This is a genomic window from Dactylosporangium darangshiense (assembly GCF_039537565.1).
GTDB lineage: Bacteria > Actinomycetota > Actinomycetes > Mycobacteriales > Micromonosporaceae > Dactylosporangium > Dactylosporangium darangshiense.
Map to the genome: position 1 here is coordinate 112,366 of NZ_BAABAT010000005.1, position 230,686 is coordinate 343,051.

193 protein-coding genes, 2 tRNA genes, 3 pseudogenes and 1 riboswitch (2 of these 199 running past the window's edge) are annotated in these 230,686 nt (G+C 71.7%); of the genes and pseudogenes, 69 read left to right on the forward strand and 129 right to left on the reverse strand.

The window, feature by feature from the left end:
- Positions 1–516, reverse strand: the start of a protein-coding gene (gene ftsY / locus ABD901_RS12875; RefSeq protein WP_345124825.1) for a signal recognition particle-docking protein FtsY. Its footprint begins 726 nt before the window's first position; the window shows 516 of its 1,242 coding nt (coding positions 1–516); it begins with the start codon at positions 514–516; the stop codon falls past the left edge of the window.
- A gap of 121 nt (positions 517–637) precedes the next feature.
- On the opposite strand from ftsY, the gene ABD901_RS12880 reads away from it, so the two are divergent.
- Complete coding sequence (locus ABD901_RS12880) at positions 638–2,293, forward strand: alkaline phosphatase D family protein (RefSeq protein WP_345124827.1); 1,656 nt, start codon at positions 638–640, stop codon at positions 2,291–2,293.
- Here the strand turns inward: ABD901_RS12880 and ABD901_RS12885 are convergent.
- Complete coding sequence (locus tag ABD901_RS12885) at positions 2,286–2,714, reverse strand: NUDIX hydrolase (protein WP_345124829.1); 429 nt, start codon at positions 2,712–2,714, stop codon at positions 2,286–2,288. The genes ABD901_RS12880 and ABD901_RS12885 overlap by 8 nt on opposite strands.
- A gap of 105 nt (positions 2,715–2,819) precedes the next feature.
- Between ABD901_RS12885 and ABD901_RS12890 the strand changes: the two genes are divergently transcribed.
- The gene (locus ABD901_RS12890) at positions 2,820–3,302 is read left to right on the forward strand and encodes a glutathione peroxidase (protein WP_345124831.1); all 483 of its coding nucleotides are present in this window, start codon (positions 2,820–2,822) and stop codon (positions 3,300–3,302) included.
- Positions 3,303–3,364: 62 nt separating this feature from the next.
- Here the strand turns inward: ABD901_RS12890 and ABD901_RS12895 are convergent, their stop codons facing one another.
- The 3 genes from ABD901_RS12895 to ABD901_RS12905 all read right to left on the reverse strand — a co-directional run bounded on the left by ABD901_RS12895 (position 3,365) and on the right by ABD901_RS12905 (position 8,267).
- Positions 3,365–3,988, reverse strand: coding sequence for an HAD family hydrolase (locus tag ABD901_RS12895; RefSeq protein WP_345124832.1), 624 nt, complete (start codon positions 3,986–3,988; stop codon positions 3,365–3,367).
- 263 nt (positions 3,989–4,251) lie between these two features.
- Positions 4,252–7,824, reverse strand: a complete 3,573-nt coding sequence (gene smc / locus ABD901_RS12900) for a chromosome segregation protein SMC (RefSeq protein ID WP_345124834.1) — start codon at positions 7,822–7,824, stop codon at positions 4,252–4,254.
- A 248-nt stretch (positions 7,825–8,072) separates the two neighbouring features.
- Complete coding sequence (locus ABD901_RS12905; RefSeq protein WP_345124836.1) at positions 8,073–8,267, reverse strand: hypothetical protein; 195 nt, start codon at positions 8,265–8,267, stop codon at positions 8,073–8,075.
- A gap of 353 nt (positions 8,268–8,620) precedes the next feature.
- Here ABD901_RS12905 and ABD901_RS12910 point away from each other — a divergent pair, with 353 nt between their 5' ends.
- Together ABD901_RS12910 and ABD901_RS12915 are read left to right on the forward strand one after the other, a co-directional pair.
- Positions 8,621–9,259, forward strand: a complete 639-nt coding sequence (locus ABD901_RS12910) for a CAP domain-containing protein (RefSeq protein ID WP_345124838.1) — start codon at positions 8,621–8,623, stop codon at positions 9,257–9,259.
- Positions 9,260–9,285: 26 nt separating this feature from the next.
- Positions 9,286–10,065 (forward strand): spherulation-specific family 4 protein, encoded by a 780-nt coding sequence (locus ABD901_RS12915; RefSeq protein ID WP_345124840.1) that lies wholly within the window; start codon positions 9,286–9,288, stop codon positions 10,063–10,065.
- Here the strand turns inward: ABD901_RS12915 and mutM are convergent.
- The 11 genes from mutM to ABD901_RS12970 form a co-directional block, all read right to left on the reverse strand.
- The gene (mutM, locus tag ABD901_RS12920; RefSeq protein ID WP_345124842.1) at positions 10,001–10,855 is read right to left on the reverse strand and encodes a bifunctional DNA-formamidopyrimidine glycosylase/DNA-(apurinic or apyrimidinic site) lyase; all 855 of its coding nucleotides are present in this window, start codon (positions 10,853–10,855) and stop codon (positions 10,001–10,003) included. The two genes, ABD901_RS12915 and mutM, sit on opposite strands and share 65 nt — an antisense overlap.
- A gap of 54 nt (positions 10,856–10,909) precedes the next feature.
- Positions 10,910–12,085, reverse strand: coding sequence for a glycosyltransferase family protein (locus ABD901_RS12925; protein ID WP_345124844.1), 1,176 nt, complete (start codon positions 12,083–12,085; stop codon positions 10,910–10,912).
- A gap of 13 nt (positions 12,086–12,098) precedes the next feature.
- Positions 12,099–12,857: a ribonuclease III gene (gene rnc, locus ABD901_RS12930; protein WP_380139777.1), complete on the reverse strand. Its 759-nt coding sequence runs from the start codon at positions 12,855–12,857 to the stop codon at positions 12,099–12,101.
- 50 nt (positions 12,858–12,907) lie between these two features.
- Complete coding sequence (locus ABD901_RS12935) at positions 12,908–13,945, reverse strand: phosphate acyltransferase PlsX (protein ID WP_345124849.1); 1,038 nt, start codon at positions 13,943–13,945, stop codon at positions 12,908–12,910.
- Between the two features lie 13 nt (positions 13,946–13,958).
- Positions 13,959–14,132: a 50S ribosomal protein L32 gene (gene rpmF, locus ABD901_RS12940; RefSeq protein WP_259861936.1), complete on the reverse strand. Its 174-nt coding sequence runs from the start codon at positions 14,130–14,132 to the stop codon at positions 13,959–13,961.
- A 4-nt stretch (positions 14,133–14,136) separates the two neighbouring features.
- Positions 14,137–14,700, reverse strand: coding sequence for a YceD family protein (locus tag ABD901_RS12945; RefSeq protein ID WP_345124851.1), 564 nt, complete (start codon positions 14,698–14,700; stop codon positions 14,137–14,139).
- 99 nt (positions 14,701–14,799) lie between these two features.
- Entirely contained in the window at positions 14,800–15,300 is a 501-nt protein-coding gene (locus ABD901_RS12950; RefSeq protein ID WP_345124853.1) for a hypothetical protein, read from the reverse strand.
- A gap of 90 nt (positions 15,301–15,390) precedes the next feature.
- Complete coding sequence (coaD, locus tag ABD901_RS12955; protein WP_345124855.1) at positions 15,391–15,876, reverse strand: pantetheine-phosphate adenylyltransferase; 486 nt, start codon at positions 15,874–15,876, stop codon at positions 15,391–15,393.
- A 46-nt stretch (positions 15,877–15,922) separates the two neighbouring features.
- Positions 15,923–16,501 carry a 16S rRNA (guanine(966)-N(2))-methyltransferase RsmD gene (gene rsmD, locus ABD901_RS12960; RefSeq protein ID WP_345124857.1) on the reverse strand — a complete coding sequence of 193 codons (579 nt, stop codon included), beginning with the start codon at positions 16,499–16,501 and terminating at the stop codon, positions 15,923–15,925.
- A gap of 128 nt (positions 16,502–16,629) precedes the next feature.
- Entirely contained in the window at positions 16,630–18,837 is a 2,208-nt protein-coding gene (gene recG, locus ABD901_RS12965) for an ATP-dependent DNA helicase RecG (protein WP_345124859.1), read from the reverse strand.
- A 24-nt stretch (positions 18,838–18,861) separates the two neighbouring features.
- On the reverse strand, positions 18,862–20,778 hold the full coding sequence (locus ABD901_RS12970; RefSeq protein WP_345124861.1) for a DAK2 domain-containing protein: 1,917 nt from the start codon (positions 20,776–20,778) through the stop codon (positions 18,862–18,864).
- A gap of 193 nt (positions 20,779–20,971) precedes the next feature.
- Here ABD901_RS12970 and rpmB point away from each other — a divergent pair, with 193 nt between their 5' ends.
- Entirely contained in the window at positions 20,972–21,163 is a 192-nt protein-coding gene (gene rpmB / locus ABD901_RS12975; RefSeq protein ID WP_223101777.1) for a 50S ribosomal protein L28, read from the forward strand.
- Between the two features lie 147 nt (positions 21,164–21,310).
- On the opposite strand, the gene ABD901_RS12980 is transcribed toward rpmB, so the two are convergent.
- Positions 21,311–21,778 carry a GNAT family N-acetyltransferase gene (locus tag ABD901_RS12980; RefSeq protein ID WP_345124863.1) on the reverse strand — a complete coding sequence of 156 codons (468 nt, stop codon included), beginning with the start codon at positions 21,776–21,778 and terminating at the stop codon, positions 21,311–21,313.
- Positions 21,779–21,830: 52 nt separating this feature from the next.
- Positions 21,831–22,793: a thiamine-phosphate kinase gene (locus tag ABD901_RS12985; RefSeq protein ID WP_345124865.1), complete on the reverse strand. Its 963-nt coding sequence runs from the start codon at positions 22,791–22,793 to the stop codon at positions 21,831–21,833.
- 143 nt (positions 22,794–22,936) lie between these two features.
- Between ABD901_RS12985 and ABD901_RS12990 the strand changes: the two genes are divergently transcribed.
- On the forward strand, positions 22,937–23,170 hold the full coding sequence (locus ABD901_RS12990) for an Lrp/AsnC ligand binding domain-containing protein (RefSeq protein WP_345124867.1): 234 nt from the start codon (positions 22,937–22,939) through the stop codon (positions 23,168–23,170).
- Positions 23,170–23,706: a DUF3515 domain-containing protein gene (locus ABD901_RS12995; protein WP_345124869.1), complete on the forward strand. Its 537-nt coding sequence runs from the start codon at positions 23,170–23,172 to the stop codon at positions 23,704–23,706. The genes ABD901_RS12990 and ABD901_RS12995 overlap by 1 nt, the downstream gene beginning before the upstream one ends.
- A gap of 377 nt (positions 23,707–24,083) precedes the next feature.
- On the opposite strand, the gene ABD901_RS13000 is transcribed toward ABD901_RS12995, so the two are convergent.
- The 3 genes from ABD901_RS13000 to ABD901_RS13010 all read right to left on the reverse strand — a co-directional run bounded on the left by ABD901_RS13000 (position 24,084) and on the right by ABD901_RS13010 (position 27,081).
- Positions 24,084–25,241, reverse strand: coding sequence for a cystathionine gamma-lyase (locus tag ABD901_RS13000; protein ID WP_345125565.1), 1,158 nt, complete (start codon positions 25,239–25,241; stop codon positions 24,084–24,086).
- A gap of 83 nt (positions 25,242–25,324) precedes the next feature.
- Entirely contained in the window at positions 25,325–26,356 is a 1,032-nt protein-coding gene (locus ABD901_RS13005; RefSeq protein ID WP_345124872.1) for an NAD(P)H-dependent glycerol-3-phosphate dehydrogenase, read from the reverse strand.
- A complete protein-coding gene (locus ABD901_RS13010) occupies positions 26,353–27,081 on the reverse strand; it encodes a lysophospholipid acyltransferase family protein (RefSeq protein ID WP_345124873.1) in 729 nt (242 codons plus the stop codon). The genes ABD901_RS13005 and ABD901_RS13010 overlap by 4 nt, the downstream gene beginning before the upstream one ends.
- Before the next feature lie 733 nt (positions 27,082–27,814).
- Between ABD901_RS13010 and ABD901_RS13015 the strand changes: the two are divergent.
- Positions 27,815–28,132 (forward strand): annotated as a pseudogene (locus ABD901_RS13015) (2-phospho-L-lactate guanylyltransferase); the annotation flags it as partial.
- A 133-nt stretch (positions 28,133–28,265) separates the two neighbouring features.
- Here ABD901_RS13015 and ABD901_RS13025 read toward each other — a convergent pair.
- Positions 28,266–29,207: a hypothetical protein gene (locus tag ABD901_RS13025; RefSeq protein ID WP_345124875.1), complete on the reverse strand. Its 942-nt coding sequence runs from the start codon at positions 29,205–29,207 to the stop codon at positions 28,266–28,268.
- A gap of 523 nt (positions 29,208–29,730) precedes the next feature.
- Here ABD901_RS13025 and ABD901_RS13030 point away from each other — a divergent pair.
- From ABD901_RS13030 to ABD901_RS13040, 3 genes are read left to right on the forward strand one after another with little or no spacing between them, the layout of a single operon-like run.
- The gene (locus tag ABD901_RS13030; RefSeq protein ID WP_345125568.1) at positions 29,731–31,935 is read left to right on the forward strand and encodes an RNA degradosome polyphosphate kinase; all 2,205 of its coding nucleotides are present in this window, start codon (positions 29,731–29,733) and stop codon (positions 31,933–31,935) included.
- A 27-nt stretch (positions 31,936–31,962) separates the two neighbouring features.
- Entirely contained in the window at positions 31,963–33,483 is a 1,521-nt protein-coding gene (locus tag ABD901_RS13035; RefSeq protein ID WP_345124876.1) for a CYTH and CHAD domain-containing protein, read from the forward strand.
- Entirely contained in the window at positions 33,471–34,346 is an 876-nt protein-coding gene (locus tag ABD901_RS13040) for an NUDIX hydrolase (RefSeq protein WP_345124878.1), read from the forward strand. The genes ABD901_RS13035 and ABD901_RS13040 overlap by 13 nt, the downstream gene beginning before the upstream one ends.
- 65 nt (positions 34,347–34,411) lie before the next feature.
- Here the strand turns inward: ABD901_RS13040 and ABD901_RS13045 are convergent, their stop codons facing one another.
- From ABD901_RS13045 to leuC, 3 genes are all read right to left on the reverse strand, one after another.
- Positions 34,412–35,002, reverse strand: a complete 591-nt coding sequence (locus ABD901_RS13045) for an HU family DNA-binding protein (protein ID WP_345124880.1) — start codon at positions 35,000–35,002, stop codon at positions 34,412–34,414.
- A gap of 136 nt (positions 35,003–35,138) precedes the next feature.
- The gene (leuD, locus tag ABD901_RS13050) at positions 35,139–35,726 is read right to left on the reverse strand and encodes a 3-isopropylmalate dehydratase small subunit (protein ID WP_345124882.1); all 588 of its coding nucleotides are present in this window, start codon (positions 35,724–35,726) and stop codon (positions 35,139–35,141) included.
- A 15-nt stretch (positions 35,727–35,741) separates the two neighbouring features.
- Positions 35,742–37,160 (reverse strand): 3-isopropylmalate dehydratase large subunit, encoded by a 1,419-nt coding sequence (leuC, locus tag ABD901_RS13055; RefSeq protein WP_345124883.1) that lies wholly within the window; start codon positions 37,158–37,160, stop codon positions 35,742–35,744.
- 49 nt (positions 37,161–37,209) lie between these two features.
- On the opposite strand from leuC, the gene ABD901_RS13060 reads away from it, so the two are divergent.
- The 3 genes from ABD901_RS13060 to ABD901_RS13070 all read left to right on the forward strand — a co-directional run bounded on the left by ABD901_RS13060 (position 37,210) and on the right by ABD901_RS13070 (position 40,821).
- On the forward strand, positions 37,210–37,896 hold the full coding sequence (locus ABD901_RS13060; RefSeq protein ID WP_223101757.1) for an IclR family transcriptional regulator: 687 nt from the start codon (positions 37,210–37,212) through the stop codon (positions 37,894–37,896).
- Positions 37,897–38,392: 496 nt separating this feature from the next.
- Entirely contained in the window at positions 38,393–38,650 is a 258-nt protein-coding gene (locus tag ABD901_RS13065) for a hypothetical protein (protein WP_345124884.1), read from the forward strand.
- 155 nt (positions 38,651–38,805) lie between these two features.
- Entirely contained in the window at positions 38,806–40,821 is a 2,016-nt protein-coding gene (locus ABD901_RS13070; RefSeq protein ID WP_345124885.1) for a hypothetical protein, read from the forward strand.
- 110 nt (positions 40,822–40,931) lie between these two features.
- Here ABD901_RS13070 and ABD901_RS13075 read toward each other — a convergent pair.
- The 6 genes from ABD901_RS13075 to ABD901_RS13100 form a co-directional block, all read right to left on the reverse strand.
- Positions 40,932–41,004 (reverse strand) — tRNA-Glu (locus tag ABD901_RS13075).
- A gap of 53 nt (positions 41,005–41,057) precedes the next feature.
- Positions 41,058–41,129 (reverse strand) — tRNA-Gln (locus tag ABD901_RS13080).
- Positions 41,130–41,203: 74 nt separating this feature from the next.
- Positions 41,204–41,992, reverse strand: a complete 789-nt coding sequence (locus ABD901_RS13085) for a fumarylacetoacetate hydrolase family protein (protein WP_345124886.1) — start codon at positions 41,990–41,992, stop codon at positions 41,204–41,206.
- 9 nt (positions 41,993–42,001) lie between these two features.
- A complete protein-coding gene (locus ABD901_RS13090; RefSeq protein WP_345124888.1) occupies positions 42,002–43,240 on the reverse strand; it encodes an FAD-binding protein in 1,239 nt (412 codons plus the stop codon).
- Positions 43,241–43,574: 334 nt separating this feature from the next.
- Positions 43,575–44,132, reverse strand: coding sequence for a DUF305 domain-containing protein (locus tag ABD901_RS13095; protein ID WP_345124890.1), 558 nt, complete (start codon positions 44,130–44,132; stop codon positions 43,575–43,577).
- A gap of 73 nt (positions 44,133–44,205) precedes the next feature.
- Positions 44,206–44,964, reverse strand: a complete 759-nt coding sequence (locus ABD901_RS13100) for a lytic polysaccharide monooxygenase (protein ID WP_345124892.1) — start codon at positions 44,962–44,964, stop codon at positions 44,206–44,208.
- 538 nt (positions 44,965–45,502) lie between these two features.
- Here ABD901_RS13100 and ABD901_RS13105 point away from each other — a divergent pair.
- Both ABD901_RS13105 and ABD901_RS13110 read left to right on the forward strand, forming a co-directional pair.
- Positions 45,503–46,324, forward strand: coding sequence for an alpha/beta fold hydrolase (locus tag ABD901_RS13105; protein WP_345124894.1), 822 nt, complete (start codon positions 45,503–45,505; stop codon positions 46,322–46,324).
- Between the two features lie 250 nt (positions 46,325–46,574).
- Entirely contained in the window at positions 46,575–47,525 is a 951-nt protein-coding gene (locus tag ABD901_RS13110; RefSeq protein ID WP_345124896.1) for an FAD-dependent oxidoreductase, read from the forward strand.
- A gap of 248 nt (positions 47,526–47,773) precedes the next feature.
- On the opposite strand, the gene ABD901_RS13115 is transcribed toward ABD901_RS13110, so the two are convergent.
- The 4 genes from ABD901_RS13115 to ABD901_RS13130 all read right to left on the reverse strand — a co-directional run bounded on the left by ABD901_RS13115 (position 47,774) and on the right by ABD901_RS13130 (position 50,970).
- Positions 47,774–48,541, reverse strand: coding sequence for an ABC transporter permease (locus ABD901_RS13115; RefSeq protein WP_345124898.1), 768 nt, complete (start codon positions 48,539–48,541; stop codon positions 47,774–47,776).
- A gap of 35 nt (positions 48,542–48,576) precedes the next feature.
- Complete coding sequence (locus ABD901_RS13120; protein ID WP_345124901.1) at positions 48,577–49,497, reverse strand: ABC transporter ATP-binding protein; 921 nt, start codon at positions 49,495–49,497, stop codon at positions 48,577–48,579.
- 106 nt (positions 49,498–49,603) lie between these two features.
- The gene (locus tag ABD901_RS13125; protein WP_345124903.1) at positions 49,604–50,059 is read right to left on the reverse strand and encodes a hypothetical protein; all 456 of its coding nucleotides are present in this window, start codon (positions 50,057–50,059) and stop codon (positions 49,604–49,606) included.
- Between the two features lie 83 nt (positions 50,060–50,142).
- Positions 50,143–50,970, reverse strand: a complete 828-nt coding sequence (locus ABD901_RS13130; RefSeq protein WP_345124904.1) for a 3-methyladenine DNA glycosylase — start codon at positions 50,968–50,970, stop codon at positions 50,143–50,145.
- Positions 50,971–51,002: 32 nt separating this feature from the next.
- On the opposite strand from ABD901_RS13130, the gene ABD901_RS13135 reads away from it, so the two are divergent.
- Complete coding sequence (locus ABD901_RS13135) at positions 51,003–52,331, forward strand: PQQ-dependent sugar dehydrogenase (RefSeq protein ID WP_345124906.1); 1,329 nt, start codon at positions 51,003–51,005, stop codon at positions 52,329–52,331.
- 186 nt (positions 52,332–52,517) lie between these two features.
- Here the strand turns inward: ABD901_RS13135 and ABD901_RS13140 are convergent, their stop codons facing one another.
- The 6 genes from ABD901_RS13140 to ABD901_RS13165 all read right to left on the reverse strand — a co-directional run bounded on the left by ABD901_RS13140 (position 52,518) and on the right by ABD901_RS13165 (position 59,415).
- Positions 52,518–55,130 carry a glycogen debranching N-terminal domain-containing protein gene (locus ABD901_RS13140; RefSeq protein ID WP_345124908.1) on the reverse strand — a complete coding sequence of 871 codons (2,613 nt, stop codon included), beginning with the start codon at positions 55,128–55,130 and terminating at the stop codon, positions 52,518–52,520.
- A 22-nt stretch (positions 55,131–55,152) separates the two neighbouring features.
- Positions 55,153–55,884: a hypothetical protein gene (locus ABD901_RS13145; protein WP_345124910.1), complete on the reverse strand. Its 732-nt coding sequence runs from the start codon at positions 55,882–55,884 to the stop codon at positions 55,153–55,155.
- Positions 55,885–55,937: 53 nt separating this feature from the next.
- Positions 55,938–56,138 (reverse strand): hypothetical protein, encoded by a 201-nt coding sequence (locus ABD901_RS13150; protein WP_345124913.1) that lies wholly within the window; start codon positions 56,136–56,138, stop codon positions 55,938–55,940.
- Between the two features lie 287 nt (positions 56,139–56,425).
- Positions 56,426–58,021 carry a radical SAM protein gene (locus ABD901_RS13155; RefSeq protein ID WP_345124916.1) on the reverse strand — a complete coding sequence of 532 codons (1,596 nt, stop codon included), beginning with the start codon at positions 58,019–58,021 and terminating at the stop codon, positions 56,426–56,428.
- Positions 58,018–58,395, reverse strand: a complete 378-nt coding sequence (locus ABD901_RS13160; RefSeq protein ID WP_345124919.1) for a hypothetical protein — start codon at positions 58,393–58,395, stop codon at positions 58,018–58,020. The genes ABD901_RS13155 and ABD901_RS13160 overlap by 4 nt, the downstream gene beginning before the upstream one ends.
- 213 nt (positions 58,396–58,608) lie before the next feature.
- Positions 58,609–59,415: a prolipoprotein diacylglyceryl transferase gene (locus ABD901_RS13165; protein WP_345124922.1), complete on the reverse strand. Its 807-nt coding sequence runs from the start codon at positions 59,413–59,415 to the stop codon at positions 58,609–58,611.
- Positions 59,416–59,762: 347 nt separating this feature from the next.
- Between ABD901_RS13165 and ABD901_RS13170 the strand changes: the two genes are divergently transcribed.
- Complete coding sequence (locus tag ABD901_RS13170; RefSeq protein WP_345124925.1) at positions 59,763–60,773, forward strand: endonuclease/exonuclease/phosphatase family protein; 1,011 nt, start codon at positions 59,763–59,765, stop codon at positions 60,771–60,773.
- A gap of 136 nt (positions 60,774–60,909) precedes the next feature.
- Positions 60,910–61,404 (forward strand): hypothetical protein, encoded by a 495-nt coding sequence (locus ABD901_RS13175; RefSeq protein WP_345124927.1) that lies wholly within the window; start codon positions 60,910–60,912, stop codon positions 61,402–61,404.
- Positions 61,405–61,466: 62 nt separating this feature from the next.
- Here the strand turns inward: ABD901_RS13175 and cimA are convergent, their stop codons facing one another.
- Positions 61,467–63,068 carry a citramalate synthase gene (gene cimA / locus ABD901_RS13180; RefSeq protein ID WP_345124930.1) on the reverse strand — a complete coding sequence of 534 codons (1,602 nt, stop codon included), beginning with the start codon at positions 63,066–63,068 and terminating at the stop codon, positions 61,467–61,469.
- Positions 63,069–63,386: 318 nt separating this feature from the next.
- On the opposite strand from cimA, the gene ahpD reads away from it, so the two are divergent.
- On the forward strand, positions 63,387–63,917 hold the full coding sequence (gene ahpD, locus ABD901_RS13185) for an alkylhydroperoxidase, AhpD family (protein ID WP_345124932.1): 531 nt from the start codon (positions 63,387–63,389) through the stop codon (positions 63,915–63,917).
- A gap of 375 nt (positions 63,918–64,292) precedes the next feature.
- Complete coding sequence (locus ABD901_RS13190) at positions 64,293–64,562, forward strand: hypothetical protein (protein WP_345124936.1); 270 nt, start codon at positions 64,293–64,295, stop codon at positions 64,560–64,562.
- A 78-nt stretch (positions 64,563–64,640) separates the two neighbouring features.
- Here ABD901_RS13190 and ABD901_RS13195 read toward each other — a convergent pair whose 3' ends face one another.
- From ABD901_RS13195 to serA, 3 genes are all read right to left on the reverse strand, one after another.
- Positions 64,641–65,738, reverse strand: coding sequence for a branched-chain amino acid aminotransferase (locus tag ABD901_RS13195; RefSeq protein WP_345124939.1), 1,098 nt, complete (start codon positions 65,736–65,738; stop codon positions 64,641–64,643).
- A gap of 122 nt (positions 65,739–65,860) precedes the next feature.
- Positions 65,861–66,889: a 3-isopropylmalate dehydrogenase gene (locus tag ABD901_RS13200; protein WP_345124941.1), complete on the reverse strand. Its 1,029-nt coding sequence runs from the start codon at positions 66,887–66,889 to the stop codon at positions 65,861–65,863.
- Positions 66,890–67,031: 142 nt separating this feature from the next.
- Positions 67,032–68,642, reverse strand: coding sequence for a phosphoglycerate dehydrogenase (gene serA, locus ABD901_RS13205; RefSeq protein WP_345124944.1), 1,611 nt, complete (start codon positions 68,640–68,642; stop codon positions 67,032–67,034).
- A gap of 287 nt (positions 68,643–68,929) precedes the next feature.
- Here serA and ABD901_RS13210 point away from each other — a divergent pair, with 287 nt between their 5' ends.
- Entirely contained in the window at positions 68,930–69,310 is a 381-nt protein-coding gene (locus ABD901_RS13210) for a hypothetical protein (RefSeq protein ID WP_345124949.1), read from the forward strand.
- Between the two features lie 207 nt (positions 69,311–69,517).
- Complete coding sequence (locus tag ABD901_RS13215) at positions 69,518–69,949, forward strand: TipAS antibiotic-recognition domain-containing protein (protein ID WP_345124951.1); 432 nt, start codon at positions 69,518–69,520, stop codon at positions 69,947–69,949.
- 169 nt (positions 69,950–70,118) lie between these two features.
- Here the strand turns inward: ABD901_RS13215 and ilvC are convergent, their stop codons facing one another.
- From ilvC to ABD901_RS13230, 3 genes are read right to left on the reverse strand one after another with little or no spacing between them, the layout of a single operon-like run.
- Positions 70,119–71,132: a ketol-acid reductoisomerase gene (gene ilvC, locus ABD901_RS13220; RefSeq protein WP_345124954.1), complete on the reverse strand. Its 1,014-nt coding sequence runs from the start codon at positions 71,130–71,132 to the stop codon at positions 70,119–70,121.
- A 24-nt stretch (positions 71,133–71,156) separates the two neighbouring features.
- Complete coding sequence (ilvN, locus tag ABD901_RS13225; RefSeq protein WP_344613581.1) at positions 71,157–71,675, reverse strand: acetolactate synthase small subunit; 519 nt, start codon at positions 71,673–71,675, stop codon at positions 71,157–71,159.
- Positions 71,676–71,689: 14 nt separating this feature from the next.
- Complete coding sequence (locus ABD901_RS13230; protein WP_345124959.1) at positions 71,690–73,525, reverse strand: acetolactate synthase large subunit; 1,836 nt, start codon at positions 73,523–73,525, stop codon at positions 71,690–71,692.
- Between the two features lie 217 nt (positions 73,526–73,742).
- Between ABD901_RS13230 and ilvD the strand changes: the two genes are divergently transcribed.
- Complete coding sequence (gene ilvD, locus ABD901_RS13235) at positions 73,743–75,596, forward strand: dihydroxy-acid dehydratase (protein ID WP_345124962.1); 1,854 nt, start codon at positions 73,743–73,745, stop codon at positions 75,594–75,596.
- A gap of 45 nt (positions 75,597–75,641) precedes the next feature.
- Positions 75,642–75,726: riboswitch (ZMP/ZTP riboswitch) on the forward strand.
- Between the two features lie 23 nt (positions 75,727–75,749).
- Complete coding sequence (locus tag ABD901_RS13240; RefSeq protein WP_345124965.1) at positions 75,750–77,012, forward strand: serine hydroxymethyltransferase; 1,263 nt, start codon at positions 75,750–75,752, stop codon at positions 77,010–77,012.
- A gap of 119 nt (positions 77,013–77,131) precedes the next feature.
- On the opposite strand, the gene ABD901_RS13245 is transcribed toward ABD901_RS13240, so the two are convergent.
- On the reverse strand, positions 77,132–81,484 hold the full coding sequence (locus ABD901_RS13245) for a hypothetical protein (RefSeq protein WP_345124968.1): 4,353 nt from the start codon (positions 81,482–81,484) through the stop codon (positions 77,132–77,134).
- 240 nt (positions 81,485–81,724) lie between these two features.
- Between ABD901_RS13245 and ABD901_RS13250 the strand changes: the two genes are divergently transcribed.
- Entirely contained in the window at positions 81,725–82,162 is a 438-nt protein-coding gene (locus ABD901_RS13250) for a PH domain-containing protein (RefSeq protein ID WP_345124970.1), read from the forward strand.
- 78 nt (positions 82,163–82,240) lie between these two features.
- Here ABD901_RS13250 and ABD901_RS13255 read toward each other — a convergent pair whose 3' ends face one another.
- Entirely contained in the window at positions 82,241–83,170 is a 930-nt protein-coding gene (locus ABD901_RS13255; protein WP_425556690.1) for a 2-hydroxyacid dehydrogenase, read from the reverse strand.
- Positions 83,171–83,625: 455 nt separating this feature from the next.
- Between ABD901_RS13255 and ABD901_RS13260 the strand changes: the two genes are divergently transcribed.
- On the forward strand, positions 83,626–84,837 hold the full coding sequence (locus tag ABD901_RS13260) for a PQQ-dependent sugar dehydrogenase (RefSeq protein WP_380136679.1): 1,212 nt from the start codon (positions 83,626–83,628) through the stop codon (positions 84,835–84,837).
- Positions 84,834–86,564 (forward strand): metallophosphoesterase family protein, encoded by a 1,731-nt coding sequence (locus ABD901_RS13265; protein WP_345124973.1) that lies wholly within the window; start codon positions 84,834–84,836, stop codon positions 86,562–86,564. Before ABD901_RS13260 ends, ABD901_RS13265 begins: the two co-directional genes overlap by 4 nt.
- 102 nt (positions 86,565–86,666) lie before the next feature.
- Here the strand turns inward: ABD901_RS13265 and gatB are convergent, their stop codons facing one another.
- Positions 86,667–88,160, reverse strand: coding sequence for an Asp-tRNA(Asn)/Glu-tRNA(Gln) amidotransferase subunit GatB (gatB, locus tag ABD901_RS13270; protein ID WP_345124976.1), 1,494 nt, complete (start codon positions 88,158–88,160; stop codon positions 86,667–86,669).
- Between the two features lie 80 nt (positions 88,161–88,240).
- Between gatB and ABD901_RS13275 the strand changes: the two genes are divergently transcribed.
- Positions 88,241–88,417 (forward strand): DUF4236 domain-containing protein, encoded by a 177-nt coding sequence (locus ABD901_RS13275; protein WP_345124978.1) that lies wholly within the window; start codon positions 88,241–88,243, stop codon positions 88,415–88,417.
- Positions 88,418–88,431: 14 nt separating this feature from the next.
- On the opposite strand, the gene gatA is transcribed toward ABD901_RS13275, so the two are convergent.
- The 11 genes from gatA to ABD901_RS13330 form a co-directional block, all read right to left on the reverse strand.
- Positions 88,432–89,907, reverse strand: coding sequence for an Asp-tRNA(Asn)/Glu-tRNA(Gln) amidotransferase subunit GatA (gatA, locus tag ABD901_RS13280; RefSeq protein WP_345124981.1), 1,476 nt, complete (start codon positions 89,905–89,907; stop codon positions 88,432–88,434).
- Position 89,908: 1 nt separating this feature from the next.
- Positions 89,909–90,208 (reverse strand): Asp-tRNA(Asn)/Glu-tRNA(Gln) amidotransferase subunit GatC, encoded by a 300-nt coding sequence (gene gatC / locus ABD901_RS13285; RefSeq protein ID WP_345124984.1) that lies wholly within the window; start codon positions 90,206–90,208, stop codon positions 89,909–89,911.
- Positions 90,209–90,275: 67 nt separating this feature from the next.
- A complete protein-coding gene (locus tag ABD901_RS13290) occupies positions 90,276–92,345 on the reverse strand; it encodes a putative bifunctional diguanylate cyclase/phosphodiesterase (protein WP_345124986.1) in 2,070 nt (689 codons plus the stop codon).
- 640 nt (positions 92,346–92,985) lie between these two features.
- Positions 92,986–95,112, reverse strand: a complete 2,127-nt coding sequence (gene ligA / locus ABD901_RS13295) for an NAD-dependent DNA ligase LigA (RefSeq protein ID WP_345124989.1) — start codon at positions 95,110–95,112, stop codon at positions 92,986–92,988.
- An 84-nt stretch (positions 95,113–95,196) separates the two neighbouring features.
- Positions 95,197–96,192, reverse strand: coding sequence for a uroporphyrinogen decarboxylase/cobalamine-independent methonine synthase family protein (locus ABD901_RS13300; RefSeq protein WP_345124991.1), 996 nt, complete (start codon positions 96,190–96,192; stop codon positions 95,197–95,199).
- Positions 96,189–97,262 (reverse strand): tRNA 2-thiouridine(34) synthase MnmA, encoded by a 1,074-nt coding sequence (gene mnmA / locus ABD901_RS13305; protein ID WP_345124994.1) that lies wholly within the window; start codon positions 97,260–97,262, stop codon positions 96,189–96,191. Before mnmA ends, ABD901_RS13300 begins: the two co-directional genes overlap by 4 nt.
- A 245-nt stretch (positions 97,263–97,507) precedes the next feature.
- The gene (locus ABD901_RS13310) at positions 97,508–98,434 is read right to left on the reverse strand and encodes a chitosanase (RefSeq protein ID WP_345124996.1); all 927 of its coding nucleotides are present in this window, start codon (positions 98,432–98,434) and stop codon (positions 97,508–97,510) included.
- Positions 98,435–98,449: 15 nt separating this feature from the next.
- Entirely contained in the window at positions 98,450–101,173 is a 2,724-nt protein-coding gene (locus ABD901_RS13315; protein WP_345124999.1) for a glycosyltransferase, read from the reverse strand.
- Positions 101,170–101,397 carry a hypothetical protein gene (locus ABD901_RS13320; RefSeq protein WP_345125002.1) on the reverse strand — a complete coding sequence of 76 codons (228 nt, stop codon included), beginning with the start codon at positions 101,395–101,397 and terminating at the stop codon, positions 101,170–101,172. The genes ABD901_RS13315 and ABD901_RS13320 overlap by 4 nt, the downstream gene beginning before the upstream one ends.
- Positions 101,398–101,424: 27 nt before the next feature.
- Positions 101,425–101,826, reverse strand: coding sequence for a hypothetical protein (locus tag ABD901_RS13325; protein ID WP_345125005.1), 402 nt, complete (start codon positions 101,824–101,826; stop codon positions 101,425–101,427).
- Between the two features lie 409 nt (positions 101,827–102,235).
- Positions 102,236–103,399: a cysteine desulfurase family protein gene (locus ABD901_RS13330; protein ID WP_345125008.1), complete on the reverse strand. Its 1,164-nt coding sequence runs from the start codon at positions 103,397–103,399 to the stop codon at positions 102,236–102,238.
- Positions 103,400–103,940: 541 nt separating this feature from the next.
- Here ABD901_RS13330 and ABD901_RS13335 point away from each other — a divergent pair.
- Positions 103,941–104,468: an RNA polymerase sigma factor gene (locus ABD901_RS13335; protein ID WP_345125576.1), complete on the forward strand. Its 528-nt coding sequence runs from the start codon at positions 103,941–103,943 to the stop codon at positions 104,466–104,468.
- Positions 104,422–105,732, forward strand: a complete 1,311-nt coding sequence (locus ABD901_RS13340) for an anti-sigma factor domain-containing protein (RefSeq protein ID WP_345125012.1) — start codon at positions 104,422–104,424, stop codon at positions 105,730–105,732. Before ABD901_RS13335 ends, ABD901_RS13340 begins: the two co-directional genes overlap by 47 nt.
- An 87-nt stretch (positions 105,733–105,819) precedes the next feature.
- On the opposite strand, the gene ABD901_RS13345 is transcribed toward ABD901_RS13340, so the two are convergent.
- The 3 genes from ABD901_RS13345 to ABD901_RS13355 form a co-directional block, all read right to left on the reverse strand.
- Positions 105,820–106,776 carry an electron transfer flavoprotein subunit alpha/FixB family protein gene (locus ABD901_RS13345; protein WP_345125015.1) on the reverse strand — a complete coding sequence of 319 codons (957 nt, stop codon included), beginning with the start codon at positions 106,774–106,776 and terminating at the stop codon, positions 105,820–105,822.
- A gap of 15 nt (positions 106,777–106,791) precedes the next feature.
- Positions 106,792–107,571 carry an electron transfer flavoprotein subunit beta/FixA family protein gene (locus ABD901_RS13350; RefSeq protein WP_345125018.1) on the reverse strand — a complete coding sequence of 260 codons (780 nt, stop codon included), beginning with the start codon at positions 107,569–107,571 and terminating at the stop codon, positions 106,792–106,794.
- Between the two features lie 544 nt (positions 107,572–108,115).
- Positions 108,116–110,683: an ABC transporter permease gene (locus tag ABD901_RS13355; RefSeq protein ID WP_345125021.1), complete on the reverse strand. Its 2,568-nt coding sequence runs from the start codon at positions 110,681–110,683 to the stop codon at positions 108,116–108,118.
- A 38-nt stretch (positions 110,684–110,721) separates the two neighbouring features.
- Between ABD901_RS13355 and ABD901_RS13360 the strand changes: the two genes are divergently transcribed.
- The 3 genes from ABD901_RS13360 to ABD901_RS13370 are packed head-to-tail and all read left to right on the forward strand — an operon-like array spanning position 110,722 to position 111,770.
- The gene (locus ABD901_RS13360; protein ID WP_345125578.1) at positions 110,722–111,087 is read left to right on the forward strand and encodes a YidH family protein; all 366 of its coding nucleotides are present in this window, start codon (positions 110,722–110,724) and stop codon (positions 111,085–111,087) included.
- Positions 111,084–111,383 carry a DUF202 domain-containing protein gene (locus ABD901_RS13365; RefSeq protein WP_345125023.1) on the forward strand — a complete coding sequence of 100 codons (300 nt, stop codon included), beginning with the start codon at positions 111,084–111,086 and terminating at the stop codon, positions 111,381–111,383. Before ABD901_RS13360 ends, ABD901_RS13365 begins: the two co-directional genes overlap by 4 nt.
- 27 nt (positions 111,384–111,410) lie before the next feature.
- A complete protein-coding gene (locus ABD901_RS13370; RefSeq protein WP_345125026.1) occupies positions 111,411–111,770 on the forward strand; it encodes a PLD nuclease N-terminal domain-containing protein in 360 nt (119 codons plus the stop codon).
- 35 nt (positions 111,771–111,805) lie between these two features.
- Here ABD901_RS13370 and ABD901_RS13375 read toward each other — a convergent pair whose 3' ends face one another.
- The 3 genes from ABD901_RS13375 to ABD901_RS13385 are packed head-to-tail and all read right to left on the reverse strand — an operon-like array spanning position 111,806 to position 114,032.
- Positions 111,806–112,870: a diacylglycerol/lipid kinase family protein gene (locus ABD901_RS13375; RefSeq protein WP_345125029.1), complete on the reverse strand. Its 1,065-nt coding sequence runs from the start codon at positions 112,868–112,870 to the stop codon at positions 111,806–111,808.
- Entirely contained in the window at positions 112,867–113,250 is a 384-nt protein-coding gene (locus ABD901_RS13380; protein WP_345125032.1) for a hypothetical protein, read from the reverse strand. Before ABD901_RS13380 ends, ABD901_RS13375 begins: the two co-directional genes overlap by 4 nt.
- Positions 113,247–114,032 carry a DUF1206 domain-containing protein gene (locus ABD901_RS13385; protein ID WP_345125035.1) on the reverse strand — a complete coding sequence of 262 codons (786 nt, stop codon included), beginning with the start codon at positions 114,030–114,032 and terminating at the stop codon, positions 113,247–113,249. Before ABD901_RS13385 ends, ABD901_RS13380 begins: the two co-directional genes overlap by 4 nt.
- A 36-nt stretch (positions 114,033–114,068) precedes the next feature.
- Between ABD901_RS13385 and ABD901_RS13390 the strand changes: the two genes are divergently transcribed.
- Positions 114,069–114,503: a hypothetical protein gene (locus tag ABD901_RS13390; protein ID WP_345125039.1), complete on the forward strand. Its 435-nt coding sequence runs from the start codon at positions 114,069–114,071 to the stop codon at positions 114,501–114,503.
- A 262-nt stretch (positions 114,504–114,765) separates the two neighbouring features.
- Positions 114,766–115,446, forward strand: coding sequence for a phosphonatase-like hydrolase (locus ABD901_RS13395; protein WP_345125042.1), 681 nt, complete (start codon positions 114,766–114,768; stop codon positions 115,444–115,446).
- Positions 115,447–115,521: 75 nt separating this feature from the next.
- Here ABD901_RS13395 and ABD901_RS13400 read toward each other — a convergent pair whose 3' ends face one another.
- The 4 genes from ABD901_RS13400 to ABD901_RS13415 are packed head-to-tail and all read right to left on the reverse strand — an operon-like array spanning position 115,522 to position 121,314.
- A complete protein-coding gene (locus ABD901_RS13400; RefSeq protein ID WP_345125045.1) occupies positions 115,522–117,144 on the reverse strand; it encodes an acetolactate synthase in 1,623 nt (540 codons plus the stop codon).
- A gap of 47 nt (positions 117,145–117,191) precedes the next feature.
- Entirely contained in the window at positions 117,192–118,973 is a 1,782-nt protein-coding gene (locus tag ABD901_RS13405) for an Hsp70 family protein (protein WP_345125048.1), read from the reverse strand.
- Between the two features lie 24 nt (positions 118,974–118,997).
- The gene (locus ABD901_RS13410; protein ID WP_345125052.1) at positions 118,998–120,833 is read right to left on the reverse strand and encodes an Hsp70 family protein; all 1,836 of its coding nucleotides are present in this window, start codon (positions 120,831–120,833) and stop codon (positions 118,998–119,000) included.
- A gap of 10 nt (positions 120,834–120,843) precedes the next feature.
- A complete protein-coding gene (locus ABD901_RS13415; RefSeq protein ID WP_345125054.1) occupies positions 120,844–121,314 on the reverse strand; it encodes a DUF6232 family protein in 471 nt (156 codons plus the stop codon).
- 71 nt (positions 121,315–121,385) lie between these two features.
- On the opposite strand from ABD901_RS13415, the gene ABD901_RS13420 reads away from it, so the two are divergent.
- Positions 121,386–122,171, forward strand: coding sequence for an enoyl-CoA hydratase/isomerase family protein (locus tag ABD901_RS13420; RefSeq protein WP_345125582.1), 786 nt, complete (start codon positions 121,386–121,388; stop codon positions 122,169–122,171).
- Positions 122,172–122,176: 5 nt separating this feature from the next.
- Here ABD901_RS13420 and ABD901_RS13425 read toward each other — a convergent pair whose 3' ends face one another.
- Positions 122,177–122,986 (reverse strand): ABC transporter ATP-binding protein, encoded by an 810-nt coding sequence (locus ABD901_RS13425; RefSeq protein WP_345125058.1) that lies wholly within the window; start codon positions 122,984–122,986, stop codon positions 122,177–122,179.
- 52 nt (positions 122,987–123,038) lie between these two features.
- On the opposite strand from ABD901_RS13425, the gene ABD901_RS13430 reads away from it, so the two are divergent.
- Together ABD901_RS13430 and ABD901_RS13435 are read left to right on the forward strand one after the other, a co-directional pair.
- Entirely contained in the window at positions 123,039–124,010 is a 972-nt protein-coding gene (locus ABD901_RS13430) for an ABC transporter ATP-binding protein (protein WP_425556689.1), read from the forward strand.
- Positions 124,007–125,002, forward strand: a complete 996-nt coding sequence (locus ABD901_RS13435; RefSeq protein WP_345125062.1) for an ABC transporter permease subunit — start codon at positions 124,007–124,009, stop codon at positions 125,000–125,002. The genes ABD901_RS13430 and ABD901_RS13435 overlap by 4 nt, the downstream gene beginning before the upstream one ends.
- A gap of 443 nt (positions 125,003–125,445) precedes the next feature.
- Here ABD901_RS13435 and ABD901_RS13440 read toward each other — a convergent pair whose 3' ends face one another.
- Entirely contained in the window at positions 125,446–126,897 is a 1,452-nt protein-coding gene (locus ABD901_RS13440) for a glycoside hydrolase family 3 protein (RefSeq protein WP_345125064.1), read from the reverse strand.
- Between the two features lie 218 nt (positions 126,898–127,115).
- Between ABD901_RS13440 and ABD901_RS13445 the strand changes: the two genes are divergently transcribed.
- Positions 127,116–128,288, forward strand: a complete 1,173-nt coding sequence (locus ABD901_RS13445) for an ROK family transcriptional regulator (RefSeq protein ID WP_345125067.1) — start codon at positions 127,116–127,118, stop codon at positions 128,286–128,288.
- Between the two features lie 540 nt (positions 128,289–128,828).
- Here the strand turns inward: ABD901_RS13445 and ABD901_RS13450 are convergent.
- The gene (locus tag ABD901_RS13450) at positions 128,829–133,712 is read right to left on the reverse strand and encodes an NAD-glutamate dehydrogenase (protein ID WP_380136710.1); all 4,884 of its coding nucleotides are present in this window, start codon (positions 133,710–133,712) and stop codon (positions 128,829–128,831) included.
- 210 nt (positions 133,713–133,922) lie between these two features.
- Here ABD901_RS13450 and ABD901_RS13455 point away from each other — a divergent pair, with 210 nt between their 5' ends.
- Positions 133,923–135,812 (forward strand): penicillin-binding transpeptidase domain-containing protein, encoded by a 1,890-nt coding sequence (locus tag ABD901_RS13455; protein ID WP_345125071.1) that lies wholly within the window; start codon positions 133,923–133,925, stop codon positions 135,810–135,812.
- A 599-nt stretch (positions 135,813–136,411) separates the two neighbouring features.
- Here the strand turns inward: ABD901_RS13455 and ABD901_RS13460 are convergent.
- From ABD901_RS13460 to ABD901_RS13520, 13 genes and pseudogenes are all read right to left on the reverse strand, one after another.
- Positions 136,412–137,620, reverse strand: a pseudogene (locus ABD901_RS13460) (arginase family protein); the annotation flags it as partial.
- Positions 137,617–138,510 (reverse strand): tetratricopeptide repeat protein, encoded by an 894-nt coding sequence (locus tag ABD901_RS13465; protein ID WP_345125073.1) that lies wholly within the window; start codon positions 138,508–138,510, stop codon positions 137,617–137,619. The pseudogene ABD901_RS13460 and the gene ABD901_RS13465, both read right to left, overlap by 4 nt.
- Positions 138,511–138,514: 4 nt before the next feature.
- Positions 138,515–139,387, reverse strand: a complete 873-nt coding sequence (locus ABD901_RS13470) for an ABC transporter ATP-binding protein (RefSeq protein ID WP_345125076.1) — start codon at positions 139,385–139,387, stop codon at positions 138,515–138,517.
- Between the two features lie 39 nt (positions 139,388–139,426).
- A complete protein-coding gene (locus ABD901_RS13475) occupies positions 139,427–142,459 on the reverse strand; it encodes an FtsX-like permease family protein (RefSeq protein WP_345125110.1) in 3,033 nt (1,010 codons plus the stop codon).
- Positions 142,456–145,422 carry an FtsX-like permease family protein gene (locus tag ABD901_RS13480; protein WP_345125121.1) on the reverse strand — a complete coding sequence of 989 codons (2,967 nt, stop codon included), beginning with the start codon at positions 145,420–145,422 and terminating at the stop codon, positions 142,456–142,458. Before ABD901_RS13480 ends, ABD901_RS13475 begins: the two co-directional genes overlap by 4 nt.
- 96 nt (positions 145,423–145,518) lie before the next feature.
- Positions 145,519–147,192, reverse strand: coding sequence for a coenzyme B12-dependent isobutyryl-CoA mutase large subunit (icmA, locus tag ABD901_RS13485; RefSeq protein ID WP_345125127.1), 1,674 nt, complete (start codon positions 147,190–147,192; stop codon positions 145,519–145,521).
- Positions 147,193–147,304: 112 nt separating this feature from the next.
- On the reverse strand, positions 147,305–147,976 hold the full coding sequence (locus tag ABD901_RS13490) for an Asp23/Gls24 family envelope stress response protein (RefSeq protein ID WP_345125129.1): 672 nt from the start codon (positions 147,974–147,976) through the stop codon (positions 147,305–147,307).
- Positions 147,977–148,077: 101 nt separating this feature from the next.
- Complete coding sequence (locus ABD901_RS13495) at positions 148,078–149,277, reverse strand: hypothetical protein (protein ID WP_345125132.1); 1,200 nt, start codon at positions 149,275–149,277, stop codon at positions 148,078–148,080.
- A 522-nt stretch (positions 149,278–149,799) separates the two neighbouring features.
- A complete protein-coding gene (locus tag ABD901_RS13500; RefSeq protein ID WP_345125136.1) occupies positions 149,800–150,453 on the reverse strand; it encodes an ATP-binding cassette domain-containing protein in 654 nt (217 codons plus the stop codon).
- On the reverse strand, positions 150,450–151,307 hold the full coding sequence (locus tag ABD901_RS13505) for an ABC transporter ATP-binding protein (RefSeq protein WP_345125141.1): 858 nt from the start codon (positions 151,305–151,307) through the stop codon (positions 150,450–150,452). The genes ABD901_RS13500 and ABD901_RS13505 overlap by 4 nt, the downstream gene beginning before the upstream one ends.
- A gap of 85 nt (positions 151,308–151,392) precedes the next feature.
- Positions 151,393–154,440: an FtsX-like permease family protein gene (locus ABD901_RS13510; RefSeq protein WP_345125146.1), complete on the reverse strand. Its 3,048-nt coding sequence runs from the start codon at positions 154,438–154,440 to the stop codon at positions 151,393–151,395.
- 63 nt (positions 154,441–154,503) lie between these two features.
- Entirely contained in the window at positions 154,504–155,460 is a 957-nt protein-coding gene (gene meaB, locus ABD901_RS13515) for a methylmalonyl Co-A mutase-associated GTPase MeaB (RefSeq protein WP_345125586.1), read from the reverse strand.
- 2 nt (positions 155,461–155,462) lie between these two features.
- Positions 155,463–156,650, reverse strand: coding sequence for an acetyl-CoA C-acetyltransferase (locus ABD901_RS13520; protein ID WP_345125151.1), 1,188 nt, complete (start codon positions 156,648–156,650; stop codon positions 155,463–155,465).
- A gap of 99 nt (positions 156,651–156,749) precedes the next feature.
- On the opposite strand from ABD901_RS13520, the gene mce reads away from it, so the two are divergent.
- The 4 genes from mce (at position 156,750) to ABD901_RS13540 (ending at position 162,643) form a co-directional block, all read left to right on the forward strand.
- Positions 156,750–157,202, forward strand: coding sequence for a methylmalonyl-CoA epimerase (gene mce / locus ABD901_RS13525; RefSeq protein ID WP_345125159.1), 453 nt, complete (start codon positions 156,750–156,752; stop codon positions 157,200–157,202).
- A gap of 161 nt (positions 157,203–157,363) precedes the next feature.
- Positions 157,364–158,713, forward strand: coding sequence for a crotonyl-CoA carboxylase/reductase (ccrA, locus tag ABD901_RS13530; protein WP_345125161.1), 1,350 nt, complete (start codon positions 157,364–157,366; stop codon positions 158,711–158,713).
- Between the two features lie 208 nt (positions 158,714–158,921).
- Complete coding sequence (locus tag ABD901_RS13535; protein WP_345125163.1) at positions 158,922–160,163, forward strand: coiled-coil domain-containing protein; 1,242 nt, start codon at positions 158,922–158,924, stop codon at positions 160,161–160,163.
- A gap of 122 nt (positions 160,164–160,285) precedes the next feature.
- On the forward strand, positions 160,286–162,643 hold the full coding sequence (locus ABD901_RS13540) for a hypothetical protein (protein WP_345125165.1): 2,358 nt from the start codon (positions 160,286–160,288) through the stop codon (positions 162,641–162,643).
- A gap of 434 nt (positions 162,644–163,077) precedes the next feature.
- Here ABD901_RS13540 and ABD901_RS13545 read toward each other — a convergent pair whose 3' ends face one another.
- From ABD901_RS13545 to ABD901_RS13565, 5 genes are all read right to left on the reverse strand, one after another.
- Positions 163,078–163,965: a glycosyltransferase family 2 protein gene (locus ABD901_RS13545; protein ID WP_345125170.1), complete on the reverse strand. Its 888-nt coding sequence runs from the start codon at positions 163,963–163,965 to the stop codon at positions 163,078–163,080.
- A gap of 142 nt (positions 163,966–164,107) precedes the next feature.
- On the reverse strand, positions 164,108–165,217 hold the full coding sequence (locus tag ABD901_RS13550) for a hypothetical protein (protein ID WP_345125172.1): 1,110 nt from the start codon (positions 165,215–165,217) through the stop codon (positions 164,108–164,110).
- 340 nt (positions 165,218–165,557) lie between these two features.
- Positions 165,558–169,286 carry a PQQ-dependent sugar dehydrogenase gene (locus ABD901_RS13555; protein WP_345125176.1) on the reverse strand — a complete coding sequence of 1,243 codons (3,729 nt, stop codon included), beginning with the start codon at positions 169,284–169,286 and terminating at the stop codon, positions 165,558–165,560.
- Positions 169,287–169,482: 196 nt separating this feature from the next.
- Positions 169,483–170,685, reverse strand: a complete 1,203-nt coding sequence (locus tag ABD901_RS13560; RefSeq protein WP_345125180.1) for a class I SAM-dependent methyltransferase — start codon at positions 170,683–170,685, stop codon at positions 169,483–169,485.
- The gene (locus ABD901_RS13565; RefSeq protein ID WP_345125184.1) at positions 170,682–171,713 is read right to left on the reverse strand and encodes an NAD-dependent epimerase/dehydratase family protein; all 1,032 of its coding nucleotides are present in this window, start codon (positions 171,711–171,713) and stop codon (positions 170,682–170,684) included. The genes ABD901_RS13560 and ABD901_RS13565 overlap by 4 nt, the downstream gene beginning before the upstream one ends.
- 211 nt (positions 171,714–171,924) lie before the next feature.
- Between ABD901_RS13565 and ABD901_RS13570 the strand changes: the two genes are divergently transcribed.
- Genes ABD901_RS13570 through ABD901_RS13580 form a run of 3 tightly spaced genes read left to right on the forward strand, consistent with a single transcriptional unit; the run spans position 171,925 to position 174,589 of the window.
- On the forward strand, positions 171,925–173,157 hold the full coding sequence (locus ABD901_RS13570; protein ID WP_345125187.1) for a methyltransferase domain-containing protein: 1,233 nt from the start codon (positions 171,925–171,927) through the stop codon (positions 173,155–173,157).
- Between the two features lie 8 nt (positions 173,158–173,165).
- Positions 173,166–173,960 carry a sugar phosphate nucleotidyltransferase gene (locus ABD901_RS13575; protein WP_345125190.1) on the forward strand — a complete coding sequence of 265 codons (795 nt, stop codon included), beginning with the start codon at positions 173,166–173,168 and terminating at the stop codon, positions 173,958–173,960.
- A complete protein-coding gene (locus tag ABD901_RS13580) occupies positions 173,957–174,589 on the forward strand; it encodes a PIG-L deacetylase family protein (RefSeq protein WP_345125192.1) in 633 nt (210 codons plus the stop codon). The genes ABD901_RS13575 and ABD901_RS13580 overlap by 4 nt, the downstream gene beginning before the upstream one ends.
- Positions 174,590–174,646: 57 nt before the next feature.
- Here ABD901_RS13580 and ABD901_RS13585 read toward each other — a convergent pair whose 3' ends face one another.
- Both ABD901_RS13585 and ABD901_RS13590 read right to left on the reverse strand, forming a co-directional pair.
- A complete protein-coding gene (locus ABD901_RS13585; protein WP_345125195.1) occupies positions 174,647–175,837 on the reverse strand; it encodes an acyltransferase family protein in 1,191 nt (396 codons plus the stop codon).
- Complete coding sequence (locus ABD901_RS13590) at positions 175,834–176,715, reverse strand: DUF6492 family protein (protein ID WP_345125197.1); 882 nt, start codon at positions 176,713–176,715, stop codon at positions 175,834–175,836. Before ABD901_RS13590 ends, ABD901_RS13585 begins: the two co-directional genes overlap by 4 nt.
- 95 nt (positions 176,716–176,810) lie before the next feature.
- On the opposite strand from ABD901_RS13590, the pseudogene ABD901_RS13595 reads away from it, so the two are divergent.
- Positions 176,811–177,131 (forward strand): annotated as a pseudogene (locus tag ABD901_RS13595) (glycosyltransferase family 2 protein); the annotation flags it as partial.
- Between the two features lie 237 nt (positions 177,132–177,368).
- Here ABD901_RS13595 and ABD901_RS13600 read toward each other — a convergent pair.
- The 4 genes from ABD901_RS13600 to ABD901_RS13615 are packed head-to-tail and all read right to left on the reverse strand — an operon-like array spanning position 177,369 to position 181,449.
- Positions 177,369–178,862 carry a glycosyltransferase family 4 protein gene (locus ABD901_RS13600; protein WP_345125209.1) on the reverse strand — a complete coding sequence of 498 codons (1,494 nt, stop codon included), beginning with the start codon at positions 178,860–178,862 and terminating at the stop codon, positions 177,369–177,371.
- 28 nt (positions 178,863–178,890) lie between these two features.
- Positions 178,891–179,955: a GNAT family N-acetyltransferase gene (locus ABD901_RS13605; RefSeq protein WP_345125246.1), complete on the reverse strand. Its 1,065-nt coding sequence runs from the start codon at positions 179,953–179,955 to the stop codon at positions 178,891–178,893.
- Between the two features lie 4 nt (positions 179,956–179,959).
- Complete coding sequence (locus tag ABD901_RS13610) at positions 179,960–180,862, reverse strand: glycosyltransferase family 2 protein (RefSeq protein ID WP_345125264.1); 903 nt, start codon at positions 180,860–180,862, stop codon at positions 179,960–179,962.
- Complete coding sequence (locus ABD901_RS13615) at positions 180,859–181,449, reverse strand: polysaccharide deacetylase family protein (RefSeq protein ID WP_345125290.1); 591 nt, start codon at positions 181,447–181,449, stop codon at positions 180,859–180,861. The genes ABD901_RS13610 and ABD901_RS13615 overlap by 4 nt, the downstream gene beginning before the upstream one ends.
- Positions 181,450–181,834: 385 nt before the next feature.
- Between ABD901_RS13615 and ABD901_RS13620 the strand changes: the two genes are divergently transcribed.
- The 4 genes from ABD901_RS13620 to ABD901_RS13635 all read left to right on the forward strand — a co-directional run bounded on the left by ABD901_RS13620 (position 181,835) and on the right by ABD901_RS13635 (position 186,495).
- A complete protein-coding gene (locus tag ABD901_RS13620) occupies positions 181,835–182,815 on the forward strand; it encodes a GumC domain-containing protein (protein ID WP_345125294.1) in 981 nt (326 codons plus the stop codon).
- A gap of 16 nt (positions 182,816–182,831) precedes the next feature.
- A complete protein-coding gene (locus ABD901_RS13625) occupies positions 182,832–184,211 on the forward strand; it encodes an O-antigen ligase family protein (protein WP_345125296.1) in 1,380 nt (459 codons plus the stop codon).
- Between the two features lie 144 nt (positions 184,212–184,355).
- Positions 184,356–186,143: a 3-hydroxyacyl-CoA dehydrogenase family protein gene (locus ABD901_RS13630; protein ID WP_345125317.1), complete on the forward strand. Its 1,788-nt coding sequence runs from the start codon at positions 184,356–184,358 to the stop codon at positions 186,141–186,143.
- A 22-nt stretch (positions 186,144–186,165) separates the two neighbouring features.
- Positions 186,166–186,495 carry a hypothetical protein gene (locus ABD901_RS13635; RefSeq protein ID WP_345125327.1) on the forward strand — a complete coding sequence of 110 codons (330 nt, stop codon included), beginning with the start codon at positions 186,166–186,168 and terminating at the stop codon, positions 186,493–186,495.
- Here the strand turns inward: ABD901_RS13635 and ABD901_RS13640 are convergent.
- Complete coding sequence (locus ABD901_RS13640; RefSeq protein ID WP_345125330.1) at positions 186,486–187,436, reverse strand: glycosyltransferase family 2 protein; 951 nt, start codon at positions 187,434–187,436, stop codon at positions 186,486–186,488. The two genes, ABD901_RS13635 and ABD901_RS13640, sit on opposite strands and share 10 nt — an antisense overlap.
- Positions 187,437–188,258: 822 nt before the next feature.
- Between ABD901_RS13640 and ABD901_RS13645 the strand changes: the two genes are divergently transcribed.
- Positions 188,259–189,749, forward strand: a complete 1,491-nt coding sequence (locus ABD901_RS13645; RefSeq protein ID WP_345125332.1) for a sugar transferase — start codon at positions 188,259–188,261, stop codon at positions 189,747–189,749.
- A gap of 51 nt (positions 189,750–189,800) precedes the next feature.
- Here ABD901_RS13645 and ABD901_RS13650 read toward each other — a convergent pair whose 3' ends face one another.
- Both ABD901_RS13650 and ABD901_RS13655 read right to left on the reverse strand, forming a co-directional pair.
- Positions 189,801–190,844, reverse strand: a complete 1,044-nt coding sequence (locus ABD901_RS13650; RefSeq protein ID WP_345125335.1) for a hypothetical protein — start codon at positions 190,842–190,844, stop codon at positions 189,801–189,803.
- A gap of 155 nt (positions 190,845–190,999) precedes the next feature.
- Complete coding sequence (locus tag ABD901_RS13655; protein WP_345125339.1) at positions 191,000–191,914, reverse strand: TIGR03621 family F420-dependent LLM class oxidoreductase; 915 nt, start codon at positions 191,912–191,914, stop codon at positions 191,000–191,002.
- Between the two features lie 519 nt (positions 191,915–192,433).
- Here ABD901_RS13655 and ABD901_RS13660 point away from each other — a divergent pair.
- Positions 192,434–193,435, forward strand: a complete 1,002-nt coding sequence (locus tag ABD901_RS13660; RefSeq protein WP_345125341.1) for a hypothetical protein — start codon at positions 192,434–192,436, stop codon at positions 193,433–193,435.
- The gene (locus tag ABD901_RS13665) at positions 193,432–194,901 is read left to right on the forward strand and encodes an oligosaccharide flippase family protein (RefSeq protein ID WP_345125344.1); all 1,470 of its coding nucleotides are present in this window, start codon (positions 193,432–193,434) and stop codon (positions 194,899–194,901) included. Before ABD901_RS13660 ends, ABD901_RS13665 begins: the two co-directional genes overlap by 4 nt.
- 749 nt (positions 194,902–195,650) lie before the next feature.
- On the opposite strand, the gene ABD901_RS13670 is transcribed toward ABD901_RS13665, so the two are convergent.
- From ABD901_RS13670 to ABD901_RS13685, 4 genes are all read right to left on the reverse strand, one after another.
- Entirely contained in the window at positions 195,651–196,421 is a 771-nt protein-coding gene (locus ABD901_RS13670) for a maleylpyruvate isomerase family mycothiol-dependent enzyme (RefSeq protein ID WP_345125346.1), read from the reverse strand.
- Positions 196,422–196,498: 77 nt separating this feature from the next.
- Positions 196,499–196,999 (reverse strand): DUF456 domain-containing protein, encoded by a 501-nt coding sequence (locus ABD901_RS13675; RefSeq protein WP_345125348.1) that lies wholly within the window; start codon positions 196,997–196,999, stop codon positions 196,499–196,501.
- Between the two features lie 62 nt (positions 197,000–197,061).
- Positions 197,062–198,066: an alpha/beta fold hydrolase gene (locus tag ABD901_RS13680; protein ID WP_345125350.1), complete on the reverse strand. Its 1,005-nt coding sequence runs from the start codon at positions 198,064–198,066 to the stop codon at positions 197,062–197,064.
- A 55-nt stretch (positions 198,067–198,121) separates the two neighbouring features.
- On the reverse strand, positions 198,122–198,526 hold the full coding sequence (locus ABD901_RS13685; RefSeq protein WP_345125353.1) for a DUF7144 family membrane protein: 405 nt from the start codon (positions 198,524–198,526) through the stop codon (positions 198,122–198,124).
- A gap of 130 nt (positions 198,527–198,656) precedes the next feature.
- On the opposite strand from ABD901_RS13685, the gene ABD901_RS13690 reads away from it, so the two are divergent.
- Genes ABD901_RS13690 through ABD901_RS13700 form a run of 3 tightly spaced genes read left to right on the forward strand, consistent with a single transcriptional unit; the run spans position 198,657 to position 200,332 of the window.
- Positions 198,657–199,031, forward strand: a complete 375-nt coding sequence (locus ABD901_RS13690) for a DoxX family protein (protein WP_345125355.1) — start codon at positions 198,657–198,659, stop codon at positions 199,029–199,031.
- A gap of 56 nt (positions 199,032–199,087) precedes the next feature.
- Positions 199,088–199,600, forward strand: a complete 513-nt coding sequence (locus ABD901_RS13695) for a MarR family winged helix-turn-helix transcriptional regulator (RefSeq protein WP_345125358.1) — start codon at positions 199,088–199,090, stop codon at positions 199,598–199,600.
- A gap of 30 nt (positions 199,601–199,630) precedes the next feature.
- Positions 199,631–200,332 carry an SDR family NAD(P)-dependent oxidoreductase gene (locus ABD901_RS13700; RefSeq protein ID WP_345125361.1) on the forward strand — a complete coding sequence of 234 codons (702 nt, stop codon included), beginning with the start codon at positions 199,631–199,633 and terminating at the stop codon, positions 200,330–200,332.
- Here the strand turns inward: ABD901_RS13700 and ABD901_RS13705 are convergent.
- Complete coding sequence (locus ABD901_RS13705; RefSeq protein WP_345125363.1) at positions 200,329–201,141, reverse strand: alpha/beta hydrolase; 813 nt, start codon at positions 201,139–201,141, stop codon at positions 200,329–200,331. The genes ABD901_RS13700 and ABD901_RS13705 overlap by 4 nt on opposite strands.
- A gap of 127 nt (positions 201,142–201,268) precedes the next feature.
- Between ABD901_RS13705 and ABD901_RS13710 the strand changes: the two genes are divergently transcribed.
- Entirely contained in the window at positions 201,269–202,774 is a 1,506-nt protein-coding gene (locus ABD901_RS13710; protein WP_345125365.1) for an aldehyde dehydrogenase family protein, read from the forward strand.
- Positions 202,775–202,853: 79 nt separating this feature from the next.
- Here ABD901_RS13710 and nucS read toward each other — a convergent pair whose 3' ends face one another.
- The gene (gene nucS, locus ABD901_RS13715; protein WP_345125368.1) at positions 202,854–203,513 is read right to left on the reverse strand and encodes an endonuclease NucS; all 660 of its coding nucleotides are present in this window, start codon (positions 203,511–203,513) and stop codon (positions 202,854–202,856) included.
- 49 nt (positions 203,514–203,562) lie between these two features.
- Between nucS and ABD901_RS13720 the strand changes: the two genes are divergently transcribed.
- Complete coding sequence (locus tag ABD901_RS13720; protein WP_345125371.1) at positions 203,563–204,192, forward strand: DUF4126 domain-containing protein; 630 nt, start codon at positions 203,563–203,565, stop codon at positions 204,190–204,192.
- A gap of 4 nt (positions 204,193–204,196) precedes the next feature.
- On the opposite strand, the gene ABD901_RS13725 is transcribed toward ABD901_RS13720, so the two are convergent.
- The gene (locus ABD901_RS13725; protein WP_345125375.1) at positions 204,197–206,170 is read right to left on the reverse strand and encodes a protein meaA; all 1,974 of its coding nucleotides are present in this window, start codon (positions 206,168–206,170) and stop codon (positions 204,197–204,199) included.
- Positions 206,171–206,237: 67 nt separating this feature from the next.
- Here ABD901_RS13725 and ABD901_RS13730 point away from each other — a divergent pair, with 67 nt between their 5' ends.
- A complete protein-coding gene (locus tag ABD901_RS13730) occupies positions 206,238–207,080 on the forward strand; it encodes an ABC transporter ATP-binding protein (RefSeq protein ID WP_345125386.1) in 843 nt (280 codons plus the stop codon).
- Positions 207,077–207,862, forward strand: a complete 786-nt coding sequence (locus ABD901_RS13735; RefSeq protein WP_345125392.1) for an ABC transporter permease — start codon at positions 207,077–207,079, stop codon at positions 207,860–207,862. The genes ABD901_RS13730 and ABD901_RS13735 overlap by 4 nt, the downstream gene beginning before the upstream one ends.
- A 137-nt stretch (positions 207,863–207,999) precedes the next feature.
- Here the strand turns inward: ABD901_RS13735 and ABD901_RS13740 are convergent, their stop codons facing one another.
- A complete protein-coding gene (locus ABD901_RS13740; RefSeq protein WP_345125394.1) occupies positions 208,000–208,851 on the reverse strand; it encodes a 3-hydroxyacyl-CoA dehydrogenase family protein in 852 nt (283 codons plus the stop codon).
- Positions 208,852–209,330: 479 nt separating this feature from the next.
- Positions 209,331–210,614 carry a UDP-N-acetylglucosamine 1-carboxyvinyltransferase gene (murA, locus tag ABD901_RS13745; RefSeq protein WP_345125397.1) on the reverse strand — a complete coding sequence of 428 codons (1,284 nt, stop codon included), beginning with the start codon at positions 210,612–210,614 and terminating at the stop codon, positions 209,331–209,333.
- Positions 210,615–210,642: 28 nt separating this feature from the next.
- On the opposite strand from murA, the gene ABD901_RS13750 reads away from it, so the two are divergent.
- Positions 210,643–211,224, forward strand: coding sequence for a cob(I)yrinic acid a,c-diamide adenosyltransferase (locus ABD901_RS13750; protein ID WP_345125399.1), 582 nt, complete (start codon positions 210,643–210,645; stop codon positions 211,222–211,224).
- Here the strand turns inward: ABD901_RS13750 and ABD901_RS13755 are convergent.
- The 10 genes from ABD901_RS13755 to ABD901_RS13800 form a co-directional block, all read right to left on the reverse strand.
- The gene (locus tag ABD901_RS13755; protein ID WP_345125402.1) at positions 211,209–211,664 is read right to left on the reverse strand and encodes a DUF2550 domain-containing protein; all 456 of its coding nucleotides are present in this window, start codon (positions 211,662–211,664) and stop codon (positions 211,209–211,211) included. The genes ABD901_RS13750 and ABD901_RS13755 overlap by 16 nt on opposite strands.
- Before the next feature lie 22 nt (positions 211,665–211,686).
- Positions 211,687–211,974 (reverse strand): F0F1 ATP synthase subunit epsilon, encoded by a 288-nt coding sequence (locus ABD901_RS13760; protein ID WP_345125405.1) that lies wholly within the window; start codon positions 211,972–211,974, stop codon positions 211,687–211,689.
- Positions 211,975–212,242: 268 nt separating this feature from the next.
- A complete protein-coding gene (gene atpD, locus ABD901_RS13765; protein ID WP_345125408.1) occupies positions 212,243–213,676 on the reverse strand; it encodes a F0F1 ATP synthase subunit beta in 1,434 nt (477 codons plus the stop codon).
- Positions 213,676–214,602: a F0F1 ATP synthase subunit gamma gene (locus tag ABD901_RS13770; protein WP_345125410.1), complete on the reverse strand. Its 927-nt coding sequence runs from the start codon at positions 214,600–214,602 to the stop codon at positions 213,676–213,678. The genes atpD and ABD901_RS13770 overlap by 1 nt, the downstream gene beginning before the upstream one ends.
- Positions 214,603–214,605: 3 nt before the next feature.
- Entirely contained in the window at positions 214,606–216,243 is a 1,638-nt protein-coding gene (gene atpA / locus ABD901_RS13775; RefSeq protein WP_345125413.1) for a F0F1 ATP synthase subunit alpha, read from the reverse strand.
- A gap of 39 nt (positions 216,244–216,282) precedes the next feature.
- Positions 216,283–217,104 carry a F0F1 ATP synthase subunit delta gene (locus ABD901_RS13780; RefSeq protein WP_345125588.1) on the reverse strand — a complete coding sequence of 274 codons (822 nt, stop codon included), beginning with the start codon at positions 217,102–217,104 and terminating at the stop codon, positions 216,283–216,285.
- The gene (locus ABD901_RS13785) at positions 217,101–217,658 is read right to left on the reverse strand and encodes a F0F1 ATP synthase subunit B (RefSeq protein WP_345125415.1); all 558 of its coding nucleotides are present in this window, start codon (positions 217,656–217,658) and stop codon (positions 217,101–217,103) included. Before ABD901_RS13785 ends, ABD901_RS13780 begins: the two co-directional genes overlap by 4 nt.
- Before the next feature lie 46 nt (positions 217,659–217,704).
- The gene (gene atpE, locus ABD901_RS13790; protein ID WP_345125417.1) at positions 217,705–217,926 is read right to left on the reverse strand and encodes an ATP synthase F0 subunit C; all 222 of its coding nucleotides are present in this window, start codon (positions 217,924–217,926) and stop codon (positions 217,705–217,707) included.
- 89 nt (positions 217,927–218,015) lie between these two features.
- On the reverse strand, positions 218,016–218,813 hold the full coding sequence (atpB, locus tag ABD901_RS13795) for a F0F1 ATP synthase subunit A (protein ID WP_345125419.1): 798 nt from the start codon (positions 218,811–218,813) through the stop codon (positions 218,016–218,018).
- 19 nt (positions 218,814–218,832) lie between these two features.
- A complete protein-coding gene (locus tag ABD901_RS13800) occupies positions 218,833–219,045 on the reverse strand; it encodes a hypothetical protein (protein ID WP_345125421.1) in 213 nt (70 codons plus the stop codon).
- A gap of 249 nt (positions 219,046–219,294) precedes the next feature.
- Between ABD901_RS13800 and ABD901_RS13805 the strand changes: the two genes are divergently transcribed.
- Positions 219,295–219,741 carry a hypothetical protein gene (locus ABD901_RS13805; protein ID WP_345125422.1) on the forward strand — a complete coding sequence of 149 codons (447 nt, stop codon included), beginning with the start codon at positions 219,295–219,297 and terminating at the stop codon, positions 219,739–219,741.
- On the opposite strand, the gene ABD901_RS13810 is transcribed toward ABD901_RS13805, so the two are convergent.
- Both ABD901_RS13810 and ABD901_RS13815 read right to left on the reverse strand, forming a co-directional pair.
- Positions 219,738–220,133 (reverse strand): Cg1360 family ATP-synthase-associated protein, encoded by a 396-nt coding sequence (locus tag ABD901_RS13810; RefSeq protein WP_345125425.1) that lies wholly within the window; start codon positions 220,131–220,133, stop codon positions 219,738–219,740. The two genes, ABD901_RS13805 and ABD901_RS13810, sit on opposite strands and share 4 nt — an antisense overlap.
- Positions 220,130–221,380 carry a serine hydroxymethyltransferase gene (locus ABD901_RS13815; protein WP_345125428.1) on the reverse strand — a complete coding sequence of 417 codons (1,251 nt, stop codon included), beginning with the start codon at positions 221,378–221,380 and terminating at the stop codon, positions 220,130–220,132. Before ABD901_RS13815 ends, ABD901_RS13810 begins: the two co-directional genes overlap by 4 nt.
- Positions 221,381–221,423: 43 nt before the next feature.
- Here ABD901_RS13815 and ABD901_RS13820 point away from each other — a divergent pair, with 43 nt between their 5' ends.
- Positions 221,424–222,902: an SDR family oxidoreductase gene (locus ABD901_RS13820; RefSeq protein ID WP_345125430.1), complete on the forward strand. Its 1,479-nt coding sequence runs from the start codon at positions 221,424–221,426 to the stop codon at positions 222,900–222,902.
- Positions 222,903–223,242: 340 nt separating this feature from the next.
- Here ABD901_RS13820 and ABD901_RS13825 read toward each other — a convergent pair whose 3' ends face one another.
- The 3 genes from ABD901_RS13825 to prmC are packed head-to-tail and all read right to left on the reverse strand — an operon-like array spanning position 223,243 to position 225,358.
- Entirely contained in the window at positions 223,243–223,815 is a 573-nt protein-coding gene (locus tag ABD901_RS13825; RefSeq protein ID WP_345125432.1) for an arsenate reductase/protein-tyrosine-phosphatase family protein, read from the reverse strand.
- A complete protein-coding gene (locus ABD901_RS13830; RefSeq protein ID WP_345125592.1) occupies positions 223,815–224,453 on the reverse strand; it encodes an L-threonylcarbamoyladenylate synthase in 639 nt (212 codons plus the stop codon). Before ABD901_RS13830 ends, ABD901_RS13825 begins: the two co-directional genes overlap by 1 nt.
- Positions 224,453–225,358: a peptide chain release factor N(5)-glutamine methyltransferase gene (prmC, locus tag ABD901_RS13835; RefSeq protein WP_345125436.1), complete on the reverse strand. Its 906-nt coding sequence runs from the start codon at positions 225,356–225,358 to the stop codon at positions 224,453–224,455. Before prmC ends, ABD901_RS13830 begins: the two co-directional genes overlap by 1 nt.
- Positions 225,359–225,393: 35 nt before the next feature.
- Between prmC and ABD901_RS13840 the strand changes: the two genes are divergently transcribed.
- Positions 225,394–226,926: a GGDEF domain-containing protein gene (locus tag ABD901_RS13840; protein WP_345125439.1), complete on the forward strand. Its 1,533-nt coding sequence runs from the start codon at positions 225,394–225,396 to the stop codon at positions 226,924–226,926.
- Between the two features lie 276 nt (positions 226,927–227,202).
- Here the strand turns inward: ABD901_RS13840 and ABD901_RS13845 are convergent, their stop codons facing one another.
- The 3 genes from ABD901_RS13845 to rpmE form a co-directional block, all read right to left on the reverse strand.
- Entirely contained in the window at positions 227,203–227,409 is a 207-nt protein-coding gene (locus ABD901_RS13845) for a hypothetical protein (RefSeq protein WP_345125441.1), read from the reverse strand.
- A gap of 122 nt (positions 227,410–227,531) precedes the next feature.
- A complete protein-coding gene (gene prfA, locus ABD901_RS13850) occupies positions 227,532–228,626 on the reverse strand; it encodes a peptide chain release factor 1 (protein WP_345125443.1) in 1,095 nt (364 codons plus the stop codon).
- Positions 228,627–228,718: 92 nt separating this feature from the next.
- Positions 228,719–228,946: a 50S ribosomal protein L31 gene (rpmE, locus tag ABD901_RS13855; protein ID WP_345125447.1), complete on the reverse strand. Its 228-nt coding sequence runs from the start codon at positions 228,944–228,946 to the stop codon at positions 228,719–228,721.
- Positions 228,947–229,148: 202 nt separating this feature from the next.
- On the opposite strand from rpmE, the gene ABD901_RS13860 reads away from it, so the two are divergent.
- The gene (locus tag ABD901_RS13860; RefSeq protein WP_345125449.1) at positions 229,149–230,249 is read left to right on the forward strand and encodes an RNA ligase; all 1,101 of its coding nucleotides are present in this window, start codon (positions 229,149–229,151) and stop codon (positions 230,247–230,249) included.
- Positions 230,246–230,686 carry the start of a phosphatase domain-containing protein gene (locus tag ABD901_RS13865; RefSeq protein WP_345125451.1) on the forward strand. The gene runs 462 nt beyond the window's last position, so only the first 441 of its 903 coding nucleotides appear in the window; its start codon is at positions 230,246–230,248; its stop codon lies off the right edge, out of view. The genes ABD901_RS13860 and ABD901_RS13865 overlap by 4 nt, the downstream gene beginning before the upstream one ends.

Here is a 230,686-nt window from a genome sequence, read left to right on the forward strand (position 1 = left end):
TCGGGCCCGTTCGCGCAGCTTGGCGACGATCTCGGTGGTCGCCTGTACGCCGACGTCGGCGCCGATCAGGGTCTCCTCGATCTCGTCCCAGGTGTCGTCGTCGAGCTTGTCGCGCGACAGCAGCGCCAGCAGGCCCTTGCCGAACACGTTCTGGGAGCGCGACAGCCGCGTGCGGAGGCGCACCAGGCGGCCGGCGGTCGGCGCGGGCGTCTCGATCGCCGGAGCGGGCGCCGGAGCGGGCGCGGGGGCGGGCGCAGGGGCCGGGGCGGGCGCGGGCGCCTCGACCACCGGCGGCGCCGGTGGGGCGGGCGCCTCCTCGACGGTCGGCGCGGGCGCCTCGGCGGGCTTCTCGATGACCGGCGGGGCCGCCTGCGTGGTCGGCTCGGGCTTCGCCGGCGCCTCCGGCGGCGCGGGCGGGAGTGTCGGTGGCTTGCGGAAACGGGGCGCGACTAGCGCCAGGGTGGCCCCGATCACCACGACGAGCAGCACCAGGCCGAAGACGATGTACGACTCCATGACTGGAATCCTCCCAGACGCGGCGCCGAACGGCCTGCAGTGGCGCCGAAGCGGGCCGGGCAGGATCATTCGGGTTGCACTGGTCACACCCGCCGCACCACCCTCGGGAGGTCGCATCCTCATGTCCGACACCGAACTGGACACCGACCGGGGGCCGCTCATGCTCGGTCCGGTCCTGCGCCGGATCGAGGGCGACCAGGCGACGATCTGGGTGGAGACGGCGCGCCCGGCGACGGTCGAGGTGGACGCCGCGCCCGGGGGCGGTGCCGCCCGGACGTTCAGCGTCCACGGCCACCACTACGCCCTCGTCGTGGTCTCCGGGCTGCCGGAGGACGCCGTCACGCCGTACCGGCTGAAGATCGACGGCGTCGAGGTCTGGCCGCGCCCGGACGACCCGTTCCCGCCACCGGCCATCCGGACCCGCCGCGCGGGGGCGCCGGTCCGGCTCGTGTTCGGCTCGTGCCGCGAGGCGAGCCCGCTCAGCGTCACGCGGTACCCGCCGGACGCGCTCGACGCCTACGCCGGGCGGCTGAGTGCCTCCATCCGTTCGGACGCGCCGACCGAATGGCCCGACCTGATGGTGCTGCTGGGCGATCAGGTGTATGCCGACGAGACTCCCGAGAAGATCCAGCGCTGGCTGCGCCGGCGCCGTCGTCAGCGCCGCGCGGACGCGCCGACGACGCAGGTGGTCGACTTCCACGAGTACACGAAGCTGTACCTGGACTCGTGGGGCGACCCGGAGATCCGCTGGCTGCTGTCCACCGTCCCGAGCGTCATGATCTTCGACGACCACGAGATCATCGACGACTGGAACACCTCGCAGCGCTGGCGCGAGCAGATGGCCAGGCTGTCCTGGTGGGACCAGCGCATCCAGGCGGGGCTGTCGTCCTACTGGGTGTACCAGCACATGGGCAACCTCGCCCCGGGCGTTCTGGCCGAGTGCCCGATCTACGCGGCGGTCGCCTCCGCCGGCGATGCGACCGAGGTCCTCGACGCCTTCGGCTCCCGGGCCGACCGCGACCGCGCGTCGTACCGCTGGAGCTACACCGTCGACATCGACCGCACCCGCCTCGTGGTCCTGGACAACCGCGCCGCACGGGAGCTCGATCAGGGCAAGCGGGCGATGCTGCCGGACAGCGAGTGGGCGTGGTTCGCCAAGCAGCTGCCGGGCGACTACGACCACCTGCTGATCGGTTCCTCCCTGCCGTGGCTGCTGCCGCCCGCCATCCACCACCTGGAGGCCGCGACCGAGCGCCTCGCCGAGTCCCCGCGCGGCTGGGTGGGCCGCTTCGGCGAGAAGCTGCGCCAGGCGGTGGACCTGGAGCACTGGGCGGCGTTCGGCCGCTCCTTCGACGCGCTGAGCGCCCTGCTGGCCCAGGTCGGCGCCGGCCAGGGCGGCGTCTCACCCGCCCCGGCGACGATCAGCGTCCTGTCGGGTGATGTTCACCACTCGTACGCCGCCCGCGCCGACCTCGGCCCCGAGGTGATCAGCGCCGTGCACCAGCTCACCTGCTCCCCCGTGCACAACGACATGCCGAAGCTCATCCGGCCCGCGATGAAGTTCGGCTGGAACCCGCCGGCGGCGCGGATGATGCGCTCGGTCGCGCGGGCGCTGGGTCTGCGCAAGCCGGTCGTTCGGTGGCGCAAGACCGCCGGCCCGTACTTCGGCAATGCCGTGGGGCTGCTCCTGCTGGAGGCGCGGGCGGCGCATGTGGCGATCGAGGGGACCCGGCCGGACAAGACGCTCGGCGAGGTCGCGTCCCTCAAGCTCAGCTGACCCGAGGGTGGGTTTCGGGCGGCTCGTTGAGGTCTGTCCACGTCCAGAGGGTCGCCACCCGAGCGCGGCCGGTGAGATATGACACAGCCGGGTCGCGGATCGGGGCGAACCACATCTGGCCGAGGCGGTCCACGGCCTCCGGCAGGGGGACCCACGCGCCCGAGCCGTCGTGCCGGCCGACGCCGGTCACTTCGAAGCCGAGCATCTCGTACTGGACGCCGCCGGCCGGGTAGCGGGCGACCCACAGGAGGCGCTCCGGGAGTACCGATGAGAAGCCGGCCTCGTGGGTGACCTTGGCCAGGAGGGGCTCGCCGGGCTCCACGGCGCCGCCGGGCAGGGCCCAGTCCGGTGGGTCGCTGATCAGCAGGACGTCCTTGCCGCGGCGCAGCACGGCGCCGACGGCGAGTTGGTGACCGGTCACGCCTCACCTTAGGCCGCCCGCGCGGGCGCGCCGCCCGTTGCCCGTGCAAGGCGTGCGGACTGCGCGCTACCGGGCCGAACACGAGGCGGGCATACGATCGCGGGCATGAGCTTTTACGACGTCGAGATCGCCGACCTGCAGGGCAAGCCGCTCGACCTGGGGCAGTTCCGCGGCCGCCCCGTGCTGGTCGTCAACGTGGCCTCGCGATGCGGGCTGACGCCCCAGTACAGCGAGCTGGAGGAGCTGCACAAGGAGTACGAGGGGCGCGGGTTCTCCGTGCTCGGGGTGCCGTGCAACCAGTTCGGCGGGCAGGAGCCGGGGACCTCTGAGGAGATCGCCGAGTTCTGCAGCACCACCTATGGCGTGACGTTCCCGATGACCGAGAAGGTGGAGGTCAACGGGGACGGGCGGCACCCGCTGTACCAGCTGCTGACGCCCGTCGCCGACGAGGAAGGGCACACCGGGGACATCCGGTGGAACTTCGAGAAGTTCCTCGTGGCGGGCGACGGCACGGTGGCGGCGCGGTTCGGGCCGCGGACGCAGCCCAAGGCCGATGACGTGGTCCAGGCGGTCGAAGCGAACCTCTGAAACAGGGTCGACGGAAGCGCCGTTCACCGGCCAGGTGAACGGCGCTACAAGCCGACCGGGAGCTACAGGCCGAAGGCGCGGCGCGGGTAGGACAGGTCGTCGCCGGGGGCGTAGCGGTACGCGGACAGGCCGGCCGCGCGGGCGCCGCGGATCATGCGGTCGATGTCGTCCACGAGCATGCAGCGCGCAGGCGGGGTCTCGACCAGGGCGCAGGCCGCGGCGAAGTACTCCTTGGCCGGCTTGTGCACGCCGATCTCGGCCGAGTTGGCGACCGCGTCGAACTCGCCGGTCAGGCCGAACGAGTCGAGGACGTCGCGGAACTCGGCGGTCGAGTTGGTGGCGACGCAGACCGGGTGGCCGGCGGCGCGCACGTCGCGCACGAAGCGCAGGACCACGGGGTCGATGCTGCCGGGGTACACCACCCACTCGTCCATGAGCTCGGCCGCGCGCTGCGGGCCGCCCACGCGGTCGGCCAGGGTGTCCGCGACGGTCGCGAGCCACTCGGCGCGCGTGATGCGGCCCGTGATCGCCGGCAGGAGGCGGTCCCACTCGAGCGCCGTTTCGAGGACCGTGCCGGGCTCCAGGCCGTACCGCTGCTCGATCTTGGCGTTGATCGACCCGTCGAAACTGCGCAGCACGCCGTCGAAGTCGATGAGCAGGGCCGTCGGCCGCTGAGTGGCGCTCACGCCGTCACCTCCGCTTCGCTCCGGCGCCGGCGCGAGTTAATGCTGTGCCCATGGTGAGCGGCCCCTCCGCTTCGCTCCGGACCGCTCACGCCGTCACCTCCGCTTCGCTCCGGCGCCGGCGCGAGTCAATGCTGTGCCCATGGTGAGCGGCCCCTCCGCTTCGCTCCGGACCGCTCACGCCGTCACCTCCGCTTCGCTCCGGCGCCGGCGCGAGTCAATGCTGTGCCCATGGTGAGCGGCCCCTCCGCTTCGCTCCGGACCGCTCACGCCGCCTCTTCCGTTCGCAGGCGCTGGGAGATGACCTCGGTAACCCCGGAGCGCATGGTGACGCCGTAGAGGGCGTCGGCGACCTCCATGGTGCGCTTCTGGTGGGTGATGATGATGAGCTGGCTGCGCTCCCGCAACTGCTCGAAGAGGGTGATGAGGCGGCCCAGGTTGACGTCGTCCAGGGCGGCCTCGACCTCGTCCATGATGTAGAACGGGCTGGGGCGGGCGCGGAAGATCGCGCAGAGCAGCGCCACGGCGGTGAGGGAGCGCTCGCCGCCGGACAGCAGCGACAGGCGCTTGATCTTCTTGCCCGGCGGGCGGGCCTCGACCTCGATGCCGGTCGTGAGCATGTCCTCGGGGTCGGTGAGCACGAGGCGGCCCTCGCCGCCCGGGAAGAGCACCGAGAAGACCTGTTCGAACTCGCGGGCCGTGTCGTGGTAGGCGCTGGTGAAGACCTCGAGGATGCGGTCGTCGACGTCCTTGACGACGGTGAGCAGGTCGCGCCGGGTCGCCTTGAGGTCCTCGAGCTGGTCGGAGAGGAACTTGTAGCGCTCCTCCATGGCCGCGAATTCCTCGAGGGCCAGGGGGTTGACCTTGCCCAGCAGGTTGAGCTCGCGCTCGGCCTTGGCGGCGCGCTTCTCCTGCGTGGCGCGGTCGAACGGCACCGGCTCGGGCGCCGGGCGGCCGTCGGCCTCGGCGGCGGCGATCTCGGGCGCGGTCGGCGGCACGGGCAGCTGCGGGCCGTACTCGGCGACGAGCGTGTCGGCGTCCAGGCCGAACTCCTCGGCGGAGCGGGCCTCGAGCTGCTCGATGCGCATGCGCTGCTCGGCGCGGGCGACCTCGTCGCGGTGCACGGCGCTGGTGAGCCGCTCCAGCTCGGCGGTGAGGTGCTTGGCGCGCCCGCGCACCTCGGTGAGGGCGCTCTCGCGCTCGGCGCGCGCCGCGGCGAGGGTGTCGCGGGTCTCCTGGGCCTCGGCGATGGAGTCGCCGAGGCGCTCGAGGGCGAACGCGGCGCCGTCGGCGACGGCCCCGGCGATGCGGGCGCCACGGGCGCGGGTGGCCTTGCGGGCGGCGGCGCGCTCCCGGGCGGCGCGCTCGGCCGCGGCCTGGCGCAGCAGCGCGTCCGCGCGGCCGGCGAGGGCGCCGACGCGCTCCTCCGCGGTGCGCACGGCGAGGCGGACCTCCATCTCCTGCTGCCGCGCCGCCGGCACCTCGCCGGCGAGGTCGTCGCGCTCCAGCGTCGACGGGTCCTCGTCGATCGGCGTGGACTCGGCCGCGGCCAGGCGCTCCTCGAGCTCGGCGAGGCTGGTCAGGCCCGACTCGCGCACCGCCTCGGCCTTCGACTTGGCCGCGGCGTGGCGCTCGACCTCGGCACGGGCGGACTTGGCGGCGGCGCCGAGCTCGGCGAGGCGCCGCGCGGCCGCGTTACGGACGCTGTCGGCCTCCTTCTTGGCCGCGGCGGTCTCAGCGACGACCTGCTTGGCCGCGGCGGCGGAATTGCGGGCCATGGCCAGCAGCTCCCGCGCCTCGGCGACGCGGCGCTCGGCGTCGACCTTCTGCTGCCGGGCCTCCTCGACGGCCGCCTGGACCTCGATGAAGCTGTGCTGCTTGCCGGACCCGCCGGCGGCCGCGTAGGCGCCGATGACGTCGCCCTCGGGCGTGACGGTGCGCAGCGCGGGGGCGTAGGAGACGATGCGGCGCGCGGTGGCGAGGTCGGGTGCGAACACGACGTCGCCGATGGCGCGCTCCAGCGCGGGGCGCAGCTCCTCGGGCGCGCGGACGAGGTCCATGGCCCACGCCGCGCCCGGGGGCAGCGGGACCCGCTCGACCGGGGGCGCGTCGAGCATCGGCGCGGAGGCGATGAGCAGCGCGGCGCGGCCCGCGTCGTCCTGCTTGAGCATCTCGACCGCGGCGATCGCGCCGTCGACGCCGGAGACCGCGACGGCGTCGGCGAGGGCGCCGAGCGCGGCGGCGAGCGCAGCCTCGTGGCCGGCCTCAACCGACAGCAGCGCGGCGACGCTGCCGAGCAGGCCGGGGACGCGGTCGGAGCGGGCCAGCAGGGTGCCGGCGCCGTCCTTGCGCCGCAGGCCCATCGCGAGCGCCTCCTCGCGGGCCTTCCACTGCGCGGCGTCCTTCTCGGCGACGCGCTCGGCGTCGCTGTGCTGGCGCACCTCGCCGTTGATCGTCTCGAGCTCGCGCGACGCCTCCTGGTGGCGCATCTCGAGGTCGGCGTTGGCGTTGTCGGCGACGGACGCGCCGGCGCTCGCCTCGTCGTAGAGGCCCTGCGCGGCGTCCGCGCGCGCCTCGGCCTCGGCCAGCTGTACCGCAAGACGCTCGATCTCGCCCGCGGCCGCGGTCGTGCGGGAGCGCGCCGACTCGACCTGCCCGGCGAGCTTGGCGAGGCCCTCGCGACGGTCGGCGATGGCCTTGTGCGCGGCGACGATGGCCTTCTCGGCGAAGGCGAGACGCCGCTCCAGGTCCTGCCGGCGCTCCACGGCCTCGGCGAGGCGCTCCTGGCTGGCCTCCAGCGCCGCGCGCAGCTCCTCCTCCTGCTCGCGGACCTTGTCGGCCTCGGCGGTCAGCTGGTCGGGGTCGCGCCCGGGCCGCTCCTCGACGGGGGCGGCGGAGAGGTTGCGGTGCCGCTCGGCGGCCAGCTGGTGCAGCGAGCGGTAGCGCTCCTGGAGGGTGGACAGCTGGTACCAGGTGTCCTGCGCCTCGGCCAGCACGGGCGCGTCGGCGGCGTGCTCGGCCTCCAGCGCGGCGAGGCGCTCGTTGATCGCCTCGACCTCGGCCTCGACCTCCTCGCGGCGGGCGCGCAGCGCGGTCTCGTCGGCGATCTCACGGTCGAGGGTCTCGCGCAGCGTTGCGAGGTCGTCGGCGAGCAGGCGCAGCCGGGCGTCGCGCAGGTCGGCCTGGATGCCGGCGGCGCGGCGGGCCACCTCGGCCTGGCGCCCGAGCGGCTTGAGCTGGCGGCGCAGCTCGGTGGTGAGGTCGCCGAGGCGGTTGAGGTTGGCCTGCATCGCCTCGAGCTTGCGGATGGCCTTCTCTTTGCGCTTGCGGTGCTTGAGCACCCCGGCGGCCTCCTCGATGAAGGCGCGGCGGTCCTCGGGCCGGGCGTGCAGGACGCCGTCGAGACGGTTCTGGCCGACGATGACGTGCATCTCGCGGCCGATGCCGGAGTCGGAGAGCAGCTCCTGGATGTCGAGCAGGCGGCAGGAGTTGCCGTTGATCTCGTACTCGCTCTCGCCGGAGCGGAACATCCGGCGGGTGATCGACACCTCGGTGTAGTCGATCGGCAACGCACCGTCGGTGTTGTCGATCGTGAGGGTCACCTCGGCGCGTCCCAGCGGGGCCCGGCTGGCGGTGCCGGCGAAGATGACGTCTTCCATCTTGCCGCCGCGCAGGGCCTTGGCACCCTGCTCGCCGAGCACCCAGGCGATCGCGTCGACCACGTTGGACTTGCCTGAGCCGTTCGGCCCGACAACGCAGGTGATGCCCGGTTCGAGCCTCAGCGTGGTCGTGGACGCGAAGGACTTGAAGCCCTTGGCCGTCAAGGTCTTGAGGTGCACGGATCTCCACGGTTGTCGAGGTGTGTTACCGGGCAGGCTACCGCCGGGAGAGTACCCGTCCCTGCAGCACCGCACACCATAATGCGCGTGTCGTGGGCACAGCGCCCACTCGAGTCACTCGCGCAACCAACCGGACGATCGGGTCGTTACGTGATGGGGTCGTTACATGACTGCGCGCCGAGACCCATTGGATGTCGGCGCGCGGGTTTACTGTGCAGTTCTGCGCAGAATGCGGTGTCCTGAGGTGTTCAGGCCATCGCCGGCTCGACGAGCCGGACCAGCTGGTCCGCCTCTGACGCCGCTGCAGCGAGCCGGTCATTTTCGGCGCGGAGCCGAACGACCTCGAACTCGAGCGCCCGAACCTTGGCGCGCAGTTGGGTGACCTCGTCGACAAGGCGCCGGTCGGGCGCGCTGCCTACGTGGCCGAAGAGGGCCTTAGCCATATCGTCTCCTTGTTAAGCGCAGCCGGTCGATTCCGGCAAACGCGCGCCCAGCACCCGCGACCGAAGCACAAGGGCATGAATGGGCGCGACTGGCGACCCCTCTATGTTCCTTCCGGGGCGCGACTTAGTCAAGCCAACCGGCACGCCAAACGTCCTGGCCAGGGTGTTCTCACTCACCCGGGTGCGTGATCCGCACCGCCGCGCCGATCGTGGCAGTGTGCCACCGGTTGCTCTGCGGCGCCACTGCAAAGTAGCGTCTCGTTTGAAAATTCTGGGGACGACACGACCGGGAGAGTGCGATGACAGCACCGCGGCCCGGCCTCGATACAGGACGCCTTGCGGGAGGTCAGTCCGTGCGGCAACTGGTCGACCGGCTCGGCCCCACGGGCGTCGCTGCGCTCGTCGCGGCCGTGCTGGTCCTGTTCGGCCTCGGCTCGTTGATCGTGCCCGCCCTGACCGACGGCGGCGGCACCTCCAACGCCGAGCGCGCCGCTCCCCCGGCCGCGCCGGCGGCCGAGCCCGCCGCCTCCAGCGCACCGGCCGCGAGCGGCGCACCCTCGTCGGCCGCCACCACGCCGGGTGCCGCCAGGACCACGCTCGTCGCCGCGAACTTCAACACCGGCTACGAGGACCGCGTGGTGCAGCTGATCAACGGTGAGCGGCGCAAGGAGAAGTGCCAGCCGCTCAGGGTCGACGCCAAGCTGCGCGCGGCCGCGCGGGGGCACGCCGCCGACATGGCGTCCAGGGACTTCACCGGCAGCCGGGGCAGTGACGGCAGCGATGCGGCCGCGCGCGTGCAGGCCGCCGGCTACAGCGGGTTCGCCGACGAGCTGACCGCCAAGGGCGGCGACGCCGGCGACGTCGTCAAGCGCTGGCTGCACGACGGCAACACGCACGACATGCTGGTCGACTGCGCCATCACATCGATCGGTGTCGGGGCCGCGATGCGCGGCCGCACGCCCTACTGGACGGCGGACACCGGCCGTGCTTGAGGGGGCCCAGCATCGTTAGTCCGGTCGTGGACCGGGTGCCGACGCTCCTGCCGCTGCGGGCGCATCCGCTGGCCCGGCCACACGCATGGGAGATCGTCGCGGGACACGGTCCGGCGTTCACCGTCGTCGTCGACGTAGCGGGCGGGCCCGGCAGCGGCCGCGACCCGCTGTGGACGGCCGCCATGAGCCGCCTGGACGCGGCCGGGGTGCGCCTGCTGGGCTACGTGGACGTTGACTACGGCACGCGCCCGGTCGCGGACATCCGCGCCGACGTGTACCGGTGGGCCGGCTACCCGGTGCGCGGCGTGTTCCTGGACCGCACGCCCGTCAGCCCGTACTCGATCGGCCCGGTCGCGGTCGTCGCGCAGGCGGCCGTGCGCGGCGGGATGCCCGACGTGGTGCTCAACCCCGGCGAGCCGCCCGACGAGGCGTACCGCGAACTGGGCCTGCCGGTGTGCGTGTTCGACGGCAGCTGGCGGGAGTACCGGCGCTGGACCGGCGCGGGCGCGCGCCCGGGCGACGGGCACCTGGTGCACGCCGTGCCGCCGTGGGAGCTCGACGAGGCGGCCAGGCTGCAGGTCAGCCGCGGCGCCGGCTTCGGGCTCGTCACCGACCTGGGCGCGCCCGACCCCTACACCGACCTGCCCGCCTGGTGCGGCCTCTGGCCCGGCCTCGCCGAGGCCGGCGGGGAGCCGGGCAAGCCGGCCCCGGTGCCGCGGCGCCCGCGCCCCTACCGCCAGCTCAGCGTGGTGCGAGACGGGGCCGCGGCTGGCAGCGCGGGCAGGAGTACGAGGACCGGTTCATGAACGCCTCCCGGCGCATCGGGCTGCCGCAGCGGTTGCAGGGCAGGCCCTCGCGGCCGTAGGCGTTCAGCGAGCGGTCGAAGTAGCCGCTCTCGCCGTTGACGTTGACGTAAAGCGCATCGAAGCTGGTGCCGCCCTGGCCGATCGCCTCGTTGAGCACGTCCCGGACGTGTCCGAGCAGGCGGCGTACCGATGGACGGGAAAGCTGCGACGTGTCCCTCGCGCCGTGCAGGCGGGCCCGCCACAGCGCCTCGTCGGCGTAGATGTTGCCCACGCCGGAGATCAGCGTCTGGTCCAGCAGCGCCCGCTTCACCTCGGTGCGCCGGCGGCGCAGCCGGTCCACGAACGCGTCGTCGACGAACAGCGGGTCGACCGGGTCCAGCGCGATGTGGGCGAGCTCCGCGGGCAGCACGGCGCCGCCCTCGGACACGGCGAGGCCGCCGAAGGTGCGCTGGTCGACGAAGCGCAGCTGCGGCCCGTCGTCGTCGAACGTGAACCTGATGCGCAGGTGCGTCTCGTCGGGCGCGTCCGCGGGCTGCATGAGCAGTTGGCCGGACATGCCGAGGTGGCCGACGAGCGCGTCCTCGTCGTCCAGCGGCAGCCACAGGTACTTGCCGCGGCGCATGACCGCGCCCACGCGGCGGCCCGCGAGGACGCCCGCGAAGTGCTCGGCGCCGGGCATATGGCGGCGGATCGCGCGCGGGTGCAGCACCTCGACCGTGGCGATGCGCCGGCCGGACACCCACTTGTCGAGGCCGCGGCGTACGGTCTCGACCTCGGGCAGCTCAGGCATGTTCCCCTCTGGATCGCGTAGTGCCGAACGAACAGATCGCGTAGTGCCAGAAAGTTAGATCGCGTAGTGCCAGACAGTGATGAGATACGAGCCGTACCACAGCCCGAACGCGCCGACGGCCGCCACGACGAGCGCCGCCGTGCGCGGACGCGCGCGAGCGAGCGCGACCGCGGGCGGCACCAGGATCAGCAGCGCCGGCACGAGCAGCCGCGGCTTCGAGTGGTAGTAGCCGGCCTGCCCGAGAACCAGCACTAGCACGATGACGCCGTACACGGCCAGCGGCGGCCACATGCGCCGGCTCAGCGCAGCCGCGGCGAGGATGACGGTGCCGATCAGCATCCACGCGACGCTGACCTGGATCCAGCCGTCGCCGCCCTTGAGGGCGTCGCGCACGAACAGCACGCTCGAGGTGCCGTAGTCGAACGTGGTGCCCCAGCCCGCGGTCTGGATGTCGAACCACGCGCCCAGGTCGCCGACGCGCAGCCCGACCCACAGCAGGTAGGCGGGCACGCCCGCGAGCGCAATGGCGGCCGCCAGCAGGGGCTTCCACGGCCGCGAGGCGCCCTCGGCCGGCTGCGAAGCGCCCTCGGCCGGCTGCGAAGCGCCCTCGGCCGGCCGCGAGGCCCCCGCGCGGGCGCGGTAGACGGCGATGCCGGCGGCGACCGCGAGGGCGATGGCCGCGGCCGCGCCCGTCGGGCGGGTCAGCCCGGCGCCGAGCCCGAGCAGGCCGGCGGGCAGCCAGTCACCGCGGTGCGCGCACAGCAGCATGCCGGCCACGAGCGCGGTGAACAACGCCTCCGAGTACCCCATCGACAGCACCATCGACATCGGCTGCACGCAGAACAGCGCGGTGAGCACCAGGCCGACGCGTTCGTCGTACAACCGCGTGAACAATGCGCACAGCAGGACCGCGGCCGCGCCTCCGGCGAGCCACGACACGGTGATCGCGGCCGTGCCGTAGTCGAGGCGGGTGACGTAGTGCACGAGGCGCACCAGCATCGGGTAGGCGGGGAAGAACGCCAGCCCGTTGCCGGTGAGGTTGCCGTCGGCGTCGAAGCTGTACCCGGTCGGGTACCCCTCCTGGGCCACGCGCACGAAGTGCCCGCCGTCCCAGGCCAGCAGCCGGTCACGGATCTTGTCGTCGGGCGCCATCCACCACAGGAACGCCAGCTGCAGCAGGCGGCTCAAGGCGTACAGGCCCAGGGGGAACGCGATCAGCGTGGAGCGCACGCGCTCCGTTTTTTCATTGACCGGCGTCATCGTCATTGGGGGGCGGTTCCTCGGCGGTCTCGGTCTTTGCGGGGGTGTGGGCCTTCTCGGGGACGGCGTCGTGCGCATCCGGGGCGGCGGCCGCGGACGACTCGGGCTGGACGCCGGACAGCTCGCGCCAGGCCGCTTCGGCGGCGCGCTGCTCGGCCTCCTTCTTGCTGCCGCCCTGCTCGCCGCCGTAGCGCTGCTTGGCGACGATCACCCAGGCGGTGAACCGCTTGGCGTGGTCGGGTCCCTCCTCGTCGATGCGGTACTCGGGCACCCCGAGGCCGCGCCCGGCGGTGAGCTCCTGCAGGCTGGTCTTCCAGTCCAGGCCGGCGCCGCGCAGCGCCGCCTCGGCCATGAGCGGGTCGAACAGCTTGTGGATGACCTTGGCGGTGATCTCCAGGCCGTACTGCAGATAGATCGAGCCGATGAGCGCCTCGAGCGTGTCGGCGAGGATGCTGGCCTTGTCGCGGCCCCCGGTCGCCTCCTCGCCCTTGCCCAGCAGCAGGAACGGCCCGATGCCGTTGGGGCCCAGGCGGCGCGCGACGTCCGCGAGGGCGCGCATGTTGACGACGCTGGCGCGCAGCTTCGCCAGCTGGCCCTCGGCGAGCTTGGGGTGGTTCTGGAACAGCGCGGTGGTGATCACCACGCCCAGGACCGCGTCGCCGAGGAACTCCAGCCGTTCGTTTGTTGGCAGGCCGCCGTTCTCGTACGCGTACGAACGATGGGTCAGCGCCCGCTTGAGCATCTCCGGGTCGAACTCGACGCCGAACGCGGCCTCGAGATGATTCTGGTTCTTCACGAGCGCTCTCCCAGTGCGTCACGGATGGTGAGCCCGCCGGCCGAGGAGAGTTCGGTCAGCAGATCGTCGGCGAGGCTCGCGACCGCAGGGGTGATGCGGCCTCGGTGCAGTCGTGCGGCGAGGGCAATGCCGTCGGCGACCTCGGCCCCTCCGGCCGAGCCGTGGCAGACGACCACGTCGCCGGCCACGCCGAGCAGAACGGCCGCCGCCTCGTGCCTGACGGACGTTCCGGCGTTGTGGTGCAGCCCGGACAGGGCGCCCTCGATGCCCTTGAGCAGCACGTTTCCGGTGAAACCGTCGCTCACGACGACGTCGGCGGGGCCTCCGCGCGGTACGTCGTGACCCTCCACGAGACCGACGTAGCGCCCGCCGGCGGGCAGCGGGACGTCGGACAGCGCGATCGACACGGCGCGGCGCAGGCGGTCGCCCTTGCCGGGCTCACTGCCGATGGACAGCAGCCCGACGCGCGGGCGCTCGATGCCCAGCGCGACGGCGGCGAAGGCGGTGCCGAGCACGGCGTGCTGGACGAGCTCGAGCATGGTGGCGTCGAGCGTCACGCCGACGTCGAGGAGCAGCACGGTGCCGTTCGGGGTGGGCACCTGCGCGGCGAGGCCGGGCCGGCGCACGCCGCGCAGGCGGCCGAGCACGTGCGCGGAGGCGGCAACGGCGGCGCCGCTGGACCCCGCGGAGACCATCGCGTCCGCGCGGCCCGTGTAGACCGCCTCGGCGGCCGCGCGCACCGTCGTCCCGCGGCGGATGTTGCGCAGCGGCGACTCGGCCATACCGATGGCGGCGTCGACGGTGATGACACCGACGCGCTCACGGTCACCGACCGCGAGCGCGCCAATGACCTCGTCGGCCGCTTCGCGCGGCCCGACGAGGACGAGGTGGAGGTCTGGATCGGCGCTGCATGCACGCAGAGCGCCGTCAACCACGACGGCGGGAGCCCCATCCCCGCCGAGGAGGTCGACGGCGATCCGCGCGACGCCGGACGGGGACTCCCCGCCGTGCGGCGATCGGTCGGATCGCGTCACCCGGACCTGGTGATCAGACCTCGATGACCTGGCGGCCGTTGTACGTGCCGCAGACCGAGCACGCCGCGTGGGGCAGCTTGGGCGAGCGGCACTGCGGGCACGGCTGGGTGGAGACCGCGACGGCCTTCCACTGGCTCCGGCGCGACCGGGTGTTGCTGCGCGACATCTTCCGCTTGGGAACGGCCACGGACTTACTCCTCTGACGTCTTGATCTGGGACAGGGCGGCCCAGCGCGGGTCGATCTGCTCGTGGGTGTGGCCCGCGGGCAGTTCGTCGAGCGGAACCCCACAATCGGGGCACAAACCTAGGCAGTCTTCACGGCACACGGGGTTGGCGGTCAGGGAGAGCACCACCGCGTCCCGCAGTGCCGGCTCCAGGTCGATCAGGTCGCCCTGCAGCCGTCCGACCTCGTCCTCGTCCGTCGTCTCGTCCGTGGTGCTGTGCTCGTAGGCATAGAACTCTTGGAGCGGGACGTCCAGCGTGTCGCTGATCGGGCGTAGGCAGCGCCCGCACTCGCCGACCAGCGGGCCGGTGACGGTGCCGGAGACGAGGACGCCTTCGGAAACCGACTCCATCCGCAGCTGGAGGTCGAGCTCGGCGCCCTGGGGCACGCCGATCAGCTCCAGGCCGAGGTCCTTGGGCGCCGGCACCTTCCGCGAGACCGCATGCAGAGCGCCCGGTCGGCGTGGGAGGTCTCTCGTCTCGAGGACCAGCGGCGACCGGGGATCCAGGTGCGGGTGCTGTTGGTGTGGCATCGTTTCAGACTCCGGCCAGGCAGGGCCGACGGACTAGGCTACCCGAGCGGCAGATCTTCCGTCGAATCGCCCCCACCATAGCGCGCCCGGGGGCCGTTCTCAGAACGGCAGTGGGCGATCGTCCTCGCCGGACGGGGTGAACGAGCCGATCTCGCGCAGCGCGTGCATCTTGTCCCGCCCCCGCTCGATCGAGGCGAGGGAGCGGGTCAGGAACTGCTCGAAGTTGGCCAGGGCGGTGTCGACGTAGTCGTCGACCTCGTCGCGCAGCCGCTGCGTCTCCGCGCGCGCCTCGTTGATCATGCGCGACGCCTCGTGCTCGGCCGACACGACGATCTCGTTGATCGACACGAGGCGGGTGTGCTCGGCCTCGGCCTCGGCGATGATCCGCTCCGCCTCGCGCCGCCCCGCCTCGACGATCTTGTCCCGCTCCTCGAGCAGCGCGGTCGCCCGGCGCAGCTCCCCTGGCAGGTCGGCACGCACCTGGTCGAGCAGATTGATCATGTCGGCGCGGTCGAACACGAAGTTGCTCCGCGACATCGGCGCCGACCGTGCACCCTCAACCAGTCCGATGATCTGGTCGATGCTCTCGAGCGGATCCACCTGCGGTCACTCCTGTTCCCAACGTCGAACGACGTAACCATGATGCGGCTCGAAGCACGATGCCGCTTTATCGCCACTCGGGTTTTGCATCTACTTTCGCGACGAGGCGAACCGCTCCCGCAGCCGATTCGCCACGAGATCGGGTACATGTGGCGAAACGTCGCCGCCCCACTTGGCGACCTCTTTGATGAGGCTCGAGGAGACGAAGGAGTACTTCGGGTTGGTCGGCATGAACAGCGTCTCGATACCGCTGAGGCCGTAGTTCATCTGAGCCATCTGCAGCTCGTAGTCGAAGTCGCCGGCCACCCGCACGCCCTTGACGATCGCGGTGACCTCGTTGGCCCGGCAGAAGTCGACCAAGAGGCCCTGGAAGGCGTCGACGCGCACGTTGGCATACGGCGCGGTCACGGTCGCGAGCATCTCGAGCCGCTCGTCGACGGTGAACAGCCCCGCCTTGCTCTGGTTGATCAGCACCGCGACGACGACCTCATCGAACATCAACGATGCCCGACCCACGATGTCCAGGTGCCCGTTGGTGACCGGATCGAACGAACCCGGACAGACCGCGCGCCTCATTGCACCAGCCCAAGCCTCATGAGCGGGGACCGTACCAAAGGTTCTTTCAGGCGGTGCGTGAGCCGTCCTGATCGCGTCGGGCATACCACAGCGCGGTCTCCCCGTAGCGGCGCTCGGCCACCTGCCCGAGCCCGTCGGGCCAGGCGAGCGGGGCGCCCCGGCTGGAGCGCTCGACCACGACCACCGCGTCCGGGGCGAGCCAGCGCGCGGCGAGCGCCTCGAGCACCGCGCGGACGCGGTCATCGGTCACGGCGTAGGGCGGGTCGATGAACACCGCGTCGTAGCGCTCGCCGGGCTCCCCCGCGACCAGGCGCTCCACCTTGTCCGTGACCAAGCGCACCCGGTCACCGACGCCGAGCGCCGCGACGTTGCCCCGGATGACGCGCGCCGCCTTCGCGTCGGCCTCGGCGAGCAGCACGTGCGCCGCACCGCGCGAACAGGCCTCCAGCCCGACCGCGCCCGAGCCGGCGTAGAGGTCGGCGAAGCGCGCCCCGTCCAGGTCGAGCAGGTTGTCCAGGCTGCTGAACAGCGCCTCGCGCACCCGATCGGACGTCGGCCGCGTGCCCTGGCCCGCCGGCACCGTCAGCCGCCGGCCGCCCAGCGCCCCGGCCACGATGCGCGTCATTGTGATCCGCCTCACGCTCTTTGTTCAGAAATTCATGGCTCGGGCCCGTGCAACTGACGACCGTTGTTCCCACCAGACACCGCTCCGCTTCGCTCCGCTGCCAGGTCCGCGGTGTCAAGAACAAACGATCACCCTTTCTCCAGATACTCCGCCCGCTCCTCGTCGACCAGCCGCGCGATCATCTCGGCCAGCCGCGGGTGCCCCTGCAGTTCCCGGTCCTCCTCGATCAGCTCGGTCGCCTCAGCGCGGGCCTCGCCGATGAGCTCCGAGTCGCGCAGCAGCGACAGCAGGCGCAGGTGGGAGCGGTGGCCGGACTGGGTGGCGCCGAGCACGTCACCCTCGCGGCGCTGCTCGAGGTCGAGCTCGGCGAGCTTGAAGCCGTCGGTGGTGGAGGCCACCGCGTCCAGGCGCGCCCGCGCGGGCGTGCCCTCGCCGGACTCCGTGACCAGCAGGCACAGCCCGGGCGCGCTGCCCCGCCCGACGCGCCCGCGCAGCTGGTGCAGCTGCGAGACGCCGAACCGGTCGGCGTCGAGGATCATCATCATGGTCGAGTTCGGTACGTCCACGCCGACCTCGATCACCGTCGTGGCGACCAGCACGTCGAGCCGGCCCGCGGCGAACGAGCGCATCACGGCGTCCTTCTCGTCGGCGGGCAGGCGCCCGTGCAGGACCCCGATGCGCAGCCCGTGCAGCGGCCCCTCCTCCAGCTGCGGCGCGACGTCGAGCACCGCGACCGGGGGCCGGCGCCCGTCGTCGCCGACGGGCGGGACGTCCTCGCCGTCGGACTTCGCATCGCCGATGCGCGGGCACACGACGTACGCCTGGTGGCCCTTCGCGACCTCCTCGCGCAGCCGCCGCCACGCCCGGTCCAGGAACGCGGGCTTCTCGGTGACCGGCACGACGTGCGAGGCGATCGGCGAGCGCCCGCGCGGCAGCTGGCTGAGCACCGACGTCTCCAGGTCGCCGAACACGGTCATCGCGACCGTGCGCGGGATGGGGGTGGCGGTCATGACGAGCACGTGCGGCGGCTGGTCCGCCTTCGTGCGCAGGGCGTCGCGCTGCTCGACGCCGAAGCGGTGCTGCTCGTCGACGACGACGAGGCCGAGGTCGGCGAAGTCGACGCCCTCGTAGAGCAGGGCGTGGGTGCCGACCACGATGCCCGCGCTGCCGCTGCGGATCTCCTCGAGCACCTTGCGGCGCGCGGCCGCGCCCAGCGAGCCGGTCAGCAGCGCCACCCGGGTGGCCTGCGGCGCCGCGTCGAGCTCGCCTTCCCGGGCCATGCCGCCGAGCAGGTCCATGACGTTGCGGTAGTGCTGGGCGGCCAGCACCTCGGTCGGGGCCAGCATTGCCGCCTGGCCGCCCGCGTCGACGACCTGCAGCATGGCGCGCAGCGCGCACAGCGTCTTGCCGGAGCCGACCTCGCCCTGCAACAGCCGGTGCATCGGGTGCGCCCGCGCCAGGTCGGCCGCGATCTCCTCGCCGACGTCGTGCTGCCCGCGGGTCAGCTCGTACGGCAGCCCAGCGTCGAACGTCGCCAGCAGCCCGTCGTCGCGGCGCGGGCGCGGCACCGCCGGCCAGTCCTCGGCCCGCTTCTTGCGCTGCACCAGCGTCAGCTGCAGCGCGAACGCCTCGTCCCACTTCAGCCGCCGCCGCGCGATCGCCAGGGACTGCTGCGACTCGGGCCGGTGGATCTCGCGCAGCGCCTTGTCCAGCGACGTGAGCCGCCGGTTCGCCCGCGTCGGGGCCGGCACGTGGTCGGGCGTCGGCGGCAGCACGTCGAGCACGGTGCGCACCGCCGCGGCGATGCGCCAGGTCGGCACGCGCGCGGTCGCGGGGTACACCGGGATGATCGCCCCGGCGAACTCCTCGACCGCCTCCTCGCCCTCGCCGGCGTCGAGCAGGACGTAGTCGGGCTGGTTGAGCTGCAGCTTGTTGTTGAAGCGCCCGACCTTGCCCGAGAACAGGCCCCACCGCCCCGGGCGCAGCTGGTTCTCGCGCCACGGCTGGTTGAAGAACGTGACGCTGATCTCACCGCCGCTGTCGTCGCCGATGACCGCCTCGACCAGCGACCCGCGCTTGCCCCGCGTGGCACCTCGCTGCTGCGTGAACTGGCGCGAGTTGACGCGTTTGACCTGCCCGAACACCGTCACGTCGGTGTCGGTCTCCAGCGCCCGGATGTCCGTGTGCTCGCCGCGTTCCTCGTAGCGACGCGGGAAGTGGTACACCAGGTCGCCCACGTTGTGCAGGTCGAGGTGCTCGGCGAGCAGCTTCGCCCCGTTGCCCCCGAGCACCTTCTGCAACGGCGTCGTCATGTCGATGTCGGCCACTCGGCCCATCTTCCCCCGTCCGGCGTCCAGCCGTTACTCGACACCCACCAGCAGCGGGTAATGCGGCTGCCCACCCTCGTAGCACTGCACCTCGACGAACGGCCACGCCCCCTCGACGTGCGCGCGCAACGCGTCGCCCAGCCCCGCGGGCGCGTCCTCGCCCACGATCAGGGTGACGAGCTCGCCGCCGCCCCCGAGCATCCGGTCCAGCAGCCCGCACGCCGTGCGCGACAGATCCTGCCCGATGAGGTTGACCTCCCCGTCGACGATCGCGAGCACGTCGCCCGGCTGGCACCGCCCGGCAACGGTCAGCGCCTCCCGCCCCGCGATCGTGACCTCGGCCGACCGGCACCGCGCGGCCGCCTCGGCCATCGCGATCACGTCGTCCTCGAACCGCCGCGCGGCGTCGCGCACGGCCATCGCGGCGAGCGCCTGCACCGGCGAGCGGGTCGGCACCACCCCCGCGCGGACGCCCAGCGCCCGCGCCTCCGCGGCGGCGGCCGAGGCGACGCCGAGCACGTTGGAGTCGTTGGGCAGCACGACGACGCGCCCCGCCCCGGTACCGCAAATCGCCGCCAGAATCTCCCCGGTCGACGGGCTGCCGGTGACCACCGCGGCGCCTTCGCCCTCGAGCAGCTCGGCCAGGCCGGCGCCGCTGCACACCACGACGACGGCCCGCTCGCTCGGCGCTGCGACTTCGTCGCGGGTCTCATCCGCCGCGACGGCGACCGGCGCGGCAACCACCGGGGCCGCCTCCGGGCCAGGGGCCGCCTCCGGGCTCGCAGACGCCACCGCGCGCGCGGCGATCTGATCGGCGAACCGGGTCACCGTGATCCGGCTGGGCCGGCCCGCCTCGACCCCGGCCTCGATCGCCGCCCCGACGTCGTTGACATGCACATGGACGTGCCAGATGGGGCCCTCCCCCACCACGACGAGGGAGTCCCCGAGCCCGAGCAGGGCGCGGCGCAGGTCCTCGACCGCGCCCGCCGACGCCCGCAGCAGGTATTGCACCTCGTACCCGTACGCGTCCGAGCCCGTCTCCCGCACCATGCTCGCGCCCGGGCGCACGCCGACCGGCACGACCGGGCCCGGCTCCAACTCGGGCGGCGCCTCGCCGGTCAGGGTCTCCACGAGGGCGTCGAGCAGCACCACGAGGCCGCGCCCGCCGGCATCGACGACACCGGCCCGGGCGAGGGCCGGCAGCTGCTCAGGCGTCCGCGCGAGCGCCACCCGCGCCCCGTTCGCCGCCGCCCGGGCCACCTCCGCCACGCCACCGGGCCTGGACGCGGCGCCATCGGTCCCGGACGCCACGCCACCGGGCTCGGAGGCCAGGCCATCGGTCCCGGACGCCGCGCCACCAGGCCCGAACGCCACACCACCAGGCCCGGACGCCGCGCCATCGGGCAGGAGCGCTACGTCATAGGGCCCGGGCGCCGCGCCATCGGGCACGAGGGCCACGTCATGGGGCCCGGACGCCGCGTCTAGGGCCGCCGCGGCGGCGGCCGCGCCGACCGACAGCACCGTGCCCTCGACAGGCGCCGCGACCGCGCGGTACGCGCCGCGCGCCGCCTCGTCCAGCGCCCGGGCGAGCTGGCGGCCGTCCGCCGCCGTGACGCCCTCCAGCCCGTCGGCGAGGCCCTTGAACAGCTGGGCCAGGATGACGCCCGAGTTGCCGTGTGCGCCCATCAGCGCTCCCCGCGCCACCTCGCGCAGCACCTCACCCACCGCGTCCTCGGCACCCGCCGCGCCCTCGCCGCCGGCCGCGGCCTCCGCGCGGTCGCCCAGGGCCCGCACCGCAGCGGTCATGGTCAGCACGAGGTTGGCGCCGGTGTCGCCGTCCGGGACCGGGTACACGTTGAGCGCGTCGATCTCCGCCTGATGGCGCCGCAGCGCGCCCAGGCCGGTGACACACCACCGGCGGACGATGGCGGCGTCCACGCTGTCTGGCACGGGCCAGAGCCTAACGGTGGGCGCCGCCATTCCCCACCGATGCGCCCCAGACAGGGCCGATTGGGTGTCGCGGGCCGGCATCAGGTAGCCTTACCGGGTTGCCCGCCGCTCACCCGGCCGGTGACGCCTGGAACGAGGTCCGCAACGCGGGTCCGTTCCGACCCGAGACTGCAATCAATCCCAGGAGATCCCCGTGGCTAGCGTGTGCGACGTCTGCGGCAAGGGACCGGGCTTCGGCCACAACGTGTCCCACTCGCACCGGCGGACCAACCGCCGTTGGAACCCCAACATTCAGACGGTGCGCACCCCGGCCGGTGGCGGCACCACGCGGAAGATGCAGGTCTGCACGTCCTGCCTCAAGGCCGGCAAGGTCGTTCGCGGCTGACACAGCCTACGCAAAGGCCCCGTGACCAGGTCACGGGGCCTTTTGCCGTGCGCCGCGCTCCAACCGCGACCCCCTAGGCCGCGGTACGCGACGCCCTGCGGTACTCGACGTCGCCGCTACCGCGCGCCGCGGGCGCTCTGCCCACGATCAGAGGTCCCGGCCGAAGGAGCGCACGTCCGGGTACCCCTTGTAATGCCCGAAATCCTCGATCCGCGCATATCCGCTCTGCTGGTAGAGCGAGATCGCCTCGGGCTGCGCGGTCCCCGTCTCCAGCCAGACCCGCTGCCGCCCCGCCTGCCGGGCCGCGTCCTCCACGGCGGCCAGGAGGGCCTTCGCGAGGCCGAGCCCGCGGAACTGCGGCGCGACGTACATGCGCTTGAGCTCCGCCGTCGTCTCGTCCTCGGCGAGGGTGCGGAAGCCGGCGCACCCGGCCGGCGCGTGGTCCACGTACGCCACGAGGAACGCCCCCTCCGGCGGGTCGAACTCGCCCGGCTGGATCGGGGTGGTGTCACCGTCCCCGCCGTACCGTTCGCTCAGATCGGCGAGCGCGGCGGCGGTGAGTTCGGTGGCGACCCGCGATCCATAGCGGGTCAGTCGGATGTCGATCTCGGTCACGACCGTAAAGGGTACGGGCCGTATAGGGCCTTACTGCTTCGGCGGGAAACCGTCACCGAAAGTGATCCCATCCGGGGGCGCCGCCCGCGTACCTGCGCCCATCCACCGCCACACCGTCACCTTCTGTGACCGAACTGGGTGCCACCACGGATCCCACGACGAGCCAGTCGGCCGACAGCTCGGTGTCCGGAGGGAAGGTTGCGGCGAGCGCGTGGTCGTCTCCGCCGGCGAGGATCCAGTCGTACGGGTCGACGCCGAGCGCGGTCGCGGCGGCGAGCATCGGCTCAGGCAGGGTGAACGCGTCGCGCCGCAGGTCGATGCCGACGCCGCTGGCCGCGGCGATGTGGCCGAGGTCGGCGAGCAGCCCGTCGGAAACGTCGATCATGGACGTCGCGCCCATCCGCGCCGCGACCGCGCCCAGGTGGTACGGCACCTCCGGCCGGCGGTGCGCGTCCACGAGCAGCTTCGGCGCGCGGAACCCGCGCGACAGGATCGAGTACCCGGCCGCGGCGTGCCCGATGCGCCCTGCGACGGCCACGACGTCGCCCGGGCGCGCGCCCGAGCGCACCACCGGCGCCCGCCCCTCGAGATCGCCGAGCGCGGTCACCGCGATCGTCAGCGTCGGGCTCGAGGAGGTGTCCCCGCCCACGACCGTCGCGCCCGTCTTCGCCGCCTCCGCGGCCAGGCCGTCGGCAAGCTCCTCCGCCCACGAGATCTGTAGGTTCGCCGGGGCGCAAAGGGCCACCAGGAGCGCGGTCGGGCGCGCACCCATGGCGGCGATGTCGGCGAGGTTGGCCGCGGCCGCGCGGTGGCCCACGTCGCGGGCACTGGACCAGTCGCGGCGGAAGTGCCGCCCCTCGACGAGCGCGTCGGTGCTCGCCACCACGCGCGCGTCCGGGGCCGCGACGACGGCCGCGTCGTCCCCCGGCCCGAGCAGAACAAAGGGCGACGCCGCCCCGAGCCGAGCCGTCACCCGTGAGATGAGCCCGAACTCCCCGGCGGTTGCTACGGTCACCCGTCCTCCAACCTGATGCTCGTTAGTGTCGCCGAAGCCGCGCGTCATGACACGATCACGCACGGCGGTTGATTGCCGGTTCCATTCTTGCTGTAGGTTGACGCCTGATCAGCGCTCGTACGGCGCAGGGAGGGAGTCGTGTCGTGGTACAGGCCTACATCCTGATCCAAACAGAGGTCGGCAAGGCACGCGACGTTGCCACGGCCATCCATGGCCTCAGCGGGGTGGTCCGCGTGGACGCGGTCACCGGCCCCTACGACGTCGTCGTCCTCACGGAGGCGCGCAGCATCGACGAGCTGGGCCAGCTCATCGTGTCGAAGGTCCAGCTGGTGCCCGGCATCACCCGCACCGTCACCTGCTCGGTGGTGCACTTGTAGTGAGCGCGGACACGACGCGCCCCACGCCGAGCCCCGCCCGGATCGCCACCCTCGCGGCACTGCCGATCGCACTGGTGGTCGGCCTGGTCGCCTTCTGGGTCCTCGGCGGTTTCCCGGGTCATGCCAAAAAGCCGAGCGCGGCAGCGGTACCCGCCGAGGCCCCCCAGCTCGCCCCGAGCCCCGCCACGGTCTGCCGCGCCCTGGTCGCACGCCTCCCAGACGTCCTGGGCGGCCTGTCACGCCGCCCCGTGACGGCAGGCGCCGAGCAGAACGCCGCCTTCGGCGACCCCGCGATCGTCCTGACGTGCGGCGTACCTCAGCCGACGGTCCCCCAGGACGCCCAGCTCCTGGGCCTGTCGAACGTCTGCTGGTTCCCGGAGGAACATTCGGGCGAGACCGTGTGGCAGACCATCGACCGCGAGGTAGCGGTCCGCGTCGTGGTCCCCAAGGCCGCCGACGGCTCCTGGCTCGTGAACCTTTCAGCCCCCATCGTCGCCACGGTGCCCGCAACGGCTCCCGGCACGTTGCACTGCTGAGCCTCTCCCCGCGCCAGCCCTCACCCGCACGCACCCGCCACGGCTCCGCTCGCCCCACCCGCTCCGCGTCCGCGCGCTCCGCGTCGACCGCACCGCGTCCACCGCGCCTCGTCCGCGCTCCCCGTCCACCGCTCCGCGACCGCGCGCTCCGCGTCCACCGCGCTCGTCCGCGCTCCCCGTCCACCGCGCCGCGTCCACCGCTCCGCGTCCACCGCGCCGCGACCGCGCGCCGACGCGTCCCGGAACCGCGCTTATCGCGCCCCGGCGCCGCTCCGTCCCGCGCGCGCCCGCACGCACCGCAGCACCAAGCCGCCGCCACCACGTCCGCCTCGCTCAGGCCAGTCCGCAGCAACTGGTCGCGCCTCCGCGCGGATGCGTCAGCCCAGTGCGGCGTCGAGCGCCAGGCGGACGTCCGCGACCAGGTCGGCCGTGTCCTCCACACCGCACGAGAATCGCACGAGGCCCTCGGGCGTGTCGTCGCCCCACTGCGCCCGGCGGTCGGCCGAGGTGTGCAGGCCGCCGAACGACGTCGCGGCGAAGATCAGCTCGGAGGCGGCCAGGAAGCGGTCCACGGCCGCCTTGTCGGCGAGCGTGAACGTCACGACGCCCGGCACGCGGCGCATCTGCCTTCCCGCCGCCTCGTAGGCGGGATCACCCGGCCGCCCGGGCCAGCGCACGGACGCTACCGCCGGATGGCCGGCAAGCAGGTCGGCGACGGCCGCAGCGTTCGCGGTCTGCCGCGCCAGGCGCAGGTCCAGGGTGCCGAGCGACCGGTGCGCCAGCCACGCCTCGAACGGCCCGGGCACGCCACCCGTCCGCGCGCGCCACGTGCGGATCATCGCCGCGAGCTCCGGATCCCGCGTGCACACGTAGCCCAGCAGCATGTCGGAGTGCCCGGTCAGCGCCTTGGTGCCCGACGCGACCGAGAAGTCGGCGCCGAGGTCGAGCGGCCGCTGCCCGAGCGGCGTAGGCGTGGTGTTGTCGACCGCGACGAGCCCGCCGGTGGCGTGCGCCCGCGCGGCCAGATCGGCGACGTCACAGACGTCCAGGCCCGGGTTGGAGGGCGTCTCGAGCAGCAGGAGCCGGACGCCGTCAAACGCCGGGTACGGCCCCGCCGTCGGCATCGTCCGCACCTCGATCCCGCGCCCGGGCAGGTGCTCGGCCGCGAAGGCGCGGGTGAGGAAGTACCCGTCGCTGGGCAGGATCACGGCATCGCCACCGCGCAGCGTGGCCAGCAGCACCGCGGTGATAGCCGCCATGCCGGAGGCGAAGACGACGCACTCGCCGCCCTCGAGCTCGCCGATGGCCTGCTCCAGCATCCGGTACGTCCGGTTGTCCGACCTCCCGTACCCGTCCACGCCCGCCTGGGGCCCCGCGACCGGATCCAGGTGATAGGGCGCCACGAACACCGGCGACGGCAGGAACGGCTCGCCCGCGACCGGCGCGGGCACGCCGGCATGCACGACGCGAGTCCCATCCCCACGCGCCTGCGAACCGCCACGTCCCGCAACCGCGCCGTCAGCGGCCCCCTGCACCGCGTCCGGGCGGCCGCCAAGGCCGGTGGCAGCGGACTCGTCCGCGGCGGTTGGCTGGGCCGCCGAAAGCGGCTCGGGGGCGGTCACTGGCCGGTCGAGGGGACGCCCGGGCGCTCCGGCTTCGTCTCCCTGGCCATGAGCGCAGCGATGGCCTTGAGCGGGTCGACGCCCTCGTGGCAGACCAGCTCGACCTGCTCCGTGATCGGCATCTCGATCCCGACGCTGCGCGCGAGGTCACGGATCGAAAGGCAGCTCTTGACGCCCTCTGCGGTCTGGCGCGTCGCGGCCTGCGCCTGCTCCAGGGTCTCGCCGCGGCCGAGTCGCTCGCCGAACGTGCGGTTGCGCGACAGGGGCGACGAGCACGTGGCGATCAGGTCGCCGAGGCCGGCGAGGCCGGCGAAGGTCATCGGGTTGGCGCCGAACGCCGCGCCGAGGCGGGCCGTCTCCGCCAGGCCGCGCGTGATCAGCGTGGCCTTGGTGTTGTCGCCGAAACCGAGCGCGGAGGCCATCCCGTAGGCGAGGGCGATCGCGTTCTTGACGGCGCCGCCGAGCTCGCAGCCGACGACGTCGTCGTTGGTGTACGGCCGGAGGTAGCGCGTGCTGATCGCCCGTTGGACGAGCTCGGCGCGACGAATGTCGCGGCAGGCGACAACGGTGCCCGCGATCTGCTCGGCGGCGATCTCGGGCGCCAGGTTGGGGCCGGTGACCACGGCGACCCGGTCCTGCTCGACCCCGGCCACCTCGACGATCACCTCGCTCATCCGCTTGAGCGTGTCGAGCTCGATGCCCTTCATGAGGCTCACGAGGGTCGCGTCCGCGCCGATCGCGCCGCTCCAGGCCGACAGGTTGGTGCGCAGCGTCTGCGACGGCACGGCGAGCACGACGAGGTCGGCCCCGTCGATCGCCTCGTGCGCGTCGGACGTCGCCGTGACGGCGTCCGGGAGCCACATCGTGGGCAGGTAGTCCGGGTTGTGATGCTGGTCGCGGATCGAGGCGGCCAGCTCGGCCCGGCGCGACCAGATGGTGACGGCGGGCGTGCCGGCGTCGGCCAGCACCTTCGCGAAGGCCGTGCCCCACGAGCCGGCCCCGAGGACCGCCGCGCGCTGGATGCTCATGCCGCCTGCTCTTCGGATCGCTCCGCCGTGCGCTTCGGGGTCCACAGCGGCGGCGGGGTACCGCCGCGGATCTCCACCAGCATGTCACGCAGGTGCAGCATGATGTGCTCGGTGATCTCCCCGAGGGTCTGCACGGTCGGCTGCGCGTCCGCCCACGCCGACAGGTCCATCGGCTCGCCCGCCACGATGGTGACCATCGCGCGCGGGAGCAGCTTGAGCTTCTTCGTACGCGGGTCGTAGATCTGCTCCGGCCCCCACATGACGATCGGGATCACGGGCGCCTGGGTGTCTAGCCACAGCCGGGCCGCGCCGGTCTTGCCGCGCATCGGCCACAGGTCGGGCTCACGCGACGTGGTGCCCTCCGGGTAGATGACCACGGCCTCGCCACCGCGCACGCCCTCCCGGGCGGCCTCGAGCGCCTTGACCGCGTCGGTGGTGCCGCGACGCACCGGGATCTGGTGCACCGCCTTCAGCAGGTACCCGAGCACCGGCACCTCGAACAGGCTGGACTTGGCCAGGAACGACGGCCATCGCCCCGCGTCGTAGATGTAGTGCGCGACGGCGAGCGGGTCCGCGTGGGAGATGTGGTTGACCACGATGATCACCCCGCCCTCGGCCGGGATGTGATCCATGCCCCGCCAGGTGCGGCGAGTCAGCACCTGGATCGCGGGCTTGACGGTCATGACGGCGAAACGCCGCCAAAAGCCCAGCCTCCGGCGCACCATCTCACCCTCCCCTCACGGTTCTGCTGCGAATCATGCCACTGCCGGGCGCCGTGTGGCCGTGTCAGGATGGCTCATGCACTGCCACGGCCAGTCGACCATCCAGCCGACGGCTTCCGAGCGACCGGCCGCCTGGGTCGCCGTGGTGCCGGTCAAACCCCTGCGAGCGGCCAAGACGCGGCTGCGCGGCGCCGTTCCCGAGGCCGTACACCCCGACCTCGTGCTGGCCATGGCACGCGACACGGTAGCCGCCGCCCTCGCGTGCCGCGCGGTCGCCCGCGTCGTGGTGATCTGTGACGATCCGGCGGTGTGCGCGGAGCTGACCACGCTGGGCGCCCTGTGTCTGCCCGACGCCCCGGCCGCCGGCCTCAACGCCGCTCTCGCGTACGGCGCCCAGGCCGCCCAGCGCCCCCTCGGCCCCTTCCACGCCCGCGCGACCGCCACGGACGGAGAGCCCGGCGCGGACGGCCCAGGTAGCGCCCTGGGCGCGGGTGGCACCGCAGGTGCGGACGAAGCCGACGTCAACCGAACCCAACGCGATCAACTGACCGCCCCGGAACGCGCGGACGCGACAGGCGCGGACGCCGCACTCATGGGTGCGGCCCGCACGCCCGCCGTGCATCCCGGCGCGGGACGAGCGGACGCGGCACGCACGGACGCGGCACGCACGGACGCGGCACGCACGGAGACGGGACGCGCGGACGCGGGACGCGCGGACGCGGTTTCGGTGGTCGCGCTGACGGCGGACCTGCCGGCCATGCGTCCGGAGGATCTCGAGTCCGCGCTGGTCGCCGCCGCGCGGACGGGTCGGCGCGCGTTCGTGCCGGATCTCGAGGGCACCGGAACGGTGCTGCTCGCGGCCCCCGCCGGCCAGGCCCTGACGCCGCATTTCGGCCCGGGTTCGGCGGCGGCGCACCTGCGCTCGGGCGCGGTACGTCTCGACGGAGCGTGGCCGAGCCTGCGACGCGACGTCGACACCGCGGCCGATCTCGATGCCGCGGCCAGACTCGGCCTTGGCACACATACCGGACAAGTCATCTGCACGGTAGCGTGATCTGCATGCAGGGGACGGTGGCGACGTTCGACGACGAGAGTCGTACGGGCACGGTGTTGCTCGACGACGGGGTCGAGCTTTCGTTCCCCGCGGCGGCGTTCGACGCGTCCGGACTGCGCCACCTGCGGCTCGGTCAGCGGGTGCGGCTCGACCAAGACGATGTGGGCACGATCACGAAGGTCACACTCCCGACCCTTCCGTGATGGCCAAGCAGCGGGAAGTTCATGTTCAGACCGGCACAAACAGGCCATGATGATCCGGTGGACGAGAGCAAGGCCGGTCGAAGCCGCCCGCGCAACGCCGCCCAGCGGCAAGACCCGGCAAGTGCGCCGCCCAACACGACGAGGTCCAACGGGAACGGGGCCCCGGCGCGGGCTCGTCGAGCCACAAAGGTCGCGCGATCAGCGGCGGCCGACGAAGCCACGGTGAGCGAGGTCACGGTGAACGAGGCCACGGCAGACACGACGCGGGCACCAGAGCGGGTGCCCGCGCAGAAGACCCCGACAAAGTCGGCCGCCTCCGCGCGCGCCACGTCCGCGCAGCCAGAACCCGCGGAAGGCCAGTCCGCCGAGAGCACGCCCGCATCCGAGCAGGCCAAGCCCGCGGAAAGCCAGTCCGCGGAAAGCAAGGCCGCACCCGGGCCCGGGAAGCCCGCAGACAGCCAGGCCGCGGAGGACACGCCCGCATCCGCGCCGGCCAAGGCCGCGGCAGCGAAGCCGACCTCCGCCAACGCCGCGGAGGGCACCCGCGCACCCGCGAAGGCCGCGGGGCCTAAGGCGGCCGACGTGAAGCCAGCAGCAAGCCAGCCGACAAAAACCGCGCCGAGCGACGTCGCGCCGACCGCGAGTAAGCCAGCTGGGATCACGCCCACCGCGAACGGGGCGACGGCGAGCGGGGCGACGGCGGCCAGAACCGCGTCGGCAAGGTCTTCGGCCACCAAGCCCGCAGAGGCCAGGCCGACGGGTGCCGGGACGAAGCCCACGGAGCCGAAGGCGCCATTGACCGGCGCCAAGCCCTCGACCGACGCCAAGGCCGCCACCGCGCGATCGACCACCAAGCCGACGGCGAGCAGCACCAACGGAGCCAAACCGACGGCCGGCGGGTCCGCGAACGGCCACGCGACAGGCGCGGGAGACGCGAACGCCGCCAAGGCCACCAACGGGCGAGCCGTCGACAACGGCGGACCGGCCGAGGGCGCGTCGGCCCCGAATGCCAACGGAGCGGCAGAGACCTCGAACAGCGCCCCCGCGGATGCGCACGCCGCCCAGGACCTGGACGCCACCGAGCGCCTTGGCGCGGACGCCGCCCAGGACGCGGAGGCGTTGGAGACGACCGAGCGCGCGGACGAAGCCGAAGCCGCGAACGCGGCCCAGGTCGCAGACGCCAGCCCCGCCACGGAAGCGGACGCGGCAGCGAGCGACGGCGCCGACGCACCAGCAGCGGGCACGGACACGGCGGCCACCGGCGAGGGCACGGACGAGGCAGCAGCAGGCGACGGTGCGGACACAGCGGCCACGGGCGAGAGCGCTGGCGCGGCAGCCGTGGGCGAGGGCGCGGAAACGAGCGGTGGCGAAGAACTGGACGCGGTCGAGGGCAATGTGACCGAGGACTACGCCGTCGAGGCGGCGGACAGCACCGGGTACGACGCGAGCGGCGCGGACGCGGCTGCCGGAGACCTCGAGGCCGTCCGTGGGGACCTCGGCGCCGGATGGTTCGGGGCCGAAGGAAGCGAACTGCGGGTACCGGATGAAGAGAAGCCGCTGCCCGACGACCGGTATCTCAACCGTGAGCTGTCCTGGCTCGACTTCAACGCGCGCGTCCTGACGCTCGCCGAGGACGCCGGGACGCCGCTGCTGGAGCGGGCCAAGTTCCTTGCCATCTTCGCCAGCAACCTGGACGAGTTCTACATGGTGCGCGTCGCGGGGCTGAAGCGGCGGCTGCAGACCGGCCTGCCCGTGCGGCGGCCCGGGTTCCTGCCGCCGACGGAGCAGCTGGAGCAGATCGCGGAGCGCACTTCCGCGTTGATGTCGCGGCAGTCGCGGGTCTTCGCCGAGGAGATCGCGCCGGCGATGGCCGAGGAGAACATCCACATCGTTCGCTGGACGGAGCTGGATCCGGCCGAGCGGGAGCGGATGCGCGCCTCGTTCCGCGAGCAGATCTTCCCGGTGCTGACGCCGCTGGCGGTCGACCCGGCGCACCCGTTCCCCTACATCTCCGGGCTGTCGCTGAACCTGGCCGTCGTGGTGCGGGAGAAGGACGGCGGGCCGGAGCTGTTCGCGCGGATCAAGGTGCCCAACAACGTGCCGCGGTTCTTCGCGCTGCACGCCGCGCGCGACGGGGCGCGGGTGATGCGCTTCCTGCCGGTCGAGGAGCTGATCGCCGCGCACCTCGGGCAGCTGTTCTCGGGCATGCAGGTGGTCGAGCACCACCTGTTCCGGGTGACGCGAAACGCCGAGGTCGAGCTCGACGAGGACCGCGACGAGGACCTGCTGCAGGCGCTGGAGCGGGAGCTCGCGCGCAGGCGTTTCGGGCCGCCGGTGCGCCTCGAGGTGGCCGCGTCGATCTCCGACCACGTGCTGGAGCTGCTCGTACGCGAGCTGGACATGGACTCCCACGACGTGCTGCGGGTGCCCGGGTGGCTCGACCTGACGGCGCTGTGGGAGGTGTACAACGGCGTCGATCGTCCGGACCTGAAGGACCCGCCGTTCGTGCCGGCGACGCACCCGCACTTCGCCGAGGGCGAGACGCCGCGCAGCGTCTTCGCGCGGCTGCGTGACCACGACATTCTCGTGCACCACCCGTACCACTCGTTCTCCACGAGCGTGCAGCGCTTCGTCGAGCAGGCCGCGGCGGATCCGAACGTGCTGGCGATCAAGCTGACGTTGTACCGCACCAGCGGCGACTCGCCGATCGTCGATGCACTCGTCGACGCGGCCGAGGCGGGCAAGCAGGTGGTGGTGCTCGTCGAGGTGAAGGCGCGCTTCGACGAGAAGGCGAACATCGGCTGGGCGCGGACGCTGGAGCGGGCGGGCTGTCATGTCGTCTACGGCCTCGTGGGCCTCAAGACGCACACGAAGACGGCCCTCGTGGTGCGCCAGGAGGGCAACCACATCCGCCGGTACTGCCATGTCGGCACCGGCAACTACCACCCGAAGACGGCGCGGCTCTACGAGGACTACGGGCTGCTGACCGCCGACCCGGAGGTCGGCGCCGACCTGACCGACCTGTTCAACGTGCTGACCGGCTACAGCCGCCAGACGTCGTACCGCCGGCTGCTGGTCGCACCGCACGGGGTGCGCCGCGGCATCATCGAGCGGATCGAGCGCGAGGTCGCGTACGGCGCCGACGGCCTGGTGCAGCTCAAGGTGAACTCGCTGGTCGACGAGGAGGTCATCGACTCGCTGTACCGGGCGAGCCGCGCGGGGACGCGGGTCGACCTGATCGTGCGCGGCATCTGCGCACTGCGCCCGGGCGTGCCGGACCTGTCGGAGAACATTCGGGTCCGATCGGTCCTGGGCCGGTTCCTCGAGCACTCGCGGGTGTTCCGGTTCGGCCACGGCGCCCGCGCCGAGTACTGGATCGGGTCGGCGGACCTCATGCACCGCAACCTGGACCGCCGCGTGGAGGCGCTGGTGCAGGTCACCGACCCGGCCTCGACCGAGGAGCTGCACCGGGTACTGAGCTTGATGATGCGAGACGACACGGGGGCGTTCGAGCTGTCGGGCAACGGCGATTGGCATCGCCGGCCCGGCAAGAACCCTCAGGAGGCGCTGCTGCGCCGTATCGTCGACCGGGTTGAGTGACGCCGGTCCAAGCTCGAAGGTGGCTGGATGCTGGAGGAAGAGCGAAAGTACCTGGTCGACGACGCGTTCACGATGCCGGACCTCGGAGCCGCCGGAAGGGTGAGCGTCCGAGGCCCGGTGTCGTTACGGGCGACCTACTACGACACCGCCGAGAGGCTCCTCGCCCGGCACGGGGTTTCGCTGCGGTACCGCAGCAGCGACGCCCGGTCGCGCACGTGGACGGTGAAGTTGCCGTCCTCGACTCCGGGGCTGCGCCATGAGCACTCCCGCCCGTCGGCGGGGGCGGGCGTCGTACCGGAAGACCTGCTGGACCTGGTGACGGCGTACCGGCGCGGTCGCACCCTGCTGCCGGCGGCGGTGCTGCGCACGTCGCGCACCGTCTACGACGTCACCGACCGCGACGGCAACGTCCTGGCCGAGGTGGCCGACGACGCGGTGAGCGTCATGGAGGGCCGCCGCGTCGTGTCGGGCTTCCGCGAGATCGAGGTCGAGCGGATCGGCGGCGAGCCGAAGGTGCTGGACAAGATCGAGCGGCTGCTGCTGCGCGCGGGCGCGCAGCTGGGCGACTTCGTGCCCAAGCACGTGCGGGCGATGGGTCCGGTGGAGGCGCCGGTGCTGGTGGCGCCCGAGCCGCTGCGGCGCAGGCCCCGCGCCGGCGACGTGGTGACGGAGGCGATCCGTCGCGACGTGGCTCGGATCTTCAAGCACGACCCGTTCGCGCGGCTGCGCGAGATGATGCCCAACGGCGACACCCCGGTGCACCAGATGCGGGTCGGCACACGCCGGCTCCGTAGCGACCTGCAGACGTTCCAGGCGCTGCTGGAGCCGGAGTGGACGGCACGGCTGCGCGCGGAGCTGGCGTGGCTCGCCGAGGCGCTCGGTGGCGCCCGCGACGTGGAGGTGCTCCGGGCCCGGCTGTACCGCACGGCCGGCGCCGACCCGCTGTCGCCGCCGGACTCCGACGCTGTCCAGCGCATCGACGCGGCGCTGGCGTCGCGGCAGGCGAAGGCACTGGCGACGCTGGACGCGGCGTTGCACTCGCGGCGGTACGTGAAGCTGCTGGAAGCGCTGGTCGGGGCGGTGCAGGAGCCCCGCCTGTCGCCGCTGGCGCAGGAGCGGGCCGACCGGGTGCTGCCGGGGATCGTGCGCAAGCCGTGGCGGCGCCTGACCGTCGGCGGGGGCGGCGCGCCCGGCGCCGGCGGCCTCACCCCGGACCTGCCCGACGACGACTGGCACGAGGTCCGCAAACGGGCGAAGCGGGCCCGCTACGCCGCGGACGCGGTCTCGGTGGTGGTGGGTCCCGACGCGGTACTGCTGGCCAAGGCGATCGCGCGGGCGCAGGGCGTGCTCGGGGAGCACCAGGACGCGGCGATCGCCGCGGACGCGTGGGTCGAGGCGGCCGCGACCGAGCCCGGCAACATCGCCCTGGCGGTGACCGCGGGGCGGCTGTTCGAGCGCGAACGGGCGGCGGTCACGCGCGCCCGCGCCGAGTTTCCGGCCGTGTGGCAGTCGGTGGTGGAGGAAAAGAACATCGCATGGCTGAAGTGAACACGGTGGTCCGCGCGGCGGGCGGCGTCGTGTGGCGGCGGGGCGAGAACGGGGCGCTGGAGATCGTTCTGGTGCACCGCCCGCGGTACAACGACTGGTCGCTGCCGAAGGGCAAGCTCGACCCCGGCGAGCACGAGCTGACCGCCGCGGTGCGGGAGGTCCACGAGGAGACGGCGGTCGAGGCGGTACCGCAGATGCGGCTGCCCTCGATCCGGTACCTGACCGGCGAGCCGGGCGTGGAGAAGAGCGTCGACTACTGGTCGATGCGCGCGGCCGCGTGGACGCCACGGGCGGCCGACGACGAGATCGAGGAGGCCCGGTGGGTGCCGGCCGCCGATGCGCAGGCGGCGCTGAGCTACGCGCACGACCGCGGCGTCGTGCGGGCGTTCCTGGCCCTGCCGCCGGTGACCGCGGTGGTGGCCCTGGTGCGTCACGCGAAGGCGGGCAGGCGGCGCGACTGGATCGGCCCGGACTCCGAGCGGCCCCTCGATCCAACCGGGGAGCGCGACGCGCGGGCCCTCAGCGCGCTCCTGACGCTCTTGCGGCCGGACCGGGTGGTCTCGGCCACCCCCCTGCGCTGCCGGCAGACCATGGAGCCGCTGGGGCTGCCGGTCGAGATCGACGCGACGTTCGACGAGCTGCGGGAGCCTGAGCCGGCCGCGGCGGCGCTGGCCGGGCTGGCGGCCCGTGGCGGCACGACGGTGGTGTGCAGCCAGGGGAAGCTGATGCCGTCGCTGCTGACGGCGCTGACGAAGCGGACCGACGTCAACTTCCACACCCGCAAGGGCGCCGGCTGGGTGCTGTGCTTTTCGCAGGGCCGCATCGCCGGACGCGACCGGCTGGCACCGGTGACGCTGCAGTAATCCACAGCAGAAAACGCGAAAGGGCGGCGCCGTACTTTCACGGCGCCGCCCTTTTCGTTGCCTGCTTACTTGGCGGCGGCCTTCTTGGCCGGGGCCTTCTTGGCGGCGGTGGTGGTCTTCGCGGCGGCCGCGGTGGCCGTCGTCGTCTTGCGGGCCGTCGTCGTGGACGCCGCGGCGCGGGTCGTCTTGGCGGCGGTCTTCTTGGCGGGCGCGGTCTTGGTGGCGGCGGCCTTGGCCGGGGCGGTCTTGGCCGCGGCGGCCTTCGCCGGGGCGGCCTTCGCCGTCGTCGCCTTCGCCGTGGTGGCCTTGGCGGTCGTCGCCTTCGCGGTCGTGGTCTTCGTCGCGACGGCCTTCTTGGCCGCGGCGGCGACCTTCGGCACCTTGCCGCTGGCGACCATCTCGCGGAAGCTGGCGCCGGCGCGGAACGCGGGAACCGACGTCTTCTTCACCTTCACCGCTTCACCGGTGCGCGGGTTGCGGGCGGTTCTCGCACCACGGATGCGCTTCTCGAAGACGCCGAAACCGGTGATGGCGACCTTGTCGCCCTTGGTCACGGCGGCCTGGATCTCCGCCAGCACCGCGTCCAGCGCCGCGTTCGCCGACTTCTTGTCGCCCAGGCGAGCGCTGAGCGCCTCGATGAGCTCGGCCTTGTTCACGTTTCCTCCCGTACCAGAATTGAAGTCCCTGTGGGCAAGGTATCCCAACGCACACAGGATACAAACATATGACGGAAAAGAAATCGTTGTGGAGTAACGGATTTGACCGACGGCTCATCGAGACGCCCTACGGAGGCTAGTGAACGACGGGTGTCCACTCCGGACGGCCTTGTTCGAAGGCGCTGATAGCGTCCTCGTGGCGAAGGGTGAGGCCGATGTCGTCGAGCCCTTCAAGCAGCCGCCAGCGACTGAAATCGTCCAGTGGGAAGGCCCATTCGTGGCCGGCCGCGCGCAACTGGCGCGCCTCCAGGTCGACCGTTACCGCGAGCTTCGGGTCGGCCTCGATCGCGGCCCAGAGGGTCTCGACGTTTTCGAGGTCGAGCTCGACCGGCAGAAGCCCGGCCTTGAGCGAGTTGCCCCGGAAGATGTCGCCGAAACGCGGCGCCACCACGACCCGGAATCCATAGTCGGTGAGCGCCCAAACGGCGTGCTCACGCGAGGATCCGGTGCCGAACTCGGGCCCGGCGACAAGGATCGAGGCGCCCTCGTACGCGGGATTGTTGAGCACGAATTCGGGGTCGGAACGCCACGCGTTGAACAGTCCGTCGGCAAACCCGGTGCGGGTGACGCGCTTGAGGTAGACGGCGGGGATGATCTGGTCGGTGTCCACGTTGGACCGGCGCAGCGGGACGGCCGTGCCGGTGTGGACGGTGAACTTGTCCATGTGTTCGTGTCCCTTTTAGTTCAGGTCGGCGGGGGCGGCGAGATGACCGGCGACGGCCGTTGCGGCGGCTACCGGCGGCGAAACCAGGTGGGTGCGCCCGCCACGGCCCTGGCGCCCCTCGAAGTTGCGGTTGGAGGTCGAAGCGGAGCGCTCGCCCGGCTTCAACGTGTCCGGGTTCATACCCAGGCACATGGAACAGCCCGCGAAGCGCCACTCCGCGCCGGCGGCGGTGAAGACCTGGTCGAGGCCCTCCGCCTCCGCGGCCGCGCGCACGGACGCCGAGCCGGGCACCACGAGCATCCGCACGCTGTCGGCGACCTTGCGCCCGCGCAGGACCGCGGCGGCGGCACGCAGGTCCTCGAGCCGGCCGTTGGTGCAGGAGCCCAGGAACACCACGTCGACCGCGATGTCCCGCAGCGCCGTGCCGGGGGTGAGCGCCATGTATTCCAGCGCCTTCTCCGCGGCGACGCGCTCCGCGCTCTCGAGGAAGTCGTCCGGGCTGGGCACGAAGCCGCCCAGCGGCGCGCCCTGGCCGGGGTTGGTGCCCCAGGTGACGAACGGGGTGAGCTGCGAGATGTCCAGCGTCACCTCGGTGTCGAACTTGGCGCCGTCATCGGTGCGCAGGCTGCGCCAGTACTCCTTGGCGCGGTCCCAGTCCTCGCCCTTCGGGGCGTACTGGCGGCCCTCGATGTAGGCGAAGGTCGTCTCGTCCGGCGCGATCATGCCGGCCTTGGCGCCCCACTCGATCGACATGTTGGAGATGGTCATCCGACCCTCCATGGACAGCTTCTCGATCGCCGGGCCGCGGTACTCCACGACGTGCCCGCGCCCGCCGCCCGTGCCCACCTGGGTGATGAGCGCCAGCACCAGGTCCTTGGCGGTGACGCCGGGGCCGAGCTCGCCGACGACGTTGACCGCCATCGTGCGCGGGCGCGCCTGCGACAGCGTCTGCGTCGCCAGGACGTGCTCGACCTCGGAGGTGCCGATGCCGAACGCGAGGGCGCCGAACGCGCCGTGCGTCGAGGTGTGCGAGTCGCCGCACACGATGGTCATGCCCGGCTGCGTCAGGCCCAGCTGCGGTCCCATGACGTGGACGACACCCTGCTGGGCGTCGCCGAGCGGGTGCAGCCGGATGCCGAACTCCTCGGTGTTGCGCCGCAGCGTCTCGATCTGCGTGCGCGAGACCGGGTCGCTGATCGTCAGCAGGTTGTCGGTCGGCGTGTTGTGGTCCTCGGTCGCGATCGTCAGATCACGGCGGCGCACCGGGCGCCCGGACATGCGCAGGCCGTCGAACGCCTGCGGGCTCGTTACCTCGTGCAGCAGGTGCAGGTCGATGTAGAGCAGGTCGGGCTCACCGGCCGCGGCCCGCACGACGTGCGCGTCCCACACCTTCTCCGCCAGCGTACGCGGCTGCTGTTGTGCTTCTCCCACCATCTGGACATCCTAAAATTTGGGAGGTATGTTTCGGTCTGTGGGACACAGTATGAGCGGTGTCGGCGTGCTCGACAAGGCGGTTGTCATCCTTGCCGCCTGCGTCGACGGCGCCAGCCTGGCGGAATTGGTGGAGCGGACCAAGCTTCCGCGCGCCACCGCGCACCGCCTGGCACAGGCGTTGGAAATCCACCGCCTACTCGTTCGTGACGCCCAGGGCCGCTGGCGCCCGGGCCCGCGACTGGGCGAGCTCGCCAACGCCGCACCGGACGTCCTGCTGACCGCCGCCGAGCCGATGCTCACCGCGCTGCGCGACGCGACCGGCGAGAGCGCGCAGCTGTACCTGCGCCGCGCCGACGAGCGCCTGTGCGTGGCCGCGGCCGAGCGCGCCAGCGGGCTTCGCGACACGGTGCCGATCGGCGCGGTGCTGCCGATGACGGCCGGCTCCGCCGCACAGGTGCTCCTGGCGTGGGAGCCGCCCGAGGCCGTGATGCCGCTGCTGCCGCGCTGCAAGTTCACCGGCCGCACCCTCGCCGAGGTGCGCCGCCGGGGCTGGGCCCAGAGCGTGGCGGAGCGGGAGCCGGGCGTGGCGAGCGTCTCCGCGCCGATCCGGGACCGCACGGGGCGGGTCATCGCCGCGATCAGCGTCTCGGGGCCGATCGAGCGCCTGGGCCGCCGGCCGGGCGATCGGCACGCGATGGCCGTCGTGCGCGCGGGGCAGCGCCTCTCGGGCCTGTAGGCGTGGGCCGCTGCCGGCCCCCTCGATCGCTTGAGCGGGCGTCCGGGCGTGCCAAGGCACGCTCAGGCGCCGCACGCGCTCAGGCGCCGCACTGGGCCGCGCGAGGCCGCGGCCCGCGCATCGTCGCCGCCCGGGCGCGACCGTGCGGGCGGATGGCCACGCATGGTCGCGCCCGGCTACGGGACGATAGCGACGTCCCGCGAGGCTCGACGCCGCAACGGCGATGCGCGAAACGGCCCCAGAAAGTCGCGCCCGGAGGCCCGCTCGAGGACCACGTCCCGCGAGGCACCACGACCGCGATGCGGAGAGGCAGCCACGACCGCGACGCGGAGGGACGGCCGAGCCCGGTCGTAGACCGGGTTGCGCGCCGCGCGGACGCGCTTACGATCGGCGGGATGTGCCGTCCGGCGCGTTCGGGGCCACCCGGGCAAGGGCGCGCACTGCATCGGCGGATCCGGGGCGCGGTCCCGGAGCGCATCGGCCGGAAGGAACGCCAGTGCCCGATTCGACCACACCTGCCAGCCCCGAGCCGGACAGCTCGGCGGGCAGCCACCCCTCGACCCCGTCCTCAGGTCACGGCCCGTCCGGGCCCGACGCGCCGGACTCCCCGGCCGCGCCCGAGCAGCCGCAAGAGCCGCAGGTCGCACCGCCCGCCCAGACGAGCGGTGGCGGCGGCCGCGGCGGCTGCATGACCGCGATGATCGGCCTCTTCGTGTTCATCGCGGCGCTGCTGGGGATCGCCACCCAGCTGTAGGCCCGGCGGCCTCCAACCCCGACGACGCGCCCGCCCGGACCTTACCGGCGCGGGCGCGGCCGTCGTTGCAGCAGGACGGCCGTCGATTTACCCGATCGGCTACGTCGCCTCCCGTCGCTACGATCCCGGTCACATCCAACGGGGGAGGCATGACCATGACCACACCAGACATTCCGCCCAGTCCGGACGCGGCCGCGATACCGCCGCCCGGGCCCGTCGACGACTCCACGGCCGCGGACGGGCCGGCGCAGAGCGACCACGCCGCGCCCGACGGGGCGACCGCCGTGCAGGCCACAGCGGACGAGGCCATCGAGCACGCACCGTCCGCGCAGGCCGCGTCCGAGCAAGGCGCGTCCGAGCGAGCCGCCAGCGCGGGCGAGACCATCGAGCAAGTCGCGTTCCAGGAAGCCGCGCTCGAGCCCGAGAAGGCCGAGAACGGCGCGGATGACGCGTGGCCCGAGAGCCTGCCGCCGGACAGCGGCGCGCCACCGAGCCGCCCCCGGCGCCGGCTCGCGGTCACGCTGACCGCCGCCGGGGTCGTGCTGGCCGTGCTGGCCGGCGGCGCCGCGTACGCGATGAAGCGGCTGTGGGAGGAGCCGACCGGCACGCTGCCGGAGGACATGGTGCCGGCCTCCGCCGCGGCGTTCGCCCGGGTGAACCTCTCCCCGGGCCTCGGCCAGCGGGTCAAGTTCGAGGAGCTGCTGCGCAAGACGCGCGGGGGCGGTGGCAAGAAGCTCGACGACGTCAAGCGGGACCTGTTCAAGGACCTCAAGGCGCCGGTCGCATACGAAGACGTGGCGCCCTGGTTCGACGACCGCATCGGGGTGGCGCTGTGGGCCGCGCCCGCGCGGCCGGGCCGGGCGGTCACGCTGATCGTGGCGTCGGCCAAGGACGCCGGCAAGGCGCGCACGACGCTGGACGCCGCGCAGCGCAGGCGCGGGACGGACAGGCTGGGCTTCGTGGTCGCCGGCGGGTACGCGCTGGTGGCCGTGGGCGACGAGGGCTCGCAGGCGGCGGCGGACGCCGCGGCGGCGGAGGCGAAGAAGAGCCCGCTGAGCAGGGACGCCGGGTTCCGTTCGGCGATCGCGACGCTCCCGGCCGACCAGCCGGCGATCGGTTGGGCGGATCTGGCGAAGGCGAACCGGCTCACCCCGCAGCTGCAGGAGGCGTACGAGGCGCGGCTGGCGGAGGACAGCCCGCTCGGGGTGCTGGGCGGCTCGGGCGAGCTGGTGCCGTTCGGCGATCTGGGCGCCCTGGGCGAGCTCGCGCCCGGGCCGACGCCGAGCGCCGCACCGACGCCGAGCGCTGCGGCGCCGAGCGGGCCCGCGCTGGACGTGAAGGGCGTCGCGGTGCTCGGCGTCCAGGCGGGCGACGACGGCCTCGACGCCCGCCTGCGGCTCATCGGGTTCGAGGGGCTCCCCCTCGGTACCGATGCGGCCCCCTCGGACGTTCTGAGCGCTCTCGGCGCCCTCTCCGGCGACGCCAGCGCGGCCGGTGTCGTGGCGGGCCCGCTCGGGGACCTCAGGGCGGCGCTGGGCCCGAACGCCGGGTACCTGCCGCTGAGCCTCTTCGGCGCCCTGGACTTCCGCTCCCTGGCCGCCCCGGAGGGCATGCAGGCATTCACCGGCGATCCCAACGAGATCGAGAAGTACCTCCAGGAGCACCCGGAGCTGTTCGAGAACGACAACGGCGACGGCACGTTCTCGATCCGCACGATCGTGCCGCTCGGCAGCGTGGTCGACCCGGACGCGATCGCCACGACGCTGACGTCCGCGCTCGGTAGCGCGAAGACGGTGTCGTTCACGGTGGCCGGCAAGGCCGACGAGGCGTCGATGGAGCTGCCGGTGCAGCTGGACCTGCGGATGGCGGACGCCGCGGCGGCCAAGCAGCTCGCACAGTCGCTCGCCGACCTGGCCAAGATCAGCAAGGCGAAGGTCGAGCAGCACGAGGACCACGTGGTGCTGCGCTCGGGTGCGTACGCCGGCGGCGCCTCGCACCTGGCCGACAGCGCCCTGTTCCGGCGTGCGATGGCGGGCGGCGTGGCGCATCCGGGCGTCGCCGTGTACGTCGGCGGCGGCGCGATGGCCGGCGGCCCGGTGCAGGCGGTCGGGGTGACGGCCGGGCGCGACGGCGCGGACGCGGTGCTGCACGCGCGCTTCGTCATCGGGTGACGCGATGAGGGGCCGCGCCCGCGCGCGGGCGCGGCTCCCCTTCGGCGCGCGACAGGATGTACCGAATAAGAAAAAAGCCGCACCACCGAAGTGGTGCGGCTTTCGCAGCGTAGCCCCGACCGGATTCGAACCGGCGCTACCGCCTTGAGAGGGCGGCGTCCTGGGCCGCTAGACGACGGGGCCCCAGTACTGCGACGTGCGGTGGAACTCTACAGCACCGCGATCTTGCTGCAGTGCTGGGGTACCAGGACTCGAACCTAGACTAACTGAGCCAGAATCAGTCGGGCTGCCAATTACCCCATACCCCATTGGCGCTTACCGCGCCGGAAGAGAACTTTACCGGAGGTCCCCGTTCACGCCAAATCGGTTGTCGGCAACACGCCTAATCCAAGGTCAGGACCCTGTTGCTGAGCGCGCCGATGCCCTCGATCGAGATCACGACCTCGTCGCCCGCCACGATCGGGGACACGCCGGCGGGGGTGCCGGTGAGGATCACGTCGCCCGGCAGCAGCGTCATCACGTGTGACACATATGACACCAGCGTCGCGACGTCGAAGACCATGTCCTTGGTGCGGCCGAGCTGGCGCACCTCCTCGTTGACCTCGCAGCGCACCTCGACGTCGGAGACGTCCAGGCCGGTGACGATCCACGGGCCGATGGGGCAGAACGAGTCGAACCCCTTCGCGCGTGTGAACTGCACGTCCTTGCGCTGCAGGTCGCGCGCGGTCACGTCGTTGGCGCAGGTGTACCCGAAGATGGCCGCCGCCGCGCCCGCGCGGTCAACACGGCGCGCGCCGGTGACCCCGATCACGACCGCGAGCTCGGCCTCGTGCTCGACCTGCTGCGACTGCAGGGGCAGCCGGATCGCGTCGTTGGGGCCGATGATCGACGTGGAGGGCTTGAGGAACAGCAGCGGCTCCTTCGGCACCTCGTTGCCGAGCTCGGCCGCGTGGTCGGCGTAGTTGCGCCCAACACACACCACCTTGCTGGGCAGGATCGGCGAGAGCAGCCGCACGTCGGCGAGCGCCCAGCGCTGCCCGGTGAATCGTATGTCCCCGAACGGGTGGCCCTCGATCTCCGCGACGGTCAGGCCGGACAGCCCGGCCACCGGCTCACCTTCGACGACCCCGAACGACATGCCACTGTTGTGGGCGAAACGAGCGATACGCACGGTGGAAATCTACTCTGCCGGCACGTAGCGCTCCACGAACGCGTTGCGGAACGTGCCACGCGGGTCCATCCGCGCGGCGAGGGCGGCGAAGTCGGCCGCGCGCGGATACCGCGGCGCCTGCCGGAAGACCTTGCCCCAGTGCGGCCGCGCCCCCAGCGGCGCGAGCTGCTCCTCCAGCGCCTCAACCGCCCCAAGAACAAGATCATCATTCGGTACCCAGGTGAAGTGCAACGCCACACTGTCGCGCCCGTAATGGGGGCTGAGCCACAGCTCGTCCGCCGCGACCGTGCGGATCTCGGAGATCTGCAACGCCGGAACGACCAGGTCACGCACCCGCTCAACGGCCGCGAAGGCCGCGGGCGCGTCCGCGCGCGCCACGAAGTACTCCGTCTGCAGCTCCTCCCCGCTGCTGGGTGTGAAATCGAGCCGGAAGTGCGGCAGCCGCTCGTGCCAGGGCCCGGGCGCGCCGCCCTGCTCCGTGCAGTGCTCGGGCGACATGCTCGCGATCGGGTGCCGCGGCCCGCCGGCCGGCTTGGCCCCGAACAACTCGCCGGGCGCGGGCGCGTCGTCGACGCGCCGTTTGACCCACACCTGGTCGACCGTGTCCCCCGCCCAGCCGGTGAACAGGCTCACGCTGTAGCCGGCGGCCGCGATCTCGTCCCAGTGCGCGTCGAGCTGCGCGCGCGGGAGGTGCTCGAAGACGTGCTGGCTCATCCGGTACGCCGGGACGACGTCCAACGTCACCCGCACCACGACGCCGAGCGCTCCGAGGGCCACGACGGCGCCTGGGAAGTCCGCGTCCCCGCGCCCGAGCGAGACCAGCTCTCCCCCGCCGGTGACGATCTCGACCCCGGCGACGGCGGTGGCAAGGTTCCCCAGCCCAACCCCGGACCCGTGCGTGCCGGTCGCGACCGCGCCCGCGATGGAGATGTGCGGCAGCGACCCGAGGTTGTGCAGCGCATACCCGGCGGCGTCGAGCCACCGCGCCAAATCCCCGTACCGCACCCCGCCCGCCACGCTGACCGTCCTGCGCGCCTCGTCGATGCGGATGTCGGCCGGCAGCCCGGCGACGCTGATCAGGTCCTCGGGCGTGTCCGCGATCGTGTTGAAGGAGTGCCCGGTGCCGAGCACCCGCGCCCGCTCCGCCCTCGCCACGATCTCCTGGACCTGCTCGACCGTCTCGGGCCGGTGCACCCGCGCCGCCCCGAACTCGATGTTCCCGGCCCAGTTGCGCAGCCTCTCGCCCATTCCGCCTCCCGATCGCACCCGTGGTCCCGCATCCGCCGTCGCCGTCGCCGTCGCCGCGACTCGCGGCGCACGGACGATGCCTCGCTCCGTCTGCCGTTGGCTCGCGCCGCCCGCCGCCGGTTGGTCCCGCCGGCCGCTGGTTCGTTCCGCCAGCGGCCAACCGCCTCCGACCATGCCGCCTCCGAGCATGCCGCCCCCGCGCCGTCACGGCTACGGCTACGGCTACGGCTACGGCTACGGCTACGGCTACGGTGATCATCCCCACCGCCACCATGACGCTCGGACGCGGGAGGCCCGGAGGCGCAGAAGCGCCCTCCGGAGGCGCGGGGGCGGGTCAGGCGGGCTGGTTGAGGTACCGGAGCATCTGCTGAATCTCGGCGGTCCGTGACTCGTCGATGCGCTTGGCCAGGTCCAGCGCGCCGGGGTTCACGCCCGTGCCGGTCTCCATCCGGGCGATCCCGATCGCGTTGTGCTGGTGGGCGATGAACATGTTGAGGAACCTGGTCTCGAAATCAGTGCCGCTGGCGGCGGCGAGCGCCTTGATGTCGTCGGGGCTCGTGCCGTGCGCGCCGCCGTGGCCGGAATGTGCGGACGGGTCGGCGGACGGCGGCTGGCTCCACGACTCGAGCCAGACCTGCATCGTCTTGAGCTCGTCGGTCTCGGTGACGTCGATCGCGGCCGCAAGGGTGCGCACATCCTCGCGGACCGCCTTCGTGCGGGCCAGACGGGCCATCTCCAGCGCCTGGCCGTGATGGGTCACCATCATCTGGCTGAACATGACGTCGGTGTCGTTGAAGACGCGTTGCTCGGTGCCTGCCGGGGCGGGCTGTGCCGGGGCGGCGGCGCAGCCCGCCAGCAGGAACGTCGCAAGAAGGAACGCGAAACGCTTCATGTCCGGGGGTCTCCTTGCGCGCGGTGGCGTCCCGGTGATCGGGACGCCACCGCTTTTCCAGTGGTACCGAAGGTCAGACGCGCAGCCACAGGGCCGGGACGTTGGGAGGCTCCCAGCCGGCGATCGCGGTGTGCGCCTGGCGGCACTGGTACGTCACGCCGTTGTAGGTGACGCGGTCGCCGACCTTGTACGCGGCGCCGGCGGCCCAGGTGGTGGTGCCCGTCGGCGGCTGCGTGGTCGGGGTGACCGTCGGCGACGGGCTCGGACGCGTCGGCGTCGGCGACGGCTGCGTGGGCGTCGGGGTGGGGTTGCCACCGCCGCTGCCGACCTGCAGGTCGACGCACGAGTAGAACGCGTTGCCGGTGTCGGCGATGTTCCAGCGCGCCAGCACCAGAATGCGGCCGGTGCGCCCGCCGAGGCTCACCGTGTGAGAGACGGTGGCGTCGGGCTGCCGGCCGCCCCCGTCGATGTTGGCGATGCGGGTGCCGCCGACGAAGTACTCGAAGTTCGTCGTGGCGTGGCGGGCGGTGAACACCCACGTGAACGTGACGGTGTTGCCGACCGAGGTGGCCGGCCAGCCTTTGTTCGGGTCGTCGAGCTCCGCGAACCGGCTGTTGCCGCCACTGCAGCTCGTCAGGCCCTTCGGACCCTCGACGCTCTGCGGTTCGTAGACGATCTCGCCGCAGTTGGCGACGCGGCCTTGCGCGCACATCGCCTGACGGCTGGGCGGTGAGGAGATGTACCCGTGCGCCGACGCCGGGGACGCCGTCACCAGCAGTGCGGCGGCCACGGCGGCCAGCGTCAGGGGTACCGCAGCGATCGCTCTGCGCATCCAATCGCTCCTTCCAGCGGTGGGGGTGATGCCGCTCAATGTAAAGGAAGGATTGTTAACAGTAAATAACCTTTATGAATATTGGTCGATGGAGCGCTCTCATTTAAGGTAGGGTTCAGCCCTCTTTGAGACGCCCCCGCGCGGGGGCCCTCCCAGCTGGCCGTGGGGCTCGCGACGCCCTCTCCGGCGACTACCGCTTGCCGCGCCGGGCCGCAAAAAGTCCCTGCCGTAGGCGCGCCAACTGGCGTAGTCCGCACGGGCGGGGCAGCGAAACGGCGACGCGGCCAGGCTGGTCGTAGACCTCGAGGCTCGTCGCCTCGCGCGCACGGAGCGCCCGTTGATGTCGGCACCGCCTCGACGCATGTGCAGGCGGCACGAGGGCGCGGACACGAATCATTCGGTGAGTCACCCGCTCTGGCGCCGCGACCGGGTGTGCGCGTCCTGGTTTCCGGCGGCGGGTTTATCCCGCGGCATCGCGGTCAGCACCGCACCACGAGCCGGCCGACACCGGGCTCGCACTGAGTCGCGAGGAGGCGTCATGCCAATCATCACCACATCCGACGGTGCCCAGATCTTCTACAAGGACTGGGGGTCGGGCCGGCCCGTCGTGTTCAGCCACGGCTGGCCGCTCAACGCCGATGCCTGGGACGACCAGCTGATGCTGCTCGCCTCGAACGGCTTCCGCGCGATCGCCCACGACCGCCGGGGACACGGCCGTTCCACGCAGACGTGGAACGGCAACACCATGGACCAGTACGCCGACGACCTCTCCGACCTGCTCGACCAGCTCGGCCTCACCAACGCGATCCTGGTGGGGCACTCGACCGGCGGCGGCGAGGTCACCCGGTACCTCGGCCGCCACGGCACGTCGCGCGTATCGAAGGCGGTGCTGGTCGGCGCAGTGCCGCCGCTGATGCTCAAGACGGAGAACAACCCCGAGGGCTCGCCGCGCGAGGTGTTCGACCGCATCCGCGCGGGCCTGGCGGCCGATCGCAGCCAGTACTACCGCGACCTGAGCGGACCGTTCTACGGCGCCAACCGGCCCGGCAGCACGGTGTCGCAGGGCAAACGCGACGAGTTCTGGCTGCAGAGCATGCAGGTCGGGATGAAGGCGGCGTACGACTGCGTCAAGGAGTTCTCCGAGACCGACTTCACCGAGGATCTCAAGCGGATCGACATTCCGGTGTTCGTCGGGCAAGGCGACGACGACCAGATCGTGCCGATCCAGGCCGCCGCGCTCAAGGCGGTGCAGCTGCTCAAGGACCCGACGCTCAAGGTGTACCCGGGCGCGTCCCACGGCATCGTCGGCGCCTACGAGGCGGCGTTCAACGCCGACCTGCTGACGTTCGTGCGCGACTGACCCTGGCCCCCTGGCGGCGTCGCCGGCGGGCCCGCAGCCACCCGGCGACGCCCATGGACCCGATTCGCGCGAGCGCGGCTGGCCCGGCAATCCCGCGCACGGGCACAGCTGGCCCAACGGTCCCGCGCGGACGAAGCTAGCCCGCGGTCCCGCGCACGGGCGCGCTGGCGGACGCTGAGCAACGAGGTCGGCGCGATTGTCGTGCCGACGAGCCTTGGACACCGGCCCCGGCGGCTGGTTGCCTTGACGCATGGACGACGTGATCGTGCTGGGCGCGGGCGTGATCGGGCTGACGTGCGCGGTGCGGCTGCTGGAAGACGGCGCTCGGGTGCGGGTGGTGACGGCCGACGAGCCGGCCCGGACGGTGTCCCGGCTGGCCGCCGCGGTCTGGTACCCGACCCACACCGACCCCGATCCCCGCGTCCTCGCGTGGGCGCACGAGACCTACGACGAGCTCATGGCGCAGGCCGGCGCCGCCGTGCCGGGCGTCGTGCCTCGCCCGACCCGGATGATCCTGCGCGCGCCGTCCGGCCCGCCGTGGTGGGCCGCCGCAGTGCCGGACTTCGCCGTGCACCCGGGCGGCTCGAGCGCCTCCGCGGGACCGGACGAGTGGCGGTTCACGGTGCCGTCGGTCGAGATGCCCCTGTACCTGCCGTGGCTGGCCGACCGGGTCCGCGAGCTCGGCGGGACGATCGCGCTCGGGCGCGTGGAACGGCTGCGAGAGCTGGACGGGCAGGCGGGGACGCTGGTCAACGCGACCGGGCTCGCAGCGCGCCTGCTCGCGGACGATCCGGCGGTGTTCCCGGCCCGGGGGCAGGTCGTCGGGGTCGCCAACCCGGGCCTGGTGACGTCGGTGCGTGACGAAGAACACCCGGACGGCATGACGTACGTGCACCCGCGCTCCCGCGACGTCGTCCTCGGCGGCACGTTCCAGGCCGGCGAATGGAGCGAGACACCGGACCCGGGCACCACGGAGGCGATCCTGCGCCGCTGCGCCGAACTGGTGCCGCAGCTGGAAGGCGCCCGGCCGCTGTGGGAGGCGGCGGGGCTGCGCCCGGCGCGGCACGGCGGCCCGCGCGTGGAGGCCGACGCGGTGACGCTCCCGGGCGGCACGCGCATCGTCCACGCCTACGGCCACGGCGGCGCGGGCGTCACCCTGTCCTGGGGTTGTGCTGCCGAGGTGGCCCGCATCGTTGCCTGACCCTGCCCCGCAACGCATCCGAGCACGAGTGCCAAGAAACGTTTCACGCGTGGCCGATCGCGCCCGGACGGCGCGGCACTGCATTCGAGCGCGACTCGAAGGGGTGCCCTTCTGCGAGGCACGGGTCAGACGCGGCGCCATCCGGACACACGCCGGAACGCGACAGCGCGGCGTCCCCCGGGGCGGAACCCCCTCGAAGACGCCGCGCGGTCGCGGGCGATGGCGGTGACGGTGGTGGCTGAACCAGATCAGGCGTCGCGGGTCTTGAACAGGTACGCGGCCACGGCCAGCAGCAGCACCGTCCAACCGCTGAAGACCGCGAAGCCCTGCCACTGCGTCAGCAGCGCGTCCGGGGGCAGCGTCGGCTCGAAGATGCGCTGGCCGGCGTTCGTGGGCATCCAGGCGTGGATGTGGGCGCCCCAGTTGCCCGGCAGCAGCTCGGTCAGCTGCGACACGATCAGGATCAGGCCCAGGACGGCCGTGATGGCGCCCGCCGTGTGCCGGATGATGGCGCCGAACGCCAGCGAGAACAGGCCGAGCATCGCCATGTAGAGGCCGGCGCCGACGACGGAGCGGGTCACGCCCGGGTCGCTCAGCTCGACCGGGATGTGGTCGGCGATGATGGCACGGCCGAGGAAGAACGCGGCGAAGGACAGCAGCTCGCCGACGGCGAGCATCAGGGCCGCGAACACCAGGATCTTCGCGGCCAGCACCGTCATGCGGCGCGGCTGGCCCTGGAGCGTGGAGCGGATCATGCCGGTGGTGTACTCCGCCGAGATCACCATCACGCCGAGCACCGCGATCACCAGCTGGGCGATGAAGACGGGGCGGGCGATGACGATCTCGATCGGGTGCTCGCGCAGGTAGCTCTGGCTGCCGGGGTCGGCCGTGTTCCACTGGTTCATCACCGCCCACGCGATGACCGACATCAGGCCGAGGGCGATGCCGGCCATGGCGACGATCGACCACACTGTCGAGCGCACGGTGCGCAGCTTCGTCCACTCCGAGCGGAGCATGCCGGGAAGGCCGGCTCGTGGAAGTACCAAATCCGTCATTGCTTTTCTCCCGGGATCGCCGCGTGGTACTCGACGCTGTCCTTGGTCAGTTCCATGAACGCCTGCTCCAGTGATGCCTGCAGCGGCGAGAGCTCGTGCAGGCGCACGCTGTGGTCGTACGCCAGGTCGCCGATGCGCGGGAGCGGCAGCTCTGTGATGAGCAGCGCGCCGTCGGGCTCGGGCGCGACCTTGCCACCGGCGTCGGTGACGAGGGCCGCGAGGCGCGCGGCGTCGGGCGTCCGCGCGCGCACGGCGAGGGCCGAGTTGCGGTCGATGAACTCGCGCACCGTGCAGTCCGCGATCATTCGGCCCCGTCCGATCACGAGCAGGTGGTCGGCGGTGTTCTCCATCTCCGACATGAGGTGGCTGGAGACGAGCACGGTGCGGCCCTCGGCGGCCAGGGAGCGCATCAGGTTGCGGATCCACAGGATGCCCTCGGGGTCGAGGCCGTTGACCGGCTCGTCGAACATGAGCACCTTCGGGTCGCCGAGCAGTGCGCTGGCGATGCCCAGGCGCTGGCCCATGCCGAGCGAGAAGCCCTTGGAGCGCTTCCGCGCGACGCCGGCGAGGCCGACGATGTCGAGGACCTCATCGACGCGACGTCGCGGCAGGTTGTTGCTCTGGGCGAGGCACAGCAGGTGGTTGTACGCGCTGCGCCCGCCGTGGATGGCCTTGGCGTCCAGCAGCGCGCCGACCTCGCGCATGGGGTTGTTCAAGCTGACGAACGGGCGTCCGTTGACCGTGACGGTGCCCGCGGAGGGCGCGTCCAGGCCGAGGATCATGCGCATCGTGGTCGACTTGCCCGCCCCGTTCGGGCCGAGGAATCCGGTGACCTGCCCGGGGCGGACCGTGAACGACAGTCGATCGACGGCGACGCGTTCGCCGTAGCGTTTGGTGAGGCCGACAGCCTCGATCATGGTGGCTTCCTTCCGCTGGCTTGGCCGGCCCCCGCGCGGGCGCGCCGTCTCAGCGGAAGGTAGTGGGGTGTTGCTGTGGCGAAGCTAAGAGTTGCTGTGACGCCGCTCAGCTGCGCGTGTACGTCATGTCGAAGTCCTTGGCCCACTTGATGCCGTCCTTGGACATCTCCCAGTAGGCCGTGATGCGCTTGCCGTCTGCCGTGACGGTGCCGGTGAAGCGCTGGTTGAAGCCCTCGGCCGCGCGCCAGATGCGCCACGTGCCGCCGTCGAGGTCCATGCCGTATACGCGCAGGACGCCGCGGGCGTCGGAGTACAGCATCGTGAAGGTCTTGCTGCCGTCGTCGAAGCCGATCACCGATGTGGTCGGGAACGGCGAGTCGGCCACCCACTCTCTCGGGACGTCGTCGCCGGGCGGGTCCGCGTCCGCGCGCTGGACGAGAAACTCGCCCTCGTCGGCCCACGCGAAGCTCGTCCAGCCGCGCATCGTGACCTTGCCGTTCACGGTGGCGGTGACGTTCCACATACCCAGCAACGGCCCCAGCCGCCGCCGTACCTCACTCATCGCCACTCCCCGGACCCGAGTTCCCGCCGCAACATGAATCCGACTTATACACTAGGCCGCCGCGCCCGGGCTCCACCCTGCGGTCAGTTGCGCGCGGCCGCGAGGAGCCTGTCGCATTCGGCGAGGAGGCGCCCGCGCAGCGGCGCTGCGCGGGCGGCAAAGGAGCGCTGCGCCTCGACGTAGCGCGCGCGTCCCTCGACGGTCTCGATGCGGACCGGCTCGTAGCCGAGGTCGGCCAGGTCGTACGGCGACGCCTGCATGTCGAGGGTGCGAACGTCGCGGGCGAGCTCGAAGCAGTCGGCGATGAGCTCGGCCGGCACCAACGGGGCGAGCTTGTAGGCGTGCTTGTAGAGGTCCATGTTGGCGTGCAGGCAGCCCGGCTGCTCGTTGGCCACCTGCGTCTCCCGCGTCGGCTGCAGGAGGTTCAGCGGCCGCGCGGGGGCGGTGTAGAAGCGGTACGCGTCGAAGTGGCTGCAACGAATCCGGCCGGCCTCGACGACCGCGTCGGTGCCGTCCGCGCCCAGGCGCAACGGCCACGCGTTGTGCCGCAGCTCGTCCTGTGTCTGGCGGTACACCATCGCCCACTCGTGCAGGCCGAAGCACCCCAGATGCGGCGTCCGCGCGGCGGTGGCGGCGAGCAGGTCACGGATCCACGCGATCGCCTCCTCGCGCCGGGGCGGCACCGTCGCCGCTTCCTCCCCCGATTCCGCGAGCACGACGCCCGCGCCCGGGTGCCAGCGGCGAAGCTGCGCGGGCCGATACGAGTAGTAGGTGAACAGAAAGTCCTCGACCGGATGCTTGCGACCGAGCCGGCGACGAGCCAGGTGCGGCTCGATCCAGGCGTCCACGCGCGCCTCGTGGGCGGCGCGGCGAGCCTGCCAGATCGACCGGTCCAGAACAACGAGCTGCACCGTACAAGCTTAGGAGAGGTAGCGTCGGCACCATGCGGAAGCTCTGGGCCATGCTGCTCGCCTGCTGTCTGCCACTTGCCGCGTGCTCGGACGGGCCCGGATCTACGTCCGCGCGGCCGGACAGCACGGCGCCGGGCGCCCCGGCAGGCTCCGGGCTCGGCCAGCCGACCCGGGTCAAGGTCACCGTGCCACCCGCGCTCGCGACCGCGCCGTTTGATCGGGAACGGTACCTCCAGCTGCCGGCCGGCTGGACCGCCTCGGTCTATGCACGCATCGACAAGGCGCGCTTCATGGCGCTGACGCCCAGCGGCGACCTGCTCGTGTCGCAGCCGGGCGCCGGCAACGTGCAGCTCGTGCGCGCGGGCGCGGTGTCGGAGTTCGCCAGCGGCCTGCGCCAGCCGCACGACATGGTGTTCGCGCCGTTGAACGGGCAGATGTACCTGTTCATCGCCGAGTCCGACCGCATCGTGCGCTACCCGTACGCCAACGGCGACCTCAAGGCCCACGACGGACAGGTCGTCGTCGACGGGCTGCCCGACACGAGCACGCCCGAGCTGCACGGCACCTACGCGCACGTGCTCAAGAACATCGCGGTGCGCGGCGAGACGCTGTACGTGTCGATCGCCTCCACCTGCAACGCGTGTGTCCAGGACACCGTCAGCGACCCGCAGCGCGCCACGATCTACACGTACGCCGCGACGGGCACCAACGCGTCGCGGCACCTGCTGGCGCGCGGCATCCGCAACGCGGAGGGCCTGGCGTTCCGCCCGGGCACCGACGAGCTGTGGATCGTCGTCAACAACCGCGACAACACCCTGGTCCCCGACGGCCGCGACGTCGACGGCGACGGCACGTCGGACAAGGGCAAGCGGATGGCGCAGTTCGTCGACGACTACCCGCCTGAGGAGTTCATCAAGGTTCGCGACGGCGGCTTCTACGGGTGGCCGTTCTGCAACCCCAACAGCGACCACGGCCTGCGCAACATGCCGTTCCTGCGCGACTACGAGCTCAACCGCGACGGGCAGAAGGCCGACTGCGCCAAGGCCGACCCGATCGATCTCGGCCTGGCGCCGCACAGCGCCCCGCTGGGCCTCACGTTCTACAACGGGGCGGCGATCGTGCCGCTGCACGGCTCGTGGAACCGCACGAAGCCGGCCGGGTACAAGGTGCAGTACATCCCGTGGACCGCGTCCGGGCCGGGCGACCCGGTCGACCTGGCGACCGGCTTCGTCGACCCGAACGGCAAGTGGTGGGGCCGGCCCGTCGACGCCGCGGTCGACACCGACGGCACGCTACTCATCAGCGACGACGGCAGCGGGACCGTGCTACGCCTGACGCCACCGCGCGGCAGCGCCGGCTAGGCCGCCGTCCCGCCAGGTCGCACGGGCGCTCACGCCACGCGGGACCGCTTTGGGCCGGGCGTGGACGCCGATGCCATGCGGGACCGCGTTGCGCCGCGCGGACGCCGGGCCGCGCGAGAACGGCCACACCGCACGCGAACATCGGCCCTCGCCGCGCGGACGCCCAGGCGGTGCGCGGGTGCCCAGCTAGGTCGGACGAGCGATGCGGGCGGGCGACCCGTCGGCATTGTGGAACGTCACGCCTATCGGTCCATTGTGGACCGTGAGTTCGCCCGCGGCGGTGACGCTCACGTCGAGCTCGCCGTCGGAGACCTTGAGCCCGCGCACCCGGTACGCACCGACAGGCGACGGGGCGAGCGGCGCGAACGTGATGCGTCCCGCGGGGATGTCGACGTCGAGGCCGAGCAGCGCGGTCAGGATCGCCGGGCCGGCCGCGGCGGCCCACGCCTGAGGGCGGCACGCGGACGGGTACGGGGTGGGCAGGTCGTCGCCGCCGTACAACTCGGGGAGACGGAAATCGAAGCGCGCGGCCGCGGCCAGCAGCGCCGCGATGACCGCCGACGCCTCCGTGTGGTGGCCGTCGCGAACCAGCCCGCGCAGCGCGATCGCATTGTCGTGCGGCCAGACGGTGCCCAGGTGATAGGCCAGGAAGTTGTACCCGGCCGACGCCGCCGACACCGTGCGGACCCCGAACGGCGAGCGAAGGCCGGCGAGGCGGTCGGCCACCGCGGCGCTCTCCCCCGGCGTGAGCAGGCCGGTGCCGAGCAGGTGGCCCATGTTGGAGGCGACGAGGTCCACCCGGTCGCCGGCGCCGTCGAGCGCGATCGCGGGGTAGCCGTCGGGGGTCCAGAACCGCGCGCGGAAGCGTTCGGCGAGGCCGTTGGCCCACTCGCGCCAGCGCTTCGCCGTCTCGGGTGCGTCGTACGCCTCGTCGCTGTCGTCATCGTCCGCCTCGTCGCGCGCAGCGTGCCTCTTCTCGGCGCCCGGTACGGCCGCCGGCGCATCGCCGCTCGAGCCGTTCGAGGCAGGTGACGCATCGTCGCCGCCGACGGTGGGCGCTCCGTTGCGCTCCGGCTCGGGCGCAGAGAGCGCCGCGAAGGTGGGCTCCGTCTCGCGCGCGGGGGCCGCTGGCGCGTCGTTTGCCGGCTCTGGGAACTGCTCGAGGAGCCAGGCGGCGTCGAGGGCGGCGCGGTAGGCGTAGGCCTGGACCTCGCTCAGCGCGACCGGGCCGTGGGCGGGGCGGCCGTCGGCGTGCTGGACGGCGTCGTCCGAGTCCTTCCAGCCCTGGTTGGTGAGGCCGGAGCCGGTGGTCGCGTACGCGATGAAGCCGTCGTGCCGCGTCAGCCATGACATGGCGCGGTGCACGTTGGGCAGCAGCGCGCGCACGGAGGCGGCGGGCATGCCCCAGCGGTAGGCGTCGGCCAGGACGCTGATGAACAGGGGTGTCGCGTCGACCGTGCCGTAGTAGACGGGCGGGAGCGCGTGGCCGGTGTCGGCGCGGCGGAGCTCGTGCAGGATGCGGCCGGGCTGTTCCTCGGTCGCCGGGTCGTGCCGGGTGCCCTGACGGGCCGCGAGGGCGCGCAGCGTGCCGGCGGCGACGTCGTGGCCGAGAGGGAGGGCGAGGCGGGCGGTCCAGAGGGCGTCGCGGCCGAACAGGGTCAGGTACCACGGGCTGCCGGCGGCGTAGTACGCGTCCGCGCCCTCGGTGCGGCGCAGGGCGTCGAGGTCCTGGACGCTGGAGCGTACGAGGGCGTCCAGGCGGCGGTCGTCCGCCGTCACGCGGAGGGTGCTGAACCGCTTCGGGCGGGCGATCGGTGGGATGTCGGTGCGGGTGATGCGCAGCTCGGCGGACCAGTTGCCGCGCGCGGGCACGGTGACCCGCCAGCGCAACGTGGCGGCGGCGCCCGCGTCCGCGCCCAGGTCCGCGTCCACGTCCGGCCCGGGGTCCGCGTCCGCGCGCAAGTCCGCGTCCGCGCGCAAGTCCGCGTCCGCGCGCAAGTCCGCGTCCGCGCGCAAGTCCGCGTCCGCGCGCAAGTCCGCGTCCGCGCGCAAGTCCGCGTCCGCGCGCAAGTCCGCGTCCGGCCCGGGGTCCGCGTCCGGCCCGGGGTCCGCGTCCGGCCCGGGGTCCGCGTCCGGGCCGGGGTCCGCGTCCACGCGTAGATGGGCGTCCGCGCGCGGGGCAGCCTGAGCGTGCGACGTCCCTTCGACGAACGCGGCGGCATCCGCGCCCGAGCACGCCTGAGCTTGCGGCCTCGCGTCCGCGCGCGGGGGCGTGGTGATCGCGGCCGGTGGGGTCGTTTGGAGGCGAACGGACATGCCGTCGGGGGCCTGCCACTCGACGATCTCCCGCGTGGTTGCCTCTAGGTCGGGTGGCTCGGGGGCGTAGGAACGGGTCGTCGTGCGGACGGCACGGACCTCGCCCATGCCGGCGAAGTCGGTGGCGGCGTGTATCGCGACGTCGACCGTGATCTCGGTCTCGGAGGCGTTGGACAGGGTGATCGTCTCGGTGCCGCCCGTCGGTTCGGCCAGGCGGCGGCGCGACAGGGTGAGGGTGGGGTCGCCGGTGGAGGGAGAGTGTTGCAGTACCGAGGAGAAGAGAGCCGAGGCGGCGCCTGTGCGCTGGAATGCGAGCGGCGACGGCTCCGCGGCGGCGACGGTGACCACCAGGCGTGCAAGGAGTCGGCGGTCCTCGACGTACAGGCCGTCCGCGCCGGAGGTGAGCTGGCCGGACGGGGGCGACAGCCACGTCGCGGGGGCGGCCACGCAGGTGACGTGGTTGTGCAGGTACGGCTGCGGCATCTCGTTCCTCTGGTCGGGGTGGTCAGCCGCCGATGACGTTGACCGCTCGAGCCACCACCAGCAGCACGGTCACCAGCGAAATGACCGACTCGGCGGCCATGAGCATTTTGGCCCACGTCGACATGGGAAGCGTGTCGGTCGGGCTGAATGCGGTGGCGTTGGTGAAGGCCAGGTAGAAGTAGTCGAAGAAGCCCGGTTCCCAGTCATGGTGCGCCAGCTCCGGGACCTGCATCTGAGTGAAGAGGAAGTCGGGGTGCGGGGTGTCCGCGTCCGCGCGGGCCGCGGGGCCGCCTCGGTCGCCCTCCCAGAACCACAGGGCGAAGACGATGACGTTCGTCAGCCAGATCGCGGCGCCCCAGAGCAGGAGGTGGGCCGGAGGGAGCTCGCCGTGGGTGTGGGCGAACAGAGCGCGCACCAGGAGGCCTACCGACCAGGCGGTCACCACCGTCAGCAGGGCCGCCAGGCCGATGCTCAACGGGCGCAGGACGCGAGTCTCGCGGTTGATGCGTAGTGGGTTCACGGCGACGGTGCTGATCAGCAGGGCGCTCTCGAGGCCAGGCAGCAGCCAGCGCGGGCGCGGGGCCAGGTCGGCGGGCAGGATGAGGTGGATGACGATGGCCACCGCGATCGCCAGTGCGGCGGGCCAGCGCTGCTCCGCCTCCGTGCGGCGCAGCCAGCCGGGGAGCTGGGCGGGCTTCTCCGGCCTCGGCGCACCGTGCGGGCCGCGGTCCAAAGCGGGCGGGAGATCACTCACGGCAGCCAACCGTAGACCCGCCGCCGCGCGGGGGCCAGCCTCAACGCCGCGGTTCAGGTGATGAGGTCGTAGATCTGCCAGGCGATGGCCGCGGTGCCGGCCAGGGCAAGGGTTCCCAGGTAGGCCAGTACCACGCGGGTGTCTCGCAGGACGCACTTCGAGCGGGTCAAGCCCCGGCGGCGGGCGCGTACGTAGCCGGCGAAGCCCAGCAGGGCGAAGCCGACGACCGCTACCGGGCCCAGCAGCCAGGCCAAGGCGGCGATGGTGGCGTAGATGCAGAGCCGGAGCGGGTCGTAGGGGGCTTGTGCCTGCGACGGTGCCGAAGACAACGGCCCCGCAGACGACGAAGCCGAAGACGACGGCGCCGAAGACGACGGCGCCGAAGACGACGGCGCCGAAGACGACGGCGCCGACCAGGACGGCGCCGACCAGGACGATGGCGCCGAGGACGATGGCCCCGTGAATGACGGCGCCGACGAGGACGATGCCGGGAAGGACGATGCCGAAGGCGACGGCGCCGGGGACAAAGGCTGCGAGGTCGTCACGAGGTCGGCTCCGGGGTGGCGGGGCGCACGGACAGGGGCAGGAGTTGGCGGGTCGCGCGGGGCAGGCGTTGGGCGGACAGGGCCGGCCAGGCCTGGACGGCGCAGAAGGGGGCGCACTGGTGCTGCGCGTCGTCGCCGCGGGTGGCGACGTGGACGCAGCACTGCAGGAGGCGTTCCTCGATCATGGTGTGCAGGTCCATGAAGGGCTTCACGGTGATGCGTTTGACCCGCTCGCCGAGCATCTTGCGCAGGCGGTTGCGGCCGCCCGGTAGCGAGGACGACACGAGGGTCGTCAAGGTCGAGATGCCGAGGTCGCAGTTCTCGCAGATATCGCGCCACAGGGAGCCGACGCCGGGGTGCGACAGGGAGGACTGCTCGGACAGCAGGCCCAGCAGGGAGTCCTTGACGGCCGTGCGGAGGGCGGCGGGGAGCTGGACGTCGGCGATGCGGTTCGCCACCAGGTCTGGGGCCAGGTCCAGGAACGACAGGAGGCGGTCGTGGCCGATCAGCGACGTCATGGACTGCCACTCGCCCGCGTCGTCGCGCAGCATGTAGCCGACCGAGCAGCAGTGCGGATGGGAGCACGGCAAGGCGGTCAGGTCGCGCCACGTGACCAGGTCTCCGGTCTGGGGGCCCAGGCGGGCGAGGACGCCCGTGTGCGTCAGGCGGTTCATGGGATCGATCGGGGCCGAACGACCGGAGCCGAACTGGGGTTGCAGGGAGACGCCGCCGATGTACTGGGTGTCCAGGGCGCGCTTGACCACCGCGCCGATCTCGTCGTCGTTGACGCCAAGGGCGCACGTCATCGTCAAGGTCGTGAAGATGCCGCGCGCGGAGAGGCGGTCCACGGCCTGGTCCTTCAGGCGGCGCAGGTCGGCGCCGCGGTGGTGGCGGGCGGCGCGCTCGGAGACGCCGTCGTACTGCAGGTAGACCTCGACGCGCTCGCGGTGCCTGGTCAGCAGGTCCAGCAGCGCGTCGTCGCGGGCGATGCGCACGCCGTTGGAGTTGACGAGGATGCGGATGACGTTGCGCTGGGAGACCTCGTCGAGGAGTTCGGGCAGCCAGGGGTACAGCGTGGGCTCGCCGCCGGAGAGCATCAGCACGTCGATGCGGCCGTTCTCGCGCGACAGCTTGGTGTCGACGCTGGCCAGGACGTCGGACAGGGGTACGGCGCCCTCGATGGCCGGGGAGGAGTCCGTGAAGCACGTCGGGCAGCGCAGGTTGCAGCTGTCGGTGAGGTCGGCCAGCAGGATGCAGGTGTGCTGGGTCTGCATCTCGGGCAGGCCGGACAGGTACGCGGACGGGACGGGGGCGAAGTTGCCGGCCACGTCGGGGATGTGGGTCTTGGTGGGGGCGGTCCACTGCTCGAGGTACCGCAGGATCTCTGGCTCCTCGTCATAGAGGGTGCGCACGAGGCCGTGGCTGGGGCAGCCGCGCTCGAGCCAGATGCGGCCGTCGCGTTCGGCGAGCCAGCCGGAGAGGCGCTGGACCGTCTCCAGTGGACGGTCCGGCCGCTCGGACGCGCAGGCGGGGCAGAACGCGTTGACGTAGCGGTGGATACGGTCGCCGCGCAGCTGCATTCCGGAGGTCATAGCGTTCCTTGGTTGACGAGGGTCAGGCAGACGCCGATGCCGGCGACGGGGAAGACCAGGACGGTGACGCCCCAGCCAATGAGCAGGCCGAGGCCGAGACCGCGGTCACGGCGCGCGATCCACACGATGCCGACGATGAGACAGGCCAGGAACAGCAGGACCTGGAGCAGGATCTCGACGTAGAAGCCGATCAGGGCGTTCTCGGAGTCGCCGCTCTGGTTGCCGATGACGATCGCCGCGACGCCGATGAAGATCACCACGACCTGGCCGAGGAACGCCAGGCCGATGCCGGCGAAGACGCGCTTGGTGTGGATGGGGCGCTCGGGGCCGGGCGGCGGCGAAGCGGACCAGCCGGGCTGGGGTGGGAAACTCATGTCACCGCTCCATGCTCGCGCGGAGGCGGACGTGGCCGCCGGGCATCGTTGCGTAGCTCATCTCACCGCTCCATGCACGCGCGGGGCCGACAAGGCGCCCGCGCGGGAGGCGGACACGGCGCCCGCGCAGGAGGCGCATACGGCGCCCGCGCAGGAGGCGCATACGGCGCCCGCGCAGGAGGCGGGCGCGGCCGCCGGGCATCGGTGCGAAGGTCACGTCAGGGCCTCCGCCTCGTTCGGGACCTCACGGTCGCGTGAGCGGTCGTGTGCGCGACCTCGCGCGTAGTGCCACGCGAAGCGCGTCGCGGTCAGGGGTAGCAGGGCCAGCAGGAACAGCTGCGAGCGGGTCAGGCCGGCCCAGACGACCTCGTTGCCGCGTACGAACTCGACGCCGAAGCGGAATGCGGCGTACGCGGCGAGGTAGATGGTGAAGAGGCGCCCGGGGGCGGTGATGCGCCCGCGCAGGGCGAGCAACGCGGCGAAGGCCGCGAGGTGGAACAGGATCTCGTAGGCGAACGACGGGTGCAGCGCGACGCCGGCGGGCACGTGCATGGCGGCGGCGTGCGCGGCGTCCAGGCGGATGCCCCACGGCAGGCTCGTGGGGGTGCCGGGCGGCTCGGCGAGCAGGCAGCCGATGCGGCCGACCGCCATGCCCGCGGCGACGGCGGGTGCGAACAGGTTGCCGGTCTTGTGCGGGTAGCCGCCGACGCGCTTGCCCAGCAGCGCGCCCAGGTAGGCGCCGAGGAGGCCGGAGAGGATGCTGCGGTTGCCGTACGCCCACTGCTCGAGTAATGGCGCGTTGTCCCGTGGGTCGAGGTGCTGCGCCCAGGTGCCCAGGCGGGCCAGGAGCGCGCCGCCGACGAGGGCGCCGGCCAGCACGTACCAGAGGCGCTCGTCCTGCGCGTGCCGGCGGCGGATCTCCCACAGCAGCACGAGCGCGGCGACCCCGATGCCGAGCGCCACGAACACGTCGTGCGACAGGATCGCCACCGGGCCGATCCGCGCGATGACCGGGTGCACGGATGCCGAGCCTAGTGGCAGAACGCGGCGTCGTACGGCTCTTCAACGCTGGCCGAACGGCCACGCCGCGCCACCGCGCGCGGGCGCGGGCGCGACCGCGGGCGCGGCGAGCAAAGCAACGGGAAAGCGCAAACGAGGCGACATGAGGCGCCGGGAAAAGCGCCGCCAAGGCCGCGAACCACACCGCCAGCAAAGCACCGAACGAAACGCCGAACCAGGCGACGGGCAAGACGGCCAGCAAGGCCGCGAACCACACCGCCAGCAAAGGCGCCGAACGGCGCGACCAGCGAAGCCGCGAAGCAGGTGGCGCGAACGGGGCGGTTGCAGGGCTCACTTACTCTGGCGGGATGGTCACCACGGAGGACACCCTGCCGTTGCTGCCAGACAAGCCCGTCCGGCGCCGGCGGCGCTGGTGGGGTGTGGTGCTCTGGCTCATGGTGCTGCCGTTCGTGGTGTGGGCGGGCGCCCGGGTGTTCGGGCTGGACAGCGGCTTCCCCGCGGTACAACTTATTGCTTTTACGCCGTATGTCGCGGCCACTTCGCTCGTGCCGCTGGTCGTGGCGATCTTGACGAAGCGGATCTGGCCGGCGGTCATCACGGCGGTGGCCACCGTCGCGCTCGCGGCGTGTGTGCTGCCGCGGTGGATCTCCGACAGTTCGCCGGAGCCGGACGGCGGGCCGGTCATCCGGGTCATGAGCGTGAACATGCTGATGGGTGGGGCGGACCCGGCGACGATCGTGGGGCTGGTGAAGCGGCTCGACGTGGACCTGGTGGCGTTGCAGGAGTACACGGACGAAGCCAAGGCGGCGCTGGCCGAGGCGGGGCTGGATCAGGTGCTGCCGAACGCGGTGTCGTACCCGCGGCCGGGCGTGACGGGCTCTGCGGTGTACAGCCGGTTCGTGGTTTCGGATCTCGGCTATCGGCAGTTCCCGTCGACGTTCGGGCAGGCGCAGGCGGGGGTGCGGGTGCCGGGGGCCAAGGACGTGCGGGTGGAGTCGGTGCATCCGTGCGCGCCGGCCAACTCGCGGCTCAGCGGGTGCTGGGAGCGCGACATCGAGCAGGAGCCCGCGGCGACGCCGGACGGGGCGGTGAACCTGCTGATCGGGGACTTCAACGCGACGCTGGACCACGAGAAGTTCCGGGCGGTGCTCGCGAAGGGGTATCGGGACGCGGCCGACGTGGCGGGTGCCGGGTTCGAGGCCTCCTGGCCGTATGACGAGCGGTGGTTCATCCCGGGTGTGACGCTGGATCACGTGGTGGCGGACAAGCGGGTGGGCGTGCGCAAGGTGACCGTGCACCGCATGCCGAACAGCGACCACAAGGCCGTGTTCGCGGAGCTGGTGCTGCCGAAGGCGTGAGGCGCGGAAGGCCCATGGGCCGAAAACCGCAAAAGCCTAGGACGTACCTCCGGCTATGCGCGAGTCGTCGGCCGGGAGTACCTTCACGTACGGATCGGGCTCCCGCCCGAATCGGGAACCACGTTGGAGCAGATGGGTGACACGAACGTTCCGCGGCCTCGCGCTCGCTATCGCCGTGGCGCCGCTTGTCCTTGGCGCGGCGGCCGGCTGCACGGGCTCGGACAAGGCGGGCAATTCCGAGTCGGCGTCCGACCGGCCCACGGTGGAAGTGACCGCACAGCCGCAAGACGCGCAGTCGGCACAGGTGACCGCCGAGCAGGTGTTCGACAACCTGTCGGAGGGCGACTGGGCCGGTGCCTGGGAGCTGTGGACGGACAGCGCCAAGACGGCGATCGGCAAGGACGCATACATCGACCTGGTGTCGACGTGCACCGGGCAGCAGGGCGAGTACCAGGTGACGGGCGTGACGCCGGTCGACGACTCCACCGCGACGATCAAGTGGACGCATGCCCCGGCGGCCGGCGCGGCGAACCAGACCGGCACGAGCACGGTGAAGTACCAGAACGGGGCCTGGCGCTTCGAGCCCGACCCGGCGGCGCTGGCCGCCTATCGGCAGAACAAGTGCCCCTAGAACGGTAAAAACTAGAACGGTAAAAGGGGCCCGCGGAAGCGGGCCCCTTTTTCAAGCCAGGTTCAGACGCGGACCTGGTGCGCGAGGCCGTAGCTCAGCGCGTCGACGAGCGCCTGCCAGCTGGCCTCCACGACGTTCTCGTGCACGCCGACCGTCGTCCAGTCGGTGCCGGTCGCGTGGGTCTCGACGAGGACACGGGTGACCGCGCCGGTGCCGTGGCTGCCCTCCAGGATGCGGACCTTGTAGTCGGCGAGCTGGAAGCGGCCGAGCTCCGGGTAGTGCTTCGTGAGGGCGACGCGCAGCGCCTCGTCGAGGGCGTTGACGGGGCCGTTGCCCTCGGCGGTGGCGATGACCCGCTCGCCGCGGACGCGGACCTTCACGGTCGCCTCGGAGACCACGGCGCCGTCCTCGCGGTGCTCGACCAGGACGCGGTACGACTCCAGGGCGAACGGCCGCGGCAGGGCGCCGTCGGCGAGCTCCGCGCGGGCCAGCAGCTCGAAGGAGGCGTCGGCGGCCTCGAAGGACCAGCCGCGCGCCTCGAGCTCCTTGACGCGGTTGGTCACGCGGGACAGGGCGTCCGGATTGCCGGCCAGGTCGACACCGAGCTCGCGCGCCTTGAGCTCGATGCTGGCCCGGCCGGCCATCTCGGTGACGAGGATCCGCATGTCGTTGCCCACGATGACCGGGTCGATGTGGTTGTACAGCAGGGGATCCACTTTGATCGCGCTCGCGTGCAGGCCCGCCTTGTGAGCGAACGCTGACGACCCGACGTAGGCCTGGTGGGTGTCGGGTGCGATGTTGGCGATCTCGGCGATGGAATGCGCGACGCGCACCATCTGCTCGATGCATCCGTCCGGTAGGACCGGCATGCCGAGCTTGAGCTGCAGGTTGGCGACGACGGCGAACAGGTCGGCGTTGCCGGGGCGCTCGCCGTAGCCGTTGGCGGTGCACTGGAAGTGCGGTACGCCGGCCTCGACGGCGGCGACGGTGTTCGCGACCGCGCACGAGGTGTCGTTCTGGCAGTGGATGCCGAGGCGGGCGACGGCCTCGGCGGGCGTGATGCCGAGGGCGACGGCGACGCGCTCGCGGACCTCGCTGATGGCGCGGGTGATGAGCGACGGGAGCATGCCGCCGTTGGTGTCGCACAGGACGGAGGCCTCGGCGCCGGCTTCGAGGGCGGCCGCGACGACGCTGGCGGTGTACTCGGGGTTGAAGCGGTAGCCGTCGAAGAAGTGCTCGCAGTCGAGGAAGACGCGGCGGCCCTCGCCGACGAAGTACGCGACGCTGTCGCGGACCATCGCCAGGTTCTCTTCCGCCGTGGTACGCAGGGCACGCTCGACATGGCGCAGGTCGGACTTGGCCACCAGCGTCACGGCGGGGGTCTCGGCGTCGAGCAGCGCGCGGATCTGCGGGTCGTCCTGCGCGCGGACGCCGGCCTTGCGGGTCGAGCCGAACGCGACGAAGACGGCGTGCTTGAGGTTGAGCTCGGTGCGCGCTCTGCGGAAGAACTCGGTGTCCTTCGGCATGGCTCCGGGCCAGCCGCCCTCGATGAACCCGACGCCGAACTCGTCGAGCAGCCGCGCGACGGCGAGCTTGTCGACGACGGAGTAGCTGATCGCCTCACGCTGGGCCCCGTCGCGCAGCGTGGTGTCGTACACCTGCATTGGTTGCTCCTTTTGGCGGGAAGACAAGCTCGGCGGGACCAACAAAAAGACCCCTCGCGAATGCGAGAGGTCTGCGCGGCCAGCGGGGGGATGCTGGGCGCGCTAAGGGCCAATAATGAGCCGAGTCACGTTCGGTAGCTTGCCACGCACGGCCGTCTCGTGACACGTGATTCCGGATTTTGAGATCCGAGGTGATCTGCTTCACGATTCACCCTGTTCGTCACGTCCCCGTAACGAGGACCGGGCAAGGTTGGAGTCGGTCAAGGAAGCGCCGTGCTGCGGTGCACGGGATCACCGTTGGTGAGGAGGTGTGGTTCGATGTCGATTGCGACGCTGAAGGCGGCGCTGCCGCCGTATGCGCGGGACCTCGAGCTCAACCTCGACTCGGTGCTCGCCGGCGACCTGCTGGACGAGCAGCGACTGTGGGGCGCCGCGCTGGCGTGCGCGATGACGACCCGCAGCGCCGTGGTGATCCGCAACATCGCCGCCGAGGCCGCCGACCGACTCAAGCCGGAGGCCGTCGAGGCCGCCAAGGCGGTCGCGTCGCGCATGGCGATCCACAACGTCTACTTCCGCGCCAAGCACCTCATCGGTGACGAGGCGTATCAGCACCTGCCGGCGCGGCTGCGCCGCCAGGTGGGCTCCACGCCCGGTGTCGGCGCCGCCGACGTCGAGGCGTGGTCAGTGGCTGTATCCGCGATCACCGGGTGCGGGGTGTGCCTGGAATCGCACGAAAGATCGCTTCGTGGTGCAGGGGTGTCCCGCGAAGCGGTCGACGAGGTGTTGCGCGTCGCCGCGGTGATTCACGCGTTGGCCGTAACCCTCGATGCAGAGGCGGCTTCCTACTAGGAGCTTTCCTCTTGTACGGGTGTCGGAGTGGCGGCTCCGGCACCCGTACGCATTTCAGGCGGAAATGCGTACGTGCGGCCTATATCTCCTGCCGACGTATAAATCCGACAAGTCGCGGCGCGGAGCGCCCGACTTGTCGCGAACCCGTGGCAGATCGCCCGGCGTGTCGTGAAACCTGCAACGGACGGCGCCCGGCTTGTCGTGAAATCCGCCACATATGGCGCCCGACTTGTCGCGACAAAAGCCAGGGAAACGGCAAAGAACCCGGTACAGCGAACTCGGGCGTGCAAATTGCACACAGCGTGTCTGCGGCGGCAGGCCGGCGGCGGCTACCGTAGCGCTCAGCACATCGTCCCGGACCAAGGTGGGGGCCAGATGATCGACGGAGTTCCGCTGGAGCCGAGCGAGCCGCCCGTCGACCCGCCGCTGGGCTGCGCCGATCCGGTGCTGTGGCGCGTCGCCCGGGCCCTGCACGACGCGCACCGGCCGCGGACGGACAACTTCTGCGAGTGCAAGGCGTTCTGGCCGTGCCCCGACGCGCAGCTGGCGGAGGAGGCGCTCCTGCTGGCGTACGACCGGCCGACGCCGCGCGCCACCCGGCCGGGCAGCGGCCGCGGCTCCAACCTTGGTCGTTGGTCCGCTTAAATACGTTTACAAGCGACTATGTCCCAATAAAGAGAAGCGGCGCCGGTAGCGAACCGGCGCCGCTTTGTGAAGAAACGGTTACAGCACGCGGTGGACCCAGCCGTACGGGTCGGGGGCGGTGCCGCGCTGGATCGTGACGAGCTGCTCGCGCAGGCCCATCGTGACGTCGCCGGCCTTGCCGTCGGCGACGGTGAACTCGCCGTCGCCGTCACGGATGGTGCCGATCGGGGTGATCACCGCGGCGGTGCCGCAGGCGAACGCCTCGCGCAGGCGGCCGCTGGTGGCGTCGGCACGCCACTGGTCGTACGAATACTGCTCCTCACGCACCGTGAAGCCCCGGTCCGCGGCCAGGCGCATGACCGACTCCCGCGTGATGCCGGGCAGGATCGTGCCGGTCAGCGGCGGCGTGGTGATCGTGCCGTCGTCGAAGACGTAGAACACGTTCATGCCGCCGAGCTCCTCGACGTAGCGCTGCTGCGCGGCGTCGAGGAAGACGACCTGGTCGCAACCGTGCTCGATCGCCTCTGCCTGCGCGACGAGGCTGGCGGCGTAGTTGCCGCCGCACTTGGCCGCGCCGGTGCCGCCGGGGGCCGCCCGCGTGTAGTCGCGCGAGACCCAGACGCTGACCGGCTGGACGCCGCCCTTGAAGTAGCTGCCGACCGGCGAGGCGATGATCAGGAACAGGTACTCCGACGACGGCTTGACGCCGAGGAAGACCTCGCTGGCGTACTGGAACGGGCGCAGGTAGAGGCTGCCCTCCGGGTCGTCGGGGACCCAGTTGCGGTCGATGCGGATGAGCTCCTCGAGGGCGTCGAGGAAGAGCCGCTGCGGCACCGGAGCCATCGCCATCCGCTGGGCGGAGGCCCGGAAACGGTTGGCGTTGGCGTCGGGGCGGAACATCGTCACGCCGCCGTCGGCGGCCCGATAGGCCTTCAGCCCCTCGAAGATCTCCTGCGCGTAGTGCAGGACCGCCGTGGCGGGGTCCATGGGGATCGGGGCCCGCGCCTCGACCCGGGCGTCATACCAGCCCTTGCCCTCGGCGTAACGCACAGTGACCATGTGGTCGGTGAAGATCCGCCCGAACCCCGGGTTGGCCATCAGCGCGGATCGCTCCGCGGCGGCTACGGGCTGCGGGTTCGGACGAATCTCGAAATCGAGCGTTTCACCGCCGATCATGCATGCCTCCACAAAAGGTTGCGCCGGCACGCTCAAGCCGCGTGCCGTGCCGCAAACGTACCCGAACGGACGTTCAACCGCAGCCTGCGCGCGCGTGACGCCGGCGCGCAGGCGGACCCTCGCTACGCGACGGCTGCGGCGAGGCGGTCACCGATCGCGTCGGTGGACAGCGCGGAACCGGGCGTCCGCGTGGCCACCTCGGCGCCGACCGCCTCGGTCACGCGCGCCGCAGCCTCGGGGTGCCCGAGGTGGTCCAGCAGCAGCGCGGTGGACAGGACGGCGGCCGACGGGTCGGCGACGCCCTTGCCCGCGATGTCCGGCGCCGAGCCGTGCACGGGCTCGAACATCGACGGGAACGCCCGCTCCGGGTTGATCGAACCGCTGGCGGCGAGGCCGATACCGCCGGTAACGGCGGCGGCGATGTCGGTGAGGATGTCACCGAAGAGGTTGTCGGTGACGACCACGTCGTAGCGCTGCGGGTTGCTCACCAGGAACATGGCCGCCGCGTCGACGTGCTGGTACTCGGTCTCGATCTCGGGGAACTCCGCCTTGACCGCGTTGAAGGTGCGCGCCCACAGCCCGCCCGCGTGGGTCAGCACGTTGGTCTTGTGCACCAGCGTCACCTTGCGGCGCGGGCGCTTCGCGGCCCGGGCGAACGCGTCGCGGATGACCCGCTCGACGCCGTGGCGGGTGTTGAGGCTCTCCTCGGTGGCGACCTCGGCGGCGGTGCCCGGGTGCAGGTTGCCGCCGGCGCCGACGTAAAGGCCCTCGGTGCCCTCGCGCACGACGACGAGGTCGATCTCGCCCGGCTTGACCCCGGCCAGGGGGCTGGTGGTGCCCGGCCACAGGCGGGAGGGGCGGAGGTTCACGTACTGGTCGAAGTCGAAGCGCAGCTTCAGCAGCAGGCCGCGCTCGAGCACGCCCGGCGGCACGCTCGGGTCGCCGACCGCGCCGAGGAGGATGGCGTCGTGGCCGCGCAGCTCGTCGAGGACGCTGTCGGGCAGCACCTCGCCGGTGCGGTTGTACCGGGCGGCGCCCAGGTCGTAATCGGTCGTCTCGACGCCGGGCAGGACGACGCGCAGCACCTTCAGCGCCTGCGCCACCACCTCCGTGCCGATGCCGTCACCGGCCACAACCGCGATCTTCGCCACCACTGGCCCCTTTCGTAGACCCGTCAACGGTACGCCGCCGTCCTATTCCGTGGACGCGCGTCCCGCATCATGGGACCGCACCTCAAAAGAATGAGGGCGGGGAGCGCCGCCACGCTCCCCGCCCTCGTGAGAGGAAAGTCCTCTAGTCGGCGGACAGGTCCGCCGTGCTCGCCGCGGTCGCACCGATGGCCTCCTGGGCCTCGCCGAGCAGGTCCGCCGCCACGGCGGTGTCGACGGTCAGCGTCATGAGCGCCTCCCCGCCGGCCTCGCGCCGGGCGACCTGCATCGCCGCGATGTTGACCCCCGCTGAGCCCAGTATCGACCCCACCGTGCCCACCACGCCGGGGCGGTCAGCGTAGCGGAAGAACAGCAGCACACCCTCGGCGGCAAGCTCCAGGCTGAAACCGTCGATTTCGGTCAGCTTGAGCGCTTCGCGCGGCCCGGCGACATACGTCCCGGACACCGAGGCTACCCGCCCGTCCGGCAGCGCTCCACGCACGGTCACCAGGTTGGGCTGGTCGGACGATTCGGTGAAGACCGCGAGGGCCACCTCGACCCCACGATCGGCCGCCAGATGGGGCGCGTTGACGTAGGTGACCTGCTCGGCGACGACGCCGCCGAAGAGGCCCTTCGTCGCGGCCAGCTTGAGGACCGACACATCGTGCTTGGCCACCTCGCCGTGCACCTCGACGGTGACCGCGGACGCGATGCCGCCGGCGACCGCGGTGAAGACCGAGCCCAGGCGCTCCGCCAGCGGCAGCAACGGGCGCACCTCCTCGGCCACGACGCCGCCGGCCTGGACGTTGACGGCGTCGGGGACGAACTCGCCGTCGAGGGCCAGCTTGACGCTGCGGGCCACCGCCAGGCCCGCCTTGTCCTGCGCCTCGATGGTCGAGGCGCCCAGGTGCGGGGTGGCCACGACGCTGTCGAAGGCGAACAGCGGCGAGGCGACGCACGGCTCCTTGGCGAACACGTCGATGCCGGCGCCGGCGACCCGGCCGTCCGCGATCGCGTCGGCGAGGGCCTGCTCGTCGATGAGGCCGCCGCGCGCAGCGTTGATGATGCGCACGCCGGGCTTGACCAACGCGAGCTCGCGCACGCCGATGAGGCCGACGGTCTCCGGGGTCTTGGGCAGGTGGATCGAGATGAAGTCGCTCTCGCGCAGCAGTTCGTCCAAACCCAGCAGTCGTACACCCAGTGCCGCCGCCCGCGCCGGCTGGATGTAGGGGTCGTAGGCGACGAGGCGCACCCCGAAGGCGGCCATGCGCTGGGCGAACAGCACGCCGATGCGGCCGAGCCCGACGACGCCGACCGTCTTGCCGGACAGCTCCACTCCGGTGTACTTCGAGCGCTTCCACTCCCCCGCCTTGAGCGCCGCGGACGCGGCGGCGGTGTTGCGGGCCACCGACAGCAGCAGCGCGACGGCCTGCTCGGCGGCGGAGACGATGTTGGAGGTCGGGGCGTTGACGACCATGACGCCGCGCGCCGTGGCGGCCGGCACGTCGACGTTGTCCAGGCCGACGCCCGCGCGGGCGACGACCTTCAGCCGGGGAGCCGCGGCGACCGCCTCGGCGTCGATCTGGGTGGCGCTGCGAACGATCACGGCGCTCGCATCGGTGAGCGCGGCCAGCAGGGCGGGGCGGTCCGTGCCGTCGATGTGGCGAACGTCGTAGTCGTCGGCGAGCACCTCGAGAGCGGACGGGGCCAGCTCCTCGGCGATGAGCACCACCGGGCGATCAGGAGGGAGGGTCATATGCGTCCTCGACTTCCATGGCTTCGGTCGGCTGCAGTTGGCCCTGGCTGCGGGCGTGCGGCACTGCCCGCCACGCATCGGGGAAACGATTCAGGTCCGGGCGGTCGGTCCTTCAGGCGATGGTAGGCCCGGCATCACAACGGCCCAGGTCCGCGAAGACGTGAGCGCGATCACATGCCACCGTCCGGGTGTCGCACTCCTGACGCCGCCGGCCTGAACCCGGAGGCCTCGCGGGGCCGTGTCCACCGGCGTCAGCGACACCGTCCCAACCGGCGAGGAGAGCACGGATGAGCGAGTACTACGACGGCGACTACGACGCCGGGCATGAGCAGGCCGGCTACGAGGAGCCTGCGTACGACCAGCACGAGCAGGCCGGCTACGACCAGCACGCCGGTTACGAGGCCGCCGGGCACGAGTCGTACGAGGAGAAGATCCACGAGGCGATCGAGCGGATCCAGGAGCGGGTGCACGAGTACGAGGCCGGGCACGAGCAGGCGTACGACGAGGAGCAGAAGGACTACGCCGCCGACCACGAGGCCCAGGACTACGACGGGGACGCCAAGGACTACGACGCGAAGGACTACGACGGCAAGGACTACGACGCGGACGCGAAGGACTACGACGCCAAGGAGTACCAGGGCGACGCCGGCGACTACGTCCGGTCCTGATCGCAGCGCTGGTCAGGAGGCCGCGGCCCCGGCGGGTACTCCCCACCCGCCGGGGCCGCTCGCGGTTGACCTGCGGTCGTTGGCCGAGGTTCGTCATGAACCCCGTTTTATGCTGATAAGTCGGAAAAATCCGGACGCGTCAGCGTCTGGATTTTTCCGAGCAAAGACGTTGACTCTCCAGTTGCTGGAGACTCCACGCTTGCAGGCATGACGACGAACTTGACGCCTGAGGAGAAGCGGGAGCTGTTCGGGGAGTTCGATCCCGATCGGCATGCCGAGGAGGCCGAGCAGCGGTGGGGGGACACGGAAGCGCATCGGGAGTCGGCGCGGCGGACCGCCCGGTACACCAAGGAGGACTGGGCGCGGGTCAAGGGCGAGGCGAGCGCTCACACCGCGGCGTTCGCGGACGCGTTCGAACGCGGGGTGCCGGCGGACGATCCGATCGCCATGGATCTCGCCGAGGCGCACCGGGAGCACATCGGGCGGTGGTTCTACGACTGCTCGCTGGAGATCCACCGGGGGCTCGGGGACATGTACGTCGCCGATCCGCGGTTCACGGCCAACTACGACACGGAGCATCCGGGGCTGGCGCAGTACATCCGCGACGCCATCCACGCCAACGCCGACCGTCTCAGCTGAACGGGGTTGCCCTTGGCAACGCGGAGGTGGCAGCGGAGGGCCGCCAGGCCCGCAGCGGTGTCTGGTGGGAACAACGGTCGTCAGTTGCACGGACCCGAGTCATGCATAAAGAAAAAAGCGCATAAGAAAAAAGCCCCCGACCGAAACGGCCGGGGGCTTTTCCGTCAGGTCAGGCCGTCTCGGTGATGGGGCGGTCGACCCAGCTCATCATCGCGCGCAGCTTCTTGCCGGTCTCCTCGATCGGGTGAGCGGCGCCCTGCTCGCGGTACTTGATGAAGTTCGGGCGGCCCGCGTCGTCCTCGGCGATCAGCTCGCGGGCGAACTCGCCCGACTGGATCTCGCCCAGGATGCGCTTCATCTCCTCCTTGGTCCGGGCGTCGATGACGCGCGGGCCGCGGGTGTAGTCGCCGTACTCGGCGGTGTCGGAGACGCTGTAGCGCATGCGGGCGATGCCGCCCTCGTACATCAGGTCCACGATCAGCTTGAGCTCGTGCAGGCACTCGAAGTAGGCGATCTCCGGGGCGTAGCCCGCCTCGGTGAGCACCTCGAAACCGGTCTGGACCAGCGCCGACGCGCCGCCGCAGAGGACGGCCTGCTCGCCGAACAGGTCGGTCTCGGTCTCCTCCTTGAACGTGGTCTTGATGACGCCGGCGCGGGTGCCGCCGATGCCGGCCGCGTAGGCCAGGGCCAGCTGCAGCGCGGTGCCGGTGGCGTCCTGCTCGACGGCGACCAGGCAGGGCACGCCCTTGCCGTCGACGAACTGGCGGCGGACCAGGTGGCCGGGGCCCTTCGGGGCGACCATGCACACGTCCACGTCCGCGGGGGGCGTGATCAGCCCGAAGCGGATGTTGAGGCCGTGGCCGAAGAAGAGCGCCTTGCCGGCGGTCAGGTTCGGGGCCACGTGGTCGGCGTAGAGCGAGCGCTGCGCCGTGTCGGGCGCGAGGATCATGATCACGTCCGCCTCGGCGGTCGCCTCGGCCGGGGTGAGGACGCGCAGGCCCTGCTCCTCGGCCTTCGCGCGGCTCTTGGAACCCTCGGGCAGGCCGATGCGCACGTCGACGCCGGAGTCACGCAGGGACAGCGCGTGAGCGTGGCCCTGGCTGCCGTAACCCAGCACCGCGACCTTACGGGCCTGGATCAACGACAGGTCGGCGTCGTCGTCGTAAAACACCTCGGCGGGCATTGTCGTGTTTCCTTTCACAGATTTTCAGGATGCGGCGCGGAGCGCCGGACCGGTCGTGATGGAGCGCGAACCGCGGCCGATGGCCACGACGCCGGACTGGACCATTTCCTTGATACCGAACGGCTCCAGGTCACGAAGCAGCGCGTCCAGCTTTTCCGACGTGCCGGTCGCCTCGATGGTGAGGGCGTCAGCGGCGACGTCGACCACGCGGGCCCGGAACAGGTTCACGGTCTCGAGGACCTGTGAGCGCACCGGGCGTTCCGCGCGCACCTTCACCAGCAGCAGCTCGCGCTGGACGCTGGCGGTGGTGTCGAGTTCGACGATCTTCAGGACCTGCACGAGCTTGTTGAGCTGCTTGGTGACCTGTTCCAGCGGCGATTCGTCCGCGTTGACCACGATCGTCATCCGGGAGACCTCGGGGTGCTCGGTCTCGCCGACGGCCAGGGAGTCGATGTTGAAGCCGCGCCGTGCGAAGAGGCCGGCGACGCGGGCCAGTATGCCGGGCTTGTTCTCCACCAGGACGGACAGCGTGTGCTTGGCCATGATCTCCTCGACTCCTACACGTCGTCCTGGTCGAACGCGGGACGGACGCCCCGCGCGAACATGATCTCGTCGTTGCTCGTGCCGGCCGCGACCATCGGCCACACCATGGCATCCTTGCCGACCACGAAGTCGATCACGACCGGCTGGTCGGTGACCTTCATCGCGGCCTCGATCGTCGCGTCGACGTCGCGCTTGGTCTCGCAGCGCAGCCCGACGCAGCCCAGGGCGTCGGCGAGCTTCACGAAGTCCGGGATGCGGTGCTTGTGGGTGCCGAGCTCGGTGTTGGAGTACCGCTGGTCGTAGAACAGCGTCTGCCACTGCCGGACCATGCCCAGGTTGCCGTTGTTGATGACGGCGACCTTGATCGGGATGCCCTCCAGGGCGCAGGTCGCGAGCTCCTGGTTGGTCATCTGGAAGCAGCCGTCGCCGTCGATCGCCCAGACCGTCGCGTCCGGCCGGCCGACCTTGGCGCCCATCGCGGCCGGGACCGCGTAGCCCATGGTGCCCAGTCCGCCGGAGTTCAGCCATGTGGCCGGGTGCTCGTACTGGATGAACTGCGCCGCCCACATCTGGTGCTGGCCGACGCCGGCGGTGTAGATCGCGTCCGGGCCGACGATCTTGCCGATGCGCTCGATGACGTACTGCGGCGACAGCGTCCCGTCCGCGGGCTCCTCGTAGCCGAGGGGGTAGCGGCCGCGGATGTCGTCCAGCGTCGCCCACCACTCCTTCAGCGTGGGCCGGTGCCCGACGGCGTGCTCGGCGGTCACCGCGGCGATGAGCTCCTCGATGACGTGCTTGGCATCGCCGACGATCGGCACGTCCGCCGTGCGGTTCTTGCCGATCTCGGCCGGGTCGATGTCGGCGTGGATGATCTGCGCGTTGGGCGCGAACGTGGACAGCTCGCCGGTGACGCGGTCGTCGAAGCGGGCGCCGAGGGCGATCAGCAGGTCCGACTTCTGCAGCGCGTAGACGGCGCCGACCGTGCCGTGCATGCCGGGCATGCCCATGTGCTGCGGGTGGGAGTCCGGGAACGCGCCGCGGGCCATCAGCGTCGTGACCACCGGGGCGCCGGTCAGCTCGGCGAGCTTGAGCAGCACCTCGGAGGCGTGCGCCTTGATCACGCCGCCGCCGACGTAGAGGACGGGGCGCTTCGCGGCGGCGATCAGGCGGGCTGCCTCGCGGATCTGCTTGCCGTGCGGGTGCAGCGTCGGGTGGTACCCGGGCAGCTCCAGCACCGGCGGCCACTTGAACGTCGTCTGCTTCTGCAGCACGTCCTTCGGGATGTCGACGAGGACCGGGCCGGGGCGCCCGGTGCCGGCCAGGTGGAAGGCCTCGGCGAGCACCCGCGGCAGCTCCTCGCCGCTCTTGACCAGGTAGTTGTGCTTGGTGATCGGCAGCGTGATGCCGGCGATGTCCGCCTCCTGGAAGGCGTCGGTGCCGATGGACGCGGAGGCGACCTGGCCGGTGATGGCGACCATCGCGACCGAGTCCATGTAGGCGTCGGCGATCGGCGTCACCAGGTTGGTCGCGCCCGGGCCCGAGGTGGCCATGCAGACGCCGACCTTGCCGGTGGCCTGCGCGTAGCCGGTCGCGGCGTGGCCGGCGCCCTGCTCGTGGCGGACCAGGATGTGCCGGACGTTCTCGGAGTCGAACAGCGGGTCGTACGCGGGCAGAATCGCGCCGCCGGGGATGCCGAACACGACGTCGGCGCCGAGCGCCTCGAGCGAGCGGACGAGTACCTGCGCGCCGGTGAGCAGCTCCGCCTGGGTGTTCGGCGCGGGCTTCTTGTCGGCCGCCGGCGGCGTGGGATGCGCTCGGTGGGCGAGGACTTCTGGCGTGGGTCTCGTCATCGCTGTTCGCACTTTCGCTCGAAGGTGTCTTGGTTTTCAGCCCCGGACATGAAAAAACCCCACGTGCTGGGCACGGGGGGCTAGCGCGCTGACGGCAGGCGTCGGCGCGCTAGATGATAAGTACTCGGAGCGACCTCGACGACATGTGCCCACTCTGACGCATCTCACCGCCTGAGTCAACCGATCCCAGGATGCGGAACGTGTCAGACTCGCAGGTATGCCCGAGCTGCGGTCCAAGACCTCCACTTCTGGTCGCAACATGGCCGGCGCACGCGCCCTGTGGCGCGCCACCGGCATGACCGACTCCGACTTCGGCAAGCCGATTGTCGCCATCGCCAACAGTTTCACGCAGTTCGTGCCGGGCCACGTCCATCTTCGCAACCTCGGCATGATCGTCGCCGACGCGGTTGCGGAGGCGGGTGGGGTCGCCAAGGAGTTCAACACCATCGCCGTCGACGACGGCATCGCCATGGGCCACGGCGGGATGCTCTACTCGCTGCCCAGTCGCGAGCTCATCGCCGACGCCGTCGAGTACATGGTGCAGGCACACTGCGCCGATGCCCTCGTGTGCATCTCCAACTGCGACAAGATCACGCCCGGCATGCTGCTCGCCGCCCTCCGCCTCAACATCCCAACCGTCTTCGTCTCCGGCGGCCCCATGGAAGCCGGCAAGACCATCGCGATCGAGGGCGTCGTCCACGAGAAGGACGCCAAGCTCGACCTCATCGACGCGATGATCGCCTCCGCCAACGAGGCCGTCACGGACGAGCAGCTCGGCCAGATCGAGCGCTCCGCCTGCCCGACGTGCGGCTCCTGTTCCGGCATGTTCACCGCCAACTCCATGAACTGCCTGACCGAGGCGATCGGGCTCGCGCTGCCCGGCAACGGCTCGACGCTGGCCACGCACGCCATGCGGCGCGCGTTGTTCGAGCGCGCCGGGTCCTTGATCGTCGATCTTTGCCGTCGGTACTACAACGACGACGACGCCTCGGTGCTGCCGCGCGCGATCGCCTCTCGGCCCGCCTTCGAGAACGCGGTGGCGCTGGACGTCGCGATGGGCGGCTCGACCAACACCGTCCTGCACCTGCTGGCCGCCGCGCGCGAGGCCGAACTCGACTTCACCGTGGCCGACATCGACGCGATCTCGCGCCGGGTGCCGTGCCTGGCCAAGGTGGCGCCCAACACGCAGAAGTACCACATGGAGGACGTGCACCGGGCCGGTGGCATTCCGGCGATCATGGGTGAGCTTTCCCGCGGTGGCCTGCTGGACGAGTCCGTCTCATCGGTTCATTCAGCAACATTCCGGGAATGGCTGGACAAGTGGGACATCCGCGCCGCTTCCCCGTCGGAGGAGGCGCTCGAGCTCTTCCACGCCGCACCCGGAGGGGTTCGCACGACCGAACCGTTCTCGACGACGAACCGGTGGAACTCGCTGGACGTTGATGCCGCGAACGGGTGCATCCGCAGCGTCGAGCACGCCTACACCGCCGACGGCGGGCTCGCGATCCTGTTCGGCAACCTCGCGCCCGACGGCTGCGTCGTGAAGACCGCCGGCGTGCCCGAGGAGAACCTGCGCTTCTCCGGCCCCGCCCGCGTCTTCGAGTCGCAGGAGTCGGCCGTGGACGGCATCCTCGCCAAGCAGGTCGTCGCCGGCGACGTCGTGGTGATCCGCTACGAGGGGCCGAAGGGCGGGCCGGGGATGCAGGAGATGCTGTACCCGACCTCGTTCCTCAAGGGCCGCGGCCTCGGCCGGGCGTGCGCGCTCATCACCGACGGTCGTTTCTCCGGGGGTACCTCCGGACTCTCGATCGGCCACATCAGCCCCGAGGCGGCGGGCGGCGGCCTCATCGCCCTCGTCCAGGAGGGCGACCTCATCGAGATCGACATCCCGGCGCGCTCGATCGAGCTGCGGGTGTCCGAGGAGGAGCTCACCGCGCGGCGCATCGAGCAGGACAAGCGCGACCGGCCGTACACGCCGGCCGACCGCGAACGCCCGGTCTCCGCCGCTTTGCGCGCTTACGCCTCGATGGCCACCTCGGCCAGTGACGGGGCTTACCGGCGCGTTCCGTAACCGGCCACTCCTCGGGCGGCCGGTTCCACTACGATCGGCGGCGTCATCTGCGACTGGCGCACATCAAGGTGGAACCGACCACCGGGGAGCTCCCAAAGAATCGCCGGCACCGCGCGCCTGGGTGCCCGATCGGCACCTGCCAGGAGGAAGCCCATGCACGTCCCAGCACTGACGGCCCTCACCGAGGCCGACCCGGAGCTGGCCGGCCTGATCCAGCACGAGGCCGAGCGGCAGCACGACACGCTGCGCATGATCGCCTCGGAGAACTACGTCTCGCAGGCCGTCCTCGAGGCGACCGGCACGGTCCTCACCAACAAGTACTCCGAGGGCTACCCCGGCAAGCGGTACTACGAGGGCCAGAAGTACATCGACCCGATCGAGGAGCTGGCGATCGCCCGCGCCAAGTCGGTGTTCGGCGTGGACCACGCCAACGTGCAGCCGTACTCGGGCTCGCCGGCGAACCTCGCCGTGTACATGGCCCTGGCCAAGCCGGGCGACACCATCATGGGCATGGCGCTGCCGATGGGCGGCCACCTGACCCACGGCTGGTCGGTGTCGGCGACCGGCGCCTGGTTCCGCGCGGTGCAGTACACCGTGCGCAAGGAGGACGGCCGCGTCGACTTCGACGAGGTCCGCGACATCGCGCTGCGCGAGCGGCCGAAGCTGATCTTCTCGGGCGGCACCGCGATCCCGCGCACGATCGACTTCCCGCGCTTCGCCGAGATCGCCCGCGAGGTCGGCGCCGTGCTCGTCGCGGACATCGCCCACATCGCCGGCCTGATCGCCGGCGGCGCGCACCCGTCCCCGGTCGGCCACGCCGAGGTCATCTCGACCACGACGCACAAGACCCTGCGCGGCCCGCGCGGCGCGATGCTCATGTGCGACGAGGCGCACGCGAAGGCCATCGACAAGGCCGTCTTCCCTGGCCTGCAGGGCGGCCCGCACAACCACACGACGGCCGGCATCGCGGTGGCGCTGGGCGAGGCGGCGAAGCCGGCCTTCTCGGCGTACGCGCACCAGATCGTCGCCAACGCCAAGGCCCTGGCCGACGCCCTCATCGAGCGCGGCTTCGACCTGGTCTCCGGCGGCACCGACAACCACCTCATCCTGCTCGACCTGACGGGCAAGGGCATCGGCGGCAAGCCGGCCGCGAAGGCCCTGGACCGCGCGGGCATCGAGACGAACTACAACACCGTCCCGTACGACACCCGCAAGCCCTTCGACCCTTCGGGCGTGCGCCTCGGCACCCCCGCGCTGACCACGCGCGGCCTGACCGAGGCCCAGATGCCCCAGGTCGCCGACTGGATCTCGCGCGCGGTGGACGCCGCGATCAAGGACGACGAGCCGTCGCTGGACACCATCGCCGGCGAGGTCCGCGAACTGCTCTCCGCCTACCCGATGGCCGGCTGGCGCTGATCCTGCGTCACAACGAGGGCGCCCCGCCGTTTCCGGCGGGGCGCCCTTCTTGCATGCCTCTGTCTGTATGTTCCGGCGCCTTTGGTTCTCGGGCGCCCTTTGGTCTCCGGGCCTTTTCGTTATTTGCGCCTTAGGAAGCGGCGCGACGACTTCTCCTTCGGCTCCTCGTCGAGGTTGAGCTCGAGGGGCGCGAGGTCTTCGAACGCCCCGGCCTCCCGATTGCGCTGCTCGGGGACCCGCTCCTGGCCGCCGCGCTCGGACCTGCCCGGCCCGCCCCAGTCGTCCTGCCCGCGCCCCGGTCGCTCGGTTCGCTCGCCCTGGCCCGACGGCCCGCCGAAGCCCGGCCCCGCCTGACCCGGCTGCCCGCCGAAGTTCGGCTCGCCTTGGCCCGGCTGGCCTGTGGGGTTCGGCCCGCCCTGGTTCGGCCGGTCCGCGTAGCCCGGCCCGCCCTGGCTCGGCTGGCCGGCGTAGCCCAACCCGCCCTGCCCGAACCCGGCCTGCCCCGGCCCGCCCTGGCTCGGCCCACCCTGGCCCGGCTGGCCCTGGCCCGGCTGGCCGGACTGTCCGCGTCGGCCCGGCTCGCCGCCCGGCACGTCTCGCGGCGCATTGCGGTCCCACCGGCTGGTCGACTCGGTGGCCCACCCGCTGCGGTCGCCCGGCTCCCCCGCCGCCCAGTCGTCCGCGGCCGGCACCTCCGGCGCCTTGCCCTTGCCGGCGTCCTTGTCCTTGCTCCGCCCCCAGCGCGACCGCTTCGGCTTCTCGGCCGCCTCAGCGGGCTTGCCCGGCTCGCCCGCCGGCCCGTCCCACCAGGCCTCTTCCTGGCCGCCCGGGCCCTGTTGCGCGCCTCCCGGGAACTGCTGCTCACGCCCGGGGAACTGCGGCTCGCGCCCACGCTCGGCCGCGAACTGGTCCTCGCGCCCAGGAAACTGCGGCTCGCGCCCGCGGTCGGCCGCGAACTGGTCCTGACGCCCAGAAACGACCGGCGGTTGCTCGCGCCGCTCGGGGGTACGAGGCCACGCCTCCGTGCGCCCATCGGCGTCGCGCATACCCGGCCCGTCGGTACGACCGTCCACGTACTGCACCTCCGGGCGGCGGTCACGCGCGCCCGGGCCACTCCCCCACGAGCCGTTGTCCGCGCCGGCACCACGATCGCCGAACGCCGGACCACGATCCCCGAAGCCCGGGCCTCGCTCGCCGTACGCCGCCCCGCGGTCGGCGGGACCTTGGCTGTGATCGGCGAGACCCGACGCGCCGCCCCAGGCACCGCCATCCGCGGCACGGTCGCGATCATCGCCCATGGACCGGTCGCGGCCGCCAGGCCCGGCGCCCGGTCGCGCCGCCGGCTCCGCACCGTTCGGAGCGCCGGGCCAGGTCCCGGTCTGCGGCCCATAGTCAGCCGCTTCGGGCCCGCCGGCTTCGCCCGGCTGCGTACGGTCCCGCCGCCGAATCGACCGCCCCGCCGGATCCGAATCCCAGGAGCGCCGCAGCTCGAGCGGCTGGGCAACGAGCTCGGGCGCGTCCCCGTCGAACAGGCCGCCGCCGCCCCGGGAGGGCCGCTCCCCCGCGACCGGCCGGTCCTCGGGCCGCCGCCGCCCGTCGAGCCCGGCACCGTCCCTCCGCTCCCGCTCGGACGCGCCCGCGGAGGCCGCCCACGAATCCCGCTCAGACGCGTTTGCAGACGCGCCCCACGGCTCCCGCTCAGGCGCACCCGCGGAGGCGCCCCGCGGCTCCCGCTCGGACGCGTTAGCAGACGCGGCCCACGACTCCCGCTGGGACGCGCCCCGCGGCTCTCGCTCGGGCGCAGCGGCCGGCGGCCAGGACGCGCGGTCGGGGGCCGACGCAGGGCGCTCGGGGGCCGGCGCAGGCGTCCACGACTCACGCTCCGGCGAGGAGGCACGCGACTCGCGCCCGGGCGCGGCAGAGCCGGTCCACGGCTCGGCCGCGGACGCACCCGTGGTCGCCCACGTCTCGCGCCCGCGCGCGGGCGGAGCGGTCCAGGGCTCGGAAGCGGCGGACGAGCCCGTACGCGGCTCGGACCCAGACCTCGGCGACGCCCCCGAGGCCCGGTCGGACGCGCCGTTGGACGCTCGGTCGGAGCCGTACGAGCTACGCCACGAGTCGGACGGCGCGGCCTCAGAGGCGGGCGCGGTCCATACGTCGAGCTTGGGTTCCTGGGCCGGAGGCGGTGTCCAGGGCTCTGAGTTGCGCTCGGAGGCGGGACGCCACGTGTCGGCACCGCCGCCGGAGTTCCGTGCGGACTCCTCGGGCTCGGTCCAGGAGCGGCGCCGGGCGCCCGTCGCCTCGTCGGAAGGGGTCGATGGGCCACCGGACCACGCACCGGTCTCGTACGTCACCGGGAAGTCATCGGCCGCGCTGCTCCAACGGAAGCGATCGTCGGCGGCGGGGGCGTCGCCGGCGGACGTGGAGGACCAGGACAGACGCTCCGAGGGCCGATCGGCATCGGCGCCGCGGCGGTCCGCCCGGGCCGCGTCCGACGATGATGACGGGGCGGGGGTTGTCGGGACCTCGGCGCTGCCGTCGGCCGCCCATGCTGCGATCTGGCTGGCCGACTCGTTGTCCCAGTTGCCGACCAGCTCGCGGGTCGCGCGGGCCTCCCACGAGGCGTCCGCCTCCGCGCGGGCGGCATCCGAGCGTCCGGCGTCCGAGCGGCCGTAGTCCGAAGACGCCGCGTCCGAACCGGTGTAACCGCGGCCAGAGCGGCCCGCATCCGAGCGGCCCGCATCCGAGCGGCCGTAGTCCGAAGACGCCGCGTCCGAGCCGGTGTAACCGCGGCCAGAGCGGCCCGCGTCCGAGCGGCCGTAGTCCGAAGACGCCGCGTCCGAGTCGGAATCGCGGTCCCAAACCGGGCGGCGGCCGAAGTCGTTCCGGTCCGAACTGCCGGTCGAAGCCTCCGAGCGGAACGCGTCCGCGCGAGGGCTGTCCCACGCCTCCGTGCGCGGATCGCTGCGGGCGCCCGATCGCGAACCGTCGCGCGGGCCGTCCCACGCTTCCGTACGCAGATCGCCGCGCGCGTCCGGACGCGAACCGGCGCGCGGGCCGTCCCACGCCTCCGGGCGCGAGCCGGCGCGAGGGCTGTCCCAGGCCTCCGTACGCAGGTCGTCGCGGGCGTCCTCGCGGAATGGCGGGCGGGTGCCGTCGCGAGGTTGCGAGCGCGTGGGGGGCCACTCGTCGCGCGGGGGCGGGGCGTACGGGTCGTCTGGGTCGAAGTTTGAAGGCAACGCTGCTTCCGGGGTGTCGGGGGCGCCCTGCTCAGAAGGGGAGTCCTCCAGCGGGTCGGGCTTTGCGGTCGCGGCGCGGGCCAGGCGGCCCAGCTTCGCGCGCATCGTGCCGTTGCCGGGGCGCCAGGTTGTGGGGGGCGTTGCCGGGGTTTCCTCGCCGGCCGAAGGCGACGGTTCCTCGCCGGCGGCCGCGGCGAAAGCCGCGTCTGTCGGGAGAGGGGTGCGGCCCGTCGAAGGGCCGGGGGCCTCGTCGGCGAACGTGCGCGGTGACGGGAGCGGCTCGGGGATCTTGTTGCCCTCGGCCAGGAACAGGAGGCGCTCCATGACGTGGAGGTCTACGCGGTACGGCTCCGTGGACAGCCAGCGGCCGGCTGCCTCGGACATCTCGTGGGCGTGCACCAGGTGGAGGTGCTCGCCCGGTGCGACCGAGATCACCAGCTCCTCGCCGGCGTCGTCGCGCGACGGGGCGATCACCAGGTAGCCGCGGACTGTGCCGCCGATCTTGGTGAGTTGCTCGCGCCAGGTGTGTACCTCTGCGGCGAGGCCGTCCACGTCCTCCGAGCCGGGGACGAACAGGCGGCCGCCGCGCAGGACCTGGCCGGCGGCGTCCATCGTGTACTCGCCGTGGGGCCACACCGTCGGGAGGAACAGCGCCACTCGTCGGCCGGCGGCCACCAGGTGGGTGCAGCCGCCCTCGCCGAGCGCGAAGAAGCGGGCGCTCGGGATCGCCTCGAGCTCCTTGAGGCGCGGGAGCTGGTCGTCGGGCTTGCCCCACCAGCGGCGGCCGCTCACGGCCTCGTCGATGGACAGGCGGGCGACCCGGCGGGCATCGAGTAGCAGTGCTGCCAGGAAGGATCCGGCCAGCGGTACCACAAAAGCCAGGTTTATCCCGATAAAGCCGAGCACGCCGAGGATGTCGAACCAGCTGTCCGGCAGGCGGCCGCGCGTGGCCGCGCCCCACGCCACCGCGCCCGCGACGACGGTGAGGATGGCGAAGAGCGGGAAGCCGCGCAGCGTGAGCACCACCACACCGGCGAGGGCGGCGATCGCGGCCGCACCCCACAGGATGCTCAGCTCCTTGATGCCCCAACCGGCCACGGCAAGGGCCGCCAGGGCCGCAACGGCGAGGAGCGCGCCCGCCACGGCGCCGGTCGGGCGCACGCCGATGCGCCTGTTGCTCTTGACGCCGTCGCCCCAGGCTGCGGGCGCGTCGCGACGGAATGTGGTGGTCAAGTCCTAGCCTCCCGCCACGGCCGGCAGCGCACGAAACTCGACATATCGCCGCAGATCGCCCGGCAAACCACCACGACCGGGAGCGATCTCGTCAAACACGGCACCGAGCGTAACCCCGGGCGCCGGTGCTAGCGAGAGGCGGCCGTGCCGACTCGGACACCAGTTCTCATCCCCCACGGCGCTCAGTATGCCCGCCGCACCGCCCGGAAGCAGTTCCTCGAAAGGTGGGAGGATGGCGGTGTGAGCAACCAGGTCAAGGTCAAGTTCCGGCGCAGTGCCGCGATCGCAGTCGCCGCGGGCATCACCGTGATCGGCGCCGTTCCGCTGCTTGCCGAGAGTGTCTGGTTTCTGCTTGTACTCCTGGTGCCGCTCGCCATCACCATCTGGGCCTGGCGGGCCGGCACCGACGTGGACCAGCGGGGCTTCACGGTGCGCGCGCTGCTGGGCAGCCGCACCGTGCCGTGGAACGCGGTCGACGGCCTGGTGTCGGACGACCGCACGGTCCTAGCCCGCCTGGCCAACGGCGCCATGGTGCCCCTCGACGCCGTCCGGCCCTCCGACCTCCCCCGCGTCGTCCAGGCGAGCGGCCAGGAACTGCCGACCGAGAACGCGGGCGGCGACGAGGCCGACGACGCCGAGGACGAGGAAGCGGCCCAGCCGGGCGCGGTCGGCCAGTAGCGGTCGCCCGCTGACTGTCGGCGGCCACGATCCCCGCCCGGACGCCGGCGAGGAAGCGGCGCGGCGGGGAGCGTTCGGCTAGTAGCCTTCGGTAACCACGTTCTCCAGTGGGGCGCCCGTGAGGAAGCGACGCAGCTGTGCGGCCGCGAGCGCGTAGCCGCGGCTGAAGACCGCCGGGACGGAGCCCGCCACGTGCGGGGTGATCAGGACGTTCGGCAGGCGCCACAGCGCGTGGTCGGACGGCAGGGGCTCGGGGTCGGTGACATCGGTGGCGAAGCCGATGCGGCCGGTCAGGGCCTCGGCGGTGACGGCGGCCGTGTCGACGACCGGCCCCCGCGCGGCGTTGACCAGCAGCGCGCCGTCGCGCAGGTGGGACAGGAACGCGGCGTCGACGAGGCCGCGGGTCTGTGCGGTGAGGGGCACGAGCAGCACGACCACGTCGGCGTCGGGCAGCAGGCGCGGCAGCTCCTCCACGCCGTGCACGCCCTCGCGCGGGCGCCGGGCGACGCGGGTCACCGGCACCTCGAACGGGGCCAGGCGGGCCTCGACGGCGCGGCCGATCGAGCCGGAGCCGACGATGAGCACGCGCTTGCCGGCCAGTTCGTCCGTCCGGCGGTACGCCCACTCGCCCCGCTCCTGCGCCCGCGCGAACAGCGGCAGATCGCGTACGTAGGACAGAATGACGCCGACGACCCACTCCGCCGTCGAGGAGTCATGCACGCCGCGCGCGTCGCACAGGGTCACGGCGGCGGGCAGGCGGCCGGTCCACGCGTCCGCGCCGGCGCTGAGCAGCTGGACCACGCGCAGGTCGGGCATCCGCTCGGCGAGCACGGTGAGCTCGGGCTTGGCCAGGAACGGCGGGACCCAGAACGCGACGCCGGCCGGGTCGGACGGCAGCTCCTCCGGCGCGGGCATCAGCTCGACGACGACCTCGGCGGCGGGCGCGACCGCGCGCGCCTCCGCGCGCAAAGCGTCGAGGCCGGTGTCGTGCGCGATCCAGATCTTCACCATGGCCTCGATGATGCCGCCCGGCTTCTGCGGGCGGGCAAAAGGTCCCGCCATAACGCGCCCGCGCGGGCAAAACTCACCACCGACCCGCCGCAAGCAGGGCAACCTCGACGCAGGAGACACCGGACGCGCCCGCGCGGGCGACACTCACGACCGGCCCACCGCGAGCTGGGGACAGCGACACGGGGAGCACAGGACGCGCGCACGACGCGCCCGAGCGGCCGGGCGGGCCGGCCCACAGACAGGCAGGCGGGCCGGACGACCGAACCAGGCGGTGGAGGCGCACGACCGAACTGTGCGGCGGGGCCGCACGGTCCGGACCACGCGCGCAGGCGCGACCGGGCCGCCCGGCGAAGCGAGTGGAGCGGGCGGCGGAACCGGGGCCCGGGGGCGGGGATCTGGGAAGGCGACGGGGGATCTCGGTACAAGACCGACTGGGAAAAGATGGTGACTCGGTGGACAACGCTACGCTTGGCCGGGTGAGCGCCCGGACGCACCGTTTCGCAGGCAGGCATGCAAGCCGTAGCCTGGCCGCCATCTGCGCGGCCGCTACGGCACTGACCCTCGGCGCCTGCTCGTTCGGGCCGCCACCGCCGGACGAGCTGGGCTCGCCGCCGAAGATGTCGCCGTACCCGTCGCCGTCGGGCTCCGGGTCCAGCGAGGACGGCAACGCGGAGGTGTCCGTGACCGTGCTCGCCAAGGGGCTGGCGGTGCCGTGGGGGATCGCGTTCCTGCCCGACGGTTCCGGGCTGGTCACCGAGCGCGACAGCAAGCGGCTGCTCAAGGTGGGCAAGGAGCAGACGTCGGACGGGCTGCTCGTGGCGGAGCTGCAGAAGATCGACGGAGCGATGCCCGGTGGCGAGGGCGGGTTGCTCGGGATCGCTGTTTCGCCGCAGTACGACACGGACAAGACGGTGTACGTGTACTACACGTCGCAGGACGACAACCGGGTCGCCAAGCTCACGCTCGGGCAGCCGGTCACGCCGATCCTGACCGGCATCCCGAAAGCCGAGATCCACAACGGCGGGCAGATCAAGTTCGGGCCCGACGGGTTCCTGTACGTCGCGACCGGGGACGCCAACAAGCCCGAGAACGCGCAGGACCTCAAGAGCCTCGGCGGCAAGATCCTGCGCATCACCACCGACGGGAAGCCGGCGCCCGGTAACCCGTTCGGAACCGCGGTGTACAGCTACGGACACCGCAACGTGCAAGGGTTGGCGTTCGATGCCAAGTCGCGCCTCTACGCGATGGAGTTCGGCGCCAGCGACCAGGATGAGCTCAACGTGATCGAGCCCGGGAAGAACTACGGCTGGCCCGCCGTCGAGGGCAAGGGCACCGACCCGAAGTACGTCAACCCGCTGCAGACGTGGCCGACCTCCGAGGCGTCGTGCTCCGGGCTGGCGTACATGAGCGGCTACCTGGTGACCTCGTGCCTCAAGGGCACCCGGCTCTACGTGATGCAGGTGACCGCGAACGGTGCCCTGCTCGGCGCGCCGGTGTCGCTGCTCAAGGACGAGTACGGGCGCCTCCGCGCGGCCGCCGTCGCGCCCGACGGGAGCCTGTGGGTGTCCACGTCCAACAAGGACGGGCGCGGGGACCCGAAGCCCGACGACGACAAGATCCTGCGCCTGGTCATCTCCGACGTCGGCGAGGCCGGCAAGAGTTGAGCTCGCTTGCCCCCGAGCCGAAGTCGCCGCCGCCCGCGGTGACTTCGCCGTTCCGCCGTCGCGCCGCGCTGGCGGCACGCCGGGCTCGGCGCCGCGCGGTCGTCATGGCCGCCGGGCGGCGCCGTCACCCGATCGGCGCCCGGCCCGTGCGCCGGTTCGCGCGGCTGCGGCGGGTGGCGTACGGCCTGCTCGTCGCCGTGGTCGCGGTGATCGGCATGCTCATCGGCGTCGAGTTGGGCGGCACCACGACGCAGGACGTCGGGCCGTTCCGCGCGCAGTTGTCGCTGCAGCCGTCGTTGCGCGGCGACACCTCGGTGGAGATCCCGCCGCTGGGCTCGCTGGAGCTGGACTCCCACGACGGGCCGGCGCACCTGCGAATCCGGCTGGAGTCGCTGGACGAGGCGCGCACCCGCGCGTTCGCGGCGGAGTCCGGCAACCTCGAGCAGATCAGCCACGACGCGGTCGACCAGCTCAACCTCGGCGTGCGGCGGCTGGCGATGCAGACGGCCGGGTGCGGCATCCTCGGCGGCATGACGCTGGTCCTGCTGGTGTTCCGCAAGCGGCGGGAGACGGCGATCGCGGGGATCGTGGTGATCGCGGTGCTCGCCTCGACCGGCGCGGCGACGCTGTTCACGTTCAAGCCGGCGGCGATCCAGGAGCCGACGTACCGCGGCCTGCTCGTCAACGCCCCAGCGATCATCGGCGACGCGCAGCGCATCGCCAACCACTACGAGGAGTACCGCGCGCAGCTGCAGAAGCTCGTGCTGAACGTCAGCAAGCTGTACGGGACGATCTCTTCGCTGCCGGTGTACGAGCCGAACACGAGCGCGACGAAGGTCCTGCACATCTCCGACCTGCACCTCAACCCGGCCGCCTGGGGCGTGGTGCGCTCGGTCGCGGACCAGTTCGACATCGACATGATCGTCGACACCGGCGACATCAACGACTGGGGCAGCGAGCCCGAGGCGTCCTACGTCAACGTCATCAGCGACCTCAAGGTCCCCTACATCTACATCCGCGGCAACCACGACTCGGCGGTCACCGCGGCCGCGGTCGCGCGGCAGCCCAACGCGATCGTGCTCGACGACACGATCGTGACGGTGAAGGGACTGACGTTCGCCGGGATCGGCGACCCGCGCTTCACCCCGGACAAGTCGACCGACCCGACGAACGAGGAGCAGCACCAGCAGGTGCTCACCTCGGGCGGGCTGCTGGCGGCGAAGATCAAGGCCAGCCCCAAGCCGGTCGACGTCGCGCTGGTGCACGACCCGGTCGCCGCGCAGCCGCTCGCCGGGCTGTGCCCGCTGGTGCTGGCCGGGCACAAGCACGAGCGCTCCGTCCAGCGCCTGGACGCCAACCCGGCCGCGCTTGCGCCGCAGGTGCCGATCCCGGTGCAGATCACGTCGCCGTCGGCGTCGGCGTCCTCCTCGCCCGCCCCGAAGCCGCCGCCGGAGCGCACCCTGCTGATGGTGGAGGGCTCCACGGGCGGGGCTGGGCTGCGCGGCCTCGAGAGCACGAAGCCTCTGCCGTTGGCGCTTTCCATCTTGTACTTCGACGAGCAGCGCCACCTGTCGGCCTACGACGACATCCAGGTGGGCGGCACGGGGCTCACGGAGGTATCGCTCCAGCGGCACCTGGTGCAGCCCGACACCAAGGCGCCGCCGACCCCGACGCCCACCCTGGCGCCGTCCCCCTCGTCGGCGTCGCCTTCACCGTCGCGGTCCTAGTTCTTGGCACCGCGGGCCTGGCAGCGGAGGGCCGCCAGGCCCGCAGCGTTGTCTGGTGGGAACAACGGTCCGCAGGTGACGCGGACCCGAGCCATGCGTCGCTTATGAAAGCCGGGCGATGATCAGCTCGCGGACGGTCTTGGCGTCGGCCTTGCCACCGGTGGCCTTCATGACCGCGCCGACCAGGGCGCCCGCGGCCGCGACCTTGCCCTCGCGGATCTTCGTGGCGATGTCCGGGTTGGCGGCGATCGCGTCGTCGACGGCGGCCGTCAGCGCGCCCTCGTCGGAGACGACCTCCAGGCCGCGTGCGGCCACGACCTCGCTCGGCGTGCCCTCGCCGGCGATGACGCCCTCGAGCACGACGCGCGCGAGCTTGTCGTTGATCTTCCCGGCGTCGACGAGGCCCTGCAGTTCCGCGACCGCGGCCGGGGTGACGCCCAGCGCGTCGAGCTCCGACTCGGTCTCGTTGGCGCGGCGGGCCAGCTCGCCGAGCCACCACTTGCGCGCGGTAGCGGCGCTCGCGCCGGCCTCGACGGTCGCCGAGATCAGCTCGACGGCCCCCGCGTTGACGACCGACTGCATGTCGAGGTCCGACAGGCCCCACTCGGACTGCAGGCGGGCGCGGCGCACCCGCGGCAGCTCGGGCAGCGCGGCCTTGAGCTCGGCGACCCAGTCCGCGGACGGTGCGAGCGGCACGAGGTCGGGCTCGGGGAAGTACCGGTAGTCGGTCGCGGTCTCCTTGCTGCGCCCGGACCTGGTCTCGCCGGTTTCCTCGTGGAAGTGCCGGGTCTCCTGGATGATCTTGCCGCCGGCCTCGAGCACGCCGGCCTGGCGGATGATCTCGGAGCGCACGGCGCGCTCGACGGAGCGCAGCGAGTTGACGTTCTTGGTCTCGGTGCGGGTGCCCCACTCCGCGCCCGGGCGGTTCAACGACGTGTTGACGTCGCAGCGCAGCGAGCCCTGCTCCATGCGCACGTCGGAGACGCCGAGGGTGCGGATGACGTCGCGCAGCTCCGTGACGTAGGCGCGGGCGACCTCCGGTGCGCGGGCGCCCGTGCCGGGCACCGGCTTGGTGACGATCTCGACCAGCGGGATGCCGGCGCGGTTGTAGTCCACCAGGGACTCGGTCGCGCCGTGGATGCGCCCGGTCGCGCCGCCGACGTGCAGCGACTTGCCGGTGTCCTCCTCCAGGTGCACGCGCTCGATGCCGATGCGCACGAGCTCGCCGTCGAGCTCGACGTCGAGGTAGCCGTCCACGCACAGCGGCTCGTCGTACTGGCTGATCTGGAAGTTCTTCGGCATGTCGGGGTAGAAGTAGTTCTTGCGGGCGAAGCGGCCCCACGGCGCGATCGAGCAGTTCAGCGCGAGGCCGATGCGGATCGTCGCCTCGATCGCGGCGCGGTTGGCCACCGGCAGCGCGCCGGGCAGGCCGAGGCACACCGGGCAGACCTGGGTGTTGGGCTCGGCGCCGAACGCGGTCGGGCAGCCGCAGAACATCTTGGTGTTGGTGCCGAGCTCGACGTGCGTCTCCAGGCCGATGACCGGCTCGAACCGGGCCACCGCCTCCTCGTACGACAAATGCGTCACGGTGCTCATGTGTCAGTGCCTGCTTTCAGCCTTGGTGTATCCATGCACGACATTGGGTATCAGGTCCTCACCCGGAGAGGAGCGAAGCCATGCCCGTGCAATTTCGAAAGAGCAAGAAGTTCGGCCCGTTCATCTTCCACTTCACGCAGGAGGGTTTCTCCTCGTGGAGCTTCAAGCTGGGGCCCTGGTCGTGGAACTCGCGCAGCCGCAAGAACCGCGTGGACCTGCCCGGCCCGTTCTCGTGGCGCCAGGGCAGCCGGGGCTGAACCGGCCTCGGGCGTCACAACGCGGGTGGCGTGAGTGGCGGCAGCGCTGACTCCAGTGCGGCCGCCACTCGGTACATCCGGTCGTCGGCCATCGTCGGCGCCATGATCTGCAGGCCGACCGGCAGCCCCTCGGACAGGCCGGACGGCACCGAGATGGCCGGCCCGCCGTAGAGGTTCGACGGGATCGTGTACAGGTCCGCCAGGTACATCTGGTACGGGTCGGACGTGCGCGAGCCGAGCGGGAACGCCACAAACGGCGTGGTCGGCGCGACGAGGACGTCGGCGACCTCGAACGCGGCGGTGAAGTCGCGCGTGATCAGCGTGCGCACCTTCTGCGCCTGGCCGTAGTAGGCGTCGTAGTACCCGGCCGACAGCGCGTAGGTGCCTAGGATGATGCGCCGCTTCACCTCCGGGCCGAAGCCGGCGTCGCGGGTCAGCGACATCACCTCTTCGAGGGAGTGCTTGCCGTTGTCGCCGGTGCGCAGGCCGTAGCGCACGCCGTCGAAGCGGGCGAGGTTGGACGAGCACTCGCTGGGCGCGATCAGGTAGTACGCCGGCAGCGCGAACTTGAAGCTCGGGCAGGACACCTCGACGACCTCGGCGCCGAGCTTGACCAGGGCGTCGATCGACTCGCGGTACGCCGCGGCGACGCCGGGCTCCGCGCCCTCGCCCGCGAACTCCTTCACCAGGCCCAGGCGCACGCCGCTGAGGTCGCCGGTGCCGCCCAGGCGCGCGGCCGCGACCACGTCGGGCATCGGCTGCGGGATCGAGGTCGAGTCGCGCGGGTCGTGCCCGCCGATCACGGCGTGCAGCAGCGCCGCGTCCTCGACGGTCCGCGCGCAGGGGCCGGGCGTGTCCAGCGACGAGGAGAAGGCGATGAGCCCGTACCGCGAGGTGCCGCCGTACGTCGGCTTGGCGCCCACGGTGCCGGTGACGGCGGCCGGCTGGCGGATCGACCCGCCGGTGTCCGTGCCGATCGCCAGGGGCGCCTCGTAGGCGGCCACCGCGGCCGCCGAGCCGCCGCCGGAGCCGCCCGGGATGCGCGTGGTGTCCCAGGGGTTGAACGTCGGGCCGTAGGCGGAGTACTCCGTCGAGGAGCCCATCGCGAACTCGTCCATGTTGGTCTTGCCGACCATGACGAGGCCGGCCTCGCGCAGGCGGGTCATGATCGTCGCGTCGTAGGGCGGGCGCCAGCCCTCGAGGATCTTCGAGCCGGCGGTCGTGGGCACGCCGCGCGTGGTGATGACGTCCTTCACGCCGATCGGCACCCCGTCCAGCGGGCCGGCGGCCTCACCCTTGGCGATGCGGGCGTCGGACGCGCGGGCGGCCTCCAGCGCGCCCTCGCGGTCGACGTAGAGGAAGGCGTGCACCTTGGCCTCGACGGCCTCGATGCGGTCCAGGTGCGCGGTGGCGACCTCGACCGCGGAGACGTCCTTGGCGGCCAGGCGGCGGCCCAGCTCGGCCGCGGAGAGCTTCGTCAGGTCGGTCATCTCAGGCCTCCTCGTCCAGGATCCGCGGGACGCGGAAGCGGTTCTCCTCGGCGTCGGGCGCGCCGGCGAGCGCATCCTCGCGCGCCAGGCCGGGCACGACGACGTCGTCGCGGTACACGTTGGTGAGCGGCACGGAGTGCGAGGTCGGCGGCACGTCCACGGCGGCGACCTCACCCACCTGGGCGACGGCCTGCAGGATCACGTCGAGCTGCCCGGCGAAGGTGTCGAGTTCTTCATCGGTGACGGCAAGCCGCGCGAGGCGCGCAAGATGCGCCACCTCCTCGCGGGAAATCGTGGCCATCGGCGCGCTTCTCCTTCAGGTCGTCGGCTTCGACGCAGCGTGACATGCCGGCGTCGACCCGACGAGTCTATTTCGTGCTGATGACGGGGCGTGCGGCAGTCTTCGACAGCCAGTCCAGCAGGCGATCCGGCGGCATGGGGCGGGCGAAGTACCAGCCCTGGGCCAGATCGCAGCCGGCCTCGACCAGCATCCGCCACGTCCGCTCGTCCTCGACGCCCTCAGCGACGACGCGCAGCCCGAGCGCCCGCGCGAGGTCGATCATCGAGCGCACGATCGCTGCGTCGTCGGGGTCGGTGGCCACGCCGAGCACGAACGAGCGGTCGATCTTCACCTCCGCAAGGGGCAGGCGGCGCAGGTGCAGCATCGAGGAGTACCCGGTGCCGAAGTCGTCCAGCGCGATCGCGACGCCGAGCTTCTTGAGCTTCGCCAGCGTCGCGAGGACGCGGCGCGGGTCGGCCATCAGCGCGCTCTCGGTGATCTCCAGCTCCAGCCTCGACGGGTCGACCCCGGTCTGGCTGAGCCGGGCCGCGATCCGCTCGGCGATCTCACCCGTGTGCAGGTCCCGCACGCTCACGTTCACCGCGACGCGCACGCCCTCGGCCGCCGCCGTCGTGCTGCGCCATGCGGCGAGCTGCCCGATGGCCTCGTCGACGATGCGCAGCGTCAGCAGCCGCATCACCGGGCTGTGCTCGGCGACCCGGATCAGCTCCTCGGGGTCGATCGGCCCGCGCTGCGGGTGCCGCCAGCGCAGCAGCGCCTCCACGCCCACCACGGCGCCGGTCGCGAGCGCCACCTGCGGCTGGTAGTACAGCTCGATCCCGCCGTCCGGCCCCGACTCCAGGGCCCGGCGCAGGTCGGCCAGGAGGCTGAGCCGCTCGGGGGTGTTGTGGTCGGACTCGGGCGCATAGACGGCGAGGTTGTCGCCGCGGCCTTTCGCGTCGTACATCGCGACGTCGGCGTGCTGCATCAGCCCCGCGAAGTCGGTGCCGTGCTCCGGGTACACGGCCACGCCGACTGACGCGCCCACGTCGATCGGCAGCTCGTCGATCAGGACCGGCTCGGCCAGCGCCGACATGATCTCCACCGCGCAGCGCCGCGCGTCCGCGGTGTCCCGAAGATGCGGTACGACCACGGCGAACTCGTCACCGCCGAGCCGCCCCACCAGGTTGTCGGGCCCCGAGGCCCCCGCCGCCGCGGTCAGGCGCCGCGCGACCTCGAGCAGCAGCCGGTCGCCGACCCGGTGCCCGAGCGCGTCGTTGACCTGCTTGAACCCGTCGAGGTCCAGCAGCAGCAGGGCGAGGCGCCGCTCGGCCGCCCCGCCCTCGGCGCGCTCGGCGTGCTCGCACAGCTGGCCCGTGACCGAGCGTTCCAGGCCCTTCCGGTTCGCCAGGCCGGTCAGCGGGTCGAGCCGCCCCGCGTGGGCGCGCTGGGTGGCGAGCCTGGTCATCCGCCGTACCGCGAACAGCGTCGCCAACGCCAGCGGTGCCAGCCACACGTTGATGTGCGCGGCCGCCACCAGCCCCGGCGCCGCCAGCAATAGCGCGCCGGTCGGCAGCGCGTCGGCGACGACGGCGCGGCGCACCTCCGCCCGCCAGCCGCCCCCGAAACGCAGCCACACCGCCGTGGACACGAGCAGGTTGTTCACCACGAACCACATCGCCGCGGCGGCGAGCACCCACAGCAGCGAGGTCCCGCCCAGCAAGGCGTGCGCGCCGCCCGCCTTGTCCTGCGGCAGCAGGAACCCGGCGGCAAGGAACGACAGCATGAACTGCGAGGCGTTGAACGCCGCCCGCCACGGCGTGTGTTTCGACCACACCGCCGCGACCACGACGGCCACGAGCTGCACCAGCACCGCCGACGCGCACCCGAACTCGATCAGGATCGCAAACGTGAAGCACACCGACGGAAACGTCGGCATCGACTCGTCCCGCCCGCTCTGCACGAACGGCGGCGTGTCCGCGACCACGGCGAGCACGGCGAAAACCCAGAACGCCGCGTCCACGCGCCCCGGCAGCCCTTCCCGCACGACGCTCAGCACGAGCATGATGCTGGCCAGCCCGACAACGACCGCGACGTAGGCAAAGAACCGATGACGATGCCGAGGCGGCGCGGTGTTACGCAGCGCGCTCTGCTCCATCCGGGACCCGCTTCCTGCTCGGCGCCGGCCTCCGCCAGGCGGGCCGCACGACATCGTTACGGACGCTGCCGCGAGCCTGCTCCTCATCACGGGAGAATTCAGGAAAGGATGCCGAATCGATGCAGAAACGCCACGCTAATCAACCGACCGGGCGATGCCACAGTGGACAGATCAGCTTGAATGTCCTTACCGCGTAACCGATCGCGAACGTAGCGTGAGCGACGCACATTGACGCCAGTCACCCCGGTCGGATTGTTACCGGCGGATGCTTACTCGGTTACTCTCCGATGCTGCCGGTGGGCCGGAATTGACGGGCCTGCGAGCCAGTCGAATGGCCTCGGACCAGGGCATCAACGGTCGCACGACCCTGCGGCGATGATCGATCTCCTCGCAGTGCGCGGCCGGCGGCGCGGCGAGGCCCGCGGTCGGGCTACGGGTCCTCGGAGGACTCGGGCCGCGTTCGCTCGGCCGCGCACGGCGTCCGTGGGCACCCGCGGGCGCCGGGCCTTCGGCTACCGGCGCCCGGCCGGTCTCGGCGGGGTCGCGGCCTCTACGGCTCACGGCCTCTACGGCTCACGGCGTCGACGGCTCACGGCCTCGCCCGACCGCGATCGGCCGCGACGGCTCGCGGCCGCGAAGGCTACTCGGCGTCCGCGGGCTCCTCCGCTGGCGCGGCGCCGGCCTCGTCGCCGCCCGCCGGCTGGGCGGCCTCGCGAGCGGCGTCCGGCCCCGCGTTGAGCAGGACCTCGAAGCCGGCCTCGTCGAGGATCGGGACCTTCAGCGAGGCGGCCTTGTCGGCCTTCGAGCCGGGCGCCTCCCCCACGACCACGAAGTGGGTCTTCTTCGACACGGAGCCGGAGACCTTGCCGCCGCGCGAGGTGACGGCCTCGGTGGCCTCGTCCCGCGAGTACCGCTCCAGGGAGCCCGTCACGACGACCGTGATCCCCTCGAGCGGCCGCGGACCGGTGTCGACGCGCTCCTCCTCCATCCGGACGCCGGCGCGGGCCCAGCGCTCCACCCACTCGCGGTGCCAGTCCACGGCGAACCAGTCGCGCACGGCTCGGGCGATCGTCGGGCCGACCCCCTCGACGGCGACGAGCTCCTCCTGGGTCGCGTTGGCGATCGCGTCCATCGACAGCAGCGAGTTGACCAGGGCCTGCGCGGCGGTCGGGCCGACGTGGCGGATCGAGAAGGCGGTGAGGATCCGCCACAGCGGGCGCGACTTCACCTCCTCGAGGTTGGCCAGCAGGCTCAGCGCGTTGGAGGTGAGCGAGCCGTTCTTGTTGACGAAGAACGGCGAGCGGGCGAGGCGCTCGGCGTCGATGTCGAACAGCTCGCTCTCGTTGGGGATGACCGACTCGAGCAGCGCGTGGGCGGTCTCCTGCCCGAGCGCCTCGATGTCCAGGACGTTGCGCTCGGCCAGCGCGGCCAGGCGCTCGCGCAGCTGGCCCGGGCAGAACTGCGCGTTGGGGCAGCGGATGTCGACGTCGCCCTCCTTCTCGGGGGCGAGCGTCGTGCCGCAGGCCGGGCACTGCGTCGGCATCACGAACGCCCGCTCGGTGCCGTCGCGGCGGTCGACGACCGGGCCGAGCACCTCGGGGATCACCTCGCCGGCGCGCCGGATGACGACGGTGTCGCCGATGAGCACGCCCTTGCGCACGACCTCCTGGGCGTTGTGCAGGGTCGCCTGCCGCACCTTCGCACCGCCCACGAACACCGGCTCCATCACCGCGAACGGCGTGACCCGCCCCGTGCGCCCGACGTTGACCTGCACGTCGATGAGCTTGGTCATCGCCTCTTCCGGCGGATACTTGAACGCGATCGCCCACCGCGGCGCCTTGCTCGTCGAGCCGAGCCGGCGCTGGATCGACATCTGGTCGATTTTCACGACCACGCCGTCGATCTCGTGCTCGAGCCGGTGGCGCCGTTCGCCGTACTCCTCGATGTACTTCTTCACGCCCGCCAGGTCGTCGCACACCCGATAGCGCTCGGTGGTCGGCAGCCCCCAGGCGTGCATCAGCTCATACGCCTCGGACTGGCTCTTCGGGTTGAACCCCTCCCGCGCGCCGAACCCGTGCACCAGCATCCGCATCGGCCGGGAGGCGGTGATGTGCGGGTCCTTCTGGCGCAGGCTGCCGCTGGCGGCGTTGCGCGGGTTGGCAAACGGGGCCTCCCCCGCCGCCACCTGCGCGGCATTGACCTCCTCGAACCCCTCCACGTTGAAGAACACCTCGCCGCGCACCTCGAGCAGGTCGGGCACGTCGTCGCCGGCGAGGCGCTCGGGGATCTCGCGGATGGTGCGCGCGTTGAGCGTGATGTCCTCGCCCGTGCGCCCGTCGCCGCGGGTCGCGGCCCTGGTCAGCCGGCCCTTCTCATAGGTCAGGTTGAGCGCCAGCCCGTCGATCTTGAGCTCGCACAGGTATCGGGGCGCACTGCCGGCGTCGCGCTCCACCCGCTGCGCCCACGCGTCCAGCTCCGCCTCGTTCAGCGCGTTGTCGAGGCTGAGCATCCGCTCCCGGTGGTCGACGGAGGTGAACTCGGTCGAGAACGTGCCGCCCACCCGCTGGCTCGGCGAATCGGGCGTGACCAGCGCCGGGAACTGCGCCTCGATGGCCTCCAGCTCGCGCATGAGCCGGTCGTAGACCGCGTCGTCCACCGCCGGCGACTGCAGCACGTAGTAGCGATACTGGTGCTCGTCGAGCTCGCGGGCGAGCTCGGCGTGCCGCTCTCGCGCCTCGATCGTCGGTTCGGTTCCTGCGTCGGTCATGGCTGTGAACTTACCGCGGGGGTACGACAAAAAACGGCGCTCCTCGGTCGGCCGCGTCCGGCGTCCGGCGACGGGCGAGCGCGCTCACTCGGCGTCGTCGGTCAGCCGCCGGCCCGCCTCGCGCAACGCGGTCAGCGTCGCGCGCACGCCGCCGGCGGCCTCGCCCGGCAGCCCGCACGGCGGCGTCACGACCACCTGCTCGGCCATCGACTTGAGCGGGAACCCCAGCTTGCGCCACAGGTCCCGGACCTGCCCCGCCATATCGGCCGAGGCGCGCACGGACACGCCGGCGAAGAGCCCCAGGCCGGCGTCCAGCTGCTCGCCGAGCGCGTCCAGGTCGCGAACCAGCGACAGGTCCAGCGCGACCGCGCGGGCGCCGGCCTCGCGGAGCAGCTGCAGCGGTACCGAAGAGGCGCAGCAGTGCACGACCACGTCGACGCCGGCCGCGGCGACGAGCCCCGACAGCGCCGTCCGCGCGACGGCCGGGTCCACAGACCGCAGCGTGCCGAACCCGCTCTCCGTCGGCACCCGCCCGGCCAGCACCGCCGGCAGCGACGGCTCGTCGACCTGCAGCAGCACGGTGGCGTGCGGCAGCCGCGCGCGCACCTCGGCGACGTGCGCGCCGACGCCGTCGGCCAGCGACGCCGCCAGGTCGCGGCAGGCGCCCGGGTCGCGCAGCACCTGCCCGCCGATCGGCAGCCCGAGCGAGGCCGCGAGCGTCCACGGCCCTGGGACCTGGACCTTGAACACGCCGGCGAACTCCCCCGCCTGCTCCGTCATCGTGTCCAGGTCGCGTTCGAGCAGGTCGCGCGTGACGCGCAGGTCGTGTCCCGGCCGGGCGGCCACGCGCCACTGCGCGGCGTACAGCTCGATCGGCACCTCGACCAGGAACGCGCCCCCGCGCCCGATCATGTCCGCGCCCGGGCCGCGCCCGGGCAGCTCCGGCAGGTGGGGCAGGTCCGGCAGCTCGCCGAGCACGATGCGCTGCGCCTCGGCGATGTCGGTGCCGGGCATGGAGCCGATGCCGGTCGCGGACCCGACCGGCCAGGGGAATGACGTCACGCGCTGCTCCGAAGTCATGAGGTCTGCGAGATCGTTGCCGACCCGAGGACGATGTCGCCGTCCGGCGAGGGCTCGTAGCACACGATCGCCTGCCCGGTCGCGATGCCGCGCGCCGGGCGCCCGAGCGAGGCCACGAGGCGCCCGTCCTCCAGGCGCACGGACGCGGGCAACGTCTCGCCGTGCGCGCGCATCTGCACCTGGCACGCGATCTCGCCCGCGGCGGGCACGGTCCACACCGGCCGCTCCCCCACCACGCTCGACACGTCCAGCGCGGACGCGGGCCCGACGGTCACGGTGTTGGTCACCGGCGTGATCGACAACACGTAGCGGGGGCTGCGGTCGGGCGCGGACACCCGCAGGTCGAGCCCACGCCGCTGCCCGACGGTGTACGCGTAGGCCCCCTCGTGGCGCCCGATCACCGCGCCCGACGTGGCGTCGACGATGTCGCCCGGCGCCTGCCCGAGCCGCTCCGCGAGGAAGCGCTTCGTGTCGCCGTCGGCGATGAAGCAGATGTCGTGGCTGTCGGGCTTGTCCGCGACGGCCAGCCCGCGCCGCGCCGCCTCCGCGCGCACCTCGCCCTTGGTCGAGTCGCCGAGCGGGAACATCGCCCGGTCCAGCTGCTCGCGCGTCAGCACCGCCAGCACATACGACTGGTCCTTCGCCAGGTCGACGCTGCGCCGCAGCAGCCCGTCGCCACCGAGCCGCGCATGGTGCCCGGTAACCACCGCATCGAACCCGAGCGCCACCGCGCGATCCAGCACCGCCGCGAACTTGATCTTCTCGTTGCACCGCAGGCACGGGTTGGGCGTCCGCCCCGCCGCGTACTCCGCCACGAAGTCGTCCACCACGTCCTCGTGGAACTGCTCCGCCATGTCCCACACGTAGAACGGGATCCCGATCACATCCGCGGCCCGCCGCGCATCGCGCGCGTCCTCGAGCGTGCAGCACCCGCGCGCGCCCGTGCGATACGTCTGCGGGTTGCGCGCCAGCGCGAGGTGCACCCCGGTCACGTCATGCCCGGCCGCCGCCGCGCGCGCGGCCGCAACCGCGGAGTCGACCCCACCGGACATCGCCGCCAGCACTCTCACACCACCAGCCTACCGGCGCGCCGTGGCACGCCTCCGCGCGTCCGAGCCGCCCTCCGGGGGTGATGACTTTTCATGGCTCGGGCCCGTGCAACTGACGACCGTTGTTCCCACCAGACAACGCTGCGGGCCTGGCGGCCCTCCGCTGCCACGTCCGCGGTGCCAAGAGCCGCACCGCCCGCGGCACCGACGCGCCGTCCTGGCTCGGCCGCGCCCTGCCCCGCGGCGCCACGAACCCCCGCGGGAGCTCAGACCGCGATCTCGTACGAGTCGCCGTAGACCCGCCAGCGCAGGGGCGGGTCGAGGTCGAAGTTGCGCGCGGCGAGGAACACCCGCTGCGCGTCGTTGATGCGGCTCTCGTCCTCGTGGGCGCGCTCGGACGCCATCATGCGCACCCGGCCGTCCAGAAACGCCTCCAGGTAGGCGGCCTCGTCGCCGCCTCGGGCCGGCGGCCGGGCCTGCGCGGCCGCGGTGCGGCGCAGCTTCGTCAGGCCGTCGGCGCCATGCATGACGACCGCGTCGTAGTACATGAACTGGCCCAGGATTCGCAGGCCGTCCTGCTTGGCCTGGCTCAGCGCCGGGTTGAAGTACATGCGGTCGCGCTCCGCGTCCTGCGCGGTGCGGAACGCCGGTTCGGCCGCGGCCGCGCGCCAGTCGGCGGTGAAGCTCGGGTCCAGGCCGGCGTGCGAACCGCTGCCGTTGACCCGCTTGAGCGCCGGCAGGTAGGCGGCGAGGCGGTTGCCGCGCACGGCGGCCGTGTAACGCTCGACGACGGCGCGCATGTCCCCGGTACCGCTGCAGAACCCCACGATGCCGCCCGTGTAGCCCCGGCCGTCGTGGATGTCCTCGATGTAGCCGTACTGCGCGGACCAGTCGAGCGTCGAGTTCTCCGCGCTGGACACGATGCGCATCGCGATGTCCTTCTTCTGCGGGTCGGACAGGTCGCCGCGGACGATCTGGTTCGGCCCCACCCGTGCGGAGCGCCGCCCGTCCGGGCTGGCCGCGACGTCGCCGCCCGCGCCCGGGCGCCCGGGCGCCTGTCCCGCGCCCGGCGAGGCGTTCGCCGCCGTCCGCTCGGCCGCGCCGTCATCGTCGCGGCCGGCCCTGGGCATGGCGAGCGACGCCAGCGCGAGCGAGCTCACCACGAAGACCGCGACACCGAGGAGACGGCGCATGGACGTACCGCCCACTCAGAACTCCTCCCCGTCCGCATCGGCGTCAGTGGAGCGCAGCAGTCTCGTGCGAGAGACCGCGTACAGCACGGCGGTGCGCTCGGACGCGCGGTGCACGGGCTCGGACGCGCGATGCGCGGGCTCGGACGCGCGATGCTCGGACTCGGAGACGCGGTGCGCGGGCACGGGCGCGCAGTGCTCGGACTCGGAGACGCGGTGCGCGGGCACGGAGACGCGGTGCGCGGGCTCGGACGCGCGATGCACGGACTCGGAGGTACGGTGCGCGGGCTCGGACGCCCGGTGCACGGACTCGGAGACACGGTGCGCGGGCACGGGCGGGCGGTGCGCGGGCACGGGCGCGCTGTGCGCGGGCACGGAGAAGCGGTGCACGGGCTCGGACGCGTGCGGCCCCCGCGCCACGCCGCGCGTCAGCCCACCGGCCGGCTCGACCTCGTCCCACCACGCGGAAGCGCCGATTCGCCCATCGTCGAACCCGCTCCCGAGGCTTCCGTCCCGGGCATCCGGGTCGGAGCCGCTGTCGCTCGAGGCTGCCGAGCGCGCGGAGGCGGGGGTGGCGGCGGGCGTCGACGGCGGCTGGGCCGGGATCGGTGCACTCGCGCCCGCGGAGCCGGCCCGGTGCAGCTTGTGCCAGCGCAGCCGGGCGCCGGTCAGCGCCGTACCCATCGACTGGATCAGCACGATGTACATGAGCTGGCGGTAGACGAACTGCTGCAGCGGCAGCACCCACAGCGAACGCAGGCGCTCCTTGTCCAGGCGGAACGCGACGATCGCGGTCAGCATCTGCATGCCGAGCATCGCCAGCCACGCGATCGTCGTGATCTCCCAGTTGAAGAAGAACAGGCCGTACACGAAGAGGATGTCGATGAGCGGGGCCAGCAGCGGCAGCGCGATGCCGAAGAACGCGATGAACGGGAGCCCGACGCGGCCGAAGCGCCCGGACGGGCCGCTGTGGAAGATGGACCGCCGGTGCTTCCACATCGCCTGCATGGTGCCGTAGCTCCAGCGGTACCGCTGCAGCCACAACTGTCGCAGGGTGCTCGGCGCCTCCGTCCACGCGCGGGCGCGCTCCTCGTAGACCACCCGCCAGCCGCTCCGGCACAGCGCCATCGTCGCGTCGGTGTCCTCGGCCAGTGTGTCGTGGCTGATGCCGCCGATGTCGGCGAGCGCCGTGCGCCGGAACGCACCGATGGCGCCCGGGATCGTCGGCATCACCTGCAGCAGGTCGTACAGGCGGCGGTCGAGGTTGAAGCCGATGACGTACTCGATGTGCTGCCACCGCGCGACGAGGGACTTGCGGTTGCCGACCTTCACGTTGCCCGCGACCGCGCCGACGGTGGGGTCGGCGAACGGCTGGACGAGATGGCGGATCGAATCCGGCTCGAAGACGGTGTCGCCGTCGACCATGACGATCAGATCGTGCGTGGCCAGGGCGACGCCGACGTTGAGCGCGTTGGGCTTGCCGCCGTTGGGGATGCACACGACGCGCACGTTGGGCAGCGCCATCGCCTCGACGAGTGCCGCGGTGCCGTCGGTCGAGCCGTCGTCGACGACCACGACCTCGATCCCGCCGGGGTAGTCGCCGCCGGCGAGGGAGCGCACCGCGGCCTCGATGCCCTCCTTCTCGTTGTAGGCGGGCACGATGACCGACACGGGCTCCTCGACGGGCGGCCCCCACCGCCACGTTTTCGCGCGGCGTTTCCTGGCGTGTCGGCTCGCGAGCAGGAACAGCACCCCCGTGCGCCCGGCCGTGAGGATCCCGACGATGAGGAACAGGATCCGGAGCAGCTGCATGATCCAGTCGGCGACCGAAACGGCGGTCACGAGCGCGGCCGCGCGCCGCTTGTCGGCCACGCCGGCCGCCGCCTCGACCGCGATGTTCTGGCCCGCGAGCGCCTTGGCCAGGCCGCCGGAGACGGTCGTGAAGGTGTACCCGCGCTGCTGCATCAGCGGGATGAAGCGGTCCAGCGCCGCGATGGTCTCCTCGCGGTCGCCGCCGGCGTCGTGCATGAGCACGATGGAGCCGTTGTCGCCCGCGGGCGTCGCATTGCGCACGATCGCGTCCACGCCCGGGCGGCTCCAGTCGCGGCTGTCGGTGTCCGTCATGATCGGCAGGTACCCGAGGCGCCCGGCCTCCTGGATCAGCGGCCAGTTCGCGTCGTCGATGGCGTCGGCGCTGGACGAGTAGGGCAGGCGCAGCAGCGCCGACTTGTTCCCGGTCGCGCGGATGACGGCGAGCTGCGTCTGGGAGTACTCCAGCTCGCGCTGCCACTGCGACAAGCGATCCAGGCGCGGGTGCGTGAAGCTGTGGATGCCGATCTCGTCGCCCCCGCGGGCAAGGTCGGCGACGATGTCCGCGTGGCGGGTCACCTGGGTGCCCACGACGAAGAACGTCGCGTTGACGTTGTGCCGCCGCAGGACGGCCATGATGCGCGGCGTCCACTTCGGATCGGGCCCGTCGTCGAAGGTGAGCGCGATCGTCTTGGCGGGCAGCTTGTAGGAGCGGACGGCCCCGTTGCGCGTGTCGATGATCGGGCCGCCGTCGATGACCTCCTGCGGCACGTGCGTCTGGCGGCCGGCGCCCTCGCTGTGGTCGGGGTGGAACTCGGCGTTCACGTACGCCTCGACGAACAGCACGCCCGCGAGCATGCTCAGCAGGACGATGCCGAGGACGAGGCGGGTGTACGAGAACCGCTTCTTCGCGGTCTTCCGCCTGTGGCTCACGCCGCGACCGAGCCCGCGCTCGCGCCTGGCACCAGGACGCCACCGACCAGCGGCGTCGCGCGCGACAGCAAGAGCGCGGCTTCACCGAGCGCGATGGCGGCCGCCGTCGCGCCCGGTGGCGCGGTGCCGACAGTCCCCTCGGTGTTCACGGGCTGCGGCTGCGTCTGACCCGGCGTGGGCGTTGCCGACGGCGCCGGCGTCGCGGACGGATGCGGCGTCGCCACCGGCGACTTCGTCGGGTCCGCGGACGGCTAGGGCGTGGGCGCGGCGCTGGTCGGCCCGACGGCCGGCGCCGTGGTCGACGTCGCCGTCGGCGTCGCGGTATTGATCTTTTTGGCGCCCGAGCCGACCGGACGATTCTCTCCCGGAATATTCTTCGCACCCGGCTTGGCGGCGGTCGGCTGCGGATCAACCATCGGCAAATTGTTCACCAGGTCCGGGAACGGCAGCAGCTGCTGCGGCTTCAGCGGCCCGCCGACAAGGCTCGTGGCAACGAGCGCCCCATACACGAGCGTGGCGGCCCCGAGCACGCTGAATACGATTCTCATTCGCCTGCCGCGACGACCGGACGCATCGACGAATACCGGCGATGATTGGTCGACAACAGCAATGACCTGCGTGGCCTCATCCTCGGAAGGGGTTACGACTGACACCGCGCAAACATAGGGTGAGCGGCCGACTCGAGCGGCAGGAATAACGTCGAAGAATTGCCGTTACCAAATCCCCGGCCTCACTAGCAGGCAATATCTGCCGAGGTAGTTGATAATTCACCCATTGGGCTTCACCCCGACGACCGGCCGCCGTTGACTTGCCTCATCAGTAAGTCACCCGCCGCTCCTCCTTGGTGGTAGCGCTCCCAAAGGCGCTCACCAGCCCGAACATGGCACACCGAGAAGCCCTGCCAGACCGCGCGGAGGCCCCACGGAGGCCCCGATCCGTCGGGGGCGGGGCGCCCGGCACGGACGCGGAGACGCCGGTGCTCGGGCACAGGAACTCCGCGCGGTCGCGAGGCCGTGGCGCGCGGACGCGCGGGCGCGGAGGCGGTTGGTGGGCAGCGGGCGGTCAGCGGCTCTTGGTGGCGGCCCGGCGTGCGCGTTCGACCGCGCCGGGCAGCGCGGCGACCAGCGCGTCCACGTCCTCCATCGTCGAGGTGTGGCCGAGCGTGAAGCGCAGCGACGAGCGCGCCCGGGCGTCGTCGGCGCCCATCGCCAGGAGCACGTGCGACGGCTGGGCCACGCCTGCGGAGCAGGCCGAGCCGGTCGAGCACGCGATGTCCTGCGCGTCGAGGAGGAGCAGCAGCGCGTCGCCCTCGCAGCCGGGGAAGGAGAAGTGGGCGTTGCCCGGGAGGCGGTCGGCGGGGTCGCCGTTGAGGATCGCCTCCGGTATCGCCGCGCGGACGCGTTCGACCAGGGCGTCGCGTAGGCGGGCGATGCGCTCGGCGGACTCGCGCTGCGTCTTCACGGACAGCTCGAGAGCCACCGCGAAGGCCACGATGGCGGGCACGTCGAGGGTGCCGGAGCGTACGTCGCGCTCCTGGCCGCCGCCGTGGGCCAGCGGGGTGCAGTCGACCTCGCGGGCGAGCAGCAGGGCGCCCGCGCCGATCGGGCCGCCGAGCTTGTGGCCACTCACGGTCATGGCGGCCGCGCCGCTGGCGGCGAAGTCGACGGGCACCTGGCCGACGGCCTGCACGGCGTCGGTGTGGAACGGCACGCCCGCGTGGGCGGCGAGCTCGGCCAGCACGGCGACGGGCTGGATGGTGCCGACCTCGTTGTTGGCCCACATGGCGGTGGCGACGGCGACGTCGCCGGCCGCGAGGGCCTCGGCCAGCGCCTCCGGGTGCACCCGCCCGGAGGCGTCGACCGGCAGCCAGGTGACGGCGGCGCCCTCGTGGCTCTCCAGCCACGCCACCGAGTCGAGCACGGCGTGGTGCTCGACCGAGCTGGCCACGACCCGGTTGCGGCGCGCTTCCGCGCCCCTGCGCGCCCAGAAGATGCCCTTTACCGCCAGGTTGTCGCTCTCGGTGCCGCCGCCGGTGAAGATCACCTCCGACGGGCGGGTCACCAGCGCGGCGGCGACCCGCTCGCGCGATTCCTCCACCCGCCGGCGCGCCTGGCGGCCGGGGGCGTGCAGCGACGAGGCGTTGCCGACTTCGCGCGCCGTGGCGACGTAGGCGTCGAGCGCCTCCGGGAGCATCGGCGTGGTGGCGGCGTGGTCGAGGTAGGGCATCGGGGCCAAGCCTAACGGCCGGGCACTCCTTACTCCCCTCCGGTGGGCGGGCGATCGCCGCCGCACCCGTGCAACGACGGTGCCCGCTGCGACGCCGTAGGCACCGCCCGTGACGGATCGCGCCTCACCGGCGCGGACGCGCCGGGCCCATCGATCCGTAACAATCGAGGTCGCGCGCCTGATGCCCAGCGACGGCGCCCGGAAGCCCGGCCGTCGCGCGGTCACGGCCGGTGACGGTTGCCTGTCATCGCCCATGATTCTCGCAATCTGCAGAATTTCGCACGGGTGGTAAGGGGCACCACCCGGGGTGGAACCGCCGTATGGGAAACCCCACTACGCGCGTCCGCACGGCCCCCGCGCGCCGAATGCTTGGTCAGGAAGGACCGAATCGACTGCACTAGCTTCAGGACGTGCCCGTGCGATGGTGGCGATCACGGCATCCGGGCGGGCGGCACCGGTGAGCACCGGGCACCCGCACGGCGACGACGGCGAGGACGGCTTCACCGAGCTGTTCCGAGCCGGGGACGAGCGCGCGCTGCGCATGGCGTACGAGCGGTTCGGACCCGCGGTGTTCCACCTCGCGCTGCGCGGCGTCGGGGGCGTCGCCGACGCCGAGGACGTCACGCAGGCGACGTTCGTGGCGGCCTGGCTGGGCCGCGAGGGGTTCGACGCGACGCGCGGCTCGCTGCTCGGATGGCTGCTGGGCATCGCCCGGCGCAAGGTCGTCGACCAGATCCGTGCTTCCGCGCGGGACGACCGAATAGCCGATTCGGTACGCCGGATGGCCGCCCCGGCCCGCGACGGAGCCGCCGACGCGCCGCCGGACCGCATCGTGGACCGCCTCGTGCTGGCCGACGAGATGGCCCGCCTGCCGGGCGAGCAGCGCCGCGTGCTGGAGTTGGCCTTCTACGACGACCTGACGCACCCGCAGATCGCCGCCCTCACCGGCCTGCCCCTGGGCACCGTGAAAAGCCACCTGCGGCGCGGCATGGCGCGGCTACGCAGCCGATGGGAGGTGGACGGTGCCACATCTGGAGCCCGAGCGGCTGGTACTCCTGGCGCTCGGTGAGGAGGCCCTGGACCAGCACGAGACCGGCCACCTGGACGCGTGCGACCAGTGCCGCGCCGACATGGACTCGCTGCGCAACGTCGCAGGCCTCGGCCGGCAGACGCAGCGGCTGCGCGAGCTCCCGCCGCCGCCGGAGCACGTATGGCGGCGCATCCGCGCGGAGCTGGCCGCCTCCGGGCGCGGCGACCCGCCGCCGGCGGTGGGGCTGCACTCCGACCCTCCGCCGCCGCGACCGGGCCTGACCGACGGCGCCGGCGACGAGCAGGCGGACCCCGGCGCGGAGTCCACGCACCGCACCGGCGAGCCGGCCGGCCCCGATGACGCGCGGACGCCTCCGGGCGACACGGGCGTGCCTGAGGACGCGATGCCGTGGGCGACGCCGCCGGGCAATACGCCGTGGATCGCGCCCTCCGCAGAGACCGGCTGGGAGGCGCCGCCGGGCGATACGCCGTGGACCGCACCGTCCGGAGAGGCCGGCTGGGAGACGCCGCCGAACGACGCAACGTGGGCCGTGCGGCCGGACGCCGATGCATGGGGGACGCTCCCGGGCGACGATGCGGCAGGTGGGGAGGACCCAGCCGATGTCGTGCCGACCGCCCGGCTCGGGGCGTCTCACGAGTGGGACGCGTTCGGGGCCGCCGATGAGCGGGATACGTTGCCGTACAGCGTGTTCCAACCCGACCGGGTGCAAGACCGGCCCCTGCACATCGGCCAGGTCCGGGATGGGCGCGACGTCGCCGATGACGGCGCGGGCGCGAGAAGGGCGCGCGGGGGCGGGCGTGCGGCTCGGGGGCACGGATGGGGGCTCACGGCCGCGGTTGCGACCGCGGCGGCGATCGTGGCCGCTGTTGCCGGGGCCGGGGTGGGCGTGCGCGTCGTGGGCGGGCGCGGGAGCGGGGACGCGGCGGCCGAGTGCCGGGCTCAGGATTCGCGGGTACGGCTGGAGGCGCTGCCGGGCGCGCCCGCCGGGGCGTCGGGGTATGCGTGTGTGCGTACGAGCGGGGGGCAGCGGCGCATCGTCGTGCGGGCCGACGGGATGCCGGTGCAGATCGGGGCGGACTACGAAGCCTGGCTGATCGACGACAGCGGGCCGGGTGAGCGTGTGGCGGCGCTCGGGGTGCTGGGGGCCGGGCCCGACCTGGCGCTGGCCGTGCCGGCGACAGTGGACCTTTCGCAGTACCACATCATCGAAATCTCCGTCGAACCGCACGACGGCGACGCCGGGCCTTCCGGGCGCAGCATGCTGCGAGGGCGGCTGTCGTAGGTCGCCGCGTAACAAACGTTCCCGTGGGCGGATGCAAAAGGGCGCCCGCCGGAACGTTCGGCGGGCGCCCTCGCGGAGCAGGTGGGGCTACTTGCGCTTGCGGATCTCCTCGGCGGCCTGCGGGATGACCTTGAAGAGGTCGCCGACGACGCCGAAGTCGGCCAGCTCGAAGATCGGGGCCTCGGCGTCCTTGTTCACCGCGACGATGGTCTTCGAGGTCTGCATGCCGGCGCGGTGCTGGATGGCGCCGGAGATGCCGAGGGCGACGTACAGCTGCGGGGAGACGGTCTTGCCCGTCTGGCCGACCTGGAACTGGTGCGGGTAGAAGCCGGAGTCGACGGCCGCGCGGGAGGCACCGACGGCGCCGCCGAGCAGGTCGGCCAGCTCCTCGACCAGCTTGAAGTTGTCGGCGCTGCCGACGCCGCGGCCGCCGGAGACGACGACGGACGCCTCGGAGAGCTCCGGGCGGGCGCCCTTGGCCTCGACCTTGCGCTCGACGACCTTTGCGAGCTTGTCGCGGTCCTCGACGGCGACCTCGACCGCCTCGACGACCGGGGTGGCCGGCGCGGGGGCGGGCGTGAGCGAGTTGGGGCGCACGGTCACGATCGGCAGGCCCTTGGTGACCTTGGACTTGACGATCGTGGAGCCGGCGAACACGACCTGCGTCGCGGTGCCGTCCGCCTCGAGCGCGACGACGTCGGTGAGCACGCCGTTGTCGAGCTTGACCGCGACGCGGGCGGCGATCTCCTTGCCCTCCTGCGTGGAGGCGAGCAGGACCGCGGACGGCGAGACGCGCTGGATCAGGCCGGCCAGGACCGTGGCCTTCGGCGCGACCAGGTACCCGTCGAGGTCGTCGCCGGCGGCGGCGTAGACCTTCGTCGCGCCGAACTCGCCGAGCTTGTCGGTGAGCGCCTCGGCGGAGCCGCCGAGCACGACGGCGGAGACGTCCCCGCCCAGCGTGCGGGCGAGGGTGAGCATCTCGAGCGTGACCTTCTTGACCACGCCCTGCGAGGAGGCCTCGACTACGACCAGAACTTCAGCCATGGTTTCCGTCTCCCCTTACACGAACTTCTCGGAGGCGAGGTACTCGACGAGCTTCACGCCGCCGTCGTCGCCCGCATCGACCTTGTTGCCGGCCTGGCGCGGCGGGCGCTTGCTGTGCTCGACGACGGCGCTGGTCGCGCCGTCGAAGCCGACCTCGGCGGCGGCGATGCCCAGGTCCGACAGCGAGAGCGTCTGGAGGGGCTTCTTCTTGGCCGCCATGATCCCCTTGAACGAGGGGTACCGCGGGTCGTTGATCGTGTCCCAGACGCTCACGAGCGCCGGGGTGGCGGCGGTGACGACCTCGAAACCCTCGTCGGTCTGCCGCTCGATGGTGAGCTGCGAGCCGTCGACGGTGAGCTTCCGGGCGCCGGTCAGGGCGGCGATGCCGAGGCGCTCGGCGATCATGTGCGGCATGACCTGGACGCGGCCGTCGGTCGACTCCGCGCCGCACAGGATCACGTCGGCGTTCTGCTGTGCGATGGCCGCGGCGAGCACCTTCGAGGTGGCGACGGCGCACGAGCCGTGCAGCGCGTCGTCGACGACGTGGACGGCCGAGTCCGGGCCCATCGACAGCGCCTTGCGGATCGACTCCGTCGCGCGCTCCGGGCCGGCGGTCAGGACGACGACCTCGCCGCCGTGCGCCTCCTGGAGGCGCAGGGCCTCCTCGATGGCGTACTCGTCCATCTCGTTGATCACATTGTTCGCCGACGCGCGGTCGACGGTGTTGTCGTCACTGCGCAGGCTGCGCTCCGCGCCGGAGTCCGGCACCTGCTTGACGAGTACGACGATCTTCATCGTGGTCCGAGGTCCTCCTGCTTGACAGTCACCGCGCCGTCGCTGGCGACTTGCGCCCCACGTTACGACTCATCCCGAGTCGGTACAGGTATGCCTCCCAAAGGTTACTGGGCAGTAGGTTGGCCGTGGCGGTGAAAAGTGTCACCAAGCCGGCGCACTCTCGATGCAGGGTTGGGCGAAATGTCGTAAAAATCCCTGGTCACCGAGCCGAGCCGGCCACTGTCCGCCGCCGTCGCACGGCACGCTGGGGAACCTGGGGAAAAGGTCACACACCGCAGGCGAGAGGCTCCGGACGATCACCTGTGCGCGTGCGGGCGCCCGCGCGAGGCGTGCGTTTCGGACACGATCCGCGAGCTCCGGCTGCACGCGATGCCCGATGACGCCACGCCTGTCCGCGGGCCGGCGAGCGCGCGGGCGGCGCGGGGTTGCGGTCGGGGGCTGCGGGCGGCGGGCTGGTCGGCGGCCATCGCGGGCCGAGACGGACGTCCGTGTGGCGGGCCGGCCAGCACCAGCACCGGCACCGGCACCAGCACCGGCAACCGGGCTAGTCGGCGGCCATCGCGGCCGAGACGGATGTCCGTGTGGCGCGGCGGGCCGGCGGTAGGGCGGCGAGCGCGGCGGCGCACGTGGCCAGGGCGGCGTACAGGGCGAGCTGGCCCACGGGGACGACCGGGTGGCCGTGGCCGTATTGGCGGATGAGGCCGACGGCGGCCGCGGCGCCGGACAGGACGCCCAGGGCGGTGCCGATCGTGGCGCCCACGGCCGACATGAGCATCGCCTCGAGGATGAGCGTCGCGCGCAGCTGGGCGCGGGACAGGCCCAGGGCGCGCAGCAGGGCGGACTCGCGGGTGCGCTCGAGAACGGACAGGGCGAGCGTGTTGGCGATGCCGGTCAGGGCGATCACGATCGACATGCCCAGCAGCGCCGAGAAGACCAGCAGCTGGCGGTCGAGGGTCTCGGTGAGCTTCGCGCGCCACTCGGCCTGGCTGGCGACCTGGAGGCGGGGCTCTTGACGTACCGCATCGTCGACCGCGGCCCGGGAAGTCTCTGCCGGCACCCCTTCCGCGGCCTTGACCAGGACGGAGTCGGGTCCGGCGGCGCCGAAGGCGGTGGCGTAGTCGGACCAGTCGATCAGGACCTCGCCGGCCGTGGGGGCGTCGTCGTAAAGGGCGACCACGCGCAGCGACAGCGGGGGGCCGGAGCGCGGCTGGACGGTGAGGCGGGAGCCGACGGCGAGGCCCGCGGCGTCGGCGAACGGGCCCCTGACGGCCGCGGCGCCGGTGCCGAAGCCCGCGACCGAGCCGGCCATGATCTCGGGGCGCAGCACGGTGTCCAGGGCGCCGGGCTGCATCGCCCAGACCTCGCCGCGGCGGCTGCCGACCTGCGCGCCGCGGCTGCGGGAGCCCGCGACTGCGGCGAACTCCTGGCGGCCGCGCAGGGCGTCGACGACCGCGGACGGGACCGCGGGTGCCTGCGCGCCGGCGACGAACGCGCCGGTCACGACGTAGTCGACGGAGAAGTTCTCGTCGAGCTCGCGCTCGGACTGCTCCCGCGTGGTGGCGAGGAGCACGGCGAAGAGGCTCATGAGGGCCAGGCCGACGGCGAGGGCGCCGGTGGTGGCGGCGACGCGCTTGGGGTTGCGGCGGGCGCCTTCGATCGCGAGGCGCGCGGGGGCGCCGAAGAGGCGGGCCGGCAGCCAGCCCGCCCAGGCGGTGAGGCGGCCGATGACGAACGGGCCGGCGATCACCGCGGCGCCGAACAGCCCGATGGCGCCGAGGAACACGACCGGCACCCCGAGGAAGCCGGGCGCGCGGGTGCCGGCGGCGACGAACGCGGCCCCGCCGCCGGCGAGCACGCAGGCGGCGAAGAGCCGGCGGCGGCGATAGCCGGGCACGGCCGCCTCCAGGGGCGCGGCGCTGAGCGCGGCCATCGGCGGGACGCGGCTCGCGGTCCGGGCCGGCAGCAGCGAGGCGGCCAGCGTGGCCAGGGTGCCCGCGGCGAGGCCGAGGACGACCGTGAACGGGGAGACGACGAGGCGGTCGATGCGCACCGCGTGCCCAAGCGCGTCGCGGCCCACGAGCAGGACCCAGCCCACGCCGGCGCTGGCTAGCAGGCCGCCGGCGGAGGCCACGATGCCGACGACGAGGGCCTCGAGCACGACCGAGCCGAACAGCTGGCGGCGCGACGCACCGACGCAGCGCAGCAGGGCCAGCTCCCGCACCCGCTGGGCGACCAGGATCGCGAACGTGTTGGCGATGACGAACACCGACACGGCGAGCGCGACCAGGCCGAATGCGAAGAGCACGACGAGGAAGCCGTCGACGTACTTCGCCGCGGCCACCGCATAGGCCCGCCGAAGCGCGTCGCCGTCCAGCACGTAGGTGCCGCCGCCGAGGCGCTGGCGCATCCGCGCGGCGAGCTGGTCCTCACCGACGCCGGGCGCGGCGATCGCGACGATCTCGGCGTAGCCGGTGGCGCCGGCGATCGAGCGCATGTCGGCGGGGGTGAGCGCGGCGACGCTGAGCCCGGCGAAGCGCTTGTTGGCGCCCAGGTCGAACGTGCCGACGAGGGTGAGCGCGACCGGGCGGGCGCCGGGGCCGACGACGGACACGGTGCCGCCGACGCGGAAGCCGTGTGCCTCGGCCGTGGTCGCGTCGACCGCGATCTCGCCGTCGCGCTGTGGCAGGCGGCCCTCGGACGTGTCGAACATCGACAGCGAGGCGTCGCCCGCGGTCGACACCGCCCAGCCGGCCCGGCCAAAGTTGGCGATCAGGCGTCCCTGCCCGTCCAGCATCGACAGCCGCTCGGCCATCCGCCCGTCCGCGCGGGCCACGCCGGGCGTGTCGCGGACCGTGCCGAGGTCGTCGAACGGCAGCCGGCGTGTGGTCTCGGCGAACCCGGAGCTACGGTCGCCGAAGGGCACCCGGTCGGGGCCCGCCGACGCGTCGACGTTGCGGGCGGCCCGGGCGAGGTCGTCGTAGAACGCCGCCCGCGCGGTGTCGCCGTAGACCAGGGTGCCGGCGAGGAATCCCACACCGATCATGACGGCGACCGCGGTCAGCACAAGTCGTACCTTGTGAGCACGCAGTCCGGCGAGTGTCGTTCGGAACACGAGGCGACTGTACTGAGGAGGTCTGACATTTCATGTCGATGTGGTCGACGGTCCGGCTCTGGTTCGATCCCGATGAGGTCCGCTCGGTCGGCAGCACACCCGACTACCGGTTCTCGCTCGCCAACGAACGAACGTTCCTGGCCTGGCTGCGCACCGCGCTCGCGCTGATCGGCGGCGGGCTCGCGGTCGCGCAGTTCCTCTCCGAGCACCGACTGCGGAACGTGATCGCGATATCACTGCTCGTGCTCGGGGGCCTCGTCGCGATCCGCGCGGTCGATCACTGGGCCCGCAGCGAGCGGGCGATGCGGCTGGGTGAGGCGCTGCCCCCGTCGAGATTTCCGGCCATCCTCGCCCTCGTCGTCACCATCGGCGCGGGCGCGCTGCTCGTGGCCACCCTGCTGTGAGCGCGCCCCAGCCGCCCCCGGGCGCACAGATCGAGCGGACCCAGCTGTCGTGGCGGCGCACGCTGGTCTCCGTCACCGCGGTCGCGTTGTTGCTTGCGCGCCTGTCCGCGGTACACCTGAAGGGGCTGCCGGCCGCCGCCGCCCTCGCCGCCGTCGCGCTCGTCTGGGCCGCCGCGGTATGGCTCACCCACCGCCGCGTCCGCGACGTCACCACCCCCGCCGGGCGAATGCTGCCCGCCCTGGTCACGTTAATCCTGCTGTACTGCGCGATGGCCACCCTGTTGCTGATGTCATGACCCCCTTCGCTGAGTCATGATGGCGCCATGGGACGCGCACTGCCCTTCTTGATCGTGCTGGTCGCAACGCTGATCGCACTGATCGACTGCCTGTCCTCGGAGCGCGAGGACATCCGCGGGCTGCCCAGGCCCGTCTGGTTCCTGGTGATCCTGCTCCTGCCGATCATCGGACCGATCGCGTGGTTCTTCGCCGGCCGCCCTATCTCGCTCGAGCAGCGGGCGGGGGTGGTCGCAGGCGGCCGCAGCCGCCGGCGGGTGACGGCGCCGGACGACGATCCGGAGTTCCTCCGAGGCATCGACACCGCCCAGTCGCGCAACGACGCTGAGCTGCTGCGCCGCTGGGAGGAAGACCTCAAACGCCGGGAGGACGACAACCCCGGCGCGTAGGAGCGACGGGCACCCCGGCGGCGCCGGGGCAACGGTCAGGCCTGCGGGACGCAGACGATGAGCGCGCCCGGGCGTACGCGGGCGGCCAGGCGACGCGCGGGCGCGACGACGTCGCCGTCGATCTCGCACGGTTCTTCGCGGTCGGCGACGATCTCCACCGCGCGGACGCGGAACGTCTCCAGGCCGTGAGCCGCGCCGCCGCGGTGCAGCATGACGCCTCCGGCCAGCCGCACCCAGTCCGACAGGTGGCTCGGAGTGAGAATCGCCACGTCGAGGAGGCCGTCGTCCGGCTCGGCGTCGGGGAGCAGCGGGATGCCGCCCCGCAGCCGGCCCACGTTGGCGACAAGCACTGCCTGGGCCTCGCGGCGCAGCCACCTCGGCTTGCCCGCGGGACCTGTCGTGCGGCCCGTCTCCGCACGGCCCGTCGCGTGGTCTGTCGCACCGTCCGCCCCTGTGGGGCCTGAGACCTGGTCCGCCCCTGCGTGGTTTGCCGCGTGGTCCGCCCCCGCGCCGCCTGGCATGCCGTTCGCGCTGTCCGCGGTTTCCGGGCCGTCCGCGGTGTGCAGGCGGATGCGCACCGAGATGCGGCGGCGGGTGAGATTGCGCAGGCCGGACGCGACGTACGCGGCCACGCCGTAGCGGCGCTTGGCCTCGTCCTGGGCTTCGCCGACCATCGCGGCGTCGAAGCCCATGCCCGCCATCACGGTGAAGACGCCCGCGCCCTCCACCTCGCCGACGTCGATGCGCCTCCGGGCGCCCGACACGGCGGTCGCGACCGCGCCCGAGACGGAGCGCGGGATGCCCAGGTTCGCGGCGAGGAGGTTGCCGGTGCCGGACGGGACCAGGGCGACCGCCACGTCGGTGCCGGCCAGCTCGCCGGCGGCCGCCATCACGGTGCCGTCGCCGCCGCAGACGAGGACCACCTCCGCGCCGGCCGCCGCGGCCGCGCGGGCCATGCCGCGGCCGGGGTCGTCCGGCGTGGTGGGTAGCCACAGCGGCTCGGGCCATCCGGCGGCCGCCAGGGCGTCGTAGATCTCACGGCGGTGCCCGTCGAGGTCCGCGACCTTCGAGGGGTTGACGATCACTGCAGATTTCGTCATACGTCCACCCCGCGGAAGCCGATCTCGGAGGAGAAGGCGCGGGAGCGCGCCGCGCGGGAGCGCGCCGCGCGGGCGCCCCAGCGAGAGCCGGGCGAGAACAGCACCGCGCGGGCGCCAGGCGCGCCGGAGCCGAGCGCGCGGAAGCCAGGCGCGCGGAAGCCAGGCACACGGAAATGAGGCTCGACGAAGGCCGCGCTGAAGCAAAGCCCGAGGAAGCAAAGTGCGAAATACGCCGCGTGGAAGCGAGGCGCGAGGGAGACCGCGCGCGAACGAAGCGCGAGAAGGGATGCGTGGGAGTAGGACGCGAGGGAGAACGCGCGGACGCGCGGCGTGTGCGCGGATGCGCTGGAGGGAGGCGGCGAGGAGGCGGGGCGGGTCATGTGCCGACCTTGCGGTACCGGGCCTGGAAGAAGCAGTAGACGCCGAACGCGGCCACGCCGAGGGCGACGGCCAGGAGGAGGAACTTGCCGTACGGCTGGGCGGCGAGGGTGTGCAATGCCGCGTCCAGGCCGCGGGACTTGCTCGGGTCGTTCTTGATCGCCGCCTCCACCAGTAGGTATCCCACGATGCCGAACGCCACGCCCTTCGCCATGTAGCCGATCTGGCCCGCACGCATCGCGGCCGAGCGGGCGTGTGGGCCGGCTCCGATGGTCAGTTTGCGGGCGAACTTGCGCTTCCAGCCGTACCAGATCATGCCCAGGCCGAATCCGAGGACGGCGATGCCGATCAGCGCGACCAGCCACTCCCCGGCGGGCTTGGCCATGATGCCGGCGGCGGCCTGCTGCTGTTGCTGCGCGCTGGAGGACGGGGCGCCGACGACCACCTTGCCCGCCGTCCACGCCAGGGCGCCGTAGATGATCACCCGGGCCGCCGACGCGACGCGCTCGAAGGCGCGGTCGCGGCCGTGTGACTCGCGGTGGCCCCAGGCGGCCAGGATGGCCTGCCAGACTGCCAGAGCGATTAGGCAGACGATGACAAACCACAGCAACACGGCGCCGAACGGCTGCTCGGCGACCTTCCGGAAGGCGCCGGACTGGTCGCCCTCCTTGCCGCCGGTGCCGAACGCGATCTGCGCGGCGACCCAGGCCAGGGCGAGGTGCAGCAGGCCGTACCCGACGAAGCCGACCCGCGTGAGCGTCTTCAGGAGATCGCTGTTGGTCATGTTCTGTCCATCCCCAGTTTGGGCATGACGGCAAACGTGAGAAGCGACCGGGCGGCCCTGTGGCGCATGGCGGGTTTCGGCGCGGCGGCGCTGCTGTTCAGCTGCCTCGTGGTCGCCGTGCGGGTGCGATGGGTGCCGATGGAGTCGCTCGACCGCGGCGTCGCCGACGAGCTCAACGCGGTGGTCGCCCCGCGCCGCTTCCTGGTCGGGTGGGGCAACGCAAGGCCGCGAGCGGGGGCAGCAGAGAGCGCGCCCGGGCGCCTATGGGCCCTCGCGGGTCTAGGAGTCGCGTGGGTACTCGCATTCGGCGCGCTCGTAGCGATCGGAGTGCCGCTGGCGCGGTACCGCCACCCGACCGACATCCTTGGCAGCGGCGTCCTGACGGTGCTCTGGGTGACCGCCGCGTGGTGGCTGCTGCGCCCGAACCGGGACCTGACAACCCGGACTGTGACCGAACTACAAGACGAATGAAACCAGCGAGAAGAAATATATCGACGTCAATGATATGCATTCGGTTACGTTTGGCGGCGCGGAAGCGCGGCTGCGATGCCGTGAACGGGGGCGGATGCCGCCGGCGGCAGCGTCGCGGGCGGACAGCGGCCGGTCGGCGCGGCGGGCCGAAGGGGCCCAACCGCGGCCCGATTTGCGGACCCGTGCACCGCGCTGAACGGGTGCCTTCTGACGGTTTTGTGCCGTTCACTCTCCGGTCTCCTGGCCATGCTCCCATCGCGGGATGACCGCGTGGCAACTCGCCTGCATTGACATGGCAGGCACTACGGTGCGTGATGACGGCCTGGTCGAGCAGGCCTTCACGGTGGCCTTCGCCGGAGAGGGCGTGGCACCGGGCACCCCGCAACACGAGCGCATGCTCGCCGTCGTGCGCAAGACGATGGGGCAGAGCCGGATCGAAGTGTTCCGGCTGCTGCTGGACGGCGACGAGGCGCGCGCACAGGCCGCCAACGAGACCTTCGAGGAGGCTTACGGGCTGCTCGTCGACGAGGGCGCCGTGCTGCCGATCCCGGGCGCCATCGAGGCGATCAAAGCACTGCGCGCCAACGGGATCAAGGTGGCGCTGACGACCGGGTTCGCCCGCGCCACGCAGGAGGCGATCATCGACGCGCTCGGCTGGTGGGGGCAGGTCGACCTGGTGCTCTCCCCCGCCGACGCGGGGCGCGGCCGGCCGTTCCCCGACTTCATGCTCGTCTCGGCGCTCAAGCTCGGCGTCGAGGACGTGCGCCGGATGCTCGTCGTCGGCGACACGCCGCTGGACCTCATCGCCGGCCAGCGCGCGGGCGCGGGCCTGCTCGTCGGCGTCCTCACCGGCGCGGGCGACCGGGCGGCGCTGCAGGCCGCCGGCGCCAACGAGGTCATCGGCTCGATCGGCGAACTACCCCGCCTGCTGGGCCTCGAGTAAAGCCCGCAAGCACCAGCTACACGACGTACACCCACACCCACGAGGTAACACCGGCCAGCCCACCCACAAGGTGGCTCAGGCCAGGTTCGACGAGCGGGGGTAGGCGTCCTCCGGATCGGTGAGCACATTCACCAGGTACGGCACGCCGGACGCGAACGCGCGCCCCAGCGCCCCCGCCAGGTCCCCGGGCTTCTCCACCGTCTCGCCCGCGCCGCCGAGCGCCTTCACCACGTCGTCGTAGCGCAGCCCGGGCTGCAGGTCGGCCGCCAGGTCGTAGCCGTAGATCTGGCGCATCGGGTGCTTCTCCAGGCCCCAGATGCCGTTGTTGCCGACGACGATCACGACGGGCAATTGCTGGCGTACGAGCGACTCGACGTCCATGAGCGAGAACCCGGCGGCGCCGTCGCCCATGAGCACGCAGATCTGGCGGTCCGGGTACGTGATCCTGGCGCCCATCGCGTAGCCCATGCCGGTGCCGAGGCAGCCGTACGGGCCCGGGTCGAGCCACGTGCCGGGGCGGGCGGGCTCCAGGTACTTGCCGGCGTAGGAGACGAAGTCCCCGCCGTCGCCGATGGTCACCGCGTCCTCGGCCAGGACCTTGCGCAGCTCGCCGTAGATGCGGCTGGGCTTGATCGGGTCGGTGTCGGCCTCGAGCGCGTCGGCCTCCTTCGCCTTGGCGGCGTTCTCCGCGGCGCGCAGCGTGGCGATCCACTCCTCGTGGTCGGCGATCAGCCCGCCGTACGCCGCGAAGGCCGACAGGATCAGCCGCAGGTCGCCCGCGGGCGCGGCGGCCGGCGCGACGTGCCCGGCCTTCTGCGCGGCCGCGTCGGTGACGTGCACGACCTGTGCGCCGCCGAAGTCGCCGAAGCCGAGCCGGAAGTCCAGCGGGGTGCCGATGACCGCGACGACGTCGGCGCCGCCGAACGCGGGCTTGCGCGCCCGCGCGAAGGCGAGCGGGTGGCCGGGCGGCAGCGTGCCGCGCCCCATGCCGTTGGCGAAGACCGGGATGCGCAGCGCCTCGGCGGCCTCCCGCAGCGCGGCGGTGGCGTCGCCGGCCCAGACGTCGGATCCGGCGACGATGACGGGCCGCTGCGCCGCGGCCAGGAGGCGGACGGCGCGGTGGACCTCGTCCGAATCGGGTTCCTCCAGCGGTACCACAACGGAAGGCTCTTCCACGATGCCGTCCGCGGTCGAGAAGACCACCTCGAGCGGCAGGTCGACGAAGACCGGCCCGCGGTGCGGGGTGAGCGCGGTCAGGGCCGCGGCACGCATCCGCGCGTAGACCTCGTCGGTGGCGAAGATCGTCTCGGCGTGCTTGGTAACGGCCCGCACGACGGGCAGGTGGTCCATCTCCTGCAGGCTGCCGGAGCCCCAGCGGAACTGCGGCGCCCGTCCGCCGAGCACGATCACCGGCGCGCCGTTGAACATCGCGCTGGTCAGGCCGGACACGCCGTTGGTCACGCCCGGCCCGGCGGTGAGCACGGCCAGGCCCGGGCGGCGCTGCAGCTTCGCGACCGCCTCGGCGGCGAACACCGCGGACTGCTCGTGCCGCACGTCGACGATGCGCACGCCGGCCCTCTTCGCCGCGTCGTACAGCGGGAAGACGTGGCCGCCGGAGAGCGTGAACATCTCGGTGACCCCGAACCCGCGCAACGCCGCCAGCGCCAGGTCCCCGCCGTGCCCGTCGATCGTCGTCATGCGCGAATCCTACTCACGTTCCCGGGTGCGGGTGACCGGGGACACACTCACGGGTTGCCGGAGTCGAGCCAGCTCGCGACCGGCTCGGGCCAGTGGTCGGTCGTCAGGCGGTACGACACGCACCCGGCCGCCAGCGGCGTGACGACCAGCAGCACGAGCACGAGCAGGGTCCGGATCGCCCGGGCGCCCGGGCTGCGGCGCGGGCGCGTGCCCTCGTACACCTTCGTGTCCCGCTGCGGCGGCCGCGCCGGCACCGCCGGCTGGCTTACCGGCGGCTTCGGCGGCGCGACGCGCTGCTGCTGTGGGACGGGCGGAGGCGCGACCGGCTTGATCGGCGGCGGCGGGCTGTCGTAGCGCAACGCCTGGCCGAACTCGTCGTAGCGCGTCGAGGCCTCGGGAATCCCGCCGCCGGACACGAACACCCGCCCCGGGCTCGCAGGCCGGTTGGGCGGCGCCGACACGGGGGGCGCGGAGACCTGCGCCGGGGGTGCGGAGACCGGAGGGGGCGCCGAGACGGGGTAGACCGGGCTCGGGTTCTCGGGCCACACCGGCGTGGCACCGGCGTCCGGGGGCGCGGACACGGGAGGCGTGCCGAAGCCGCCGGACGGGGGCATGGTGAAGACCTCGGCCGGGGGCGCGGAGATCGGCTGGGACACCGGCGAGGCAGGCGGGCCGGGCTGCCAGGACAGTCCGGTCACCTGGGGCAGCACCCCGGTCGTCGGCCCGGGCGCGGGCGAGCCGCCGGCCGGGCCGGCCGTCGAGCCGGCCAGCATGCTGCCCTCGGCGACGACCAGCTCTGGCTGCTCGATCGCGACCGGCGCCCGGTGCAGCTCGCGGTGCAGCAGCGTCGCCACCAGCGGCATCCGGCTGGACCCGCCGACCAGGAACACGCCGGCGACCACGTCCTCGGGCAGCTGCGCCCAGCGCATCACGCCCTCGGTCACGCGCACCGTCTGCTTGAGCATCGGCAGGGCGAGGCGCTCGAGCTCTTCCCGCGTCAGGTGTACGTCCACGTTGAGCAGCGGGATCGTCATGTCCGACGCCGGCTGGCGCGACAGGCGCTCCTTCGCCACCCGCGCGTCGTCGAACAGCAGGCGGCGGTGCCGGCGGTCCTCGACGGTCTGCGGGTGCATCAGCCGCGCCCACTCCTGCGGCGCCTGCGGCTCGACGAGGGTGCCGATGTGCGAGACGACGGCGTTGTCCAGGTCGACGCCGCCGATGTCGTCGCGGCCGTCGACGGCGAGCGCCTCGAAGCCGTCGGCGGTGCGCGCGACCACGCTCGCGTCGAAGGTGCCCGCCCCGAAGTCGTACACCACGACGACCGAGCCGACCCGCACGTCATGGCCGAGGACCTGGGTGAAGTACGCGGCGGCGGCCACCGGCTCGGGCACCAGGCGCACCCGGCCCAGCCCGGCCGCGGCGGCCGCGTCGGCGATCGACAGGCGCCGGGTCGCGCCCCACGAGGCGGGCACGGTCACCGTCACGTCGGGCACGCCGTCGCCGACGGTGCGCACCCACTCGTCGCGGACCCGGCGCAGCACCGCGGCGATCAGCTCGTTGACCGGCACCTCGCGGTCGCCGAGCAGCACCGTACCATCGTCGATGCGCCGCTTCGGGTTGGGCTCGAAGCGGGCCGGGTCGAGCCGCGCGCTGTGCACCGCGTCGCGGCCGACGATGATCGCGCCGCCGGGCTCGGCGTAGACGGCCGAGGGCAGCAGGGGCGAGCCGTCGAAGATCAGGGGCCGGGACCGGCCGTCCGGCCACCGCACCACCGCGACGGTGTTCGAGGTGCCGAAGTCGACCCCGAGCCGGATCCCTGGCGTAGGCATGCCCCGGAGTCTAGGCGGACGGGACTAGCCCGTCGGCGGCCGCGCGGGCCCGGTGTCGGACTGGATGGCCTTCAGCGACGGCGGCTTGGGCGGGCGGCGCATCCACCGTTGCGAGCCGGGCAGCACCAGCGCGGCGGCCGACAGGGCGAACACCACCGCCGGGACGGCCACCAACGGCCAGAACCGCTGGCTGAACTGGATCAACCCAAGGTTGGACACGGCGACGATCAGGACCAGCGCCAAGGGGTACCACAGGTGCCCGGCCGCCGGCCGCCGTAGCCTCCGCGCGCCGTTGATCAGTAGCGTGGCGAGCACCACGCAGATGCCGGCCCACTGCAGGCAGGCATCGGTGATCTCGTCGACCTGCGCCTGGGTGAGCTTGACATCCGAGGGGTCTCCGAGGTGGATGACGCCCGCGAAGAGCAGCAGCACCGCCGTCAGGACGTACAGCAGGACCGAGTAAGTGGTCATGAACCCGGCCGGCCACCGGATCGACCACGGCGGCCGCAGGCGCACCGGGGGCAGCATCGGCATCATCGGCGGCAGTGCGTACACGGGCTGGTACACGACCTGCGGCTGCGGCGGAGGCAGGAATACGGGCCGCGGCGGATAAGCCACGGGCGGCGGCGACACCGGCGGCCGGCGCTGCACAGGCGGCACCGGCGCCGGGCTGAGCGGCACCGCACCGGGCGAAACCTGGGCGATGGCCGACGGACCGGGTGAAACCGGAGGGCCGGACACGGACGGGGCGGGCGAGGCCGGTAGGGCGAGGGAGCCGGAGCCCGACGTCTTCTCCGCGACCGGGCGGCCCGCGCGCGTCTGCACCGCGCGGCCGACGAGCACCGATCCCTCGGCGACCACCATCTCCGGCTGCTCGATCGTCACCGGCGGCCGCCCGAACTCGCGGTGCAGCTCCGTGGCCACGAGCGGCATCTGGCTGGCCCCGCCGACCAGGAAGATCCCGGCGACGCGGTCCGGGGTGAGCCGCGACAGGCGCAGCGTCTCGGCGAGGACGCGCACCGAGCGCTCCACGAGCGGCCGGGCGGCGGTCTCGAACTCCTCCCGGGTGAGCTGCACGTCCCGGTCGACCAGCGGCACCATCACCGTCGCCGACGCCGAGCGCGATAGCCGCTCCTTGGCCTCGCGCGCCTCCTCGCGCACCTGGCGCGCGGCGCGCGGGTCGGCGGTCACCCGCTGCCAGTCCTCGGCCGGCAGGGCGCGGCCGATCAGCCCGACGACGAGCTCGTCGAAGTCCAGCCCGCCGAGGTCGTCGCGGCCGCCGACGGCGAGCACCTCGAAGCCGGCCGTGGTGCGGGCCACGACGCTGCCGTCGAACGTGCCCGCGCCCAGGTCGTAGACGACCACGGACGAGCCGACCGGGACCATGTTGCGCAGCACGCGCACGAAGTAGGTGGCCGCGGCGACCGGCTCGGGCACGAGGGCGACCTCGGGGAGGCCGGCCCGGCGTACCGCATCCTTGAGGGCGTTGCGCCGCGTGGAGGCCCAGCCGGCGGGGTGGGTGACCGTCACGGCACTCGGCGCGCCACCCGCGGTGCGGGTGAACTCGGCGAGGACGCGCTGGAACACCGCCGTCATCATCTGCTGCACGGGCACGTCGTGCTCGCCGAGCAGCACCGAGCCGTCGTCGATGCGCCGCTTCGGGTTGGGCTCGAAGCTCTCCGGGGCGCGGCGGGCGCTGTGCACCGCGTCGCGGCCCACGACGAGGCCCTGCTGCTCCATCGACACCGCGGAGGGCAGCAGGGGCGAGCCGTCGAAGAGCAGCGGGCGGGCGCGCCCGTCCGGCCAGCGCGCCACCGCCACCGTGTGCGACGTGCCGAAGTCGACGCCCAGGGCCACCATGCCGCGCAGTCTAGGCGGACTGTTCGACCGCCCGCTGCAGCGCTCGATAGATCTGCCCGAATTTGGGCGAGTCCGTGGTCGAATAGATCATCGAGTCCCCGGCGGCCGTGCGCACCCAGATCTCGTGCACGCCCTTGCCGTGGTCGTGCGCCCGGTCCAGCAGATCCAGCAGGCCCTCGACGCTGAACGCGACGATGCCGCCGATGACGATGACGGCGAGGATGCCGCCGGCGATGTACATCGTCTGCTGGTCGCCGCTGAAGTCGATCCGGCGCGCGAACATCCCGGCCGCCACGAGCAGGCCCAGGACGACCAGCACGGCGCCGCCGCGGGTGGCGAACATGTACGCGCCGTGGCGCAGGCGGCCGGTTCGCTCGTGCCAGATGTAGCTCAGGGTTTCCAGTGGGTACCAAGCATCAGCGACGCGCACACCGCCGGAGCTGATGTGCACCACGTTGTCGCGGTAGTACGTGGTGGCCATGGCACCTCTGAAGGTACCGCCGAATACGCTCCAGGCAACGACAACGACGTTGAGGAGACACTGTGGACGCGGTGAAAACCGGGAGTAGCCCCCTCGTGCGGCTGGAGGTGGACGCCGGCATCGGCACGATCCGGCTCGACCGCCCGCCGATGAACGCCCTGAACATCCAGGTTCAGGAGGAGCTGCGGGCCGCGGCACAGGAGGCCTCCGCGCGCGACGACGTGCGCGCGGTCGTGCTCTACGGCGGCGAGAAGGTCTTCGCCGCCGGCGCCGACATCAAGGAGATGGCCGGCATGGGCTACGCCGCGATGGCCGCCCGCGCCGGGCGGCTCTCCGGCGCGTTCGACGCGGTCGCCCGGATCCCGAAGCCGGTCGTCGCGGCGGTCACCGGCTATGCGCTCGGGGGCGGCTGCGAGCTGGCGCTCACCGCGGACTGGCGGGTCGCCGCCGAGGACGCGACGCTGGGCCAGCCGGAGATCACCCTGGGCATCATCCCGGGGGCCGGCGGCACACAGCGGCTGGCCCGCCTCGTCGGCCCGGCCCGCGCCAAGGACCTGATCATGTCGGGCCGGTTCGTGCCCGCCAACGAGGCGCTCGCGATGGGTCTCGTGGATCGAGTGGTACCGCGGGAGCAGGTCTACGAGGCCGCCCTCGCGCTCGTGCGGCCCTACGTCAACGGCCCGGCGGTGGCGCTGCGCGCCGCCAAGCAGGCGGTCGACGGCGGCCTCGACATGGACCTCGCCTCGGGCCTGGCGTGGGAGAGCCAGCTCTTCGCGGCGCTGTTCGCCACCGAGGACAAGGCCGAGGGCATGGCCGCGTTCGTGGAGAAGCGCAAGCCCGACTTCAAGGGCGCCTGAACCCGCTAGGCGCCTTGGGCGTGGAAGCGGCCGTCGATCGTCGACAGCCGCAGCGGCACGCCGAACGCCTTGGACAGGTTGTCGGCGGTGATGGTGTCCCGGAGCAGCCCCTGGGCCACCACGCCGCCGTCACGCATCAGCATCGCGTGCGTGAAGCCCGGCGGGATCTCCTCGACGTGGTGGGTGACGAGCGCCAGCGCCGGCGCGTCGGGGTCGGCGGCGAGGTCGGCGAGGCGGCGCACCAGGTCCTCGCGGGCGCCGAGGTCCAGCCCGGCGGTGGGCTCGTCGAGCAGCAGCAGCTCCGGGTCGGCCATGAGCGCACGGGCGATCTGCACCCGCTTGCGCTCGCCCTCCGACAGCGTGCCGTAGAGCCGGTCGGCGAGGGCCGCGACGCCGAACTGATCCAGCAGCGACATGGCCCGCGCCTCGTCCATCGGGTCGTAGTGCTCGCGATAGCGCCCGATGACCGCCCAGGACGCGGTGAGCACGACGTCGCGCGCGGTCTCGTCGGTCGGCAGCAGCAGGGCGTTGGAGGTGAACCCGAGGCGCGTCTTGAGCTCGGCGATGTTGGTCCGGCCGAGGCGCTCGCCGAGGATGCTGACCGAGCCGCGGGTCGGGTACATCCGCGCGCCGGCCAGGTTGAGCAACGTCGTCTTGCCCGCGCCGTTGGGCCCGAGGATGACCCACCGCTCGTCGAGCTCGACCTGCCAGCTCACCGAGCGGATCAGGTCGTTGCGGTTGCGGGTGACCGTCGCATTCTCCACCGCGATGACAAGGTCATCTGACACGTGCCAATCCAACCACGGCCGGTCCATCGACGACTGCCGGGGCCCCGCGCGCGTGAGCAAACCCGTAATGTGCGCGGGGATGACACCAGCATTGGAAATACGCGGTCTGGTCAAGACATATCAGAGCGTGTTCGGCAAACCGCGGGCCGCGATCGACCGGCTCGACATGCTCGTCGAGCCCGGCCAGATCCACGGATTCCTCGGCCCGAACGGCTCCGGCAAGTCGACCACGCTGAAGACCGCGCTCGGGCTGCTGCGCGCCGACGGCGGATCGATGCGCATCCTCGGCGAGCCCGTGCCGCGCCGTCAGGCCCAGGTCGCGCCCCGCGTCGGCGCGATCGTCGAGGCGCCGGCGTTCTTCGGCAACTTCACGGCGTACAAAACTCTCGCACTACTGGCGAAGGCCGGTGGCGTGCCGAAGGACCGGATCGGGATCGTCCTCGACCAGGTCGGGCTCGCCGACCGCGCCGAGGACCAGGTCCGCTCCTACTCCCTGGGCATGCGCCAGCGCCTCGCCGTCGCCTCCGCGCTGCTGAAGGACCCGGAGCTGCTGATCCTGGACGAGCCGAACAACGGCCTCGACCCGGCGGGCATCCGCGAGATGCGCGACCTGCTGCGTGCGCAGGCCGACCGCGGCATGACCGTGGTGATCTCCAGCCACATCCTGGCCGAGATCCAGCAGATCTGCGACTCCGTCACGATCATCTCCCGCGGCCGCACCGTGGGCGCCGGCGCCGTGTCGCAGGTGCTCGCCGTCGCCGACAAGGGCGCCTACCGGGTGCGCGTCGACGACCATCACCGCGCCGCCGAGATCCTCACCGAGGCCGGCGCCGACGTCAGCGTCGCCGGCGACCACATCATCGTGCACGACCTCGCCGACGCGTCCTGGGTGTCGCACGCACTCGGCGTCAACGGCCTGTGGGTGCGCGAGCTCGCACCGGTCGCCCAGCTCGAGGACGCGTTCCTGAGCCTCACCGGCGGCGGCCCCCGCCGCGGCACCTTCCGCCCGGTCGACGACTCGGACTGGTCCGACGAGGAGCAAAAGGCATGACCCGCCTGTTCGCGGCCGAATGGTCGCGCCTGTTCAGCCGCCGCGTCACGCTCGTGACCCTTGTCCTCATCGCGACCCTGCTGGCGCTGCTCACGTTCGGCTTCACGCTCACCCGCAGCACGCCCACCCCGGCCGAGGTCGAGTCCGCGCGCGTCAACGCCGCCTCCGCGGCCGAGATCTGGGACCAGAACGTCGACCGCTGCTCCAAGGTCCAGTCCGGCCTCGAGAACGCCAACGAGCACGAGTCCTTCCCGCGCGGCTGCGACTACGGCCCGCGCCCGACCACCGAGTCGCTGCTCGACTACGGCTTCTCGTTCCACCGCCAGTGGCCGTCGCTGTTCTACACCGCCGCGATCGTGCTCACCCTCGCCGGCTTCGTCGTCGGCGCCTCGTTCGTCGGCGTCGAGTGGAGCTCCGGCGGGATGGCTAACCTACTGCTGTGGGCACCCCGCCGCGGCTCGGTCCTGGCCGCCAAGCTGCTGGCCGCCTGCGCGGGCGTCGGCGCCATTTCCGTGGTGTACCTCGGTGTCTGGACCGCCGCCTTCATGGCCGTGGCGGCGGGCAACGGCACAGTCAGCCAGATGACGGCCGGGGAGTTCGGCTCGCTGCTGCTCACCGGCGTGCGGGTCGTCCTGCTGGCGATCGCCGGCACGGCACTGGGCTTCGCGATCGCCTCACTCGGCCGGCACACGTCCACGGCCCTGGGCGTCGGGATGGCGTACCTGCTGGTGTACGAGCTGGGCACCCTCGTGCTCTTCAGCGTCATCCAGACCGTCGACTACTCGCAGAAGTACCGGCTCTTCCCGTACATCTCGGCGTGGCTCACGAAGAGCTACACCTTCGAGACCGACGTGGCGTCGTGCAGGGTGGGCTGCGTGCCGAAGGCCGGCTTCTCAGGCAGCTGGGAGCAGGGCGGCCTGGTGATCATCGCGGTCGTGGCTCTCGTGGTGCTCGCGTCATTTTGGTCAATGAAGCGCCGCGACGCCCGCTGACCTCCTCGCCCGCACCCCTCGCGCGTACAACGTCGCCTCCCTCACCCGGCACGCAGCGTTCGGCGATTCGCGACATGTCGGGCGCTGACGCGCCACGACATGTCGGATTTATACCCTGGCAGGCGAAATTTCATCGCGATTCGGCCGCCGGGCGCGCTCGGGCACCTGGCGCCGTCCGGCGCGCTCGGCATCTGACGCCATTCGGCCCGCTCGACACCTGCCTGGCTCCCACGAAGCGCGCAAGCGGGCCGGCGGCGCGAGCTGGCCACGCCCGGCATCCGGCGCCATCCGGCCCGTTCGGCACCTGGCAACTGCCTGTACGTTATGTCTCCACGATGATGTACAACCGGCCTTGAACAGGGCCGAGAACGCATGATCACGGAAAGAAAATGCCGGCCCGCCGCCATGTGGGAGGCGGCGTCAGCTGCGAGGACGGCGCCGAGCTAGGCGGCGAGGCCCAGGGTCTCGGCGGCGGCGCGGCCGTTCGCGTGGCTCGCGCCCCACGTGGTGATGAAAGCCCGCGCACCCCGAGGCCGCCACGACGACGGCCACCCCATCTCGACCACGGTCACCGCGTGCGTGGCGGTCAGCGCCTCGACCAGCGCCCGCGTGCCCGCCAGCCGGTGCACGTTGCGCCCCACGATCACGATCGGCCGCCCGCCCGCGCGGGCGAGCAGCTCGGCCGGGTCGGCCTTCTCGGCGACGATGCGGACCTGCTCGGTGCCGTTGACGTGCGGGCCGAGGCCCCAGGGCACGCGGCCCGCGGCGATCGAGGACTCCGACTCCAGCTGCACGATCAGCGGCGCGGCGCCCCGCTCGTGGCTGCCCTCGATGCGTACCGCGCCCAGCGCCGCCGGGTACCCCAGGCCGGGCTCCTCCCGGTCGGTGCGGTCGCCGCTGCGCGTCCAGGCCGAGAGGTCGGCGACACGGGCCACGGCCTCCTCGAGGCGATCGGCCGGCAGGCGCCCGTCCCGTACCGCGGCCACGATCTCGTCGGCGCAGGCGTTGGTGATCTGCTCGTCGATGTCCGCGCCGATGCACAGCAGGTCGGCGCCCGCGGCCAGGGCGAGCACTGCGCCGGCCGGGATGCCGCCGGCGTAGCGGGCCGCGCCGAGCATCTCCAGGGCGTCGGTGACGACCACGCCGGTGAAGCCCAGGTCGCGGCGCAGCAGGTCGACGAGGACGGCGCGGCTGAAGGTCGCCGGGGCGTCGCCCGTGAGGGCCGGCACGCGGATGTGCGCGGTCATGATCGACTTGGCGCCGGCCTCGATCGCGGCGACGAACGGCGGCAGCTCCCGGCCGTGCAGGAGGGCGGCGTCGATGTCGACGGTCGGCAGCTCCAGGTGCGAGTCGGCCAGCGTCGCGCCGTGGCCGGGGAAGTGCTTGGCGCACGCCGCGACGCCCGCGCCCTGCAGGCCGAGGACGGCGGCGGCGGTGTGCGTGGCGACGGCGATCGGGTCGGCGCCGAAGCTGCGCGTACCGATGATGGGATTGTCGTCCGCGGTGTTCACGTCAACGGTGGGCGCCAGATTGAGGTTGATGCCCAACTGGTCGAGCTCGGCGCCGATCGTGCGGTACACCCTGCGGGTCACGGCGGGATCGCCGAGGGCGCCCAGCGCGGCGTTGCCCGGATACGGGCTTCCGGAGCGGTGCGCCAGCCGCGTGACGTCGCCGCCCTCCTCGTCGATGGCGATGAGGACGCCATCGCGCGCCGCGTGCAGGCTCGACGTGAGCGCGGCGAGCTGGTCGCGCTCGACGATGTTGAAGCCGAAGAGCAGGTGCCCGGCCATCCCCTCGGCGAGGAGGTCCACGGCCCATGCCGGGGCCTGCTCCCCGCTGAAGGCGCCCAGCAGCGTGCCCAGGGCCAGCCGGCGGAGTCCGGGATCGGTCGACACGATGTTCCCCCCTCAGCGCGGACGCGTCCGCAGCATCGGCCGACGGCGTCGTCGAGGCCCGATCCTGCACACTCGTCCGATGCGCTATCCACGATCGTAAGAGCTTCTTGACCAGTTGTGCGTAGGCCGAGTGGGTGGTCCGACCGTACGCTCTCCCAATAGGTTGCTTGTGGCACGCTAATAGGAAAGTTTCCTAAATACTAGGGGTGTACGTCACCATGAGTTCTGCCAGACTGCCCGGCACGCCCCGACTGCTGCGCGCCCTCAACGACCGGGCCGCCCTCGAGCTGCTGCTGAGCCGGGGCCCGCTGACCCGCGCGCAGCTGGGCGAGCTGACCGGCCTGTCCAAGGTCACCGCATCGCAGCTGGTGGAGCGCCTGGAAGAGCGCGGACTGGTGGCCCGCGTCGGCGAGCAGGCCGGCGGGCGCGGCCCCAACGCCCAGATGTACGCGGTCGTCCCCGCCACGGCGTACGTGGTCGGCGTCGATGCCGGCCCCGCGCACGTCGTCGCCGGTGTTGCGGACATCACGGGCAACATCGTGGGCCGCACCGACGTGGCGATCGGCGACGGCGACGACCCGGTCAAGGTGGTACACGCCGCGGTGGTGGAGGCCGCCTCGGTCGCCGGCGCGCCGATCGAGCGGCTGCGGCGCATCGTGCTCGGCACGCCCGGCCTGGTCGACCCGAAGAGCGGCGAGATCACCTTCGCCTGGGACCTGCCGCGCTGGCACCGCGGCCTGCTGACCGCCCTGCGCGAGGACCTCGACCGCCCGGTCGTGTTCGAGAACGACGTCAACCTGGCCGCCATCGCCGAGCAGCACAGCGGCGCCGCGATCGGCGCGCAGGACTTCGTGCTCGTCTGGCTCGACCGTGGCGTCGGCACCGCCGTCGTGCTGGGCGGCCGTCTGCACCGCGGCAGCGTAGGCGCGGCGGGCGAGATCGGCTACCTGCCGGTGGCCGGCACCCAGGTGAGCCGCGACGTGTCCCGCCGTTCGAAGAGCGGCTTCCGGACCCTGGTCGACGCCGCCGCGGTACGCGCGATCGCCAAGACACACGGCTTCAAGGCCGCCGGCGCCGCGGACGCCGTGCGCTCCGCGATCGCCGCCGGCACCGCCGGCAGCCCGTTCCTGGACGAGCTCGCCCGCCGCATCTCCCTCGGCGTGGCCTCGGTGGGCCTGGTCCTCGACCCGGAGCTGGTGGTGCTGGCCGGCGAGATCGGACAGGCGGGCGGCGCCGATCTGGCTCAGCGTGTACAGCATGAGGTCGCCGCCATCGCAGTGGTCTCCCCGCGGGTGGTGCCCACGGAGGTCGCTTCGGAGCCGGTGCTGAACGGCGCGATTCTGACGGGCCTGGATGCGGTACGCGAGGAGGTCTTCGGCTCCACCGCGTGAAACTTCCACGCCGCCCGCAACTTGGCACACGCCCGGCACCGGTCCCGCCCGGCCGTCTCGCGGCGCGTTCGCCGGACGGCGTCGCGGTTCGCCCAGCCGTCCCGCGGCGCGTGCGCCGGACGGCGTCCCGCCCCCGCACAGCCGGCCCCGCGGCGCGTTCGCCGGACGGCGTCGCGGTTCGCCCAGCCGTCCCGCGGCGCGTGCGCCGGACGGCGTCCCGCCCCCGCACAGCCGGCCCCGCGACGCGTTCGCCGAGCGGCGTCGCGGTCGCCCAAGCGGTCTCGCGGCGCGTGCGCCGAGCGGCGTCCCGCTCCCGCCAAGCCGTCTCGCGGCGTGCTCGCCGAGCGGCGTCGCGGTGTTCGCCCGGCCGCCTTGCGCGCAATCGCGGGCGCATTTCGTCGCTTGCGCAACCTTCGATGCCGATTTATCGCCTGTCAGGGTATAAATCCGACATGTCGTGGCGCGCCAGCGCCCGACATGTCGCAAAAGCCCGAGCCCGCGTCGTGAACGCGGGCCCGGGCTCCGGAAACAAGCGAACCGCTAGGCCGCCGAGGCGCGGACCAGCGTGCGGATCTGGCGCAGGAGCACCGAGATCGCGGCCAGGTCCCCCGGCGAGTCGCCGAACTCGCCGAGGGTGTTGCGGGTGCGGGCGATCGACGTCGCGTTGCTCTGCTCCCACTCGTGCACCCGCGCCTCCGGGTCCGCCTCCCGGGAGGTGGCGTTGAGGACCTCGGCGGTGAGAGCCGCGAGCGCGGCGTAGAGGTCGTAGCGCAGCGCCATGCGGGCCAGGGTCTGCCAGCGGTCCTCGCGCGGCAGGGCCGAGATCCGCGACAGCAGGTCGTCGACGCGGAAGCGCTCGGACAGCAGGTAGTAGACCGTCGCGACCTCGTTCACGTCGCGGCCGGTGGCCGAGGCGACCTCGACGATGTCGAGGAGGCCGAAGCCGTACATGATCCGGGTGGTGGTGTCGGCGATCTCCTCCGGCAGGCCGAGCTCGCGCAGGCCCTCGGCGTTGGCGCGCAGGGCATCGCGCTCGCGGCCGCGGAAGAGGGTGTCCAGCTGCGGCAGCAGGCGGGCGATGCCGGGGCGCAGCCGAGCGATCTCGCCGGGCACGTCGATCGGCAGGCGGCGGTTGGAGACCAGCCAGCGCACCGCCCGGTCGAGCAGGCGGCGCATCTCCAGGTACACCGCCGTCTGCGACGGGGTCGGGATCTGGTTGTCCAGCGACTCGACCGCGCGGCGCAGGTCGCCCAGGTTGTACACCTCGCGGATGACGACCGAGGCGCGCAGCACGTCGGCGGCGCCGGCGCCGGTCTCCTCCGAAGCGCGGTGGAAGAACGACGTGCCGCCGCGGTTGACCGCCTCGTTGACGATCGCGGTGGTGACGATCTCGCGGCGCAGCGGGTGCTCGGCCATCGCCTCGGCGAAGCGCTCGCGCAGGGCGGTCGGGAAGTACCCGACCAGGACCTCGTTGGTCCAGTCCTCGTCGGGCAGGTCGGAGTCGAGGATCTCGTGCTCGAGCACGATCTTGACGTACGAGAGCAGGACGGCGAACTCCGGCGAGGTCAGGCCGACGCCGGTGGCCGCGCGCACGTCGAGCTCCTCGTCGCTCGGCAGGCCCTCCAGCTCCCGGTTGAGCTGGCCCCGGTGCTCGAGGTCGGCAATGAGCCGCTTGTGCACCGGCAGCAGGGAGCGGGACTGTGCGCGGGCGTTGCCCAGGGCCGTCGCCTGGTCGTAGTTGTCGCGCAGGACCAGCTCGCCGACCTCGTCGGCCATCCCGGCCAGCAGCGGGTTGCGCTCGGCCGGCTCGAGCTCGCCGGCGTTGACCGCGCGGTCGAGCAGGATCTTGATGTTGACCTCGTGATCGGAGCAGTCGACGCCGGCCGAGTTGTCGATGAAATCGGTGGCGATACGGCCGCCGTTGAGCGCGTACTCGATCCGGCCACGCTGCGTCAGGCCAAGGTTGCCGCCCTCGCCGACCACCCTCGCACGCAGCTCCCGGCCGTTGACACGGACATAGTCGTTGGCCTTGTCGCCCACGTCGGCCTGCGACTCGCCGGTCGCCTTGACATAAGTGCCGATACCGCCGTTCCAGAACAGGTCCACCGGCGCGGCCAAAATCGCATGCATGACATCATTCGGGGCCAGCGGCCCGACGGCAGTGATACCCAACGCCGCGCGGGCGGCCTCGGACAGAACAATCGACTTGGCCGTACGCGGATACACCCCACCACCCGCCGAGATCTTCGACCGGTCGTAGTCATCCCACGACGAACGCGGCAACGCGAACAACCGCGACCGCTCAGCAAACCCCGACGCCGCATCCGGCACCGGATCGATGAAGATGTGCCGGTGGTCGAACGCCGCCACCAGCCGGATGTGCGGCGAGAGCAGCATGCCGTTGCCGAACACGTCTCCCGACATGTCGCCGACGCCGACCACGGTGAACTCGGTCGCCTGGGTATCCACGCCGAGCTCACGGAAGTGCCGCTTCACCGACTCCCAGGCGCCCTTGGCGGTGATGCCCATCTTCTTGTGGTCGTACCCGGCCGAACCGCCCGACGCGAACGCGTCACCGAGCCAGAACCCGTACCGCATGGAGATCTCATTGGCGATGTCGGAGAACGTCGCCGTGCCCTTGTCCGCCGCCACAACCAGATAGGGGTCGTCGGGGTCGTGGCGCACCACGTCGGGCGGCGCGACGACCTTGCCGCCGTCGAGGTTGTCGGTGACGTCCAACAGCGCCGAAATGAACAGCTGGTAGCAGGCCACCGCCTCGTCACGGTCGCCCGGGTTCTGCTTGAGCACGAACCCGCCCTTGGCACCGGTCGGCACGATGACCGCGTTCTTCACCATCTGCGCCTTGACCAGACCCAGAATCTCGGTCCGGAAGTCCTCACGCCGATCCGACCAGCGCAGACCGCCGCGGGCGACGGTGCCGAAGCGCAGGTGCACGCCCTCGAACCTCGGGGAGTACACGAAAATCTCGAAACGCGGCCGGGGAGCCGGCAGATCCGGGATCGACTGCGGGTCGATCTTGAAGGCGGTGTAGGACTTCGGGCGCCCGCCGTCGCCGCGCTGGTAGAACGAGGTGCGCAGCGTGGCCTGGATCAGGTGCAGGAACGAGCGCAGGATCCGGTCCTGATCGAGGCTCGTGACCTGCTCGAGGTCGGCGTTGATCGCCGTGACCAGTTCCTTGGACTGCACCGAGCGGGTCGCCTCGGACATCTGCAGCCGGGGGTCGAAGCGGGCGGCGAAGAGCGCGACGAGCTTGGAGGCGATCGCGGGGTAGGACAGCAGCGTCGTCTCCATGTAGTCCTGGGAGAAGACGGTGCCGGCCTGGCGCAGGTACTTGGCGTACGCGCGCAGCACGACGACCTCACGCCACGTGAGGCCGGCCTTGATCACCAGGGTGTTGAAGTTGTCGACCTCCGCCTCGCCGCGCCACGTCGCCGAGAACGCGTTCTCCAGGTGGGGCCGCACGTCCACGATGGGGCGGGAGTCCGACGGCAGCTGCAGGCCGAAGTCGTACAGGTAGATCGTGCTGTCCGAGCGGACGACCTCGTAGGGCCGCTCGTCGGTGACCTGCACGCCGAGTGAGTGCAGCACCGGCAGGACGGCCGAGAGGATCATCGGCTCGCCGTACCGGAACACCTTGAAGCGGATGTCGGACTCGTCCTGCCGGCGGCGGTACACGTGCATGACCAGCTGCCCGGGCTCGTCGAGCAGCTCGAGCTTCGCGACGTCCTTGACCGCCTCGTAGGGCGTGTGCTCGTCCTTGTACGTGTCCGAGATCGCCGAGCCGTAGCGCTGGTAGAGCACCTTCGCCTGGTGCTCGTCGTTGAGCTTGCGCTCCAGCACCAGCCGGAAGTCGTCGTCCCACAGGCGGGTCGCCTCGGACAGGCGCTCGGTGAGGTCGTCGACGTCGATGTCGCCCGGCGGGTTGCCGGGCTCGGTGCGCACGATGAAGTGCACGCGGGCGAACTTCGACTCGCTCACCCGGGTGGTGTAGTCCACGCCGATGCCGTTGAGCTCGGCGAGCAGGATCTGCTGGATGCGCAGCCGGTTGGCGGTGGTGAACCGGTCACGGGGCAGGTAGACCAGGCAGGAGATGAACCGGCCGTAGGCGTCGCGGCGCAGGAAGACCTTGAGCTGGCGGCGCCCGGCCAGGCGCAGCACGCCCATGGCCGACTTGTAGAGCTCCTCGGTGCCGATCTGGAAGAGCTCGTCGCGCGGGTACGTCTCCAGGGTCTCCATCAGGTCCTTGCCGGAGTGGGAGCGCGGCGACAGCCCGGAGCGCTCGACCACCTCCGCGACCTTGCGCTTGACCACCGGCAGGTCGCGCACGCTGGTGCGGTACGCCGCCGAGGAGAACAGCCCGAGGAAGCGCTTCTCGCCGATCACGTTGCCGTCGGCGTCGAACTGCTTGAAGCCGATGTAGTCGAGGTAGGCCGAGCGGTGCACGGTCGCGCGCGAGTTGGCCTTCGTGATGATCAGCAGCCGCTTCTCCAGGGCCTTCGCGTAGGCCTCCGCCGTCATCGAGGACAGCACCCGCGGCTTGACCTGGTCGCCGCGCAGGATGCCCAGGCCGGAGCCGAGCACCGCCAGCAGCAGTTCCTCGCCGTTCTCGCCCTTGATGAGTTTGTACTGCCGGAAGCCCAGGAAGGTGAAGTGGTCGTCCACGAGCCATCGCAGCAGCTCGACGGAGTCCGTGATGTCCTTGTCGGGGACCGGCAGCTGCGCGCTGCCGAGCTCATCGGCGAGCGCGAGGGCCTGGGTGCGCATCTTCGGCCAGTCCTCGACCGCCTCGCGCACGTCGGTCAGCACGCGGATCAGGTCGGTGCGCAGGTCATCGACCTCGGCTTCGTCGCGGATGCGGTCGACCTCGATGCGGATCCAGCTCTCGACGATGTCGCCGGGGCTCGCGTCCTCGGGCTCGATGCCGACCCGGATCTTCTCCAGCGCCCCGAGTGGGGCCCGGCGCACCACGACCAGCGGGTGGACCAGCAGGTTGACGTCGATGTTGCGCGAGGACAGCGCGCTGGTGACCGAGTCGACCAGGAACGGCATGTCGTCGGTGATGATCTCCACGGAGGTGCCGCCGGTGACGCTGAGCCCCAGCCGCAGCTTGAGCTCGCCCGGCGTGCGCTGCTGCGCGAGCTCCAGGTGCGACTTGGTGGCCTCGACCATCTTGGCGACGTTGCAGGCGGCCAGCTCCTCGTCCGGCACCAGGCGCCAGTAGGCGGCTACGAGTTCGGGGTCGGCATCCTGGGCGGCGGCCAGCACGACCGCCTCCGCCACCAGGTGCTCCGCGTTGGGCACTGACTGCTCCAGCTCGTCGTCTTCGACCGCCGCGTCGGGGGTCCGAGCGCCGCGTAAGCCTCGTGCGTCGTCCTTCACCGGGGTTGCCCCAGGCCGATTCATCGGTTGTTCTCCCCTCGCCCACCACGTTGTGGGTTGTCCCCGCTCAGCCTAAGACGTACTCGTAGGGCCTCACATGCGTGGGGAATGCCAGTGCTGCCCGGTTCACCATCGTCGAATACCCGATCAACCGGACCTCGGCGTACTGAATTGTCCTGCTTATGCAATCTTGGGGCGTGCAGATCGGTGCTTTCATGACGCAGAATCGCCCCCATGGCCGTTTCACTGCGTCGCGTCACCGCACTCGCCACCGCCCTGGCGCTGCTCGGCACGTTGCCCGCGTGCTCCAGCAAGCCGCCGGACGACTCGCTCAAGACCTTCCTCGGGGCCTGGGAGAAGGGCAACATCGCCGGCCTGAAGTTCCTCGGTACGGACGGTAAAGCCCTCGCCGGCGACGCGGCGCAGAAGCTGCTGACCTCGGTCGCGGGCGACCTCGCGGCCCAGCCGCCGAAGCTCACGCTCAAGGGCTCGCCCGTGGTCAAGGACGACAACAGCAGCGTCGTGGTGCACGTGGCCTGGCCCGTCGCGGACTCGACGTGGGAGTACGACACCACGGTCGACGCCAAGCGGGTCGACAAGCTGTGGACCGTGGTGTTCGGCGCGAAGACCATCAACCCGCAGCTGGAGGCGACCGACAAGCTCGCGGTCCGCAAGAGCGCCGGGCCGCGGGGCAGCATTCTCGACGGCGCCGGCCAGCCGATCGTGAGCAGCAAGCCCGTCGTGATCGTCGGCGTCCAGCCGCGCTCGATCACCGACATCAACCTCGTCGTCAAGAATCTGACAGACGCCTTCACCCAGGCGAAGGTCTCAGTCGACCTCAGCGGCCTGCCCAACCAGGTGAAGAACGCCAAGCCCGACGCCTTTGTGCAGATCGTCACATTGCGCAAGGAGGTGTACGACGGGATCGCCAACAAGCTGAACTCGACGCCCGGCGTCATCACCCGCAACTCGACGCAGGCGCTGGCGCCCTCCGCGCAGTTCGCCCGGGCCCTGCTGGGCACGACCGGCGAGGTGACGAAGGAGATCATGGACAAGAACCCGGGCAAGTACAAGATCGGCGACGTCGTCGGCCTGTCCGGGCTCCAGCAGCGGTACGACACGAACCTGCAGGGCAAGCCCGGCGTCAAGGTCGTCGTGCCGATGCCGACCGGCATCCCGGACAAGGAGCTGTTCTCCACCGACCCGACGGCCGGCGCGCAGATCAAGCTGTCCCTCGACATCAACATGCAGAACGCCGCCGAGCAGGCGCTGTCCGGCGAGACCCGCCGCTCCGCCCTCGTCGCGATCCGCGTCAGCGACAACTCGATCGTCGCGGTCGCCAACGGCCCGGGCGCGGCGCCGAACAACTTCGCGCTCACCGGCCAGACCCCGCCCGGCTCGACGTTCAAGACCGTCACCGCGCTCGCGGTGCTGGACAAGGGCATGAACGGCGAGAGCCCGGTCGACTGCCCGAAGAACCTCACCGTCGACGGCCGCACCTTCAAGAACTCCCACGACCAGGAGCTCGGCACCGTCCCGCTGCGCGTCGACTTCGCCAAGTCGTGCAACACGGCGTTCGCCTCGCTCGCCCCGAAGATCGCCCCCGACGGCCTCGGCAAGACGGCGCAGAGCCTCGGCATCGGCATCCCGTGGGACCTCGGCACGGACGTGTTCACAGGCAAGGTCTCGGTCAACGGCTCCAAGGCCGAGCAGGCGGCGGCCGCCTTCGGCCAGGGCACTACCCTGACCTCCCCCGTGAGCCTGGCCGGCGCCGCGGCCGCGATCGCCCGCGGCCAGTGGAAGCAGCCGCAGCTGGTCCTGGACCCGGCCCCGAAGAGCCCCGCCGCGGACGGCCCGCAGCTCAACCAGGGCTCGCTGGACGCGCTGCGCGCGATGATGCGCCAGGTCGTCACGGACGGCACGGCGAGCCAGCTGAAGGACCTGCCGGGCGACCTGCGGGGCAAGACCGGCACCGCGGAATACGACAACGACCCGGCGCACACCCACTCCTGGTTCATGGGGTACCGCGGCGACATCGCCTTCTGCGTCTTCGTCGAGAACGGCGGCGCCTCGACCGCGGCCGCGGTCCCGATCGCCGGCAAGTTCTTCCAGACGATCGGCTGACCTCACCTCTCGCGACACAGACGGCCGGCCCGGGGCACCCGCCCCGGGCCGGCCGTGTCGTTGGTCGCTGTCCGGCCTCAGCCGGTGGTCTCGTCCTCGTCGACCGGCGTCCGCGCCGCGGGCACGACGTCGGTCAGCGGCGACTCGGCCGGCTCGGCGGCCCGGCGCCGCAGGCCCTGCGACGCGATCGGCGCTCCGCCGCCCTGCGGCCGCAGCCCGCCGGGCCCCATGGAGTCGCGCGGCAGCGAGTCGAGCGACAGCGAGGCCGCCCGTTTCCCGCGCCCCCGCATCCAGCTCGGCCGCCCGTTCCCGCTCTCCCCCGCCTCGACGACGGCGGGCGCGGCAGGCTCGACGTCTTCGACAAGGTCGTCTTCGGTCGCGTCTTCTTCGGCGGCGGCCCGAACGTCCTCAGCAACGTCACCCTCGTCGGCAACCTCAGCCTCGTCCAGGTCCTCGGGCTCATCCAGGTCCTCGGGCCCGTACAGATCCTCGGGCCCGTACAGGGACTCAACCTCGTCCGCGGCCTCGGGCTCGGCCTCTTCCAGGGCCTGAGCATCGTCCAAGGCTTCGGCGTCGTCGGCCGCTTCGGGCTCTTCCGCCGGCTCGGCCGCATCCTCCGTGACCACCGACCGGTCGATACCCGATATTTCCGAAATGTCGGGTATGGCGCGCCCAGCGAGCGGAGCGGCGTCGAAGGCGTCCGGCGCGGTCGGGATCGCAATGTCGAACGCGGGTGGCGGCGCCGGGAGGTCGAACGGTGGCGCCGGGGTGGGGACGCGCGGGGTGATCAGCGGCGGCCCGGAGACCGGCGGCGCCGAGACCGGAGCGGCGAACGGCGGCGCCGAGATCACCGGGTCGGGCACCGCGGCGGCCAGCGCCGACGACGTGATCAGCGGCTCGAGGCCCGTGACGAGGACGTCGGTCACCTCGGCGGCGTACTGCCCGTCCGGGTCGTAGTCCGGGTCGAACACGGTCACCTGCGCGCCCAGGCAGCGCGGGTCGGAGACGAGGCCGCTGAGCAGGATCTCCAGCTCGCGGTAGGCGATGCCGCCCACGTCGGGTGCGTCGACGGCGGGCATCACGGCCGGGTCGAGCACGTCGACGTCGATGTGGACCCAGAAGCCGGCGCATTCGCGCAGCTGGTCGCGGGCCCACTGGGCGGAGCGGGCGGCGCCGTGCGAGCGCAGCTCCGGCACGGCGCGGGCGACGATGCCGGCGGCCTGCAGGTCCAGGCGGTACTCGTCGTGGGTGCGGATGCCCAGCAGCGCGACGTCGACGTCGCGGAAGTACGGGCGGCGCTGCTCGATCGAGGACAGGTTGGCCTGGCCGCGGCCGGTCGCCAGGGCCAGGGCCTCGCCCGCGGCGGCGCCGACGTAGGAGGCGTTGCCCTCGTGGCGGAAGTCGGAGTGGCCGTCGACGTAGATCAGGCCGATGCGGCCGCCGGCCTCGTGCTGGTAACGGCGCATGGCCAGGCCCGCGCCGAGCAGGATCGAGCAGTCGCCGCCGAGGATGAGCGGGAAGTCGCCCGAGGCGAGGATGGTGCCGATGCGGTCGGCGAGGCGGCGCACGAAGACGGCGATCTCGGCGGCCTGCGCCACGCCGTCGCCGGGCTGCCACCCCGCCGGGTCGTACCGCGGCGGGGTGATGCAGCCGGCGTCGCGCGCGCCCAGGCGGGCCAGCAGGTTGTGGTCGCGCAGCGCGCCGGGCGCCTTGGCGCAGCCGGGCACCGAGGTGGCGGTCGGTGGCCGCAACCCCAGGTTGCTCGGTGCGTCGACGACGGCGATCCGGCGCAATGCGGGCGCCGTCAGAAGAGCGCGCTCGCCAGTGCCCGGCGGGCCTTGGCGACCGCTGGGTCGTCGGGGCCGGCGACGGTGAAGAGCGAGACGAGGTGCTTGCGCACCGTCTCGCGCTCGTCGCCCGCCGTGCGGCGGATGAGGTTCACCAGCCGGGTGTACGCCCTGTCGGCCTCCCCGGTCAGCACCTCGACGTCGGCGGCCAGCAGCTGGGCCGGGATGTCGTCGGGGGCGGCCTGCGCGGCGGTCAGTACGGCGGCGGGATCGGCGCCCTCGGTGCGCCGCAGCAGCCCGACCTGCGCGAGGCCGGACTCGGCGACGGCGTCGGCCGGGGTCTCGGAGAGGATCTTGCGGTAGGCGGCCTCGGCGGCGTCGAGGTCGCCGTCGGCCATCGCGTCGTCGGCGGCGAGCAGGCGCGGGTCCTCGGGCTGCTCGACCTCGACGCCGGCGGCCTTGAGCACCGCGTCGATCCACTGGCGCAGGTGCGGCTCGGGCAGCATCTGGTTGAAAGCGTCGACGGGCTGGCCGCCGACGATCGCCACGACGAACGGGATGTTCTGGATGCGGAACATCTGCGCGAGGCGCGGGTTGGCCTCGATGTCGACCCTGGCGAGCACCCACGTGCCGTCACCCTCGGCGGCCAGCTGCGCCAGCAGCGGCGAGAACTGCTGGTGCGGTGCGCTCATCTCGACGTAGAAGTCGAGGACGACCGGCACCGTCAGCGAGCGCTGGATGACGTCGTCCTGGAACGTCGCCTCGGTGACGTCGATCACGTGGGCGCCGGTGGGTGCCGCGGGGGCGGGCTGGGTCGCCCGCTGCGCTGCGGCCGCATTGCTGCGGGCCAGGGCGCCGAGATCCACCGCCCCGCGGGTGAAGATCGACTGAGACTGGCGTGGGTCGCTCATGGCCCTAGTTTTGCACGTGCCCCATGTGGTCTGCCGCAAGTGATCGGTCGGATCCACCCGCCACCAGCGTGACGGCGCCGTCGATGTGCTCGACGGTGAAGAGGGTGCCCGGCGGGAAGTCGCCGAGGACCTCGGGCGGCAGCTGTACCGTGCCGTCGCCCGCCACGACCGCGAAGTCCTGGCCGTCGCGGCCCTCGGCGCCGACCCGCCCGTCGCGGATGGTGACGGCCCGGCCGAGGCGGGTGCCGACGTCACCGTCGTGGGTGACCACGACGATCGTGGTGTTGCGCTCGCGGTTGACGGTCTCGAGGGCCTCGAGCACCTCGTCGCGGCCGTGCGTGTCGAGCTGGCTGGTCGGCTCGTCGACCAGCAGCAGGCCGGGGCCGGCGGCGATGCCGACGGCGAGCGCTGCGCGCTGGCGGGCGCCGGGCGCGAGCTCCTCGATTCGGGAGCGGCCCAGGCCCGGCAGGCCCACCAGGTCCAGGATGCGGTCGGGGTCGTCGAGCTTGATCCCCTCGGTGCGCGCCGCCCGCCGCTGGGCCAGCCAGATGTTGCGGTGCAGCGACGCATACGGCAGCAGGTTGCGCGCGGCGCCCTGCAGCACGACGCCGATCTCGGTGCCGCGCAGGCGCGCGATCTCGCCGTCGGAGAGCTTGCCCATGTCGTACGTCCCGATGTTGACCCGCCCGGCGGAGGGCCTCATCAGGCCGGCGAGCAGCGCGATGAGCGTCGACTTGCCCGAGCCCGACGGCCCGACCAGCGCGAGCGTCTCACCCGGCCCGATCGACAGGTCGACGCCGGCGAGGGCGACGACGTCGCCGGCCTCGGCCCGGTAGATGTGCACGACCCGCCGGCAGGCGACCGCCAGTCCGTTCATCGTCCCCGTCCCTTCAACAGTGGTCCGCAGGCCACGACGTCATCGCTTCCGCAGTGTGGTTGCCGCACGCAGCCGGGCTCCGGCGACGATCGCGGCCCCGGCGAGCAGCACCGCGGCCGCCGCCCACGCGGCCGCGACCGGCCCGGGCGAGGGCCAGGTCGACGCCGAGAAGCCGTGCGGGTCGTCGCTGAACACCGGAAGATACTCGCGCACCAGCAGCCAGCTGGCCAGAGCCGCGAACGGCGCGATCAGCGCCGCCGTGCCGACCAGGACCAGGTAGCCGCTCGCGCCGGCCGCGCGGCGGGGCACGCCCTGCGCACGCAGTGCACGCAGCTCGCCCGCGCGGCGCAGCCGGTCGAGGCTGGAGACCAGCCACAGCGCGCCGATCGCGAGCACGACCGCGAGGCCGCCGGCGAGCTCGTGGAAGCGCAGCGCGACGGCCGGCCCCTGCTCCTCGAGGGCCTCGCGCAGCGGGCCGACGGCGCGGTCTCCGGTGACGTTCAGGCCCGCCGCCCGCACCCGGTCGAGGATGTCGGGCGGCGCGTTCGGCCCGAGGAAGATCTGCGGGTACTCCGCGTCGCCGCCGTCGGTCGCGAGCCGTTCGGCGTACTCGAAGTCGACGAGCCCGCCGCGGTACGCCAGCTTCGGCACCGTCTCGACCTCGCCCGCGATCGTGATCGTCTGCTGGGTCAGGTCCAGGCCGGTCATGTGGTCGCCGATGCCGGCGGTGCGGGCCATGATCACGGGCAGGGGCGAGGGCGCGTCGGTGGGCATGATGCGCACCGCGACGTCGGCGCCCTTGTACCCGGTCAGCTCGGCCCGCAGCCCGTCCTTCGCTGCGGTCAGCGTCGGCACGAGCAGCTTCGGCCCGGGCGACTCCGGCGTGCGCCACCCGTCGGTGTCGGCGAACGCGGACTCGTCGACGATCGGGGCGCCGTGCTGGCTGAGGCTGTGCAGCGTCATCGTCACGTCGAAGCCGCGCCCCTCGGGCTGCTCCAGCGCGACCGCCGCCAGCCGGCACTTGTTGACGCACATCGGCAGGTTGCGGACGTAGGTGTGCCGGCCCGTCTGGACCGGGCCGAGGTCGACCTGGCCCGGGTCGGAGCCGTCGGAGGGGACGACGATGGCGACCCAGTGCACCCGGAACGCGTCGACGAGCGAGTCGACGGTGACGTCGAGCGAGAGCTCCTTGTTGTCGACCTCGATCGACGGCCGACCGGCGTCGGGGCGCAGCAGCCGCGCCGCCTGCGCGGCGGAGATCTTCTTGTCGTCCCACAGCGCGCTGCCGGCCAGCGCCTTGCTGTCCACGGCGAGCATCGGCGGCACCCCGGTGTCCTCGGAGACCGGCAGCATCACGGTGGCCATCGCGAACTTCCCGTCCGGGTCGACCGAGCGGACCCGCGCCAGCAGCGAGGCACGGCTGATCGGCTCGACGGACAGCACGCGGGTCGCGCCGAGCTCGACGCGGGCGCGCCGGTCGCGGGCGTCGGAGGAGGCGCTGGCCGCGGTCGAGGCGAAGACGAGCAGGCCTATCGCGACGACGAACAGAGCGAGCACGCGCTGGGTGCCGGGGCGGCGCGCCAGCGCGTAGGCGGCGAGCGTGGGCCCGATCCGGCCGCGGCGCATGGCCCGGCGCCCGACCCGCTCGGCGATGGGCAGCACGGCGCGGGCGGCCAGCAGCGCCACGGCGATGACGACCGCGGACGGCGCGAACAGCGCGAAGCCGGTCAGGCCGCCCCCGCCCCGGCGCAGCTGCACGACGGCGACGGCAGCGAGCACCACGACGACGACCTCGAACACCGGCGCGCCCCAGCGCGAGACTCGGCTGGGCACGTTGCGCAGCAGGTCGACGGTGCGCTTGGCCAGCTCGGCGCGCTGGGCCAGCAGGGCGGCGAACAGCGCGCCGGCGAGCGAGGCGAGCGACCACCAGTTCAGCCCGGCCGACAGGGAGACGTCGCCGGAGGAGCCCAGCAGCAGCCAGGCGGCGATCCGGACCAGGAAGTGGCCGAGGACGAAGCCGACCACGGCGCCGCCGAGGATCGGCACGATGCTCTCACCGGCGGCGAGCCACCAGCGTCGCGAGAGGGTCACGCCGCGCAGCGCGAACAGGCCCAGCTCGCCCCGCCGTTCCTGGGTGGCCGCGGCGACGGCGATGAAGAGCACGAACCAGCACAGGAGCACCAGGGGTACCGCTGCGACCGGAACCACCTCGGCCACCAGGTCACGGTCGCCGTTGATCCGCGCGAGCAGATTGGGCAGCTCGGTGTGCACGGTCGCGTGGCCGGGCAGCGCCGCGAGCTTGTCCTTGCCGGTCTGTACCGAGGCGTTGATGCCGTCCAGCGACTCCCGGGTGATCGCCGAGCCGTCGATGACGACGTCGAGCGCCTGCTTCTCGTTGCCGTGCTGGAGCGCCTCCAGGGTGAGGCGGGAGGCGAAGACCGGCTCGCTGGTCTGCCGGGGGCTGAAGCGGGTGTTGAAGTAGTCGGCGTCGGACCAGTACTGCTCGGCCTTGTTCCTGGGGTCGAACGCGCCGACCAGGGTCAGGGTGACCTTCGGCCCGGCCTCGACGAAGTCGCCGTCCGACGGGTCGATCGTGCCGTAGCAGGCCTGGAAGGTGTCGCCGACGCGCAGCCCGAGCTGCTTGACCGCCGCCGTGCTCAGCACGACCTCGGTCTCGCTGACGAAGCACCGGCCGGCGGTGAAGGTCAGGTGCGCGCAGGCGTCGTCGCGGTACACGAACCGGGGCGCGATCTTGGTGATCTTCGGGTCGTTCGGCGTGATCACGAGGTCGTACTCGGTGCTGAACACGCTCGCGAAGCCGCCGCCGCCGAAGACCTGCGGCACCAGGTTCTCGAAGTCGTGGTCGGCCGGCGACGGCGTGGTGCGCCGCGCCTGCACGACCCGCTCGGCAGGCGGCGCCGCGGCAACCTCGCTGCGCACGACCGCGCGGTCGGCCGTTGCCGAGTAGACCGGGGCGCTGACCGCGGCGGCCATGGCGAACATGGCCAGCAGGAAAGCGGTGAGGGCCTGCCCCGGCCGGGCCCGCACCATCGACAGGACCAGGCCAATCACGGAGCGCTCCATCCATCGGCGAAGTAGGGCAGCACGTCGCCGATATAGGCGCGGATCAGGGCTGCGAGCAGCAGCCCGAACAGCAACGAGGCGCCGGCCAGCACGAGGTATCCCTCGATGCCGACCCGCTTGACCAGCCGCGACGGCGCACCTTGGGCCCGCAGGGCGCCCAGCTCGCGGGCGCGGGGACGGCGCTCGACGGCGGCGACGACGGTCGCGGACCCGATGGCCAGCGCGAGCCCGACGATCGCCGACAGCAGCATGAACTGCAGGGTGAGCGGTGGGCCGAACGACGCGTAGAGCTCGGCGACGCCGTCGATCGACTCCTCGCCGAGCACGAGCAGCCCCTGGTCCTGCAGCCGCTTCGTCATGTCGGCCGGCGCGCTCGCGTTGAGCCAGACCTGCAGCGACTCGCCGGCGCCGAAGTCGGCGCCGAGGCGGTCGGCGTACTCGAGGTCGACGAGCACGCCCTTGTCGCCCAGGCGGGGCAGCCACCGCGCGGTGCCGGCGATCGACTCGGAGATCGAGATCGAGCCGTAGCTGACCCGCTGGTCGCCGACGAGGCGCGGTTGCAGCTTCGTCGCCCGCACGCTGGGCAGCGGGGCCGGGGAGTCCAGCGGGTACACGCCGGGGTCGGCGGCGCCGCCGGGGCGCACGGGCGCGACGGTGAGCTTCAACCCATCCTCGACCGGCGTGACGATGAGGTTGGGCGGATAGCCGTTGACGCCGAGGCGCCAACGGGTGCGGTCGGTGTACATCTCCTTGGCCAGCACCGCCTGCCCGCCGCCCTGGGTGAGCGCGTGGACGGTGGTCTCGATCCCGGGCCGGGCGGAGAAGAACGCCTTCTGCTCCAGCGTGCTCTGGTTGATCTGCATCGAGCTCAGCCGGCATCCGGGCGCGGTGGCGCAGGCCGGCACCGCGGCGCGCAGCGTCTGGTGTCCCTCGGCGAGCGGGCCGAGGCGGGCCGTCAGCCGGGTGCCCTTGGGGTCGGCGAGCACGACGTCGAGGTACACCACGCGGCTGGAATCGGTGACCGTGTAGTGGTTGGTGACGTCGGCCTCGACCTCGGAGCCGGTGACCGTGATCGCGGCCGGGGCGTCCGGGTGCAGCAGGGCGGCCGTGGCGTCGGCGCTCGCGCCGTACTCGGGGCGCCACGCCGCGACCTTGGCCAGGCGCGGGCTGTCGACGAGCAGCACCCGGTCGCTGCCCGAGCGCACCGACTCGACCGCCGCCATCGCGTAGTCGCCGCGCGGGTCGGCGGCGCGCACCGCGTTGAGCAGGGCGAGCCGGTTCTCGGCCCGCACCGTCAGCACCCGGTCGGCGCCGACCTCGAGCTGCGCCCGGGCGTGGCCCGCGTCGCGCCCGGCGTTCCAGGTCAGCGCCGAGGTGCACAGCAGGGCCACGGTCACGATCATCAGCGCGGCGAGGCGGTGCACGCCGGGCCGGCGGGCCAGGTAGATCGCGGTGAGGGCGCGGGCGGGGTGGCCATGGCGCAGCGCGCCCTCGACGGCCCGCCCGGCGGTGAACGTGATAAGCCGCGCGGCGACCAGCGCGAAGGCCAGGGCGGCCAGGCCGGGCGCGAGCAGCGCGAGGCCGGCGGCGTCGCCCGCGGCCCGGTGCTTGACCTGGTAGACGGCCGCCACCGCGAGCGCGACGAGGACGAGGTCGAACAGGTCGCGCCAGATGCGGGAGCGCACCGAGCCCTGGCGCAGCAGCTCGGAGACGCTGGAGGACAGCGACCGACGCTCGGCCAGCAGCGCGGCGAGCAGCGCGCCGAGGACGGCGAGCCCGGCCGCGCCCACGGACAGCGTCGCCGCCTGCTCGCTCGCCCCGGCGTCGCGGATGGAGCCGGTGACGGCGGTTGCGGCGGCGTACCCGATGGGGAGGCCCAGCACGGCTCCGACCAGCATCGGCAGGGCACTCTGCCCGCTCACCAGCGCCCAGGTGCGCCCGCGCGTGGCGCCGCGCAGCTTCACCAGCCCGATGTCGGGGCGCCGTTCCTCGCCCGTGTACTTGACCGCGAGGTACAACGCGAACCAGCACAGCACGAGCAGCTGGAAGGCGCCGACGGGGACGCCCAGGGAGACCAGCCGCCGGTCGCGCTCGACCTTGTCGATCGTCGTCTGCAGCAGCGTGTTGAGCGTGAGGCGGTTGTTGCCGGCCTCGACGGTGGCGGCGTTGAGACGGTCGCGGACCTCGCCGGGATCGTTGTCGACCAGCAGCGACGGGCCGGCGACCATGTCGACGACCGTGCGGACCGGCACCGGCAGGCCCTTGTCGAACGTCGCCGCGCTGGTGAGCAGCGCGTCGTCGACGGGCTCGGTGATCGCCGGGTCGGGGCTGGTCGGCAGGGCCTTGGCGACGAGCTGGTCGTTGCTGCTCCAGAACGGGTCGTTCGGGTCGTCGGGGCGGTACACGCCGACGACCTTGAGCTGCAGCGGCTTGGGCAGCCCGGAGTTGGCGTAGGCGAGCGCGTCGCCGGGCTGGACCCGCAGCCAGCGCGCCGTGCGGTAGCTGACGGCCACCTCGTTGGCGGCACTGGGGCAACTGCCCTCGACGGAGAGGTGCGAGCAGGCGTCGGTGCGCAGCAGCAGCGCCGAGTCGGTGGCGCGCGGCTGGCCGAGCTCGCGCGGCTGGCTGGTGCCGGTGCTCGCCTGGCCGGGCAGGTAGACCCCGGTGTACGTGGTGAAGCCGGACAGCCCGACGATCCGCTGCGTCCGGTCGGCCTCGGCGGCCAGCTGCGCCTCGACGGAGCCACCCTCGAGGGAACCCTCGCCGATCGTCTCCAGCGAGCGCTCCTGGATCGGCGCGCTCTGCACGTGCCGGATGGCGATGCGCTCGGTGGAGGCCAGCACATACCAGGGCGACGCCGCCGCGGCGGCCGCGGCGAGCGTGCTGAGCAGCAGCAACGTCAGCGCCTGGGCGCGACGGGCCCGCAGCGCTGCGAGCACGAGTGCGAGCAAGGCCCCTCCCCCGTGGTCAAGGTCGTTCGTATCTAGACCTGCGGGGGAGGGAACCGGTTGCGGGGTTGTATTGCGGTTGGATAACGCCGTTCTTGCTCAGAAACGCGCGGGTTCGCGGTAGATGCCCCACTCGTCCTTCAGGACGCCGCAGATCTCGCCCAGCGTCGCCTCGGCCCGGGCCGCGTCGAGCATCGACGGGATCATGTTCTCGCCGCTCTTGGCCGCCGCGACCATGCGCTCGAGCCGCTCCTTGACCGCGACGTTGTCCCGGCCGGCGCGACGGGCGGCCAGCAGCTTGTTCTGCTCGGTCTCCACCTCGTGCGACACGCGCAGGATGTCCAGGTCGCGGGTGATCGAGCCGGTGTGCGCGTTGACCCCGACGACGCGCTTGTCGCCCTTCTCCAGCGCCTGCTGGTACACGAACGCGCTGTCGGCGATCTCGGAGGTGAACCAGCCGTCCTCGATGCCGCGCAGGATGCCGGCGGTGATGGTCCCGTCGCCGCCCATGTCGCGAATCCGGGCGAAGATCGCCTCGGCCTCGGCCTCGATGCGGTCGGTGAGCGCCTCGACGAACCACGAGCCGCCGAGCGGGTCGGCGACGTTCGTCACACCGGTCTCCTCCATGAGCACCTGCTGGGTGCGCAGCGCGATCTCGGCGGCCTCGTTGCTCGGCAGGGCGAGGGTCTCGTCCAGCGCGTTGGTGTGCAGCGAGTTGGTGCCGCCGAGCACGGCGGCGAGGGCCTCGACGGCGGTGCGGACCACGTTGTTGTACGGCTGCTGGGCGGTCAGCGACACGCCCGCCGTCTGCGTGTGGAAGCGCAGCCAGAGCGCCTTCTCGCTGGTCGCGCCGTAGACGTCGCGCAGCCAGCGGGCCCAGATGCGCCGCGCCGCGCGGAACTTGGCGATCTCCTCGAAGAAGTCGACGTGCGCGTCGAAGAAGAAGCTCAGGCCCGGCGCGAACGCGTTGACGTCCAGGCCCCGGGACTGGCCCAGCTCCACGTAGCCGAACCCGTCGGCGAGCGTGAACGCGAGCTCCTGCGCGGCGGTGGAGCCGGCCTCGCGGATGTGGTAGCCCGAGACGGACAGCGGCTTGTACCGCGGGATGTGCCGGCCGGTGTACTCCATGAGGTCACCGATGAGGCGCAGGTGCGGCTCGGGCGGGAAGAGCCACTCCTTCTGCGCGATGTACTCCTTGAAGATGTCGGTCTGCAGGGTGCCGTCGAGCTTGCCGAGGTCGGCGCCCTGGCGCTCGGCGGCCACGAGGTACATGCAGAAGACCGGAACGGCCGGCCCGGAGATCGTCATGCTGGTGGTGACGTCGACCAGCGGGATGCCGTCGAAGAGCACGTCCATGTCGGCGGCGGAGTCGATCGCGACGCCGCAGTGCCCGACCTCGCCCAGCGACTGGGGGTCGTCGGAGTCGCGGCCCATGAGCGTTGGCATGTCGAAGGCGACCGACAGGCCGCCGCCGCCCGCGCCGAGCAGCATCTTGTACCGCTCGTTGGTCTGCCGCGCGTTGCCGAACCCGGAGAACTGGCGGATGGTCCAGGTGCGCCCGCGGTACCCCGTGGGGTGCAACCCTCGGGTGTACGGGTATTCGCCCGGCCAGCCGATCCGCTCGAACCCGGGCACGTCGGCGCCCTCGGGCGGGCCGTACACGGGCTCGACCGGAGTCCCGGAGAGCGTGGTGAAGTCGGCGTCGCGCTTGCGGGCGTCGTCGTAGCGGCGCTGCCAGCGCGCGCGCCCCTCGGCGATGTCGTGGGCGTCCATGGGTGTCGGCGCTCCTCGGGTGCGGCGGTTGTCCGTCCCCTCGATGCTAGCCGTCACCTGAACGATCGCTAAGCCCGCGCCCCCGATCGGAGCGCGGGCTCGCGATGCGTGCCTACGCGTAGTCGGCGGCGCGGGCCTCGTCGTTGCCCGTGCGCTCCTGGTCCTTGTCCTCCACGTGCACGTCGTCGACCACGATGTCCACCGCGGTCACCTCGAGGCCCAGCAGGTTCTCCACCGAGCTGATGACCTTGGTGCGCACCTTCTCGGCCACCGAGTACACGACGAAGCCGTACTCGATCACCAGGGTCACGCGAACGGTCGCGGTCCGGCCCTCCAGGCGCACGGAGACGCCCCGGTTGGCGGACTCGCCCTCGCCCTCGCCCAGCCCGATCCGGTCGCGCACCGCCGCGAACACCCGGGCCACGTCGCCGCCGAGGTCGTACACGCCGGGCACCTCGCGCGCCGCGATGCCGGCGACCTTCTCGACCACCTCGTCGGCGATCGTGGTCGTGCCGCGCTCGGCGGCCAGCTCCGCGTTGTTGCGCAGCCGGTCCACCACCTGCGAGGCGATGCGCCCCGACGCCGCCGCCGTGTTGGACGCGAACTCGCCGACCTTGTCCGCCGCGCCGGCCGCGAACGTGCTCACGCGCTCGGCCGCCTCGTCCAGGCGCGAGTGCTCCTCCGCCGGCGCGCCCGGCTGCGCGGGCACGACCGCCTGCGCCGAGGCGGGCTCCACGGTGGCGAGGGCGTCGCCGGTCAGGTCGGGGTCGTCAGCTTCGCTCATCGTCGTTCTCCCCTAGTCGTCAACCCTGGTCTTACTGTCGTTTTTCGGGTCTCAAAACGCCCGCAGCGTACTCGCGCCACGCCACGGTGGGGACCCTCCGTTCAGGCGCCGTACGTCGCCTGCGTCACGGCGAACACATTGCGGTGCCCGACGGTCTCCTGCAGTGACCACAACAGGTCCGGATTCGCGTCGTCCTCCCAGTAGCTGATGCTCTCGCCGCCGCCGACCCAGGCGTACGTGTGCGCGCCGTCGGCGGGCGTCCAGTAGTACAGCTGCTTCGATCCGGACGAGTTGAACCACCAGCGCCCGTTGTGCGAGGCGACGCCGTTGAGCTTGTACCAGGGCAGCTGCAGCGCCTGCGAGGCCGTCGTCGAGGCCGCGAACGTGGTGGCGCCCGACGCGAAGGGGAAGCGCACGGCCCGCGGCGCGCGGTTGGGGTAGTCGGTGCATCCGGAGGAGCAGGTGTACTCCGTCATCACGATCGACTTGCTGACGCGGTCCAGCGAAATCGTCGACCAGGCCAGCGGCGTGCCGGACGTCGTGGCGGCCGTGATCGTGCCGACCTGGGGCAGCACGTACGCGTAGTTGTGCGCGTAGTACGTCGTGCCGTCGCTCTGCCGCCCGATCTGCCCCGCGGTCCCGCCGGTGTCCGTCTTGAGGATCTTGCGCATGTCGAACACCCGCATGCCGTGCCCGGTGTCGGCGACGTACAGGTAGTCGCCGTACCACGACACCCCGCCCGCGTGGATCTTCACGTCCTGGAAGTTCGGCGCCGCGGCCGTGCCCGTCGCCTCGACGAGCAGGATCTTGCGGTACTTGTTCGGGTACGTCGCGTCCCAGTCGACCAGCGTGATCCGGCTGCGCGCGGAGGCGCCGTCGCAGCCGTCCTTGGTGTACCAGCTCACGAGCACCAGCTGGTGCCCGTCGTAGTTGCCGCTGTTGGCGGTCCCGATCGCGTCGCGGCTGGTGGTGATGCCCTGCGGGTAGTTCGCGCAGTCGCCGTTGTCCCCGTCGTCGAAGCGGAAGCCGGTCTGGTACCCCGCGACGCCGAGCGAGTCGGTGATGCCCGTCCGGTCGTGGTTGGCGTTGTCCATGACGGTGTGGACGGCGGCGGTGCCGAGCTTGGCCACGAGCGCACTGTTGAGCGCGTCGTACCGGTGGTAGTCCGCAGCGAGCGTGTACTGGCTCGCCGGCAGCGTCGTGGGCCCGGCGGCCGCGCTCGCCGCGGGTATCCCGACGACGCTGCCGAGCGCGACGGCAAGCCCGGCGCCGACGAGCAGCAGGTACCTGCGCAGCTTCATGTTGATTCCTCCCCGTACGCACACGTATCGACCGCCGTCACGATACGCCTCACCTCACCGGCGCACTCCGCCCCTTTGCGGGCTTTTTCGATAAGTCGGGCGCTGGCGCGCCACGACTTATCGGATTTATACCCTGACAGGCGAAATGTCTGATGAAGCAAATCAGGCAGGGACATATTGCCGAGCAGCTCAATCGAGATCGGCACACGACCGGCGTTTTCTCTCCACGATCATGAAAACCGGCCCGCGAGAGGGTCGAAAACGCACGATCGTGGAGAGAAAGTGCTGCCGACTGCCCGGAGCGCACCGCGCCGGCTCGCCCGCACTCCGCGGGTGCGCAGCGAGCGGCGAGAATCGGATTTATACGCTGTCAGGGTATAAGTCCGAAATGTCCGGCACGAAGTGCCTGGACATTTCGTACAAACGCCCCCCCGCAACGCCTGCCCCGTGCCGACGTGGCGGGGATACCGGAGCGCCGCGGCCGGGGGTGAAACCCGGGCCGCGGCGCGCGTCGGAGTGGGGTCAGCCGCGGACGAGCTGTGCGGCACCGTCGGAGAGGTGGAGCTCGCGGTCGCAGGCGGCGGCGGCCTCCGGGTCGTGGGTGGCGAACACCACCGCGGCGCCCCGGCGGGCCTCGTCCTGCAGCAGCTCCATGACCCGCTGGCGGTTCGTGGCGTCGAGCTCGCTCGTGACCTCGTCGGCCAGGAGCACGGCGCCGTGCAGGGCAAGGCCGCGCGCGATCGCCGTGCGCTGCTGCTGGCCGCCGGAGAGCTCCTCCACCAGCTGGTCGGCCTGGCCCGCGAGGCCGAGGCGCTCCAGGGAGGAGACGGTGGCGCGGCGCGCGTCCGCGGGTGCGGCGCCGCCGGCGATCATCGCGACCTGGATGTTCTCCTGGGCGGTGAGGATCGCGGCGAGGCCGTTGTCCTGCGGGATGAGCACGACGCGCTCGGCGACGGCGTGGTCGCGGTCGCGCAGCGGCATGGCGTCGACCGACACGACGCCCGCGGCGGGGCGCAGCAGGCCGGCCATCGCCCAGAGCAGCGTCGTCTTGCCCGCGCCCGAGGGGCCGGTCACGGCCAGGATCTGGCCGGGCGACACCACGACCGAGACGTCGCGCAGAACGGGGCGATCCCGCTCGTACGCGACCGTCACCCCGTCGACCGTCAGCGTCTTCACTGCACAACCTCCACGTTGGCTCTGGCTGGGACGAGCAACACAGTGCCGTCGGGCTGGGGCTCGACGCCCACGAGGGTTCCCGGCGGCAGCATGCGCAGTACGTCCTGCGGCAGGTGCACCGTACCGTCGCGACCGATCACCGCGTAGTCCTCTCCGCGCCGGCCCTCGGCGCCGACCCGGCCGTCGCGGATGGTGACGGTCCGGCCCATGCGCAGGCCGACGTCCGGGTCGTGGGTCACGACCACCACGGTCGTGCCCGCCCGGCGGACGGCGTCGAGGGCCATCAGTACCTCGTCGCGCGCCCGGGTGTCGAGCTGGCTGGTCGGTTCGTCCGCGAGCAGCAGGCCCGGCCGCCCGGCCAGCCCTACGGCGAGCGCCAACCGCTGGCGCTCACCAGGAGAGAGTCGCTGCGGGCGCTGGCGGTTGCGTCCCCGGCCCGACAGGCCGACCATCGCGAGCACCTCGCGCGGGTCGGGCAGGTCGCGGCGGCGGTCGGCGGTCACTCCGCGCTGCGCGAAGCGCACGTTCTGCTCCGCCGTCAGGTACGGCAGGAGGTTTCGCGAGGCTCCCTGCAGTACCACACCCACATCCGACGCCCGGAGCGCCTGCAGCTCGCCGGGGGTGGCGCGCACCAGGTCGTGCTCGCCGACCGTGAGCCGGCCGGCGGAGGGGGGCAGGAGGCCGGCCAGCAGCGACAACAGCGTCGACTTGCCCGAGCCGGACGGGCCGAGCAGGGCGACCGACTCGCCGGCCGAGATGTCCAGGTCGACCCCGGACAGCGCGACGACGTCGTATCCCTCGAGCCGGTAGATGTACACCAGGCCGCGGCACATGACCGCCAATCCACCGCTCATGCCGACACCTCCGCTTCGCTCCGGCACCGACATGAGCTGAACCTGTGCTTCTGGTGAGCGGCCCCTCCGCTCCGCTCCGGACCGCTCACTGGGCACCGTCCTTCAGCCGCATGGGGGTCGCCCGGCCCAGCAGGCGCAGGACCAGCAGCACCGTGACCAGCAGGCCGAGCACGGTCAGGGCCAGGGCGACCGGCAGCGCGCCCAGCGACGGCTCGTAGGAGAACGAGCCGGCCGGTTCGCCGACGGTCACCAGCGGCACGCCCGGCAACATCACCAGGGCGCCGACGATGCCGGCCGCGAGGCCCACCACCAACGGCAGGCCGAGCAGGGCGCGGTACTCGCGCAGCAGCGCACGGCGCAGCAGCCCGGCCCGCACGCCGGCGACCCGCAGCGCGGCGAGCTCGTAGAGGCGGGCCCGGACGCCGACGTAGGCGGTCAGCAGGACCACGCCGAGCGCCAGCAGGATCGCCGCGGCGCCCGCCAGCAGGTACAGCCACAGCCCAAGCGCGGGGGCGCGGCGGGCGAGCTGGTCGGTGTACCCCTGGATGGACTCCGTCTTGAGCACCTGGATGCCCAGGGTGCCCAGGCGCGTCCCGAGGTCCGCCGGCGCGCCCGCGCCGGCCCAGACCTCGTAGCGCAGGTTGCCGTTGTCGGCGAGGCTCGCGGTGCGCTCGGCCATGCGGGTGGCGTAGTCCAGGTCGAACATGACCGCGCGCCGGCCGGCCCGGGGCAGGCTGTCGGTGCGGCCGGCGACCAGGAACGGCTGCGGCTGCTCCGAGAAGCCCGGCAGGCTGAACGTCGCGGCGCTCGCGTCGTCGGTCGGCGCGCCGCCGGCGAGCACCGCCGGCAGGGCGTCGGGCGTGTCGACGTGCTCGACGACCGCGTCGGCCGGGTCGGCGCCGGACACGTCGATGCCCAGGGCCGTGCCCGCGTGGACGGTGACGTTGGCGCCGCCGCTCGCCGCGTGGCGGGCCTGCCAGCGCCCGGCGAGGTCGAAGCCGGGGCTCAGCGGGCCGCCGTCGGTGGACAGGCCGCGCACGGCGACGGTGATCGCGTAGGGGTCGCTGCCGCCCGCGGCCCGGCCGACGGCGAGGCCGATGAGCCGGCACTCGGCGGTGCAGCCGGTGAGCGGCGCGTGGTAGCTGCGCGTGCCCTTGACCAGCGCGCCGAGCGTGACGGTGCGCGGCGGCTGGCCCGGGTTGGCCACGATCGCGGCCAGGCGCAGCGCCGGCTTGGCCGGCAGCGCGTCGACGGTCACCTCGGCGCTGAGGTCCTTGCCGAGGCGCAGCGGGTCCGCCGCGCTCGGGTGCAGCCGGCTGGCGACCGCGTCGAGCTGCTCGCGGGAGTGGCCGCGCCAGGCGGCCACGGCGGGCAGCCGGTCGGCCTGGACGCCGAGCAGCTCCACGGGGGCGTTGTCGAAGCGCTGGCTCGCGCGGACCACGGCCATCGTGTGCCCGCCCGGGTCGGCCTTGGCCACGGCGGCCTCGAGCGCGTCCGGGTGGGCGGCGTTGACGGTGTACACCCGCTGGGCGCCCACCGCGTCCTCCGCGGCGTCGGCCCGCGCCCGCGCGGCGACGTCCCACGCCGTCGCGGCGAAGGACAGCAGCGCGACGGCCACGGTGACGACCACGACGAGGCGCTGGCCGCCCGGGCGCCGCGACAGTTGCGCGGCGGACAGGAGCGGCACGATGCGGCCGCGGCGTCGCGCGATGCGCAGCCGGGCCGTGGACCACAGGCCGAGCAGCCGGGCCGCGGCGATGCCCAGCACCATCGCCAGCAGCGGCGGCGCGAGCAGGGCCAGCGGGGAGGTGCGGTCGCTCACGGCGGCGACCAGGCTGGCCGCGGCGAGCGCCACGACGACGCCCTCCACGACGCCGGCCTTCCAGCCGCCGCGCTCGGGCACGCGGCGCAGCAGGCCGAGCACCGGGCGCGACAAGGTCTGGCGGGCGGCGAGCAAGGCGGCGACGATCCCGGCGGCGAACGCGACGCCGGCCGCGGCGAACACCGGCCAGCGCACCTCCGCGTTCACGCCCGGCGCGAGCAGCGCGGACGCGGCGAGCTGCACCAGCCCCAGCCCGGCGGCGACGCCGATCGGCACGGCCGCGGCGGTGAGCAGGACCACCTCGCCCAGGCCGAAGCGGGCCGCGCGGCCGGACGGATACCCGCGCAGCTTGGCCAGCGCGATCTCCGGCGCGCGCTCATCGGTGAGGGACGCCACGAGCAGGAAAAGGACAAACCAACACAACAGCAGCAGTGGTACCGCAATGACGGGCGCCGTCCGCGCAATCGCGCTCTGGTCGGTGTCGATGTCGTGCAGGACCGCCGGCAGGGTGGTGGCGACGTCGAGCTCGTGCCCGCGCATCCGGTCGCCGAGGGTCTGCAGGCTCTCGCGCAGCGCGGCGACGTCGTCCAGGCGGATGCGCTCCGTGCGCAGCGGGTACTCCAGCCGCGTCGACAGCGTCGCCGCCGGCTCCGCGCGCAGGTCGTCCTCGGTCAGGCTGAACAGCGAGTCGGCCCGCTCACCTTCGCCGTCGGAGCCGGCGCTGAAGTACGCGGTGCGGCCCCAGTACGCGGCGTTGGCGTCCTTCGGGGAGTACAACCCGGTGATCTTGAAGCTCTTGTCCCGGCCCGCGCCGGCGGGCCCGAGGTGCACGGTGAGCGCGTCGCCGGCCTTGAGGCCGTGCGCGGCCGCGGTGCGCCTGCTGACCGCGACCTCGCCCGGGTTGTCCGGGCAGGCGCCGTCGAGGTCGAGCTGCGAGCACACGTCCTGGCGGAAGGCGAGGCGGCCGGTCGCGCCGGCGTAGGTGACCTCCGTGTCGATGGCCGCGACCGGGCGGTCGAGGCGTTCGTCGAGGAACTTGTCCTTGTCGAGGGCCGCGTTCATGGTGAGCCGGATCTCGGCGAGGTCCATGAAGGCGGCGCTGTCTTTCGTGCCCTTCGCGCCGACGGTCAGCCCGGTCGCGTCGGTGGACGCGGCGGACAGGCCGTCGGTGAGGACGGACTGCTGCGCGGCACGGCTGTACGCGGGTGCGAGCACGGCCGCCGTGGTCGCCGTCACGGCGAGGATGAAGACCACGAACGACCGGCCGGCCCGGTACCTGATGCCGCGCAGCATGACGGTCCAGGCCGTCACGGGTGCCCCCTGTTGCTGGTCTAGCTGGAATTTGGCGGTCCTAGGAAAACTGACCCGCAGACCTTAGCGGAGTTCAGCTAGGAGGGCCTCGGCCGCCGCGTAAGGGTCGCTACGGCCGGCCGCCACTTCCTCGGCCAGGGTGCTCAGGGTGGTACCACTGCGAAGATCTTGCATGCGGGCGCGCAGGGCCCCCAGCGCGATGGCCCCGATCTCGGCCTCCGCGCGCCGGGTGCGGCGGGCCGTCAACTCGCCGGAGTCGGTCAGGTACGCACGGTGGGCCTCGATCGCCTCGACCAGCTCGTCGATGCCCTCGCCGCGGGAGGCGACGCAGCGCACGACGCGCGGCCGCCACTGCCCCGGCGCGCGCTCGCCGAGGCCGATCATGCCCTGGATGTCGCGGTACGTCGTGTCGGCGCCGTCGCGGTCGGCCTTGTTCACGACGAAGATGTCGGCGATCTCCAGCACGCCGGCCTTGGCCGCCTGGATCGCGTCGCCCATGCCCGGCGCCAGCAGGACCACGGTCGTGTCGGCGAGGCCGGCGATCTCGACCTCGGCCTGCCCGACGCCGACGGTCTCGACCACGACGGGGTCGCAGCCGGCGCCCTCGAGCACCCGCGCGGCCTGCGGGGTGGCCGCCGACAGCCCGCCGAGGTGCCCGCGGCTGGACATCGAGCGGATGTACACACCGGGGTCTGTCGCGTGATCCTGCATCCGCACCCGGTCGCCCAGGATCGCACCGCCGGTGAACGGGCTGGACGGGTCGACGGCGAGCACGCCGACGCGCCGGCCGGCCTTGCGGAAGGCGCGGACGAGCTCGTTGGTGGTGGTCGACTTGCCGACGCCGGGCGAGCCGGTGAGGCCGATGACGGCGGCCTCACCGGTGTGCGGCGCCAGGGCCGCCGCAATGCGCGGCAGCGCCTCATCGCCGTCCTCCACCAGGCTGATCAGCCGTGCCACCGCGCGCGCGTCGCCCTCGCGGGCGGCACCGACGAGCGCGGGCACGTCCCGGGAGCGGCGGATCGTCACTGCTTGGGCACCCGCAGCAGGAGCGCGTCGCCCTGCCCGCCACCGCCGCACAGCGCGGCCGCGCCGAGGCCGCCGCCGCGCCGGCGCAGCTCCAGCGCCAGGGTGAGGGCCAGCCGGGCGCCGCTCATGCCGATCGGGTGACCCAGCGCGATCGCGCCGCCGTTGACGTTGACGATCGCCGGGTCGATGCCGAGCTCGGCGGTGGACTGCACGCCGACGGCGGCGAACGCCTCGTTGATCTCGACCAGGTCGAGGTCGGCGACGCCGAGCCCGGCCTTGCCCAGCGCGTGCTTGATCGCGTTGGCCGGCTGGCTGGTCAGCGAGTTGTCCGGGCCGGCGACGTTGCCGTGCGCGCCGATCTCGGCGAGCCAGGTCAGCCCCAGCTCCTCCGCCTTCGCCCGGCTCATCACGACCACGGCGCAGGCGCCGTCGGAGATCGGCGAGGAGGTCGCGGCGGTGATCGTGCCGTCCTTGGTGAACGCCGGGCGCAGCTTGGCCAGGCTCTCCGCCGTGGTCTCCGGCCGGATCTGCTCGTCGTCGGCGACCACCAGCGGCTCGCCCTTACGCTGCGGGATCTCCACCGGGACGATCTCCTCGGCGAAGTGGCCGTTCTTCTGCGCGGCGGCGGCGCGCTGGTGGCTGGCGGCGCCGAAGGCGTCCTGTGCCTCGCGGCTGATGCCGAGGCGGGCGACGTGCCGCTCGGTCGACTCGCCCATCGAGACCTGGTCGTAGGCGTCGGTGAGGCCGTCGAGGGCCATGTGGTCCTTGATCACCACGTCGCCGTACTTGTACCCCTGCCGCTGCCCCATGAGCAGGTGCGGCGCGTTGGTCATCGACTCCATGCCGCCGGCCACGATGATGTCGAACTCGCCCGCGCGGATGAGCTGGTCGGCCAGCGCGATGGCGTCGAGGCCCGACAGGCAGACCTTGTTGATCGTGAGCGCGGGCACGCCCATCGGGATGCCGGCGCCGATGGCGGCCTGGCGGGCCGGGATCTGCCCGGCGCCGGCCTGCAGGACCTGGCCCATGATCACGTACTGCACCCGCTCGGGCGCGACGCCCGAGCGCGAAAGCGCCGCCCGGATGGCGACCTCGCCCAGCTTGGTGGCCGGGAAGTCCTTGAGCGCGCCGAGTAGGCGCCCCATCGGCGTGCGTGCGCCGTTGACGATCACGGACTGAGTCATCGAGAGGCCTCCGAGAGAACTTTCACATCGCGTCTTTGCGACCTGAACGCTGCGTCAGTTCAGACTATCGCCATGGAGTCGTCTGCCCCGAAGTTGGAAATGTCACCACCGATCGGCATCGAGCGGATCGACCACGTCGGCATCGCGGTCGCCGACCTCGACGAGGCGATCGCGTTCTACGGGCGCGTGTTCGGCATGCGCTGCGTGCACGAGGAGGTCAACGAGGAGCAGGGCGTGCGCGAGGCGATGCTGTCGGTCGGCCCGACACCCGCCGGCGGCTGCCTGCAGCTGCTCGCGCCGCTGTCGCCGGCCTCGACGATCGCCAAGTTCCTGGAACGCAACGGGCCGGGGATGCAGCAACTGGCGTACACGGTGACCGACATCGATGCCGCGAGCGCGGCGTTGCGCGAGCGCGGGGTGCGGCTGTTGTACGAGGAGCCGAAGCGCGGTACCGCCGGCTCCAAGGTGAACTTCGTGCACCCGAAGGACGCCGGAGGCGTGCTTGTGGAGCTTGTCGAGCCGAACCGCGCAGCTTCGAGCATGGGCCACTAGCAGGGCCAGTGCAGTTCTTCACAGGCCCGTTCCCGATTTAGCTACCGTTCAGTAACGTCCGGCTCGGGGCATCGAGATGTGTTGCCGATCCCCATGGTCGCCAGCCCGTCTCCGCGGCGACGCTGCCCTGGAAAACCACCCGGACGTTAGGAGCCGTAGCGGTGCAGCACATCCTCGACGCGATCATGCAGGCGGAAGGGGCCACCGACCCCGCGGCCGAGCTCCGCGCCGTTGCGGACCTGCCGGTTCCCGCCAGCTACCGGGGCGTTGTCGTGCGCTCCGACGAGGCCGAGATGTTCGACGGGCTCGCCACGCGCGACAAGGACCCCCGCAAGTCCCTGCACGTGCAGGAGGTGCCCACCCCCGAGGTCGGGCCCGGCGAGGCCCTCATCGCCGTGATGGGCAGCGCGGTCAACTACAACACGGTCTGGACCTCGATCTTCGAGCCGGTCTCGACGTTCGGCTTCCTGCGTCGGTACGGCAGGTTGAACTCGCTCAGCAGGCGCCACGACCTGCCGTACCACGTGGTCGGCTCCGACGCGGCGGGCGTGGTGCTCAAGGTCGGGCCCGGCGTGAGCAAGTGGAAGCCCGGCGACGAGGTGGTCGCCCACTGCCTGAGCGTCGAGCTCGAGGACGCCGCCGGGCACGACGACACGATGCTCGACCCGCAGCAGCGGATCTGGGGCTTCGAGACCAACTACGGCGGCCTGGCCGAGCTCGCGCTGGTCAAGGCCAACCAGCTCATGCCGAAGCCGGCGCACCTGACGTGGGAGGAGGCGGCCTGCCCCGGGCTGGTCAACTCCACCGCCTACCGTCAGCTCGTCTCGCACCACGGTGCGCAGATGAAGCAGGGCGACATCGTGCTCATCTGGGGCGCCTCCGGCGGCCTTGGCTCCTACGCGGTGCAGTTCGCGCTCAACGGGGGCGCGACGCCGGTCTGCGTCGTCTCCAGCCCGCAGAAGGCCGACCTGTGCCGCGCGATGGGTGCGGAGCTGGTGATCGACCGGTCGTCGTACCGCTTCTGGAAGGACGAGGAGACCCAGGACCCGGCGGAGTGGCGCCGCTTCGGCGCCGAGATCCGCTCCCTGACCGGGGGCGAGGACCCCGACATCGTCTTCGAGCACCCGGGCCGCGAGACGTTCGGCGCGAGCGTGTTCGTGGCCAAGCGCGGCGGCACGATCGTCACGTGCGCCTCGACATCGGGGTTCATGCATCAGTACGACAACCGGTATCTCTGGATGAACCTCAAACGCATCGTCGGCAGTCACTTCGCGAACTATCGCGAGGCGTGGGAGGCCAACCGGTTGATCGCGCGCGGGCGCATCCATCCGACGCTTTCCCGGTCGTACCCCCTGGAGCAGACCGGCCAGGCGGCGCACGACGTGCACCGCAACACGCACCAGGGCAAGGTCGGCGTCCTGTGCCTGGCGCCCGAGGCGGGCCTCGGTGTGCGCGACCCGCAGCTGCGCGCCCGCCACGAGCAGGCGATCAACAGGTTCCGCGACCAGTAGCCCCCCAGGACGCCGCGCCGGGGTGGTCACGACGAGGTGACCACCCCGGCGCGGTCATTTCGCCCGCCCGGATGGTCACCAGACACGCCCATAAAGCATGACAAAAACGTGGCGTGTCCTGGCTCGGCGAAGTTGACCATGCGTACCTGGCGGAAGTTACCCGTTCCACCCTTGCGAAGGCCCCCGGGTGGTCTGCAAGTATGTGCCAATGCCCCAGCAGCAGTCCTCGGTTGACTTCTTCCAAAACGGCTCGGATCACGAAGAGCTGAGCGTTGTCCTGCGCGGTTACGACCGCCAGCAGGTCGACAGCAAGCTGCAGCGCCTCAACGCGCAGCTGCAGCAGGCCAGTCAGGCGCGCGAAGAGGCCGAGAGCCGACTCGCCGAGGCGCAGCGTCGCGTCCGCCAGGCCGAGCAGCGCCTCGGCACGATGGAGCAGAAGCTCAGCGACACCAACAAGCAGTTGGAAGAGAACAACCGGCCGACGCTGTCGGGCCTGGGCACGCGGGTCGAGCAGATCCTGCGCCTGGCCGAGGAGCAGGCCAACGACCACCGGGGCGAGGCGAAGCGCGAGTCCGAGGGCATCATCTCCGCGGCCCGGCTGGAGGCCCGCGAGATCACGGACAAGGCGCGCGCCGAGTCCGCCGCCATGAAGGCGACCGCCGAGCGCGAGGCGGGCAACCTGCGCACCGCCGCCGAGCGGGAGGCCGCCGAGGTCCGGGTGCAGGCCCGGCGCGAGGCCGACACGCTGCGGGCCGACGCCGAGCGCGAGACCAAGCAGCTGCGCACCGCCACCGCACACGAGGTCGCCGAGCTCAAGGCGACCGTCGAGCGCGAGGTCGCGACGCTGCGGGCCACCGCCGAGCGGGAGATCACCCAGCTGCGCGCCAAGGCCGCCCGCGAGGCGGAGGAGAAGCGCGCCGAGGCGACCAAGCTGCTCACCGACGCCCGCGACAAGCGCGACAAGGACCTGCAGTCCCTCGCGCTGGAGATCGCCGAGCGGCAGGAGAAGGCCGAGCGCGACGAGTCCGCGCGTCACGCCTCCGCCGTCGCCGCCACCCAGAAGCTCGTCACCGAGGCCGAGGGGCGCGCCCGCGCGGCCGAGGACCGGGCCAAGGAGATCGAGCAGCGGGCCGAGAGCCGGCGCGTCGAGTCCGAGCGCGCCGCCGCCGAGACGATCGACAAGTCGAAGAACCTCGCCGACAAGACCGTCAACGAGGCCCGCGCCGAGGCACACCGCGTGCTCAGCGAGGCCCGCGCCGAGGCGGACGACACCACCCAGCGCGCCCGGCGCGAGGTCGAGGACCTCACCCGCCAGAAGGACGCGGTCACCTCGCAGCTCGGTCAGATGCTCTCCGGCCTCGCCGGAATCATGCCTTCTGTCGCCCCCCAGCAGGGTGGCAGCGGCGACAAGAAGGGCAAGTCGGGCGACGGCGAGAAGGTCACGGCCTGACGAACGTCGGGTCGCGGCGACGTGCCGCTTCTCGAATCATTCACGGGGAGTTCGATCGCACGTCCCGTCATGCGCAGTGTGTAATTGCGCGTGGCGGGACGTTGCGTGTGAGGATGGGTGTTATGTCAGACGGCGGCGACCTCTTCAACGCGGGCACCGGGGTGTCCTCGGAACCGGACTTCGAGACCGCGATCCGGGGCTACCGACGAGATCAGGTCGACAAGTACTGGACAGAGTCCGAGAACGAGATTGCCGCGCTGAGGATCGAGAACGAGGAGGTCTGGGGCCAGGTCCAGGCCCTCGCCTCGCAGGTCCAGGACCTGCAGATGGAGCTCGCGGAGCTGCGCCGGCTCGCGCCCGGCCACGGCGAGGTACTCTCGTTCCGCCACCTCGGCCCGCGCGTCGAGCAGATCCTCGGCCTCGCCGAGGACCAGGCCGCCGACATCCGCTCCGGCGCCGTGCAGGAGATCTCCGGCCTGCGCGCCGAGGCCGAGCGGCTGCTGTCCGAGGCCCGCAACCGGGCCGCCAAGGCGAACGAGGACTTCGAGCTCGCCCTGGCCGCCCGCCGCGCCGAGGAGGAGCGCTCGGTCGTGCACCGGCGCAACGCGATCGACGCCGAGGCCAACGCCATCGAGCAGCGCACCGCGCAGGCCCGCGCCGACGCCGAGCGACTCATCGCCGACGCGCACGGCGAGGCCCACCGCATCGCACAGGCCACCAGCGCCCAGCTCGAGCAGGCCCGCGCCGAGGCCGAGCGCCACGCCCACGAGGTGCGCACGGCGGCCGAGCAGTACGCCGCCGGGGTGCGCAGCGATGCCGAACTGCACGCCCAAGGCCTGCGCGCCGCCGCCCAGCAGCAGACCGCCGGCGCCCAGTCGCACGCCGCCGCGATCGTGGCGCAGGCCCAGGAGCAGGCCGCGCAGCTCACCGCCCAGGCCAAGCACGAGGCCGACACGCTGACCGCGCAGGCACAGCAGGCCGCCTCGACCGTCGCCGCCAAGGCGCAGGAGGCCGCCGAGGCCGTCGCGGCGCAGGCCCAGCAGTCCGCCGACGCCGTGGCGCTGCAGGCACAGCAGGCCGCCGACGCGACCGCCGCTCAGGCGCAGCGGGCAGCCGCCGAGGCCGCCGAGCAGGCCCGCCAGCGCCTCGAGGCGGAGACCGGCGCGGCCAAGCAGGAGGCCGACACCCAGCACGCCGCGCACCGCGCGACGCTGGAGCGCGAGCTGGCCGACCTGCGCGCGGCCCACGACGCCGAGCTCGCCGAGCAGCGCGCCGCCGTCACCGCCGAGGCCGACTCCCTGCGCGCCACCGCCAAGTCCGAGGCCGACTCCCTGCGCGCCACCGCCGCGAGCGAGGCCGACACCGTCCGCGCCGCGGCGGCAACGGAGGCCGCGGACGTCCGCGCCGCGGCGACTTCGCAGGCCGAGAAGCTCAAGTCCCGCATCTCGACCCTCGAGGCCGAGGCCGAGACCCTGCGCGCGACGGCCTCGCAGGCCGAGGACCTCAAGTCCCGCATCTCGACCCTCGAGGCCGAGGCCGAGACCCTGCGCGCGGCGGCCTCGCAGGCCGAGGACCTCAAGTCCCGCATCTCGACCCTCGAGGCCGAGGCCGAGACCCTGCGCGCGACGGCCTCGCAGGCCGAGGACCTCAAGTCCCGCATCTCGACCCTCGAGGCCGAGGCCGAGACCCTGCGCGCGGCGGCCTCGCAGGCCGAGGACCTCAAGTCCCGCATCTCGACCCTCGAGGCCGAGGCCGAGACCCTGCGCGCGGCGGCTTCGGAGGTCGAGGAGCTGCGCGCCACGGCCGCCGAGATCGAGCAGCTGCGCACCACCGCCGCTTCGGAGGTCGAGAAGCTTCACGCCACGGCCTCGCGGGTCAACGAACTGGGGTCCGAGCTCGAGAAGCTTCGGTCCGCGGCCTCTCGCGCCGACAAGCTGGCTTCGGAGGTCGAGCAGCTTCGTTCGACGGCCGCTCGGGCCGACGAGCTGGCTTCGGAGGTCGAGCAGCTTCGGTCCACGGCCGCCGAGGCCGAGCAGCTGCGCGCGGAGGCCGAGGGCCTGCGCGCCACCGCCGCGGAGGCCGAGACGCTGAAGGCCCGGATCGAGTCGCTGGAGGCCGACGCGGAGTCTGCGACGGAGCGCACGATCGCCCTGACCGCCGCGAAGGCCGAGGCCGACGAGCGCGCCGCCACCGAAGCGACCACGAAGGCCGAGGAGCGCATCTCCGCCCTGCGCGAGCAGGAGACCGCGCTCACGGCTCAGCTCAAGCGCCTGCAGGAGCAGGAGGCGGAGCTGACGAGCAAGGTCGCGAAGTCCGAGGCCGACCTGAGCGGCCAGCTGACCCGCCTGCGCGAGCAGGAGACCGAGCTGACGACGCAGGTCGCCGCCGCGGAGGCCCGGCTGGCCGAGCTCAACCAGCAGCTGTCGACCGCCTCGCCCGCCAACGGCAAGGTCACCGTCGAGGCCAACGGCACCCGCTGACCTCTCCTCCCCCACCGCTCCCGCCGCGGCGGCTCCACCACCGGACCGCCGCGGCACTCCACCACCCGGACCGCCGCGGCGGCTCCACCGTCCCGGACCGCCACGGCGCTCCACCACCCAAACCGCCGCGGCGGCTCCACCGCCCCGGACTGCCGCGGCACTCCACCACCCGGACCGCCGCGGCTTCCTTACCCGGGCCGAACCGGCTCCTTCCCACCCACAGCCGGCGCCGGCAACGTTTTCTCTCCGCGATCAGCTCCGCTGCCAGGCTCATCCCGCACCGGCTGCCGGGCTTGCACTGTCACCCGCTCTCATCGACTCGCGTCGTCGCACACTTCGCACGGATTTATCGCCCGCCGACGTATAAGTCCGACATGTCGTGGCGCGGAGCGCCCGACATGTCGGTTTCTCCGCGCGCGCGTGGGTGAAAGAGGCTAGCGGCGGCCTGTTGCCAGGCGGGCCAGTTTGCGGGACTTGTGGGAGACGGTGCGCTGCTGGCGGCGCAGGTACATGCGGTAGATCGCGGACTTCGCCTGCCTGCGCTGCTCCGCCGTCAGGCCCGGCGCCTCGCCCGCCCAGGACAGCAGCTCGCGGCACTGCAGCGTGTTGGAGAAGTGGGACTGCCACGACGGGACGCCCAGCCGGCCGGCGATCGTGCCGATGCGCTCGTGCTTCCAGTGGCGCTGCGCCAGGACCTCGGGGATGTGGCGCCACGGGCCGGCCAGGGCGAGCTTCGCGGCGAAGACCTCGTCCTCGCGCAGCATGTTGCGCCGCGGCAGGGAGGTCAGGGTCTCACGGCGGGCCATGGCGTACAGCGGGTCGATCAGCAGGTGGCTCGCGTTGAGCAGGCGCAGCATCTCGCGCAGGCGGACGATCGGGTCGTCGGAGGCCAGGTCGGTGCCGTGGTACTCGGCCGTGGAGACGCTGCCGTCGGGGGCGCCGTAGGAGATCTGCGTGGTCACCAGGACCAGGCGCGGGTCGGACTCGAAGAGGGCCACGCACTTCGCGGCGAAGGTCGGGTCCAGGGTGTCGTCGTCGCCGATCCAGCGGAAGTACGTGCCGTGGGCGTGTGCGGCGGCGAACTGGAAGTTGCGCAGGATGCCGACGTTCTGCGGCTGGCGGTGGTAGACGATGCGGTCGTCGGCGCGGGCGAGCTCGCGGCAGACCTCTTCGGTGTCGTCCGTCGACTCGTTGTCCGAGATGACCATCTCCAGGTTCGGATAGTCCTGGGAGAGGACGGACTTGACGACCTTCTCGATATCGCGGCCGGCGTTGCGCACCGGCAGGCCGATCGAGACCAGCGGCGACTCAGCGTTCGTCATGAGACCTTCCGGCGATGTCCGGCAACGGAGAAACCAGCGCGAGCAAGGCCAACGCTATCAACGCCGTCCCGTCGAGGGCGATGGCACAACCGGACAGAAGCAAGAGGGCGCGGAGCCATGTGCTCCGCGCCCTCTCGACGGCTCACTTACAAGGCAGTGGGCCCACGACCGAAGTGATGTTGTAGTTGTTGTCGATCGTCACCAGCTGGTTGCCCGACCATTCCATCGGCGAGTTGCAGTCCGCCTCGATCGGGCCGTAGATCCAGGACTTGTTGACGAGCGAGTTGTTCTTCACCACGACGCTGCCGTGTGCGTTCTTCACCTGGATGCTGTAGGTGCCGCCCATCACCAGGTTGTTGGTGACGGCGACGTCCACGGTGCCGTTGTCGACGATGAAGATCGGCGCGGTGACGTCCTTGGCGTCGCGCTGGTCGATCGTCGTGTTGTTGAGCGTCAGCCCACGGCCCGTCATGTACGTCTGGATGCCGTCCGAGTGGTCACCCGGGTTCGAGCACAGGTACACGTACGAGCTCTGGATGTTGATGTTGTCGCCCGAGGCGCGGAAGCCGTCGCCGTGGCCGCGGATGTGCACCCGGGTGGCGGTGTAGTTGGACTCGCCAATGCCGGGTGAGGTCATGCAGCCGCTGGCCGGTCCGACCGTGGAATCGGTGATGGTGAACGAGTACTTCTTGCCGCTGTATTCGTCCAACACGCCGCCGTCGATCTGACTGTTGGTGATCTTGACATTGTTCGCCGTGATCAGCAGATCGCCCTTGATGTGCACCTTGTCGAGGACCGTTCCGTCCTTTTGGACGCGATATGAATTGCCACCGTCGTTGCCGGCCAAATCGGTCAGCTTGGTGCCATTCGGCACGCCGACGTTGGCCGGGGTGGGCCGGGTGCCCGGTGCGGTATTGCCGGTCTTGGGCGGAGTTGGTGTCTTTGTGCCAGCTGGCTTTGAGCTCGCCGAGGCGGAGGGCGAGGCAGATGCCGGGGCGGAGACCTCGCCCGACGCCGGCGGCGCCGTCGACGGGTCGGGGCTTCCGTTGGTGCTGCCGTGCCCCGACTGGTGGCCGGGGGTGCCGGTTACCTTGCAACTCGCGAGCATCAACGCTGCTGCGGCTACCGCGATGAGTGCCGTGGCAGCGCCGAGCCGATGGGCCCTGCGCTTCCGGTCGATCACGGTCGAAACACTCCATTCCTGGCGATGTCTAGGACAGAAGCGCGACCATATTCGGCGCGCCTCGGACATGTTACCTGCCGACCGTAACCGCGCGCCCAATGAGTCCGATAATGCGGCACAAATGCGCGTCGACCAGCGCTTTCATTTCTTTGGTAATTCTTAAGTCATTAAAGATCCTCGAAATATGGCGCAAATATTCGGCCATATGTCGCGGCGTTCACCCCGCGGCGGCGATGCGGTGGCTGTCGCGCGGCCGCTAGGCACGGTAAGCCGCGAAAGCCGCACAAAGGGCGCAGTCGAAGAATACGCCCGCACTCGGGCAAGATCTGACAAAGCGAGCAAAGTCGAAGGGCCCGCCCCGGCCGGTACGGACGGAGCGGGCCCTGTCGGACGGTCGCCGGATCGATCGTTACGCCGGCGGGTGGAACAGCACGCCGTTGCCGTTGCGCAGTACCGGCTGGTTGAGCGAGTACTGCAGCGCGACCGTGCCGGCCTGGTTCTCGATGCCGACCGTCGCCGCGCCGCCCTGCTCAAAGGCGGTCCCGTCGATGTCGGCCCAGGCGACCGCGATGTCGCCGTTCTCCGAGAACACGATCTCGAACGACGCGCGGGCGCTCGCGGCCTCGAAGAACTGCACGTTGCGCCACTCGATCACGAACTGCCGGTTGGGCGCGGTGCCGGTGAGCGCGGTGCGCACGCTCGCCGACGCGTCGACGTTCAGGTCCTCCCAGAACGGGTAGACCGCGCCGTTGGCCTTGCCGCTCGCCGCCGCCGACGGAATCGCCGTGTGGTTCCACGACGAGCCGCTGGGCTGCACGAAGCTCGCCACGCCGTTGGTGTCGACCCAGACGCTGGTGTACGTCGTGCCGTAAAACTTCACCGGGAACGGCAGCGTGACCTGCCGGTAGTTGTCGTCGCCGGTGAGCGGGAGCACGGTCTGGTCGGCCGGGATCCAGGCGCGGGCGCCGGGCGTTGCCGTGTAGCCGAACGAGTCGGTCAGGGCGATCGACAGGTTCAGCGTGGCCCCGCCCGAGCCGACCGTGGCGCTACCGCTGGCGGTCTGGCCACTGGGCGCGGTCGCGGCGACCGTGTAGGTGCCCGCCGTGAGGCCGTCGATACGGTACGTCCCGTCGGCCGCGGTCGTCGCCGTCGCGCCACCCGGTGTCAGCGCGACTCGCGCGCCGGTCAGGTTGGCGCCCGAGCCCGTCACCGTCACCTTGCCGGTCAGCGAGTTGGCGGTGGGCGGCGGTGCGGACGGCGGGTGGAACAGCACGCCGTTGCCGGAGCGCAGGTTCGGCTGGTTCAGCGAGTACTGCAGCGCCACGGTGCCGGCCGCGTTCTCGATGCCGACCGTGGAGGTGGCGCCCCGCTCGATCGCCAGCGCGTCGAGGTTGTTCCAGGCGACCGCGATGTCGCTGTTCTCCGACAGCACGGTCTCGAAGGACACGCGCGCCGAGGCGTTGTCGAAGAACCGCACGTTGCGCCACTCGACGATGAACTGCCGGTTGGGCGCCGTGCCGGTCACCGCGGTGCGCACGCTCGCCGAGGCGTCGACGTTGAGGTCGGACCACATCGGGTACACCGCCCCGTTGGCCTTGCCGCCGGCGCCGACCGACGGGATCGCGCCGTGGCTCCAGGCCGCGCCGCCGGGCTGGACGAAGCTCAGCACGCCGTTGGTGTCGGCCCAGGCACTGGTGTACCGCTGGCCGTAGAACGTCACCGGGAACGGCAGCGCCACCTGCTGGTAGTTGTCGTCACCGGTGAGCGAGAGCACCGTCTGGTCGGCCGGGATCCAGGTGCGGGCAACGGCCGTGCCGGTGTATCCGAAGGAGTCGACGGACGTCGGCGCGCTGCCGCTGTAGGTGGCCGTGTACGTCGTCGCGGTCGCCGGCGCGGTGATGACGTGCGTCTGCGCGCCACCGTCGGACCAGGCCGAGAACGAGTACCGGGTCGAGCCCTGCGTCTGCGGCGTCGGCGCCGAGACGGAGTTCGTCGAGCCCTGGATGACGGTCAGCGTGAACGGCGTCGTCTTCGTGGTGGAACCGACGGTCAGCTGCAGCCCGGCCGGGCTGGAGTTGAACGCCAGGTTCACCGTCTTGGGCTGCACCGACACGCTCGCGGTGCTGGTGAGCCCGCCCGAGTCGGTCGCGGTGAGCCGGAACTCGACGTAGGACGGATAGTCGTGATCGGGCGCGATGATCGAGCCGCCGGCCACCCCGTTGAAGGTGTTCATCGGGTGCTCGTGGCAGTTGTCCGGCGTGATGCAGTGGTGCAGGATCACCTGCCAGCTCAGCGCCGAGGCCGGCAGGTTGCCCTGCTGCGGGTCGGTCGCGTGCCCGGTGAAGTTGATCGTGTTGCCCACCGCCCACGTCGCCGTGGCCGCCGGTGCGTCGATGATCGCGGTCGGCGCGTCATTGCCGACGGTGATCGTCGTCGTCTTCGTCCCGGTCGCGCCCGCGGTGTCCGTCACGGTGAGCTTGGCCGTATATGTGCCGGCGGCGGTGTAGGTGAAGTTCGCCGTCGGCGTCGTCGCGTCCGTGGTGCCGTCGTTGGTGAAGTCCCAGGCGTACTGCAGCAGCCCCTGGTCGGCCGGGTCGGCGTCCGCGGAGATGCTGCCGTTGAACGAGACCGCCAGCGGCGCGGAGCCCGACGTCGGCGTGGCCGTGAACGCGGCGACCGGCGGCTGGTTGGCCGGGTAGTACCGGATGCGGCGGACCGTGCCGTTGAGGCTCGCGTAGTACAGCTCGCCGCCGGGGCCCATGGCCAGGTCGACCGGGCCGCTCGCGCCGCCGTCGAACGTCTGGATGTTCGCTGGGTCGGGCAGGCCGTTGGTGCCGGGCATCATCGCCCAGATGCAGTTGCGGCTGTAGTCGGCGAAGAACAGCGCGCCGTTGTACGCCGACGGGTAGGACCCGCCGCTGGTAGGCGCGAACGCCAGGCCCGACACAGACGAGCCGCCGGACGGGCAGGACTCGTTGGCGACGACCTTCGCGCTGTGGCTGTACGTGTAGTAGGGCGCGCTCTGCCCGGAGCCCGCGTAGAGGGACTCGCAGATCGAGAGGTTCGCGCTGTCGTACCCGCTGTTCGGCCCGTTGCCCTCGTAGCACGGCCAGCCGAAGTTGGTCAGCGCCGCGGTCGGACTGACCACCCGGTCGATCTCCTCCCACGCGTCCCAGCCGACGTCGCCGGCCCAGACCTCGTTGGTGCCCGGGCGGATCGTCATACGGAACGGGTTGCGCAGGCCTTCCGCGACGACGCGCTGCGCGTTGCCGCCCATGGCCGGCTTGCGCAGGCCGGTCGCGACTTCGGGCTGCGTATTGGCGTCCGGGGCGGCCGACAGCGGGTTGCCCGTCATGGCCGCGCCCGTGGCCGGGTTGAGCCGCAGGATCGAGCCGTTGAGGCCGACCGGGTCGCCGGCGGTGCGCAGGTCCTGCGCGCGCAGCGCGCCGCCCTCGGCGGTCGGCGGGGTCATCGCATCGTTCGGCGGGTCGGCGCATGGGTTCTTCGGCGAGCCGAACTGGCCGTAGTCCACCGCGCTGAAGCTCGCGCCGTCACCGCCGGAGACGTAGAGGGCGCCGTCGGCGCCGAACTTCAGGTCGCCGATGGAGTGGCTCGGGAACTGCTGGCACCAGTCGGTGATGAGCACCTGCTCTTTGCCGGTCATGAAGTTGCCCGACGCGGTCAGCTTGGACAGCCGCGCCGAGACCACGCACGCGCCGCCGTTGGCATCCGCGCACACGTCGTTGTAGACGGGTGCGGTACGGCCGGGGGGCGCGTCGTAGGTGTACAAGACATACACGGACGGATCGGTCGGGAAGTTCGGCGCCAGCGCAAGGCCGAGCAGGCCGCGGTCCCACTGGTTGTGCACCGCCACGGAAAGGTCGGCGAACACGTCCGGGGTCGGGTCGGCGAGGCTGTCGAAGACCTTGATCTTGCCGCCCTTCTCGGCGACGAAGATGCGCCCGTCGGGCGAGAACTCGATGTTGGTCGGCTGGGTTAGCCCGCTGAAGACGACCTGTTCCTGGAAACCGGTCGGCAGCGCCGCGGTGGCGGCATCGCTGCCGGCGATCGGCGTGATGACCGCGGCGACCAGGCTCGCGACCAATGCCGACCGTAACGCGCGTCGCGTCCGCGACATGCGGGCCTCCACTGTGGAGTAGGGGTGGCGGCGCCGGTTTCGCTGAATACCAGGGAAAGAGGACGTGGCCGCAAGGGTGGGTTGAGTCAGACTAGCCAGTAACCAGGGATGCAGATGTGTCGCATTCCTGACGCAATATAGCCCCGCATCCTCGCCATGATGCGAGAATGCGGGGCTTTTGTTGAGCGGTCAGTGGTTACGCGACGAGGATCTCGGCCGTGACGCCGAGGTCGGCCAGGGACTTGGCGATCTCTTCCTTGTACGCCGGGTTCGTGATGACAACGGCCTTCGGCTGCAGCGTCGTGAGCGTCGACGGCGGGTCGACGCGGTGCCCGGTGACCGGCAGGAACCGGCCCCACTTGCGCGGGTTGAGGTCCACCACCGCGGAAAGGGCGAGCTCCCGGTCGGCGAGCGTCAGGAACTGCACGCCGCGCGAGCCGGCGCCCCACAGCACCGGCCGGGCGCCGTCGGCGTCGAGGCGCGCGATGGTGTCCCGCCACTTCGTGCGCTCGGCGTGGTGGCGCTCGGAGAAGCCGGCGATCGCGGCCAGCTGCTTGTCCCGCGCGCGCAGCGAGGGCAGTTCGCCGGTGTGCGCGGCGTGCCCGCCGGCGCGCGGCCGGTTGGCCGAGACCTCGATGTAGCGGAACATGCCGGAGAACAGCGTGCCGGTCGACTCCACCGTCCAGCCCGCGCGGCCGAAGATCGTGGCCAGCGAGTAGGCGTCGAAGTACGACACGTGCGGGTAGATGACCTCCCAGCCCGCGGTGGCGAGGTCGTAGACGGCGTCGGGCACCTCGACGTAGCCGAACACCTCGCGCCCCTGCGCCTGCTCGCGCAGGTCGACGAGGAACTCGTAGGGGTCGTCGATGTGCTCGAACCAGTGGCGCGAGGTGAAGAAGTCGTACCGCGGAAGGCCACCGCCACGCGGCGCGAACGCGCTGTGGAACGTGACGCCGCCCTGCTCGCCGACCTCGCCGGCGTACATGGCGTCGTAGCCGACACCGCCGGCACCGCTCACGTGGGTGAGCTCACGTAGGAACTCCCCCTGGCCGCAACCGATGTCCAGCACCAGCTTGCCGCCGAGGTCGTAGCGTTCGTTGAGTGACTCGACCAGTTCCGCCGAGAACTTCTGGAACGCGGGCGAGAAGTGCAGGTTGGTGTCCATCGTCGTGTCGTAGACCAGCTTGTCCGGCTCGAACGCGATGTTGCGCACATAGGCACAGCGCGGGCAGGCCGCCAGGTGCATGCGACCCACGCCCGAGGCCACGGCGTCCCCGTGCGCCTCCCAGTGCACGCCGCACAGCACCGGGATCTCGCCCAGGTCCGCGAACGGCACGAGCTTGTCCTCGCCGCACGCGTCGCAGGTGCGGTGGGCCGAGGTGTCGGCTGGCGTGGTCACGCGTTGATCCAGCGCAGTTCGTTGTCGAGCTTGCCGGCCGCCATCAGCGCCTGGATGCGCTTGATGCGCTGGTGCCTCTCGCTGCGGAAGTCCTCGATCGTCAGCCCGTGGCGGCGGTACGCCTCGACGAGCTGCTCCACGCCCAGCTTGACGTTCCACTTGGGCTGGAACTCGGGGATCTCGCGCTCGATGAGGTCGCACGTCACGCGGTAGTTGCGCAGGTCGGCACCGGCGCCCTCGGCGAACGTGGGCTCGCTGCCCGGCACGGCGTCGGCGACGAGGTTGGCCACGTCGCGGATGAGGTAGTTCTCGCTCGTGCGCCCGATGTTGTACGCCTTGGCGTGCACGCGGTCGCGGTCGACCTCCATCAGCGCGAGGAAGGCGGCGGAGATGTCCTCGATGTGGATGAGCGGACGCCATGCCATGCCGTCGGAGAGCAGGACGACCTTGCCGGTCAGCAGCGCGTGCGCCACGAAGTCGTTGACGGCGAGGTCGCCGCGCAGGCGCGGGGAGAAGCCGTACGCCGTGGAGTTGCGCAGGAACACCGGCGAGAAGTCGTCGTCGGCCAGCTCGAGCAGGCCCTGCTCCGACAGGATCTTCGACTCGCCGTACGGGGTCACCGGCTGGAAGCCGGCGTTCTCGTCCAGCGGGGTGTCGTCCTCGCCCTTGCCGTACAGCGAGCAGGACGACGAGAACAGGAAGCGCTGCACGCCGGCGGCCTTGGCCGCGCGGGCGAGCCGCACCGTCGAGCGATGGTTGACGTCGTAGGTCAGATCGGGGTTGAGGTTGCCCAGCGGGTCGTTGCACAGCGCCGCGAGGTGGATCACCGCGTCGAAGCCGGTCACGTGCTCCGGCTCCACATCGCGCAGGTCGACCCGCAACGTCTTGACTTCCTCGGGCGCCGGGCCGATCACACAGTCGGCGAAGAGACCGGTGTCGAGGCCCACCACCTCGTGCCCCGCTTCGCGGAGTATCGGCACCAGGACGCTGCCGATGTATCCGTCGTGTCCGGTGACGAGTACGCGCATGAGCTGGCTCCTGAAAGCTCGCGTGGGATCTTGCATGGACGTTCGGTGTCGGAATTTTTACTTTGTCGTTTACCGCCGTGCGGAGGTTCCAGCTAGTTTTCTGTGCGGCCGGTCTGAAGTTCAGCCATCTGATCTAAGCTTGCGCGTCTCCGGCGGCGGGTTGATGCTTCCGGCCAGCAGCCTAGCGCTTACGACTAATGAGGGGGAACGCATGTCCACAGTCTCGTGCCGGTTGTGTGGGGCCGAGCTCACCGAGACCTTCGTCGACCTGGGGATGTCCCCGCTCTGTGAGAGCTACGTCCCGGCCGACAAGGTCGACGCCGCCGAGACCTTCTACCCGCTGCACGTGCGCATCTGCGCGGAGTGCCTGCTGGTGCAGCTTCCGGCATATGTCGCGGGGGAGGACATCTTCTCCGACTACCTCTACTTCTCCTCGTACTCCACCTCCTGGGTCGAGCACGCCCGCCGCTACGCCGTGGCGATGACCGAGAAGCTCGGCCTAACGGCCGACAGCCTGGTCGCCGAAGTGGCCAGTAATGATGGGTACCTTCTCCAGCATTTTGTGGCCGCCGGTATTCCGGTGATCGGCATCGAGCCCGCCGGAAATGTCGCGGCGGTCGCTCGCGAAAAGGGTGTCCGGACGGAAGTTTGTTTCCTCGGCCCGGAGTCGGGCACGGCCGTCGCCGAGCAATACGGGCGGGCGGACCTCGTCGCCGCGAACAACGTCTACGCGCATATTCCGGACATCATCGGCTTCTCCCAGGGCCTGGCCAACCTCGTCAAGCCCGAGGGCCTGGTGACGCTGGAGTTCCCGCACCTGCTGCGCCTGATCGAACGCCGGCAGTACGACACCATCTACCACGAGCACTACCAGTACCTGTCGCTGCTGACCGCGTCGCGGGCCCTGGCCAAGGGCGGCCTCACCGTCGTCGACGTCGAGGAGCTGTCCACGCACGGCGGTTCGCTGCGGGTGCACGCCAAGCACACCGAGTTCGCCGGTGAGCCCTCGCTCGCGGTCAAGACGCTGCTGGAGACCGAGGCGGCGGCCGGCCTGCACACGTTCGAAGGCCACCTGGGCTTCGCCGACGAGGTCTTCACCATCAAGCGGGACCTGCTGACGTTCCTCATGCAGGCGCGCGCGGAGGGCAAGCGGGTCGTCGGCTACGGCGCCCCGGGCAAGGGCAACACGCTGCTCAACCACTGCGGCATCCGCGAGGACCTGCTCGAGTACACGGTCGACCGCTCGCCGCACAAGCAGGGCATGTTCCTGCCGGGCACGCACATCCCGATCCACGCGCCGGAGCGCATCGCCGCCGACCGGCCCGACTACGTCCTGGTCCTGCCGTGGAACCTGCGCACGGAGATCAGCGCGCAGCTGTCCTACGTCAAGGACTGGGGCGGCAAGCTGGTGTACCCGATTCCGGTCCTCGAAGTAGAGGGGTAATCCCGTACATGAAGGTGGTCCTGTTCTGCGGTGGCCTCGGCATGCGAATGCGCGAGGGGACGAACAACGCACCGAAACCGATGGCCATGATCGGCGACCGGCCGCTGCTGTGGCACGTCATGCGCTACTACGCTCACTTCGGACACACCGACTTCATCCTGGCCCTCGGCTACGGCGCCGCCGTGGTCAAGGACTACTTCCTGCACTACGACGAGACGCTGTCCAACGACTTCACGCTCACCGGCGGCGACCGCGACGTGCAGCTGTTCTCCACCGACATCACCGGCTGGAACATCACGTTCATCGACACCGGCCTGAAGGCCACGATCGGCGAGCGGCTCATGCGCGTGCGCAAGTACGTCGAGGACGAGCCGATGTTCCTGGCCAACTACGCCGACACGCTCACCGACGCGCCGCTGCCGGAGATGGTCGAGCGCTTCCGCAACTCGGAGGCGACCGTGAGCATGCTCGCGGTGCCGCCGGTCTCCACGCACCACGTGGTGGAGATGGACGCCAACGGCTCGGTCTCCCGGGTCCGCGACTTCCGCGAGCTGCTCACGTGGGAGAACGGCGGCTACTTCATCCTGCGCCCAGGCATCTTCGACGTCCTGCGCGACGGCGAGGACATGGTGCCGCACGCCTTCGACCGGCTCATCCCGGAGCGGCGGCTCATGGCGCAGCAGTACGACGGCTTCTGGCGCGCCATCGACACGTTCAAGGACCGTGCGGAGATGGAAGAGGCGTACAGCAGCGGCAACTGCCCGTGGATGCTGTGGGACGCGATGCGGGGTCCGACCACGTGATCGGTCTGTCCCTGTCCGGCGTCCGTTCGGTGGTCGCCCTGGGCGCGCACCCGGACGACATCGAGATCGCCGCCGGCGGCCTGCTGCTGTCGCTGCCCGAGGGCGTCACGGTCGACTACGTGCTGGCAACGGGCGTGCCGGCCCGCCAGGCGGAGGCCCGCGCGGCCGCGTCGGCGTTCCTGTCCAAGGCGGGCTCGCTGACCTTCCACCTGCACGACCTGCCCGACGGCCGGCTGCCCGCGCACTGGAACGAGACCAAGGAGATCGTCGAGGCCGCCGCCCGGCTGGGCACGCCCGACCTGATCCTGGCCCCGTCCACGGACGACGCGCACCAGGACCACCGCCTGCTGGCCGAGCTGGCCTCGACGGCGTTCCGCAACTCCCTGGTCCTGCACTACGAGATCCCGAAGTGGGACGGCGACCTCTCGCGTCGCAACGTCTACGTCCCGCTGACCCCGGACCAGGGCCGCGAGAAGGTCGCTCTGCTGCACGAGCACTTCCCGTCGCAGAAGGCCCGCGACTGGTGGGACGACGAGGTGTTCCTGGGCCTGGCCCGCATCCGCGGGATGGAGTGCCGCGCGCACTACGCCGAGGCGTACACCCTCACGAAGTCCCTGCTGACCTTCTGACGCGCACTGTTCTGCATTCGGGCTCGGCCTTCGCGAGGAGGCCGAGCCCGAGGCGTCTCAGGCGGTTTCGGGTGCGGCGGCGGGCGCGGGGCTGCGACGGAGGCCGGCGCGCAGCGCGGACCAGTTGCGGTACCGCTGGAACGGCAGCTCGAAGAAGCGCGAGAACGACCACGCGAACGCGACCGACACCGGGGCGGCCACCGCGAACAGGGCCCAGAAGGTCGCGACGCCGGGCGCGACCCGGCCCGAGATGAGCTTCGCGTGGATGGCCACGACGATCGGGGCGTGCGTGAGGTACAGGCTGTAGGAGAACGAGCCGAGCGAGCGCAACGGCCGCGTGTCCAGGAAGCGCACCGCCGGGCGCGGGCGGCCCGTCGCCACCGCGGCCAGCAGCAGGGCCACCGCGGGGCCGAACGCGAGGTCGATCCAGAAGTAGTGGGTGATCGTCCAGACCGAGCCCTCGATCGACATCAGCGCGATCACCGGTGCGGCCGCCGCGAGGGCCAGCCAGTGGTAGGGCAGGCGGAAGACGCGGTCGCTCGCCCGCAGCACGCCCGCGGCGATCAGGCCCAGGGTGAACAGGACCGCGAACTCCGGGGTGAAGCGCATGAACATGTCGACCACGGACACGTGCGGCGCCAGGACGCCGATCGTGGCCACGACGACGGTGACCGCGGTCAGCAGCACGATCGCGCCGGCGCGGCGGAGGATGACGAGCAGGATCGGGAAGACGATGTACAGCTGCGCCTCGATCGCGATCGACCAGAAGGCGCCGTTCGGCGACGGTGAGCCGAAGACGTCCTGCAGCAGCAGGCCGAAGATGACGACCGACTTGCCGGTGGGCACCGGGGTGTCGGGCTGCGGCACGATCGTCCACGCCACGATGAGGCTGAAGACCAGCGCGGCCCAGTAGGGCGGCAGGATGCGCCAGGCGCGGCGGTGCGCGAAGCGGCCCGCTCCCCCGAGCTGCCATTCGCGGCGGGCCGGTGCGACGCCCAGGGAGAAGCCGGACAGCGTGATGAACACGACGACGGCGAGGTGGCCGTAGATGAGCCAGGCGAGGTACCAGGGGCCGTGCGTGGCCGGGTAGCCGGGGAACGCGAGCAGCCAGCAGTGGTGCAGCATCACGCAGAGCGCGGCGACGCCCCGGATGCCGTCCAGGCCCACGAGGCGCGGGCGCTTGACCGCCTCCTGGGCGAGCACGACGGTGGGCTCATCGGCGGAGGAGACAGAGGAGACCGCCGTCATCGCGTACCCACGATCTCGGCGACCCGTGCGATGGCGGCCTTGCGCGGCTCGATCGGGGTGTCGGACTTCGCGGAGATCATCATGGCGACCGCGTCGGGGCCGATCTCGCCGGCGAACTTCACGGCCTCGTCGACGCTCAGCGGCGAGCGCTGCCAGTTGTTGTGGCAGATCGTGATGTCGGACGGGAGCAGGTCCTTGCCCGCGTGCAGGACCTCGTCGACGAACACGCCGTACAGGATGAACTCCGAGATGTGCAGCTGGCTGTTGAAGACGTCCAGCCAGTTGCGTCCCGTCACCTTCTCGATGTGCTGCTGCATGGCGCGGACCACCGGCGGCTCCCACGCGTTGAGCGGGCTCACGTAGTCCGGCAGCGGCGGGGGCGGCGCGGGCGGCAGGCCGAAGAGCTCGCGGGCCACGCGGTGCCAGATCACGTGGCGCTCCATGTCCTCGGTGACGCCGCCGTCCTCGCGGTACAACCACCGCCGCCCGCCGACCTCGAAGCGGCTCGCCGTGGTCGGGCGCACGAACACGACGTCGGAGTCGGCCATGAGGACCAGGTCGGCGTCGATGGCGCCGGCGGCGGCCAGCTTGATGGTCTGCTGCATGATCCAGCCGCGCACCGGCGGCCAGGGGCGCCGGACGTTCACGTGATAGTTCATCCCGGGCACGGAGCGGTACCGGCGCGGCAGCATCGAGCTGCTCGTGCGCACCCGGCAGCGCGGGCCCTCGTACCTGGAGAACAGCGGCAGGTCCGCCTCGGAGACGAAGACGTGGTGGACCGTGTCCGCGGGCGTGAACTCCAGCACCGAGGCGTGCAACAGGTCGAAGAGCTCGGCGTCCGGCCGATAGGTCGGGGTGATGACGGCCAGTTCGGTCATGAGCGACATACTCCGATCAGACGCGGGCGCGGGGCCGCTATCGTTTGCTTCGGCCTAGGAAGGGTGGTCCGGTGGTAACGCCAGAGGTCGGTCCCGTGGTCAGCATCGTCATCCCCGCCCACAACGAGGCGGCCGTGATCGAGCACAACCTCCGCCGGCTGCTGCAGGGCACCGCGCCCGGCGAGTTCGACGTGGTCGTCGTGCCGAACGCCTGCTCCGACGACACGGCGGCGGCCGCGAGCCGGGTGCCCGGCGTCCGCGTGCTCGAGTCCTCCGTGCCGGGCAAGGTGCCCGCGCTCCGCCTGGGCGACTCCGTCTGCCGCACGTTTCCGCGGGTGTACCTCGACGCCGACGTCGAGCTGACCGCCGACTCGGTGCGGGCGCTCGTCGAGGCGTGCGCCCGCCCGGGCGTGCTGGCCTGCTCGCCCGTGCCCGAGTTCGACCTCAGCCGCGTCGGAACGATCATCGGCCGGGTGCACCGCGTGCACGACCGCATGATCGCCCCGTCGCGGGCGCTCGCCGGCGCCGGCGTCTACGTGCTCACCGAAGCGGGACACGGCCGGGTCTTCCCGATGCCCGATGTGATCTCCGACGACGGCTGGGTGCACGCCAGCTTCGCCCCGCACGAGCGGGCCGTGGTGGCCGAGGCGCGCTCATTGGTACGACCGGCCCGGACCATCGCCGCCCATCTCAACCGGCGGGTGCGCGTCCGGCGGGGCAACCGGCAGCTGGCCGCCCTCAAGGGCGCCGGTGGGGCCGGCGAGTCCCGGATGGGCCTGGGTTCCCTGGTACGGCTGGTGCGCCGGCGCACCGTGAGCCCCGTCGACGCCACCGCGTACCTGAGCGTGCTGGTCCTGGACCGCACCGTGAGCCGCCTGCGGCGCGACAAGGCCGGTTGGGGCAGCGACGCCAGCACCCGCACCGGACCGGCGCTGGGCGGGGATGCCTGAGACCGGGGGCTTGCCCTCGACCGCCTTCTCGTAGGCCGCGATCAGCGCGGCCTTCGAGACCTCCCACGACAGCGGGCCGCTGACCCGCTCGCGGCCGATCTCGCCCATGCGCCGCCGCTCCTCGGGGTTGTCGAGGAGGTACGAGGTCAGCTTGGCGAACTCGGACTCGTCGTTGGCCGGCGCGTAGAGGGCGGCCTCGCCGGCCGAGACCCGCGCCTCGCGCAGCTCGAAGCTCACGATCGGGCGGGACATCGCCATGTACTCCATGATCTTGTTCATCGTGGAGACGTCGTTGAGCGGGTTGAGCGGGTCGGGCGAGAGGCAGACGTCGGCGGTGGACAGGTACCGCAGCAGGTCCTCGTCCGGGATGCGCCCGGTGAACGTGACCATCTCGGCGAGGCCGAGGTCGACGGCGAGCTGCTGCATCTGCTCGAACGTGTCGCCCGCGCCGACGAACGCGGCGTGCCAGTCGGTGCGCCCGACCTCGTCGCGCAGCTTGGCCAGCGCGCGCAGCGCGTAGTCCACGCCGTCCTGCGGACCCATGACGCCGAGGTAGCACAGCAGGTAGGGCTTGCCCCGCTTGATCGACTCGTCCGGCGGCACCATGTGGAAGCGCTCGACGACCGGCGCGCTGCGCACCACGAACACCTGGTCGGGCCGCTTGCCGCCGCGGGTGAGTGCCGCCTCGCGGTAGCTCTCGTTGGTGGCGATGACGACGTCGGCGGCCTCGTAGGTGCTGCGCTCGGCGCGCAGGACGCCCTTGTAGAGCAGGTCCTTGCCGCGGTTGAAGCGGGACAGGTACAGCTCGGGCACGAGGTCGTGCTGGTCGAAGACGAACCGGGTGCCGTACTGCTTCTTCAGCCGGTTGGCCACCACGTACAGGATGTCCGGCGGGTTGCAGGCGTGCACGACGTCGACCGGGCCGACCTTCTTGGCCAGCCGCAGGGTGTGCCGCAGCGCGCTGCCGTACTCCTTGACGTAGCCGACGGGGCCGCCGGTCGCCGCCTCCAGCGGGTACCGATGGATCAGGATCCCGTCGATCTCCGCATAGGGCTCGGTGTCGCGCTTGGTGCCCTGCGGGCAGATGACGTTCACCTCCCACCCGGCGTCGCGCAGCGCGAGGCTCTCCTGCCACACGCGCCGGTCGAACGGCACGGACAGGTTCTCGACCAGGATGAGGGCCCTTCTACCGGCCATGCTTGTCGCTCCCCAGGGTTGCGCGCGGCTAGCGCTTGATCGTTCGCAGCTTGCGCACGACGCGGCGCAGCTGCGGGCCGAGCGGCGAGTCCTTCGCCGCCGTGACGAGGGACTCGCGCGCCGCCCGCAGCGCGCGCCGGGCCGAGCTGCGGGTCACCATGCCCTGACAGACCGGAGTCTCACCGGTTTTCGCCCGACGTTTGTACTCGTCGTCGCCGCGGCCGAGGTCGATGCGCGTGAAGCCCATCTCCGGCGCGGCCATCGTCAGCTCGCGCAGCAGCATCCAGCCCGGCGCGAGGCCGGCGTGCGCGGGGTCGTACACCGGGAACCACCAGTGCAGCACCCCGCCCGAGCGGATGCCGAAGTGCGCGGCCAGCAGGGTGTCGCCGGCGTACAGCGTCGAGAGGATCCCGGCGAACTCGGTGCCCCGGGTGCGCAGCAGGTCGGTGAGCAGTTGGCGGCGCCCGGGCTCGGCGAAGTAGTCCTTGGCGCCGGTGGCCGCGTACTGGGCCCGCTTGAGCTCGACCACCTTGGCCAGGTCGCCCTCGTCGAGGGAGTCGGCGACGAAGCGCACGGGGCCGATCTCGCGCTCGGCCTTGGCCGTGCGCCGGCGCGCCTGGCCCATGTTGTCCTTGCCGGACTTCGAGGCGCGCGAGAGGTACCCGTCCAGGCCGCCGGTGGTGTCGAGGTACGGCGACGGGCGGCTGCCGGTGATCCACGGCTGGAAGTCGCCGGCGAGCTCGAGCAGATGGTCGAACTCGAGCGCGCGGACACCGCCGCCGAGCAGCGCGCCGACCGGGTAGGCCGTGCCGGGCGCCAGGATCGGGCCCTGGAAGTCCGCGCCCGGCCAGCCGACCGGGCGCAGCACGCCGCCGTCGCGGTGGACCGGGAACAGGCTCTCCACCTCGCCCGTCGGGCCGGTGCCGACGTAGACGTGCACCGGGTTGCCGGCCGCGTGCACGGCGCCGGCAAATCCGGGGTGGAAGTAGGGGCTGTCCAGCATCGGGTTGATGGCGCGCAGCTTGTGCCAGGCGTCGAGCTGGGCCGGGCTCAGCTCGTCGAAGGCGACCGCCTGCAGGGCCGTGCGGCTCATCGGCTCAGTCTCCGAGGGTCGGTTGGCGCATGGGATGCATGAGGGCCGCGACCGAGGCGCGCGACGTGCGCCGGCCGCGCAGCGCCCGCACGCCCTCGCCCAGCAGCGTGGCGGCGTAGTACGCCGAGGCGGCGGGCAGGTTGTGCCGGCGGCGGAACAGCCGGACCTTGTTGACCACCAGCAGCGCCGCGAGCTTCGGGTTGGTGCCCGACTCGCCGCCCTTGTGCTCGACGACGGCGCTCGGCTCGTACCACAGCGACCATCCGTGGTCGGCGGCGCGCAGCGCGTACTCCGTCTCCTCGCTGTAGAGCAGCAGCGACTCGTCCCAGTCGCCGATCTCGCGCACCATGTCGGCGGCCAGCAGCATCGCGGCTCCGGTCGCCCAGACCGCGGCGCACGGCTTCTCGTACTCGCGCGGGTCGGTGATCAGCTCGCCGATCTTGCCGATGCGCCCGGCGCGGGCGCCGACGACGGCCTCGGCCAGCGCCCGGGTCACCGTCGGCGCGCGGCGCAGCGAGGGCTGCAGCGAGCCGTCCAGGTTGAGGATCTTCGGCACCACGATGCCGCGTCGCGGCTCGCGCAGGGCGTCGGCGAGGATGCGCAGCGTGTCCGGGCGCAGCCGGGTGTCCGGGTTCATCACCCAGATCGCGTCGTACTTCTCCTCGGCGAGCGTCGCGACGCCGGCGTTGACCGCGGCCGCGTAGCCGGCGTTGCGCCCGGTCTGCACCGAGCGGATCGGCAGCCGGTCCGCGGCGGCCAGCGCGATGGCGACGGAGTCGTCGCGGGAGTTGTTGTCCACGACGACGACCCGCGTGATGTCGACGCCCTCGGAGGGCAGCGACTGCAGGCAGCCGCCCAGGACGTCGGCGCTGTTGTACGTGACGATGACGATCGCGATGCTGGTCACGGCGCTCCACGAAGTCGTTTGACGTTGCGCGCGGCGAACTGGCGCGCGATGATCTTCGGCGAACCCCTGCCGTTCAACACGTCCTCGATCCAGTTCGCGTCCAGGTCGTGGCGGATGCTGTTGCGCGCCTGCAACCACTGGTCGTCCTGGGCACGGCCGCCGTCGCTGGTGTAGACGCGACGAACCCCCGCCTTGCGCAGGCGGCCGAGCACGATCCGGTCGTACGAACCGAACGGTACGGCCACGGCGGTCACCGGCGTGCCGGTCACCTCGCCGATGACCCGGTTGGCGTCGCCGATCTCCTCCTGCGCCTGCTCCTCGGTGATGCGCCGCCAGTCGCGGTGCGCCCAGCCGTGCGAGCCGACGCTCATCCCGGCGGCGTGCAGCGCCTTGACCCCGTCGATGTCGACGCGGCCCGGCTTGCCGAACTCGCCGGCCAGGACGAAGAACTGCGCCGTGAGGCCACGCTCGACCAGGCGCGGCAATCCGATCTCCACATCGGAGGCGTTGCCGTCGTCGAACGTGATCCGCACGTCCTGCCGGCCGACCGCCGCGTCGAGAACCCGCTCGAACTGTTCGACGCTCACCCAGGTTCCGTCTTCGCCTGGGTCCAGTGTTCTGCAGGTCGGGCCGATTCCGTGCACGGTGATGTTGACGACCGAAGTCGGCATACCGGCGGGTCCCTCCAAATGAATTTGCTGCCCTGGCGTGGAAATGCGCGCAAAGCCCCGCTAGGGCCGACGCGATCGTGGTCCGCTTGTAGGCGGGCGGGTAATCGGTTGATCGGACGAAGGTTTGTCAGCAACCCGACATGAGACTAATTCACAGCGTTCGCCCAGCCGAAGGCCCGTTCGCGGGCTGGCGGCAAGGCAGTAGGGTGTCGTGCACGCGGCCCCGTCCGTTCTTGCCGTGGGACACACGCGACAGGACACTGAAGGCGCCCGAACTCGCGCAGGTGCGCGCGGCGCGGTCATGGAGAGGACGACGTTGGACTTCTGGGACATCACGAAGCTGCTCGTGCGGCGCTGGCAAATCGCGCTGCCGATGCTGCTGCTGTCCGCCGTCATCACCGGCGTGACGGTCAGCCAGGTGAAGCCCGACTACGTCGGTACCGCCTATGTCCAACTCGTGCCACCGGCGCCCGCGAAGAACACGACGCCGGAGCAGCAGCTCACCAGCGCAGACCAGCGTAACCCGTGGCTGTCGCAGGGCTTGCAAACTCTGGGGAATGCCGCGATCGTGCAGGCGCTGGACCAGACCGTCGTCGACGAGTTCAAGCGGACCGGCTACGCCGACACCTACACGGTCACCATGGGGCAGAACTCGCCGCTGGTGACGTTCGAGATCACCGGCAGCTCGGCGCGCCAGGCGCGCGACACCGCCGAGAAGCTCGTCACGATCTTCACCGACAGCGTGGCCCGGCTGCAGACCTCGCTCGGCGTCGGCGACTCCAGCCTGATCACGGTCAAGCGGCTCGACCTCGGCGCAAACGTCAAGAAGTCGACGTCGAAGGTCAAGCGGGCACTCGTCGCCGTCGCCGCGGCCGGCATCCTGCTCACCGCCGGCGCCACCATCGGCTTCGACGCGATCCTGCGCCGCCGCAACGCCCGCCGCCGGCTCGAGGAGGAGGGCGGCGAGTCCTCGGCGACCGCGCCGCTGCCGCCCCTGCCGCCGATGGCGCGCTCCGAGGGGACGGTGCGCAGCGGCGCGAGCGCCAACGGCACGAGCGGCTCGAGCGGCGTCCGCCAGCAGGTGCCGGTCGTCGCCGGCGCCGCGGCCGGGCAGGCAGCGGCGGACGCCGGGCTCACCGTCGAGTACCAACGGCCGGCCAACTGGGACACGCGCGACCGCGAGTCCGACAACGCTTCCGCGCCGGACGCCGACTCCACCGTGATCATCCCGCTGTCCGCGATGCCACCGAAGCCGACGGCCAAGCGCGGCAAGAGCAGTTAGCGGTAGCGGCCGAACGGTGACCACCTTTACTCCGTACTACTCCGCCGACCTCGAACCATCGTTCGTCTACGGCAGGACGTACGTCACGCGTCGCCGCGTGACCCGCATCGACGCGGCGGCGCTGCTCAGCGTGACCGTAGGGTTGATCCTGCTCATCCCGGCGAAGCTGATCCTTCCCGGCATGACGGACATCGGCCGGCCCGGCCTCGTGATGGGCCTGCTCCTGTTCGTCTGGTGGGTGCTGGCGCGGTTCACCCCGACGCTGTCGATGACCGGGCCGCAGCCGATGCGCTGGGCACTGATGGCGTTCCTGGTCTCGGCGCTCATCTCCTACGCCATCGGGTTCATGCGCGGGCTCACCTCGATGGAGGCGAACTCCGCGGATCGGGCGATCCTCTACTACGGCGTCTTCGCCGGCATCCTGCTCACCGCGGCCGACGGCGTGCCGAACTGGATCCGGCTGCGCGGCGTGCTGAAGGTCCTCGTGATCTGCGGCGCGATCGTCGGCGCGATCGGCATCATCCAGTACGTCACCAAGATCGACATCACGACGTACATCCAGATCCCGGGCCTGCAGGCCAAGGGCTGGGCGCCGGGCTTCGAGGAGCGCGGCGGCGGCGTGCGGGTGGCCGCGACGACCACGCACTACATCGAGCTGGCCGCGACCCTGGCGCTCATCCTGCCGTTCGGGCTGCACTTCGCGATGCACGCGGGCACCCGCTGGCGCCGGCAGATCTCGGTGGGCGCCTGCATGCTGCTGGCCGCCGGCAACGCGGCGACGATCTCGCGCACCGGCATCCTCGCCGTGGTGCTCATGTTCGTCGTGCTCATCCCGGTCTGGGCGTGGCGCACGCGGTACAACATCCTGGTCATGACCGGCGTCATGCTCGCCGCGCTCGGCGGCGCGAGCCCGAGCCTGCTGCGCACGCTGACCCGGCTCTTCGACGACCCGTCCAACAACCCGGCCTTCACGGTCCGCGCCGATCGCTATCCGCTCGCGTTCCACTACATCGCGCAGCGGCCGTGGTTCGGGCGGGGCACGGGGACGTGGGTGGCGCCGCAGTACCAGATCCTGGACAACCAGTGGCTGGTCACGCTCATCGCCAACGGCTACGTGGGCGCGGCGGCGCTGGGCCTGCTGCACCTGACCGGGATCGTGCTGGCGTTCCTGGCGTACCGCCGCTCGAGCACCCGCGAGGACAAGCACCTCTGCGCGGCGCTGATCTCGACCCAGCTGATCGCGCTGGTCGTGGCCGGCACGTTCGACTCGCTGAGCTTCAGCACCTACACGATGATCCTGGCCCTGACCTGCGGCATGTGCGGCACGGTCTGGCGCCTGACCCACCCGGCCCGCAAGGTCCGGACCTCGACGACCCGGTGGTTCCTCGGCAACTAGGGGCCTTCGCCTTGGCCGTAGGCAACTAGGGGCCTTCGCCTTGGCCGTAGGCAACTAGGGCATTTGCCACAGCGAGGCTGGTTCCGCGGGGCCGGCATGGCAGACTCGCCAGTAACCTGAGCGGTCGTTTGGGAGGGTCGTGCGATGGCGCGCGAGTTTGCATCCGTGGGCGTGGTCGGCCTGGGCACGATGGGCGCCGGGATCGTCGAGGTGTTCGCCCGCAACGGCGTGGCGGTCACCGCGGTCGAGGTGAGCGAGGCCGCCGTGCACCGGGGCGAGGAGACGCTGCGCGGCTCGGTGGAGCGCGCGGTGCGCAAGGGCAAGCTGTCCGAGGAGGACCGCGACGCCCTGCTGGGCCGGGTCACCTTCGCCGTGGGCCTCGACGCGCTGCACGCCGCCGACCTCGTCATCGAGGCGGTGCCCGAGCACCTCGACCTCAAGCAGCGGATCTTCGCCGAGCTCGACCGGGTCTGCAAGCCCGAGGCGATCCTCGCCACCAACACCTCGAGCCTGTCGGTCACCGAGATCTCGGTCGCCACGAGCCGGCCCAACCAGGTCATCGGCATGCACTTCTTCAACCCGGCGCCGATCATGAAGCTGGTCGAGGTGGTGCGGACCGTCGTCACCGCCGAGGACGTCGTCACCGACATCGAGGCCCTGTGCACCCGGTTGGGCAAGGTCGACGTCACGATCACCGACCGTGCCGGGTTCATCGCCAACGCGCTGCTGTTCGGCTACCTCAACCAGGCCGTGTCGATGCTCGAGGGCAAGTACGCCACGCGCGAGGACATCGACGCCGCCATGAAGCTCGGGTGCGGGCTGCCGATGGGGCCGCTCGCCCTGATGGACCTCATCGGGCTCGACACCGCCTACGAGATCCTCGACACGATGTACCGCCGCGGCGGCCGCGACCGCCGGCACGCCCCGGTGCCGCTCATCAAGCAGATGGTCACCGCCGGGCTGCTCGGGCGGAAGTCCGGCCGCGGCTTCTACACCTACGAGAGGCCCGGCTCCCCCGTCGTCGTGCCCGACGAGGCCACCCCGAGCCCGGACGCCGAGTCGGCGGGCGCCGCGCGCACCATCGCGAAGGTCGGCGTCGTCGGCTCCGGGACCATGGCCACCGGCATCATCGAGGTCTTCGCCAAGGCGGGCTTCGAGGTCGTCTCGGTGACCCGCGGCGCCGAGCAGTCCGGCCGCACCTGCGAGGCGCTGAAGACCTCGCTGAACAAGGGCGTCGTGCGCGGCAAGCTGACGGAGGCCGACCGCGACGCCGCCATCGGCCGGGTGACCTGGTCGGCGACGATCGAGCACCTCACCGACGTCGACCTCGTCGTCGAGGCCGTCGTGGAGGAGCTGTCGGTCAAGAAGGCGCTGTTCGCCTCGCTGGACGAGATCTGCAAGCCGGGCGTGGTGCTGGCCACGACCACGTCGAGCCTGCCGGTCGTCGAGCTCGCGGTCGCCACCGAGCGCCCGGCCGACGTCGTGGGCCTGCACTTCTTCAACCCGGCCCCGGTCATGGGGCTGGTCGAGGTGGTGCGCACGATCCGCACCTCGGACGCGACGGTGGCCACGGCCACGGCGGTGTGCCGGGCGCTGGCCAAGCACGCGGTGGTGTGCTCGGACCGGTCCGGGTTCGTGGTCAACGCGCTGCTCTTCCCGTACCTCAACGACGCCGTCAAGATGGTCGAGGCCTCCTACTCCACCGCCGACGACATCGACTACGCGATGAAGCTCGGCTGCGGCTACCCGATGGGCCCGTTCGAGCTGCTCGACGTCGTCGGGCTGGACGTCTCGCTGGCCATCCAGCGCGAGCTGTACCTGGAGCTGCGCGAGCCGGGCTTCGCGCCGGCGCCGCTGCTGGAGCACCTGGTGACCGCCGGCTACCTGGGCCGCAAGGTCGGCCGCGGCTTCCGCGACTACTCCAAGCGCTGAGTGCTCCCGCTACGCTTGTGGTGTGTCACCCCGGCGCAACCACCCCAAGCGTGATGAAGACCCGCCGCCGCTCGACCTCGAGCGGATCAAGCGGGGGGTCGGCGCCGTGCAGGCGTGGAGCGATGGCGAGTGGCAGGTCAGCAACATCCCGGCCAGCGCTGCGACCAAGGCCTACCGCTGCCCGGGCTGCGACCAGGAGATCGCTGCGGGCGTGCCGCACGTGGTGGCGTGGCCGGCCGACGAGCGCGGCGACCTGACCGACCGCCGGCACTGGCACACCGGCTGCTGGCGGGCCCGCGACCGGCGCGGACCCAACGTCCAGCGCGGCCGCAGCGCACCTCGCTACGGCTGAGGCGCGGTCCTGCGCGTTTCCTGGGGCGAGCGTTTGGCCTGGGCCGGCAGGTGCGGCGCCGGCACCGGCACCGGCGCATCGGTGTCCATGGTGGACAGCCAGGCCCGGTCCTGCCACGCGGAGCGCCACGGCTCGCCGGTGAACGAGCGGGCCAGCGCGGCGGCGATGAGCGTCCAGCCGGCGGCGCGGGCCTGCCCGGGCGACCAGTGCCGGTGCGCGAACGCCATCCGCTCGGCCAGGCCGGCGATCGTGACCTCGCGGGCGCCCGGCGGCGCGGTCAGTGACGCCATGTGTGCGTCGGGTACGAGGACGGGGCGGGCGCCGTGCGCTCGGGCGCGTACCGTCAGATCGGCCGCGGGCAGGCGCTCGTCGAAGCCGCCGAGGGCGTCCCACAGGTCCCGCTCCACCAGCAGCATGCGCGGCGTGAGCGACGGCACCTCGCCGCCGATCGCGCGGTCCAGCCGCGGCAGTCGTTCGGGGTCCAACGGCAGGCCGGTCGCCACGCACACCGTGCCCCACAGGGTGGGCGGCCCTTCAACGGTCCGGCCATCGTCGGCCCGGTCGCGCATCGTGCGCCCGGTGTAGAGGCGGCACTCGGGGTGCCCGCCCGCGTACTCGACCAGGGTGCGGATCGCGTCGCCGACCGGTTCGAGGCCCGGGTCGAGCAGCAGCAGCCACGGCGCGCGGGCCTGTGCCGCGCCCAGGTTGGCCGCGGCGAGCGGGTGCAGCGGCGCGTCCCGGCGCACGAGCTTGACGCCGCGGAACGCGTGCCGCACGGCCGACGCCGTGTTGTCGGTGGACCCGTTGTCCACGACGATCATCTCGGTCGGCACCTCGGTGCCGGCCTGCAGCGCGGCAAGGCCCTTGAGCAGGCCCTCTCGGGCGTTGTGCGCGACGGTGACGATGCTGACGACGGGTGCTGTCCTGTTACCACTGCTCACGAGCTGCTCCCACGACTGCACTAAGCGGGCCGAAAGCCACCCGGATAGTACCGGCGGGGAGGGTGATTGAGCCGAAAGTACCGCGAGAAGTCCGCCGGGAGGCCGATCGTGATCCCGACCATCGGGCGGTCGGAGCAGCGCAAACGTAGAAACCAGGCAGGAACTCACCTCCGGTCCACCTGCCGCCACCTGGCCGGACGCTGCTATCCTCCCAACGGCGGCGCAGGAAAGCCCGGCCAGCAATTTGTGCTCATGCATTCAAACATCCCTTGCACCATTGCCCCCCGCGGTCCATTCGGCGGGCGCCTGGTAAAACAAGGTGGAAGCGCAAAGTGCCATGCTGTCGGGGGCGACGGCTTGACGGTGACGCTCGGTTTAAGGTGATGCGGTGCGTAACGGGCGCTGGACGGACGGTGATCATGGTGACCGACATGGTGATCATGCGTCCGGCCTGGCCAGACGCCCCGCGCCACATTCCCGGTCGTCACTTTCCGATCTTTAAGTCCAGCATAGAAGTCAATTAAGGCGACGCAGCGTGATTACCCCGGAAGTTAGCCGCGGAGGGCGGGCAGCGGTCGGGATTCGAGCGTGGCGTCTTGTCCTTTTTTCCCTTATTGGACGACGGTTCCGGCAGAGGTACAGCACGGGCTGTGTCAATAGCACCTTCAGCCAGGTCGGGAATGCGGCACGACGGTACCGGCTATGCGACTTCCTCGGTACCTTACGGCCGGGGTTCGACCGCGCACCGGCTGTCGCGGCGGCGGGCGCCACCACATTTCACCTTCGATAAGTGGATCTGAGCAGGCACGTAAGGGGGTTGGGATGGTTCTGGCGGATTCGGCCACGGTCGAGACCGCGGTGATGGCGGCGTTCCCGGGAGTCCAGAAGCGCCGGCTCAGGTCGACCGGGCGCAACCTGCTCGTCGCCTTCCTCGGCGACGTCCTCGCGGTGACGATCGCCATCACGACCGTCGTACTCTTCATGGCCGGCGATCTCATGGGCGGAGCGTTCGTCGCGCCCGGAGAGGGCGTGCCGCCGGCGTACTCCGTCACGGGGTTCGCGCTGTTCTGGCTGCTGCTGCTCGCGAGCTGCCGGATGTACGACCGCTGGTTCCTGGAGAACCGCACCGGCATGCTCTACCGGACCATCCGCGCCGCCGTCGTCGCCGTCGCCGTCCTCGCGCCCGTGTGCGTGCTCTTCGACATGCTGTACCTGCTCAAGCCGCTCATCGTGGCGGTGCCGGTCGCGACGGTGCTCACCATCGCCGGCCGCTACGCCACCGTGGCCATGCTGAGCACGCTGCAGCGGGAGTACGTGCGCCAGCGCACGCTGCTGGTCGGGCAGGCCGAGTCCGTCGTGGGGCTGCTGACCGCGCTGCAGCGGGACCGCTCCTACGGGCTGCGCGTCGCCGGGGCCTGCATCACCGACCTCGACGACGCCCGCAAGATCACTGCGCATTCCATTCCGGTGTACGGCGACCTGAAGGACGTCGCCGGCACGGCGCTCGGCGCCGGCTGCACCGCCGTGCTCGTGGCGCTGCCGCTGGAGCTGGACCCCTACACGATGCGCCGGCTGGCGTGGGAGCTGTCCGACAACGACATCGAGCTCCTCGTCGCGCCGGCCCTGCCCGAGGTCGCGCCCGAGCGGGTCGCGGTGCTGCCCAGCGGCGGCGGCCCGCTGCTGCACGTGCGGGCCCCGATCCTCACCGGCCCGCAGCGCGCGGTCAAGAACGTGCTGGACCGCATGCTCGCCGGGCTGCTGCTGCTCCTCGCCGGCCCGTTCATGCTCGTGGTCGCGATCCTCATCCGCACGACCAGCGACGGCCCGGCGCTGTTCCGCCAGCCGCGCGCGGGGATCAAGGGCAAGGAGTTCACCTGCTACAAGTTCCGCACGATGGTCAAGGACGCCGACAAGCGGCGGGCCGAGATCGCGCACCTGAACCAGCACGGCGACGGCGTGCTGTTCAAGATGAAGCGGGACCCGCGGGTGACCAAGGTCGGCGCGATCCTGCGCCGCACCTCGCTGGACGAGCTGCCCCAGCTGCTCAACGTGATCAACGGCACCATGTCCATGGTCGGCCCTCGCCCGCCGCTGATGTCGGAGGTCGAGGCGTACGACGAGGACGTGCGCCGGCGGCTGCTGGTCAAGCCGGGCATGACGGGCCTGTGGCAGGTCTCGGGGCGCTCGGAGCTGTCCTGGCAGGAGTCGGTGCGCCTGGACCTCAACTACGTCGACAACTGGTCGCCGCTGCTGGACCTGCGCATCCTCGGCCGCACGGTCACCGCCGTGGTGCGGGGCACCGGCGCCTACTGAACCGCACGAAAAAGGGCCCCGCCGCGGCGGGGCCCTTTTCTTTGGTACCGCTTAATCGTGACGCTGCGGCGCCGGAATCGGCTGGCCGGTGTCCGCCCAGACATTTCCTGAATTCGTGGTGAGCGTGGTTTGCGTGCTCAGCAAAATCGGACACTTGAAGCTCGAGTGCCGGCCGAACCGATTGTTGATCACGACGATGCCGCCGAGCGGGGCGTTCACGTGGTTGAAGTTCAGCGTGCACCCGCCGCCGTCGAGCCAGTTGTCCTCGACCCGCGCGTTCTTGGCCGAGTCCTGGAAGGCCGCGTTGCCGTCGTGCGTGGTCGACATGTCGATGTTGTTGTGCTTGAGCACCACGTTGCTGTCGCCCAGGAAGCCCTGCACGCCGTCGTTGTGGGTCGCGCCGCCGCCCTGGTTGGGGTCGCTCGCGAACCACGACATGTCGTGGATGTAGGAGTCCTGGACCAGCACGTTGCTGCCGGTCTTCACACCGTCGACGCTGCCGTGGATGTTGGCGCGGTAGATGCTCAGGTTGTTGGCGTAGACGCCGTCGAGCGTCGCCGACGGGTTGGACGGCACGAACTCGGAGTCCTCGACGACCGTGCCGGTGCCGCGATCGGTGTCCAGCAGCGCGTTGTTGCTGCTGGTGGCGCGCCCGCGGAAGACGCAGTTCACAAACCGGATGTTCTTGCCGGTGACCTTCACGAAGCCGTGGAAGTCCTTGCCGCTGATCACCTGGTTGTCGGTCGAGAACGTCTGGTCGCCGTTGACGACGGTCAGCTGCGTGCCGGGCCGCACGCCCGTGCTGCTCGCGTCGGGCTTGCCGTTGGTACGCGGCCCGCCGGTGCTCCCGCCGCCGCCACCACCGCCGGTGGGCGGCGCGCTGGTCGGCTTGCGCGTGGCGCTGGCCGACGCGCTGGCCGAGGCCGACGGGCTGCCCGCCGGGCTGTTCGAGGGATCCACCGAGGCCGCTGCGGACGTCGAGGGCTGCGTGGAGCCGCCCGCCGAGGGCCGGCCGTCGTCCTTACAGCCGGCCACGCCCACGACCAGAACGCCGCAGGCCGCGGCGGCCGTCGCTATCCGTAACGCACTAAGCATTTCTGCTCCTGTCCAATTTGCCCTTGAGGCTCGATTGGTGAAGGCCGCGGACCACCATACCCGGGTTTTTCGTAACCGGAAGTGGCCGCGCGATCGCAGAATGCTGATCTTCGATGTCACTCTTAGTAAGGCTTTACGGTCGCCTTACGTTTGTCTTAGGCGAGCCGACTCACGATTTCGGCCACTCCGTCGGCGTCATTGCCCAGGTGGATCTCGGTTATGCCGACCGTCTCGCGAAGCTCGAGCAGCGCGTCGATGCACCGCTCCACGTCGCCGTCGAGCACGAGCGGCGACTTCTCCACCGCCTCCTGGCCGAGCCAGTCCACGAGCCCCGACGTGGAGCGGCTCTCCGACCCCCCGGAGCCCTGCACACGCACGTCGAGCAGGTTGGCCTGCAACAGGATCGCGCCCGGGTCGGGGCGCTCCGTGGCCGCCGCCCGCACGATCTCGGCCTTCTCGCGCAGCCCCTCCGCGCTGATCTCGCGCGCCATCTTCGCCGGGTCGCTGTGCTCGGTCAGCCGTGGCGGGTTGATGCCGACGATGTCCGCCTCGCGCCCGCCCAGCTGCAGCATCCGCCGCCCGCCGCCGCCGACCATGATCGGCGGGTGCGGCCACTGCACCGGCTTGGGCGCGCCGAGCGCGTCGCCGACGCGGAAGTGCTCGCCCTCGAACGTGAACCGCTCGCCGGCGAAGAGGCCCTTGAGCACCGCGATGGACTCGGCGAGCCGGTCCACCCGCACCGGCGCCGGGTCGAAGCGCACCCCCGAAACGGTGTAATCCAACGGACGCCACCCCGCACCGAGCCCCAGGGTCACCCTTCCTTCGGATATGACGTCGAGGTTGCTGATGGAACGGTGCAGGAAGAACGGGTGGTAAAAGTCATTGCACAAGACGCTTGTCGACACGCGCAGCGTGGTCGTGGCCTCGGCGGCGATCGTCATCATCGTCATGGGGTCCATCGACCACCCGTCGCCCAGGTGATCGGCGATCGCCACGGAGTGATACCCGAGATCTTCGATGTGCCGGAGACGATTGCGCCACTGCTCGATGGGCTGGCGCAGATGCGGCATGGACGTGATGAAGTGAAATGGGCGATTTTGTGCGGTCACCAGACCCCCACGAGCTGGTTAGGCCGAACATGACTTGCGCGGTGAACGTAGCCGACGCCAACTTGGACTGGAAGATGCGTCATAAATTTGTCATATTCTCGGAAGGCGGTTCGGTCGTGCGTAGAGTACGCCCGTCCCGAGTCGGAAATCTGCGAAACGGCGGCCATAGTGCCGGCGCGGAATGTCGTTTTTTCCGGGTACCGCAGATTTTCGGGGTGAAACGCGGAGAAGCCGGCGGCGGGCTTGTCCGTGACGCTTCAACCTCAGCGAGTAGCAGCCGCGAGCCCGGGTCCCTGAGGCAGCCGCGCGAGGGTCGAATGTCGGCCGCCCGCAACGGAAGCCGGGTGTCGGAGGTTGTGTGAGTTCGGTACGGCGAACCGCGGCGCGGCCGCGGACCACAGACGGAGGCGGTCTGACTTGCAAACGCAAACATCGGTCCGGCGGGAGCTGCTGAACCTGCGGGCCGGGGACCTGGTCGAGGTGCTCAGCCAGGAGGAGATTCTCGCCACACTCGACGAAAACGGCGAATACGAGTCTTTGCAATTCATGCCCGAAATGCTGCAGTACTGCGGTCAGCGCTTGCGGGTGTACAAATCGGCGCACAAGGCCTGCGACACCCTCACCCGAACGGGCATCCGCAAGATGGAGAACGCGGTGCACCTTCAGGGCGTCCGGTGTGACGGCGGCGGCCACGGCGGCTGCCAGGCGGCCTGCATGATCTATTGGAAGACGGCATGGCTGCGCAAGGTCGCCGACGGTGAGCCCGAGCCGTCGACGCCCAAGGCCGAGGCGCCCGAGGACGCGCGCCTGCTGCCGCTCATCACGCTCAACGCCCGCGGCCCGCGCTTCGAGGACGGCGCCGAGCGCTACCGCTGCCAGGCCACCGAGCTGCTGCGCTCCGCGCCCGAGGTGCTGCCGCTCAAGAACCTGGGCCAGTTCGTCACCGACGTGCGCACCGGCAACTTCGGCGTCATGTGGACGTTCCGCGCCGTCGGCGTGGGTTTCTACAACCGCTTCCAGGGTGTCAGCACGAAGGTCCTGCCGAAGTGGGCCCGCCACCGCGGCGGCCGGCACTGGGGCTTCCTCAAGGGCCGCGCCACCGGGAAGACCCCGGATATCCGCAAGGGCCTCGAGCCCGGCGACCTCGTGCGCATCCTGACGCGCAAGGAGATCGAGCCGACGCTCAACGACCAGCTGCTCAACCGAGGGATGGGTTTCGACTCCGAAATGGCGAGGCACTGCGGCCGAACGGCCCGCATCGCCCGCCGGATCGACCACATCGTGGACGAGAACACGGGTCGAATGATCCATATGAAGAGCCCTTGTCTTGTTCTGGAGGGCGTCATCTGCGAAGGTGCCCTCAACGCGAACTGCCCGCGCGCCATCACCCCGTACTGGCGCGAAGCCTGGCTCGAGAAGATCGAGGAGGGTGGCAGCGACGCGGACCAGTCCAAGATTCCGGCGCAGAGAGCTGCTGAGTGACCAACACCGAAGAAATCCAGCGGATCCACACCGAGATCGGCGACAAGGCGGGCCGCGGCCTGCGCTGGAGCCTGGTCGGCACCCTCGCGGCAAAACTTGGATCCTTTGCGATGGGCCTGGTGCTGGCCCGCCTGCTCAACCCGTCCGACTACGGCACCTTCGGCATTGCCACGGCAGCGCTGGCGGTACTGATGCACATCAACGACGTCGGCCTCATCGCCGCCGTCGTGCAGTGGCGCGGGAAGCTCGAGGACATGGCCCCGACGGCGGCCACTTTGGCCGCCGTCTTCGGCGCCGTCGTCTACGGCATCTTCTGGCTGGCCGCGCCGGCCTACTCGGCCTTCTCAGGTGAGGCCGACGCGGTCGGCGTGGTCAGGCTGCTCACATTGGTCATCGTCATCGACGGCCTGACAGCGGTCCGAAGCGCCAAACTCATGCGAGAGTTCCAGCAGGACAAGCTGATCATCGCCAACACCGTCGGCCTCCTCTTCCAGGCCGGCATCTCCATCCCGCTGGCCGCAATGGGCTCCGGCGCCTTCAGCTTCGCCTGGGGCCAGGTCGCCGGCGCCGCCGCGACGGGCCTGCTCGTCACGATCTTCGCCCGCGTCCCACTGCGCGTCGGCTTCAACCGCGAGATCGCCTGGAAGCTGCTCGTCTACGGCTTCCCCCTCGCGATCAGCCTCGGCATCGAGGCCATCGTGATGAACGTCCAGCTCGCCGTGGTCGGCCGCATCAACGGCCAGGAGCTGCTGGGCTTCTACGTGCTCGCCTTCAACACATCGATGTGGGCACAAACCATCCTGGGCACCGCCATCCGCTACGTCTCGGTGGCAGGCTTCTCCCGCCTCTCGGAAACCGACGACCGCGCTCTGGCCGAGGGCGTACACAAGTCGGTCCCCATGCTGGTCAGCGTCGTGGCCCCGATCGTCGCCCTGATGTCGGTCCTGGCCACACCACTCATAGGCCTGATGTACGGCGACCGCTGGCTCCCCGCGGCGCCTGTCCTGACCCTGCTGGTAGGCCTCACGTTCGTCCGCATGGTCACCGGCCTGGCCATGGACGCTCTGATGGGCGCCGGCGCCACCCGCTCCACGTTGTGGATCTACCTGGGCTGGTCGGTCGCCTTGATCCCCGCCCTCTGGTACGCCACGAATGCCTACGGCATCAAGGGCGCCGCGATCGCCCAGACCGGCGTCGGCCTGCTCGTAGCCATCCCTCTGACGGCAATCGCTCTACAGCGCGCCAACGTCGCCCTGCGCCCGCTCGGCCGCCCACTGGTCCGCCCAATCCTGGCCACGATCTTGTCAGCCGCGGTAGCCATCCTCGTGATGCGCGTAACGGGTCCGTACGAGATCGTCCAGCTGGCCGCCGCGGGCCTCGCAGGCATCCTGGTCTACATCCCGTTGGTGGTCCCGCTGGACCAACTGCGCCGCTTCCCGTCCACGCTGCGCCGCAGCCCCGCGTAGCTCCCCGCGCCCCGCTTCCCTCCGTGCCCCACGGAGGGAAGCCCAGCCTTCGGCGCCGCGCGGGCGAGCCCAGCCCGCGGCGCCGCGGAGGAAGGCCCGCCCGCGGCGCCGCCGCCTGCGCACCCACAGGGTTCGCCAGCGCAACGCAGCGATGCGCCCACCCCGTCGCCCGACATTTTCTTTCCACGATCACGCGTTTTCGCCCGACTGCAGGGCCGGTTTTTCATGATCGTGGAAAGAAAATGCCGCAGCGGACCTGAACCCGCGGACCAGCCTCAGCCCACAGCAGCGCGAACTGCCCAGCCTGAGCATTGTGGCCGTATTTGTCGCCCGTCAGGGGATAAATCCGACATGTCGTGGCGCGAAGCGCCCGACATGTCGCTGAGCAGACAACGGCGCCCTGCGCCAGAGAGCGGACCTAGCGGAGCACGGAGACTACAGGCCACGAAGACCGCGAAACCGAGCGCCGCCCCAACGCCCGCAACCACTACTCCACGCCAGGCAACCCACGACGCCCAGCAACTACCAGCAACTGCCACGCACGGAGTAACCACTACCCCACGCCAGCCAACCCTCGACGGCCAGCAACTGCCACGCACGGAGAAACCACTGCCCTACGCCAGGCAACCCTCGACGGCCAGCGACTGCCACGACTGGAGCAACCACTCCCCCACCCCCCAGGCAAGAGGCACACTCCCCCGGCCCCCCCGCCCCCCGGCCCCGCCCCCTCACCGCGCCACTAGCCCACCTCACGTCCAGCGAATCGTCGCCCGCTCCCGCCAACTCCCCAGCACCGCCAAATCCCCCACCGCATCCAAATCCGCCGTAGTCCGCCGATTCCACAGCGCCAGATAGAGATCGCTGGCCGACCCCCGCAACGTGCAGTCCGTGGCCGCGGTCGCACCCCGGACGATCGAGGCCCCCGACGGCGACATGGTGACCGTCCACGAGCGCGGCCCCTCGCACCGGGCGCCGTCCGTGACGTGGACCGCCAACGTGCACGGGGTGTCGCAGCGCAGGCGGCCGCCGCGCGAGCCGTAGAAGCCCATCAGGAGCTCGTCGATGCCGTCGATGCCGAGGTCGGCGTCGACGCCGGCGATGTCGCCGACGGCGCCCTGGAGGTCGGCGCGGTGGATGGTGGTCTCGTGGGCCTGGCGGCGGGCCCAGAAGGCGAGTGGGGAGTCGGCGGGGAGGAAGTGCCAGCACGACGTGGTCGGCGGGGCGGTGCGCAGCAGGTCGACGAGGTCGGTGTGGCCGGTCTGGAACCAGTCGATGAGGTCGTCGTCCGGCGGCATCGGGCCGACCGCGTTCTCCTCCTCCTCGTCGGACAGGATCGCGGTGCGGCAGTCGCGGACGTAGGTGGCCGCCCAGCGGTGGACGTAGCCGACGTGGTGGACGAGCTCGCGGACGGTCCACTCGGGGCACGTCGGGACGGGGGCGTCGAAGCCCGCCTTCTCCGCGGCGTCGACGAAGTCCAGCCCGGCGCGCTCCAGTGCGTCGATGTGCCGACCGATCTCCATGTCGTCACTGTGCCAGAGGGGTACGACATTTTCGGTCGGGAACCGGATGCATGGGATGAAGGCGAGGGTGGGGCGTGCTACGCGAACCAGACGCCCGCCAGCCAGATCGCGGTGATGAGCAGGGCGGTGGCCAGCTCGATGAGCATCGACACGCCCGCGGCCTTCAGGGCGTGCTTGGTGGCCTGCCAGGCCTTGGCGGCGTCGCCGCGGCGGGCCAGCTCGACGAGGAAGACGCCCAGCACGAAGCCGAGGACCAGGCCGACGACCGGGATGACGAAGAAGCCGACGATGGCGAAGACGCCGCCCAGCAGCAGGGTGAGGTTGGAGACGCCGGCGCGCTGGAGGTTGCGGCCCGGTACCAGGTACTTCGCGGCGAAGCCCAGGGCCAGGACCACCGTTGCGGCGATGCCGACCGCCCAGCCCGTCGCGCCGTGGCCGCCGAAGATCGCCCAGACCGCCACCCCGGCCCAGCACAGCAGGAGGCCGGGGAGCATCGGGATCAGCACGCCGAGGACGCCGACCACGACGGCGGCGGTGGAGATCAGCGTGACCAGGCCGCTGCTGTCGGTCGGATCCACACAGAACACTGTGCCGCACGCGTGAGCTCGCCGCACTCCGGCGGCGAGCTCACGACCATGCTTCAGGAGCCGACGACCTCGCGGAGGACGGCTGCGAACTCTTCCGGGCGCTCGATGTGCGGGCTGTGACCCACGCCGGTGTACACGATTTCGCGGAACGAGCCGCCCTGCTCGGCGTACCGCTGCAGCACCGCCCTTGTCTGTCCGACCATCGGCTGGGGCGGGCAGTCCTCCTCGCCCGGCCAGCCGGGGACGAGGCCGAGCTTGCCCAGCTGGGCCAGGTCGAAGAACGAGCCGTCGGAGACGATCGCGTCCTGGTCCCCGCGGATCCAGGTGACGGGCGGCTTGGACGGCAGGTCGACGATGCCCGATAGGTTCAGGTAGCCCGGGGACATGGTGTTGAGCACGCCGCGCGTGCCGGGAGCGGTGCCGGGCCAGTTGGCACTCGCGGTACCGTCGCCGGGGTATTGATCTTCTCCGACGGCCGTCGAGAGCATCGTGTCGAGGAGGAGCTCCTCGTCCTCGCCGAAGTCGAAGCCCGGTGCGGCGTAGAAGGCGCGCATGACGTTGCGCGGGCTGGCCTGCTCCTCGGTGCCGCGGTCCTTGGCGGCGAGCAGGCGCACGAAGTCGGGGTTCGCCGAGCCGCCGCCGCTCCCGGCGTGGTCGGGCGAGGTCGGCGTGCCGTCCAGGTCGCGGGTGCCGCCGAATCCGTACGGCGAGACCGGCGCCTCCAGCACCAGCCCGCCGATGCGCTCCGGGTGGTCCAGCAGCAGCTGCATCGCGACGCCGCCGCCCATCGAGTGCCCGACGACGGTGACCGGCCGCCCGGACTCCTCCGCCAGCGCCCGCAGCAGGGGTGCGACGTCGTCGGCGAAGTCGCGCAGGCCCCGTGTGGCGTCCACGCCCAGGGCCGGGCTCTCGCCGTACCCGCGCAGGTCCGGCGCCGCGATCCGCCAGGTCGCTGGCAGGTGGCGCACGAGGGGCTCCCAGAAGCCCGACGAGGAGCAGTTGCCGTGGATGAGCAGTACGGGCGGGCCGGATTCGGTCCCGTGGGTGGTGACGTGCATCACCGCATGGTCGCACCGGTCGTGGGCCGGTCACATGTGGCCGGCCCACACACCTCTACCTCACGACCGCCTCGTCGCGGCCATAGCGCGTCAGCGCCCAGATCACCGCGACGTCGGCCGCGATGATCAGCATCGACCACAGCGGGTAGTAGGGCAGGAACACGAAGTTCGCGATCGCGCTCAGCGATGCCAGGACGATGCCGAGGACCCTCCCCCACAGCTGCCCGGCGAGCACCGCGCCGCCGCCGATCGCCACCAGCACGCCGAGCGCGAGGTGGATCCAGCCCCAGGTCGTGACGTTGAACCCGAAGATGTAATTGTCGGCCAGCACGTAGAACGTGCGCTCGAGGATCGCGGTCAGCCCGACCACCATCTGGAAGATGCCGATGACCAGCATCATGCTGCCGCCGAAGACGGCGAAGCCGGTGACCCAGCGGGACTGACGCTGCAACGTCTCCATGACTTCACGGTCGGCGCCCGCCGGATGAGACTTCCTCACCTACAGGTCAGGACTTTCCGTCCCGCGACCTAGTTGACGCTTCAAGTTCATCGTCCGTACAGTCTGCCCCGGGGAACTTGAAGATTAAAGTATGAGGGAGTCCAAAGCCATGAACATCTTCCTGTGGGTACTGCAGATCGTGCTCGGCGCCGCGTTCATCATGGCCGGAATCATGAAGACCACGCAGCCCAAGGAGAAGCTCGCCGGGAACATGACCTGGGTCAACCGCCGCACTGCCGGGACCGTGAAGTTCATCGGCGCGATGGAGCTGCTCGGCGGCCTCGGGCTGATCCTGCCGTGGGCGACGGGCATCGCCACGATCCTGACCCCGCTGGCCGCGGTCGGGCTCGGGCTGGTCATGGTGCTGGCGATCGGCGACCACGTGCGCGCCAAGGAGTACAACGTCATCGGCTTCAACGTGATCCTCGGCGCCATCGCCGTCGTGATCGCGGTCGGCCGGTTCTGACGCGTATCGGACGCGTCATTGGCCGCCGCAGACAAGATCAAGGCAACATGGACGGCATGACCGACGAGGCACGATGGCTGGACGATACCGAGCGCCGCGCTTGGATGTCGCTGCTGGCCGTCGTGCTCGTGGGGTTTCCGGAGCTGGAGCGGACCTTCCGCCCGCACGGCCTCGTCCACGTCGAGTACGGGCTGCTGGCCGCGCTCAGCGACGCCGGCGAAGGGCTGCGCCTGTCCGACCTCGCCGGCGTGATGAACATGTCACCGAGCCGGCTGAGCCACCGGATGCGCAAGCTCGTCGATCTCGGCTACGTCGAGATCAGCGGCGACGCCTGCGACGGGCGGGTCAGCATCGCCCGGGTCACCGACGCCGGCCGGGAGTTCGCGGAGAGCGTCGCGCCCGCTCACGTCGCCGATGTGCGGCGGCTGATCTTCGACCATCTCGACCCCGCGCAGACCGAGGCGCTGGCCGACGCGCTGGGCGCGATCGCCGGCAAGCTCGGCGAATCCTGCCCCGGCGCGGCGGGTGCGCCGAAGGGACCACCGGTCCCCGGCACACGGGCCATGTAAATGACGTTGGGACAGGAATAGAGTGACCGCATGCGTGCCGTTGTGATCACTGGAGTGTCCCGCGGGCTGGGCGCCGCCTTCTTCGATGTGTCCAGCGCGCGCGGCGATCGCATCCTGGCGGTCGGCCGCCACTTCACCCCGGAACAACAGCAGCTGCGCGACGACCGCCCGGTCGACGTCACGCTGTTCTCCACCGACATCGCCGACGCGCACTGGCTACCCGACTACGACACGCTGCGCGCGTTCCTGCGCGACGCCGACGAGGTCGTGCTGATCCACAACGCCGCCGTGGTCGACCCGATCGGCGCCGTGGGCCGGCTCGCCACCGAGGCGATCACCAACGCGATCGCCGTGAACCTCACCGCGCCGATCGTGCTGACCAACACTTTCCTGCGCGCGGCGCCGTCCGACGCCAAGATCCGGCTGCTGTTCATCTCCTCGGGCGCGGCGCACCGGATCATCGACGGATGGGCGCTGTACTGCACCACGAAGGTCGCCGGCGAGACCTTCTTCGACGTCGTCGCCTCGCAGGTCAAGCACGACGAGCGGATCAGCGTGGTGAACATCGACCCCGGCCAGATGGACACCGGCATGCAGGAGAACATCCGGCGCGCCGCGGCCTCGGGCGCCTACTTCCCGGACCAGCAGCGGTGGGTCGACGCGCCCGCCGAGGGCCGGCTCGCCGACCCGCTCGCCGTGGCCGAACGCATCCTCAAGGAGCACGCCTCCTAGGCGTTCAGCACCTCTCGCAAGCGCGCGGCGAACGGGACCGCGTCGCCGAAGCCGCCGTGGCCGCCGGGGAACACCTCGGCGGTCGTCCCCAGCCGCGCCGCCAGCTCCAGACCGGCGCGGTTGGGCGGCTCGCCGGTGCTGGAGGCGCCGACGGCCGGCACGATGCGCGCGGTGCTCGCGCGCAGGCCCTCGAGATCGGGCACGTACGCGGCGACGGGCGGGATCTCGTTCGCCACGAACACCTCCAGGTTGCCCTGCATCCGCGCGGCGAACTCGGCCGACGGCGGCGTGCCGCCGCCGTCCTCGCCGCGCCCGCCCAGGGCCGCGCCGAAGACGCCCAGCGCCGAGCCGACGCCGTCTTCGCGGTACACCTCGGCAACCTGCGCCATCACGGTGCGCCAGTGGTCGAGGTCGGGCAGCAGCTCGAACACGGGCGGCTCGTGCGCGACCACGGTGCGCAGCATGCTCGGGTGCCGGGCGGCCAGCTCGAGCGCGATCGTGGCGCCGGAGCTGTTGCCGAACACGTCGGCGGGCTCGTGCTCGGTGACGCCCACCGCGCCCAGCAGGCGGTAGGCGTCGTCGGCCTGCTCCTCGACGATGAGGTCGGCCGGCGGACCGGACAGCGGGCTGCGCGAGTTGCCGCGCCGGTCGTAAGTGACCACGGTGCGCGCGTCGGCGAGGTCGTCGGCGAGGTCCGCGAAGCCCTCGGCGTCGTAGATGCCGCCGCAGATCAGCAACAGCACGGGACCGCTGCCGCGCACCTCGTAGTGCAGGGTGGCGCCGGGCACGGACAGCTTCTCGATCTTCACGGAATGCACGTCTGTTCCTCCTGTCGTCGATGTACCCAACGGTCGGAGCGACGAACGGGCTTTCGACATCGCTGCGAGGCGGGATCTGGCCCTACTCGCGAGTAAGTTCCGGGTTTACACTCGCGCCATGACCGCCACGCGAACTCCCGGTGTCCCCGCCATCGACGAGGGCTCGCTGATCTCGACCAACCCGGCCACGGGCGAGGAGGTCGGCCGCTTCCCGGTCGCCTCCCCCGATCATCTCACCGAGGCCGTCGCGCGGGCGCGCGATGCCGCCGCATGGTGGGCCGGGCTCGGGTTCGCCGGGCGCCGCCAGCGCCTTCTGGCCTTCCGCAGCGTGCTCACCAACCGCCTGGACGAGCTCGCCGCGCTCATGCACCGCGAGGGCGGCAAGCCGCGCGCGGACGCGCTGGTGGAGGCGATCGCCGCGATCGACCACGTCGCGTGGGCGGCGCAGCACGCGCGCAAGGTGCTGGGCCGGCGGCGGGTGGGCAGCTCGATCCTGCTCATGGAGCACGGGGCGTACCTCGAGTACCTGCCGCTGGGTGTGATCGGCGTGATCGGCCCGTGGAACTACCCGATCCTCACGCCGATGGGCTCGATCGCCTACGCCCTGGCGGCGGGCAATGCGGTGGTGTTCAAGCCCAGCGAGTACACGCCGGCGGTCGGCCAGTGGTTCGTGGACCGCTTCGCCGAGGTGGTGCCCGAACACCCGGTGCTGCAGATCGTCCACGGCCTCGGCGACGTCGGCGCCGCCCTGTGCCGCAGCGGGGTGGACAAGATCGCGTTCACCGGCTCGACGGCCACGGGCAAGAAGGTCATGGCCGCGGCGGCGGAGTCGCTCACCCCGGTGCTGCTGGAGTGCGGCGGCAAGGACGCGATGATCGTCGCCGCCGACGCCGACCTCGACGCGGCGGCCTCCGCGTGCGTGTGGGGCGGCCTCACCAACGCGGGCCAGACGTGCGTGGGCATCGAGCGCGTGTACGTGGCCGAGCAGGTGTACGACGAGTTCCTCAACCGCATCGTCTCGCGCGCCGCGAAGCTCAACGTGGGCGCCGAGCCGACCGACGACATCGGCCCGATCACCATGCCGTCGCAGGTCGACGTCATTCGCCGGCACATCGAGGACGCCCTGACCCGCGGCGGCCGCGCGATCCTCGGCGGCGCGGAGGCGGTCCAGCCCCCGTTCGTGAGCCCGACGATCCTGGTCGACGTTCCGGAGGATTCCGCCGCGGTACAGGAGGAGACCTTCGGCCCCACGCTCACGGTCACCAAGGTCCGCGACGCCGACGAGGCCGTCCGCCTGGCCAACAACACCGGCTACGGCCTGGGCGGCGCCGTCTTCTCCCGCTCGCGCGGCGTCGACCTGGCGCGCAGGGTCCGCTCCGGCATGACGTCGGTCAACTCGGCCCTCACCTTCGCCGGCATGCCGGCCCTCCCCTTCGGCGGCGTCGGCAACTCCGGCTTCGGGCGCATTCACGGCGCGGACGGCCTGCGCGAGTTCACGCGCCCGAAGGCCATCGTGAAGCGCCGCGGGCCCACGGTGCTGGCGGCGACCACCTTCGACCGCACCGAGAAGACCCTGCAGCAGATCGTCCGCGTCGTGAAGCTCGTCCACGGCCGCAGCAAGTAGAGCCCGGTCCGCGCCTGGGCCCGGCGCGGACCAGGGCGAACGAACCGTTGCGGGGCGCGCGTACCTCGTGGGTGTGCGGTCAGAACAGGGTGAGCTCGTCCTTCTGGACGCCGCGCAACGCGTTGTAGTCGAGGACCACGCAGCGGATGCCGCGGTCCTCGGCCAGGACCCGCGCCTGGGGTTTGATCTCCTGGGCGGCGAAGATGCCGGTCACCGGGGCCAGCAGCGGGTCGCGGCCCAGCAGCTCCAGGTAGCGGGTCAGCTGCTCGACGCCGTCGATCTCGCCGCGGCGCTTGATCTCCACGGCCACCGTGGCGCCGGCGCCGTCGCGGCAGAGGAGGTCCACCGGGCCGATCGCGGTCATGTACTCGCGGCGGACCAAGGTGAAGCCGGGGCCGAGCGTCTCGGGCGCGGCGGCCAGCAGCTCCTGCAGGTGGGCCTCGACACCGTCCTTCACCAGGCCGGGGTCGATGCCCAGCTCATGGCTGGTGTCGTGCAGGATGTCCTCGATCGTGATGCGCAGCTCCTCGCCGGCCTTGTTGACCACGCGCCACTGGCCCTCGAGCTCCTCCAGGCGGCACGGCGGGCTCATCCAGTTCAGGGGCTTGTACGCCCGGTCGTCGGCGTGGATGGAGATGGAGCCGTCGGCCTTGATGAGCAGCAGGCGGGTCGCGAGCGGGAGGTGAGCCGTGAGCCGGCCGATGTAGTCGACCGAGCACTTGGCAATGACGAGACGCACGGCCGACAGCCTAACCCTTGCGCTGGCGCCCCGATGTCATGCTATGGGGGTGTTGGAGTCATTGACGGGTCTCGGCCTTGCCACATCGGCCGGGCTCAACGCGTACATCCCGTTGCTGGCGATCGGACTGCTCGCGCGGTACACCGATCTCATCACGCTGCCGTCGAACTGGTCGTGGATGGAGAACGGCTGGACGCTGACGATCGTGGCGGTGCTGCTGGCGATCGAGTTCGTCGCCGACAAGGTGCCGATGATCGACCACGCCAACGACGTCATCCAGACCTTCGTGCGGCCGACCGCCGGCGGGCTCGCGTTCGGGGCGGCGTCGAGCTCGCAGACGGTGACGGTGAGCGATCCGGGGTCGTTCTTCACGAGCCATCAATGGGTGCCCATAGTCGTGGGCGGGGCCATATCGCTCGGCGTGCACGGCATGAAAGCGGCGTCGCGGCCGGTCATCAACGCCACGACGGTCGGGTTCGGTGCGCCGGTGGCCAGCACGATCGAGGACTTCATCAGCGTGACGCTGTCGGTCGTGGCGATCGTGCTGCCCGTCGTCGTGCTGCTGTTCCTGCTGTTGATGTTCCTCGGCTTCGGCTGGCTGATGCGCCGGCGAAAGCGCCACAAGGAAGAGAAGGCGGCCGCGAAATGGGCGGCCGCCCAAGGGTGGAGACCGAGCTAAGCGGCTAGACAGCCAGGTGGTGCGCCTCACGGACGACGGTCACGAGCTCGTCGACCACGTCCGTGATGGCGAAGTCCTTCGGCGTGAACACGCGGGCCACCCCCGACTCGCGCAGCGCGGCGGCGTCGTCCGGCGGGATGATGCCGCCCACCACCACCGGCAGGTCGCCGAGGCCCTCGGCGCGCAGCCCCCGCAGTACCGACGCGACGGCCTCCAGATGGGAACCGGACAGGACCGAGAGGCCGACCAGATCGACGTCCTCCTCCACCGCCGCGGCGACGATCTGCGCCGGGGTCAGCCGGATCCCTTGGTACACCACCTCGAAACCGGCGTCGCGAGCCCGCACGGCGATCTGCTCGGCCCCGTTGGAGTGTCCGTCGAGGCCGGGCTTGCCCACGAGCAGGCGCAGCCGGCCGGTGCCGAGGTCGCCGGCGGTCCGGCGGACGCGCTCGCGGACCCGCTCCAGGTCACCGGCAACCACCGAGACCGCGGCGGACAGGCCGGTGGGCGCGCGGTACTCGCCGAAGACCTCCCGCAGCGCGCCGGCCCACTCCCCCGTGGTGACGCCGGCCGCCACGCACGCGAGCGTGGCCTCCATGAGGTTGCCGGTGCCCTGTGCGGCGGCCCGCAGGCCGGCCAAGGCCGACGCGACGTCCCCCCGCTCGGACCGCCAGCGCCGCACCGAGTCGGCCGCGGCGAGCTCCACAGCGGGGTCGATCTGCTCAATGGCACCGGCGCCCATGAGCGGCGACGGCTCCGTCTCGGTGAACCGGTTGACGCCGACGACCACGTCGTCGCCGCGCTCCATGCGGGCCCGGCGCTCGGCGAGCGAGCCGACGAGGGCGCTCTTGAGGTAGCCGGACTCGACGGCGGCGACCACGCCGCCCATGTCGAGGACCCGCTCGAGCTCCTCGGTGGCGCCGGCCACGATGTCCTCGACGAGGGCTTCCATGACCTTGGAGCCCTCGAACAGGTCCGGGTACTCCAGCAGGTCCGACTCGAACGCGAGCACCTGCTGCATGCGCAGCGACCACTGCTGGTCCCACGGCCGGGGCAGGCCGAGCGCCTCGTTCCAGGCCGGCAGCTGCACGGCGCGGGCGCGCGCGTCGCGCGACAGGGTCACGCCGAGCATCTCCAGCACGATGCGCTGGATGTTGTTCTCCGGCTGGGCCTCGGTGAGGCCGAGCGAGTTGACCTGCACGCCGTAGCGGAAGCGGCGGGCCGAGCGCTCGGTGACGCCGTAGCGCTGCAGGGTCAGCCGGTCCCACATCCGCGTGAAGGCGCGCATCTTCGCGGTCTCCTCGACGAAGCGCACCGAGGCGTTGACGAAGAACGAGATCCGCGCGACGACGTCGCCGAAGCGCTCGGGCGCGACCTGGCCCGAGTCGCGCACCGCGTCGAGCACGGCGATCGCGGTGGCGAGCGCGAACGCGACCTCCTGCACCGGCGTGGCGCCGGCCTCCTGCAGGTGGTACGAGCAGATGTTGACCGGGTTCCACTTCGGGCAGTTGGCGACCGTCCACGCGATGGTGTCGGTGGTCAGGCGCAGCGACGGGCCGGGCGGGAAGATGTGGGTGCCCCGGGACAGGTACTCCTTGACGATGTCGTTCTGCGTGGTGCCGGACAGCCGCTCGATCGGCACGCCCTGCTCGCGGGCGCACGTGACGTACAACCCGAGCAGCCACATCGCCGTGGCGTTGATGGTCATCGAGGTGTTCGCCTGCCCGAGGTCGATGCCGTCGAACAGCGTGCGCATGTCCCCGAGGTGCGCGACCGGCACCCCGACGCGCCCCACCTCGCCGCGGGCGAGCTCCGCGTCCGGGTCGTATCCGGTCTGCGTGGGCAGGTCGAAGGCGACGGAGAGCCCCGTCTGGCCCTTGGCCAGGTTGCGGCGGAAGAGCGCATTGGAAGCGGCGGCCGAGGAGTGGCCGGCATAGGTGCGCATGACCCACGGGCGGTCGCGCTCGGGGAGCCTCATAGTGGCACCTTACTGAACGGTAATTAGCCCACGGCGGTGAAAGTTGTCACCGCCTATAGTGGTCGCCGTGACGGATGCGATCACGGTGCGCGGGCTACACAAGGCGTATGGCAAGCATGTCGCGGTGGACGGTGTCGACCTCGACGTCCGCGCCGGCGAGGTGTTCGCGCTCCTCGGGCCCAACGGCGCCGGCAAGACCACGACCGTGGAGATCCTCGAGGGCTTCCGCAAGCGCACCTCCGGCGACGTGCGGGTGCTCGGCGTCGACCCGCACCAGGCCGACGAGGCCTGGCGGGCCCGTGTCGGCGTGGTGCTGCAGAGCACCGGCGAGTTCGACGACCTCACCGCGCGCGAGGTGGTGCACCACTTCGCCAACTACTACCCCTCCGCCGCCGACCCCGACGAGATCGTCGAGCGGGTCGGGCTGGCCGAGAAGCGCGACGAGCGCACCCGCACCCTCTCCGGCGGGCAGAAGCGCCGCCTGGACGTGGCGCTGGGCATCATCGGCCGCCCCGAGCTGCTCTTCCTCGACGAGCCGACCACGGGCTTCGACCCGGAGGCGCGCCGCGAGTTCTGGGGCCTCATCCGCGACCTGGCCGGGAGCGGCACGACGATCCTGCTCACCACGCACTACCTGGACGAGGCCGAGGCGCTCGCCGACCGGGTGGGCGTGCTCTCCGGCGGCAAGCTCATCGCGGTCGACTCCCCCGACCGCCTCGGCGGGCGCGGGCAGGGCGGCGTCACCGTAGGCTGGCAGGGCCCCGACGGGCCGGCCACCGAGCGCACCGAGACACCCACCGCGCTCGTCGCCCGCCTCGCGGAGCAGTTCGGCGGCGAGGTGCCGGGCCTCACCGTGACCCGACCGAGCCTCGAGGATGTGTACCTGCGGATGATCGGCGCCGGCGAATGAACACGTTGCGGCTCGGCCTCCTGCGCGGCGGCCTGGAGATCAAGCAGTTCCTGCGCAGCCGCGAGTCGGTGGTCTTCACCCTCGCCTTCCCGTTGATCCTGCTGACCGTCTTCGGCGCGGTCTTCGGCGGCGAGATCAAGCCCGGCGTGACCTTCACTCAGTACTTCGCGGCCGGCATGATCGCCGCCGGGCTGCTGTCGACGGGCTTCCAGAGCCTGGCGATCCAGATCCCGATGGAGCGCGAGAAGGGCATCCTGAAGCGGCTGCGCGGCACGCCGATGCCCCGGGCGGCGTACTTCATCGGCAAGGTCGTCATGGTCCTGGCCATCGGCCTGGTCGAGACGGTCCTGCTGGTCTCGGTCGCCGCGCTGTTCTTCGGCGTCAAGCTGCCCTCGACCGCGGGCCGGTGGCTCACGTTCGGCTGGGTGGCGCTGCTGGGCATCAGCGCGTGCACGCTGTGCGGGATCGCGTTCTCCTCGCTGGCGCGCTCCGGGCGCAGCGGCCCCGCCGTCGTCACCCCGGTCGCGATCGTGCTGCAGTTCATCTCGGGCGTCTTCTTCCAGTACGCCCAGCTGCCGACCTGGATGCGCGGCATCGCCTCGGTCTTCCCGCTCAAGTGGATGACCCAGGGCATGCGCTCGGTGTTCCTGCCGGACGACTTCGCCGCAAACGAGCCGTCGCACGCCTGGCAGCACGGGACGATCGCGCTGGTCCTCGGGGGCTGGATCGTGGCGGGACTGGTGCTGTGCCTGCTCACGTTCCGATGGACGGAACGAGACTAAAAGCCTCATCCCTGCTCGGGTCCGTGCAACTGACGACCGTTCCTCCCGCGAGGAATCCCGGCGTCCGTTGTGCCAAGACCCGCAACGGGGCTGATCGCCTCCGCGGGCACCGGCCGGCGCCCGCGGAGGTGGCAGGTTCACGAGTACGTGTAGAAGCCCTTGCCGGTCTTACGCCCGAGGTCCCCGGCGACGACCATGCGGGCCAGCAGCTCCGGCGGGAAGAACTTCGCGTCGTCGGTGTCCGTGTGGATGTTCTTGGCCGCGTGGTAGAGCACGTCGACCCCGGTGAGGTCGGTCGTGGCGAGCGGCCCCATCGCGTGCCCGAACCCGAGCTTGCACGCCAGGTCCAGGTCCTCGGCGCTGACCACGCCGCTCTCCACCAGCTTGACGGCCTCGACGACCAGCGCCGCGATGAGCCGCGTGGTGACGAACCCGGCGACGTCCCGGTTGACCACGATGCACGTCTTGCCGATCTCCTCGGCGAACGCGCGCGCCGTGGCCAGCGCCTCGTCGCTCGTCTTGTAGCCGCGGACGAGCTCGCAGAGCTTCATCACCGGTACCGGCGAGAAGAAGTGCGTCCCGACCACCTGCTCCGGCCGCTCGGTCGCGGTGGCGATCTGGGTCACCGGAATCGCCGAGGTGTTGGTGGCGAGCACCGCGTCCGCCTTGCAGATCTTGTCCAGCGCCCGGAACACCTCATGCTTGACGTCGAGCCGCTCGAACACCGCCTCGACCACGATGTCCGCCTCGCCGGCCGCGTCGAGATCGGTCGTCGGCGTGATCCGCGCCAGCGCCGCGTCGACGTCCTGCGCCGCGATGGTCCCCTTGCTCGCGAACTTCTCCAGGCTCTTCCGGATGCCGGTGAGCCCGCGCTGGACCGCCTCGTCGTTCAGGTCCCGCAGCGTCACCTCCCACCCCGCCTGCGCGGCGACCTGGGCGATCCCCGCCCCCATCAGCCCCGCCCCGATCACCGCAAGACGACCAGCCATGCTCGTTCCCGTTCCCTTCCACGTCGTCGTGAACGCCGTTGACGTTATCCGCCTCCCGACGGGACAACTCGATGGCAGGCTGTGAAATGTGCCCCTCATGTACCTGACAGGCCGGGCCGCGCCCGCCACCTGATCAGCTCCTAGCCCGCCAGGAGGTTTTTACGACAAGTCGGGCGCTCCGCGCCACGACTTGTCGGATTTATACCCCGCCCGGAGATAAATCGGTGCGGAAGGGGTGCACGGCGCGGACCTCGCACTGACGATGGCGCACCGGAGGACCTCGTCATCACCGGCGGGCTCGAGGACATCCCGAGCGCGCCGACGTGGCACCGCGGCCGGGCCGTGCTGCTCGGCGACGCCGCGCACGCCACCTCGCGACGGGCGGCACCAGCAGGCGACGGCGCGCGACGGGTGGCGCCAACAGGCGAGGCGCCGGTGCCGGCGCATGCCAGCACCGGGTGCCTCGCACGCGCCGCGGGTCAGAAGTCGAACTGGTCCGGCGGAGCCAAGGCGCGGGAGACCTCGACGCCCAGCGCGCGCAGGTCGGACTCGAAGCTCGGGTAGCCGCGGTCGATGTGGTGCACGTGGCGTACCTCCGTGACACCGTCCGCGCAGAGGCCCGCGATCGCCAGGCCCGCGCCCGCGCGAATGTCCGTGGCCGTCACCGGGGCGCCGGAGAGGCGGTCCTTGCCGCGGACCACGGCATGGTGGCCGTCGGTGCGGATGTCGGCGCCCAGGCGGGACATCTCGTTGATGAACATGAAGCGGCCGTCGAAGATGTTCTCGGTCACCAGCGACGAGCCCTCGCTCACCGACGCCAGGCCGACCGCCATGGGCAGCAGGTCGGTGGCGAAGCCGGGGAACGGCAGGGTGACCACGTCGACGGCCTTCGGGCGGGTCGGCATGACGACTCGGAACGAGTCGAGGGCCGTGGTGACCTCGCCGCCGGCCGTGACCACCTTGTCGAGGGCGATCTCCAGGAACGACGGGTCGATGCCGTGGACCGTGACGTCGCCGCGGGTCATGGCGGCGGCGAAGGCCCACGTGCCGGCCACGATGCGGTCGCCGACCGTGCGGTGCTCGACCGGGCGCAGCTCCGGCACGCCCTGGATGACGAGGCTCGAGGAACCGGCGCCGGTGATGTCGGCGCCCATGTCGATGAGCATGCGGCAGATGTCGACGATCTCCGGCTCGCGGGCCGCGTTGTCGATCTCGGTGCGACCGGCCGCCAGGACGGCGGCCATGAGCAGGTTCTCGGTGGCGCCGACCGACGGGAAGTCGAGCCAGATCGTGGCGCCGTGGAGCTTCGGGGCGGTGGCGATGACGAAGCCGTGCTCGCCGGAGATGTCGGCGCCCATGCGGCGCAGGCCCTCGACGTGCATGTCCAGGCCGCGGGAGCCGATCGCGTCACCGCCGGGGTGCGCGACGCGCACGTGGCCGCGCCGGGCCAGCAGGGGGCCGAGCACGCAGATGGAGGCGCGCAGGCGGCGCACCAGGTCGTAGTCGGCCTCGGTGCCGAGCTCCTCGGGCACGTCGATGACGACGCGGTCGTCGTCCTGCTCGACGTCGCAGCCGAGGCGGCGCAGCACCTCGGCCATGATGGCGATGTCGGTGATGCGCGGCACGTTCGTCAGCACGGTGCGGCCGGTGGCCAGCAGCGCTGCGGCCATCAGCTTGAGGGCCGAGTTCTTCGCGCCGACCACGGATACGTCACCGGCGAGCCGGGCCCCGCCCACAACACGGATCACGTCCACGTCCGCCATCGTAGGGGGATTCCGTACCGTGAAAACCATGGCCATTCACCTCACGCGCATCTACACGAAGACCGGCGACACCGGTACCACGGGACTGGGTGACTTCTCGCGGGTGTCCAAGACCGACCCCCGCATCGTCGCGTACGCCGACGTCGACGAGGCCAACGCCGCGATCGGCGTGGCTCTGGCGCTCGGCTCGCTGGACGAACGGGTTGCCGCGGTGCTGCGGGTGGTCCAGAACGATCTGTTCGACGTCGGCGCGGACCTGTGCAACCCGATCATCGCGGAGCCGGCCCACCCGCCGCTGAGGGTCACGGCCGAGCAGGTGGAGCGGTTGGAGCAATGGTGTGACGAGTTCAACGAGACCCTGCCCAAGCTGGACTCCTTCATCCTGCCGGGCGGTACCCCGGGCGCGGCCCTGCTACACGTGGCCCGCACGGTGAGCCGGCGGGCGGAACGCAGCGCCTGGGCGTTGTGGGAGGTCGATGAGCGGCGCACCAACGAGGTGGCGCTGCAGTACCTGAACCGGCTCTCCGACCTGCTCTTCATCCTGTGCCGCGTGGCCAACCCGGGCGGCGACGTGAAGTGGGTGCCGGGCGGCGGTCAGCCCGCGCGGTAGCGGTAGGGGCGCGTCTCCGGGGTGGGGTCCCCCGGTGGCGCCGCCTCGACCCAGGACAGGAAGCCCGTGAGCGCCCGCTCGGCCATCGCGATCTCGACCGGGGCCTGGCGGCTGACGCAGCGCACGATCACCCAGTCCGGCGGGAGCACGAGCAGCTCGGCGGCGTCCGGGGTGCGGCGGCGATCGACAGCGAGCCCGCGTCGCGAAAGCACGCGACGCGGGCCCGGCCAGAAGCTGAAGATGCGATACCAGCGCAGGTCGTCACCCACGAAGCGGGCGAGGCCGGCCGACCAGCCGCGGCCCGGCAGGATGGTGCTGAGCCGGACGCCGAGCTCGATCGTGCCGCCCTTCCGGGCGATCACGAGGCGGCGCAGGAACAGCACCGCCAGGGCGGCGAGCAGGAGGAGGACGCCGATGCCGATACCTTCGACGATCCTCACCTACGCACCCCTGGCCAGGTCGTCAGTGCGCTGCGGAGGAGGCGGATACGGCGACGGCGCTCTCAGCGAGGATCGTCACCCCGGTGCCGGTGACGGAGATGAACCCGCCGGCCACGTCGTAGGCGATCTCCGAGCCGCCGCTCTGCTTGATGCGCACCTGGCCCTCTTCGGCCAGCTGGCCGAGCAGCGGCGTGTGTCCGTAGAGGACGCCGAGCTCACCCTCGGTCGTGCGCGCCACGACCATGTCCGCGTCGCCGGACCAGACTTTCTCCTCGACGGCTACGACATCGACGTGCAGCTGCCTCGCCACGCTAGTTACTCCTCGTGTGCGTATTCGGTTTGGCCGAGTCTAGTCAATCATCCGACGCGCCGAGCAGTGGGCCTCGCCACGTTGGCACAAGTGGCGATACAAGTACTGGGACGGCGCGCCTGGAGCCGGGCAAGGGCCACTTCAGAGCGTGACGCACGTCACCGCCCGATGAAGCGCCTTTGCCGAAAATTTCAGATCTTCATTCGGTACGGCGAAGGCGCGCCACCGTTGCCGATGGCGCGCCTTCCCGTAGTACCACTGAGATCAATCAGTCCTTCATGAGCTCGTGCGCGTTGCGCTCGAGATCCTCGAGACCGCCGCACATGAAGAAGGCCTGCTCGGGGAAGTGGTCGTACTCGCCCTCGCTGATCTTCTTGAACGACTCGATCGTCTCCTTGAGCGGCACGGTCGAGCCCGGCACGCCGGTGAACTGCTCGGCGGCGTAGGTGTTCTGCGACAGGAACCGCTCGATGCGCCGGGCGCGACCGACCGTCACCTTGTCCTCTTCGGACAGCTCGTCCATGCCGAGGATGGCGATGATGTCCTGCAGGTCCTTGTACTTCTGCAGGATCCGCTGCACCTCGCGGGCGACGCCGTAGTGCTCGGCGCCGACGAACTCCGGCGCGAGGATGCGCGAGGAGGACGCCAGCGGGTCGACGGCGGGGTAGATGCCCTTGTCGGAGATCGACCGCTCGAGGTTGGTCGTCGCGTCCAGGTGGGCGAACGTGGTGGCCGGCGCCGGGTCGGTGTAGTCGTCGGCGGGCACGTAGATCGCCTGGAGCGAGGTGATGGCCTTGCCCCGCACGGAGGTGATGCGCTCCTGCAGCTGACCCATCTCGTCGGCCAGGGTCGGCTGGTAACCGACGGCCGAGGGCATGCGGCCCAGCAGCGTCGACACCTCGGAGCCGGCCTGGGTGAACCGGAAGATGTTGTCGATGAAGAGCAGCACCTCCTGGTTCTGCACGTCGCGGAAGTACTCCGCCATGGTCAGCGCGGCGAGCGCGACCCGCAGACGGGTGCCGGGCGGCTCGTCCATCTGGCCGAAGACCAGCGCGGTCTTGTCCAGGACGCCACCCTCGGCCATCTCCAGGATGAGGTCGTTGCCCTCGCGGGTGCGCTCACCCACGCCGGCGAACACCGACGTACCACCGAAGTTGCGGGCAACGCGGATGATCATCTCCTGGATGAGCACCGTCTTGCCCACGCCGGCGCCGCCGAACAGGCCGATCTTGCCACCGCGCACGTACGGCGCGAGCAGGTCGAGCACCTTGATGCCGGTCTCCAGCATCTCGGTCTTCGGCTCGAGCTCGGCGAACGCGGGCGCCGGGCGGTGGATCTCCCAGCGCTCCTGGATGTCGAGCTTCGAGGCGTCGGCGTTGAGCACGTCGCCGAGGGCGTTGAACACGTGGCCCTTGGTCACGTCGCCGACCGGCACCGAGATGCCGCTGCCGGTGTCGCGCACCTCGGTGCCGCGGACCAGGCCGTCGGTGGGCTGCATGGAGATGGCGCGCACCATGTTGTCGCCGAGGTGCTGCGCGACCTCGAGCGTCAGCGTCTTGGTGCCCCCGGAGAGGGTCACGTCGACGTGGAGCGCGTTGTAGATGTCGGGCATGGCGTCACGCGGGAACTCGGCGTCGACGACCGGGCCGATGACCCGGACCACGCGGCCGACCGCGGTCTTGGTGTCTGCTGGTGCAGTCATCACACATCACTTCCCGCCGCCGCCAGCGCGTTGGCGCCGCCGACGATCTCACTGATTTCCTGGGTGATCGCCGCCTGCCGCGCGGAGTTCATCTCACGCGTGTACCGCTTCAGCAGGTCGTCGGCGTTGTCGGAGGCGCTCTTCATGGCCCGCCGGCGCGCAGCCGACTCGCTGGCCGCAGAGTCCAGCAACGCCGCGAAGATGCGCGTGTTGATGTACTTCGGCAGCAGGGACTGGAGCAGCTGCTCGGCCTCCGGCTCGAACTCGTAGGCCGGCAGCGGCCCGCTCACCTCGTGCTCCTCGACCTCCATCGGCGCGACGATCCGCGCGACAGGGCTCTGGGTCATCAGGGAGCGGAACTGCGTGTTCACCATGTAGAGCTCGTCCACGCCGAGCACACCGTCCGGGCCGGGGCCCTCGAGCGAGTCGTCGGCGCCGTTGACGAAGGCCTCGATGAGCGTCTCGCCGATCTCGGCCGCGTTGTCGTACCGCGGCTGCTCGGAGAAGCCCGTCCAGCTCCCGGCGATCTCGCGACCGCGGAAGCGGTAGTAGGCCACGCCCTTGCGCCCGGCGACGTACAGCGCCACCTGCTTACCGTCCTGGCGCAGCTTCGAGATCAGCTGCTCCGCGGTGCGGATCGCGTTGGCGTTGTACCCGCCGCAGAGGCCGCGGTCGCTGGTGACCACCAGCACGCCGGCCCGGTGGACCTGCTTGCGCGGCACCAGCAGCGGGTGGTCGACGTTCGAGTTGCTCGCCAGCGCCGTCAGCACGCCCGTGATCGCGTCGGCGTAGGGCAGCGCAGCGGCGACCCGCTCCTGCGCCTTGCCGATGCGGCTCGTGGCGACGAGCTCCTGCGCCTTCGTGATCTTCTTGGTCGACTTGACCGTGCGGATCCGACGGCGCAGTGCCTGTACCTGACCGGCCATGCGTCAGCCCGACTTCCGGACCTGGCGGGTCACTGTCTCGCGGGCCTGCTCACCCTCGAGGGCCTTGGCCGGCGCCTCTTTGACGTGCAGGTCGTCGACCTTGGCCGCGAACGCCTGCTTGAAGTTCTTGACGGCGTCGGTCAGCCCGGCGGCGGTGTCGTCGTCCAGGACCCGCGACTCGGCGATCGTGGTCAGCAGCTCCTTGCGGTTGGAGCGCAGGTACTGCAGGAACTCGCCCTCGAAGCGGCGCACGTCGCTCACCGGGATGTCGTCGAGCTGGCCCGTCGTGCCGGCCCAGACCGAGACGACCTCCTCCTCGACCGGGAACGGCGAGTACTGCGGCTGCTTGAGCAGCTCGACCAGGCGGGCGCCCTTCTCCAGCTGCGCGCGGGAGGCCTTGTCCAGGTCGGAGGCGAACGCGGAGAACGCCTCGAGCTCGCGGTACTGCGCCAGGTCCAGCCGCAGGCGGCCGGCGACGGAGCGCATGGCCTTGACCTGGGCCGAGCCGCCGACGCGCGACACCGAGGTGCCGACGTTGATGGCCGGGCGGACACCCTGGTTGAACAGGTCCGACTCCAGGAAGATCTGGCCGTCGGTGATGGAGATGACGTTCGTCGGGATGTACGCCGAGATGTCGTTCGCCTTGGTCTCGATGATCGGCAGGCCGGTCATCGAGCCGCCGCCGAGCTCGTCGGAGAGCTTGGCGCAGCGCTCCAGCAGCCGCGAGTGCAGGTAGAAGACGTCACCCGGGTAGGCCTCGCGGCCCGGCGGGCGGCGCAGCAGCAGCGACACGGCGCGGTACGCCTCGGCCTGCTTCGTCAGGTCGTCGAAGACGATCAGGACGTGCTTGCCGCCGTACATCCAGTGCTGGCCGATGGCCGAACCGGCGTAGGGGGCGAGGTACTTGAAGCCGGCCGGGTCCGACGCCGGGGAGGCGACGATGGTGGTGTACTCCATCGCGCCCTGCTCCTCCAGGATGCCGCGGGTGGCGGCGATCGTGGAGGCCTTCTGGCCGATGGCGACGTAGATGCAGCGCACCTGCCGCTTCGGGTCGCCCGAACGCCAGTTGTCGCGCTGGTTGATGATCGTGTCGAGCGCGACCGTGGTCTTACCGGTCTTGCGGTCGCCGATGATCAGCTGGCGCTGGCCGCGGCCGATGGCGGTCATGGCGTCGATGGCCTTGATGCCGGTCTGCAGCGGCTCCTTGACGGGCTGGCGGGCCATGACGTTCGGGGCCTGCAGCTCGAGCTCGCGGAAGCCCTCGTTCGGGATGTCGCCGCGGTCGTCGATGGGCTCGCCCAGCGGGTTGACCACGCGACCCAGGAAGGCGTCGCCGACCGGAACGGAGAGCACGCGGCCGGTCCGCTTGACCTGCTGGCCCTCCTCGATGCCCTCGAAGGCACCGAGGACGACGACGCCGATCTCGCGCACGTCGAGGTTGAGCGAAACGCCGAGGGTGCCGTCCTCGAACTCGAGCAGCTCGTTGGCCATCGTCGAGGGCAGGCCCTCGACCTGGGCGATACCGTCGCCGGCGTACGAGACGACGCCGACCTCCTCGCGGGAGATCTTTGAGTCAACGGACGAGACGTAGCGCTCGAGTGCGCCCCGAATGTCGTCCGAGGAGATGGTCAGCTCGGCCATCCTCAACCTTCTATCTGGAGTAACAAAGCTTCGGGGAAATTACTTCGCGAGCGCCGTCTTCGCCTCGGCGAGACGACGGGAGACCGTGCCGTCGTACAGGTCGGAGCCGACCTTGACCCGCATGCCTCCGATGATGCGCGGATCGACGTCGACCTTGACGGAGACACCTCGACCGTACAGTCCGGCCAGGCGAGCGGCCAGGCGCTCCTCCTCGGCGTCGCTCAGCGGCACCGCGGTGGTCACGTACGCCACCGACTGGTCCCGCTTCGCCGCCGCCAGCTCGACGAGGCGGTTCACCGAGCTGTCGAAGCCCCGGCCGCCGAACCCGGCGACCGCAAGCCGCGCGAGGCCGAGGGTGGCCGGCTTGGCCTTGCCCTTGAGGAGGTCGCCCACCAGCTCGACGCGAGAGGACATCGGCGAGGTGGAGTCGCTGAGCGCGCCGGCCAGGCGGGGGTCGCCCGAGACGATCTGGCTGAAGCGGAAGAGCTCGTCCTCCACGTCGGCCAGCTCGCCGGCGCGGTCCGCGGCGGACAGCAGCGCGTCCACGCCGAGCCGCTCGGTGCCGTCCAGCAACGCGCCGGGGCCGGACCAGCGCCCGGACACCAGCGCGGCGACCAGGCCGACCGACTCGTCCCCGACCTTGCCGGTCAGGATCGAGCTGATCAGGCCGGACCGCTCTTCGGCCGGGCGGGCCGGGTCGGCCAGCGCCCGGCGAAGCCGAGGCTCGCGGCGCAGCAGGTCCGCAACCGCGAGGATCTCGTCTGCGGCCGTCGCGATCCGCTGAACGTCAGCGCTCGCCGAGAACTCGGCGAGCTTGTCGGCAGCGGCCCCGTAGGCCTCGCGGTTGGTGGTCTCCATCAGCGCCGCCCCGCGGCACCGGCCGCGTCGGCGTCGCCGATCTCCTCGAGGAACCGCTCCACCGTGCCTCGGCGGCGCGCCTCGTCCTCGAGCGACTCGCCGACAATGCGACCGGCAAGGTCGACCGCGAGCGAGCCGATCTCAGCGCGCAGCTGGCGCACGATCTGCTGACGCTCGGTCTGCAGGGCGTCGCGCCCCGCGGCGATGATGCGGTCGCTCTCCTCACGGGCCTTGGCGAGGATGTCCTCGCGAATGCCCGTGGCGTCGGCGCGCGCCTCGTCGCGGATGCGGGCCGCCTCGGTGCGGGCCTCGGCGAGCTGCTCCTTGTACTGCTCAAGGAGCCGGTTCGCTTCCGCCTGCGCCGCCTCGGCGCGCTTGATACCGCCCTCGATCGCGTGGACGCGTGCCTGGAAGGTCGCCTCCATACGAGGGAAGACGAACTTGATCAGCACCCAGCACAACAGCGCGAAGGCGATCGTCCCGACGATGACCTCGGGCCAATGCGGGATGATGACGCCCGCGCCACCCTCCTCGTCGCCTGCGGCGATGATGTTCATAGTGCGCACCTCCTGTCCGGTCGCTCAGTCGATACCAGCGGGAGAATTAGCTGAGCGCGAAGGCGAGCACGAGGCCGAAGAGCGCGAGCGCCTCGACGACGGCGAAGCCGAAGATGAGCCAGGTCCGGTTGGCGCCGGCCGACTCGGGCTGGCGGGCGCTGGCCTGGATGTAGGCGGCGAAGATGATGCCGACGCCGATGCCGGGGCCGATGGCGGCAAGGCCGTAGCCGAGGGCGCCGAGCTGTCCGGAGACTGCAGCAAGACCCATTTTGTGTTTCCTCCTGAGGATCGCGCGTGACTGTCACGCGTGACGACGGGGTTGAACAGTTGATGAAGCTGGAGCAAAAACTTTCGTGGTCAGTGCTCGTCAGCGATGGCGCCCTGGATGTAGCTGGCGGTCAGCATCGCGAAGACGTACGCCTGCAGGAAGATGACCATGACCTCGAAGAAGGTCATCACGATCGCCATCAGGAACGAGAAGACCGACAGGCCCATCACCAGGACGTTCGCGCTGCCCAGCATCGCCACACCACCGAGCGTGAAGACCAGCAGCATCAGGTGGCCGGCGAACATGTTGGCGAAGAGACGGACGGCCAGCGTGACCGGGCGCGTCAGGAACGTCGAGATGAACTCGATGGGCGTGATCAGGAAGTACAGCGGCCAGGGGATGCCCGGCATGAAGAGGTTGGTCCGGAAGTACTTCGCGGCGCCGTGCTTCTTGATGCCCAGATAGATGAACATCACGTAGCTGATGATGCCGAGGATCGCGGGGAACGCGATGTGCGAGTTCGGCGAGATCTGGAACAGCGGGATGATCGCGAAGATGTTCGTGACCGCGATGAAGCAGAAGAGCGTCGTCAGGTAGGGCGCGAAACGCAGGCCCTCATGCCCGATGACGTCCTTGGCCACGCCCTCCCGGATGAAGCCGTAGATCGACTCGGCAAGCCACTGCTTGCGGTCCGGCACCAGCTTCGGGCTGCGGTAGGTGACCAGGAAGAAGACGATGATGATGGCCACCGCCAGCCACACCATGAACGTGATCTTGGTGAACGCGAGACCCCAGTCCGAGTCCCGCAGGGACGGGATCCAGCTCTGAAAGTCGAAATCCTTGACGCCGGGGGGGAAACCCTCAGCAAGGAAAGTCGGCTGACCCACCGATCCACCCTTCATGCGCTCAACCAAACCGCTTCATGACGATGTACAACGCTCCGACGATGCCGACGATCATGCCGACGAGCAGGCCGAGGTGGCGTGGGATGTTGAACCACCAGTCCAGCGCGTAGCCGATGCCACCCCATGCGATGACACCGCCGAGGAGCGTGCCAAGGGCGGCCCAGCCTGCGTTGGTGCCGGGGTCCGGTCGCTTCTCGGGCTGCTTGTCCGCCATGACGCCGTGACGATATCAGCCGGGCTTTCCCGCCATTAACTCGACCCCCGCGTGCTCGACGCGCGGGGGTACGTCCGTCCTCGGGGCCATCAACCGGCGGCCGTAAACGTTACTACGCCCACGGGGCCCAAGGCGTCAACTACACGACATTTCAACGCGCGGGGGACGCGTGAATGAATGTTGCGCATGGTCACCTCCGCCCGGTTAGCTATCGGAAGAGTTTAACAGTCCGTGCGCGGGGTGGTCACAATGCGCAACATCGTGGCTGCGTTTCTGCTGATCGTGGCCGCACTGGCGATCACCAGGACGCCGTCCGGATCCGACGCCGCACGCCAGGGCATCCGGAAAGCCGTCGTGCAGTGCTCCGTGTCGCCCTTGCGCCCGGGCAAGCAGGGCAACCAGGTCGTGGCGACCGGCGAGGTGCTGTGCGACCGGCCCGGCCCGCAGAAGCTGACCTACACCGTGCACCTGCAGCGCTCCCCCGACGGCAAGCAGTGGACGACGGTGGCGAGCCAGACGTACTCCGCCGCCGGCGCCGACACCACGAGTGAGCGGCCGGTGAGCCAGCGCCGCCACACCGCCGCCGCCGGGTGCACGAGCGCGACGTGGCGGACCACGGTCGAGTGGACGACGCAGGACAACGGCGCGACGAAGAAGGGCTCGGACGAGAGCGGCTCGCGCCGCAACGTCTGCTAGGACTCGAGCTCCACGTAGTAGATCTTGGCGTGCAGGATCCAGTACAGCTGCGCGCCGATCCACACGACCGTCGCGGCGATGACGGTGATGCCCAGCGCCGGCAGGCCAGCCCAGGCCGCCTGGTTCAGGCGGTACATCACCGCGCCGAAGATGGCGAACTTCAGCATGTACGTCATGAGCACGACCGGCAGCAGCAGGTGCCGGGCCACCATGTCCACCCACGCGACGACCAGGTTGGACACCAGGTGGCTGACGAGCACCAGGCCGACGCCGGCCGCGGCGCCCAGGGCCGGGGTGACGCCGCCCACCAGCCAGGCGATGGCGACCGCGACCACGAGTACCACACCGGTGGCACCCATCGTGGTGGGGAGGTGGCGCAGTCGTTTCGTCACGATGGACAAGGGTACGCGGGGAAGCCCGACACGAGGGTCGCCACCCGCGCGGAGACGTCCTCGCCGCGCAGCGCCCCGGCGATGAGCGCGGCGATCTCGCGCATCTCGGGCTCCTTCATGCCCTGCGTGGTCACCGACGGCGTGCCGACCCGGATGCCGGACGCGGTCATCGGCTTCTCCGGGTCGTACGGGATGGCGTTCTTGTTGAGCGTGATCCCCGAGGCGTCGCAGCGCTCCTCCGCCTCGCGCCCGGTGATCTTCAGCGGCCGCAGGTCGATCAGCGCCAGGTGGGTGTCGGTGCCGCCGGACACCGGGCGCATGCCCTCGGCCGCCATCGCCTCGGCGAGCGCCCGGGCGTTGGCCACGACCTGGCGGGCGTAGTCGGCGTAGGCGGGCTGGGCCGCCTCCTTGAGCGCCACCGCCTTCGCGGCGACGGCGTGCATGAGCGGGCCGCCCTGCGTGAAGGGGAAGACGGCCTTGTCGATGCGCTGCGCGAGGCTCTCCCGGCACAGGATCATGCCGCCGCGCGGGCCGCGCAGGACCTTGTGCGTGGTGGCGCAGACCACGTCGGCGTACGGCACCGGCGACGGGATCGCACCGCCCGCGACCAGGCCGATGAAGTGGGCCGCGTCGACCATGAGGTAGGCGCCGACCTCGTCGGCGATCTCGCGGAAGCGCGCGAAGTCGATGAGGCGCGGGTACGCCGTGGCCCCGCAGATGATCATCTTGGGCCGGTGCGCCCGCGCGAGCTCGCGGACCTCGTCGTAGTCGATGAGCTCGTCGTCCCGGCGCACCGGATACCCGACCGTGTCGAACCACTTGCCGGAGAAGTTGACCTTGCTGCCGTGCGTGAGGTGCCCGCCGTGCGGCAGCTCCATCGCCAGCACCGTGTCACCCGGCATGAGCAGCGCGGCGTACGCCGCCAGGTTGGCGCTCGCACCGCTGTGCGGCTGCAGGTTGGCGTGCTCGGCGCCGAAGAGGGCGCGGGCACGCTCGATGCCGAGCGACTCGGCCCTGTCCACCTCGGCGCAGCCGCCGTAGTACCGCCGGCCGGGATAGCCTTCGGCGTACTTGTTGGTGAGCGTCGAGCCGAGCGCCGCCAGCACGGCTGGCGAGGTGAGATTCTCGCTCGCGATCAGCTGCAGCCCTCCGCGCAGCCGCCCGAGCTCGGCGAGGACGACGTCGGCGATCTCCGGGTCGGTGCTCCGCAGCGCCTCGAAGTCGGGTCCCCAGTACGTGTCGCCCATGAAACGAGTCTAGGGTCCGATTGCGCAGGGTAAGCATGAAGTCATGCGTTGTCTCGTGACCGGCGCGACCGGCTACGTCGGCGGCCGCCTGGTGCCGCGCCTGCTGGCGGCCGGGCACGAGGTGCGCTGCCTGACCCGCGACGCGCGCCGCCTGCGCGACGTGCCGTGGGCGCCGAACGTGGAGATCGCCGAGGGCGACGTGGCCGCGGACGCCGGCCTGCTCGAGGCGCTGCGGGGCGTCGAGGTGGCGTACTACCTCGTGCACGCCCTTGGCCAGGACGCCTTCGAGGACGTCGAACGGCAAAGCGCGCTGAACTTCGTCAACGCGTGCGAGGCCGCCGGGGTCGAGCGCATCGTCTACCTCGGCGGCCCCGTGCCCACCGGCCCCGCGTCCGCGCACCTGCGCTCGCGGGGCGAGGTCGGCGACATCTTCCTGCGCAGCGCCGTGCCGGCCGTCGTGTTCCGGGCCGCGGTCATCATCGGGTCCGGGTCCGCGTCGTTCGAGATGCTGCGGTACCTCACCGAGCGCCTCCCCGTGATGGTGACCCCGGCGTGGGTGCACAACCGCATCCAGCCGATCGCGATCCGCGACGTGGTGCGCTACCTGGTCTCGGCGGCGTCGGTGTTCCCGCCGCCGGTCAACCGCGCGTTCGACATCGGCGGCCCGGACGTGCTCACCTATGCCGAGCTCATGCAGCGGTATGCCAAGGTCGCCGGCCTGCGCCCCCGCCTCCTCATCCCGACGCGCGCCCTCAGCCCCTGGCTGTCGTCGCACTGGGTCGGCCTCGTCACGCCGGTGCCGAACCGGATCGCCCGCCCGCTCGTCGGCAGCCTCATCCACGAGGCGGTCTGCCACGAGCACGACATCGCCGACTACGTGCCCGACCCGCACGACGGCCTCACCGGCTTCGAGCCGGCCGTCACGCTGGCACTGCGCCGCATCCGCGACGCCGACGTCGAGACACGCTGGGCCAACGCCGCGCTACCGGGCGCACCGAGCGACCCGCTGCCCACCGACCCGTCCTGGTCGGGCGGCACCGTGTACCGCGACGAGCGCACCCGCGACGTCTCCGCCCCGCCGGAGCGCCTGTGGCTCGTGATCGAGGCGATCGGCGGCGAGAACGGCTGGTACTCCTTCCCGCTCGCCTGGTCGATCCGCGGCTGGCTGGACCGCCTGGCCGGCGGCGTCGGCCTGCGCCGCGGCCGCCGCGACCCACGCCGCCTCCACGTCGGCGAGGCCCTCGACTTCTGGCGCGTGGAGGAGATCGTCCCCGGCTCGCTGCTGCGGCTGCGCGCGGAGATGAAGCTGCCGGGCCGCGCCTGGCTGGAGATGCGGGCGGCCTCGGACGAGCGGGGCGGGACGGTGTACGAGCAGCGGGCGCTGTTCCTGCCCCGCGGCCTGGCCGGCCACCTGTACTGGTGGTCGGTGGCCCCCTTCCACGCCTTCGTCTTCGGCGGCATGGCGCGCAACATCGCGCGGACCGCGGAACGCTCCCAGCCCGCCACCGTGGCAGCTCTCTGATCGCCGGTGTTCCGGTCGGATTTATCCGGCCGCTTCGCTAGGCCGGATAAATCCGACATTTCATGATTTAGTGCGTGCTGGCAATTGGGGCATTCCGGACCGCCGATGGCCCACTCAGCGGCGTTGGCCGCGCCCGGGGCATCGCGCGGGCGCCACCCACGCCGTGCGGCACGGAGCACGGCACGGAGCGCGGACCGCCCCGCGGGCCATTACGCGGGCGCCACCACGCCACGGGGGGCGGCGCGCGGGGCGCGGGCGCGGCGCGCGGGCAGCCCCACTAAATGCTGATAAGTCCGAAAAATCCGTTGCGGAGCGGCGGATTTTTCGGGAATGACCCGGCTCAGCGGGTGAAGAGGGCCTCGGCCAGGGGCTTCGTGGTGGCGTGGATCTCGTCGGCGACCCGGCTGAAGTAGGCGTCCGGGCGGCCCCACGGGTCGTCGAGCTCGTCCGACTCGCGCGGGCGCTCCCCCGCCCGGGCCGTGTCCGCCGCCTCGACCAGGGCGACGCCGCGGTCGTACGGGTCGTCGAGGGACTTCGGCAGCTCGATGCCGCGGATGAGGCGGCCGAACTCGCCGAAGACGAACGTGCGCGAGGCCGCGTCCGGGCACAGGGCGACGACGAAGTCGACCTGCTCGATCGTCGCCGTCAGGACCAGGTCCGACGCCTCGACGTGCTCGGCCAGGAGCTTGCGGGCGCGGAAGCCGCTCGCGTCGCCGCCGCGGGCCTCGACCTGGCGGGCCGCCTGCGCGTCCATCGGCTCGCCCGCGTGCCAGCCGCCGGTGCCGGCGCCGTGGACGTACAGGAGGTCGGAGCCCGCGCCCAGCGCCAGCGCGTCGGCGACGAGCAGGCGCTCGGCCATCGGCGAGCGGCAGATGTTGCCCATGCAGACGCACAGGACGCTGAACGGCGACATCAGGACTCGGGCGTGATGAGGTCGGGCACGACCTCGCGGAGCTTCTCGATCGGGATCGCGCCCGCGCGCAGCACGCGGTGCTCGCCGCCGACGACGGAGATGATCGTGCTGGCGACGGGCTCGGGGCAGGGGCCGCCCTCGAGGTACACGCTGACGGAGTACCCGAGCTGCTCGCGCGCCTCCGCGGCGGTCTCGGCGGGGGGCTGGCCGTGCTTGTTCGCCGAGGACACCGCCATCGGGCCGGTCTCGCGCAGGACCTCCAGCGCGATCGGGTGCAGCGGCATGCGCACCGCCACCGTGCCGTCGGTGCTGCCGAGGTCCCACTGCAGGCTCGGGGCGTGCTCGACCACGATCGTCAGGGCGCCGGGCCAGAACGCGTCGACGAGGTCGCGCGCCGCCTGGGGCAGGCCGAACACGAGGCCGTCGAGCGTGTGCCGCGAGCCGACGAGCACCGGCACCGGCGTGGTGCGGCCCTTGGCATTGTTGAGCGCGGTGACCGACCAGGACTTGAACGCGTCCGCGCCGATGCCGTACACGGTGTCGGTCGGCATCACGATCAGGTCCCCGCGGCCGACGGCCTCGATCGCTGCGGCGATACCGCGCTCGCGCTCGGCGAGCCGGCTGCAGTCGTAAAGCATCACGGGGAGCCATCTTGCCAGGCGACCGCGCCGCCGGTTCGGCGGGCGGTGGTGAACCGTGGTCGTCCGGCGAGGTCGCGGTGATCCTCGACCTCGTCGAAGCCGCCCGCGGCCAGCAGCAGGGCCGGCAGGGACTCCCCCTGGGTGTCGTCGTGCTCGATCGCCAGCCGGCCGCCCGGGCGCAGCAGACGCGCGGCCGCGCGCGCCACGGCGGGCATGAGGTCCAGGCCGTCGCCGCCGGCGAAGACCGCCTCGTGCGGGTCGTGCTCGGCGACCTCCACGTCGACGGGGGCCGCCTCGGGGACGTAGGGCGGGTTGCAGAGCACCATGTCCGCGGTGCCGGATATGCCGGAAAGAAATGCGTCGTCGCGCACGTCGGCCTCGACGACCCGCACGCGCGGAGCCAGCCGATCGACGTTCCCGCGCAGCCAGGGCAGGGCGGATTCGGAGCGCTCCACGCAGTACACCTCGGAGTCGGGACGCTGCGTGGCGACGGCCAGTGCGATGGCGCCGGACCCGGAGCACAGGTCCACGACGCGCCCGGCGGAGCCGAGGCGCGCCAGCGCCCACTCCACCAGCAGCTCCGTCTCGAACCGCGGGACGAACACGCCCGGGCCGACCTCGAGCTCGAGCCCGTAGAACGGCGCGGCGCCGGTGAGGTGCTGCAGCGGTACGCGCTCGGCGCGGCGGGCCACGAGGCGCTCGATCTCGGCGACCTGGGGCGCGGTCGCGGAGGCGGTGAGCAGGCGGGCGCGGGAAACGCCGAGCACGTGGGCGGCGAGCAGCTCGGCGTCCACGCGCGGCGAGGCGACCCCGGCGCGGCCGAGCGCAGCGGAGGCGGCGGCGATCACGGTCGAAAGCGTGGGCAACGCGCGTTCCGGCATGTCATCTTCGAGGCGGTGCACCTCATAATCATGAGGCGCGCTGGAAGGGGGTCCGGATGGCGGTTGGCGACCGCACGTCGGAATTGACGCGCGCCCGCCGGCTTCTCTTCGACGACCACATCGGCGAGGCGATCGCCGTGGTCGAACGGGTGCTGGAGGGCGATCAGTCGCCGCACGAGCGGGTCGAGGCGCTGAAGCTGCGCCTGATCGCGCTCATCAACCTGGGGCGCGTCGACGAGTACGCCGACGCACTCGACGCCGGGCTGGCCGCCGCCCGCCAGGTGCAGGACCCCGCGCAGTACGGAGAGCTGCAGGCCCTGGCCGCCATCGTGGCCCTGCGCACGGGCTCGCTCGACGCATGCGTACGCGCGCTGGTGCACGGCTCGCGCGCCCTCGGCGCCGTCGAGCTCACCGACGAGAAGACCGCGTGGGGTTGGCACAACCTCGCGATGGCGTACTCGTACACCGGCTTCCACGGCCACGCCAACGCCGCCATGGAGCGCGCCCGCGAGGTCGCCCTGCAGGTGGGCGTGCCGACCGCGAGCACCGACTTCGCCGCGCCGCAGATCCGCCTGCGCCTCGCCGTGGACCTCGACCACCGTGGCGACAGCGAGGGCTGCGTGCGCATCCTGCGCGACATCGCCACCGACCTCGAGCGCCGCGTGCGCGACGCCGAGGTCGACCGGCTGCGCCCGGTGGCGCGCGGCGCGATGGGGTACGCGCTGGTCCGCCTCGGCACCCTCGGCGCGCCCGCGCCCGACATCGACCCCTGGCCGCTGCTCGAGTCGGCGGGCCTGTCCACCCGGGCGAGCGACCTGCGCACCCTCGGCGCCGCGTGCCAGGCCATCGCCGAGCGCCGCCCGATCGAGGCGGTCGCCCGGCTCGAGACCGCGCAGGTCAGCGACGACTCCCTCGGCGCCGCGGAGCTGCACCGGCTGCGCGCCCTGGCGCACCTCGGCGCCGCGGACTACCGCTCGGCCTACCACGCCGACCGCGCCGCCTACCGGGCCGCCAACACGCAGCTCGACCTGCTGCGCGACCTGTTCGTCGAGGGCATCGCCGCGCTGCTCGACCACGAGGATCTCGTGCGGAAGGTCGACTTCCACCGCGGGGAGGCCCAGACCGACCCGCTGACCGGCCTGCCGAACCGCCGCTACCTCGAGGAGCACATCACGAAGCTGGTCGCCGCCGGCGGCCACGCGGCCCTGGGCGTGTGCGACCTGGACGGCTTCAAGCAGGTCAACACCGTACACGGTCATCTTTCCGGCGATCTGGTACTCCAGCGAGTCGCCGCCGTCCTCAACCGCGTGATGCGCAAGGGCGACTTCGTGGCGCGGTACGGCGGCGACGAGTTCGTGGTCGTCCTGCCGACGACGTCGCCGGGCGAGGCGCGCGAGATCTCGCGCCGCATCGTCAACGCCGTGGCGGCCGAGGACTGGCAGTCCCTCGTTCCCGGCACGCCGGTGGGCGTGACGATCGGCTGGGCGGGATTGTCGGGCGAGGACTTCCAGACGGTGGCCGAGGCGTTCGAGGCGGCCGACCACGCGATGCTGCGCGCGAAGACCCCACGCCCGCGCGCCGCGTCCTGACGTTCTCGACTCGGGCTTTTTGACAAGTCTGGCGCTCCGCGCCACGACTTGTCGGATTTATACCCTGACGGGGGTTAAATCGCAATCAAGGCCGCACGGCCGCGCTCGCGCCGAAATTGGTGCTGTGCGGCGCAGGTTTCCTGCCTACGGCCTTCCTCATAGCACGACGGCCGAATGCCTGCGTCTACGTGGCGACGGCGAATCGCGTGGTGCTGGAGCGCCTCCGTAGAACGAGCGCGGAAAGCGAACCGCGCGGCGCTGAAGCGCGCTCGTGCCTCAGCGCGAGAGCAGAATGCGCGCGTTCTCCTCGCGGATGCGGGCCCGCTCCTGGTCGGCGCACACCGCCGCCCACGCGTTCGACCTGGCCGTCGGCACGCGCTCGGCGCCGAGCACCGAGCGGCCCACCTTGTAGATCAGCTCCGCGGCGGTGCCGACCACGGCGCGCGGACCGGCGGAGATGTCGACGGGGGACGACGACGGCATGGCGAACCCCTCCCGGAGTGTCGGCGATCACGTTCGGTGCAAGTCGTTCGGCACGAAACGCTACCTGAGACCAGCGTGCCCCTGCACCGTTTCCGGAATGTGACGTCGGCGTTAGACCCCGGTCACCCTCGGCTGAGCTGCTCCTCGCCCGCGAGGCGGGCCTTGCGGTCGGCCTCTGCCAGGGCGTCCAGGACGCCGTCGAGGTCACCGCCGAGAGCCAGGTCGAGGTTGTACGCCGTGTAACCGATCCGATGGTCGGAAATGCGATTCTGCGGGAAGTTGTATGTCCGGATGCGCTCCGACCGGTCGACCGTGCGCACCTGGGAACGCCGCGCGTCGCCGGCCGCGGCGGCCGCCTGCTCCTCGGCCAGGGCCACGAGCTTGGCGCGCAGCATGCGCATCGCGCGATCCTTGTTCTGCAGCTGGGAGCGCTCGTTCTGGCAGGACACGACGATGCCGGTCGGCAGGTGTGTGATGCGCACCGCGGAGTCGGTCGTGTTGACGCTCTGGCCGCCCGGGCCTGACGAGCGGAACACGTCGATGCGCAGGTCGTTGGGGTCGACCTCGACCTCGCCGGCCTCCTCGACCTCGGGCGTGACGAGCACGCCGGCGGCGGAGGTGTGGATGCGGCCCTGCGACTCGGTGGCCGGCACGCGCTGCACGCGGTGCACGCCGCCCTCCCACTTCAGCCGCGACCAGACACCGTTGCCGCCGTCGGGGATGCCCCGCGTCTTGATGGCGACCGCGACGTCCTTGAAGCCGCCGAGGTCGGACTCCTGCGAGTCGAGAACCTCGGTGACCCAGCCGTGGCGCTCGGCGTACCGCAGGTACATCCGCAGCAGGTCGCCCGCGAACAGCGCCGACTCCTCGCCGCCCTCGCCGGCCTTGACCTCGAGGATGACGTCCTTGGCGTCGCTGGGGTCGCGCGGCGCCAGCAGCTCGGCGAGGCGCTCCTCCAGCTGCGGGATGCGCGCCTCCAGCTCATCGGCCTCCCCGCCGAACGCCGGGTCCTCCGCCGCCAGCTCGCGCGCCGCCGTGAGGTCGTCGCGGGCCTGCTCGAGCTCGCCCGCCGTCTTGGCGATCGGCGACAGCTCGGCGAAGCGCCGCCCCGTCCTGCGGGCCAGCGCCTGGTCGGTGTGGATGCCGGGGTCGGCCAGCTTCTGCTCCAGCTCCTGGTACTCCGCCAGCAGCGTGCTGAGCCGGGTGTCGGTGCTCATCGCGTCAGTCCCTCAAGACGATTCGGCCGGAAAACAGAGTCGGCGCCCGCACCGAACCCCGTGCGGGGCCGATGCGGGCGCCGGAAGCGCAGCTACTTGCCGGCCTTCTTGGCCTGGACCTTCGCGTACTTCTGCTGGAACTTCGCAACCCGGCCCGCGGTGTCGAGCACGCGCTGCTTGCCCGTGTAGAACGGGTGGCAGACGGAGCACGTCTCCACGTGGATCTGACCGCCCTTGGCGGTGCTACGGGTCGTGAAGGAGTTGCCGCAGGAGCAGGTGACCTCAGTGGTCACGTACTGCGGGTGGATGTCCGGCTTCATGGCCGCGGTCCTTTCGATCAGTCGGTCGCCGGGTCGCCCGAGACTCGAGCGTGAACCGGAACCTGGGTTGGCCGTCGGTCAAGTCTGCCATGCTCTGGTCACGGCATCTCAACCGCCGTCTACAACGCAACACCCCCGCCGGACATTCCCGCCGATTATCTCGTCGTTTCGCGAGCGCGGTTCACCTACGCTGTACCGCGCTATGAGCCTCCACATCGACGAACTCTGCGACCCGGCGCTGCTGGCCGACATGATCAGCGGCGGGTACATCCGCACCCAGCGCCACCCCTCGCTGCCGCTGCTGATCCACAACTACACGGAGAAGACGCAGTACGAGAGCGTGTGGAACGCCGCGACGCTCGCCTGCCGCGGGCTCGTCGTGTCCACCGACGGGCGGGTGCTGGCGCGGCCGTTCGCGAAGTTCTTCAACCACGGGCAGCCGGGCGCTCCGGAGCTGGACCTCGACGGGCCGGTGTCGGTGACGGACAAGGCCGACGGCTCGCTCGGCGTGCTGTTCCCGACGCCGGACGGCTGGGCCGTGGCGACCCGCGGGTCGTTCGACTCCGAACAGGCGCGGCACGCGACGAAGGTGTGGCTTTCGCGGTACGCCGGAAGCTTCACGCCGCCGCCCGGCCGCACGGTGCTGTTCGAGATCATCTACCCGGCCAACCGGATCGTGCTGGACTACGGCGGCCTCGACGACCTCGTGCTGCTCGGCGTCGTGGACATCGCGACCGGGCGCAGCCACGGCCCGGACGCCGTGGCCGGCTGGCCGGGGCCAGTGGTGGAGTCGTTCGGGTACGCGACGCTGGCCGACGCGCTCGCGGCGCCCCCGCGCGTGAACCGCGAGGGGCTCGTCGTGCACTTCACCGGGACCGACCTCCGGGTCAAAATCAAGTACTCCGAGTACGTTCGGCTGCACCGCATCGTCACGGGCCTCAACCCGCGCGTGGTGTGGGAGGCGATGGTGAATGACGCACTCGGCGAGCTGCTCGAGCCGCTGCCGGACGAGTTCCACGCGTGGGCGAGCAATGTCGCGGCCGGCCTCACGGCGCAGGTCGATGCGCTCATCGGCGAGGTGGAGCGGGAGTACGCCAAGACGGTGCTCGCCCTGCCCGAGGGCTGGACGCGCAAGGACTTCGCGCTCGCTGTCGCCCGCCACCCGCGGCGCGGCTGCCTGTTCCTGCGCCTCGACGGCAAGGACTACACGCCGCTGCTGTGGCAGCAGGTCCGCCCGCCCGTCGGCGAGACCACCGAGGACGACGCATCAGCGGTACGGAGCGAGGCGGAGGTGACGGCATGAGCTCGCTGACTATCACGCGTGGCCTGCCGGGCTCGGGCAAGACCACCTGGGCGAAGCAGCAGCCGCGCCTCGTCCGCGTCAACCGCGACGACCTGCGCCGCATGCTGCACGGCGGGCTCGTCGCCGACCCGCAGCTGCGCGGGCGCGCCGAGAAGGAGGTCACCGCCGCGCACCACGCCGCGGTCGAGGGCCTGCTGCGCGCGGGCGCGCACGTGGTCTGCGACGACACCAACCTGCGCGGCCGCGTCGTGCGCGAGTTCGCCGAGCTCGCCGCCAAGTGCGGCGCGCACTTCGCGGTGCGCGACTTCACCGACGTGCCGGTGGAGGAGTGCATCCGCCGGGACGCACTGCGCGACGGCGACGGGCGCGTCGGGGAGGACGTCATCCGTTCCATGTATCAGCGGTACCTCGCGGGCCGCGCCCTTCCCCTCCCGCTC

Excerpts from the sequence above, each read along its gene's own strand:
- ABD901_RS13170 (WP_345124925.1), top strand. The coding sequence starts at position 59,763 with ATGGTCACCACGGAGGACACCCTGCCGTTGCTGCCAGACAAGCCCGTC.
- ABD901_RS13425 (WP_345125058.1), bottom strand. The coding sequence starts at position 122,986 with ATGGACCGGCCGTGGTTGGATTGGCACGTGTCAGATGACCTTGTCATC.
- ABD901_RS13300 (WP_345124991.1), bottom strand. The coding sequence starts at position 96,192 with ATGACTTCGGAGCAGCGCGTGACGTCATTCCCCTGGCCGGTCGGGTCC.
- ABD901_RS13555 (WP_345125176.1), bottom strand. The coding sequence starts at position 169,286 with ATGTCGCGGACGCGACGCGCGTTACGGTCGGCATTGGTCGCGAGCCTG.
- cimA (WP_345124930.1), bottom strand. The coding sequence starts at position 63,068 with ATGCAGGTGTACGACACCACGCTGCGCGACGGGGCCCAGCGTGAGGCG.
- ABD901_RS13650 (WP_345125335.1), bottom strand. The coding sequence starts at position 190,844 with ATGCTTAGTGCGTTACGGATAGCGACGGCCGCCGCGGCCTGCGGCGTT.
- ABD901_RS13090 (WP_345124888.1), bottom strand. The coding sequence starts at position 43,240 with ATGGGCGAGAGGCTGCGCAACTGGGCCGGGAACATCGAGTTCGGGGCG.
- ligA (WP_345124989.1), bottom strand. The coding sequence starts at position 95,112 with ATGACCGACGCAGGAACCGAACCGACGATCGAGGCGCGAGAGCGGCAC.
- ABD901_RS13750 (WP_345125399.1), top strand. The coding sequence starts at position 210,643 with ATGGCCATTCACCTCACGCGCATCTACACGAAGACCGGCGACACCGGT.
- ABD901_RS13385 (WP_345125035.1), bottom strand. The coding sequence starts at position 114,032 with ATGACCAACAGCGATCTCCTGAAGACGCTCACGCGGGTCGGCTTCGTC.
- ABD901_RS13010 (WP_345124873.1), bottom strand. The coding sequence starts at position 27,081 with ATGGTGCGCCGGAGGCTGGGCTTTTGGCGGCGTTTCGCCGTCATGACC.
- ABD901_RS13545 (WP_345125170.1), bottom strand. The coding sequence starts at position 163,965 with ATGACGAACGCTGAGTCGCCGCTGGTCTCGATCGGCCTGCCGGTGCGC.
- ABD901_RS13535 (WP_345125163.1), top strand. The coding sequence starts at position 158,922 with ATGCCCCAGCAGCAGTCCTCGGTTGACTTCTTCCAAAACGGCTCGGAT.
- ilvC (WP_345124954.1), bottom strand. The coding sequence starts at position 71,132 with ATGCCCGCCGAGGTGTTTTACGACGACGACGCCGACCTGTCGTTGATC.
- ABD901_RS13395 (WP_345125042.1), top strand. The coding sequence starts at position 114,766 with ATGACCGCGTGGCAACTCGCCTGCATTGACATGGCAGGCACTACGGTG.
- ABD901_RS13740 (WP_345125394.1), bottom strand. The coding sequence starts at position 208,851 with ATGGCTGGTCGTCTTGCGGTGATCGGGGCGGGGCTGATGGGGGCGGGG.
- ABD901_RS13670 (WP_345125346.1), bottom strand. The coding sequence starts at position 196,421 with ATGGAGATCGGTCGGCACATCGACGCACTGGAGCGCGCCGGGCTGGAC.
- mutM (WP_345124842.1), bottom strand. The coding sequence starts at position 10,855 with ATGCCTGAGCTGCCCGAGGTCGAGACCGTACGCCGCGGCCTCGACAAG.
- ABD901_RS12905 (WP_345124836.1), bottom strand. The coding sequence starts at position 8,267 with ATGGCTAAGGCCCTCTTCGGCCACGTAGGCAGCGCGCCCGACCGGCGC.
- ABD901_RS13375 (WP_345125029.1), bottom strand. The coding sequence starts at position 112,870 with ATGACGAAATCTGCAGTGATCGTCAACCCCTCGAAGGTCGCGGACCTC.
- ABD901_RS12880 (WP_345124827.1), top strand. The coding sequence starts at position 638 with ATGTCCGACACCGAACTGGACACCGACCGGGGGCCGCTCATGCTCGGT.
- atpA (WP_345125413.1), bottom strand. The coding sequence starts at position 216,243 with ATGGCCGAGCTGACCATCTCCTCGGACGACATTCGGGGCGCACTCGAG.
- ABD901_RS13240 (WP_345124965.1), top strand. The coding sequence starts at position 75,750 with ATGCACGTCCCAGCACTGACGGCCCTCACCGAGGCCGACCCGGAGCTG.
- ABD901_RS13450 (WP_380136710.1), bottom strand. The coding sequence starts at position 133,712 with ATGAATCGGCCTGGGGCAACCCCGGTGAAGGACGACGCACGAGGCTTA.
- ABD901_RS13140 (WP_345124908.1), bottom strand. The coding sequence starts at position 55,130 with ATGCCGCAGCCGTACCTGCACAACCACGTCACCTGCGTGGCCGCCCCC.
- ABD901_RS13135 (WP_345124906.1), top strand. The coding sequence starts at position 51,003 with ATGCGGAAGCTCTGGGCCATGCTGCTCGCCTGCTGTCTGCCACTTGCC.
- ABD901_RS13230 (WP_345124959.1), bottom strand. The coding sequence starts at position 73,525 with ATGACGAGACCCACGCCAGAAGTCCTCGCCCACCGAGCGCATCCCACG.
- rpmE (WP_345125447.1), bottom strand. The coding sequence starts at position 228,946 with ATGAAGCCGGACATCCACCCGCAGTACGTGACCACTGAGGTCACCTGC.
- mce (WP_345125159.1), top strand. The coding sequence starts at position 156,750 with ATGTCACCACCGATCGGCATCGAGCGGATCGACCACGTCGGCATCGCG.
- leuD (WP_345124882.1), bottom strand. The coding sequence starts at position 35,726 with ATGGACAAGTTCACCGTCCACACCGGCACGGCCGTCCCGCTGCGCCGG.
- ABD901_RS13820 (WP_345125430.1), top strand. The coding sequence starts at position 221,424 with ATGCGTTGTCTCGTGACCGGCGCGACCGGCTACGTCGGCGGCCGCCTG.
- ABD901_RS13495 (WP_345125132.1), bottom strand. The coding sequence starts at position 149,277 with ATGAAGCTGCGCAGGTACCTGCTGCTCGTCGGCGCCGGGCTTGCCGTC.
- ABD901_RS13190 (WP_345124936.1), top strand. The coding sequence starts at position 64,293 with ATGATCGACGGAGTTCCGCTGGAGCCGAGCGAGCCGCCCGTCGACCCG.
- ABD901_RS13685 (WP_345125353.1), bottom strand. The coding sequence starts at position 198,526 with ATGGAGACGTTGCAGCGTCAGTCCCGCTGGGTCACCGGCTTCGCCGTC.
- ABD901_RS13410 (WP_345125052.1), bottom strand. The coding sequence starts at position 120,833 with ATGGTGGCCCTGGGCGTCGACTTCGGCACGTCGCACACGGTGGCGGTG.
- ABD901_RS13195 (WP_345124939.1), bottom strand. The coding sequence starts at position 65,738 with ATGATCGGCGGTGAAACGCTCGATTTCGAGATTCGTCCGAACCCGCAG.
- ABD901_RS13360 (WP_345125578.1), top strand. The coding sequence starts at position 110,722 with ATGTGGTCGACGGTCCGGCTCTGGTTCGATCCCGATGAGGTCCGCTCG.
- ABD901_RS13620 (WP_345125294.1), top strand. The coding sequence starts at position 181,835 with ATGGAGAGGACGACGTTGGACTTCTGGGACATCACGAAGCTGCTCGTG.
- ABD901_RS13215 (WP_345124951.1), top strand. The coding sequence starts at position 69,518 with ATGACGACGAACTTGACGCCTGAGGAGAAGCGGGAGCTGTTCGGGGAG.
- atpD (WP_345125408.1), bottom strand. The coding sequence starts at position 213,676 with ATGACTGCACCAGCAGACACCAAGACCGCGGTCGGCCGCGTGGTCCGG.
- ABD901_RS13540 (WP_345125165.1), top strand. The coding sequence starts at position 160,286 with ATGTCAGACGGCGGCGACCTCTTCAACGCGGGCACCGGGGTGTCCTCG.
- ABD901_RS13400 (WP_345125045.1), bottom strand. The coding sequence starts at position 117,144 with ATGACGACGATCGACGGGCACGGCGGGGACCTGGCGCTGGCGGCGTTG.
- ABD901_RS13585 (WP_345125195.1), bottom strand. The coding sequence starts at position 175,837 with ATGACGGCGGTCTCCTCTGTCTCCTCCGCCGATGAGCCCACCGTCGTG.
- ABD901_RS13160 (WP_345124919.1), bottom strand. The coding sequence starts at position 58,395 with ATGAGTTTCCCACCCCAGCCCGGCTGGTCCGCTTCGCCGCCGCCCGGC.
- ABD901_RS13655 (WP_345125339.1), bottom strand. The coding sequence starts at position 191,914 with ATGCCGCATCTGCGCCAGCCCATCGAGCAGTGGCGCAATCGTCTCCGG.
- ABD901_RS13700 (WP_345125361.1), top strand. The coding sequence starts at position 199,631 with ATGCGTGCCGTTGTGATCACTGGAGTGTCCCGCGGGCTGGGCGCCGCC.
- rnc (WP_380139777.1), bottom strand. The coding sequence starts at position 12,857 with ATGCTCAAGCGGGCGCTGACCCATCGTTCGTACGCGTACGAGAACGGC.
- ABD901_RS13860 (WP_345125449.1), top strand. The coding sequence starts at position 229,149 with ATGAGCCTCCACATCGACGAACTCTGCGACCCGGCGCTGCTGGCCGAC.
- ahpD (WP_345124932.1), top strand. The coding sequence starts at position 63,387 with ATGTCGATTGCGACGCTGAAGGCGGCGCTGCCGCCGTATGCGCGGGAC.
- ABD901_RS13590 (WP_345125197.1), bottom strand. The coding sequence starts at position 176,715 with ATGACCGAACTGGCCGTCATCACCCCGACCTATCGGCCGGACGCCGAG.
- ABD901_RS13725 (WP_345125375.1), bottom strand. The coding sequence starts at position 206,170 with ATGAGGCTCCCCGAGCGCGACCGCCCGTGGGTCATGCGCACCTATGCC.
- ABD901_RS13310 (WP_345124996.1), bottom strand. The coding sequence starts at position 98,434 with ATGCGCCGTCTCCTCGGTGTCGCGGTCTTCGTGGTGAGCTCGCTCGCG.
- ABD901_RS13290 (WP_345124986.1), bottom strand. The coding sequence starts at position 92,345 with ATGGAGCAGAGCGCGCTGCGTAACACCGCGCCGCCTCGGCATCGTCAT.
- ABD901_RS13645 (WP_345125332.1), top strand. The coding sequence starts at position 188,259 with ATGGTTCTGGCGGATTCGGCCACGGTCGAGACCGCGGTGATGGCGGCG.
- ABD901_RS13335 (WP_345125576.1), top strand. The coding sequence starts at position 103,941 with ATGGCGTACGAGCGGTTCGGACCCGCGGTGTTCCACCTCGCGCTGCGC.
- ABD901_RS13815 (WP_345125428.1), bottom strand. The coding sequence starts at position 221,380 with ATGGGCGACACGTACTGGGGACCCGACTTCGAGGCGCTGCGGAGCACC.
- ABD901_RS12945 (WP_345124851.1), bottom strand. The coding sequence starts at position 14,700 with ATGCCACACCAACAGCACCCGCACCTGGATCCCCGGTCGCCGCTGGTC.
- ABD901_RS13470 (WP_345125076.1), bottom strand. The coding sequence starts at position 139,387 with ATGAACGGACTGGCGGTCGCCTGCCGGCGGGTCGTGCACATCTACCGG.
- ilvD (WP_345124962.1), top strand. The coding sequence starts at position 73,743 with ATGCCCGAGCTGCGGTCCAAGACCTCCACTTCTGGTCGCAACATGGCC.
- ABD901_RS13060 (WP_223101757.1), top strand. The coding sequence starts at position 37,210 with ATGAGCGGTGTCGGCGTGCTCGACAAGGCGGTTGTCATCCTTGCCGCC.
- ABD901_RS13600 (WP_345125209.1), bottom strand. The coding sequence starts at position 178,862 with ATGGCCGGTAGAAGGGCCCTCATCCTGGTCGAGAACCTGTCCGTGCCG.
- ABD901_RS13690 (WP_345125355.1), top strand. The coding sequence starts at position 198,657 with ATGAGGGAGTCCAAAGCCATGAACATCTTCCTGTGGGTACTGCAGATC.
- murA (WP_345125397.1), bottom strand. The coding sequence starts at position 210,614 with ATGGCGGACGTGGACGTGATCCGTGTTGTGGGCGGGGCCCGGCTCGCC.
- ABD901_RS13785 (WP_345125415.1), bottom strand. The coding sequence starts at position 217,658 with ATGAACATCATCGCCGCAGGCGACGAGGAGGGTGGCGCGGGCGTCATC.
- ABD901_RS13520 (WP_345125151.1), bottom strand. The coding sequence starts at position 156,650 with ATGACTCAGTCCGTGATCGTCAACGGCGCACGCACGCCGATGGGGCGC.
- ABD901_RS13505 (WP_345125141.1), bottom strand. The coding sequence starts at position 151,307 with ATGAGCGGTGGATTGGCGGTCATGTGCCGCGGCCTGGTGTACATCTAC.
- serA (WP_345124944.1), bottom strand. The coding sequence starts at position 68,642 with ATGACCCTCCCTCCTGATCGCCCGGTGGTGCTCATCGCCGAGGAGCTG.
- ABD901_RS13005 (WP_345124872.1), bottom strand. The coding sequence starts at position 26,356 with ATGAGCATCCAGCGCGCGGCGGTCCTCGGGGCCGGCTCGTGGGGCACG.
- ABD901_RS13695 (WP_345125358.1), top strand. The coding sequence starts at position 199,088 with ATGACCGACGAGGCACGATGGCTGGACGATACCGAGCGCCGCGCTTGG.
- ABD901_RS13680 (WP_345125350.1), bottom strand. The coding sequence starts at position 198,066 with ATGCACGTCACCACCCACGGGACCGAATCCGGCCCGCCCGTACTGCTC.
- gatC (WP_345124984.1), bottom strand. The coding sequence starts at position 90,208 with ATGGCCACGATTTCCCGCGAGGAGGTGGCGCATCTTGCGCGCCTCGCG.
- ABD901_RS13115 (WP_345124898.1), bottom strand. The coding sequence starts at position 48,541 with ATGCTCCGCTCGGAGTGGACGAAGCTGCGCACCGTGCGCTCGACAGTG.
- atpE (WP_345125417.1), bottom strand. The coding sequence starts at position 217,926 with ATGGGTCTTGCTGCAGTCTCCGGACAGCTCGGCGCCCTCGGCTACGGC.
- prfA (WP_345125443.1), bottom strand. The coding sequence starts at position 228,626 with ATGAGCACCGACACCCGGCTCAGCACGCTGCTGGCGGAGTACCAGGAG.
- ABD901_RS13770 (WP_345125410.1), bottom strand. The coding sequence starts at position 214,602 with ATGGCCGGTCAGGTACAGGCACTGCGCCGTCGGATCCGCACGGTCAAG.
- ABD901_RS12890 (WP_345124831.1), top strand. The coding sequence starts at position 2,820 with ATGAGCTTTTACGACGTCGAGATCGCCGACCTGCAGGGCAAGCCGCTC.
- ABD901_RS13455 (WP_345125071.1), top strand. The coding sequence starts at position 133,923 with ATGGCCGTTTCACTGCGTCGCGTCACCGCACTCGCCACCGCCCTGGCG.
- ABD901_RS13330 (WP_345125008.1), bottom strand. The coding sequence starts at position 103,399 with ATGCCCTACCTCGACCACGCCGCCACCACGCCGATGCTCCCGGAGGCG.
- ABD901_RS13405 (WP_345125048.1), bottom strand. The coding sequence starts at position 118,973 with ATGCCTACGCCAGGGATCCGGCTCGGGGTCGACTTCGGCACCTCGAAC.
- icmA (WP_345125127.1), bottom strand. The coding sequence starts at position 147,192 with ATGGACGCCCACGACATCGCCGAGGGGCGCGCGCGCTGGCAGCGCCGC.
- leuC (WP_345124883.1), bottom strand. The coding sequence starts at position 37,160 with ATGGTGGGAGAAGCACAACAGCAGCCGCGTACGCTGGCGGAGAAGGTG.
- ABD901_RS13350 (WP_345125018.1), bottom strand. The coding sequence starts at position 107,571 with ATGAAGATCGTCGTACTCGTCAAGCAGGTGCCGGACTCCGGCGCGGAG.
- ABD901_RS13105 (WP_345124894.1), top strand. The coding sequence starts at position 45,503 with ATGCCAATCATCACCACATCCGACGGTGCCCAGATCTTCTACAAGGAC.
- ABD901_RS13805 (WP_345125422.1), top strand. The coding sequence starts at position 219,295 with ATGCGCAACATCGTGGCTGCGTTTCTGCTGATCGTGGCCGCACTGGCG.
- ABD901_RS13370 (WP_345125026.1), top strand. The coding sequence starts at position 111,411 with ATGGGACGCGCACTGCCCTTCTTGATCGTGCTGGTCGCAACGCTGATC.
- ABD901_RS13575 (WP_345125190.1), top strand. The coding sequence starts at position 173,166 with ATGAAGGTGGTCCTGTTCTGCGGTGGCCTCGGCATGCGAATGCGCGAG.
- ABD901_RS13430 (WP_425556689.1), top strand. The coding sequence starts at position 123,039 with ATGACACCAGCATTGGAAATACGCGGTCTGGTCAAGACATATCAGAGC.
- ABD901_RS13830 (WP_345125592.1), bottom strand. The coding sequence starts at position 224,453 with ATGCTTTACGACTGCAGCCGGCTCGCCGAGCGCGAGCGCGGTATCGCC.
- ABD901_RS13435 (WP_345125062.1), top strand. The coding sequence starts at position 124,007 with ATGACCCGCCTGTTCGCGGCCGAATGGTCGCGCCTGTTCAGCCGCCGC.
- gatB (WP_345124976.1), bottom strand. The coding sequence starts at position 88,160 with ATGAGCACCGTGACGCATTTGTCGTACGAGGAGGCGGTGGCCCGGTTC.
- ABD901_RS13100 (WP_345124892.1), bottom strand. The coding sequence starts at position 44,964 with ATGCGCAGAGCGATCGCTGCGGTACCCCTGACGCTGGCCGCCGTGGCC.
- gatA (WP_345124981.1), bottom strand. The coding sequence starts at position 89,907 with ATGACCGACCTGACGAAGCTCTCCGCGGCCGAGCTGGGCCGCCGCCTG.
- ABD901_RS13565 (WP_345125184.1), bottom strand. The coding sequence starts at position 171,713 with ATGCGCGTACTCGTCACCGGACACGACGGATACATCGGCAGCGTCCTG.
- ABD901_RS13070 (WP_345124885.1), top strand. The coding sequence starts at position 38,806 with ATGACCACACCAGACATTCCGCCCAGTCCGGACGCGGCCGCGATACCG.
- rsmD (WP_345124857.1), bottom strand. The coding sequence starts at position 16,501 with ATGACGCGCATCGTGGCCGGGGCGCTGGGCGGCCGGCGGCTGACGGTG.
- ABD901_RS13445 (WP_345125067.1), top strand. The coding sequence starts at position 127,116 with ATGAGTTCTGCCAGACTGCCCGGCACGCCCCGACTGCTGCGCGCCCTC.
- ABD901_RS13840 (WP_345125439.1), top strand. The coding sequence starts at position 225,394 with ATGGCGGTTGGCGACCGCACGTCGGAATTGACGCGCGCCCGCCGGCTT.
- recG (WP_345124859.1), bottom strand. The coding sequence starts at position 18,837 with ATGGGCCGAGTGGCCGACATCGACATGACGACGCCGTTGCAGAAGGTG.
- ABD901_RS13845 (WP_345125441.1), bottom strand. The coding sequence starts at position 227,409 with ATGCCGTCGTCGTCCCCCGTCGACATCTCCGCCGGTCCGCGCGCCGTG.
- ABD901_RS13735 (WP_345125392.1), top strand. The coding sequence starts at position 207,077 with ATGAACACGTTGCGGCTCGGCCTCCTGCGCGGCGGCCTGGAGATCAAG.
- coaD (WP_345124855.1), bottom strand. The coding sequence starts at position 15,876 with ATGAGGCGCGCGGTCTGTCCGGGTTCGTTCGATCCGGTCACCAACGGG.
- ABD901_RS13415 (WP_345125054.1), bottom strand. The coding sequence starts at position 121,314 with ATGGCCACCACGTACTACCGCGACAACGTGGTGCACATCAGCTCCGGC.
- ABD901_RS13275 (WP_345124978.1), top strand. The coding sequence starts at position 88,241 with ATGCCCGTGCAATTTCGAAAGAGCAAGAAGTTCGGCCCGTTCATCTTC.
- ABD901_RS13570 (WP_345125187.1), top strand. The coding sequence starts at position 171,925 with ATGTCCACAGTCTCGTGCCGGTTGTGTGGGGCCGAGCTCACCGAGACC.
- ABD901_RS13630 (WP_345125317.1), top strand. The coding sequence starts at position 184,356 with ATGGCGCGCGAGTTTGCATCCGTGGGCGTGGTCGGCCTGGGCACGATG.
- ABD901_RS13035 (WP_345124876.1), top strand. The coding sequence starts at position 31,963 with ATGCTGGAGGAAGAGCGAAAGTACCTGGTCGACGACGCGTTCACGATG.
- ABD901_RS13120 (WP_345124901.1), bottom strand. The coding sequence starts at position 49,497 with ATGATCGAGGCTGTCGGCCTCACCAAACGCTACGGCGAACGCGTCGCC.
- ABD901_RS13550 (WP_345125172.1), bottom strand. The coding sequence starts at position 165,217 with ATGTCCGAGGCGCGCCGAATATGGTCGCGCTTCTGTCCTAGACATCGC.
- ABD901_RS13710 (WP_345125365.1), top strand. The coding sequence starts at position 201,269 with ATGACCGCCACGCGAACTCCCGGTGTCCCCGCCATCGACGAGGGCTCG.
- ABD901_RS13800 (WP_345125421.1), bottom strand. The coding sequence starts at position 219,045 with ATGGCGGACAAGCAGCCCGAGAAGCGACCGGACCCCGGCACCAACGCA.
- ABD901_RS13380 (WP_345125032.1), bottom strand. The coding sequence starts at position 113,250 with ATGACCCGCCCCGCCTCCTCGCCGCCTCCCTCCAGCGCATCCGCGCAC.
- ABD901_RS13095 (WP_345124890.1), bottom strand. The coding sequence starts at position 44,132 with ATGAAGCGTTTCGCGTTCCTTCTTGCGACGTTCCTGCTGGCGGGCTGC.
- ABD901_RS13605 (WP_345125246.1), bottom strand. The coding sequence starts at position 179,955 with ATGAGCCGCACGGCCCTGCAGGCGGTCGCCTTCGACGAGCTGAGCCCG.
- ABD901_RS13040 (WP_345124878.1), top strand. The coding sequence starts at position 33,471 with ATGGCTGAAGTGAACACGGTGGTCCGCGCGGCGGGCGGCGTCGTGTGG.
- ABD901_RS13345 (WP_345125015.1), bottom strand. The coding sequence starts at position 106,776 with ATGGCTGAAGTTCTGGTCGTAGTCGAGGCCTCCTCGCAGGGCGTGGTC.
- ABD901_RS13125 (WP_345124903.1), bottom strand. The coding sequence starts at position 50,059 with ATGAGTGAGGTACGGCGGCGGCTGGGGCCGTTGCTGGGTATGTGGAAC.
- ABD901_RS13490 (WP_345125129.1), bottom strand. The coding sequence starts at position 147,976 with ATGAGCGAAGCTGACGACCCCGACCTGACCGGCGACGCCCTCGCCACC.
- ABD901_RS13465 (WP_345125073.1), bottom strand. The coding sequence starts at position 138,510 with ATGAGCGACCCACGCCAGTCTCAGTCGATCTTCACCCGCGGGGCGGTG.
- ABD901_RS13825 (WP_345125432.1), bottom strand. The coding sequence starts at position 223,815 with ATGTCGCCGTTCAGCGTCCTGTGCGTCTGCATGGGCAACATCTGCCGC.
- ABD901_RS13110 (WP_345124896.1), top strand. The coding sequence starts at position 46,575 with ATGGACGACGTGATCGTGCTGGGCGCGGGCGTGATCGGGCTGACGTGC.
- ABD901_RS13210 (WP_345124949.1), top strand. The coding sequence starts at position 68,930 with ATGAGCGAGTACTACGACGGCGACTACGACGCCGGGCATGAGCAGGCC.
- ilvN (WP_344613581.1), bottom strand. The coding sequence starts at position 71,675 with ATGGCCAAGCACACGCTGTCCGTCCTGGTGGAGAACAAGCCCGGCATA.
- ABD901_RS13155 (WP_345124916.1), bottom strand. The coding sequence starts at position 58,021 with ATGACCTCCGGAATGCAGCTGCGCGGCGACCGTATCCACCGCTACGTC.